Origin of the sequence: Streptomyces sp. SudanB52_2052, assembly GCF_964272415.1 — a bacterium.
Classification (GTDB): domain Bacteria; phylum Actinomycetota; class Actinomycetes; order Streptomycetales; family Streptomycetaceae; genus Streptomyces; species Streptomyces olindensis.
Genome location: NZ_OZ186796.1, coordinates 2,949,632 through 3,177,518 on the forward strand (window position 1 = coordinate 2,949,632; position 227,887 = coordinate 3,177,518).

The following is a 227,887-nucleotide window of genomic DNA, read 5'->3' on the forward strand; positions in this document are numbered from 1 at the left end:
GCACCTGGAGAAATGAGCTCACGTGCTCTGACGCGCACCGGGTGAGTGTCTAACTGCGTGACAACGCCCATGAACACCGGCGGACGAGCACGAACGTCTGCGGACCATCAGCGCAGGTAGGAAGCGCTCCATCCCGAGGCAGAGGCCTCGCCCAAGTTGCTGCGGGACGAAGCAGTCCATGCCCCAGGGCGCCCAGCGCATCCAGCGGCCGGCGCAGTGCCCGTCCGCGGCCAACTGAGGGCTCCTGCGACACAGCTCCGACACACTGTGTGTCCCCGTACCACAACGGACTGGCTTCCGCGCAGGTCAGAGGGGATGCATGGCTCGATCGGCGCAATCACTCCGGAGCCGTGTGCGCAGGTTCGAATCCTGCCGGGGGCACCTCGAAGAAGGTGCCAAAAGACCCCGCCACCAGCGCAAACGCTGAGTGCGGGGTCTTTGTGTTTGTGCAGGCGTATGCCGCTCGAAGCGGGCGTATGTCGGGGTCAGTGGACGAGGCGTGGACGGGATCTTGGAGCATCGCCGCAGGTGAGGTCCGCGAGAGGACGAGAGCCCGCACCAGCGCACCCTGGTCGGCTTGGTGTACCTGCGCCGGCGCCACACCCCGATCCAGCTCGCGGCGAGCTTCGGTATCTCCGTCGGCACCGCCTACGCCTACGTCACTGCCGTGACCGGCCTGTTAGGTCGCCAGATCGATCAACACCGACATTTTGAGCCGAGGGTCAGGGGACTGGACGTCACGTCCCGCGATCATGGCAACGACACGTTCGGGCAACTCAGGGAGCGGCTGATCGTCAGCGTTACGCAAGGCCAAGCGTCGAGAGATACCGCTAGGCAAGACAAGAGAATCGACCAGGTCTGCGGGATGAGTTACTGACGGAATGTGGACATGCTTGCCTGATACAGATGACCACTTGTCCCCCTTCGCTGTATCGCGCTTAGACTGCTCAGCCCTAAGAGCGACAGAATTTTCCGCCGATGCGAAGTGGGCAAGGCCAGCGCGGTGCATGTAGTTGACTACGCATAGGCGTCCTCCAGGTCGGCCTGATTTCGATCTGAATCGTCACAAAGGATCGTGTGCCATGGCATGCTCTGCTCCTTGGCATACCTTGGCCCCAACTTTTTATCAAGAATCGCAGCTCTCACCGTATGAGCGGAGACAATGGTGCAACCGAGATGGGCTTGCTCACCGGAACCGTGAGGGCAGTCGAAGATGGCGTGGCCTGGGGAGTAGGGGGTCCAATTTCGATGGTTGTAGAACACATAGGCGGGTAGACAACCCGAAGCTTGCGCATCTTCCACGAGCAGTTCGCTTTGCAGGCGACCTCGTACGGTGTACTTCAACTGGTAGCTACCACCAGGTTTCATGCGTTTTGCTTGTACCCGCATACCAAACCCCCGTGTTCCAGAGTAGAACCACCACTCCCAGTCCGCGCCGTTCCGAGCTTCTTCGGATCGGTGGAACTCCCGGATGTGTACACGATCTTCGTGCAATCGACGAAATCTCCGCAAGTTTTTCTTGGTGAATTCCTCCTCGCTCGCGGGAGACCCATGAACATGGTCCATAGCGAGATCCTCGAACGTCTCCTTCGCGCAGTCTCGAAGCGTACGACACAGAGATCCGACAGGCGCCACACTTTGCGACGACTGGGACTCGATGGAATCGTCAAATTCCGTTCCGCAATACGGGCAGAAACTGAACTGCTCGTCGATCTGATGCCCGCAGCACAACATTGGTCCCCTCCCAGTGCAAGCGATGCGCGGAGCAAGGCTAGCGGGCTACGAAACAAGAGAGGCCCCGAACAAGATGCCCGGGGCCTCGATGGGGTGCAGGATGTTTCACTCGTACTCGCGCAAGAGGTCCTCGATACGCCGGTTGGCGACGTCCTGTCGTCCGTCGAGGCACTTCGCATACCGGGTCAGCAGGACCTCCACGCTGTTGCCGGCGCGCTCGGCCACCTCGGTCGGGTCGACACCAGCGTTGAGCCATGTCGACAGCGCCGAGTGCCGGAGGTCGTACGGCCGACTCGCGAGCGGCGAGGCCGCGACGGCCGGTGGGAGCGCCAGGAGCCGGGCTTCCTGCCACACGCGGTAGTAGGTCGAGGATGGGACGACCGACCCCTTCTCGCTGAAGAAGAGCCGACCGTCTTCCGCCGTGCCGAACGTGGCCAGGTGCTCGCGGAGCACGGCGACGAGATGAGGCGGGATCGGCACGCGCCTCACGTCCTCGGTCGGTCGGTTCTTCAGCCCGCGGTCGTCGTGGGTCTCCCCCGAGTCGGTCCACTGCTTGCCGACCGACGGGCGGGTCCGGTGGAGCAGGGCCGAGCCCCAGCCCCGTTCGGGAAGGGTCAGATCCGTCTCGACGAGGCCGACCGCTTCCGCCGGCCGAAGGCCACCGAAGTACATGGCGGCGAACAGGCCCACGAGGCGACGGCCGCGGGCACGCCGGTATCCGCCGACATAGGAGACGGCCGCCAGGAGGTTGCGAGCCTGCTCCGGGTTGGCGACGACGCGCGGGTCCACCTGGTTGGACACCTTCGGTTTCTGCCAGCGGACAGCAGTGACGGGGTTCTCGCGCAGCTCCCCCAGGTCGACCGCATAGTTCGCGGCGTTGACGAGCGTCCGACGCTTACGCCGCACGGTTTCCGCCGCCGCTGCCGTACCGTCGAGTTTGAGCTTCAGCGAGTCGAGGACCGCGCGGGCCGTGGCGGGCTCAGCAAGATCGGTCAGCGGTCGAGAGGCCTTGGAGACCCAGTGGAGAACGTTCCGCACGTCGTCCGGGACTTCCCGATCGTCAGGCCCCGGCAAGACGAAGGCCCAGTTGCGAAGCGCTTTGCGGATCGCGTCATCGGACGGACGTCCGGCGCGGTCGTCGAGGAGTTCCACCGTCACGCTGGTGAGCGATTCGTTGATGCCGTCCCGTGTGTTGGGGGCGGCATGGGGCCACTTCATGGCGAGGTACCTGAGGGCGAAGGCGTACCACGACACGGCCGACTTCTTCTCTTCCATCGAGGCCGGAAGGCCCGACTCCGTGTCGAACTCCTCGCCGTCGCGCATCGCCCGCATGAGCTTCGTGCGGTAATGGTCGGCGAGCGCTTTGGTGCGGAAGGACTCGGAGAAGACGTTGCCGGCCACGGACCAGCGGACGCCGTACGAAGTCGTTTTGGTGTCCCGCTTTCGGACGCCCCAGACCTTCACGTCGAGAGACTTCACGCCGCCGCCTCCAGCTGTCGCAGCCACGTGGCGAAGTCACTCCGCCAGATTCGGAGCTCTCCATTGGGGAGCTTGAACGCCTCAGGCCCCAGCCCAAGCTCCCGCCAGCGGTAGAAGGTCCGTCGAGAAACACCGCCCAGTTCGTCGAGCACCTGGCGGACAGTCATCAGCTCGTCGTGTCGGTGGTCCATGTCGGTTCTCCTAATTCCTCCTAATTCCTCCTTAAGACGGTCGATCGTGTGCTGGCTGAGCGGGGGATGCCTGCGGTTCTCCTGGCCATTGACGCCTCACGGAAGAGCGGCGCCCGTAGGACGCTACGCAACGTGACTGCCGCGTGAACACCGGGCAGATACCTGCTGCGCTTCTGGCCCGCAGGCCTTGAGACAGAGCGGTACACCCGGTGTTCTCGGACCAGCACGACATCGCGTCACAACCGAGACAACCCTTGCGCGGCCGAGGTGTGAGCCAGCCCGGCCGTAGTGACCTCTTCGTCGCTTCGCGAGCCAGCGAGCTCTCCTTGAGACAGAGGCCGGCTGGGTGCAGGCGCCATGAACGGCTGGTGAGATGGCGGACGGATCAAGTCCTGGAATTAGGTCGCCGCATGGCCCGCACCGGCTTCACCCACAACACCGCGCGCATGGAGGACACCGTGAAGGTCTTCTGCGGGATCGACTGGTCCGAACACCACCACGATGTCGCCCTGGTCGACGACACCGGCACACCGCTGGCCCAGTGCCGCATCACCGATGACGCCACCGGCTACACCCAACTTCTGAGTCTGCTCACCGAATACGGCGACAGTCCCGCACACCCCATCCCCATTGCCATCGAGACCAGCCGAGGCCTCCTCGTCGCTGCCTTGCACAACGGCCACCGGCAGGTCTTCGCAATCAACCCGCTCGCCGTCGCCCGCTACCGAGACCGCCACACGGTTTCCCGCACCAAGTCCGACCGCGCTGACGCGCTAGCGCTTGCACACATCCTGCGCACCGACATGCACCGTCACCGCCCACTGCCGAACGACAGCGACCAGGCCAAAGCCATCACGGTCCTGGCCCGCGCCCAACAGGACGCCGTCTGGAACCGCCAGCAGATCGCCAACCAGGCACGCTCGCTCCTACGCGAGTACTACCCGGCCGCTCTGGAAGCCTTCCAGAGCAGAAAAGGCGGACTGACCCGACCCGACGCCCGCCAGGTGCTGACCATGGCACCCACCCCGGCCCAAGCCGCCCGCCTCACCCTCGCCCAACTCCGCAGAGCCCTCACACGAGCCGGCCGCAGCCGGAACATCGACACCGACGCCCATCAACTACACGCCCTCTTCCGCACGGGCCGACCCCGCCAGCCCACACCCGTCGAACACGCCATGGGCCGACAACTGCTCGCCCTGCTCACCCAACTGGACGCCGCCTGCCAAGCCACCGACGACCTCACCACCGCCGTCGACGAACACCTCCGCACACATCCCGACGCCCAGATCCTGCTCAGCTTCCCCGGCCTGGGACCCCAGCTCGCCGCCCGCATCCTGGCCGAAATGGGAGACGACCACACACGCTTCTCCGACGCCCGCGGCCTGAAGGCATACGCCGGATCCGCACCCATCACCCGCTCATCAGGCAAGAAACGCTACGTGGGCCGCCGCTACATCAAAAACGACCGCCTCTGCCACGCCGGCCACCTCTGGGCCTTCGCCTCCTTAAGCGCCTCACCAGGAGCCAAAGCCCACTACCAACGCAGACGCGACCACGGCGACTGGCACGCCGCCGCCCAACGCCACCTCTTCAACCGCTTCCTCGGACAGCTCTACCACTGCCTCCAAACCCGACAGCCCTACAACGAAGAGCAAGCCTTCGGCCCCACCCCTTGACGCCTTAACAGCGTGAGATGTCTGTCTCCGCCCCGCTCCAGCCCGGCCGGTGCCCGTGCCGCGCGCAGAGCATTCAGCCGCCTAATGCCAGAGAAGGGTTCGTCGCGGCTGGGGCGTCGGCTGTGCGCACCCCTTGGGCACCGCACCCATTCGGCACGTATCAGATGCCGACTCTGAAGGATCGCGCCAACCTGTAGGCACGGAAGGATGCGCTGATTTTCCTAGCCATTGATCCTCCGATCAGCGTATTTGAGGAGTGCGGAGCATGAGCAATTCGGGCGCGCAATCACCTACTGGCGAAGCCGAGAAGAAGTCCCGCCTGAATGCCGAGCATCTGTACCGGTTAGCTACCTTGGTGATCGGCATGACCGGGGTGGCCGGATTCGCTGTATTCGTTATCCTCTCTATGCTCTACGAGGAGTTCTATGAAAATTTCGGGATCCTACCATCCGAAGTCGGCTTGGATTACTCTCAAACATTGTTTCGCTCTTGGGGCTTCATCCTCCTCGCAGCGGGGGCACTGACGTTTACGGCTTTCCTGGTATGGGCGACCACCTTGCTAGTTCGGCGATACCTGCGCAAGCGGCGAGATAAGGAAGAACGAAAAAGTAACGATGATGCCGTTGCAACAGAAAGACGGCGAGAGCAACGTTTCACACGCCTTCTTAAGTTGTATGCGATCGCGATGCCGGTGGCCATCGCGCTTGAAATCTTCATCATCGGTGGCCCTCTAGCAGCGAGCGCCATTGATGACCGCATTGAGCAGAGAAGGAAAGGCGGAGAGGCGGGAGGTCGCGTAGACCCTATTCGCGTTTCACACCTTCTAATCATGGACATTGCAGCTTACGAGGTAGAAAGCATCACTCGCTCTGTGGACGGAAAGCCAATTTCGAGCCTGAACGGAAAGAAACTACTGCTCTTGGGTACGAACGATGGCATTTATATTCTCTACGACACAGCAACTGGCGCCATCGTGAAACTCTCAGCTGGCGGTTCCGTGTTGAGACTTAAAGCACACGAGAATGACAATGGCGACTAATGCCCATCCAAGCCGCTGAGAGCTTGGCGAATATTTTGGATGAGATTAATCCGATGCGCCCCTCCTCGATTTCCCGAGGAGGGGCACTCGGCCTATACCTCGAAGTCCCTCATGTACTTGGATCGCTGCGGTTGAGACCGCTGCCCCCATAGCTCGGCGGCATCTCGTCGAGCCTGCCGAGAAACATGAGACTCGTTGACGACGGGGCCGAAGCGCATGGTCCGAGCTTTCTCTTCCTCCCGCTCAGCCTCCGCATCGAGACTCCTGATTTCCTGCTCTTCGGAGTAGGTAGACTCTCCGAGGGAGGTCTTCTTGCGAACCTCCTCCTTCAGCTCCGTAATCCGCTCTCGCTTGCGGCGAGCGCTTTCCTCGTACTCTTCCGGGGTGGTGAACATGGCAACCTCCGCTCTGTCACCTACAATCACCTTCCCACTCACGGCCTCCGCCCGCACGCGGCGGGACGGATCACGCCTGCCAGCTCCTGCCCAAAGCCGCTCCGTAAGTTGGTTGGCGGTCCGGAAGAGTCGGGTGTGGCTCTAAAGTCGCTTGCCCCCGGCGGCTCCGGTGGAGTGGCCGCCCCGCTCTTCGGGACGCCCTGGCCGCTGATTGAGATCTGCGCCTTGATCGCTTTTTACGGAGCTGACGGCGGGTGTTCCTCGGACCGAACGGCATGCTGCCTGAACCGAGGAAACGCACATGGCCGAACATCTGTCCCGCCTCTGGATCGGGATCGACGCCGGGAAAGCCCATCACTGGCTCGCCGCGGTCGACGAAACCGGGGCAACGATCTGGAGCAAGAAGGTACCCGCCGACCTCACTCGCCTGTGCGCACTCGTTGGAACCACACCCCCGATCCGCAAACGAGGCGCAGCGAAATCTATTCGCGTCAATCGGCAAGTGTCACTGAACCACTCCGAGGAATGGATCGATACACGGCGAAGGGGATAAGCGAGAAGCCTGGATGCTGCGGAAGGTCAATAAATCCCAAGCGGCCCAAGTTTCGCATCTGAGCGTTAATGGTCTCCGCAAACTCAGCTCTGTTTATACTTCCGTCCGCATTGTAGAAATTCATATCAGGGAGAGAGGTTTCCTCAGTGCCGTAGCTACCAATGCTGCCGACTACTGTCCACTCCTGCTACTCCGTCCCGTATCGAGCGAATAGGATATCTGCTTCACTGTCCAAGTACTGGCGCCCTTCTTGGAGGCGCGAGTTTATTAGGACGCCTTTCGTTGGAGTAAGGTTCACGTGAAGGCCAGGCGCAAAGACGCCTTTGGAAATGCGCACGAAAGCCCTCAACATTCTCCCGTCAGCACCTCCAATGTCAGGGAAGTCGGGGATTGAGTCTTCCAGCGTGACTGGCCCGTCTGCCGGTTTCTGCTTAGGTGTATGCCTCTGTTGGCCCCCCTGCTTCCCTTTGCTTTGACTGGCCTGTTTAAGGACCGATAGATGACCCATGTCGTTCAGGCCCACCATCACAGACCCAAAGGCCGAGAATGCTGAAGTCGCGTAGCGAGTATCGAACAGAGAGCCCATGGCTGTAACTCTGACCAGGGAGCCTACAGGCAGCCTTCCTTTCAGTTCACCGGAACTCCACTGCTCTGGGTCGCGGACTTCTTCTGATATATCTCGAAGCAGTGACTCTGACTCTAGAGCCTGTTCGAGCATCGGAAACAATGCATCACCTAGAGACTTATTCGTATAGGTTTCACTTCCAGACCCTTGAAAATATTGCCCAGCGACCCGTGGGCCGACAGTGGTCCTTTTTTCTTTGCGCTCGGTCTCCCGTGATTCTTCCGCGACCCCTCCGTCGATTTGGGCTAGCATTGCCCTGACTTTGTCAGTGTCTACGTACAGGAACTCGCGGAGTATCACTTGCACTCCTCCTCTTAGACTGGGCCACATCGTAAGAGACAGGTGAGTCTGCAATGGCGCGTATCGCGAATATTGGCACCAGGTGCGTGGTGTATGGCACCGAGTGCCGGAACCGCTCCAGCCCGCCATAGCTTGCTCTGGGCGATAGCAATGCAGCGTGGCTAAGGTCAGTAGGGGTGCAGCGAGGCATACGCGCGCCTGGTCGGGCGACGCACCCGCCGTCGTGGCTGACTGTCGTCGGCTGAGGTTCGTGCCACTGCCGTGCCAGATGCAGGGGTCAGCCACGGTCAACGGCGGTGTCTCGCGGTCGAGTTTCCAGCAGCCGTACCAGGTATCGAAAGCCCAGCGCAGCGGCACGATCCTCCCGCCTCTCTCCTAAAGCGGTGTTCACAGAGGGCTGTGGCCGACGGCAGTGACGGCATTTCTGACAAGCGGACAGCAGTGGGACTCGACAGCCGAGCGCGGTACTGGCGGAGCGCAAGATCTACGACTCGACTGTCCGAATCCAGCTTCGTAGCGGTTCGGGATGACTCATATCCGTGTAACTGGGCTTGGTGCGGCCCGGTGAGTTCGGACCGCAGCCCACAGGCTTCCAGCCTGGCGCTTCGGGTCACGCCGCTAGGCTTGCCCCATCACGACGCATCCAGTACCGGAGGACTCCAAGTGACGCCGACCGCCGCCACGCCCGGCCTCCCGGCGCGTCGCGAGCACTGGTTCCAGCCTCGCCGGTCCGGATTCCGATGGGAGCAGGAGGGCCTTGAGCACGTACGGCAGCTGATGCCGAACGCCGAGCCGTACCGGGCGTGGGCGACGTTCCGGTTCACCGGTGTCACCGGGCGGGTCAACGAGTGCGATCTGTTGATCGCCGTACCCGGCGGCGTCTACCTGCTGGAGCTCAAGGGACACCCGGGCCGGGTGGTGAACCACGGGGACACCTGGCAGTTCCACGGCGACCGGGTGCGGACGCTGCGTAACCCGCTGCACCTCACCGACCTCAAGGCCAAGGAGCTCAAGGCACAGCTGGAGCGGGCCGCGCACGCGGCGGGCATACCCGAGGCGAAGATCCCTTTCATCAAGCCGGCGGTCTTCCTGCACGACCCCGACCTGGTGAGCGAGCTGGACGAGTTCCAGCGCGCCTCGGTGTACGGACGCGACGGCGGAGCGAGCGGCCTGCCCGGCATCTGGGACGGGCTGCTCGGGCTGCCTCCGGAGCGGGAGAGCTGGCGCGTCACCCCGCAGGACAGCCAGCGCCTCGAAATGCTGATGAAGCGGATCGGGATCAGCCACTCCACCAGCCACCTGCGTTTCGGGGACGACTGGCGGCTCGCGCCCCGCGCTCTGGACGCGGGCCCCGGCTGGGAGGACCGGCTGGCCGTACGCGACGACGGCTTGGTGAAGGAGAGCGGCAGGGTCCGCATCTATCTGTCGGGCCAGGCCGCGTCGGCGGAGCAGCGCGGCCGGGTGGACCGGGCGGCCCTGCGCGAGTACCAAGTGCTCCAGGGCATCAACCACCGGGGCATCGTCCAGGCCGTCCAGATCCGCGAGCACCAGGGCGGCCCGGCGATCCTCTTCCGGCACCAGGAGTCGGACCTGCGGCTCGACGCCTACATGGACGCGTACGGCGACCGGCTCACGCCCGCCGTGCGCCTGGACCTGGTGCGCCAGCTCGCCGAGGCCGTCCGCTACGCCCACGACCGGTCGCTGTACCACCGGGCACTGTCGGCGCGGTCGGTGTACGTGTCCGCGCGCGAGGACGGTGCGGAACCGGTGCTGCGGATCGCCGACTGGCAGACCGCCGCCAGGGACTTCGACACCACCTCGCACCTCAGCCTCGGGCAGACACCGCTGGATTCCGGGCTGGTGGCCGACATCGCCCAGGTGTATCTCGCCCCGGAGGCCGCCAGGGAGTTCGCCGACCCGGTGGACCTCGACGTCTTCGGCCTCGGGGCGGTCTCCTATCTGCTGCTGACCGGCAAGCCGCCGGCCGACGCCCGGGGCGCCTTGGTGGACCGGCTCGCCGCAGAGGGCGGGCTCCGTCCGTCCGCGGCGTCCGACAGTGTCTCCGCGACGCTGGACGACCTGGTCTTCCGGGCCACCGCCTCCGACGTGCAGAGCAGGCTGTCGTCGGCCGAGGAGTTCCTGCGGCTGCTCGACGTCGCGGAGGCAGTCGATACCGCGGCCCGGCGCGGGGCCGTGGAGGTCGCGGACCCGCTCACGGCCAAGGCCGGCAGCCGCCTCGACGCCGAGTGGGAGGTCGTGCGGGTCCTCGGCACCGGAGCGACCGCCCGCGCCCTGCTGGTGCGCCGCGTCGAGGACGGGGTGGCGGACCCGGCATCGCTGCGGGTGTTCAAGGTGGCGCTCGACCGGGAGAAGGACGCGCGCCTCTACACGGAGGCGAAGGCGCTGCGCGAGGTGGGCGGCAACCGCATCGTGAAGCTGCTCGCGCCCCCTCGCGAGCTGGGCGGGCACACCGTCCTGGAAATCGAGTACGCGGGCGGGTTCCGCCCGGAGGACGACCGCGAACCGGTCAGTCTCGGGTCACGGCTGCGCGGCGAGGGCCGACTGGGCTACGCCCAGCTGGAGCGGTTCGGCAACGATCTCTTCGAGGCCCTGGACAGTCTGGCGGCCCGAGGGGTGCGCCACCGCGACATCAAGCCGGACAATCTCGGCCTGTTCAAGCGCAGTGACGGCTCGTGGCAGCTGATGCTGTTCGACTTCTCCCTGGCCGATGCCGCCGACCAGGACCTCCATGCGGGCACCCGCGGCTACCTCGACCCCTTCCTGGGCGGCAGCCGACGGGCCCGCTACGACGACCACGCGGAGTGGTACGCGGCGGCTGTCACGCTCCACGAGATGGCCTCGGGCGAGCGGCCGGTTTGGGGAGACGGCCAGGGCGATCCGCTGACCGTCCCGGAGGCGGAGCTGTATGTGGCCCGCGAGTTGTTCGAGCCGGCGCTGGCGGAGGGCCTGACCGAGTTCTTCGCGCAGGCCCTGCACCGCGATGTCGAGCAGCGCTTCGACAGCCTCGGCGGGATGCAGGAGGCGTGGCGTCAGGTCTTCCGCCGGGCGGACTCGACGCGCCCGCCCACCACCCCGGCAACGGTCGACGCACAGGCTGCGGATGTCGAGGACGCCCGTGAGCAGGCCGCTGCCGCGGCGGACCTGACGACCCCCCTGCACGCCGCGGGCCTGTCGCCGCGGGCGGTGTCGGTTGCCGCCGGTCTCGGTGCCGAGACGGTGGGGCAGCTCCTGGACGTCCCGCCGCACACGATCTCCCGTGCGCGGGGCGCGGGCAATGTGATCCGCAAGGAGCTCAACCGACGCCACCGCCAGTGGACCCAGCAGCTCCGCAAGCGGGCCGCGGCGAAGCACCCCGTGCGGGTGGCGGCCGACGCTCCGGTCGAGCCCCTGGAGTCCGTCGAGACGCTCGCGGCCCGGCTGGTCCCGGCCGAGTCCGGCCCCCGCACACGTCCGCGACGCGACATCGTCCTCGCGACGCTGGGCCTGCCGGAGCTCGAGCAGGCCGGTGAACTGCCGCTGTGGCCCGCCCAGTCGGCGATCGCCAAGGCCCTCGGCGTCAGCCAGCCGACCGTCTCGGGGAATCTGGGCGCCGCGATCGACCGGTGGGCGGCGCTGCCCTGGCTGGGGACGATCCGGGACGAGCTGGTGACCATACTGTCCGAGCAGGGCAGGGTCATGACGGTGCAGGAGCTCGCCACCGAGCTGCGGGTACGGCACACACCGCACGATGACGACGGCAGCGGCGCGGAAGACCGGGCCGGGCTCCAGACGCAGGCTCTGGCTGTCGTGCGGGCGGCCGCCGAGGTCGAATCACGCCGCGACGATGCGGCCGCCGCGGGGGACGGCGACGAGTACGGCGCCTCCCGGTTCACCGTGCTGCGGCGCGGCAGCACGGTGCTGCTGGCCCTGGTGGACCTACCAGGCAGCGACGATCCGACTCCGGTGGAGCTCGCCGAGTACGCGACGCTACTCGGCCGGGCCGCCGAGGAGGTGGCGGCCCGCGATCCGCTGCCCGGCGGCGGCACGGTCCTGCGCGAGCTGCGCACGGTACCCGCCCCGGAGGGGATGGCCCCGCTGGCCGACACCCGCCTGCTGACCCTGGCCGCCGCGATGGCGGGCGGAGTCGGCGTCACGCCGCGTTTCGAACTGTTCCCCCTGGACCTTGGCCTCGACCGGGCGCTGCGGATCTCGCAGGCCGCGGCCGGGGTGCGTCCCGGCATCGGGATCGGCGCCGACGACCTGCTGAGCCGGGTGCGGTCCCGCTTCCCCGGTCTTGCCACGCTCGTGGGCGTCACATACGTGGAGTGGGAGGAGGCCCTGGCCGAGGCGCACTTCCCGCTGGAGTACGACCGGAACAGGCGGCGTTTCTTCCCGCCGGCGCGGGACGCCGAGCAGAGCCGCCCGGCCTGGACCGGCTCGGTGCTGACGAGCACCGGTGCGCTGCGCGAGGCCGCGCAGGGCCAGCTGGCGGAGGGCATCGACCCGGGCCGGGTGATGACCGTGCGGCTCCAGGAGGCGGTACGCCGGGGCGGCTTCCTCGCCCTGACCGTCCGGGGCGCCCATCTTCCCGGCACGGCCGACCGCCTCGCAGCCCGGTTCGACGTGCTGCCGGTCGATGTGGACGAGCTGTTCCTGGCCGCCCTGCGGACCCTGGCCGACGAGCAGCAGGTGCGGTGGGGCGCCCTGCTCAAGGCGGACGCGAAGTTCACCGAGACCGGCCGGATCGGACCGGCGCTCGCGTCCTACACCCGGCTCGCCGCCGAGCGCGTCGCCGCCCGTTGCACGACCCTCGCCGAGCAGACGGGCCCGCGCACGGTGCTCCTCGCCCACCGGGCCTCGCTGGTGGCCCGGTACTGGGAAGCGGGCGGCCGCGAGTTGCTGGTGTCCCTCCAGGAGGCGGCCCGCCGGCCGGGTGCCGTGCCGCACGGCCTGTGGCTGCTCGTTCCGATGGACGACCCGCAGGCCACCCCTGCGCTGGACGGCCGCACGGTCGACGTGGTGGACCGGGTGAGCGAATGGGCGGTCTTGGAGGGGCTGTTCATGAAGGAGCTGGAAGGGCTCCTGGAGGTGAGCTGAAGCCTGACGCTGCATCAGCGGAAGACCTTATGATCTGCGTCGTGGGGGACGACGAGGACATCAAGGGAACGACGGATTACGCCTGCGCAGGGGAACGGCATTACGAAGACGCCTCCTATCTGCATGGCGACGGGCGGCTGTTGAACGCGGACCATTTGTTCGGGCTCGCGGTGGAGTGTCTGATGAAGGCGCTGCTGAAGCGGTTCGCCGGGTCACACGGGGTGTCCATGCGGAACAGCGGGGGCTCCGAGAGCGACCGGCTGTGGTGGGACGACCCCGGTGCCGAGAACCCGAACAAGAAGCGCAAGGCTCTGGGCCACATCAACCAGATGCGGCAGGCCCTCCCCTTGCTGCTCGACGGACGCACCGGCCCCGCTCTCACCCAGGTCCTGACCAGGGTCTCCGCGGACTTCGAGAAGTGGCTCGTCGACGACCGCTACACCGACGGTACCCACCTCGACGCCGCTCTCCTGACCCGTCGCCAGGAGGCGGCGACACTCGCCCACGATCTGCATCTGCACGTGGAAATGACCGGAAAGCTGCCATGAACCTCTACGACGCACCGATCCGCTTCGACAAGGCGCGCCCGGCCGCCGATGCCTTCGCCCGCGAGATCGCCGCGGAAGGCTTCGACGTCCTCCTTGTAAGGGATGTGCTCGGCAGGTTCTCCTTGGTCGTGGACGACGCCGACCGGGGTGACGGTGCGGGCGACGAACAGGCCGAGCGCTGGCGGGAGTCGTTCACTGCCCGGCTGGGCCGCTACAGCGGGGACCGTCCACTCGTACTGACATCGGTCACGCGTCTGCCGAAGACGCTGACAGCCTCGCCGCGCACCCTGGAGGTCGTGCCGGCCACCGGCACGGCGGGCGCGGTCCGGCTCCTCGACAACACGGTCGTCGGAGAGGAGTGGTCCCATGTCACCACTCCCTCCGCCACGGACGACAGCGGGGCACCCCGCCCCCGCCGTACGGCGCTGTACGGGTTCAAGGGCGGCGTGGGCCGCACGACGGCGGCATCGGTGCTCGCCCGACGGCTCGCCGACGAGGGGCTGATCGTGCTGGTCATCGACCTCGACCTGGAGTCGCCCGGTGTGGGTCCGCTCCTGCTCGGGGACGGCACCCTGTGCACCCACGGCGTGGTGGACCACATGGTGGAGTCGGCGCTCGGCAACGCGGACGGCCTGGAGATCGTCACCCGCTCCGGGTACAACCCGCGCAACCAGGGCGAGCTGTGGATCGCCCCGGCGCGCGGCGCGGGCACCGAGGGCGTCCCCAACGCCTACGTCGACAAGCTCAACCGGGTGTACGCCGACACGGAGGGCGCCCGGTTCGCCGAGCGCCTGGCCGCCACGGTCCGGGCCTGCGAGCAGGCGGTGGAACGGAGCGACAGCGGGCGCCTGCCCGACGTGGTGCTGCTCGACAGCCGGGCGGGCATCCACGACGTGGCGGCCGTGACCATCTCCCATCTGTGCGACTACGCGCTGCTGTTCGGCGCGGACAACGACCAGACGTGGTCGGGCTACCGGGACCTGTTCGAGGCGTGGGCGGCCTCCGGTCAGGCCCCGGCGATCCGGGAGAAGCTGCGGATGGTGGCGTCGATGGTCCCGGACTCGGTGCACTACTCGAAGGACACCCATCTCGAGTCCTTCCGCCGGAACGCCCATGCAACGTTCAGCGTCCTCTACGACTCGCTCGCACCCGACGAGGTCGCCGGTGCCCCGCAGGGCTCCTGGGACCTGGATGACGAGGCCGCGCCCCACTCCCCGATCCCGATCCTGTTCGAGCCGGGCCTGATCGGGATGAACGTGCCCAACTCCCCGGACTGGCAGGAGCGTGCCTTCGTCGAGGCCGCGTACCGTGACTTCCTGACCACGGCCGTCCCGCTGATCATGGCGGGCCCGGCCGGGGATGCCGACGCCGAGTCCGAGGACGACCGCACATGACCGAGCCGCTGACCCCCGGCGAGTACCGCGACCTGCTGTCGCGCGCGCTGGAGGACACCGTGGACGCGGACACCCGGCCCCCGAAACCGCACACCCTGTACATGCCGGACGCGCACCGTGCCGCGCTGTACGTGGACAGCACGGTGGTGCAGGGCGACCGCGGGGTCGGCAAGACGTTCTGGGCGCGCTCCCTGCTCGACGCCGACCTGCGCGCGGCGGCAGCCCTCGAATACCGCATCAACCGGCTGAACCGGCTGCGGGTCGCGCCCGGCTACGGCATGGACATCGTGCCCGACTATCCGGGCCCGCTCGCCCTGCCCTCGCTGCTCGTCGGCGGCGCGCTCCCGGAGGAGATCTGGCAAGCCGTCCTGCTCACCGCCCTGGGACAGCCCGAGCTGCGGGCGACGGCGGACTGGGCCGAGCGTGTGGTCTGGGTACGGACCAACGCCCAGTCCGCCGAGGCCACCCTCGCGCGGACGGACGCGGAGGCTGCCGTCGAGGACGTGGTGCATCTGCTGGTCTTCGACGGCCTGGAGCATCTGCACACCGACTGGGACACCCGCAACCGGATGATCGCCGAGCTGCTCCGCCTGGCGATGCGGATGCGGTTCGGCACGCGCAACATCCGACTGAAGGTGTTCCTGCGGCCCGACATGTTCGACGCGGCCAAGCAGCTCTTCCCCGACGCGTCAAAGCTGTCCGGGAACGCGGCCCACCTGGAGTGGACGCGCACCGACCTGTACGGGCTGCTCTTCCACCACCTGGGAAACGAGGACGACGAGGCGGCCGAGCGGTTCCGCCGCTTCACCGGCGGCTGGCAGCCCCCGGCCCCCGGCGCGCCCGTCCGATACACGGCCCCGCCCGACCTGCGCAACGAGGAGAAGGCCCAGCAGCCGCTGTTCGAGCGGATCGCCGGCCCGTACATGGGCACGAACGTCCGCCAGGGCCGCCCCTACGCCTGGCTGCCCAACCATCTGATGGACAGCAACGGCAGGATCAGCCCGCGCACCTTCCTCAAGGCCCTCAGCGTGGCCGCCGACACGACACGGGCCTCCCACCCCTCGCACACCCGTGCGCTCCACCACGACGCCCTCCGGGACGGTGTCCGCGAGGCGTCCAAGGTGCGCGTCGTCCAGATCGTCGAGGACACTCCGTGGGTGGAGCTGGCCATAGCGCCCCTCAAGGGCTGCCAGGTCCCCATTACCCGGAGGGAGATCATCAGGATCTGGGAGAGCCGCGACCTTCCGCAGCAACTCCGCGAGGAGACGGCCCGCTACGCCCAGGCCGACCGCCCCGAGCTGGTCCGCACCGGCCCGCGGCACCCCGACGACCTGCCGCGCCTCGTCCAGGAGCTGATCGGCCTGGGTGTCCTGCGTCACCGGCCGAAGAGCAGCAAAGAGGAGCTCGACGAGTACTCGCACCTCGACCTGCCCGACATCTACCGCCTTGCCTTCGGCCTGGGCCGTCTCGGGGGGATTCCGCTCGCCAAGCGGTAGGTCCCGCTGGGTCCCCGTTGGGTCCCGGTGGGTCCGCCGTGCCGTCCGGCCTGGCAGGATGGATCGACCGGCGCGAGAGCACGCGCCGCGACCACGAAGCGAAGGAACGACCCCGGTGCCCTCCCAGGATGCCCGTACGACCGCCGAAGCGACGGACACGCCGGCCGCTGCGCCGCTGGATCACGACGCGCTGCTCAGGGACCTCCAGAAGCAGGTCGCCCTCCTGGAGGAGGACCTGCGTGAGCGTGCCCACGGCGACAGTGAGCAGGCCGCGGCGCTGAAGGCCGAGTACGAGCGTGCCGCTTCCCCGACGGTAGCCCGCACCTCCGTCCCGTACGAGACGTGGCTGGAGGAGCGGGTGGTGCAGATCGCCGCCGCCTGGGTGCTCGCCTGCGTCTTCGTCCGCTTCTGCGAGGACAACGGCCTCGTCCCCGACGCCCGCCTCTCCGGGCCCGGAGAGCGGCTCGCAGAGGCGCAGGACAACCACGACGCGTTCTTCCGGGAGCACCCCGAGCTGAACGACCGCGACTGGCTCAAGGAGTCCTTCCACGCGCTCGGCCGTGAGCACGATATCGCTGAGAGCCTCTTCGACCCGGCGCACAACCCCCTGTGGGAACTCGACCCTTCCTACGGCGCCGCCTCCCGTTTGCTCTCCTTCTGGCGCGAGCGCGGCCCCGACGGCCGGATCCGCTACGACTTCACGGACCCGGATCTCGACACGGAGTTCCTCGGGGACCTCTACCAGTACCTGTCCGAGCACGCCCGCAAGACTTACGCCTTGCTCCAGACTCCTCCGTTCGTCAGGAACTTCATCCTCGACCTCACCCTGAACCCGGCCCTGGAGGAGTTCGGCCTGGACCCGGTGTGGAAGTACGTCCCCGAGGGCTGGCGGGGTGAGACGTCCGAGGAGATCGACGAGAACGGGGACCTCACCACCGTCGTCCGCGGTCTGCGCTGCATCGACCCCGCCTGCGGCTCCGGCCACTTCCTCCTCGGCCTCTTCCGCCGGATCCTCGCTGCCTGGCGCAAGGCCGCGGGGCCCGGCGCGGAGAACTGGACGCTGGTGCGCCGCGCCCTGGAGGCCGTCCACGGCGTCGACAAGAATCCCTTTGCCGTGTCCATCGCCCGCTTCCGGATGCTCGTCGAAATGCTCAAGGAGTGTCGGGTCGACCGCTTGTCGGCGGCTCCGTCCATGCCGATCCGCATCGCCGTGGGTGACTCCCTGCTGCACGGGCGGGACGCCGGCCGCGAGACCGACCCGACGTTCGACGACGTCGAGCGGGGCGAGACGTTCACGTACCGCACGGAGGATGTGACGCAGCAAGCCAAGGAGGCGGACCTGCTCGGGCGCGGCTCGTATCACGTGGTCGTCGCGAATCCGCCTTACATCACGGTCAAGGACAAGGCGGAGAACGAGAACTACCGCAAGATCTACTGGGCGTGCTCCGGGAAGTACGCGCTGTCGGTGCCGTTCGCGCAGCGGGTCTTCGAGCTGGCGGTCCGGGCGGGCGGTGACCGTCGGGACGGCGGCTTCACAGGGCAGATCACGGCGAACTCGTTCATGAAGCGGGAGTTCGGGGCGACACTGATCGAGTCGTTCTTCCACGGGGGGCCGTACAAGGACCCGCAAACGCGGCGTCGACGCGACTTTCCGGGTGTTGAGCTGACCCATGTGCTGGACACGTCGGGGGCGTTCATTCCGGGGCACGGCACGCCGACCGTCATTCTGGTGGGACGGAATCAGGGGCCGCAGCAGGCACTGCCTATTCGGGCGGTGCTGGGGGTCCGGGGGGAGCCGGGCCAACCGAAAAATCCAGCTCAGGGAAAGGTGTGGCAGGCGATCGTTTCGCAGTGGCGGAAGCCGGGGGTGGGGCCCGAAGAGTGGGTGAGCGTGGAGGATGTGGAGCGGCAGAGGTTTGCTGAGCATCCATGGTCGCTTAGTGGTGGTGGAGCGGGCCCGCTTATGACGGCGGTTGAGGCTGCCGCTGTGCAAAGGCTGGGCAATGTCGCCACATCGATCGGCATCACGTCTGTCACCGGAGAGGACGACCTCTACCTCATGCCGCGTAACGGCGCGGCTGCGCGACTGGGCGTCGCCGCGACGTACCGGTTGGTCACTGGTGATGTCATCCGTGACTTCGCGCTCAGCCCGGAGTTCCATGCGCTGTGGGTATACGACAAAGCGTTCAAGACACTTCCGTGGGAGAAAATCGGTACTTCGCAGCGCGTACTGGAGCCATACCGAACCTCTATCTCCTCGCGCAAGCGATTCGGCGTTCCCATGCTGGAACGCGGCATGGCCTGGTACGAGTGGCAAGAGCTGTACCCGACCAAGCTTCGGACGCCGTTGTCGATCGCGTTCGCGTTCGTCGCCACGCACAACCACTTCGTGCTAGACCGGGGTGGGAAGGTGTTCAACCGTTCCGCGCCGGTGATCAAGCTGCCGGAGGGGGCCAGCGAAGAGCAGCATTTGAAGCTGCTAGGAGTGTTGAACTCTTCAGTGGCTTGCTTCTGGCTGAAGCAAGTCAGCCACGACAAGGGAAGCCAGGGAGTCAACGAAGGCTTCAAGTCGCAGGAATGGGAGCGTTTCTACGAGTTCACCGGCACCAAGCTTCAGCAGTTCCCGCTTCCTACCGACCTCCCGCTCTCTCTCGCCCGCCACCTCGACATCCTCGCCCAAGAACTGGCTGCACAAGAGCCCACAGCCCTCACCGCCTCCGGCACCCCCACCCGCGAAGCCCTGGACGCCGCTGAGGCCGAGCAGGACCGGATCAGGGCGCGGATGATCCTGCTCCAGGAGGAGTTGGACTGGACGGTGTACGGGCTGTACGGGTTGCTCACGTCCGCCGAAGTCGCGCGCACCACGCTTGCCGGTGATCCCGCCGACCTCACCGACGCAGACGTACCTCAACTCCGGCTTGGTCAGCGGGCATTCGAGATTGCGCTCGCCCGCAGCGGTGCCGATACCGCATGGTTCGAGCGGCACGAGTCCACTCCGGTCACCGAGATCCCTGCCGAGTGGCCCGAGCCCTACCGCCGGATCGTTCAGGCGCGCCTCGATCTCATCGCCGACAACAAGGACATCCGCCTCATCGAGCGGCCCGAGTACAAGCGCCGCTGGTCCCCCAAGCGCTGGAAGGACAGAGAGGCCGCCGCCCTGCGGTCCTGGCTGCTGGATGCCATGGAGCGCGAGGAGCTGTGGTTCGAGGAGCGCGATGGGATCGACTCGCCTCGCCCGCTCACGATCTTCCAACTCGCCGACGCCCTCCGCCACGACAAGGACGTACAGGACGTCGCCAAGCTCTACGCCCTCCGTCACCTCGACAAGCAGGACGTGCCGCTGTCCACCGTTCTGGCCGCCGTCGTCGAGCCCGAGCACGTCCCGTACCTCGCCGCGCTCCGCTACAAGGAGTCCGGCCTGCGCAAGCGTGCCCAGTGGGAGAAGGTCTGGGAGGAGCAGCGCAAGGAGGACGAGGACGGCAAGCGGCGTGACATCAAGGTCCCGCCGAAGTACACGTCCGCCGACTTCCTCAAGCACAGCTATTGGTCAAACCGGGGCAAGCTGGACGTCCCCAAGGAGCGCTTCATCTCCTATCCCGACGCCTCCCCCGACAACGACCCCTCCCTTCTCATCGGCTGGGCCGGCTGGAACCACCGTCACCAGGCCGAGGCCCTCGTCAATCTCCTCAACGACCGTCTGAACGTCGACGGCTGGCGCAAGGAGGACCCCCGTTTCGTGCCGCTCCTCGCCGGACTCGCGGAGGTCATGCCGTGGGTCAAGCAATGGCACGACGAGTACGACGAGGAGTGGGAGGGCAACCCCGCCGAGGACTTCAACAGCGCGCTCGTCGCCGGCCTGTACGGCCGCCAGCTCTCGATGGACGACCTCGCTGCCTGGCGCCCTGAGAAGAAGCGGGGCCGGGCGGGCAAGTAGCGCCGACCGGCTCCGGCGTCGCCTGAGGGGGCGTGGACGCCGTGTCCCCGCCTCCTCGGGCGTGGCACGTCTTCGGTCAGCCGCGCGGGCGGCCGGGGAGGACGAAGAGGCGGGCCGGGGTCTGCTGATCGTCGGCGCGCTGGCTGAGACCTGGGGTGTGACGCCCCGCACAGGCGCTCCGGGTAAGACCGTCTGGGCGGAGCTGCGCGCGGACGGTCCACCGGCCTCGTCCTGAGGCCGATCTTCCGGGCCGTCCCACCGGCCCCCGTGGCCCTGGCAGGATAGACAGCCGTGGTGTGCGCGGGCCGGTGCCCGCCGAAGGCCCGGCCGCGACAGCCGGGCGTGAGCAGGCTGTGGGGAGCGGAAGCGGCAGATGGCCAGAGGCAGCGGGGTCGTACTGAGGGATGTCCTCGACATCAGGGAGGATCTCCACTCCGGGGACTTCAAGGTCGCCCTGTCCGAGGGGTTCACGGACCAGGCGGCCGGGTCGATCGACGACTACGTGGTCACCGAGCAGCTCCAGGGCGAGTTCCGCAAGGCTCTGAAGCTCGTCGGCAGCTGCCTGCGCAAGAACGCCTCTCACGCCGCCTACCTGCACGGCTCCTTCGGCGCCGGTAAGAGCCACTTCCTCACCGTGCTGCACGCCGTGCTCAACGGCGATCCGGCCGTCGAGAACAAGCGGCGGCTGCGCGAGGTGGTCGCCGAGCACGCCGACTGGCTGCCCGGCAAGAAGTTCCTGATGGTGCCCTACCACCTGGTGGGCGCCGCCAGCCTGGAGTCGGCGCTGCTCGGCGGCTATGTGAGGGCGGTGCGCCGCGAGCAGCCGGATGCGCCCACGCCCCTGGTCTTCCGGGCGGACTCGCTGCTCGCGGACGCGCGTGAGCTGCGCGCGAAGATCGGCGACGAGGCGTTCATCGGGCTGCTGCCCGCGCCCGTCGCCCCGCAGGCCGCCGGGGCGGACGACGAGGACGACGAGGACGGGGAGCTCAAGCCCATCGGTGCCGTCCCCGCCACCGGCTGGACGAGTGCGGCTCTCGACGCCGCTTTCCGCGCGCCCGCCGGCGACCCGGAGCGCGACCAGCTGCTGACGGCCCTGTTCAACGGGCCGAACAAGCACTACGCGGAGACGGTCAGCGGTGACGCGGCCGCGTATGTGACGCTGGACGACGGGCTCAGCGAGATGAGCAAGCACGCCCGGCTGCTCGGCTACGACGGTGTGGTGCTGTTCCTGGACGAGCTAGTGCTGTGGCTGCAGGCCCGGATGTCCGACCGGACGTTCATCAACGACGAGATCCAGAAGCTCAGCAAGCTGATCGAGTCCAGCAACCCCGACCGGCCGGTGCCGATCATCTCGTTCATCTCCCGCCAGCGCGACCTGTCCCAGCTCATGGGCTCCGACATCCTCGGCTCGGACGTGGAGAACCTCCAGGCGGCGCTGGAGTACCTGAAGGAACGCGTCACCGTCATCGACCTGGAGGACCGCAACCTCCCCGAGATCATCAAGGAGCGGGTTCTCAAGCCGCTCCCGGGAGAGGAGCGGGTGCTGGAGGCGTCGTTCGCCGCGATCGACAAGGCGGGTCAGCCAGTCAAGGACGTGCTCCTCGACGGGGAGGGCGCCACCGGTGCCGACTGGGAGGACTTCCGGGCCGTCTACCCGCTCTCCCCCGCCCTGCTGAACGTGCTCGTGGCCCTGTCCGGGGCGCTCCAGCGCGAACGCACCGGGCTGAAGCTGGTCCAGCAGCTGCTGGAGCGGAACGCCGACGCCGAGATCGGCCGGCTGATCCCGCTCGGCGACCTGTGGGACGTCCTCGTCGACACCACCAGCACCGCGTTCACCGCGAAGCTCCAGCAGGAGTCGGAGACCACCCGCCGCTTCCACGCCAAGGCCCGCCGCTTCCTGCTGGACAAGTACGGCAGTGCCGACCACCCCGATTTCCTCGCCGACGAGCGCTACGTCAAGACCCTGCTGCTCGCCGCCCTCGCGCCCGACGTGCCCGCGCTGCGCCGCCTGACCGCCGGACGGCTCGCCGCCCTCAACCACGGCTCGCTGCGCTCCCGGGCCGTGCCCGTGCAGAACAAGGTCATCGAGCGGATGCAGGCTCTGCAGGGCGAGTTCCCGAGTGAGCTGCGCTCCGAGGGCACGGACGACCCCGTCTTCTCCCTGCACCTCTCCGACCTGGACGTCGAGCCGATCCTCGACGCCGTCGTCGGCGAGGACAACGCAGGTGCACGGCGCACCTGGCTGCGCGAGCGGCTGTGGGAGGAGCTGGGCCTCACCGGCCGGCAGGGGCAGCTCTTCGACGAGAAGAAGATCGTGTGGCGGGGCTCCGAGCGCACGGTGGAGTTCGTGTTCGGTGAGGTCCGCAAGCCGCGCAGCGTCTCGGACGAGGCCTTCGAGCCGGCCACCCCGGGCAACCTGCGGATCATCCTCGACTGCCCCTTCGACGAGCAGCCCGGCAGCTCCCCGGACCACGCCCACCGTCGCGTCACCGCCCTGGCCGCCTCGCATCCCGGCGCGCCCGTGCTGGTCTGGCTGTGCGACCACTTCTCGGAGCAGCGCAAGGCCCAGCTGGGCCGTCTGATGCGGATCAACTTCCTCCTGGAACGCGACCGGCTGTCCGACTACACCCGCAACTTCCCGCCGGACGACCGTCTCAAGGCACGCCGCAGCCTGGAGCACGCCAAGGACAACCTCACCCGCACCCTGGTCGAGTCGCTGCGCGAGGTATATGGGCTCGCCGAGGCGAAGGAGGGCACGCGGGGCGCCGAGGTGCCCGACGGGCGGCACGTGCTCTCCCTCCAGCCCGAGTTCCCGCGCCCGCAGCCGGAGGGCAGCAAGCCGTTCGACCAGGCGGTGGCACAGCTCGCCGACGGAATGTTCTCGGCCCTGTACGACAAGCACCCCGACTTCGGCCCCGGCCCGGGCAGCACGCCCCGGGCGGTCACCCCGGCCGAACTCACCACGGCCCTGAAGTGGCTCACCCGGGCCATGGACGAGGGCGGCCGGGTCGAGGTCGACCCGAAGGACCTGCGGACCGTCAAGCGCATCGTCGAGGCCCTCGAGCTGGGCACCGTCCACGACGGCCCGCTCGTCGTGAACGGCGCTCCGCTGCGCACCCGGATCAACCAGGCCGCCGCCGCGCACGGCGAGCACGGAGAACTCGCCGTCGAGGACATCCGCAACTGGATCAGGGACGACCTCGGCCTGCGCGGCCTCGACAAGCACGTGTCCAGCCTGCTCATCGCCGCCTACGCCCTGTTCGACGACCGGTCCTGGGTGCTGTACTCCGGCACCGAGACCACGCCTCCCCCGCTGCCCGAGATCGGCCTCGGCTGGAAGCTGCGCGCCCAGCAGCTGCCCACCGAGGACGAGTACGCCACCGCCCGGGACCGTGCCGGACGCCTGTTCGGCGTCACGTCCAAGCCCGGCCTGTTCGCCCGGAACGTCAACCGGCTCGCCGCCGACGTCCTGGCCAAGGCGACCGCGTACGAGAAGAGCGTCGGCGACGTGCGCACCGTGCTGAAGCGGCACGCCACCCTGCTCGGCCTCGACGGGGAGGGCACTGCCGAGCGCAGCCGGATCCTGCGGGAGGCCGCCGCCCTGCTGGCCCGCCTGGTGCGTCACACCGACGACGCCACCGGGCTGGTGCGCGAGCTGGCCTCCGTCTCGTACGAGACGCCCGCGCGGGAGCTATCCCACGCGATGGACAGCGCCGCCGACGTGCTGACGGCCCTCGACGGCACCGACTGGCGGCTGCTGTCGAGCGTGCACGCGCTCACCGGCCGCGACGACAGCATCGGCGACCGTGCGCAGCGCCTCCTGGACCGGATCGGCGAGGCCGCGCGCACTCCCGAACTCCGGCGGTCCCTGATCCCCGTGCTCGGCGAGATCCGCGAGACCGGGCACGCCCTGCTGGACGCCGCCCTCCGGCTGGAGCGGCCTACCCCCGTCGACACCCCGGCCGGCCTCTCTGCCGGGCCGGACCCGGTGACGGACGCCGGGCAGGTCACCCTGTCCGAGCACGGCGCGCCGCCGGTCTCCTCGGACCCCGCGGGGACCGTGGGGGGCGAACAGCAGCCGCTGGACTGGGCGCCCGAGGACACCGGGAGCGGCACCGACGCGCCCCGCCCGCCGCGGGCCGCCCGCCGGGTCATCGCGCCCGGTACCGCGGCGCTCCACGCCGATCTCACCGCCGTACGCGAGGAAATCGAGGCGTTCCGCGCCCTGCACCCGGACACCCCGGTGGAGATCTCTTGGCGTGCCGAACCGGACGGTGAGAGCCGGTGACGGCCACCCGGCCCGTCGCTGGCCGGCGCGCCATCGAGGTGCTGCTCCGGACCGAGCTGAAGCACGCGCCCGACCGCTGGCTTGTCCTGGTCGACGCCGTGTGGGACCCCGAGGAGAAGGACACCGAGTTCACCGTCGAGGTCGGCGACGGGCGGCGCCGCGTCGTCGTCACCGACCAGCACTCCGCGCTCGGCGTCACCGATGTGTGGCACCGCCACCTCGCGGGCGAGGGGGAAGACGACAGCGTCCTCGTCATCACCGGCACCGTCCCGCCCGACCAGCTGAGCCTGGACCTGCGGGCCCACGCGGTCCGCAGGCATCCCCTGCCCGTCGACCGCGCCGAGATCGTCGCCCAGCTCTTCGGCGCCACCGACCTGGACCGGCGGATGCTGGGCGAGCACTGGCTGCTCGACGCGCTGCTCCAGGCCGAGCCCCTCGATGGCTGGCCCCGGGTCGGTGTTGTCCTCACCCGTGACCGGGCCGTACGCGCCCTGCTCGGTGCCCGCCTCGGGCTCGGCGACCCCGCGTCCGACACGCTGGACCTCGACGCCGACGCGCTGTTCGCCTGGACCCGCACTCCGGCCGGGCCCGCGCTCTACACGGGCCTTCCCCAGGAGGAGCAGCGCGGCTTGGAGATCTGGCTGGCGCGGACCGTCGGGCCCGCCGCTCCCACGCTGCTCACGCTCGCCGCCGAGGGCCGGGGCAGTGACGCGCTGCCGCTGGGGGTGCTCGCCTCGGCCGCCCTGTCCTCACGGTCGGCGGAGGCCGCGGGCTTCGCCCTGGGCACCCTGTTCGGGCCGACCCTCGCCTCCTTCGAGACCTTGCGGCCCTTCGCCGACGCCGCCACGGGCGTCCTCACCCGCTGGATCGCCCAGGCGGAGGGCCCCACCGCACCGGCCGACACCGCCCGCTCCCGGGTCCTGGCCGTTCTCGAACGCGCCGACCGGCTCGCCGCCGACGCCCGCCTGACCGATCTGGTCCGCGGTGACCGGCTGCTCCCCTCGGGCTACCTGGGGCGGCTGCGGGCCCTGGCCGCCTGCCTCGGCAGCCGGGGCGAGGGCGCGACCGCACTCGCCGAGTCCGCCCTGCGCGACCTTGAGGCCCACCAGCTCGCCGCGCTGTACGCCGAGTCCACGGAGACCGCCCGTACCGCCGTACGCCTGATGCGCTGGCTCGCCACCGATCCCCCGTCTCCCGCGACCGTCGGCCAGGCCGTGCGGGAACACCTGGCGTCCTCGGGCTGGGCCGACCTGGCTATCGGGGTCCTCGCGGAGGGAGACGCCTCCCGTGACGCCGCCGTCGGCGAGGCGTACCGGCGGCTGATAGGAGCAGCACGGGAGCGTCGCTCGGCACTCGACGCCCGCTTCGCCGGTCTCCTCGCCTCCTGGTCCGAGACCGCCTGCCAGCAGGCGAACGGCGGTGCGCTGCTCATCGAGGACGTCCTCGCGAAGACGGCGGCCCCGCTCGCACAGGGCGGCGGCCGTCCGCTGGTCCTCGTCCTGGACGGGATGAGCGCCGACGTCGCCGTCCGGATCGCGGGGGAACTGGACGGCAGGGCATGGACGGAGATCGTGCCCGTCACCGCGAAGGGCGCCGTGCCGGTTCGGCAGGCAGCGGTGTCCATGCTGCCCTCGGTCACCCGCGTCAGCCGGGCCTCGCTGCTGAGCGGCCGGCCCTCCGAGGGGGGCCAGGCCGCCGAGCGCGCCGCCTTCGCCGCCTTCTGGCGCAAGCGGCACCGCGGCGCGCACCTCTTCCACAAGGGGGGATACGAGGGCCCGCCCGGCCACCGGCTCGCCCCCGAACTCGTCCAGGCGCTCGCCTCCGACGACATCGTCGCCGTCGTCGTCAACACCATCGACGACGCCCTGGCCGATGGCCGGGAGGGCACCAGCGGGCGCTGGGGCCTGACCGACATCGGCAAACTGCCCGACCTGCTCAACGCCGCCCGCGACTACGGTCGCCCGGTCGTCCTCGTCTCCGACCACGGCCACATCGTCGACCGCACCGAGCGCGGACACCCGCCCGCCGAGGTCCCCGGGGTGCGCGGCGCCCGCTGGCGCACCGGCGCCCCCGGCGACGGGGAGATCGTCCTGTCCGGACCACGGGTGCTGACCGACGGCCGGCGCATCACCGCCGCCTGGCGTGACGACCTGCGCTACACCGCGCGGCAGGCCGGCTATCACGGCGGCGTCTCACTCGCCGAGGTGACCGTCCCGGTGATCACGCTGGTGCCGTCCGGAGGCGCCGTACCGTCGGGCTGGGTGCTGCTGCCGCCCGAGTCGGCCGAGCCGACGTGGTGGAAGGAGTCCGACACCGCGCCAGCGACCGAGGTGGTACTCCAGGAAGCCGAGCAGCCGCCCGCCGGTTCCGACGCGCCGGAGGCCGAGCCCGCCCGCCGTACCACGGCCCCCGGCCGGCTCACCCTCGGACAGCGGACCGTGCGCAGCGCCCCCTACCGGACACAGCGGGAGTTCGTCCGCGCCGCGCCCACCGAAAGGGCCGTCGAGGCGGCGCTCGACGCCCTGGACGCGGCCGGCGGGAAGCTGTCGCCAGGAGCGGTCGCCGCGGCGGCCCAGGCCGCCACCGGCAAGTCGCAGCGCAACCCCGCGCGCTTCGCCACGATGCTGGAACGGCTGCTCAACATCGACGGCTATCCCGTGCTCCAGCTCGTCGAGTCCGGCCGCACCGTGCAGCTCGACCGCGCCCTGCTCAGCCAGCAGTTCCTGTCCCCGGAAGGCAGCGCATGACCCACCCCGCCTCCGACATCAGCGCCGCGCGCCGCCGCGACGTCGTCGACGCGCTGCGGCGCGGCACCGTTCCGCAGGCGGGGCTCGGCCTGTTCGCCGTCGGTTTGGAGCGCTTCGAGAGCGCACTCGACGACGACCTGGCCACCGTCGCCCGTGGCGGTGCCGCCTTCCACGCCCTGCGCGGCGAGTACGGCTCCGGCAAGACCTTCTTCGCCCGCTGGCTTGCCGAGCGGGCCAAACGGCGCGGACTCGCCGTCAGCGAGGTCCAGATCTCGGAGACCGAGACCCCGTTGCACCGGCTGGAGACCGTGTACCGGAGACTCACCGAAAGGCTCACCACCGCCACCCACCAGCCGTCCGCCCTGCGCGCCGTCGTCGACTCCTGGTTCTACGCCCTCGAAGAGGAGGCGCTGGCCTCGGGCGAGGTGGCGGACGACGACGAGGAGCCGCTGGCCGCCGCCGTTGACGTCCTCCTGGAACAGCGGCTGGCCTCCGTCGCCCGCACCACCCCCGCCTTCTCGGCGGCCCTGCGCGGGTACCGGCGGGCCGTCGCGGCCGGTGACGGCGCCCTCGCCGAAGCCCTGATCGCCTGGCTGGGCGGGCAGAAGTCGGTGGCCGTCGCCGCCAAGCGCGCCGCCGGAATCCGCGGCGACCTCGACCACTTTGCCGCCCTCGGCTTCCTCCAGGGCCTGCTCACCGTGCTGCGGGACTGCGGGCACCCCGGGCTCCTGCTCGTCCTGGACGAGGTGGAGACCCTGCAGCGGGTGCGTGGCGACGTGCGGGAGAAGTCCCTCAACGCGCTGCGCCAGCTCCTCGACGAGATCGACACCGGACGCTTCCCGGGCCTGTTCCTCGTCGTCACCGGCACCCCCGCGTTCTACGACGGGCAGCAGGGCGTACAGCGTCTCGCGCCCCTCGCCCAGCGCCTGGCCACCGACTTCACCACCGACCCGCGCTTCGACTCCCCGCGGGCGGTGCAGCTGCGCCTGCCGGGCTTCGACCTCGCCTCTCTCGGCGAACTGGGGCGCAAGGTCCGCGACATCTACACGGCCGACGCCCGCCACCCGCAGCGGCTGACCGAGCGCGCGGACGACGCCTACCTCGACGAGCTGGCCCGCGCCGTCACCGGCGCGCTCGGCGGCAAGGTCGGCATCGCACCACGTCTGTATCTGCGCAAGCTCGTCGCCGACGTCCTGGACCGCATCGACGAGTTCGAGGACTTCGCCCCCCGCAGGCACTACTCCCTGACCCTGCACACGGCCGAACTCAGCGACACCGAGCGCAACGCGGCGAGCAGCGCGGCGGACATCCCCCTGGACCTGCCGTGAGCGACCGGGCATCGGACGGGGGAGGCGAGCGAAACGAGATGGGTGTCCCCGCGGCCGAAGGCTGGGGGAGGCGCGCGCCGGACACCTTCGACCTGCTCGACCCCGTCCTCGGACACCACATCGTCAACACCCTCTGCTGGCACACCCTGCGCCCCCTGCAGACCGAGGCCGTCGCTCCGCTCCTCGCGGGCGAGGACGCCGTACTGCTGGCCCCGACCGCGGGCGGCAAGACCGAAGCGGCCGTTTTCCCCCTGCTGACCCGGATGAACCAGCGTGGCTGGAAGGGCACCAGCGTGCTGTACGTGTGCCCGCTGAAGGCGCTCCTCAACAACCTGCGTCCGCGCCTGGAGACGTACGCGGGCTGGCTGGGCCGCAGCACGGGCCTATGGCACGGCGACGTCACCACCTCGCGCCGCCGCCGACTGCTCGTCGAACGCCCCGACATCCTGCTGACCACACCCGAGTCCCTGGAATCCATGCTGGTCAGCACCCACGTCGACCACCGCTCCTTCTTCAGCGGCCTGCACTCGGTCGTCATCGACGAGGTCCACGCCTTCGCCGGCGACGACCGCGGCTGGCACCTGCTGGCCGTCCTCGAACGCCTGGCGCGCATCGCGGGCCATCCCCTCCAGCGCATCGGGTTGTCCGCGACTATCGGAAACCCCACCGAGCTCCTGGGCTGGCTCCAGGGTTCCGGACACGGGCAGCGTCCCGGCCGCGTCATCGCCCCGGACACACGGCCGCTGCATCCCCCGGCAAAAACGACACTGCCAGCCGGAGAGATCGAACTCGACTACGTCGGCTCCGTCGCCAATGCCGCCACCATCATCGCCGCTCTCCACCGCGGCGAGAAACGCCTCGTCTTCTGCGAGAGCAGGCGCACCGTCGAGGAGCTGGGGGAGCAGCTGCGCCTGCGCGGCGTCACAACCTTCCTCTCGCACGCCTCACTGTCCGTGGACGAACGCAGTCGGGCCGAAGCGGCGTTCGCCGAGGCACGGGACTGTGTGATCGTCTCGACCAGCACGCTGGAACTCGGCATCGACGTGGGCGACCTGGACCGGGTCATCCAGCTCGACGCCCCCCGCACCGTCGCCGCCTTCCTCCAGCGACTGGGCCGCACCGGACGCCGCACCGGTACCAGCCGCAACTGCCTCTTCCTCGCCCTGGACGACGCAGGGCTCCTCGCCTCGGCGGCCCTGCTGCTGCAGTGGTCGCGCAACTGGGTGGAACCCGTCACCCCGCCTCCCGAGCCCCGTCATCTCGTCGCTCAGCAACTGTTGGCCCTGTGCCTGCAGGAACACCAGGTCGGCGAGAATCTGTGGCAACAGTGGTGGGGCGGTATCGGCCCCTTCGGCCCTGGAGCCGCACCCGTCGTCCGGCATCTGGTGGAACACGGCTACCTCGACCAGGACTCGGGCCTTCTGTTTATCGGCCCGCAGGCCGAACACCGCTACGGGCGCCGCCATTTCATGAACCTGACGGCAGTCTTCACTGCCCCGCCCGAGTTCACCGTCCTCAACGGCCGCAACGAGATCGGCCGCACCGACCCCGACCTGCTCACCGAGGAGGTCCAAGGTCCCCGCAGGCTCCTGCTGGCCGGACGAAGCTGGCAGGTCACCCATATCGACTTCAGTCGGCGCCGCTGCTTCGTCACCCCGGCCGACGAGGGCGGGCGGGTCCGGTGGAACGGCGGCGCCGAGCGGATCCTCTCCTTCGAGCTGACCCGCGCCGCACGCAACGTACTCCTCGGTCAGGACCCGCCCGTACGCCTCACTGGGCGAGCCACCGCACGCCTCGCCCAGGCCCGTCAGGTGCACCTGGACACGGTGCATCCCGGAGGCACCGTCATCGCTCGCCGCCCTGACGGCGACGTCCGCTGGTGGACCTGGGCCGGTCACCGTGCAAACGCCACCCTGGCCGCCACACTGCCCATGGCCGTCTCACCTCACCGCCGGGTCAACGCCCAGTGGATCAGGCTGCGGGACGACCTCACCGCGGAGGACTGGGCGAGCGCCGTTGTGGACGCGAAGGAGGGCCTAAGCCTGCCTGAGGTCGATGGGTACGCCCTACGAGGCCTTAAATTCAGCGAAGCCCTTCCGTCCAGGCTGGCGGAGGCCACTCTTGCCGCCCGCAGTGCGGACGAAGAAGGCGCCCGGCTCACACTTGCCGAGCCCATACGGTTCACCACTCTTCTGCCCAAGAACTGATGGCGGAGAGACACCCCGCACCCAGCAGATAGCAGAAAGCGCATGCAGTCAGAGCAACATTCCTCGCCATGAGCATCTCCGCCGGTCCGATGCTATTAGAGGCCCGCGAACTGGATTGCGGAGTGGCACAGATTCTTCAGCTTCAGCCTGTGCATCATTCGTGGACCCGACCAAGAAGTCATGGGGGCGACACAGCTTCCGATCCGGTCTTTCTTGCCGTCGAGAAAGGACCTCCGGAGTCCCTCAGGCGAGTCGACTGTAAGGCGATTAACGCGTGCCTGCGATCTACAGATGAGTGGCCGCTTCAGGGGTCATCATGGGCTGCCTTTCAGGCGAACTGGTTCACGTCGACGTCAAGAAGCTCGGCAGTATCCCCGACGGCGGCGGCCACAAAGCCCTGGGCCGACAAGCCGGCCGGGCCCGGCGAAGCAGCGTGGGCTTCGATTACGTTCATTCCGCCTTCGACGACCACAGCCGCCTGGCCTACAGCGAGATCCACCCGGACGAGAAGGCCGCGACCTGCGCCGCCTTCCTCCGCCGGGCCGCGGCCCTTCTTCACCACCTGCGGCATCGCCCGCATCGAGCGGCTCCTGACCGACAACGCATAGCCATACCGCAAGAGCTTCGCCTGGCGGGAGCCCCTAGCCGACCTCGGCTCGATCGGCAAGCTCACCCGCATCTACCGCCCAGCTCGGCAAGGGGCTACAAACTTTACTGCCAGACCCCACCCATCGAGGCCTGGTTAGTTGGCGTTACTGCTGGTCATAACACAATCACCCATTTGATACCGGAAGGGGCAGGGCCGGACGGCGAACTGCCAACCCTGCAGGGAGGCAGTCGGTCACGCTTAAGCCCATATGTGACATCGCGCTGGCCAGGTGGGTGGCTCGCTTGTCAAAGTGAGCCACCCACCCTGATTGGTCTGCCTGCTGGTCAGACTGTCTTCGCTCGCTCAGTTGGCGATGTGGGTGCGGTGCCAGGCGTAGAAGGGTGTGCGGTGGGGGCCGTGGTCGGCAACGGCGCGGCCTTCGAGAGCCTTCGCCGCGACAGCTAGGTCAGGGGTGATGTTGCTCTTCGGGCTGACGGCGATGGTGCCGTTATCGGTGACGTACACGTAGCCGTGCTCGAAGAGCTCGTCACACCCGATGAGGCAGGCGGGCATGATATTGGCCATCATCAACCGCTCCTGGCGGCTGGCCGCGCTGCGCCGCTTGATGTGCGCGGCCCGGATGAACCGGGCAGGTAGGACACGGCCGCACAAAGCGCAGGCCGCCTCGGTGGCACCGGCGAGCAGGTTCTTGCGGAGCTTGGCCTGCTCCCGGCGAACGAGCACCTGGGCGACGGCGCTGTCAGCACCCTCGTGGTCCACGGTCTTGTCGCCCGGAAGGTCAGGAGCAGGCGAGAGCGCATCAGCGAGCTGGGCGACGGCTGCGACACCGGGCTGGAGAACCGCGGCACCCTGCTTGTTGGCTGACAGGCGCAGCGCTTCCATGGCCTCGGAACCGAGGGCGGCGCCGTGCACGTTCTCTTCTTCTTCGAGGATGTCGATGCCGATGCGCTCGGGGTAGTCGTCGTCCGGCCAGACGGGAGCGCTGTTGGAGAAGTAGGGCCGGCTGACCTGGGTCACAATGACACGCTGCAGAGTCGCGTTGATCCATCCGCCCGGAGCTACCCGGCTATTGGGCCCCCGGTGTCCCAGAACGAGGAAGTCGCCTTCTTTCAGGGACTGGACTGCCTGGCGGGCGCCGGCGCGGTCGAGGGTGCTGCGGCGCCATCCCCATAGGCCATGGTTGAGCCCGATCTCGAGGTTCTCGCGGGACGGGCTGGGGACGTAGATGTATGCGGTCTTGGGCATGCGCCCTCCGTCACTCGGCCTCCCCTTGGGGAGGGTGCAGTGGGCTACGCCAGCAGCGAGTCCGCGGACTGGAAGTGGCGTAGCTAGCCCCGAAGTTGGGACGGCGGTCATCGTACAGGATGCCCCTCTAGAGGAGTGGCGGCAGGAAGCAGGTCGGTGAACCATGGCTCGATCGCATGTCCTGCCACCGCAGCCGACGTGCCCCGGCTTACGCAGTATCCGCACCCACCAGCACGCTACTTGGAGCCGCAGTGGAGACTCAGCGGCTGGCCGGTACCCGGGTGGAGCGGAAGATCACCTCGCCACTCGGTGAGCAGCCTGCCGTCGTTGTTACCACCCACGTCGAATTGACCAGCGCCGGCGGCCCGGGAAATGGGATCCTGGGCGGATGGGGCACTACTCGTATCTTGTGGTGGGGGACTGCCGTTTCCTCTACACCCGCAGCGGCTACGACCCGGAGCTGGCTGCGCTCTTCGACGAGGCTGACCGGCAGTACGTCGTTGCTGGTGAAGAATCAGGCGACGGAAAATTCGGGTACTTCACCACTGCCTACGCCCTGCGGCAGCGTCTGGAAGTGCAAGGCTTCACCTCACGCCGGGCGCAGGCTGACCTGGAGAAGGGTCTCCGGAGGTGGCGCGAGAGGTACGACGGCGAACACGATCTGCGCAGGAAGCAGCAGTCAGCGGAGGACAATTGGGTCGCGGAGCATCTCACCCGGACACCACGTGAGGCCGCGGATCTGTTGGCGAACATCGGCAGGGCGATCCGTCCCCACCGGCCGATAGAGGAGTTCAACAATCTCGGGGAGTTCTTTCGCTACGAGCAGCAGTTCGTAGAGACCTGCCAGGACCTCGACGAGCTTCGCGGGGAAGCTGACCGCAGCCTGATACGAGTGATCTTGGACCAGGCTCCTGACGAGACAGTGGTTGGACTGGATCTCAGCGAGTTGACAGGCTGCTGCGTGCACCTGGACCCAGCTCAGCCCATAGCGGGGGCGACACGGATGCGGCAACTCGCTTCCTTGCCTGCTGAAGCTCCTCTGATCGTACTCACCGAGGGAAGCTCGGATTCCAGGCTGCTCACGGACGCCATGCAGATCACCCACCCACACCTGGTGCAATTCGTCCGCTTCATCGACTACGCCGGATCAGACGCACAGGGAAGCGCAGGCGCCCTCGCCCTTATGGTGTCAGCGTTCATCGCGGCCGGCGTCGCCAACCGTTTCGTAGCCATCGCTGACAACGACGCCTCCGCACATGTAGCCCTAGCCAAGCTGAAGAATTCCAAGCTGCCAGCCGGGTGCCAGGTCCTGCACTACCCGAACCTGCCCTTGCTGGCAAGCTATCCCACCATAGGGCCGTCAACCTCAACCGCGATACCGACAGACGTGAACGGCGTGGCTGGTTCGCTGGAAATGTACCTCGGCAAGGACGTTCTGACCATCGATGGCTCGCTGGCGCCCGTCCACCTGTCTAACTACGAGCCCAAGGTGCAGCGCCACCACGGGGCACTTTCGAAGCAGCACAAGAGATTGGTTCAGAAGGCCTTCCGGAAGAAGATCAAGGCCGCCCAACAGGGGGAGCAAAGCAGCAATCTCGACTGGAGCGGAGTCCATGCCATTGTCGAAAGTATTGTCCACGCCTTCGACTGATGTCCCGCAAAGCACAAGCCGCAACCGACCAAAGAGGCCCAGCTCGCTTAGTAGCAGGCTAGATGCGGTGGGACACAGGCACCGGTCAGCCACTCAGGAGAGCCAACAACGATGACGCTGCGTCATAAGCGCCGGCAGCCAAGCCCTCATGTCTGACGCTTCACCCACTGTCCGGCACGCCCCCATCAGGGCCTTACGTCAGCTTCCGGCACTTCTCGGTCAGCGCTCTAGCACGAGGAACCAGTGGGTGAACTTTCTAAACTCGGAACGTCGCGCTCCTAGAAGCCTGGTCTTTTCAACATCTTCTGGCTTGGCAAATTTTTGCGACGAACCTTGCCCCATACGTGCACGCAATAACTGTTCGGTTCGCTGTCAAGAGGAGTCGTGCAGAGCTTCCTCGAGTACATGGTTGCCAAATCGCTGGCGGGTACGAACAGCCGCGACAAGCATCACGAGCATGCGCCGCGCCTCACCAGCAGGGGGCATCAGTGTCGGATCATTAGACACCAAACGGCCATGAGTGAACGCAGCTGCGATGTCCTCGCTGCTTCAGCGATTGAAAACCGCTGGTCGGGTTACTTCGACGTCTTGAGCTCCTCCCACACTTCGCCCAGTCGAAAGTACCTCTCCACTTCCCGCTCCCACTGGGGAGGCCTACGGCTAGGCGAGGCTGAGGAACACGGCACCTATCCCGCTCCGCGACTGCCGCCTCGCATGGACCTATCCCCTAGACGGTGGCTGTGGACTGTTCATGGACTCAGCCCACCAGATCCGCCATGCGCAAGGCTCCTACCTGAGGCTTTGCTCGGAGCCCAAGGGGCCTCCGGAGCCGTGTGCGCAGGTTCGAATCCTGCCGGGGGCACTCGCCTAGCACCGTTCAACGTTGAGGTGTGACCAGGGCGGATGCCGAGAGAAGAGGGCGGGAGTCAGTCTTACTGATTCCCGCCCTTTCTCATTGTGCGCCCCGCGCCTCATGAAGCTAGGCGACCTTGCTCGCGGAGGTCGTGACGCGAGGAGCACCGCTCCTTCATGCTGGAGCTACCAGCGGCTCAGCGGGGGAACACGATGGTCAGCTTGTCGTCCGTACCGCGTCGCGAATCACGTCGGCTACTTCCTTCGGCTGGGAGACGGCGACCGCGTGTGACGCCTCTGCGATCTCGACGACGGTCGCACCGGCGCGCTTGGCGCCGAAGCGCTGGACCTCGGGGTTGATCGCCTGGTCCGCTCCGGCCACCAGGGCCCAGGACGGCTTGGTCTTCCATGCGGCCGCGGTGGCCGTCTCCTCGAACGCCGCGGCGGCCAGCGGGCGTTGGGCCACGGCCAGCACCTTGGTGACGTCGGTGGGCACGTCGGCGGCGAAGACCGTCGGGAACGCGTCGGCGGTGATGGTGACCTCGACCGCGGGGTCACCGCCCTCGACGGGGTACGTCCACTGCTTCAGGTTGCTCACCAGTGGGGAGAGGGGGAAGCGGCCCTGCAGCTCGCCGAGGCTCTCGCCCTCCTCGAGGACGTAGGCGGCCACGTAGACGAGTCCGACGACGTTCTCCGTGAGGCCGGCCACGGTGATCAGCGCGCCGCCGTAGGAGTGTCCGACCAGGATGACGGGGCCTTCGATCTGGGCGGCCACGGAGGCAACGTACGCGGCGTCGGCGGCCAGGCCGCGCAGCGGGTTCGGCGGGGCGATCACCGGGATGCCGTGACGTTGCAGTTCCGCGATGACCCCGGACCAGCTGGCCGCGTCGGCGAACGCGCCGTGGACGAGGACGACGGTGGGGGTGGGAGTAGGGGCGGATTTGGTCATGTCCCGTTTCTCCTTGGGTATCAGGCTGCGTGCAGGGCGGTGCGCAGGGTGTCGGCGGCCATCGTGATGGCGGCCTCGGCCGCGTGGGTCTCGCGCAGGGCGTTGAGCATCACGAAGTCGTGGATGACGCCCTGGAAGCGGACCGCGGTGACCGGGACGCCGGCCGCGCGCAGCTTGCCGGCGTACGCCTCCCCCTCGTCGCGCAGCACGTCGGCCTCGGCGGTGATGACCAGGGCCGGCGGCAGACCGGCCAGTTGTTCGGTGGTGGCGCGCAGCGGGGAGGCGGTGATCTGAGCGCGCTCGGCCTCGTCGGTCGTGTACTGGTCCCAGAACCACTGCATACCGTCGCGGCGCAGGAAGTAGCCGGTGGCGAACTGGTGGTACGACCCGGTGTCGAAGCTCGCGTCGGTGACCGGATAGAAGAGGACCTGCTGCACCAGCGGGATGCCGCCGCGCTGCTTGGCCATCAGGGTGAGGGCGGCGGTCATGTTGCCGCCGACCGAGTCCCCGGCGACCGCGATGCGGGTGGCGTCCAGCCCCTTCGTGGCGCCCTGTGCCACGACCCACTGGGCGACCGCGAAGTTCTGCTCGATGGCGACCGGGTAGCGGGCCTCGGGTGAGAGGTCGTACTCGGGGAAGACCACGGCGGCGCGGGCGCCGACGGCGAGTTCGCGCACCAGGCGGTCGTGTGTGTGGGCGTTGCCGAAGACCCAGCCCGCACCGTGGAGGTAGATGACGACCGGAAGAGTGCCGGTGGCGCCGACGGGCCTGACGATCCGCGCCCGGACGCTTTCCGTGGGACCGCCCGACACGGTGATCCACTCCTCGTCGATCGCCGGCTTTTCGATGTCGCCGGACTGCGCCTCGTCGACGGCCTTGCGCCCTTCGGCCGGGCGCAGGTCGAAGAGGTACGGCGGGTTCGCGGTCGCCTCCGCGAAGGCGGCTGCCGCGGGTTCCAGCACCGGCTGAACCGGCTCGACGGCATCGGGCATGTGAAGCTCCTGGTGGTGAAGAGGGATGCCGGTCCTTCCGGCATGGCAACCCGGATTCCGCGAGGGGCTTCCCGGGGCCGCTGTTCGGCACGCTAAAACCGTCGGAGGCGCGGCAATTGCCCTTGGGCGCACTGATGCTTTCCTCACCGTGCACGGATTTTCTCCGGCCGCTGCCATGACATTCACGGCGAGGCGATGCAGTGCGCGGTCAGTCAAAGCGCTGTGCGCCGGCAGGACAGGGGGGTGCGTCTGTCGGGCCTATCGTGTTGGCGAAGCAACAGCGGCCCCCTCAAGCACAGGGGCTGTTCCTCGTTCTCAGGACACGACGAGTGTCGGTGGAATTCTCTCGGCTCGGTTCGAACATGCGGGTATTCGAGTGGGACTGGATGACCAAAGTCCGCGGTTGCCGGCCATGACTGGATCGAAGTCGTTCTCCCGGAGGGGTTTCAGGGATGTCAACCATGCCCGTCGGCGGGCTCGTTCCGCGCGCCATCGACGAAGCCGCGGACCTCGTCGTCCGCAACGCCAAGATCCACACCGGGGACCCGGGCCGCCCGTATGCCGAGGCGCTCGCCGTCCGCGACGGCGTCATCACGGTCGTCGGTGACGACAAGGACGTGGCTCCCCGGATCGGCACGGGCACGAAGGTGGTCGACGCACTCGGGCGACGGGTGATACCCGGCCTCAACGACTCCCACCTGCACGTCATTCGCGGTGGCCTCAACTACGTGCTGGAGCTGCGCTGGGACGGCGTGCGCAGTCTGCGTCAGGGCCTGGCGATGCTGCGTGAGCAGGCCGCCCGCACGCCGAAGGGCCAGTGGGTGCGGGTGGTCGGGGGTTGGTCGGCCGAGCAGTTCGCCGAACGCCGGCTGCCGACCGTCGCCGAACTGAACGCCGCGGCCCCGGACACCCCGGTGTTCGTCCTGCACCTGTACCAGTCGGCCGTGCTCAACCGGGCGGCGCTCAGGGCCGCCGGTTTCACCAGGGACACACCCGACCCCAAGGGCGGCCAGATCGTGCGGGGCCGGGGCGGAGAACCGACCGGCATGCTCCTGGCCGCTCCCAGTGCCCTCGTCCTTTATGCGACGCTGGCCAAGGCGCCGGTCCTGGAGGGTGAGGACAAGAAGAATTCCACCCGGCATTTCCTGCGTGAGTTGAACAGGTTCGGACTGACGTCGGCCATCGATGCCGCCGGTGGTTTCCAGAACTTCCCCGACAACTACGCCACCGTCATCGAACTGGCCAAGGCCGGACAGCTGTCGTTGCGCATCGCCTACCACCTCTTTCCGCAGACTCCGGGGCAGGAGATCGACGATCTCGCCCGCTGGATCGAGATGGCCCGCCCTGAGGACGGCGACGCGTGGCTGCGCCTGAACGGCGCGGGCGAGAACCTGACCTGGTCGGCCGCCGACTTCGAGAACTTCACCCAGCCGCGTCCGGAACTCGCCCCCGGCTACGAGGCGGAGTTCGAGAAAGCGGTGCGCCTTCTCATGGAGAACGGCTGGGGATTCCGGCTGCACGCCACCTACGACGAAACCATCCGCCGTGACCTCGCGGTGTTCGAGAAACTCGCCGCGGAGGGGCTCTTTCCGGCCGGGAACCGGTGGCTGTTCGACCACGCGGAGACCGTCTCCGTCGAAAGCCTCGATCGCATCGCCGCCCTCGGCGGTGCCATGTCCGTGCAGAACCGGCTTTCCTTCCAGGGCGAGGCGTTCCTGCGGCGCTACGGTCCCGGAGCCGCCGCGGACGCCCCGCCGATCCGGGCCATGCTGGACCGGGGCCTGACCGTGGGCGCCGGCACCGACGCCACCCGGGTCTCCACCTACAACCCCTGGGTCGCCCTCCACTGGCTCGTCAGCGGCCGCACCGTCGGCGATGTGGCGCTGCGCCCGCCGGCGAACCGCGTCGACCGGCAGACGGCACTGGCGATGTTCACGCGCGCCGGCGCCGCACTGACCGGTGAGGACAAGGTCAAGGGCGTGCTGCAGCCTGGCTGTTACGCGGACCTGGCGGTCCTCTCCGAGGACTACTTCACCGTGCCCGAGCCGGACATCGCCCACATCGAGTCGCTGCTGACGGTGACCGGCGGCCGGATCGTCTACGCCGCCGCCGAGTACGAGGGGCTCGACGAGGAACTCCCGCCCGTCAGCCCGGCCTGGAGTCCGGTGGCGCACTTCGGCGGGTATCAGACGTTCCGCCGGCCGGCGCTTGCCGGCGCCCGCCAGGCGGAGGTGCTGGGCCAGGCCGTCGCCGAGTCGGAGCAGCACCGCCAGTGGCGCGTCGCGCGCGGCCTCGCCCCCGACTCGGCGAGCACCCCCTTCGATCCCTGCTTCGACCTCTGAACTCCCGGAAGTGGCCAGGCCCTGCGCCGCCCCTTCCGGGGCACCCACCAGCTCCGTCCCACCGGACGGTCTTTCCCACGGCACGGACAGCAGTCCGCGCCGCCGCTTGCCGAGAAAGGACAACTCATGGTCAACATCGCCGAGGTCACCGCTGCCCCCAGCCCCGACCTGCTCACCCCGGACAACTGCGCGGTGCTGTTCATCGACCACCAGCCGCAGATGTTCTTCGGCACCGGCAGCGGCGACCGCACCGCCATCATCAACTCCACCGTGGGCCTGGCGAAGGCCGCGAAGGTGTTCGACGTGCCGACCGTGCTGAGCACCGTGGCCTCCGAGTCCTTCTCCGGACCGCTCATGCCGCAGCTCGCGGACGTCTTCCCCGACCAGAAGATCATCGACCGCACCACGATGAACGCCTGGGAGGACGTGAACTTCGTCGAGGCGGTCAAGGCCACCGGCCGCGAGAAGCTTGTCATCGCCGGCCTGTGGACCGAGGTCTGCGTCGTCCTGCCGGTGCTGTCCGCCATCGCCCAGGGCTATGAGGTCTACGTCGTCACCGACGCGTCCGGCGGTGTCAGCCCGCAGGCCCACGAGCACGCCGTCCAGCGCATGATCCAGGCCGGCGCCGTGCCGGTGACCTGGGTGCAGGTGCTCCTGGAGCTCCAGCGTGACTGGGCCCGTACCGAGACGTACGCGGCCGTGGGCGACGTCGTCAAGGCGCACGGCGGTACCTACGGGCTCGGGCTGGTCTACGCGCAGGCCGTCATCGGCGCGCACGCCGCCGGCTGATCACCGCACCGGAACCAGAACGCCAGGAACAGGTAGGAACACGATGGACGCTGGACTGTTGGACGCTGGACTGTTGGTCCTCCGGCTGACGGTGGGGTTGCTCATCGCCGGGCACGGGGTGCAGAAGGTGAGCTTCCGGCTCGGGGGCAACGGTGTCGCGGGCGGAACCGAGGAGTTCCGCCGTGACGGATTCCGCGGCGGCCGGCTGACCGCGCTGGTCGCGGGAGCCAGCCAGATCGGTGCCGGCCTGTTCCTGGCCGCCGGCCTGCTCACCCCCCTGGCCGCGATGGCCGCCATGGGCGTGATGACGGTCGCCGGCACGGTCAAGTGGCCCAAGGGGTTGTGGGTACAGAACGACGGCTACGAATACCCCCTGGTCCTCGTCGTCGTCTCCGCCGCACTGGCCCTCACCGGGCCCGGACGGTGGTCCGTGGACCACGCACTGGCCGTCACCCCCTGGCCGGTGGGGGTCTCCGTCGCCGCGATCGTCATGGGCCCGGCGAGCGGGTTGCTCACCCGCGTGCTGCTGCACCGGCCGGGCGCCTCGACGGAAGGGGCGCGGTATGCGCAGGCTGCTGAGTGACGCCGTCCGCACCCTGGTCCCGCGTGGGGAGGAACGGCACGGCCCGCTGCCTCCCCTGATGCTGATCCTGACGGTGGTCACCGGGCTGGTCGACGCGGTGAGCTACCTGGCGCTCGGGCACGTCTTCGTCGCCAACATGACCGGCAACGTGGTGTTCCTCGGGTTCGCCCTGGCGGGCGCCGAGGGCCTGTCCGCGCTCGCGTCCGTCGTCGCGATGGTCTCGTTCCTCGTCGGCGCGCTCACCGGGGGCCGGCTCGCCACCCGGTTCGCCACGCACCGGGGGCACTTGTTGGGTGCGGCCACGGCTGTGCAGTCGGTCCTGGTGGCGGTCACCGTGGCGGCCGCTGCCGCGTCGGACGGCGGCCGGGTCACCACCGGCGTCCAGTACACGCTGATCGTGCTTCTCGGGCTCGCCATGGGCCTGCAGAATGCGGTCGCCCGGCGCCTGGGCGTGCCGGACCTCACCACGACCGTCCTGACCCTGACCCTGACGGGCCTGGCCGCGGACTCCACCCCGGCCGGCGGCGAGGCGCCGCGCCCCGGCCGCCGGATCCTGTCCGTGCTCGCCATGTTCCTCGGCGCTCTCGTCGGAGCCCAGCTCGTCCTGCACGGCCATCTCGTCCTCACCCTGGCTCTGACTCTGGTGCTGCTCGCGGTGACCTCCGCGATCACCCATCGCCTCTCGACCGCTGAAGCGACCTGGGTCGGACCAGCATGAGCACCGCATCACCCGCCACACCGGCACGGTCCCCGAAGCCCGACTCGGCGTGGGCGCCGCTCGCGGCACGCGTCTTCCGGGCGCTGTGGATCGCGCAGCTGGTCTCCAACGTCGGCAGCTGGATGCAGATGGTGGGCGCCCAGTGGCTGCTGATCGGGCACGACGCGGCACTGGTGACGCTGGTCCAGACGGCCTCCAGCCTGCCCGTCGTGCTCCTGGCCCTGCCCTCGGGCGTCGCCGCCGACCGCTACGACCGTCGCGGGGTGCTCCTGACCGCGCAGTTGGCCATGCTCGCGGTCTCCGGAACACTGACCGCGCTGGCCTTCGCGGACGCGCTCACTCCCCTGCTGCTGCTGGTCCTCACCTTCCTGCTGGGATGCGGCACCGCATTGATGGGCCCGGCCTGGCAGGCGATCCAGCCGGAGCTGGTGGAACGACGCCAGCTGGGGCAGGCCGCCGCCCTCGGCGGAGTGAACATGAATCTGGCCCGCGCCGTCGGGCCGGCCGTCGGCGGAGTGGTCGTGGCGGGGGCGGGGGCGGGGTGGGTGTTCGCCTTCAACGCCGTCTCCTACCTCGGCATCGCCGTCGTACTGATGCTGTGGCGGCGCCCCCGGACCGTCGCCGCCGTCGCCGGGGGCGAGAAGCTCCTGAGCGCTCTCGACGCAGGCCGCCGCTATGTCCGGTACGCGCCTGACGTCCGCCGGGTCCTGTTGCGGATGGCCCTGTTCATCCCCGGCGGCGGCGCTCTGTGGGCGCTGCTGCCGCTGGTCGCGAGCCGCTCCCTCCACCTGGGCCCGAGTGGCTACGGGCTGCTGCTGGGCGCGGTCGGGGTCGGTGCGGTGGCGGGCGCCTTCGCTCTGCCTCGCAGCACCAGGGTGCTCGGTGCCAACGGCACTCTGAGCAGCGGCGCCCTGATCTTCGCGGGTGTGCTGGTGGTCCTGGCCACCGTACGGATCCCGTGGCTGGTGACAGGGGCACTGCTGTTCGCCGGACTGGCGTGGATCGGGGTTCTGTCCACCCTCAACGCGGCCGTGCAGACGCGGCTTCCGGGCTGGGTCAGGGCCCGTGGCCTCGCCGTCTATCTTCTTGTCTTCCAGGGCGGTCAGGCGCTGGTGGCGCCGCTGTGGGGCGCCCTCGCCGAGCGGCTGGGGCTCGCCGTCCCGCTCCTGGCCGGCAGCGCGTTGCTGCTGGTCAGTGCCCTCAGCGTGCGCCGCTGGCCGCTGGACGGCGCGGAGGGCGCCGACCCCGCGCCCTCCGAGCACTGGCCTGTCCCGCCCCTGGTGTTCGAGCCGGGGCCCACCGCCGGTCCGGTCCTGGTCACCGTCTCGTACCGCGTGGCACCCGGGAACGAAGCGGCCTTCAGCGACTGTATGGAGCACGTCGCCCGTTCCCGGCGGCGTACCGGAGCTCTGACCTGGGGGCTGTACCAGGACGGCCAAGATCCCGGGCACTTCATCGAGAACTATCTCGTCGCGTCCTGGTCCGAGCATCTCGCCCAGCACAGCGACCGGCTCACGCTCACCGACCGCCGCTACGAGGAGCGCGCACGCGATCTCCTCGTCCCGGGCACCCGGCCGGAGGTCACCCATGCCTTCGACACGTCCTCGGGACCCGTCGTTCCGGACACGACGAACCCATCGTGGACAGGGGACGGTCCGCGCCGCTGACCGCACCGGCCGGGGCACTCATGGACAGCGCGATCAGCCGGCGCCGACGCCCGACGCGGCCAGTGCCTGCCATGCGCTGGGGGACATGCCGTACGCGCCCCGGAAGGTGCGGCTGAAGTGCGCTGGGCTGCTGAAACCCCAGCGGTGCGCCACAGCGGCCACGGTGATTCTTCGGTTCGGGGTCCGGCTCAGCTCGCGCCGGCAGGCGTCGAGTCTCCGCTGCCGCACCCACTGGCTCACCGTGGTGCCGTCGTCCTGGAAGAGCTTGTGCAGGTAGCGGACCGAGATGTGGTGCGCGCGCGCTATCGATTCCGGTGACAGGTCCGGCTCCATCAGGTGCTCTTCGATGTGGGCCCGGATCCGGGGCAGCATCTCGTTGCCGGCCTTCCCCGCACTCGACGCCTCGACCGCGGTCTCCGTATCGAGGAGTTCCTTCACCAGGACAGCGACGAGATCCATGGCGCTCCGGGCGAGCCGGTCACCGATCGTCGACGTCCGGAACTCCGCCTCGGCGGCGAGCGTGGCCAGAAAGTCCGACACCAGCGCGCCCAGGCCCCGGCAGCCTCGCACGGTCAGCCCCAGGACGCGGTCCAGGTCCGATTCCGGAACTCCCAGATAGCAACGGGGTATGCGGAAGACCGTCGTCTGGCAGCCGTCGCCGGACCGCAGGGCAGGACGCCGACCCGGATCGCAGAAAACGACGTCCCTCGACTCCAGGAGAACCTCGCCCCGTTCCCGGGTGATCGCGGCCGAGCGACGGTCGATCAGGCCCAGGTAGAGGAATTCCTCATCCTCCTCGTCCGGCACGTCGGAAACGATCTGGATGCCTCCTGATGACACGGGTTCGGCGACGAACATGCTCCTCTTCCCAGGCTGAAGACCTGCCGCCGTAGGCGGCCTCACGTCCTTCAGCCTGGCGAGAGCCTGCTCCGCAGGCATCAGTAAGTTGACGGTCGATTCCTGACGGCCCTCGGCCCTCGGCCTCAGCGCCGGTCGGCCAGGGCGTCCCCGAGGAAGCGGCCGCCCTGGCTGATCGCGGCCCGTGTGGGAGGGCTGTTCCTCAGGGGGTTCAGGGAGACGAAGTCGTGCACCGTCCCCAGATAGCGGACGGCGGTCACGGGCACCCCCGCCAGCCGCAGCAGGCGAGCGTACTGTTCGCCCTCGTCCCGGACGACATCCGCCTCCGCCGACACGACCAGGGCGGGGGGCAGTCCTGCGAGATCCTCGGGGGTGGCCCGCAGCGGCGCGGCCGTGGGCTCCGCGAGTTCGCGCTCGTCGTCGACGTACTGCTGCCAGTACCACTCGACAGCGGCGCGCGTCAGGAGGTAGCCGTACTCGAACTGTTCCGCCGACTCGGTGTCGCTGTCCGGGTCGGTCATCGGGTAGTAGAGCAACTGCGCCCGGATGCGGGGGCCGCCGCGCTGCTTGGCCAGCATGGTGAGGGCCGTGGCCATGGTCGCGCCGGCGCAGTCGCCGGCCACCGCCAGCCTCCGGCCGTTCAGGGCCAGTTCGGCCGCCTGCTCGACGATCCAGGTCAGGACCGCGTACGACTCCTCCAGCTGGACCGGGGAGCGGGCCTCCGGCGTACGGGTGTACTCGGGCACCACGAAGGCGGCGCCGCTGATGGCCGCCAACTCGCTGATCATGCGCGCGTGCGTCCGGCCGTCGCCGAGCATCCATCGGCCGCCGTGGAGGTACACGACCACGGGAAGGGGGCCGGCCGGCCGCGTCGGCCGGAACAGCCAGAAGCCGACGAGCCCGGCGGGACCCACGGGTGCCACCCTGAACTCGGCGTCCACGGCGAAGTCGTCCGGTGTGTGGCCCTGCATCTCCAGCAGGGCCTGCCGCCCGTCGACCGGGCCGAGCTGGTGCAGGTACGGCGGTGCGGCACAGGCGTCTACGAGCCGCTGGACGAGGGGATCGAGGACGACGGCGGGACGGCCGCGTCCGCCGGCATCCGTGGGGGGCTCGAAGTTCACATCTCCCTCATAGGTCCTCGAAGAGACCGCGGAGCTGGTTGCGGCTGCTGACCCCCAGTTTTGGATACACGTTGTAGAGGTGGGAGCTGACCGTGCGAGGGGAGAGCATCAGCTGCTCGGCTATCTCCCGGTTGCGCAGCCCCCGCGCGGCCAGCCGGACGATCTCCCGCTGCTGGGCGGTCAGCTCCGCCAGCGGGTCGGCCTTGGCGGGCTCGGTGGCCACGCCGCTGGCCCGCAGTTCCACGCGGGCCTCCTCCGCCAGGGCCGTCGCGCCGAGCCGGGTGAACGACTCCAGTGCCGTGGCCAGCAGCGGGCGGGCGTCCAGCGGGCGCCGTCGCCGGCGCAGCCACTGCGCGTAGTGCAGCCTCGCCTGCGCCCGTGCCAACGGCCACTGGTCGCCCGCCGGGTTCACCGTGGCGAGCCGGAAGTGGTGCTCGGCGTCCTTGGGATCTCCGGTGAGCGCGGCGGCATGGTGCAGCAGCAGGGTCATCCGCATCGTGGGCTGCGGCCCCATCGCGGCGCGCACCACCTCGACGATGCGTGCCGCGTCCTTCTCCCGGCCCGTCCGTTGGGCGGCCGCGGCGAGATCCGCGATCGACCGGGGTGACAGGAAGTAGTGCAGAGGCGTGCCGTCCTCGCCGAACAGCAGGCGGAAATGCCGGAACGCGCCGTCGAAGTCGCCGGCGAGCACGGCGGTCGTACCCGCGGCCCGCAGAAGGCGGGCGTGGGTGGCGCGGTTCTCCTCCAGCGCGACCGCCGTCCAGGCCGGGTCCGTCGGCAGGTCGTCGGTCTCGCCCCGAAGGGCCCGCAGGGTTGCCCGCAGGGCCTCGACGTCGATCTGGAGATGCCTCCACTTGTGAACAGCAGCCAACGCCGCGGACTTGTCGAGATGCTCGTCGGCCTCCGCCCATCGGCCGGTGTCGATCAGCGACGCCGCCACCGCCGCGAGCGAGGGTGCGGCCGAGCCCAGGGCGCCGTACGCACTGAGCATGGCGTACCCCTGCCGGTGGGCGTCGACGCACAGGTCGGACTCGTCGGCGTACCAGGCGACCCCGCCCAGGCCCAGGAGGCGGGTCATCGCCGCGACGTCGGCCGACGCCTCGGGCGCCCCCGGCTGTCGAAGGATGCGTCGCAGCAACTCGGGGGCCCGGGTGGGGTCGGCTCCGGCCAGGGAGGCGGCCCGCACCGCGTCGGAGCTGTCGCTCGTCGCCAGCTCGGCGTAGGAGGTCTCGGAGTTCCCGGTGTCCACGCCGTCCAGCACGGCCTCGACCGGGCGCCTGACGTCGGGCAGGCCCGACTGGTAGCCGACGGCCGCGAGGATGCTGGTCAGAGCGACCACCGTCATGCCGTTCCCGGGGGGATGCGGCTCCAGCGCCCTCATCAGGATCCGGAACGCCTGCCGCTGATGGCCGAACAGGGACATGCCCATGCCGGCGCCGCAGGCGGCCATGCCGAGCAGATCCCGGTCGTCGGTCAGCGCGGTGACCTTGTCGAACAGCTCTCTCACCCACAGGGGATCGCCGACGTTCTGGGCGGCTCGCAGTGCCTTCGTGTACCGGCGGGCCCGGTCGGCGGGCGCGGGGCTGCACTCGGCGGAACGTTGCAGTGCCTGGCCGGCCGCGTAGAAGCCGCCGCGTTTCTCGGCGAGTTCGGCGGTGTCCTCCAGAGCCGCCGCCACGGTCTCGTCGTGGCCGACGCATGCCGCGGCCAGGTGCCAGGCGCGGCGGGCCGGGTCCGTCGTGAGGGCGGAGGCCAGATCCCGGTGGATCTGTTGCCGCAGGTGCGCCGGGGCCGCGTGGTAGGCGCCCGTGCGGACCAGCGGATGCCGGAAGAGCACCTGTCCGTCCCAGACGGCGACGAGGCCGATCTCCTCGGCCGGGGCCCATGCCGACAGATCGGACCCTGCGCCGGCGGCGGCCATGATGGTGGCGAGGTCTTCGCCCTGCGACGCCGCGGCATAGAGGATCAACTGCCGAGTCGTCTCGGGCAGACCCCGGAGCCGGGCGGCGTACAGCTCCTGGATGCGTTCCGTCCGCGGCAGTCCGCTGCCGGGCAGCACGCCCAGGCCGCCCCTTCCGGCCGCGCGGCACAGCTCGATGATGGCCAGCGGGTTTCCACCGGCCTGCCGCAGCAGCTCGATCCGTGTCCGGCCGGTGGGGGCGTGCGGCTGGGCGTCCAGGAGTTCGGCCGCGGCCTGTTCGGTCAGCGGCCCCAACAGCACGGTGGGCAGGTCCGCCGGGACCCCGGTGGGGGCCGTGTGGCCACGTGCGGTCAGCAGCACCGACACGTCCTGTGCCGTGATGCGGCGCATCACGAAACCGCACACGTCGAGGGAGTCCCGGTCGAAGTGCTGGACGTCGTCGAGGGCCAGCAGGACGCGCTGCCGGTTCGAGACCTCGCTCAGCAGTGCCAGGACGGCCGTACGCAGCAGCATGGAGTCGGGCGGCCCCTCGTCTTGAGCGGTGCCGAACGCCGTCTCGAGTGCCTTGCGCAGATGGCCGGGGAGTGCGGCGGCACCGGAGAGAACGGGGAGGAGCAGCTGGTGCAGGGACGCGAAGGACTGGGGCGACTCGGCCTCGATGCCCTGGGACGTCAGGACGAGCGTTCCCCTGTCACGTGCGTGGTCCACGGCGGCGGCCAGCAGCCTCGACTTGCCCGTGCCGGCGTCGCCGAGCAGGAGCAGCGTCCGTGGTTCGGTCCGCCCCTCTTCGACGATGTCCAGGACCTGGGCGACCTCGGCCTGTCGGCCCACCAGCCGCGTGCCGGACATCGGGGAGTACGCGGTACCGCGCCTGACGTGCGGCTCGGCCTCGGTCAGTTCGGCCACGACGGCTCCGTCTCCGTTTCGTCCGGGCGGGGGACGTCCCGCCATTCACTGGGGGACATCCCGTAGGCGGCCCGGAACACCCGGCTGAAGTGGGCGGCGCTGGTGAAGCCCCACCGGTGTGCCACCGCGGCGATGGTGAGCCCCGTGTTGTCCCGGCCGCCCAGATCCCGCAGGCACGCCTCCAGTCGGCGGCTCTGGATCCACCGGCTGACCGTGGTGTCCTCGCGCTCGAACAGTTTGTGCAGGTAGCGCACGGAGATGTGGTGGGCGCGGGCAATGGTCCTCGGGGTCAGGTCCGGATCGGGGAGATGCCGACCGATGAACGCCCGTATCCGCAGCAGCAGCGCCGCGTCGCCGCTCGGGGTCCCGGTGGGGATCCTGCCGAGCCGTTCGTCGGCCAGGACGGTCAGGATGTCCACGACGTTGCGGGCGATCGACTCGCCGGTGTGCGCGCGGTACGTTCCGGCCTCGTCCGCGAGCCGGTCCAGGCAGGTGGCCAGCAGCCCGCCCAGCGCCGTGTCGGAGCCCATGGGGGACGCCGTGATGTGCCGCAGGTCCGACTCGCTGAGGCCCAGGACCTGCCGGGGTATCACCAGGGACTTGGTCCGGAAGCGATCAGGGAGGATCAGCCTGACCGGGCGTGCCATGTCGTAGAGGAAGACCTCGCCCTGCCGCAGGGCCAGGTCGCGGGTGTCCTGCTCGATGCGGCCGCGCCCCTTGCTCAACAGCTTCACGACGACGTACTGCTCCTCGTCGCCCTGGGCGATGAGCCGCGGTGTGCGCCGGGCCTCCAGCGGATCACCGTCCACCGTGGTGACCTGGAGCCGGCCGAGCGGTGCCGTACGGATCGTCCCCGAGTTCACCTCCCGGGCGACCGAGATGTCCACGGCGCCGAACGTCCGGGACAGGGCCTCGCGCCAGTGGGCGCGTCGTTGCCGGGCGGGCACATGGGCCGTGGTGAGCGCGGTGCCCGCGAAGCTTCCCTTGTCGGGTGCCGGTGTGTCCGGCGTCTCCCCCCGCCATTCAGTTTTCTGAACCACCTCACCATCATCACGGCACGCCGGTGTCCGCACATCGCACGGTTGGTCCGATGCGGGGCAGCCCTCGTGTGATACGAAGCGGTTACTCTCCGTCGTCGCGGGCCTCCACCAGTCCGGCCAGCTCCACGCGCGAGGTGATGTCGAGCTTGGTGAAGGCGCGTCGCAGGTGGGAGCTCACGGTGTGCGGTGAGAGCGAGAGGCGCTCCGCGACCTGTCGGTTGGTCAGTCCCTGGGCGACGAGCCGCACCACCCCTACTTCCGAGACGGTCAGCTCCGGCCAGCCCTTCACGGTTCCCGCGGAGGTGGTGCGTCGCCGGACTCCCGCGGCCCGCAGGCGGCGGCGGACCCGTGCGACGTCCCGCTCGGCGCCCGCCTCCGTGTAGAGGGCGAGGGCGGTGTCGAGGTAGGGCACGGCTTCGGACGCACGGGTGGCGGCCAGTTTGCGTCCGGCGTCCTCCAGCGCGGAGGCGCGGGCCAGGAGCCGGGGACAGCCGTCGTACAGGCGGACCGCACGCAGGAGTTGAGCGAGGTCGTTGTCGAGCAGTCCGCGGGCGTGCGAGGCCGCTGCCGCCAGGATCGTGAAGTCGGGGTTGAGCTTCGCGCGGCGCTCCGCCACGGAGACGGCCAGCGCGGCCCGTTCGTGGGCACCGGCCCGCAGCGCCATGCGGACGAAGACCGGAGCGTCAGCGGGATCGTCGGGGCTGGCGAGGGAGGGCCTCTCCTCGGGGAGCGCCACGACCGCTTCGTCGAGTGCCCGCATGGCCTGGTCGGGCCGGCCCTCGAAGTCGGCCACCAGCGCGGTCATCCAGGAGCCGACGTTGCGGACGAGCGGCGCCTCGTCCCTCAGCATCCGCTCCGCCTGGGCCGCGTACGTGCGTGCGGCCTCCTGATCGTTGGTGTGGACGGCGACGCGCACGAGCGTGTACAGGAGCGTGGCGTCCGCGAAATTGCCCATGCCCAGTTCGTCGACCATCGCCGACGCGGCCTCCGCCTCGGCCCGGGCGTCCGCCAGCCGCCCGGCGTCCAGGAGTGCGCGCGAGCGGTTCATGAGCCACAGGAGCATGGCGGCCGCCTGGCCCTGACGCCGGGTGTCCCTGACGCCGGCCTCGGACTCCGCGAGCGCCTCACCGGCCCGGCCCGCCGCGTTGAGCAGGAAGCCCTTCCACAGCGCTTCCGGCACCCACAGGGAATGGGCGATGCCGAGGTCGGCCGCCAGTGCGGCGGCCCGGTCCGCCAGCCGGAACGCCGCACCCCAGTCCATCCGGTAGTAGCGCACGACCGAGTCGACGGCGACAGCGGTGGCCTCGGCGGTCCGGTCCCCGGCCTCGTGGGCGGCCTCCAGCGCCTCGGTCACGGCGTGGGCGCACGCCTCCATGTCGCCGATGTTCGCCAGGTTGAGGCACAGCAGCGCCAGCAGTTGGGCTCGCAACGGTGTCGGCAGGCCGGGCAGCGCCGCCCCGGCACGGGCCTGCCGGACCGCTTCCATGAAGTCGAACTGGCTGGACAGGCGCGCCAGACCGAGCCGTACCTGTGCCTCGTCCTCGGCGCGCAGGATGCCGGGCAGGGCGGAGGCACCCAGCGCCCGAGCCCGCGCGGCCTGCCCGCTCTGCCACAGCAGGAGGATCGTTTCGGCCACGATGGCGGGCCGTTCCGGCGCCTCCTCGGCGGTGAGTTCGAGGGCCCGCCGGCTGAGTTCGGCCGCCGGTGCGGAGGCGGTGGCGGCGAGTTCCGCCGCGGCGGTACGCAGCCGCTCGACGGCCAGACGGTCGCCGGCCTCCGCGCTGTCGGCCAGCAGCGTGGCGGTCTCGACAGCGGGCGCGCCCTGCTCCATCAGCACGTCGGCGGCATGACGGCGCAGGGCCCGGCGCACCGAGACGGGCAGGCCGGCCTCGACCGCCTCGCGGATCAGGTCATGGCGGAAGTGCAGACGGCCGTCCCGTTCGACCAGCAGGTCGGAGTCGAGGGATTCCCGCACCGCGTTGATCAGCGCGGCGGCCGGTCTTCCGAGGAGCTCGGCCAGCACGTCCACGGTGATCGAGCGGCCCACGGCGGAGGCGGTCTGTACGACGTCGCGGGCCGGTCCGGACAGCAGATCGAGGCGGCGCCCGACGGAGGACAGCAGACGGACCGGCATGGCTTCGCCCGAGAGCCGCGCCACATCGTCGGCGACCGTCACCGCGTTCTCGTCCCGCAAGCCGCCGAGCATCTCCACCAGCAGCAGCGGCAGGCCCTCCGCGCGGCGGGCGACCCTCAAAACCTCGGGATCGGGCGCCGCGCCCAGGACGTCCTCGGCGATCTGCGCCACCGCCTCGTCCGTGAGGGGCCCGAGGCGCAGCTCGTACGCGCCGGCCTGCCGCAGTCGGTCCAGTGCCCCGCGCACCAGCGGGGTCCTGGTCGCGCTGCGAACGGCCACCAGCCACAGGATCGCGTGCGACGACAGCCGGGCCGAGAGGGTGCGGACAGCGAGCAGGGTCAGGTCGTCGCACCACTGAAGATCGTCGAGGACGATGAGCAGCGGCCGGTCCAGGGCCGTCCGCTCCAGCCGGTCCTGCAGTTCCTGAAGCAGCCAGAACCGCTGGTCGGGGACCGTGGAGAGCTCCCGCACCTTCGCAGCGTCGAGCAGGGGTTCCACGCCGGACAGCAGTCCGTCCAGCAACGGCCCGAGCGGCACGAAGTGTTCGTCGGGGTCCGCGCCCCCGAGGAACGCGCGGAAGCCACGCCGTACCGCGGCGGCGTGTCCCTCCGCCAGAAGACGGGTCTTGCCGCTTCCCGGAGCGCCCTCGACGCACACGACTCCGCCGTGGCCCCGGGCGAGGGCGTCGAGTCGTGCGTCGAGGAACGCCAGTTCCTCGTCCCGGCCGCGCACCGGCGCCCGTGCGGCCCCCGTGTCTGCAAGGGGCCGCTTCGTGTACCGGTTCATGCGCCACTCTCATAAGCCATGGCCGCACGGAATGCGGCTACGGCGGCGTGCGACGCGGTGAATCTGCACGAAGCATGCCATACCTGAGTGGGAACGCATGCGCGATTCCGCCGACACAGAGGGTGCTCGCTCCGGAGAGCCGCCAGGGTCGGCTTCAGTCGAACCGCAGGTCGGAGAGCTGCCGCTCGAGCGTGGTGATGTCGTCGTCCCCCGGCTCCGGCGTCACCGCGCGGACGGCCATGAGGGCGGCGAGCTCACCGCCTGCCCGTCGTATGCGCGCGGGCAGGCCCTCGGTGTACTCGTCGCCGCCGGATCCCCAGTCCTCGGACGCCGCGTAGACCGCGGTGGGGACGACGGTGGCGCGCAGGTGGGCGAAGAGCGGGCGCAGGGCGTGTTCCAGGACCAGGGAGTGGCGAGCGGTGCCTCCGGTGGCCGCGACGAGGACCGGCTTGCCGGTGAGGGCATCGGGGTCGATCAGGTCGAAGAACGACTTGAAAAGGCCGCTGTAGGAGGCGGTGAACACGGGGGTCACGGCGATCAGGCCGTGGGCGCCCGTCACCGCGTCGATCGCGGAGGCCAGTTGGGGCGACGGGAATCCGGTCACGAGGTGGTTGGCGACGGCGACGGCCAGCTCCCGCAGTTCGATGACCTCCGTGTCCACGTCCTGGTCGTGAGCGGCGAGTTCGCCGCGGGCCGACTCGGCGAGACGGTCGGCGAGCAGGCGGGTGGAGGACGGGGTACTCAGCCCCGCGGACACGGCGACGAGCCTCATGCGGCGGACACCTCCCGAACGGCCAGCAGCGACGCGTGCGTAGGAGCGTCCGGCACATCGGCCGGGCGGCCGATCGCGAACTCCTTCCGCAGCACGGGCACCACCTCTTCGCCGAGGATGTCGATCTGCTCCAGGACGGTCTTCAGGGGCAGGCCGGCGTGGTCCATCAGGAACAGCTGCCGCTGGTAGTCGCCGACGGTCTCCCGGAAGGACAGGGTGCGCTCGATGACCTGCTGAGGAGAACCCACCGTCAGCGGAGTCTGCTCGGTGAACTCCTCCAGCGAGGGCCCGTGCCCGTAGACGGGCGCGTTGTCGAAGTAGGGGCGGAACTCGCGTACGGCGTCCTGGGAGTTCCGCCGCATGAAGACCTGCCCACCGAGGCCGACGATGGCCTGCTCGGGCCGGCCGTGACCGTGGTAGGCGTAGCGCCGCCGGTACAGCTGGACCATCCGCCTGGTGTGGTCGGCCGGCCAGAAGATGTTGTTGTGGAAGAAGCCGTCGCCGTAGAACGCGGCCTGCTCGGCGATCTCGGGCGAGCGGATGGAGCCGTGCCACACGAACGGCGGCACACCGTCCAGCGGGCGCGGCGTGGAGGTGAAGCCCTGCAGCGGCGTACGGAACTTCCCCTCCCAGCTCACCACGTCCTCGCGCCACAGCCGGCGCAGCAGCGCGTAGTTCTCCTTGGCGAGGTTGAGGCCCTGCCGGATGTCCTGCCCGAACCAGGGATACACCGGGCCGGTGTTGCCGCGCCCCATCATCAGGTCGACCCGCCCATCGGCCAGGTGCTGGAGCATCGCGTAGTCCTCGGCGATCTTCACCGGGTCGTTGGTGGTGATCAGCGTCGTGGCGGTGGAAAGGATCAGCTTCTCGGTCCGGGCGGCGATGTAGCCGAGCATCGTGGTCGGCGACGACGGCACGAAGGGCGGGTTGTGGTGCTCACCGGTCGCAAAGACGTCCAGGCCGACCTCCTCCGCCTTCGACGCTATGGCCACCATCGCCTTGATGCGCTCGCGCTCCGAGGGGGTACGGCCGTTGGTCGGGTCGGGGGTCACGTCCCCCACCGAGAAAATTCCGAACTGCATGGCGTCCTCTTCGTTCCGGCAGCTACCTGGGTTCCGGAAATGTAGGCATCGGTCGGACCGCAGCCATGTCCGTGCGTGCAGAGGAACTTGCCCGTCAGCGCCCTCTCGGCGCCCGCGTGACGGGCGCTGCGGGTGCGCGCCGAACGCCGAGTAGCGCATCCGGAGTCACCGTGCCCAACCTGGAATGAGACCGGCGAGGAAGGGGCGCAGCATGAGAAGGAAGCGCGTGGCGCCGGCCGCCCCTGTGGCCTGCGCGGCGGCGCTGGCGGCCGTCGGTCTCGTCGGCGGTGTGGTGGCGCAGGACCCGAACGGCGTCGAGGACCTCCCCCCGAACGAGATCGTGGAGAAGGCCGTTGACGCGACCAAGAGCGCGGACTCTCTTCGGTTGAAGGGCGTGGCGACGAGCGGACCGGACGAGGTCCGCATGGATCTCGCCGTGAGCAAGAAGGGGGACTGCAAGGGCACCATCAGCCCTCGCGAGGGCATTACGGCGGAGATCATCAAGGTCGGCGATGCCGCGTACCTCAAAGGTGACGAGGCCTTCTGGAAGGACAGGGAGGTCGACGCCGGTGAGGCCGCCTCCCTGCTGGCCGACCAGTGGCTGAAGTTGCCCGCCGGTCAGGAGGGCTTCGGCGAGCTGGCCGAGGTGTGTGACGCGGACAATCTGCTCAAGGACGTTCCCGACCCCGCCGGCGAGGGGCTGACCAAGGGCAAGGTCCACGAGGTCGATGGCCGGCCCGCGGTTCCGGTCTCCGGAAAGGACGGCGACGTCACCGGCAGGATGGAGGTCGCGACGGAGGGCGAGCCGTACATCCTGCGCATCAGCGAGACCGGCGGCGACGAGCCCGTGGACGTGCGGATGACCGACCACAACAAGCCCGTCGACGCCAAGGCGCCGCACCCGGACGACGTTCTCGAGCTGGGTGATCTGGAGTAGGGCGAGCCCTGGTCACCGCTTGCGCACGGACCGGGTGACCGAACCCGTCACCTACGTCGGTCGGCCCGGCTCCTGACGTGGCGGCGGGCCGCCGTCGCCAGGAGTGCGACGCCCGCGCAGCCGACCAGCAGCGCTCCCCACTCGGGTACGTCAGCCGCTCGCAGCAGGCCCGAGACGCCGAAGCTCGTGTTCCAGCCTGCCTCCGTGATGGCCGAGCCGAAGCCCTGAACGGTGAGGATCGCGCCGAAGAGCCAGAGCAGGCCCTGGGCCGAGCCGGCGTTACGGGTCCTGGGGTGGTTGGGCATGACGGGTTCCCCCTGCGGTGCCGAGTTTTTCCGATGCGGTCGCATCACATCGTGCATCGCGAAGAGGATACGATGCAAGTGCATCGGAAAGGCGGGAGGGTGGAGCTTGCCCAGGCAGGTCGACTACGAGGAGCGGCGGGTGCGGATCGCCGACGCGGTCTGCGCGCTGATCGCGCGTTCCGGGATGGAGGCCGTCAGTCTCCGGGACGTCGCCGCCGAGGCGGACGTGTCCATGGGGGCCGTCCAGCGGTGCTTCCGCACCAAGGAGGACATGCTGCTCTTCGCCCTGGAGCACGTCTCGCGGCACGTCAGCGAGCGCGCCGACCGGCGCATCGCCGCGGCCTCGGAGCCGCAGGCCGCGGCCACGCTGCTGTGGCACACCCTGGCCGGAGTCGCCCTGCTGGACGCGGAGTCGAAGGCGCAGGCGCACGTCTGGCTGGCCTTCGTGGGTCACGCACCGGCCAGCGAGAGGCTGAGCGCGGTGCTGCGGGAGACCTACGCCAAGCTCCACGACCTCGTCGTGTGGATCGTCCGGTACGGGCAGGACACCGGGGAGATCCCCCGCCACTTCGACGCCGTCCAGGAGGCGCGGAGCCTGCTCACCGTGGCCGACGGGCTCACGATGCAGGTCCTCGCGGGGCACCAGTCACCCGAGACGGCGCGGGCCGTGCTGCAGCGTCACATCGGTCATCTCCTGGGATGACTTCGGCACTTTCGCCCCATGTGCACCATTGTTCTACCGTGGAGAAGAACGACGCTGCTCATACCACCGCACCGATCATCGAGCCATCGAGGTGACGGCCATGACGGAGACCACTCAGCGCAGAGACACCGCCGGCGGCAAGGGGGACCAGGCTCCCCCGGAGGCCCGCGGGAAGACGGAGATCGCCGACGCGGTCGTGGCGAAGATCGCGGGCATGGCGGCCCGGGAGGTTCCGGAGATCCACCACCTCGGCGGAGGCATGACCAGGGCCCTCGGTGCCGTGCGCCAGCGCGTGCCCGGCGGGGGCAGTGGGGTCACCCAAGGGGTGAAGGTGGAGGTCGGCGAGCGCCAGGCCGCCGTCGACCTCGACGTGGTCGTGGAGTACGGCGCCGCCATCGCCGACACCGCCGCAGACGTCCGGACCAGCGTCGTCAACGCGGTCGAGCGGATGACCGGTCTGGAGGTCGTGGAGGTCAACATCTCCGTCGACGACGTCCATCTGCCGGACGAGCCGGACGAGGAGACCGGGCAGGAGGAGCGGCGCGTGGCCTGACTCCACGCCCGCGCACCCTTCCAGGGGGCGGTGCTCCCTCAGTCGGGAAGCCGCGCGCCCGAGACGCGGGTGCGCTCCCCGTGGCCGCAGCGGACGATCCGGTCGCCGAGGCCGATGCGGTCGGCCTCGGCCAGGAACGCGGACAGGGGCGAGCGCATCACCGTGTAGTCGCCGCAGTGCACCGGCAGGAGCAGCCGGGGGCGGAGACGTCGTGCGAGTTCGGCTCCCTGCGCGCCGTCCATGGTGACCAGGAAGCCGCCGGGCAGGCGGGTGCCGCCGAGGTGGAGGACGGCGAGATCGGCGGCCGGGAAGCGCCTGGTGATCTCGTCGAGGCCGTCGTACACGAGGGTGTCGCCCGAGAGGTGGAGGCGCGTGCGGGACGGTCCTCCGGCGGGGCCGAACTCCAGCATGCTCCCCGTCACCGGCGGCAGCAGCCCGCGCAGCACCGCGTGGCCGGCGTGCCGGTCCGGCAGGGCCGTGACCGTGGCCTGCGCGTCGCCGCGCCGGAGGGTGAGGGACCGCCAGGTGCGCAGCCCGGCGGTGCGGTGGAAGCCGCGCGCGACGCGGAGGCGGCGGGCCGCGTGCGGTGTGGTCAGGATCGGCACCGTGTGGTCCAGGTGCCGACGCGCCCGGCGGTCCCCGTGCAGGTGTGACAGCACGATCCCGTCGAGGCGGGGCAGTTCGTCCACGTCGAGGGCCGGCTCGGTCACCCAGGGGCGGGAAGGCCAGTCGGCGCGGGGGCCGGCGGTGTCTCACGGCACCCCCGCCACCCGCAGCAGTGCCGCCGTGCCCGCCGCCGCCAGTACGACGACGAGGAACGGCGCCCTGCGCCAGGCGAGCACTCCCCCGACCAGGACCCCGAGCGGCCGGGCGGGGCCGGTGAAGGCGTGTCCCTCGGAGAGGGCGGACGTGGCGGCCAGGGCGGCGAGCAGGACCACCGCCGAGACCTCCAGCAGTTTCTCCGCGCGCTCCGGGAAGCCGATCCTGGCCCGCAGGGCCGGGCCCGAGAGGCGGAGCAGGAAGGTGCCGGCCGCCAGGGCGAGCATCGCCATCAGCGTCGGGAGCACCGGCAGCGCGTCGCTCGTCCGCCCCGCCGTCATCGCACGTCCCCTTCCCGCGCCCGGACCAGGGCGAGGGGCAGCGCGGCCAGGGCGGCCAGGACCGGCAGGCCGGCCGGCAGGTACGGGGTGACGGCCAGGGCCAGCGCGCCGCCGGCGAGTGCGGTTCGCCGCAGCGGCCGGGACGTCAGCGCGGGCAGCGTCAGCGCCAGGATCACCGCGGGGAACATGGCGTCCAGGCCGAGGGCGTCGGTGTCCCGCACGACGCTGCCGAGCAGGGCGCCCAGCGCGGCGCCGGCCGGCCAGCAGACCAGGATGCCGAGGCCGCAGAGCCAGTACGCGGCCCGTCTGCGCTCCGGCTCGTCCTGGGCGAGGGCGAAGACGACCGTCTCGTCGTTCATCAGGTGCGCGCCGAGCATCTTGCGTCGGCCCCGGCCGAGGACGTCGGGCACCGCCAGCCCGAACGGCAGGTGGCGCGCGTTGACCAGCAGCCCCGCCAGCAGCGCCGCGAGCGGGCTGCCCCCGGCGGCGATGATCCCGACGAACAGGAACTCGGACGAGGCGGCCAGCACGAGCGCCCCCATCAGCACGGGGAACCACCAGGCGAAGCCCGAGGTGACCGCGAGGGCGCCGTAGGACACGCCGATCACCCCGACGGCCAGGCAGACGAGCGCGATGTCGCGTGGGAGGGTCCCGTCCAGTGTTCTCCAGAACGAACGCATGTTGTTTACACTGAACGCCTGACGTCCTGTTCGTCAAGGCGAACGATCCGACCACTGGAGCGAACGCGCTGTGTCCGACACCGACCCCTCCCCCAAGCCCCCGATCGAGATGATCGCCACGTCCCTGCGAGCGGAGCGCGTGCGGTCCGGGCTCTCCCTCACCGAGGTCGCCCGGCGGGCCGGGCTCGCCAAGTCCACGCTGTCCCAGCTGGAGTCCGGCACCGGGAACCCCAGCCTGGAGACGCTGTGGGCGCTCTGCGTGGCGCTGGAGATCCCCTTCGCCCGGCTGCTCGCGGCTCCCCGGCCGCAGGTGCAGGTCATCCGGGCCGGGCAGGGGCCCGCGGTCGGCTCCGAGCAGAGCGACTACCGTGCGACCCTCCTCGCCGCCTCCCCGCCCGGGGCGCGGCGGGACGTGTACGGCGTGACCGCCGAGCCGGGAGCGGGGCGCTCCTCCGCGCCGCACCTGCCGGGCGTCGTGGAGCACGTCGTGATCAGCACGGGCCGGGCTCTGGTGGGCGTCGCCGATGAGCCGGTGGAGCTCCACCCCGGCGACTACATCTGCTATCCGGCCGACGTCCTGCACGTCTTCCAGGCGCTGGAGCCGGGCACGCGCGCGGTGCTCGTCTCCGAACATCACTGAGTCCGCCTCCCACGAGGACCCACGAGGCGCTCCGCAGGTCCCCCACCCCGAGCCCTCCGCGGGTCAGGCCGAGCGCTTGCGGGGGGTCGACTTCTTCGCCGTCGTCTTCTTCGCGGTGCTCTTCGCGGCCGTCTTCTTCTGCCCCTGCGCGGACTTGGCCGTCGTCTTCTTCGCCGCCGTGGTCTTCTTGGCCGCCGTCTTCTTCGCCGTGGACGTCGACTTCTTGCCGCCGGTCTGTTTGGGGGCCGCGCGGGACGTCTTGCGCTGCGGCAGCGACTGGACCTCGGCGTGGTCCCCGGCCTCCTCGCCGCGGGACTCGCGGGCCGCGCGGACGCTGTTCTCCAGGGCCGCCATCAGGTCCAGGACCTTGCCGCCGGCCGCGGGCTCGGGGGCCTGCGGCGGGGTCTCGCCGGCGGCCTTCGCGGCGATGACCTCCTCCACGGCCTCGCGGTACTCGTCGTGCAGGTCCTCCAGGTCGACCTCACCCAGGGTGTCCATCAGCGCGTCGGCCAGGTCCAGTTCCTTGTCGCGGACCGTGACGTTCGTGTCGGGGGCCACGCCCTCGGGGGCGCGGACCTCGTCCGGCCAGAGCAGGCCGTGCATCGCGATCGCGTCGCCGACCACCCGGAGCATGCCCAGCCGCTCACGGCCGCGCAGGGCGAACTTGGCGATCGCCACCTTGTTGCTGCGCTTGAGCGCCTCGCGCAGCAGGGTGTACGGCTTCGCCGCGGGGGCGCCGCTCGCCTGGAGGTAGTACGCGGCGTCCATCTGGAGCGGGTCGATCCGGTCGGCCGGCACGAAGGCGACGATCTCGATGGTCTTGGCCGTGGGGATCGGGAGGCTGGACAGGTCCTCGTCGGTGATCGGGATGATCGTGCCGTCCGCGTCCTCGTAGCCCTTGCCGATCTCTCCCTGGGTGACCTCGCGGTCCTCCAGCTCGCAGAACTTGCGGTAGCGGATGCGGCCGCCGTCCTCGGTGTGGATCTGGCGGAAGGAGATCGAGTGGCTCTCGGTGGCGTTCACCAGCTTGATCGGGATGCTGACCAGGCCGAACGAGATGGCGCCGTTCCATATGGATCTCACGTGCAGCACCCTTCCGGTCACGCTCGGGAGTGTTCGTAATGGTTTGCGTGGGATTCTTATCGTATGGCGCCTATCACAGAGGTGGAGGGGCGACGGCTCCCGCTCAGCAATCTGGAGAAGGTGCTGTATCCCGCCACCGGCTTCACCAAGGGCGAGGTGCTGCACTACTACGCGACCGTCGCCGAGGTCCTGCTGCCGCATCTGCGCGACCGGGCGGTGTCCTTCCTGCGGTATCCGGACGGGCCCGACGGGCAGGTGTTCTTCACGAAGAACGTGCCGCCGGGTACGCCCGAGTGGGTCACCACCGCCGAGGTGCCGCGGGTGGAGGGGCCGTCGCGGATGGTGCTGGTGCAGGATCTGCCGAGCCTGATGTGGGCGGCCAACCTCGTCACCGAGTTCCACACCCACCAGTGGCTGGTGGACACGCCGGAGGAGGCCGACCGGATCGTCTTCGACCTGGATCCCGGGGCGCCCGCGAGCATCGTGCAGTGCTGCGAGGTCGCGTTGTGGCTGCGGGAGCGGCTGGCGGCGGACGGCATCGAGGCCTACGCCAAGACCTCCGGCTCGAAGGGCCTGCATCTGCTCACCGCGGTGCGCGGGGCGTCCTCCGAGCAGGTGTCCGAGTACGCGAAGGAACTGGCCGTCGAGGCGGAGAAGGCCATGCCCCGGCTGGCACTGCACCGGATGACCAGGAGCCTGCGCCCCGGGAAGGTCTTCGTCGACTGGAGCCAGAACGCCGCCCGCAAGACCACGGCGACCCCCTACACACTGCGGGCCCGCCCCGAGCCGACCGTCTCGGCCCCCGTGACCTGGGAGGAGGTCGAGGAGTGCGGCGCCCCCGGCCGCCTCGACTTCCACGCCCGGGACATCGCACCCCGGGTACAGGACTACGGCGACCTGCTCGCTCCCCTGCTGGACCGGGGGCGGGCGGGGCGGTTGCCGTAGTCCGGGGCGGGGGGTTCCGGGCCCGGGCGGGCCAGGGGGCGGGGCCCGACCGAGCGGGCGCCGCAGGCGGGCGGACCGGCCGAGGCGGGGCACCCGGGCGGCGGCCCGACCGAGACGATTCCCCGGGCGGCTGTCCGACCGGGACAGGTCGTGGAGGCGGCAGCCCAACTGAGGCGGGTCCACCGGGCAGCGGCCCGACCGGGGAGGGTCCTGGAGGCGGCAGCCCAACTGAGGTGGTCCACCAGGCAGCCCCCCGACCGAGGAGGGTCCTGAAGGCGGCAGCCCAACTGAGGTGGTCCACCAGGCAGCCCCCGACCGAGGAGGGTCCTGGAGGCGGCAGCCCGACCGAGGCGGCCCCCGGGCGACAGGGGCACCCGGGCGGGCCGTACAGGGGGCACCCGGGCGCCGACGAAACGGGCGGGTCGGCCGGGCGCCGACCGGACAGGGCGGGTCATGGGGGGCGGCGGCCCGGCCGAGAAGCGGGCACCCGGGGCGGCAGCCGACCGAGGTGGGTCACCCGGGCGGCAGCCGATCGGGGCCCCGCGCCCCGGACGGACAGAGGGCCCCGCGCGCCGGACGGACAGGGAGTACCCAGGCGGCGTCCGGACAGGGAGTACCCAGGCGGCGTCCGGACAGGGTGGGTCACCCGGGCGGCGTCTGCCCAACCCAGGCCGTATCACCCAGGCGATCCCCGCACCTCCGGGGCCGCATCACCCAAGCGGCCCCCGCATCCCGGGGCCGCATCACCCAGGCGGCGCCCGCACCACCCGGGTCGGTCACCCGGGCGACGACCGGACAGGGCAGGCCACCCGGGCAGCGGCCCGCACACCCCAGGCCGGTCATCCGGGCGGCGTCCGCCCAACCCAGGCCGTATCACCCAGGCGATCCCCGCACCCCGGGGCCGCATCACCCAAGCGGCCCCCGCACCCCGGGGCCACATCACCCAAGCGGCCCCCGCACCCCGGGGCCGCATCACCCAAGCGGCCCCCGCACCACCCGGGTCGGTCACCCGGGCGACGACCGGACAGGGCAGGCCACCCGGGCAGCGGCCCTCACACCCCAGGCCGGATCGCCCATGCCGCGCCCGCACCCCCGGGCCCGGATCCTCCAGACGCCCGTATACGCCCACCCCCGCCATCACACCCGCGCCCACGTGTTCCGGTCACGGGCCATCGCGTGCAGGGACTCGACGTCCGCCGGTTTCAGGACGCCGCCCTGGCGGGACAGGGGCTCCAGGTCCGTGTCGGTCAGGACGCGGACCTCGCGGGGCGGGGACGGGAGGGAGAGTTTCGCCGGGCCGACCAGGGCGAGTACGGGGCGGACCTCCGCGGTCAGGGCGTAGGAGGCGCGGGCGGCGTCGGAGCGGACGCGGCGGAGCAGGGGGTACGGGTCGCGGCGGCCCAGGGTGACCAGGGGGTCGGCGACCGTCACCCGCTGCTTGCGCGCGTACAGCGTGTGCAGGGCGAACAGCCCGCCGGGGCCGATCAGCAGGTGGTGGACGCGGTCGCCGCCGGGGAGCGGGACGGAGTGCAGGGTGTGCCAGCCCGCACCGTCCAGGCGGTCCAGGGCGTCGCCGACCGTCTGCTCGGCCTCCAGGGCCCGGCGGCGCGGGTCGGCGCGCAGCCGCCGCGCGGGGCCCGGGTCGCGGTCGAGGGCGACGAGGAGGGCCTCGCCCGGGCGGTTGGGGGCCAGGTCGTCGTCGGGGTGGAGGGCCAGACGGGCGAGTTCGGCGGGGGTCGGCACGGGGGGTGGCCCGACCGTCACGGGGCCGGTGATGAAGGGCCCGAGAGCCCGGAGCACCTCGTCCTCGCGGTCCTCGCCGAGCAGGTTCACCCGGGCCGCGTCACGGTCGTACCAGGCGATGTTCCTGCCGTCCGGGAGGCAGACGTACAGCCGCTCCTGACCGTGCCTCCAGGCCGGCACGACGCGCAGTCCGTCCATGCACCATCACCCCCGACCATGGGAACAGGCGGGGTGCTGCGGGGGCAAGAACCCGGCTACCTTTGGAAGGAGTTGGGCCTGCCCGGCGGACCCTTCGGGCGGTGATGGTGGGGAGGCTCCGTTGCGTACCCGCAGGAAACCTGACGTGCCGACGCCCGAGAGCCCGTGGAGCGAGGTCGCCCCCGGCCTGTGGATGGGCGGCCACGAGTACACGGGAGCCCTGGGCCATCCGGAGTTCGCCGTCGTACGGGACGAGTTCGATCTCGTGCAGACGCTGCTCCGGCTGCCGGGACACGGCCCCGACCCCGGCGTCCGGCACCACGTCTGGCCGATCCCCGACGGGCCCCTGGACGGGACGCAGCTGGCCGGGGTGATCCGCCTCGCGGAGGCCGCGTGCGAGGCGCTGGACGAGGGGCGCCGGGTCCTCGTCCGCTGCTACCACGGGTACAACCGCTCCGGCCTCGTCGTCGCGCACGCGCTGATCCGCCGGGGCAGCTCCGCCGACGCGGCGATCCGGCTGATCCGGGACCGCCGCTCGCCGTGGGCGCTGCACAACGAACTGTTCGTCGAGTACCTGCGGGCCGGTCTGTCCACGGCCCGGCTGCTGGAGGAGCTGACCGAGTAGCACGGCACACGGCCGCCCTCTCGCGCAAATGGGACTTCCCCGCGAATAAGGTGTACGCGGCAGGCGGTCGCGCCCGAGCCGCGTGATGACCCTCGAACCGCAGGAGTGCAGTGCCCCTCAGCCGTGCTGGAAAGGCAGCCCGCCGCGCCGCCGCCGTCGTCCTGCTGCTGGCGACCGCCGTGGGCTGCGGGGACGCCGGCGGTCTGGAGGGCGCCGGGCCGACCCCGACGGCGGTCGGTCCGGCCCGGCTCTGGCCGGAGCTGACACCGGCGTCCAGTCCGGCCTTCGAGATCGGCGAGGTGAACACCGAGGTGGTCAAGGGGGTCGAGGTGCCCGCCGGAGACGACATCCGCCGGGTGGACCCGGTGGGGATCGTCCGGGCCGAGATCGCCGCCAGTCCCGGCGACTACGACGGCGCGAAGGCGCCCTACCGGGACACGGAGCGGCGGATGGCCGACTGCGCGAAGGGGCCGGGGCAGGGGAAGTGTCCGGTCCTCAGGCCGTACTACCGGGACCTGACCGGTGACGGGCGCGACGACCTGACGCTGGGGTTCAGCCTGCTGCCCGGCAGGACGACCGCGGTGCGCGTGTACACCGTCGAGAAGCACCGGCTGGTGCAGGTGATGGCGTGGGAGGACGCGCTCAGCGGGGTCGAGCTGGCCGGGCGCTCCCTCGTCATCCGCTCGCCGTCGGAGGTCGCCGGCTACGAGTACCGCCTCCAGTGGACCTGGGACCGGGACCAGCGGGCCATGCTCCTCACCCACGACGAGATGCTCCGCACCGGCCCGCGCACCCACGCACCGCGCCCGTCCGCCTCCCCCTCGGCGAGCACCGGATGAGACGCACGCTCCCCCAGTGGTCCGGGACGCTCGCGGTGAAGGCCGCCGCCTTCATCACGGTGATGTGCTGCGCGCTGGCCGCCCTGCTCGGCGTCCTGGTGCACGTGCAGGTGACCCACCAGACCGTGGGCCAGGCCCGCGATCAGGCGTTGCAGCAGCTGACGCAGGCGACCGAGCGGTACGAGGCCGGGGAGACGCTCCGGCGGGGTGCCGGGGTGGATCCGCCGGGGCTGCCGCGGCAGCTGCGGGAGCTGGCGGTGGCCGGGGACCGCGGCACGATGGTCGCCGACGTCGCGGGGCGCCCCATGATGTGGGCGGCGGGGCCCGCCGACGGTGACCGGGCGCTGGCCGTGGCGGTCGACTACTCGCAGCAGGCGCGCACGATCGCGGGCCTGGACCGGGCGATCCTGTGGTCGTCGGGGCTGGCGATCGGGGCGACGCTGCTGGTGGGCGCGTTCGCGGTGACGCGGGTGACGCGGCGGCTGCACACCACGGCCCGGGTGGCCCGGCGGATCAGCGCGGGCGATCTGGACGCGCGCGTGAACGACCCCCGTGCGGACCCGCGGGCCAAGCACCCGGCGCGCCCGCACGACGAGGTGGCCGCGGTCGCCGCCGCGCTGGACTCCATGGCGTCGTCGTTGCAGGGCAAGCTGCTCGCCGAGCAGCGGTTCACCGCGGACGTCGCCCATGAGCTGCGCACGCCGCTGACGGGGCTGCACGCGGCGGCCGAACTGCTGCCGCCGGGCCGCCCGACCGAGCTGGTGCGGGACCGGGTGGCGGCGTTGCGCACCCTCACCGAGGACCTGCTGGAGATCTCCCGGCTGGACACCGGGCGGGAGCGGCTGGAGCTGGACACCGAGCAGTTGGGTCCGCTGGCCGAGCGGGTGGTGCGCGCGTCGGGGAGCGGCACGGAGGTCGTCGTCCTGCGGGACGTGTGCGTGGAGACGGACCGGCGGCGGCTGGAGCGGGTGCTGGGGAACCTGGTGGCGAACGCGCACAAGCACGGCCGGGGTCCGGTGGTACTGACCGTGGACGGGCCGGTGGTGACCGTCCGGGATCACGGGGACGGCTTTCCGGAGTACCTGGTGGCGCACGGGCCGCAGCGGTTCCGCACGGAGGGCGGTGCCCGGGGGCACGGGCTGGGGCTGACCATCGCGCTGGGGCAGGCGGAGGTGCTGGGGGCGCGGCTGGAGTTCGCGAACGCGCCGGAGGGCGGGGCCGTGGCGACCCTGGAACTGACGGCGGAGTGACAGCTCGGGGTGCGTTCCCCTATGGCCCACTGTGACGGGCGGGGACCGAAGGGCGCTCCTAATGTGGCGATTAGTCAGCTTCGGCACCTTCGCCCCCACATGGAGGTCATTCCCATGTCCCTGCGCTCACGCCTCTCCATAGCCACCGCCGCCGGACTCCTCGCCGCCGCGGCCGCCGTCACGCCCGCCGCCGCCGCCGCGCACGACGACTGGGACCCGACCGGCGGCAACGGCAACCACCACCACGACCCCAGCGGCGGCAACGGCGACGACCACGGGAAGCCCCTCTTCAAGGGCGTCGTCACGGCGAACACGCTGGCGCTGCGCAGCGCCCCGAACCGCGGCTCGCAGATCATCCGGCACGCCCACAAGGGCGACATCGTCAGCATCTTCTGCAAGACCGGCGGCGAGACCGTGAAGGGCAACCCGCTCTGGTACCTCCTGACGGACGGCACCTGGGCCTGGGGCGCCGCCCGCTACATCGACAACATCGGTCCCGCGCCACGCTGGTGCTGACACTCGGTCCCCCAAAGGCACACAAGATGCACTGTTTGGGTAGGTTCCGGACATGAGCAAGGCCGGAATCACCGTGGCGACGGCGGACCCGCCCACGCCCGCCGTCCGCCGCCTCCCCCGGCGCCGGGGCATCGAACTCGCCCTCATCGTCCTGGCCGTCCTGCTGTCGGTGTACGGCTACTGCGCCGTGGGCCTCGCCCGGAACGGCACCGTCCCGCCCGGCGCCGCCGGCTACGGCGCCGGGCTCGGCGTGCTCGCGCTGCTGGCACATCTGGCGGTGCGCCTGCGGGCTCCGCACGCCGACCCCCTCCTCCTCCCGATCGGCGTGCTGCTCAACGGGCTCGGTCTGGTGCTCATCTACCGGCTCGACCTGGAGACCCCGGGCGACCGGGCGGCACCGGCCCAACTGGTCTGGTCGACGCTGGGCGCGGCGCTGTTCATCCTGGTCGTCCTGCTCCTGCGCGACCACCGCGTGCTCCAGCGCTACACGTACGTGTGCGTGGCCGCCGCGCTGGTGCTGCTCACCCTGCCGATCCTGTTCCCGGCGGTGAACGGGGCCCGCATCTGGATCCGGGTCGCGGGGTTCTCCATCCAGCCCGGCGAGTTCGCGAAGGTCCTGCTGGCGGTGTTCTTCGCCGCGTACCTGGCCGCGAACCGCAACGCCCTCGCCGACACCGGCCGCCGGATCTGGAGGCTCCAGCTGCCCACCGGCCGGGTCCTCGGCCCGATCGTCGCCGTCTGGCTGGTGAGCGTCGGCGTCCTGATCCTGGAACGCGACCTCGGCACCTCGCTGCTCTTCTTCGGCCTGTTCGTCGTCCTCCTCTACGTCGCCACCGGCCGCACCGGCTGGATCGCCGTCGGTCTGCTGCTGGCGGCGCTCGGCGCGGTCGCCGTCGGCCGGCTGGAGCCGCACGTGCACGGCAGGATCGAGACGTGGCTGCACCCCTTCGCCTCCATCGAGGCGGGCGAGGGCGCGAACCAGCTCGCCCAGTCGCTGTTCGCCTTCGCGGAGGGCGGCCTCCTCGGCACGGGCCTCGGACTGGGCCACTCGGTCCTCATCGGCTTCGCTGTGAAGTCGGACTTCATCCTGGCCACGGCGGGCGAGGAGCTGGGCTTCGCGGGCCTGTCCGCCATCTTCCTCCTCTACGGCCTGCTGGTGGAGCGCGGCTACCGGGCCGGCCTCGCGCTGCGCGAGCCGTTCGGCCGGCTGCTCGCGGTCGGGCTCGCCTCACTCGTGGCGCTCCAGGTGTTCGTGATCGCGGGCGGGGTGACCGGGCTGATCCCGTTGACGGGCATGGCGATGCCGTTCCTGGCGCAGGGCGGCTCGTCGGTGGTCACCAACTGGGCGATCGTGGCGCTGCTGGTCCGGGTGAGCGACTCGGCCCGGCGTCAGTACGACGGGCCGGGCACCCGGTGACGCGGCACATCCGGCACGCCGGCTTCTTCTGCGCCCTGCTGCTGGTGGCCCTGCTGGTGAACGCCGCCCGCGTCCAGGTCGTCCAGGCCCCGGCCTACGACCGCAACCCGGCCAACCGCCGCCCGGACATCGCCCGCTACGAGCAGCCGCGCGGAGACATCCTGGTCGACGGCCGGCCCGTCACCGGCTCCAAGGACACCCGGGAGCACCTGCGCTACGAACGCACCTACACGGACGGCCCGTTGTACGCCCCGGTCACCGGCTTCGCCTCCCAGCTGTACGGGACGACGCTCCTGGAGCACAGCGAGGACGGCATCCTGTCCGGCTCGGACCCGATGCTCGCGCCGTTCCCGCTGTGGAACGACTTCACGCGGGCGCGGAACTCCGGCGGCGACGTCGTCACCACCCTCGACCCGGCCGCGCAGCGGGCGGCGTACGAGGGACTCGCCGGGCTGAAGGGCGCGGTCGCGGCGCTGGAACCGTCGACCGGCCGGATCCTGGCGCTGGTGTCCCGCCCGTCCTACGACCCCCAGCCGCTGTCCGGGAACGGGTCGGCGGCCACGGAGGCGTGGCGGCGGCTGAACGCCGACCGGGACCGCCCGATGCTCAACCGGGCGATCCGGCGGACGTATCCGCCGGGCTCCACCTTCAAGGTCGTCACCCTGGCCGCCGCGCTGGACGCCGGCGTGGTCAGGGACCTCGACGCGCCCACCGACTCCCCCGACCCGTACACCCTGCCCGGCACGCGGACCCGTCTGACGAACGCGTCCCGGGGCTGCCGGAACGCCTCCGTGCGGGAGGCCTTCACGCTCTCCTGCAACACGGTGTTCGCCAAGCTCGGCGTGGCGGTCGGCGCGACGGACATGACGACCACGGCGCACGCCTTCGGCTTCAACAACCCGGCGCTGCGGGTCCCCTTCCCGGTGGCCCGGTCCACCTTCGACACCTCGCTCGACCAGGCGCAGCTCGGGCTGTCGTCGATCGGCCAGTACAACACCCGGGCCACCCCGCTGCAGATGGCGATGGTCGCGGCGGCCGTGGCCAACGGCGGTCAGGTGTGGGAGCCGTACCTGGTGGAGCGCACGACCCGGCCGGGCGGCAGCATCCTCGCGACGGCCGGTTCGCGCGCGGTCCGCCAGGCGATGTACCCCTCGACCGCGGTCCGGCTGCGCGCGCTGATGCGGGAGGTGGTCGAGAACGGCACGGGGCGGCGGGCCGCGATCCGCGGCGCCAAGGTGGGCGGCAAGACCGGCACGGCCCAGCACGGCCGCCGCAACTCCGGTACTCCGTACGCCTGGTTCATCTCCTGGGCGCAGGGGGAGCGGGACCTCGCGCCGCGAGTGGCGGTCGCGGTGGTCGTGGAGGACGCGGAGGCGGAGCGCCGGGACATCAGCGGGGGCGGCGACGCGGCGCCGATCGCGCGGGCGGTGATGGCGGCGGTGCTCAAGTCCCGCTAGCGGCGGCGGTTGATGGCGGTGAGGTCGATGTCGATGGGGAAGGGGACGGTCAGCTTGAGCTTGTCGTGGAAGATGCCGGTCAAGCCGTAGGACTGAGTCGCGGGGTCGAGTTCGTAGACGTAGACGACCGGGAGTCCCTCGTTCTCCTCGACGCGCCAGTAGTGCGGAATGCCTGCCTGCGCGTACTTCCTCGGCTTCACCTCGCGGTCCCGGTCCTCCGAGTCCTCCGAGACGACCTCGACGGCGATCACGACGTCTTCGGGCCGGTACCAGGTCTGCTGGGGACCTGTGTCGGCATCCGCGCGGAACACCAGCACATCGGGCTCCGGGCGGTTGCGCTTGTTCAGCTTGATGGTCATCTCCCGGATGACGTCGAGCTCCTCCGGCACTTGATCCAGCAGGGTGTTGTCCAACAGGCGAATGGCACGCGAGTGGAAGTTGGTCTGCGGACTCACGAAGACAAGACTCCCGTCGATCAGCTCCGTGTGCGGAGGCAGGTTCGGAAGCGCGTCGAGGTCGTCCGCCGTCCAGCCACCCTCCGGCGGACGAGGCCACTCGAAGTCGTCGCCCAGCCCGTAGTCGCGTGCGGCGCTCATGATTGCTCCCATGTGCCGGAGTCTGCCTGGCACAGTCAGCGTACCCAGGGGAATATGCCGGTTCGCCCGTCGAACGAGTGATCAGTCTCCGAGCCGTTGACCGGCCTCGATCGCTTCCTCCACCTCCGCCACCCGCTCCTTCTCCTCCGCCGCGAAGCGCTCCGCGTCCAGCCGCTCGGCGACCTCCTCGTCCTGGGCCATCAGCAGGTCGAGGTCGGAGTCGCCCATCTCCAGGACGCACAGGTCGACGTAGGCCCGCTGGAGGCGTTCGCCCCACAGGCCGATGTCCTTGACGCAGGGGACGATGCGGCTGAAGAGCAGTTTGCGGAACAGGGCGAGGAACTCGGACTGCTCGCTGTACTCCTCGGCCTCGGCCCTGGGGATGCCGAAGTTCTCCAGGACCTCGACACCGCGCAGCCGGTCGCGCATGAGGTAGCAGCCCTCGATGACGAACTCCTCGCGCTCCCTGAGCTCGGCGTCGGTGAGCTGCCGGTAGTAGTCGCGCAGGGCCATCCGCCCGAAGGCCACGTGCCGGGCCTCGTCCTGCATGACGTACGCGAGGATCTGCTTCGGCAGCGGCTTGTCCGTCGTGTCCCTGATCATGCCGAAGGCGGCGAGGGCCAGGCCCTCGATCAGGACCTGCATCCCGAGGTACGGCATGTCCCAGCGCGAGTCGCGCAGGGTGTCGCCCAGCAGCGACTGGAGGTTGTCGTTGATCGGGTACAGCAGCCCGATCTTCTCGTGCAGGAACCGGCCGTAGATCTCGGCGTGCCGCGCCTCGTCCATCGTCTGGGTCGCGGAGTAGAACTTGGCGTCCAGGTCGGGGACCGACTCCACGATCCGCGCGGCGCAGATCATCGCGCCCTGCTCGCCGTGCAGGAACTGGCTGAACTGCCAGGAGGCGTAGTGCCGGCGCAGCTCGCCCTTGTCCTTGTCCGTCAGCTTCGCCCAGTGCCGGGTCCCGTACAGCGACATGGCCTCGTCCGGAGTCCCCAGCGGATCGTACGGATCCACCTCCAGCTCCCAGTCGATCCGCCGCTGCCCGTCCCACTGCTTGTCCTTGCCCTTCTGATAGAGGGCCAGGAGGCGGTCGCGGCCGTCGTCGTACTCCCAGGTGAAACGGGCCGCGCCGGTCGCCCGGACCTGCCACACGGGTTCTTCCGGCTCCTTGGCGTACACGTCGAAGGTCGGCATGTCCGCAGGCTCACACCAGGTAGACACCCGGTCAACAAGTGGCGCGCAAGGGATTGACGAGCTTGCTGACAAGCAGTCTCATAAGGGGGACAGTGACGTGTGCACAACGAGGTGGGCAGCCATGACGACCCTGACGGAAGCCGACGCGCTCGACGGCCTGCGCGATGCCCTCGGCCTGCTCAAGGACCGGGAGCAGGTGGCCCAGCGGCTGCTCGACTCCTCCGCCAAGCACTCCTTCGACCCCGACAAGGAGCTCGACTGGGAGGCGCCCTTCGAGGAGGGCAAGTGGTTCTGGCCGCCGGAGCTGGTGTCGCTCTACGACACCCCGCTCTGGAAGCGGATGAGCGAGGAGCAGCGCATCCTCCTCTCCCAGCACGAGGCGGCCGCCCTGGCCTCCCTCGGCATCTGGTTCGAGATCATCCTCATGCAGCTGCTGGTCCGGCACATCTACGACAAGGCGGCGACGAGCGCGCACGTCCGCTACGCGCTCACCGAGATCGAGGACGAGTGCCGGCACTCCAAGATGTTCGCCCGGCTGATCTCCCACGGCGGCACGCCCTGGTACCCGGTCAGCCGGGTCCACCAGCACCTGGGCCGCCTGTTCAAGACCATCTCGACCACGCCCGGTTCCTTCACGGCCACCCTCCTCGGCGAGGAGGTCCTCGACTGGATGCAGCGCCTGACGTTCCCGGACGAGCGGGTCCAGACGCTGATCCGGGGCGTCACCCGCATCCACGTGGTCGAGGAGGCCCGTCACGTCCGCTACGCCCGTGAGGAACTCCGCCGCCAGATGGTGACGGCCCCCAAGTGGTCCCAGGAATTCACCCGCATCACCTCCGGGGAGTTCGCCCGGGTCTTCTCGGTGGCGTTCGTGAACCCGGAGGTGTACACGAACGTGGGCCTCGACAAGCGGGAGGCCCTCGCCCAGGTCAAGGCCAGCGGCCACCGCCGGGAGGTCATGCAGAACGGCTCGAAGCGCCTGACCGACTTCCTCGACGACATCGGAGTGCTGCGCGGCGTCGGCCGACGGCTGTGGAAGTCGTCCGGACTGCTGGCGTAGGCATCAGACGGCCGGACGCCCCACTCGGACCCGCCGAGTGGGGCGTCACCGTGTCACCGCCGCTCGTCGCCGTCGTCCGGCTTGGGCCGGTCGTCGATGCGGATGATCACGGGGTCGCCGTCACCACCGGCCCACGGATCCTGGGCGATCTTCTTGACGATGCCGACGATGCGCTGATGGAGATGGTGGGCGATGGCCTGGGTGCCCAGGCCGGCAGCCGTGTCGCCCCGGACGTCGTCGAGGCTGGTGAGGACGGCGACGAGACTGGGCCCGGACAGCCGCGCGACGACCATTCCCCCATCCTCGACGACGGCCCCGGGGACGTGAAAGTGCTGGTCCGCCCCGGCGTGCTGCACCAGGAACTCCCAGGTGTCACGGTGGGCGTGAAGCTCGGCGGCCGAGACACCGGCGGCCGCCCGGAGCGTCACGAGGTCCGGCGAGCCCTCGCCCGACGTCTGCGGCACGGACTCCGAGGCGGCCGGGGAGGCCATCGCACGGAGCCGGCCGTCGGGCCGGTCGATGGCGTCGAATCCCAGGAGCGGAATCCAGGACGCGCCCGCAGCCGCCGGACCACGGAAGGGGACGTGTCGGGGTGGTGTCCGCCCGCAGCGGTTGGCGCGTCAACGCCAGTCAGTCGGTAAGGGGTCGATCGCGCCGTTCCGAGGACGGACACTCCCCGGCGCGGCCCCGACCCCCCCGGTGTCACGCGCTACGCGCACCCCCACCGAAGCAGCCACAGGCCGCCGCAGGCACCCCGCCCCCGATTACGCTGCCGGATATGACACCAGCCGCCGCCCCCACCCCCGCCTACCGGCGACTCAGCGTCGAGGAACGCCGCAGCCAGCTCCTCACCGCCGCGCTGAACCTCTTCGCGCACCGCGCCCCGGAGGAGGTGTCCCTCGACGACGTGGCGGAGGCGGCCGGAGTGTCGCGGCCCCTGGTGTACCGGTACTTCCCGGGCGGCAAGCAGCAGCTCTACGAGGCCGCCCTCCGCTCCGCCGCCGACGAGCTCCAGGACTGCTTCGACGAACCCCGCGAGGGCCCCCTCCTCCCCCGCCTGTCCCGCGCCCTCGACCGCTACCTCACCTTCGTCGACGAGCACGACGCCGGTTTCAGCGCCCTCCTCCAGGGCGGCAGCGTCGTCGAGACCTCCCGCACGACCGCCATCGTCGACGGCGTACGCCGGGCCGCCGCCGAGCACATCCTGAGGCACCTGGACGTCACCGCCCCGGGCCCCCGCCTGCGCATGACCATCCGCATGTGGATCACCGCCGTCGAGGCCTCGTCGCTCATCTGGCTCGACGAGGACAAGCAGCCCCCCGCCGAGGACCTCCGCGACTGGCTGGTGGAGCAGTTCGTCGCCATGCTGACCGTGACCGCCCGCCGCGACCCGCAGACCGACGCCCTGGTCCAGGCTTTCGCCGAGGATGTCTGACACTGATCCCGTGAAGAGCGAAGACACCCCCTTCGAGGGCGGCCCCATGGACGGCAGGGTCCTGCCCGTCCTGCTCGGCATGACCGGCCACCCGCCCAAGACGTACCGCATCCCCGTCCCGGACCCGGACGGCGGCCCGCCCACGGTCCTGGTCTACCGCCGCGTGCCCCGGGGACCGGGCAGGGTCGGCCTGACCAACCGCTGGAAGTACGAGTACGACCCGGAGGGCGCCCCGACCCGCCGGCTCAACTGGCCCTGGTCGAAGCCAGACGCCACGCCGCGCGGCAAGCCGGACGACGCCGACGGGTGACCCCGTTGCTCCGAACCGCGCACACCCGCCGAGCGCACCGCGCGCACCCGTCTGATTCTCACGTTGTCCGGCGGCACACGGCTGCCCACGCAACGGAGGTGACGGCATGTCAGGAAGGCTTCCTCGGCTGGTCTGCGTCGCGGCGGCGGTGGCCGGAACCGTCGCGGTCCCCGTACCCGCAACGGCCGTTCCCGCTTCGGACTCGAAAGAACGCTCCGTCGCCACCCTCCTGACAGATCTTCAGAAGCTGTACAGGAAGGCGGAACAGGCCACCGAGGCCTACAACGCGACCGAGGAGAAGCTGAAGAAGCAGCGCGCCGAGACCGACCGCGTGGACCGCGCCCTCGCCCGCGCCCGCCTCTCCCTGCACGACAGCCGGGGCGCGGCCGGCCGCCTGGCCCGGCAGCAATACCAGAACAGCACCGACATCTCCCCGTACGTCCGCCTGCTCCTGGCCCGTGACCCGCAGCACGCGATCGACCAGGGCCGGGTGATCGGCCGGCTGGCACGGGAACGGGCCGACACCATCGGCCGGCTGACCGGCACCGAGCGCAGGGCCCACGACCTGGCCCGCGAGGCCCGCGAGGCCCTGGACCGGCAGCTCACCCTCACCGAGCGGCGCAGGAAGGAACGGGACGAGGTCCGCACCCGCCTCGCGGAGGTGCAGGAACTGCTCGCCTCCCTCACCCCCGACCAGCTCACCGCCGTCGCCGAGCTGGAGAGGGACGGCGTCACGAAGGCACAGAAGAAGCTCCTGGCCTCCGGCGCACTCGGCGACGACGACGGCAGCAGCGACAACGACACGGGCAGCGACAGCCGCAGCGGCAGCGGCGGCAGCCAGAGCAGCGTCCGCCGCCCCACGGCGGAGGGCGGCCGGGCCGTCCGCTACGCCGTGCGGCAGCTCGGCAAGCCGTACGAGTGGGGCGCGGAGGGCCCGAGGTCGTACGACTGCTCGGGCCTGACCTCGCAGGCCTGGGCCGAGTCCGGGACGCCCATCCCCCGGACCAGCCAGGAGCAGTGGGAACAGCTGAAGCGGATCCCGCTGTCCGAGCTGCGCCCGGGCGACCTGGTCGTGTACTTCCCGGAGGCCACGCACGTGGCGCTGTACCTCGGGGACGGCATGGTCGTCCAGGCACCCCACCCGGGCGCGAAGGTCAAGGTGTCACCGATCGCGGCCAACCCGATCCTGGGCGCCGTCCGCCCCGACCCGGAGGGGAAGCCCCTGCGGCGCTACGAGCCGCCGGAGCTCCCCGAGGGCGCCACGGACGGGTCCGACGAAGGCTACGAGGGTGACGGGGGCGAAGCGGACCAAGAGGACTAGGCGGCGCCCGCGCCGGACACCTCGACCAGGTAGGCCTGGGTCTTCTCCGGGTCGTAGAAGAAGTTCTCGAAGTCGGCCGGGTCGTTGAAGCCGTTGGCGAAGCGGTCGGCGACCGGCTGGATCTCGCCGGCGGCGCCGATGAGGTTCAGGATGTGCTCGGGCGGCGGCGCCAGCATCGCGTTGGTCCACTTGGTGACGTGCTGGGCGGTGTCCCAGTAGCGGTCGAAGGTGGCCCGCATCCACTCCTCGTCGAACGGCTTGTCGCCGCGCTCGACGATCGAGGCGAGGTAGGCGGCGGCGCACTTGGACGCCGAGTTGGAGCCCTGCCCGGTGATCGGGTCGTTCGCCACGACCACGTCGGCGACGCCCAGCACCAGACCCCCGCCGGGCAGGCGGCCGATGGGGTTGCGGACGGTGGGGGCGTAGCGGCCGGCCAGCGTTCCGCCGGCGTCGGTCAGTTCGACCTTGGTGGCCCGCGCGTACTCCCAGGGGACGTACCGCTCCATGAGTTCCAGGGTCAGGGAGAGGTGCTCCGCGGGGTCCTTGACGCCGTTGAAGACGTCGAGCGGGCCGCCGGGTATGCCCTCCCAGAAGAGGATGTCGGCGCGGCCGGAGGTGGTCAGGCACGGCATGACGAACAGTTCGCCGACGCCCGGCACGAGGTTGCAGCGGACCCCTTCGGTGTCCGGGTGCTCCGGGCGCGGGCCCAGGCCGTGGACGTACGACACGGCCAGCGCGCGCTGCGGCTCGCTGTAGGGGGAGCGCTCCGGGTCGCGGGCGAACATCTGCACCAGTTCGCCCTTGCCGGCCGCGACCAGCACCAGGTCGTAGGTGCGGGAGAAGTAGTCGAGGTCGCCGACGGCCGCGCCGTGGATGACGAGCTGCCCGCCGCGCTGGGCGAACGTCTCCATCCAGCCGGCCATCTTCACCCGCTGGTCGATCGACTGCGCGTACCCGTCGAGCCGGCCCAGCCAGTCGATCGCACGGGCCGCGGGGCCCTCGGCCCAGGAGCCGGGCGCGGCGACCGAGACGCCGAGTCCTTCGATCTTCGGGGCCTGGGACTCCCAGAAGTTCAGCTGGAGATCGCGCTCGTGCTGCAGGGCCGTGTGGAACATGCACTGCGTCGACATGACCCGGCCGGTGCGGATCTCGTCCGCCGTCCGGTTCGACATCAGGGTGACCTCGTACCCCTGCGACTGGAGGCCGAGGGCGATCTGGAGCCCGGACTGGCCGGCTCCGACGACGAGTATCTTCCGCATGCGGGCTGTCCTCTACTCGGGGGTTTCGTCCAGCGCGTGGCCGACGAGGGCCAGGAGGGTCTCGATCACGGAGATCCGGCGACGCGCGTCCATGATCATGACAGGTATGTGTTTCGGGATGGTGAGGGCCTCCCGCACGTCCTCCGGCTCGAACAGCTCGCTGCCGTCGAAGTGGTTGACGGCGACCACGTACGGCAGCCCGGAGCTCTCGAAGTAGTCCAGGACCGGGAAGCAGTCCTTCAGACGGCGCGTGTCGGCCATCACGACGGCGCCGATCGCACCGCGCACGATGTCGTCCCACATGAACCAGAACCGCTGCTGGCCCGGCGTGCCGAACAGGTAGAGCACCAGGTCGTCGTCGAGCGTGATGCGCCCGAAGTCCATGGCGACCGTGGTGGTGGTCTTGCCCGGTGTGGCGGTGAGGTCGTCGGTGGCCTCGCTCGCCTCGGTCATCAGCGCCTCGGTCTGCAGGGGCGTGATCTCCGAGACGGCGGTGACGAGCGTGGTCTTGCCCACGCCGAAGCCGCCCGCCACCACGATCTTCGTGGCGATGGGGGCCCGGGTGCGGTCCGTCTCCCAGGCGTGCATGCTCTCGCCGGGCTGGGCGAACGGGGATGTACCAGAGACGCCGTGAGCGGCGTCAGAGACGACGGAGTCCACTCAGCACCCTTTCCAGCAGAGCTCGGTCCGGGCGGCCCGTGCCATGGCCGGTGCCCGTTCCGTACACACGGATCTTTCCCTGGTCCGCGAGGTCGCTGAGGAGCACGCGGACCACGCCGAGCGGCATCTTCAGCAGCGCGGCGATCTCGGCCACCGTACGCATCCGGCGGCACAGTTCGACGATGGCCCGCAGCTCCGGCATGACCCGGGTGGACAGCGAACCGTTCGTCAGTTCCCTGCGCTCCTCCGGGGCGTCCAGCGCGGCCGTGCTGGCCACGAACGTCTCCACGAGCAGGACGTGGCCGAAGCGGGTGCGGCCGCCGGTGAGCGAGTAGGGGCGGACCCGGGCGGGCTTGCGGTCACCGCCGCGGACCGGGAGCTGGGACTTCGGCGTACTGCTCATCGGGCACTCCCCGTCGTCTGGGACTCCTCCAGGGATTTACGGAGTTCGCTGCGGAGTTCGGGCGTCAGGACGTGGCCGGCGCGGCCGACGAACAGGGCCATGTGGTACGCCACCACGCTCATGTCGCAGTCCGCGGAGCCGTGGACGCCGAGCAGCGAACCGTCGCTGATGGACATCACGAACAGGCTGCCCTCGTCCATGGCGACCATGGTGTGCTTGACCCCGCCGAAGTCCATCAGCTTGGCGGCGCCGACGGTGAGGCTGCCGATGCCGGAGACGATGGTGGCCAGGTCGGCGGCGGAGCCGCGCGGGCCGGTCCGCCGGGTGCCGCCGGCGGCCAGGGCCTCGCGGGCCTGCTGGTTGCGCTGGGCGTCGGAGGACAGCAGGAGCAGTCCGTCGGACGAGACGACCGCGACCGAGAGGATGCCGGGTACCTCCTCGACGAGGTTGGTCAGCAGCCAGTGCAGGTTGCGGGCCTCACTGCTCAGTCCGATCAGTCCGAAGGTACTGGGAGCGGTCAACTGCTTGCCTCCTCGACTGTGCCCCCCGTGGCTTCTTCGGATTCAGCTTGTCCTGGTGTGCCGGTGGTCGGCCGCTTGTGCGAGGCCGTCTTCTCGGCGATCTCCGCCTCGACCTCGCGGTAGCCGGCCTGTGCGCCCTGGCGGAAGCCGCCGAGCCGGCGGCGGAGTGCCTCGGCGTCGACGGAGCCGCTGCGCTGGCGCGGGGTCTGGGCCGGGGCGGTGATCTTGGGAGTGCGCTTGGGGAGGCCCTTGTCGGTGACGCGTTCGTGTTCGGCGTCGGCCTCCGCCTCGGCTTCGCCTTCGGCGTGTTCGTATCCACCCGCACCACCCGTGCGGGTTTCGTGATCGGGTGCGGGTGGCCCCTGTGGGGCCGTTTCGCCGTCGGCGGCCGCGGACTCGTGCTGCGTCGGCTCCGGCTCCCCCTGCGGTATCGGGGCCAGCAGCTCCATCGTGGTCTCGGCGGGGGTTTCCGCCGGTGCCGTGACCTCCGGCGCGGGTGCGGGTGCGGCTGGCTGCGCCGCTTCCGCCGGTTCCGGGTGCTCCGCGGCCTCGTCCGCCGCCTCCTCGCGCCGTACCGCCTGCTCCGCCAGCGCGACCAGCGGGTCCCCGCCGTTCGTGCGGCCGTGCAGGACGTTGGAGTTGGCCTCGGCGTCGGCGCCCGGGAAGGAGAAGGAGTGGGCCGCTCCGGCGACGGGGCCGGAGGCGGGTACGGCCGCGGGCGGCGCGGCGGCGAGGAGGGTGCGGGGCAGGACGACGACCGCCGCGACACCGCCCTGCTTCTGCTCGCGCAGTTGGACGCGCGCCCCGTGGCGGTGGGCGAGGCGGGCCACGACGTACAGGCCGAGGCCGAGACCGTCCTCGCCCTCCTGGTCGTACGGCGCCTCCGGGTCGAAGTCGGCCAGGCGGGCGTTGAGGCGCTCCAGCCGGTCCTCGGTCATGCCGATGCCCTCGTCCTGGACGGAGAGCATGACCTCGCCGTTCTCCAGCAGCCAGCCGGAGATCTCGACGGGCAGGTCGGGCGGGGAGAACGAGGTGGCGTTCTCCATGAGTTCGGCCAGCAGGTGGGAGAGGTCGTCCGCGGCGAACCCGGCGATGTGCGCGTGCGGCGGCAGCGCGGCGATCCGCACGCGCTCGTACCGCTCGATCTCGCTGACCGCGGCGCGCACGACGTCCACCAGCGGCACGGGACCGGCCGCGTGCTGGACGTGCTCGGTGCCGGCGAGGACGAGGAGGTTCTCGCTGTGGCGGCGCATGACCGTGGCGAGGTGGTCGAGCTTGAACAGGGTGGCGAGGCGCTCCGGGTCCTGTTCGCGCTCCTCCAGGTTCTCGATGACGGCGAGTTGCCGCTCGACCAGGCCGAGGGTGCGCAGGGCGAGGTTGACGAACGTACCGCCGATGGCCGTGCGCAGCCGCTCCAGCTGGGCGGCGGACTCGGCGAGTTCGGCGCGCAGTTCCTCGCGGGCGTCGGCCATCTTCTGGCGCTGGCCGACGAGGTGCTTGCGGTCGCCCTCCAGGGTGGTGATGCGCTCGGTGAGGGCGGCCGCGTGCGCGTGCAGGGCGTTGACGGAGCGGACGACCTGGGCGAACTCGTCGTTGCGGCCGGTGAACTTCACCGGCTCCTCGGCCGCCGGGTCCTCGGCCTCGGCGAGGCGCTTCGAGCCCAGGCGCAGCACCGCGAGCGGGCGGGTGAGGCTGCGCGCCATGCCGGTGGCGACGCCGACGGCGAGCAGCATGAGGACGCCGAGGATCGCGATGCGGATCTCCAGCGCGGTGACGTCGTCGTCGCGCAGCGCTTCCAGGTCCTTGGTGCGCCGGTCGTAGAGGGCGGACTCCACGCCGCGCATCAGGTCGACCCGGGCGGAGAGGGCCGCGTCCAGCCTCTTGGTGCTGGTGGAGAGTTCGCTGCCGGACAGCGTCGGCTGGTCGGTGAGGGTGGCGAGGTACTTCTCGGCGGAGTTGACCTCGGTGCCGGTGACCGTGTTGTCGAAGGAGGCGCGGGCCGACTTGGGCGCGGTGTCGCGGAAGTCGGCCAGGGCCGCGTCGGAGCGCAGCCGGGCCTGCTGGGCGGCGGCGCTCAGGGCGTCGCGCTGCCGGGCGTCGGCGTCCGAGGAGGTGGCGGTCTCGGTCGGCAGGCCGGTGACCGGGTCGATGACCGTCTCGGTGCTGCGCGGCACGCTGAACGCGGCGAGCAGCAGCCCCCGGGCGGCGGCGGCCTGCTGCACGGCGGAGTCCAGCTCGGCCAGGGCGTATCCCCCGGAGCCCGCGCGGGGCGGCGTCCGCTGCGCCAGCTGCTCGGTGAGCCGGTGGAGTTCGGTGATGGCGGTGGAGTACGCCTGGTGCGCTTCGAGCGCGGTGCTCTTGCCGGTGAGCGCGGCCCGGCGCACGGTCGCGATGTCGTCGAGGTCCGAGCGGAGCGCGGCGGGCGTGTCGGTGTCGGACCGCAGCTCCTCGACCTGCCGGTCCACGCGGGCGCTGTGCTGCTCGGAGGGCGCCTTGGACTTGGGGCGGCCGGCCGCGATGTAGGAGGTGACGTCGTCGCGCTCGTCGGCCAGGGAGTGGGCGAGGGCGAGGGCGTCCTGCGTCTGCTCCGCGAGCGTCACGAGCTCCTGGGAGTCGTGGAGTTCCCCGGAGGCGGCGAGGACGGACGGGGTGCCGGCGCCGGCGATGGCCGCGGCGACCACGGCGACGGCGACGATGAGCCGGTTGCGTACGTGCGTGGGTCGGCCCTTGCCGGTGAGGGGCGTCGGCTCAGCGCCCTGAGCGGGGGCCGTCTGCTTGCCTGTGCGACGAGGCCGCGTCTTCTGCACCGGTGCTCGCATTCCTGACTCGTGAACCCTTGGGCCCGGGTGACGCTCCGTCAACTGACGCGTACTCCCGGTACACTTCCCGACCCTCCCAGCGCCGGTGGGCAGCGCACGCGCATCACCTGACCCGCCACCCGAAGGAGTGAACCTCGGAGGGGAGTTGAGGGGCAAGTTCCGCGGACCCTCGCAGTCGCCTTGTACGGCAGGCCGGTTGGACGCCGGCGGCGGGCGGTGGCAATATTCGCCACCACGCCTTCTCGGAACAAAGCATTCCGACCCAAACCAGGCGTCTGACCTGCGCGGGTGCGCCGTTCCGGCAACCATTGCCAGCCTTTTGCGGACCTTGTGAAGGGCTCGTGCAGACTGGCTGGATGCGTACTGAACTCGCCTCGGAGCCCGGGGACGCCGACCGCCCGAACGAGGACTTCGCCAGTGTCGGACTTCCGGCTTCAGGACAGGGCGGTTCGGTGGTCGTCCTGGACGGGGTCACCCCGCCGCGGGGCGGGACGGGCTGTCTGCATTCCGTCCCCTGGTTCACCGCACGCCTCGGTGGAGCCCTGACCGAACTGACCGTTTCACTCCCGGATGTCCCTCTGCTCGACGCCTTGTCCCGCGCCATCGCGCGTACCGCCGAGGCACACGCGGAAACCTGTGACCTTTCTCACCCCCGCACACCTCAGGCCACGGTGGTCGCGGCCCGTTGGAATCCGGCCACGGTGGAGTACCTGGTCCTGTCGGACTCGGCCCTGCTGCTGGAGTCCCCCGACGGGGCGGTGACCGCGCTCCTGGACGACCGGCTGGCCCGGCTGCCGCGCTCGGCCCTGGCCACGGACGCGCTGGTGGACGCGACGGTCCGCAACAAGGAGGGCGGCTTCTTCACCGCCGCCGCCGATCCCGCGGTGGCCCGGCGCGCGGTGACCGGAACCCTGCCGCGCCAGGAGGTACGCGCCCTGGCCGCGCTGACGGACGGCGCCACCCGCTGGGTGGAGCGGTTCCACGAGGGCGACTGGGCGGACTGCTTCCGGCTCGTCCGCAAGGAGGGACCGCAGGCCCTGGTGGACCGCGTGCGCGCGCTGGAGCGGGCGGACGTCGAGCGCGTGTCCCTGGGGCGGGGCAAGAGGCACGACGACGCGACGGTGGTGTTCGTCGAGTTCTGACCGCTCGCCCCGCCCGGGTCCTCGGTCAGCCGGCTCGCCTGCGGCGCCGGTACGGAACGCCCGTAACCGGTCCGAGACACCCGGAACCGGCCGCTACTTCTCCATGCCGCGGTTGAGCTGGTGCAGCAGCCGGGCCAGTTCCGTGACCTCGCGCGGGTCCCAGTCGGCCAGGCGGCCGGCGTAGCGGGCGCGGCGGGCCTCGCGGACCCGGCGGACGCGGTCCTGGCCCTCCTGGGTGAGGGCGACCAGCCAGGCGCGGCCGTCGGCGGGGTCGGGCTCGCGCGCGACGAGTCCCAGTTCCTCCAGGGCGCGCAGCTGGCGGGACATCGTCGCCTTGCCGACGCCGATGTAGGCGGCGAGTTCGGTGGCCCGCTGCTTGCCGCACTCGTCCAGCCGGACGAGGAGGCCGTACGCGGACGACTCCAGGTCGGGATGGACCTCGCGGGCCATCTCGCCCTGGTTGGCCCGGGCCCGCCGCAGCAGCACGGTCAGCTCGCGCTCCAGCGCCAGGAAGGCAGGCTGATCCACCGCGCTCCCGGCCGCACCGGCAGCGCGGTGTCCGTCGTCCTTGCCGTCCTCGTGCACGTCAGTCCCTGCCTCGGTCGTCGCCCGTACGGAGAGTTCCCGTACCGGGATTTTCCGCCACCTGCTGTCATCACCGCAGTTCGGCAAGTATTCCGCAGGTCACGGGGTGCGTGTACACAGGGTGGCCACACGGTGAAGGCCCGGGCCTCCCTCACGAGAACCCGGGCCTCCCCTACCGGCCGCGTCCGTCACGCCGCGACCGGAACCTCCGGCGCGGCCCCGTTCGTCGCCGGGGACAACGCCAGTTCCAGGACCTGGCGGACATCGGTGACGGCGTGGACGTCGAGCTTGTCCAGCACCTCCGCCGGGACGTCGTCCAGGTCGGGCTCGTTGCGCTTGGGGATGATCACGGTGGTGACACCCGCCCGGTGCGCCGCGAGCAGCTTCTGCTTCACGCCGCCGATCGGCAGGACCCGGCCGGTCAGCGAGACCTCGCCGGTCATGGCCACGTCCGTGCGGACCAGGCGGCCGGAGAGCAGGGACGCCAGCGCCGTGGTCATCGTGATGCCGGCGCTCGGGCCGTCCTTCGGGACCGCGCCCGCCGGGAAGTGGATGTGCACGCCCCGGTCCTTCAGATCGCCCACCGGCAGTTCCAGTTCGGCGCCGTGGGAGCGCAGGAAGCTCAGCGCGATCTGCGCGGACTCCTTCATCACGTCGCCCAGCTGACCGGTCAGGGTCAGCCCGGCCGCTCCCGTCTCCGGGTCGGCCAGCGACGCCTCGACGTAGAGCACGTCACCGCCCGCGCCGGTCACCGCGAGGCCGGTGGCCACGCCCGGCACGGACGTCCGCCGCTCGGCCGGGTCCTGGGCCGACTCGGGCACGTGGTGCGGCCGCCCGATCAGATCGCGCAGGTCGGCGTCGGTGACGGTGAACGGCAGCTCCCGCTCGCCCAGTTCGTGCTGGGCCGCGACCTTGCGCAGCAGCCGCGCGACGGACCGCTCCAGGTTGCGCACGCCCGCCTCGCGCGTGTACTCGCCGGCGAGCTTGCGCAGCGCGCTCTCGTCGAGGGACACCTCGTCCTGGTCGAGCCCGGCCCGCTCCAGCTGGCGCGGGAGCAGGTGGTCGCGGGCGATGACGACCTTCTCGTCCTCGGTGTAACCGTCCAGGCGGACGATCTCCATCCGGTCGGCCAGGGCCTCCGGGATCGCCTCCAGGACGTTGGCGGTGGCCAGGAAGACGACGTCCGAGAGGTCGAGCTCGACCTCCAGGTAGTGGTCGCGGAAGGTGTGGTTCTGCGCCGGGTCGAGCACTTCCAGGAGAGCGGCGGCCGGGTCGCCCCGGAAGTCCGAGCCCACCTTGTCGATCTCGTCGAGCAGCACGACCGGGTTCATGGACCCGGCCTCCTTGATGGCGCGGACGACCCGGCCGGGCAGGGCGCCGACGTAGGTGCGCCGGTGGCCGCGGATCTCGGCCTCGTCGCGGACGCCGCCGAGGGCGACGCGGACGAACTTGCGGCCCATGGCGTGGGCGACGGACTCGCCGAGGCTGGTCTTGCCGACGCCGGGCGGCCCGACGAGCGCGAGCACGGCACCGCCGCGCCGTCCGCCGACCACGCCGAGGCCCCGGTCGTTGCGCCGCTTGCGCACGGCCAGGTACTCGGTGATGCGTTCCTTGACGTCCTCCAGGCCGGCGTGCTCGGCGTCCAGGACCGCCTTGGCGCCCTGGATGTCGTAGGCGTCCTCGGTGCGCTCGTTCCACGGCATCTCCAGGACCGTGTCGAGCCAGGTGCGGATCCAGGAGCCCTCGGGCGACTGGTCGGAGGACCGCTCCAGCTTGTCGACCTCCTTGAGGGCGGCCTCGCGGACCTTCTCGGGCAGGTCGGCGGCCTCCACGCGGGCGCGGTAGTCGTCGGACTCCTCGCCCTCCTGCTCGCCGTTCAGCTCGCGCAGCTCCTTGCGGACGGCTTCGAGCTGACGCCGCAGCAGGAACTCGCGCTGCTGCTTGTCGACGCCCTCCTGGACGTCCTTGGCGATGGTCTCGGCCACGTCCTGCTCGGCGAGGTGGTCGCGCAGCTGCTGCGTGGCGAGCTTGAGCCGGGCCACCGGATCGGTGGTCTCCAGCAGTTCGACCTTCTGGTCGGTGGTCAGGAACGGCGAGTAGCCGGAGTTGTCGGCGAGCGCCGAGACGTCGTCGATGGCCTGGACGCGGTCGACGACCTGCCAGGCGCCGCGCTTGCGCAGCCAGGCGGTGGCCAGGGCCTTGTACTCCTTGACCAGTTCGGCGACCTGGCCGGGAAGCGGCTCCGGCACGGTCTCGTCGACGCGGGTGCCCTCGACCCAGAGGGCCGCGCCGGGTCCCGTGGTCCCCGCACCGATCCTCACCCGCCCCCGGCCGCGGATCAGCGCGCCCGGGTCGCCGTCGGCCAGCCGGCCGACCTGCTCGACGGTGCCGAGGACACCGGTGTTCGCGTACGTCCCGTCGATGCGTGGCACCAGGAGTACCCGGGGCTTTCCGGGCGTTGTCCGAGCAGCGGCCTGGGCGGCCTCCACCGCGGCACGGACCTCGGAGTCGCTCAGGTCCAGCGGGACCACCATCCCGGGCAGCACGACCTCGTCGTCGAGCGGCAGCACGGGCAGGGTGAGCGGTGTGGACGTCGAAGCCATGATCTCCCCTTCGGCAGTCAAGTTGAGCTATGCCGACTCAATGCTTGGCGGCGACGGGATGTTCCCGGACGGGCGTTCGCTGTGAGCGATCACCGGTGACGCGACGGCCGAGCCGGCGCGTACAGTCACGTCAGTAATAGATCAAACTAGCTTCTACCTATTACCGGGGGATGACGTGGACCGGATCGTGCAGGCATGGGTGGACGGGTGGATCGTGTCCCGCGGGGCGGCCGACCCGGTCACCGAGCCCTGGGGCTGCACCATCGACGTGGGGGCGAACGGCCATGTCACGCGGCATGTGTTCGGCGCGCGAGGTGACGACCTCGACGAGACCTCCGTCCGCAAGGTGGCCGACGCGGTGACCGGGGCCGGCGTGTGGCTGAAGGCGTTCCGGGACCCGTCCGTGGTCTCCGGCTGGCTGGGCGCCCCCTGGTGGATCGACCCCGAGCCCGGATACCTGATGACGGTCCCGCTGACGGCGGACACCACTCCGGACGCTCCCGAGGGCTACCGGCTGCGCAGCTGGTCGCGCGGCGGGGTGACGCGTGTGCTGATCGCCGCGCCGGACGGATCTCTGGCGGCGCGCGGCCAGATCGCCCCGACGGGCCCGACCGCCGTCGTCGACCAGATCGAGACGGCCCCCGAACACCGCCGCAGGGGGCTCGGCGGTGTCGTCATGCGGACGCTGCAGAGCGCCGCCGTCCGGCAGGGGGCCCGCACCGGAGTCCTGGCCGGGACGCCCGCGGGGCGGGGGCTGTACGAGGCACTGGGCTGGGAGGTGGTGGCCCTGCTGACCAGCGCGAAGCACGTCCCGCCGGCCCCCGGTACGGCCTGAACCGCCGCGCGCTCAGGCTGCGGCGGCCGGAGCGAGGCGCGCCGCGTACCACCGTCGCACCAGCGGCCAGGTCGCGACACCGATGGCCAGGGCGATCAGGTGCCCCCAGTCGGTCATCGGGTCGGTGAAGGCGAGCAGGTCCGGGAGCAGCATCCCGCCGAAGCCGGCCAGCAGGGGCACCCCCAGCCAGATCGGCAGCAGCCCGGCCAGGGCACCGGTACCGGCCGCGACGCCGAAGCTGACGCCGTAGTCGAGGCGGTGCAGGGAGCTGTCGGGGAGGTGCCCGGCCAGGACCGCGAGTCCCACCGGGACCTCGGTCGCCAGGGTGGCGAGGACGTGCCCGAGCAGGAAGACAGCGGCCGTGCGCAGGCCGCCGATCCGCCGTTCCAGCGCGGTCAGCACGAGGACGAAGGCGATGGCGAAGGGCGAGGCCACCCCGCCCGCGACCCACAGCGCGCTGCCCACGAGCACCAGCTCCGGCGTCCGCACCAGGTGCGCCACGTCCGTGCTGGAGCCCTGGAGCAGGGCGTGCACCAGCGCCGGGTCGGCCTGCTCGGTGATCAGTGAGGTGGCACCGAGCAGGGCCGCGTACGCGAAGGTGAACGGCGTGCCCGTGGGGGTGGGCAGCAGCCGCCAGGGCCGCAGCGCCCGGAGTCGGGTCCGGGACGTTCCCGACGGCGGGGACTCCGGTGCGGCCGGGACCGCCGTCTCGCGTGCCCGCTGCCGCGGCACCCCGTCGAGCAGGGCCGACGTGTCGTACCGGGGCGCGTCCGGCGGCGGGAGCGCGACCTCGGCGGTCTCCTCGCCGGGCGGCGCGGCGCGTTCCACCACGGGCGCTCCTTCCGTCCTGGCCCAGCCTTCGCGCCCGACCGCCCCCCTGTCTGTGACCCGGACCACGCGAGAGCCGATTCACAGCAACCCGACAGCCGTATCCCGCGTCCGCCGACCGCCGACCGCCGACCGCCGACAGTCATATCCCGCGTCCGCCGCCGGCCCATCCCGCTTCACGGTCGGCCGCCTTCCGCGGTCCCGCCGGCCGTGTCCCGCATCCCGCCTCCCGCGGTCCCGCCGACCATGCCCCGCGCATCGCCGCCGACCGTGCCCCGCGCCGCGGCCCGGCCCTACCCGCGTCCCGGTCGGCCGCCTCCCGCGTCCCGCCGACCGCATCCCTCACCCCGCCTCCCGCGGTCCCGCGGTCCCGCGGTCCCGCCGACCGCGCCCCACATCGCCGCCGACCGCCCCACATCGCCGCCGACCGTGCCCCGCCTCGCGGCCCGACCGTGCCCCGCGCCGCGGCCCGGCCCTACCCGCGTCCCGGTCGGCCGCCTCCCGCGTCCCGCCGACCGCATCCCGCATCCCGCCTCCCGCGGTCCTGCGGTCCCGCCGACCGTGCCCCGCGTCGCGGCCCGACCGTGCCCCGCTTCGCGGCCCGGCCCTACCCGCGTCCCGGCCGGCCCGGCCCTACCCGCGTCCCGGCCGGGCCGTACCCGCGTCGCCGCAGCCCGCGCGGAAATTCCGGGCACCGGAATCGCGCCCCTGCCAGGATGGCTCCATGCCCACCCCGAACGACATTCCCGATGTCCTGGACCGTCGCGAGGGCCCGCACGGCGAGGTCGTGCTGCGGCAGCGGCCCGGCGGCCGACTGGAGATCATCGCGAACGGCTGCTTCCTGATGGACACCTCCGACGGCCGCTCGGAGCGGCGGCTGGTCGACGCGGCTCTGGACGCCCTGCCCGACCGGCCCCGTCCCGACGTGCTGATCGGCGGACTCGGCGTCGGCTTCTCCCTCGCACACGCGGCGGCGGACCCGCGCTGGGGACGGATCACGGTGGTGGAACGCGAGCACGCGATTGTCGAATGGCACCGCGACGGCCCGCTCTCCACGATCTCCGCCGAGGCCCTCGCCGACCCCCGCACGGAAATCGTCGAAGCCGATCTCGTCGCATACGTCAATGAGACATCCGCCACGTACGACGCGCTCTGCCTCGACATCGACAACGGCCCCGGCTGGACCGTCACGGAGGGCAACGGAAATCTCTACCGGGAAGCCGGACTGGCCAGCTGCGCACGGGTGTTGAGGTCCGGCGGGGTACTCGCCGTCTGGTCCGCCCAGCCGTCTCCGGAATTCGAAGAAACCTTGTGGAATGCCGGGTTCCAACAGGTGCGTACCGAAGAGATCCCGGTTGCCCGGGGCGTGCCGGACGTCGTGCACCTCGCCATCAGCCCTGGATAGCAAAGGTGCGCTGACTCCCCGTACGCTGCTCCTCTGACGCCGATCATTCAAGCGTCAATCGCAACCATGCGCAGGCATAGCCAGTCATGAGGAATCACCCCACTGATTCCGGAAAGCACACCCCAGGGGCGGGCGATGGAGCAGACACACACCTCCCACAACGGTTCGGCGACGGCTACCCCGGGCGCGCAGCGCCGGGTTCTCGTCGTCGAGGACGACGCCACGATCGTGGACGCCATCGCGACCCGCCTGCGAGCCGAGGGATTCCTCGTGCAAACAGCGGGTGACGGCCCGGCCGCCGTCGACACGGCCGAGGCATGGCAGCCCGACCTGCTGATCCTCGACATCATGCTGCCCGGCTTCGACGGTCTGGAGGTCTGCCGCCGCGTGCAGGCCGCCCGCCCGGTGCCGGTGCTGATGCTCACCGCGCGCGACGACGAGACCGACATGCTGGTCGGGCTCGGCGTCGGCGCCGACGACTACATGACGAAGCCCTTCTCGATGCGGGAGTTGGCGGCGCGCGTGCACGTGCTGCTGCGCCGCGTGGAGCGGGCCGCGCTGGCCGCCGCGACGCCGCGCAGCGGCATCCTGCGCCTCGGCGAGCTGGAGATCGACCACGCGCAGCGCCGGGTCCGGGTGCGCAGTGAGGACGTCCACCTCACCCCCACCGAGTTCGACCTGCTGGTGTGCCTGGCCAACACCCCGCGTGCGGTGCTCTCGCGCGAGCAGCTGCTCGCCGAGGTCTGGGACTGGGCGGACGCCTCCGGCACGCGCACGGTCGACAGCCACATCAAGGCGCTCCGCCGGAAGATCGGCGCCGAGCGGATCCGTACGGTGCACGGCGTCGGTTACGCCCTGGAGACCCCGACGCCATGAGCGGCGGGCCGGCCGCACGGAGAAACCCCGGGGAGCCGGAACCCTGGGGCGGGGTGAGCCCGTTCTCGATCAAGACCAAACTGGGCGCGCTGGTCGTCATCTCGGTGCTGATCACCACCGGCCTGTCGGTGATCGCGGTGCACACGAAGACGGAGCTGCGCTTCATCACGGTCTTCTCGATGATCGCCACGCTGCTCATTACGCAGTTCGTGGCCCATTCGCTCACCGCGCCGCTGGACGAGATGACAGCGGTGGCGCGTTCCATCTCGCAGGGCGACTACACCCGCCGCACGCGGGAGAACCGCCGTGACGAGCTGGGTGATCTGGCCGTGACGATCAACGCCATGGCCGACGAGCTGGAGGCCCAGGACCGCCAGCGCAAGGAGCTGGTGGCGAACGTCTCGCACGAGCTGCGCACGCCCATCGCGGGTCTGCGCGCGGTGCTGGAGAACATCGTCGACGGGGTCACGCAGGCCGACCCGGAGACGATGCGCACGGCGCTGAAGCAGACCGAGCGCCTCGGCCGGCTGGTGGAGACGCTGCTTGACCTCTCCCGCCTGGACAACGGCGTCGTACCGCTGAAGAAACGGCGGTTCGAGGTGTGGCCGTACCTGTCCGGTGTGCTGAAGGAGGCCAACATGGTCGCCTCCGTCCGCGCGGGCATCGCCACCGGCTCGGGCAGCCACACGCGGACCGACGTCCATCTGCACCTCGACGTCCACCCGCCGGAGTTGACCGCGCACGCCGATCCGGAGCGCATCCACCAGGTCGTCGCCAACCTCATCGACAACGCGGTCAAACACAGTCCGCCGCACGGCCGGGTGACGGTCAAGGCGCGGCGCGGACCGCTGCCGGAGTCGCTGCAACTGGAGGTCCTGGACGAGGGCCCCGGCATTCCGAAGTCCGAGTGGCACCGCGTCTTCGAGCGGTTCAACCGGGGCAGTGCCAAACGCCCGCAGGGGCCGGGCAGCGACGGCGGCACGGGCCTCGGCCTGGCGATCGCCCGCTGGGCGGTGGATCTGCACGGCGGACGGATCGGAGTGGCCGAATCCGAGCGAGGTTGCCGGATTCTTGTCACTCTTCCAGGAGAGCCATCCGTGCCAAGTTGACGTAAAGTTCGAAGCGGAGCCACAAGATCCACCGGCGTCCGCGCTGACGGACACGTGTGATCAGGCACAGGCCCGCGTCATCGGCGTCCGGGGCCCTGCTCCGCCCTTCCCTCCTCAAGCGGAACCACGCTTGTTTCCCGCCATTTCAAGGCGCGAAACACGGTCTGAGATGTGACTTACACGACGTTGAACGGGCCCGACCTGACCTTCCCGGTCCGGGAGGCGTAGCCTTGATTCCCGCTGTCCATCATCTTGTGAAGCGGAAGAGGGCGGTTGCCGCCGTGTCGCCACAGTCCCCCAGTAACTCGAGCATCTCGACCGACACCGACCAAGCGGGCAAGAACCCCGCCGCGTCGTTCGGTGCCAACGAGTGGCTCGTCGACGAGATCTATCAGCAGTACCTCCAGGACCCGAATTCGGTAGACCGAGCCTGGTGGGACTTCTTCGCCGACTACAAGCCGGGCGCCGCTGCCGCCTCGGCTCCGGCGGGTACCGCGGCCGCGGGGGCCGCGGGGACCACCACCGCTCAGCCCGCCGCCCCGGCCGCTCCCGCCCAGGCCCCCGCGCCGGCGGCCGAGAAGCCCGCCGCCGCGCAGGCTCCCGCCCCGGCTCCGGCCCAGGCGAAGCCCGCCGCGCAGGCCCCGGCCCAGGCCGCCGCTCCCGCGAAGGCCGCCCCGGCCGCCGCCAAGCCGGCCGCTCCCGCGAAGAAGGCCGAGCCCGCGGCCGAGGCCCCCTCGGGCCCCGAGCAGGTCGTGCTGCGCGGCCCCGCCGCCGCGGTCGCGAAGAACATGGACGCCTCGCTGGAGCTGCCCACGGCCACGTCCGTGCGCGCGGTCCCGGTGAAGCTGCTGTTCGACAACCGCATCGTCATCAACAACCACCTCAAGCGGGCGCGCGGCGGGAAGATCTCCTTCACGCACCTCATCGGCTACGCCATGGTCCAGGCGATCAAGGCCATGCCGGCGATGAACTACTCGTTCGCGAAGGTCGACGGCAAGCCGACCCTGGTCAAGCCGGACCACGTCAACCTCGGTCTCGCCATCGACCTGGTCAAGCCGAACGGCGACCGCCAGCTGGTCGTCGCGGCGATCAAGAAGGCCGAGACGCTGAACTTCTTCGAGTTCTGGCAGGCCTACGAGGACATCGTCCGCCGCGCCCGCGACGGCAAGCTGACGATGGACGACTTCTCCGGCGTCACGGTCTCCCTGACCAACCCCGGCGGCCTCGGCACGGTCCACTCGGTGCCGCGCCTGATGCCCGGCCAGTCGGTGATCATGGGCGTCGGCTCCATGGACTACCCGGCTGAGTTCCAGGGCACCTCCCAGGACACCCTGAACAAGCTCGGCATCTCGAAGGTCATGACGCTCACGTCGACCTACGACCACCGGGTCATCCAGGGCGCCGCCTCCGGCGAGTTCCTCCGCCAGGTCGCCAACCTGCTGCTCGGCGAGAACGGCTTCTACGACGACATCTTCGAGGCGCTGCGCATCCCCTACGAGCCGGTCCGCTGGCTCAAGGACATCGACGCCAGCCACGACGACGACGTCACCAAGGCCGCCCGCGTCTTCGAGCTGATCCACTCCTACCGGGTCCGCGGCCACGTCATGGCCGACACCGACCCGCTGGAGTACCAGCAGCGCAAGCACCCCGACCTGGACATCACCGAGCACGGCCTCACGCTCTGGGACCTGGAGCGGGAGTTCGCCGTCGGCGGCTTCGCCGGCAAGTCGATGATGAAGCTGCGCGACATCCTCGGCGTCCTGCGCGACTCGTACTGCCGCACCACCGGCATCGAGTTCATGCACATCCAGGACCCGAAGCAGCGCAAGTGGATCCAGGACCGCGTGGAGCGCCCGCACTCCAAGCCGGAGCGCGAGGAGCAGCTGCGCATCCTGCGCCGCCTGAACGCGGCCGAGGCCTTCGAGACCTTCCTGCAGACGAAGTACGTCGGCCAGAAGCGCTTCTCCCTGGAGGGCGGCGAGTCCGTCATCCCGCTGCTGGACGCGGTGCTGGACTCCGCTGCCGAGTCCCGCCTGGACGAGGTCGTCATCGGCATGGCCCACCGCGGCCGCCTGAACGTCCTCGCCAACATCGTCGGCAAGTCGTACGCGCAGATCTTCCGCGAGTTCGAGGGCAACCTCGACCCGAAGTCGATGCACGGCTCCGGCGACGTGAAGTACCACCTGGGCGCCGAGGGCACCTTCACGGGCCTCGACGGCGAGCAGATCAAGGTCTCCCTGGTCGCCAACCCCTCGCACCTGGAGGCGGTCGACCCGGTCCTGGAGGGCGTCTCCCGCGCCAAGCAGGACATCATCAACAAGGGCGGCACGGACTTCACGGTCCTGCCGGTGGCGATCCACGGTGACGCGGCCTTCGCGGGCCAGGGCGTGGTGGCCGAGACCCTGAACATGTCGCAGCTGCGCGGCTACCGCACCGGCGGCACGGTCCACATCGTCATCAACAACCAGGTCGGCTTCACGGCCGCCCCGGAGTCCTCCCGCTCCTCGATGTACGCGACGGACGTGGCGAGGATGATCGAGGCCCCGATCTTCCACGTGAACGGCGACGACCCCGAGGCCGTCGTCCGCGTGGCGCGACTCGCCTTCGAGTTCCGCCAGGCGTTCAACAAGGACGTGGTGATCGACCTCATCTGCTACCGCCGCCGCGGTCACAACGAGTCGGACAACCCGGCCTTCACCCAGCCGCTGATGTACGACCTGATCGACAAGAAGCGCTCGGTGCGCAAGCTGTACACCGAGTCCCTCATCGGTCGCGGCGACATCACCCTGGAAGAGGCCGAGCAGGCACTCCAGGACTACCAGGGCCAGCTGGAGAAGGTCTTCACGGAGGTCCGCGAGGCCACCTCGCAGCCGTCCGCCGTGGAGCCCTCCGACCCGCAGGCCGAGTTCCCGGTCGCCGTGAACACCGCGGTGACCTCGGAGGTCGTCAAGCGGATCGCCGAGTCCCAGGTCAACATCCCCGACCACATCACCGTCCACCCGCGTCTGCTGCCGCAGCTGCAGCGCCGCGCGTCGATGGTCGAGGACGGCACGATCGACTGGGGCATGGGCGAGACCCTCGCGGTCGGCTCCCTCCTCCTGGAGGGCGTCCCGGTCCGCCTGGCCGGTCAGGACTCGCAGCGCGGTACGTTCGGCCAGCGCCACGCGGTCATCATCGACCGCACCACGGGCGACGAGTACACGCCGCTGCAGTACCTCTCCGAGGACCAGGCGCGGCTCAACGTCTACAACTCCCTCCTCTCCGAGTACGCGGCGATGGGCTTCGAGTACGGCTACTCGCTGGCCCGCCCGAACGCGCTCGTGATGTGGGAGGCGCAGTTCGGCGACTTCGTCAACGGCGCCCAGACGGTCGTGGACGAGTTCATCTCCTCGGCCGAGCAGAAGTGGGCCCAGACCTCCGGCGTCGTCCTGCTCCTGCCGCACGGCTACGAGGGCCAGGGCCCGGACCACTCCTCGGCCCGCCCGGAGCGGTTCCTGCAGCTCTGCGCCCAGAACAACATGACGGTCGCCATGCCGACGTCGCCGTCGAACTACTTCCACCTCCTGCGGTGGCAGGTGCACAACCCGCACCACAAGCCGCTGGTGGTCTTCACGCCGAAGTCGATGCTGCGCCTGAAGGCGGCGGCGTCGAAGGCGGAGGAGTTCACGACCGGGCAGTTCCAGCCGGTCATCGGCGACGCGTCGGTGGACCCGGCCGCGGTCAAGAAGGTCGTCTTCTGCGCCGGCAAGGTCTACTACGACCTGGAGGCCGAGCGTCAGAAGCGCGGCGTCACGGACACGGCGATCATCCGCATCGAGCGCCTGTACCCGCTGCCGGGTGCCGAGCTCCAGGCGGAGATCAAGAAGTACCCGAACGCCGAGAAGTACCTGTGGGCCCAGGAGGAGCCGGCGAACCAGGGTGCCTGGCCGTTCATCGCGCTCAACCTGATCGACCACCTGGACCTGGCCGTCGGCGCGGACGTCCCGCACGGCGAGCGCCTGCGCCGCATCTCGCGTCCGCACAGCTCGTCCCCGGCCGTGGGTTCCGCGAAGCGGCACCAGGCCGAGCAGGAGCAGTTGGTGCGTGAGGTGTTCGAGGCGTGAGCCTCTGAGCATCGGCTCGTGTACGGGTCCGGCCCCATCGCCTCGTCCGAGGTGGTGGGGCCGGACCCGTTTTCAGGCCGGCCCTCGCGCAGGTGGGGGAAACCGTGCGGTACGGGTGGGACACCGGGCCGCATAACCTGGAGGGGTACGACCCGAGGCCCCAGGCCCAGCCCCAGGAGAACACCCGTGTACTTCACCGACCGAGGCATCGAGGAACTCGAGAAGCGGCGCGGCGAGGAGGAGATCACCTTCGAGTGGCTCGCCGAGCAGCTGCGGACGTTCGTCGATCTCAACCCCGACTTCGAGGTGCCGGTGGAGCGGCTGGCGACGTGGCTGGCGCGGCTGGACGACGAGGACGACGCGTAGGGGCCGGCCGGGCCGGGGGATCGACGGCGTCGGTCCTGGCCGGTCCTGCGGGGGCCTCAGTCGCGCGGATGCGTGAGGCCGTACGCCAGACCCCATGTGCCGTGGGCCAGGAACAGGGCCCCGGCCACGAGCCGGCCGCCGCTGTGTCGCCGTAGCCCCCAGGCCGTGAGGGCCACGCCCGCCGCCAGCTGCGCAAGGGCCAGGGCGCGGGCCCTGGGGCCGCCGGTCCAGGGCATCCAGGGGCCGAGGCGGCTGTGGTCGACGGTGCCGCGTTCGGCGACCGCCTCCCGCCAGCCCGGCCACTCGACCGGGAGGCTGTCCGGCTGGAGCCGCGCGGCTTCCCGGAGGCGGTGGGCGGGTTCCCCGGGTGCCAGGCCGGGAGGCAGTGAGACGCCCACGCGCGCGAGGACCGCGAGCAGAGCGCGCAGGCGGGTGCGGGCGTCGGCCGCGGTGTCGGGTTTCGTCAGCCGGTCGAGGGCCTGGGGGTCCAGGACGGGGTCGAGGCCCACGCGCGCGGCGAAGGTCCGCATCGCCTCGTCCTCCCCCGCCGGGACGCCGCTCGTGAGCCAGACGAACCCGACCGGGCGGCGGAACCCGGACGCCAGCGTGAAGCCCGCGTGGTCGGCGTCCCACCAGAGGGCGAGGACGGGCCAGGGCGCGCCGACGGCGAGGGCCGTGGCCCAGCCGGTGACGACACGGTCGACGGGCTCGGCGCCGTCGCGCCAGGGCCGGCCCTCGGGGACGAGCACGCTCCATTCGTCGCCCGCCCGGGTGAGCTGCATGGGTTCGCGCAGCAGGTGGGCGACGGGGGCGACGGACCCGGGCGCCGCCCGGCACAGCAGCAGTGCCCCGGGCGCGGGACCGGTGGGGGCGGCTTCCGTCATGGTCACACGCTAGGGCGAATCATCCTTCTTTGGGCACTTTTGGCGGCCTCGCCATCCCCGGAACGGGTGTCTTGACTTTCCTTGACCACGATATATCGTGATAAGAAGAAGACGCGATATGGCGCGTCGAGTCGGGGAGGTCTGCACCATGTCCGAGTGGTCCGTCACGGAACCGAGGAAGCTCACCTTCGACGAGCCCGTGAGCACACTCCACGTACGCCTCGTCAACGGAACGGTGAACGTGGTGGGCACGGACGAGGGTTCCGCCCGCCTGGAGATCTCGGAGATCGAGGGCCCTCCCCTGGTGGTGACGCAGCAGGACGGCACCCTCGCGGTGGCCTACGAGGACCTGCCCTGGAAGGGCTTCCTCACCTGGCTGGACCGCAAGGGCTGGCGCCGCAGCGCGGTGGTCTCCCTGGCCGTCCCGTCCGGGACCCGGGTGGAGGTGGGAGTGGTCGGCGCGGCGGCCGTGGTCTCCGGGATCGACGGCCCGTCGACGATCAAGGGCGTCACCGGTGACACGACCCTCGTGGGCCTCTCCGGCCCGGTCCGCGCCCAGACGGTCTCCGGCAGCCTGGAGGCCCAGGACGTGACCGGCGAGCTCCGGTTCCAGTCCGTCTCCGGCGACCTCACGGTGGTCGAGGGCTCCGGCCCCTCCGTGCGCGCCGACTCGGTCAGCGGCTCCATGATCGTCGACCTCGACCCGGACGGCCCCACGGACGTGCGGCTGAACAGCGTCTCGGGCGAGATCGCGATCCGGCTGCCCCACCGGGCGGACGCGGAGGTCGAGGCCAACACGGCGAGCGGCTCCGTCTCCAACGCCTTCGACGACCTGCGGGTGCAGGGCCAGTGGGGCGCCCACAAGATCACCGGCCGCCTCGGCGCGGGCCACGGCAAGCTGCGGGCCACCACCGTCTCCGGCTCCATCGCCCTGCTGCGCCGGCCGGCCGCGGAGGACGAGGACGACGCGCTCCGGGACGCGCACCCCGGTACCGGCGGCTCAGGGGAAACCCCGGGCACCGGCAGCTCGGCGGCAACCCCGGGCAGCGGCCAGCGGGACGACTCGGGAGACAATTCCGTCTCCGGCCCGGGCGAGGGCGCCACCACCGCCCCGGCCGACGGCACGACCGACAAGAAGGTGCTCTGACATGCCTCCCGTCTTCGCCCATGGCCGCCTCCGCCTCTACCTGCTGAAGCTGCTGGACGAGGCTCCCCGACACGGCTACGAGGTGATCCGCCTCCTGGAGGAGCGCTTCCAGGGGCTGTACGCCCCGTCGGCGGGCACGGTCTACCCGCGCCTGGCCAAGCTGGAGGCCGAGGGTCTGGTCACCCACACCACCGAGGGCGGCCGCAAGGTGTACTCGATCACGGACGCGGGCCGCGCCGAACTGGCCGACCGCAGCGGAGAGCTGGCCGACCTGGAGCTGGAGATCCGGGAGTCGGTCGCGGAGCTGGCCGCCGAGATCCAGGCCGACGTGCGCGGAGCCGCGGGCGACCTGCGCCGCGAGATGCGCGCGGCGGCGACGGAGGCCCGCCGGGGCAACGGCACGGGCGGTCCCGGCGCGGAGGGCGCCCCGTACGGCGACTTCTCCTCGTACGGCGACAAGGAGGCCTGGCGCATCGCCAAGGAGGAGATGCGCCGCGCCCGGCAGGAGTGGAAGGAGCAGGCCCGGCGCGCCAAGGACGAGAGCCGCCGCGCCCGCGAGGACGCCCAGCGCGCCCGCCGCCAGGCGAAGGAGGCCCAGGAGCAGGCCCGCGCCCAGGCCCAGGAGCAGGTGCAGCGCATCGCCCGCCGGGTCCAGGAGCAGGTGCAGGACCACTTCGCCCGCGGCGACTGGCCGACGGGACTGCGCGAGGGCCTGAGCGAACTGGCCAAGGAGATGGGCGAGTTCGGCAAGGACTACGGCAAGGAGTTCGGCTTCGACTGGACCGGCCCGGGCAAGCCGGCGCCGGAGCCGGCCGGCTCACAGCCCGCGGAGGGCTTCCCAGCCGCCTACGAACCGGCCTGGGCCCACGAGGACGCCACAGACTCCACCGGCGACCCCGCCCGCGACCTGGACCGCCTCCTCGACCGCTTCCGGGACGACATCCGCGACGCGGCCCGGGACCACGGCGTCACCGCCGACCAACTGCGCGACGCCCGCCGTCACCTGTCGACCGCGGCCGCCCACATAGGGGCGCTCCTGCGCACCCCGAAGAAGTAGCAGACCGCGGCTCATCCGGCCTTGGCCTCGCCACCACCGCCGTACAGCACCCGCACCAGGGACTCGTACGTCACCCCGTGGTCGGCGAGGACCTCGGCCGGCACGCCGGGGCGCAGGGTCAGGGAGAGCAGGAGGTGCTCGTCACCGATGTGCCGGTCGCGCTGGGCGAGAGCGACCTTCAGGGAGCGCTCCAGCACGTCCTTGGCCCCACGGCCGAAGGAGGGGCGCCCGGACCGCCACCGGGCGTCCTTGCGGTCGCCGGACATCGCTCCGACGCCGTGCACCTCCTCCACCCGGGCGACGATCTCCGCCACGTCGATCCCCAGCCCGGCGAGCGCGTCGCTCTCGGCGCGGGACAGCCCGGCCCGCCTCCGCGCCTCACGCAGAGCCTCCCGTACGGACTCCCGCCGCTCACCGGGAGGGAGCCCGAGCGCGGCGAGCGCCGACGCGCCACGACTGCCGTCACGGTCGAGCAGAGCGAGCAGCAGATGCTCCGGCTCCACGCACTGCCCGCCCCCGCCATCCCCTTGCACGTACTCGAACGCCGTCTTCACCACATCCCGGGCGTCTGCCGTGAACCGCTCGAACATCAATGCCTCCCGTACTTCTTGTGCACGGCCTGCCTGCTCACACCGAGTTCGCCGGCGATCTCCTGCCACGACCAGCCCTGGTTGCGCGCATTGCGCACCTGGACGGCTTCCAACTGCTCCAGCAGCCTGCGCAGCGCGGCGACGGCCCGCAGGCCGACCCGCGGATCACGGTCACCGGCACGCTCGGCCAGATCGGTTGCTTCGGTCATGATGTCAACCTACGTTGACAATCCCTGCCTGTCAACCTCAGTTGACACGACAACGGCCGGCCCGAACCCGGACCGGCCGTCAGCACATGCAGGGGTGACTAGGGGTTGGTGAGCACGACCTTCCCGAACTGCTCACCCGAAGCGAGCCGCTCGAAGCCCTCACGCGCGCGGTCCATGGGCAGGACCTCGTCGATCACGGGCCGCACACCCGTGGCGGCACAGAAGGCGAGGAGGTCCTCCAGCTCGTCCTTGGTGCCCATCGTGGATCCGACGACCTTGAGTTCGAGGAAGAAGATGCGGGTCAGCTCGGCGTGCGAGGGCCGGTCGCCACTGGTGGCGCCCGAGATCACCAGCGTGCCGCCGGGCTTCAGCGACTTCACGGAATGCGACCAGGTGGCGGCACCCACGGTCTCGATCACGGCGTCGACCCGCTGCGGCAGCCGCGCCCCGGACTCCAGCGCCTCCACGGCCCCCAGCTCCAGGGCCCGCTTCCGCTTGGCCTCGTCCCGGCTGGTGGCGAAGACCCGGAGCCCGGCGGCCTTCCCCAGCACGATGGCGGCCGTGGCGACACCGCCGCCGGCGCCCTGCACCAGCACGGAGTCGCCGGGCCGCACCCCCGCGTTGGTGAACAGCATCCGGTACGCGGTCAGCCACGCCGTGGGCAGACAGGCGGCCTCCTCGAAGGAGAGCTCCTTGGGCTTGGGCAGGATGTTCCAGGTCGGCACGGCGACCTGCTCCGCGAAGGTGCCCTGGTAGCGCTCGGTCAGGATGGAACGGGGCTCCTTCGGGCCGACCCCGTGCCCGCTCTGTCCGATCACGGAGTGCAGGACGACCTCGTTGCCGTCCTCGTCGACGCCGGCGGCGTCACAGCCGAGGATCATCGGCAGCTTGTCCTCCGCGAGGCCGACGCCGCGCAGGGACCAGAGGTCGTGGTGGTTGAGGGAGGCGGCCTTGACCGTGACGGTGCTCCAGCCGGGGCGGACCTCGGGAGCCGGGCGCTCTCCCAACTCCAGGCCGGACAGCGGCTCGTCGCGGTCGATTCGGGCGGCGTAGACAGCGAACATGGCCCTGACGATAGGTTCCCCACCGGGGCGACGGAACCGTAGGGGCCTGTGAGACACACCCTCTTGCCAGGAGCGGTGCGCCGCTGCTCGGGCCGGGTGTTGCGCGACCCGGCGCTGCGACAGGCCACCGCAGCTACCGGAAACCACCCGAACAGCCGATCCCCCAGGTAAAGAAATGACCCCGCCCGAACCCGGACGGGGCCACCTCACAGGACTACCGGCAGCGTCAGCGCCGAGCCACACCCTCGGCCCGGGCCGCCGCCGCCACCGCCGCGGTCACCGCCGGCGCGACCCGCTCGTCGAACGGCGACGGGATGACGTAGTCGGCCGCGAGGTCGTCCCCGACCACGGCCGCCAGCGCCTCCGCGGCGGCCAGCTTCATCCCCTCCGTGATCCGGGAGGCCCGCACCTGCAGCGCCCCGGCGAAGATGCCGGGGAACGCCAGCACGTTGTTGATCTGGTTCGGGAAGTCCGACCGCCCGGTGGCGACCACCGCCGCGTACTTGTGCGCGACCTCGGGGTGCACCTCCGGGTTCGGGTTCGCCATGGCGAAGACGAACGCGCCCTCGGCCATCGACGCGACCGCGTCCTCCGGCACCGTCCCACCGGACACCCCGATGAACACATCGGCCCCGGCCAGCGCCGCCTCCAGCGACCCGGTGATCCCGGCCTTGTTCGTGAACCCGGCCAGCTCCCGCTTCACCGGCGTGAGGTCGTCCCGGTCCGCCGACACGACACCCTTGCGGTCGGCCACCGCGACATCCCCGATCCCGGCCTCGACCAGCATCTTCGCGATGGCGACACCCGCCGCGCCCGCGCCGGAGATCACGGCCCGCAGGTCGCCCACGGCCCGCCCGCTCAGCCGCGCGGCGTTCCGCAGGGCGGCGAGCGTGACGACCGCCGTACCGTGCTGATCGTCGTGGAAGACCGGGATGTCCAGCCGCTCCTGCAGCTTCCGCTCGATCTCGAAGCACCGCGGCGCCGAGATGTCCTCCAGGTTGACCCCGCCGAACGACGGCGCGAGCCGCACCACCGTCTCGACGATCTCGTCGACGTCCGTGCAGTTCAGCGCGATCGGGACCGCGTCCACGCCGCCGAACTGCTTGAACAGAATCGCCTTGCCCTCCATCACGGGGAGGGAGGCCTCGGGCCCGATGTCACCGAGCCCCAGCACGGCCGTACCGTCCGTCACGACGGCGACGACCGACGACTTCCACGTGTAGTCGTGCACCAGCTCCGGCTGCTCGGCGATCGCGCTGCACACCTTCGCGACGCCGGGCGTGTACGCCAGGGACAGGTCGTCCTTGTCACGGACCGGCACGGTGGCCTGCACGGCCATCTTGCCGCCGCGGTGCAGCGCGAACGCCGGGTCGAAGGAGTCGAGGGGCTCCGCACCGCCCTCGCCGCCCGTATCGCCGGTCTTGCTCTCGCTGCGAGGATTGACGATCTCCGCTGCCACTTCGTTTTACCCCTTAAATCTTCATTGGTTTGAGGGTGGCCACTCCTGGTGAGGGGTGGGCGGGACCGCGTACGGCCGTGGTCGTGCTCTGTACGTGATACGTACGGGCGCGTACGCGACGGGCGCGCCGCACACGCGCCCTGAGCCCCGGATGAGGGGTGTAAAGACCCTTCTTACCGGACGGACGCCGCCGACGACGAGTCCATAACGCGAAGGTCACATGCCGGTGCCCTGACTCTTCGTCCAAAATCAGGACAAGGCCTGGACAAACCATCGACAACCGCTCAGGCGTCGGCGAAGCCCTCGGCCCCCGTCTCGAAATCCCGGGATATGCCGAAGATCTTCCGGCCGGAAGGAATGATTCCTGTAGAAGGTCCGGCCGTGATGTACCGGAGTGGTGCGGTTCGGGGGTCGCCCGTTATCCGATTTTGACATGGCTGGCCCCCAGAATGGCGCAGTCCGAATGGCAAGATGCGGTAATCACACGAGGTCGCGACACTCGAAGACGTGTGTTCTCGTCGACCCACGGCACTGCCGACCCCTCGGCAGTCCACGGCACTGCCGAACCCATCGGCAGCGTCCCGCCCCATCGGCAACTCCACCCATCCGCCGGAGGAACCCACCATGACCGCAAGCTCCACCCGTCGTACGACCGCCGCCCGCTCCCGGCTAGCAGCGGTCGGTGCGATCGCGGTCGCAGGCGCGCTGATGCTCACCGGCTGCGGTGACCAGACCAAGGACAACGGGTCGGACAGCGAGACCGCGACGGCAGCGGCCCCGCTCGCCGACAAGCTGCCGAAGTCGATCCGCGACAAGGGCGTCATCAAGGTCGGTTCCGACATCGCCTACGCCCCCGTCGAGTTCAAGGACAGCTCGGGCAAGACGGTCGGTATCGACCCGGACCTCGCCGCTGCCATGGGCAAGCAGCTCGGGGTCGACTTCCAGTTCGAGAACGGCACGTTCGACACGCTGATCACGGGTCTGCGCTCCAAGCGGTACGACATCGCCATGTCCGCGATGACCGACACCAAGGACCGCCAGGAGGGCATCGACTCCGACACCGGCAAGAAGGTCGGCGAGGGCGTCGACTTCGTCGACTACTTCACCGCCGGTGTGTCGATCTACACCAAGAAGGGCGACGACCAGGGCATCAAGACCTGGTCGGACCTGTGCGGCAAGAAGATCGTGCTGCAGCGCGGCACGGTCTCCGAGGACCTCGCCAAGGCGGAGTCGAAGAAGTGCCCGGCCGGCAAGAAGATCGCCATCGAGCCCTTCGACAACGACCAGCAGGCCCAGACCCGCCTGCGCGCGGGCGGTGCCGACGCCGGCTCGTCCGACTTCCCGGTCGCCGCGTACGCCGTGAAGACCTCCGGTGGCGGCAAGGACTTCCAGCTGGTCGGCGAGCAGGTCGAGGCCGCGCCGTACGGCATCGCGGTCGCCAAGAACCAGACGCAGCTGCGGGACGCCCTCAAGGCCGCGATGGACGCGATCATCGACAACGGTGAGTACGACAAGATCATGAAGAAGTGGGGCGTCACGGACGGCGCCGTCAAGGAAGCCACCATCAACGGCGGCAAGTGACCGCGACCCAGCGGCACTGAAAGGCAACACCCGTGACTGTTGACATCGACAAGACGGCGGCGGACACGCCCCCGTCCGGCCCGGAGGCCATCAAGGCCATCCCGGTCCGCCACTACGGACGGTACGTCTCCGCCGTCGTCGCCCTCGCCCTGCTGGGCGGCGTCGTCTACGCGTTCTCCCAGGGCAGGATCAACTGGGACGCGATCCCGGACTACTTCTTCGACGACCGCATCCTGGACGGCGTCGGCAAGACGCTCCTGCTGACCGTGCTGTCCATGGCGATCGGCATCATCGGCGGCATCCTGCTCGCCGTGATGCGCCTGTCGAAGAACCCGGTGACCTCGTCGATCGCGTGGTTCTACATCTGGTTCTTCCGCGGCACCCCGGTCCTGGTCCAGCTGATCGTCTGGTTCAACCTGGGCCTGGTCTTCGAGTACATCAACCTCGGGCCGTTCTACAAGGACGAGTGGTCGGACTTCATGACCCCGTTCCTGACGGCACTGCTGGGCCTCGGCCTCAACGAGGCCGCGTACATGGCGGAGATCTGCCGGGCCGGTCTGCTCTCGGTCGACGAGGGCCAGACCGAGGCGTCGCACGCGCTGGGCATGAGCCACACCAAGACGCTGCGCCGGATCGTCATCCCGCAGGCGATGCGCGTGATCGTGCCGCCCACGGGCAACGAGGTCATCAACATGCTGAAGACGACCTCGCTGGTCTCGGTCGTCCAGTACCCCGAGCTGCTCCGCGCCGCCCAGGACATCGGCCAGACCTCCGGCGCCCCCGCCGAGATGCTGTTCCTGGCGGCGGCCTGGTACCTGCTGCTGACCTCGGTCTTCAGCATCGGCCAGTACTACCTGGAGCGGTACTACGCGCGTGGTTCGAGCCGGTCGCTCCCGGCCACGCCGTTCCAGAAGATCAAGGCGAACGTGCTGTCCCTGTCCAGCCGCTCGAAGCCGACGGGAGGCAAGGCATGACCGCCATGGTGAAGGCCGAGGGCGTCCACAAGTCCTTCGGCCCCGTCGAGGTCCTCAAGGGCATCGACCTGGAGGTGAAGTCCGGCGAGGTGTTCTGCCTCATCGGACCGTCCGGTTCCGGCAAGTCGACGTTCCTGCGGTGCATCAACCACCTGGAGAAGATCAACGCCGGCCGCCTGTACGTCGACGGCGAACTGGTGGGCTACCGGCAGAAGGGCGACAAGCTCTACGAGCTCAAGGACAGCGAGGTCGCCCTCAAGCGCCGGGACATCGGCATGGTCTTCCAGCGCTTCAACCTGTTCCCGCACATGACGGCCGTCGAGAACGTCATGGAGGCGCCGGTCCAGGTCAAGGGCGTGAACAAGGGCCAGGCCCGGCAGCGCGCCCTGGAGCTGCTGGACCGGGTGGGCCTGGCCGACAAGGCGGGCAGCTACCCCTCGCAGCTCTCCGGTGGCCAGCAGCAGCGCGTCGCCATCGCGCGGGCCCTCGCCATGGACCCGAAGCTGATGCTGTTCGACGAGCCGACGTCGGCGCTCGACCCGGAGCTGGTCGGTGACGTCCTGGACGTGATGCGCGACCTCGCCGAGTCCGGCATGACGATGATCGTCGTCACCCACGAGATGGGCTTCGCCCGCGAGGTGGGCGACAGCCTGGTCTTCATGGACGGCGGTGTGGTGGTCGAATCCGGTCACCCGCGCGAGGTGCTGACGAACCCGCAGCACGAGCGGACGAAGTCGTTCCTGTCCAAGGTGCTCTGACGGTACGCACGGCGAAGGGGCGGTACGGGATCTCCGTACCGCCCCCTTCGCGCTCCGTCGCGCGGGCTACTTCATGGCGAGCAGCAGCGTGTCGGAGGGCGAGCACCATACCGGCCTGGCCTCGCCGAATCCCTTCTCGCGCAGCACGCGCGCGTGCTGCGCCGCCGACGGCATGTCACCGTCGGCGTGGTCGCCGTAGATCTCGTAGCGCCGGGCCGTGGGTTCGGCGAGGACCGGGTCCTTGGCGGCGAGCTGCCACCACTCGGTCCAGCCGAGGACGCCGGATTCCCTGGCCTGTTCCATGCGGGCGTGGCGCTGGACGCGCTCGGCGGCGTTGATCCGGGGCGTCGTCTCGTCGATCATGTGGTCCGCGTTCATGAAGACCCCGCCGTCGCGGACGAGTCCGGCGAGGCGGCCGTAGAGTTCCGCGAGAGGTTCCCGGTGCAGCCAGTGCAGGGCCGTCGCGGTGAGGACGGCGTCGTACGAGTCGTGCGGCAGCCTGGCCGGCCAGTCGGGGTCCTTGAGGTCGGCGGTGACCAGGGTGACCCGGTCGTCGTCGGCGAAGGTGCCCTCGGCGATGGCGAGGAGTGCCGGGTCGAGGTCGACGCCGGTGCTGGTGGCGTCCGGGAACCGGGCGAGCAGCCGGGCGGTGATGCTGCCCGTGCCGCAGGCAAGGTCCAGGACGCGCGGGGCGGTGCCCACGACGGCCTCGACCATGTCAAGCATGATCCGGAACCGCTCCTCGCGGTCGGGCAGGTACCACTCCTGCTGCCGGTCCCAGCTCTCCTGCCAGGCCTGCCAGTCGGCAGTGGCGGTGGTCGTGTCCGCGTCCGTCATCGAGCCCCTCCCTCGTAATACCCTGGATGCACCATCAGCTGTTACAAGTGCGCGCTCACGACCATAAAGCCCCTCCGTAAGGACTACAAGTGGAACTGGCCTATTACTCGGACTATGCCGTGCGCCTCGTCAACACGGAGGAGCCGGCCCGGGGCAAGGACACCCTGACGTCGGTCGAGGCCGTCCGTGATCTGTTCGGCGCCCAGCAGTCGGCGGCCCGCCGCGCCACGGACGCGGACGTGACCCGCTTCCGCTCGGTCCGGGCCCGGCTGCGCGCGGTGTTCGAGGCGGCCGACGGCGGCGACGAGCAGCTCGCCGTGGACCTGCTGAACTCACTGCTGCTGGAGTTCCCGGTGAGCCCCCAGATCTCCGGGCACGACATCCGCGACGACGACGGCCGCCCGTTGTGGCACATGCACCTGGCGGACCACCCGTCCAACGCGACCGCGGGCTACGCGGCGATCGCGGCGATGGGCCTGGCGTTCCACCTGACCGAGTACGGCGTGGACCGGCTCGGCCTGTGCGAGGCCGCGCCCTGCCGCAACGCCTACCTGGACACCTCCACCAACCGCTCCCGGCGCTACTGCTCCGACCGCTGCGCGACGCGCGCCAACGTGGCGGCCTACCGGGCCCGCAAACGCCTGGAGGCGGCCCGGCCCGACCTGCCCGAGAGGACCGGCCTGGCGGCCGACAGCACCCAGCCGAGCAGCGCCCAGGGCGAGCGCCGGCCGGGCCTGAGCGGCCGGTAGCGGAAGCGGACCCGCCCCAGCACGAGGTCGTCGGGCACAACGCCGTAGTCGGTGCTGTCGCCGCCCGCGTACGCGTTGTCGCCGAGCACCCACCAGCCGTTCTCGCGCCGTTGGGCGGCCCTCTTGACGACCAGCAGGTCCTGCTGGAAGGGATGCCGCAGCACGACGACGTCACCGGGCTTGATCCGGGCGCCGTAATGCACCAGGAGCCGGTCCCCGTGGTACAGGGTGGGCACCATGGACGGCCCGGTCACCTCGGCCACCCCGAACGGCGCGGCCGGCCTTCCCCGTCCGGACTCCTGCGACAGCTCCGGCATCACCCGGCACCTCCCCGGTTCTTCCTCCACCAGTCTCAGTCTCACCCCGGACTTTTGTCCTAAGCCCATGGGGGCACTCGCGAAAACCCTTCCCCCAGGGAGTAATGTCCCCTGTGAGAAGACGATCACGAGGAAGGAATGCTCCATGCTTTCCCGCCTGTTTGCCCCCAAGGTCAAGGTCAGCGCACACTGCGACCTTCCCTGCGGTGTGTACGACCCGGCCCAGGCCCGCATCGAGGCGGAGTCGGTGAAGGCCATCCAGGAGAAGATGGCCGGCAACGACGACCCGCACTTCCAGGCGCGTGCCACCACCATCAAGGAGCAGCGCGCGGAGCTCGCGAAGCACCACGTGTCCGTGCTGTGGAGCGACTACTTCAAGCCGCCGCACTTCGAGAAGTACCCGGAACTGCACCAGCTGGTCAACGACACCCTGAAGGCCCTGTCGGCCGCCAAGGGCTCCACCGACCCGGCGACCGGCCAGAAGGCGCTGGACTACATCGCCCAGATCGACAAGATCTTCTGGGAGACCAAGAAGGCTTGATCGCCCCGTACGACGGAGGGGCCCGGCCGCCGATCCGGCCGGGCCCCTTCGTCGTACGCGCTCAGTGGAACTGAGGCACGATCAGGTAGATCCCGTACGCCACCACGGCCGCGCAGGCGAGGAAGCACAGGGCGGCCTGCCCCAGGCCGAGGGCGCTGCTGCCGCCCGGGTGTTCGCGGGCGCCCTCCAGCCGGGCGAGGCCGAGGACGCCGAGGGCGAAGACGACGACCACGGCCACGGTGACGCCGAGGCTCACCGCGGTGACCTGGCCGAGTGCGGTCCAGTCCAGATGCATGTCGACTCCCGGTCGTTCAGGCGGCCGCGCCGACCTTGGCCGGCGGCTCGGTACGGAGGGTGACCTCGTGCGTGTCGTTGACGTTGTGCGCGTGCACCGGGTTGCGGCGGGAGAGCGCCACGATGCCCGCGGCGAGGGCGGCGCCGACCAGGGCGACGACCGCCGTCCCGAGGTCGCCGCCGTTCTGCACGACCGCGGCGGCCAGGCCGCCGACCAGCGCGGCGGCGGGCAGGGTGATCACCCAGGCGACCGCCATGCGGCCCGCGACGCCCCAGCGGACCTCCGCGAGCCTGCGGCCCAGCCCCGCGCCGAGGATGCTGCCCGAGGCGACCTGGGTGGTGGACAGGGCGAAGCCGAGGTGGGCGGAGGTCAGGATGACGGTCGTGGAGGCCGTTTCGGCCGCGAAGCCCTGCGGCGACTGGATCTCGGTGAGGCCCTTGCCCATGGTGCGGATGATCCGCCAGCCGCCGAGGTACGTGCCGAGGCCGATGGCGAGGCCCGCGGAGGCGATGACCCACAGGGGCGGACCGGCGTCGTGGCCGAGCGCCCCGGCCGAGATCAGGGTGAGGGTGATGACGCCCATGGTCTTCTGCGCGTCGTTGGTGCCGTGGGCGAGCGAGACGAGCGAGGCGGAGGCGATCTGGCCGACGCGGAAGCCCTTGGTGACGGACTCCTTGCGGGCGCGGTCGGTGAGCCGGTAGGCGAGGTAGGTGGCGAGCAGCGCGGCGACCCCGGCCACGACCGGCGAGGCCACCGCCGGGACCAGCACCTTCTCGACGACCTTGTCGAAGTTGACCCCGTGGCTGCCCGCCCCCACCCACACGGCTCCGATCAGCCCGCCGAACAGGGCGTGCGAGGAGCTGGAGGGCAGTCCGACGAGCCAGGTCAGCAGGTTCCACAGGATCGCCCCGACCAGCCCCGCGAAGATCATTCCCGGGGTGACGAGGGTGTCGTCCACGATGCCGCCCGAGATGGTCTTGGCCACCTCGGTGGACAGGAAGGCGCCGACGACGTTGAGGACACCGCTGATCAGGACCGCCGTTCGGGGGGCGAGCGCGCCGGTGGCGATGGACGTCGCCATCGCGTTCGCCGTGTCGTGGAAGCCGTTGGTGAAGTCGAACGCGAGCGCCGTCACGATGACGACGGCCACGAGGAACGTGATGTGGTCCATTCCTGAATGCAAACAAGCCCAGGCCAATAGGCGGGGAACGGCGAGGCAAAGGCTGGTCAAGGTTCATGCGGGTGGCCGTGGCGGCTGCCCCATAGGATCGCGGCCATGACGATCCGCTGGACGTACGCCTTCGCCGACCGGCCGCGCGAGGTCTTCGGTGCCGCCTGTGACTTCTGGACCGCGGTGACGGGAACCCGGCTCTCCGAACTCCGCGGCGACCACTCCGAGTTCGTCACCATGCTCCCGGACGGCGCCGACGCGTGCGTGAAGGCCCAGGCGGTCGGGTCGGGTCCCGGCGGAGCGCACCTGGACTTCTGCGTGACGGACGTGCGGGAGTTCGCCGACACGGCCGTGCGGCTCGGTGCGCGGGTGGTGCAGGACCTCGGCTCGCTCGTCGTGCTGCGGTCGCCGGGCGGGCAGTTGTTCTGCGCCGACCCCTGGCGAGGGCAGGCGTCGCGGCCGGGCGTCGTGCGGGGCAGCCGGCTCGACCAGGTGTGCGTCGACGTCCCGCCCTCGGCGTACGACGCCGAAGTCGCCTTCTGGAGCGCCCTGCTGGCCGGCTGGGAGTCGCGGCCCGGCGCCCTCCCCGAGTTCCACGTGCTCGCACCGCCGCCCGGCCTGCCGGTCCGGCTGCTTCTGCAACGCCTCGAGGAGGAGCGCCCGGTCTCCGCCCACCTCGACCTCGCCTGCGCGGACGTCGAGGCGACCCGGGCGTGGCACGAGGAACTCGGAGCCGGGTACGTGGCCGCCTTCTCCGGCTGGACGGTGATGCGCGACCCGACGGGCGGCACGTACTGCCTGACGAGCCGGGATACGGAGACGGGCGGGCTGCGGCTCTAGTCCGTCTCCGCGTACGCGCACAGGACCGCCCCGACGCCCTCGGGGGTCGGGCAGGGCGGCAGGTCCGGTGTCTCGTCGGGGTCGGTCCGCTCCCAGACGTACGGCCCCTGCGGCTCCGTCGAGTCCTGCACCCAGAGGGTCAGCCCGCCCGCGACGACCACGACCACCGCCCACACGATCACGGCCCGGCGCCAGAGCCTGCGCCGCCGCTCCCCCGTCATGCCCATGCCGCACACGCTAGTCCCTCAACCGCGCCGTCCGGGACCGGAGATGGCGTGGCTCGGGCGTTCCAGGAGGTGGGCTCGTGCGGCGTCCGCACCGGCGCATCCGTCGGCGACGGCTCGTCAGATGTCCCCGGACCCGTCCATGATCGGGCGGATCACGACCGAGTGGTCGGGGGCGCCGGCCGGCTGGGGGCAGCGGGCGACGCGCTCGGCGATCTCCGTGACCCGCTGCAGGCTCTCGCACTCCAGGACCCAGTAGCCGGCCGGCAGTTCCTCGGTCTCGCCGTACGGGCCGTCGGTGATGACGGCCTTGCCGTCGGTCCCGAGGGTGACGTGCCGGGTCTGTGCCGGCTCGGCCAGGCCCTGCGCGTCGACGAGCTCACCGGTCTCGGCGAGGTCGTCGTTGATGGCTCCCATGTAGGAGAACATGGCCTGCAGCTCCTCCTCGCTCCAGGAGGGGGAGGACGCCGACGCCTTGCCGCGCATCGCTTCGTAGTCCGCTTGGGCGCCCTGCACCATGACCAGGTACTTCATCAGTCCGCTCCGTCGGCTCGCACCGCTCTGCCGGGCGGGGTCGTCGCAGGTGGGGCGGCGCCCCGGGCGGGACGGGCGGCCTCCTGCCCGGTGCCCTCGAGGGTGTGGCGCACCGCGCCCTGCTCGTCGCAGGCCGCGCACGCGGGGTTGTGGCAGGGGCCCGCCACCCATCGCGGCACCCACGCGCCCAGCGTCTTGTGGCGCCGGACGACTGTCTCCACCGGCTGTCCGCAGGCCGGACAGACCTGTCCTTTGCTGCCCATGTCCTCAGGGTAGGACGGTCCGGGCCTCAGCGCTTCCTGCTGTACGTGCGCACCAGCACGCCGTTGCCGAACGTGCGCGCCGACTCCAGTGCGAACTCCGAGACCGCGAATCCGGAGCCGAACATGGGCATGCCCGTGCCGTACACGAGCGGGTAGGACTTGATGACCAGCTCGTCGATCTGGTCGAGCAGTTCTCCCGCGAGGCGGGAGCCACCGCACAGGTAGATGCCGAACTCGCCGTCCTCGCCCTTGAGTTGACGGACCTTGTCGACCAGGTCGTCCGCGATGATCTCGACGTTCGGGTCGGGCGACTCCCGCAGGGTGCGGGAGGCGACGTACTCGCGCAGGTGGGCGTAGGGGCTGGTGACGCCCTCCTTGAGGGCGAGGTCGTAGCTGGCCCGGCCCTGGATGATCGTGTCGAACCGCTTGTTCTCCAGGTCGTCGATGCCGGTGGCGCGGCGGCCCTGGGTCGGGATGGTCTCCGGGTACTCCGCCTTGAGGAAGGCGAAGAACTCCTCGTCGACGAAGGGGAGCATCGCCGACGCGTCGCCGCCCGGGTCCCCGATGAAGCCGTCGAGGGAGCAGGCGATGAAGTACGTGAGCTTTCGCAAGCCGGTCTCTTTTCGTAGGCTGCCGCCGCAACAACTTCAGTTGTAGTGCTCCTGCTGTAGTGGTTGCAAGGGAATAACCGCGAGTCGTCGAAGTGGGAGAAGGGACTCCGCATGGCCAGCAACCCCGGGCGCCGGGCCGCGCTCGTCGACGCCGGTGTCGAGGTGCTCGCGCGGGAGGGGGCGCGGGGGCTGACGTTCCGCGCGGTGGACGCGGAGGCGGGCGTGCCGGTGGGCACCGCCTCCAACTACTTCACCGACCGCGCCGACCTGCTGCGCCAGATCGACACCCGGCTGCACGTACGGCTCGCGCCCGATCCGGACGTGGTCGCCGGGTTGATGACCCGGCCGAAGGACCGCTCACTCGTCACGGCGTTCATGCACGACCTCATGGCCCGCGCGACCCGCGACCGCACGGGCTATCTGGCCCTGATGGAGCTGCGCCTGGAGGCCACCCGGCGCCCCGAACTGCTCGCCTCCTACACCAGGTCGGTGCGCGGTGACCTGGAGGAGGCCATGGAGTTCCACCGGGCGGCCGGGCTGCCCGGCGGTGACGAGTCCGTCGCCGTGCTGTACCTGGCCATGCTCGGGCTGCTCCTGGAGCACCTGACGCTGCCGGGCGTCCTGGAGGGCGTTCTGCCCGGGGTGGACGTGCCGGACGGGCTGGTGGAGCGGATCGTGGCGACGGTGCTGCCGGAGGGGGAGGGGTCTCCGGAGGACCGGCACCAGGAGGACCGCCACCAGGAGGACCGAGACCGGCCGGCCGGGCAGGGCTGAGGCGCTGAGGCCGGTAGGGAAGCTGAGAGCCGGTCGGAGAAGTCAGGTCAGGATGCCCGGTGCGGCCTGGGCTCGCGCCACATCGGCCACATGGTCGGGCCGTCGGGGAGTTCCAGGACCGGGCCGGCGAGCTGGAAGCCGAGGCGCTCGTACAGCTTGCGGCTGCGGGCGTTGCTGGCCTCCAGATACGCCGGCTGTCCCTCACGGTCGCAGCGGTCGAGGGCCGACTCGATGAGCGCGGTGCCGAGGCCCTCGCTCTGGCGGCCCGGGGTCACGCCGATCATCCACAGGTACGCGTGGGCCCGCCCGGAGGGGTGGATGGCGGCCGTCAGCCGGCCGATCGCCTCGATGCGCTCGTTGTCCGGGTCCACGGCCTGGCGCACCTGGGCCGGACCGTCGTCCTCGGCGTCGGCGTCGTGTTCGTCGGCCGGCATGGACAGCCACAGCGCGCAGGCCGAGCCGTCCTCGGTGAGGTCGATGCGCCCGGACGCGAGGACCACGTCGGTGAAGGCGGCCATGAGCCCGGCGTGCTTGGCACGGCGGTCCGCCGCGCCGGGGAAGACCCAGCCGCTCACGGGGTCGTCCTGGAACGCCTCGTCGAGAAGCCGGACCACCAGGTCCCGGTCCCCCTCGCCCGCCGTCCGGATCGCCACGCCCATGTCCCGCCCCTTCGCTCGTTCCGAGCTCGTCCCGACGGGCGTTGATCGTAGGGCCGTCCGGGGCCGTCCCGGACGGTGGGGCGGGAGCTTGGCGGGATTCAGTCGAACATCCGCCCGGAGATGATCGCCCCGGGCGCGCGAGAAGGCGGGCCCCGCACCCCGTGGGGAAGTGCGGGACCCGCCGGCCGGAGCCCGGCGGCCGTGCGGAGTCAGGAGCCGCACAACCCCCGGCGCTCCGGGGTCTCTTCACCTTCGGACGCCCGAAGGGTCACCGGTTGGGTGCCTCTTCGGACGCCCGAAGGGTCACCCGGTGCTGCCGCGTCGACCGGCCGCGTGCCTACCGTCAGCTGCTGCGCCGCGTCACGAACTCGGCGAGGGCCAGCAGACCGCCCGCCGCCTCCGGGCCCGGCACCGCGCGCGCCAGTTGCTGCATCGCCCGGGCCATCCGGTCGGCCGCCTGGCCCTGGGCCCAGTCACGGCCGCCCGCGCGCTCCACGGTCAGGGCGATGTGGTCCAGGTCCTCCTTGTCGTGGGGACGTGCGTACAGTTCGGCGAGTTCGGCGGCCGCCGGTGTGCCGGAGGCGCAGGCCGCGACGATCGGCAGGGACTTCTTGCGCGCGGCCAGGTCCGCACCGACGGGCTTGCCGGTACGGCTCGGATCGCCCCATATGCCGATGACGTCGTCGATGAGCTGGAAGGCGAGCCCGGCCTCCCGGCCGAACGCGTCCAGCGCCGCCACGTCCGCGTCCCCGGCGCCCGCGTACAGCCCGCCGATCGCGCACGCGCTGCCCAGCAACGCGCCGGTCTTGGCCTCCGCCATGGCGAGCACCTCGTCCAGCGTGACCTCGCCGGGGCCGCGCCGCTCCAGGGCCGTGTCGGCGTGCTGTCCGGCGCACAGTTCGACCACGCAGTCCGCGAGCCGGGCGGCGGCGGCCGGGGACGCCGGATGCGGGTCCTCGACGAGCAGCCGCAGGGCCAGCGCCTGCAGGGCGTCCCCGGCGAGGATCGCGTCGGCGTCGCCGAACACGGTCCACGCGGTGGGCCGGTGGCGGCGGGTGGCGTCCCGGTCCATCACGTCGTCGTGCAGCAACGTGAAGTTGTGGACCAGCTCCACCGCCGCGGCCGCCCGGACCGCCCCCGCCCGGGCCTCGGGTCCGCCGAGGGCGGCCGCGGCGGTGAGGACGAGCGCGGGGCGGATCGCCTTGCCCGAGCCGCCCTCGGCCGGAGTTCCGTCCTCCCGTTCCCAGCCGAGGTGGTAGAGCGCGATCCGGCGCATCGGCCCGGGCAGCGAGCCGACCGCGGCCCGCAGCACCGGGTCGACCTCCGCCCGGGCCCGCTCCAGGAGCATGACCGCCTCGTGCCCCTCGGCCGGTCCCGGCCGGCCGTCCTGCTGCGTCTCGATGGGCTCCCGCCTTTCCGGCGCCCCGGCCGCACGCCGGGGCTCGGCGACGCGCCGCCCGCCGGGTGCGGGCACCGTCGTCTCCGTCCTGGACTCGGTATCCGTGAGGGACTCACCCATGGGACCGCCTCGGAGAACGAGCGGACGGTGGCGCTTCCGCTGCCGCTGGGCGCGTACCCCGGGGGTGTACCCGCCCCGCCGGGCGGGGACACGGCCGACGTACCGGAAGCGTCACCGCCAGCGGCCGATCTCGACGTTCTCCAGGACGCCGAGCGCGTCCGGTACCAGGACCGCGGCCGAGTAGTACGCCGTGACCAGGTACTTGATGATGGCCTGTTCGTTGATGCCCATGAAGCGCACCGACAGGCTCGGCTCGATCTCGTCCGGGATGCCGGAGGCCCGCAGACCGATGACGCCCTGGTCGCTCTCGCCGGTACGCATGGCGATGATCGACGTCGTACGGGCTTCCGTCACCGGGATCTTGTTGCACGGGAAGATCGGCACGCCGCGCCAGGTGGGGATGCGGTTGCCGGCCATGTCGATGGTCTCCGGGACCAGCCCCCGCTTGTTGAGCTCACGGCCGATCGCGGCGATCGCGCGCGGGTGGGCGAGGAGCAGCTTGGTGCCGCGGCGCCGGCTGAGCAGCTCGTCCAGGTCGTCCGGGCTGGGCACGCCGTCGTGCGGCTGGATCCGCTGGTCGTACTCGCAGTTGTGCAGGAGGCCGAAGTCGCGGTTGTTGATGAGTTCGTGTTCCTGGCGCTCCTTCAGCGCCTCGACCGTCAGCCGGATCTGCTGCTCGGTCTGGTTCATCGGCTGGTTGTAGAGGTCGGCCACGCGCGTGTGGATGCGCAGCACGGTCTGGGCGACGCTCAGTTCGTACTCACGGGGCCGGGCCTCGTAGTCGACGAACGTGTGCGGGATGTCCGGCTCGCCGGAGTGGCCGGCGGCGAGGTCGATCTCCTTTTCGCCGTACTTGTTGGAGCGCTGCCGGGGGATCGCGCGGCGCTGCTCCAGGTGCTCGCGCAGCGAGTCCGAGCGCTCCGCGATCTGCTCGAAGTCCTGGCGGGGCAGCACGAGTACGGTGCACGCGGTGAGCGCGCGGGCGGTGTACTCCCAGATGGCGTCCTGGTTCAGCAGGGCCTCGTCGCCGAAGTAGGCGCCGTCGGCGAGGACTCCGAGCGACTCGTCGTCGCCGTACGGGCCCGTGCCGATCTTCTCCACCCTGCCGTGTGCGAGCAGGTACACCTCGTCGGACTGGCTGCCGAAGGAGGCGATCACCTCCCCGGCCTGGATCTCCCGCTGTTCGCAGCGGCGGGCGATCTCGGAGAGCACCTCCTCGTCCTCGTACGACCGCAGAGCGGGCAGTTCGCCCAGCTCCGCGGGGATGATCTCGACCCGGTCGCCGGTCTTCACGAACGTCATCCGGCCGTCGCCCACGGCGAACGTCAGTCGCCGGTTCACCCGGTACGTACCACCCTGGATGTCCACCCAGGGCAGCATGCGCAGCAGCCAGCGGGAGCTGATCTCCTGCATCTGCGGCACGGACTTGGTCGTGGTGGCCAGGTTCCGCGCGGCCGCCGTGCCGAGACTCTGCTGCGGCTTGGTCTCCTCCGTGCGGACCTCTTCGCCTACCGACATAGAGAACTGCCCTCCCGGTTGTGATCGACGCCCATATGCCTCGGGCATCGACGTGCACGCCCAAGCCTTCCGCAGGAAGCGCGGCTGTGCTATTACCCGAAAGAGCGGGAATGGATCTTCGTACTACTGGGCAGGAGGGGGCCCGTTCCGGCGTTCGACGGGCCCGCGGCGGAGCCAGGGCCGGGTGGCGACAACCGGTGGGAACCTGTCGGTAATGCCTCTGGGGCCCGCCCGGGGCCGGTTCTAGCGTGGTGGCCCGTCCCCGCCGGCCATCCCAGAAACGGTCCCTCCATGCAGTACATCGCGCCGATCGTGATCGGGGTCCTCTACGCCCTGTTGATGTCCTTCGTCCGCGAGCCTCACCGGCGGCGGCTGAACGCGGTGATGGTCGCCGGTGCCGGCGCCGCGTACCTCAGCGGCGGCGGCCTGGGCGGCTGGGAGTTCGCCTTCACCGCGCTCGTCACCTACGTGGCCTTCCGCGGCCTGGAGTCGTGGACCTGGATCGGCGTCGGATGGCTGCTGCACACTGCCTGGGACGTCGTCCACCACATCAAGGGCGACCCGATCATCCCGTTCGCCCACACGTCCTCCCTGGGCTGCGCGATCTGCGACCCGGTGATCGCGCTCTGGTGCCTGCGCGGAGGGCCGTCGCTCCTCGCGCTCGCGCGCAACCGGCGCGGGCGGGGGCCGTCGGAACCCGGTCCGGACGTCAGCCGCGAGACCCCGTCCCCCACGCGCGGGTGACAATGGCCGCGTGACCAGCCCCGACACCCCCGGACTCGCCGCACTGGGCCCCCGGCTGCCGTCGCCGGTGCAGGAGGTCGTGGACGGCCGCTTCGAGCGCCGGGGCGTCCGGCTGCTGCTGAAGCGGGACGACCTGATCCACCCGGAGCTGATCGGCAACAAGTGGCGCAAGCTGGCACCGAACCTGGCGGCGGCGGCCGACCGTACCGTCGTCACCTTCGGCGGCGCCTGGTCCAACCACCTGCGTGCCACGGCCGCCGCCGGCCGGCTGCTCGGCATCCCCACGGTCGGCGTCGTCCGCGGCGACGAGCTGGCCGGCCGGCCCCTCAACCCGTCGCTGGCCCGGTGCGCGGCCGACGGCATGCGGCTGCACTTCGTCGACAGGGCCACGTACCGCCGCACGTCCGAGCCGGGAGTCCTGGCCGGGATCCTGCGCGCGGCGGACGCCGAGGAGGGCTACGTCGTCCCCGAGGGCGGCAGCAACGCCGCGGCGGTGCGCGGCTGCCGGGCGCTCGGCGCCGAACTGCGCGGTCGGGCCGAGGTGGTCGCCGTGGCCTGCGGCACCGGCGGCACGCTGGCGGGCCTGGCCGCCGGTCTGGCCCCGGGGCAGCGCGCCCTGGGGGTGCCGGTCCTCAAGGGCGGCTTCCTGACCGCCGACACGGAGGCACTGCAGCGGCAGGCCTTCGGCGGGCCGCGCGGTGACTGGGGCATGGACGACCGCTTCCATTTCGGCGGCTACGCGCGCGTGCCCGACGAGCTGGACGCCTTCGCTGCGGACTTCGAGCACCGTCACAGCCTGCCCGTCGAGCGCCTGTACGTCGCCAAGCTGCTGTACGGGCTCGTCGCCCTGGCCGAGGAGGGCGCCTTCGCGCGCGGGACGACGGTGGCGGCCGTGGTCACCGGCCGCCCCTTCCCGTGACGCCCGGCCCGGTCGCTACGCCGCCTCCCGGAAGGCCGCCGCCTCCTCCAGGTCCAGCCTGCGCAACAGGGTCCGCAGCATCTCGTCGTCGATGTACCGGCCGTCCCGGAGCCTGACGAACACCTCGCGTTCGGCGCTGATCATCTCCCGGGACAGCCGCCGGTAGGTGTCGTCGACGGACTCACCGGTGACCGGGTTGGCCTGCCCGAGCCGCTCCCAGACGGCGTTGCGGCGGCGCTCCAGGACGGTGCGCAGCCGGTCGGCGAGCGGCCCGGGCAGGGCGTTGCGCTCGTCGGAGAGGAGTTCGTCCAGGCGCCGCTCGGCGGCCCGGGAGGCCTGCGCCTGGGCGTTGGCCTCGGCGAGCGTCTCGGCCTGCGCGTCCCGCCCGGGGAACTTCAGCAGGCGGATCAGCGGCGGCAGGGTCAGGCCCTGCACGACCAGGGTCCCGATGACCGTCGTGAAGGTCAGGAACAGGATGAGGTTGCGCTGCGGGAACGGTTCCTCGCCGCCGTGCATGGTCAGCGGGATGGAGAAGGCGATCGCCAGCGAGACCACGCCCCGCATGCCGGCCCACGCGATGACGAACGGCCCCTTCCAGGTCAGCCGCCCCTCCCGCTCCCGGATGCGCGCCGACATCATCCGTGGCAGGAAGGTCGCCGGGTAGACCCAGACGAACCGGGCCGCGACGACCACCAGGAAGACGGCGACGGCGTACCAGGCGGCCTCGACGCCCTCGTACTCGCCGAGGCCCCGGAGCACCACCGGCAGCTGCAGCCCGATCAGCGCGAACACCGCGGACTCCAGGACGAAGGCGACCATCTTCCACACCGCCTCCTCCTGGAGACGCGTGGCGAAGTCGACCTCCCACGCGCGATGTCCCAGGTAGAGCGCGACGACCACGACCGCGAGGACCCCGGAGGCGTGCACCTGCTCGGCGGCGGCGTACGCGACGAACGGGATCAGCAGGGAGAGCGTGTTCTGCAGCAGCGCCTCCTTCACGTGCGTCCGCAGCCAGTGGATCGGCGCCATCAGCACCAGCCCGAACAGGACGCCGCCGACCGCCGCGACCAGGAACTCGCCGATGCCCCCGGCCCAGGTCGCGCCCTCGCCGACGGCGGCGGCCAGGGCGACCCGGTAGGCGGTGATCGCGGTGGCGTCGTTCAGCAGGGACTCGCCCTGGAGGATCGTGGTGATCCGCGACGGCAGCCCGACCCGACGTGCCACGGCGGTGGCCGCGACCGCGTCCGGCGGCGCCACGACCGCGCCGAACACCAGGGCCGCCGTCAGCGGCAGGTCCGGCACGATCAGGTACAGGGCCCAGCCGACGACGAAGGTCGCGAACAGTACGTACCCGACGGACAGCATGGCGACCGGCCGCAGCTGTGCCCGCAGGTCGAGGTACGAGCTGTCGGTGGCGGCCGTGTGCAGCAGCGGGGGCAGGATGAGCGGCAGGACGATGTGCGGGTCGAGGGTGTAGTCGGGCACCCCGGGGACGTAGCTGACCACCAGCCCCACCGCCACCAGCAGCAGCGGCGCCGGCACCGGGGTGCGCCGCGCGGCCGCGGCGATCGCGGCGCTGCCCGCCACCAGCAGCAACAGTGGCATCACGTCCATCGTTCTCGCCCGCCCTCTTTTTTCGACGCGGTCTTCCGCTGGACCGTCGTAACCTGGCAATCATGAAACAGTGCACGCATGCCGACGCGCTGCCGCACCCCGAGCCCGTCCCGCTCAGCGAGACGTGTCCGGAGTGTCTGGCGGAGGGCATGGATCCGGTGCAACTGCGGCTGTGCCTCAGCTGCGGTCACGTCGGCTGCTGCGACTCCTCGCCGGGACGGCACGCGGCGGAGCACCACAAGCAGTCCGGTCACCCCGTGATGCGGACCCACGAGCCCGGGGAGACCTGGCGGTGGTGTTTCGTCGACCATGTTCTGGTGTGACTCGACAGGACCCCGGCGGCGGACGGTTCGACCGTCTGACGTCTGGGTACGTCAACCCGGCGCGCGCTCTTCCCATTTGGGCCCGCCCAACCCCTAGACACGGAGCGTATCCACAGGTTTACTGTGAGTGACTGCAAGGGGTTGGGGTCCCGGGGACAGGACCGTTGAGAGCGCGATAGCGTCACCGCTGAACCACGTATCGCGTTACCCCCGGGGGGCGACCCTCGGTCCTAGAACGCTTGTACCACCATGGAGGTGAGGGTGTCCCAGATCGCAGGCGAGCCCGCGACCCAGGACTTCGTGGAAGTCCGGCTGCCGGCCGCGGGTGCCTACCTGTCGGTGCTGCGTACGGCCACGGCCGGTCTCGCGGCCCGTTTGGACTTCACCCTCGACGAGATCGAGGACCTGCGCATCGCGGTGGACGAGGCCTGCGCGATCCTGCTGCAGCAGGCCGTGCCCGGCTCGGTGCTCAGCTGTGTCTTCCGCCTCGTCGACGACTCACTCGAGGTCACCGTCTCGGCACCGACCACGGATGGTCATGCCCCCTCGCGGGACACGTTCGCCTGGACCGTCCTGTCCGCCCTGGCGGGCAAGGTCTCCTCTGCCGTGGACAAGGACAAAACCGTTTCGATCAGCCTCTACAAACAGCGCGGCGCGGGACCCGGGCCGGCGTGAGGAACGAGGACGGGCCGGTGCGGGACGAAGAGCGCAGCACACGAGAGCTGCCGGCCGAGGGCACAGGCACGGGCACGGGCGGTCCGAGCGGGCCCCGGCCCATGGCGGACGGCATCGACGGCATCCCCGAACAGGCCCGCCCGCATCCTGAGGACGACTCCGCGGGGGCCGTCCTCCCGGGCGGCGGGCGGCAGGAGCGGGACGGTGCCGTGCGGAGCGCGCCTCCGGGCGGGGGGATCACCGCATCCCCCGTCCAGGGGGGTCCTCCCACTCGCGGGAAGTCGAGAGTGGCGGAGGAGGCGAGGGCTCGGGGAAGGGCGACGGGCGGGACGATGAGCGAGCACGAGCGACACTCCGAGGACGACACGCCGAGCGCGCACCACACCCAGGGCGCGCAGCACGGCTCGCCGGACCGCAGCGGGGCGCGCGAGATGTTCCTCAAGCTGCGCACCCTGAGCAACGGCAGTCCCGAGTACGCGGAGCTGCGCAATCAGCTGGTCCGCATGCACCTGCCGCTCGTGGAGCACCTGGCGCGCCGCTTCCGCAACCGCGGCGAGCCGCTGGACGACCTGACACAGGTCGCCACGATCGGGCTGATCAAGTCGGTCGACCGCTTCGACCCGGACCGCGGCGTGGAGTTCTCCACGTACGCGACCCCGACGGTCGTCGGCGAGATCAAGCGCCACTTCCGCGACAAGGGCTGGGCGGTGCGCGTCCCGCGCCGGCTGCAGGAGCTGCGCCTGTCGCTGACCACGGCGACGGCAGAGCTCTCGCAGCTGCACGGCCGCTCCCCCACGGTCCACGAACTCGCCGAGAAGCTGGCGATCTCGGAGGAGGAGGTCCTGGAGGGCCTGGAGTCCGCCAACGCGTACTCCACGCTGTCCCTGGACGTCCCCGACACCGACGACGAGTCCCCGGCGGTCGCCGACACCCTCGGCGCGGAGGACGAGGCGCTGGAGGGCGTGGAGTACCGGGAGTCCCTCAAGCCGCTGCTGGAGGACCTCCCGCCGCGCGAGAAGCGGATCCTGCTGCTGCGCTTCTTCGGGAACATGACCCAGTCGCAGATCGCGCAGGAGGTCGGCATCTCGCAGATGCACGTCTCCCGGCTGCTGGCGCGCACGCTGGCGCAGCTCCGGGAGAAGCTCCTCGTCGAGGAGTGACGGCTACTTCTCCGTAGCGCCGGGGTTGCCGGGCCCGCGGATTCCGAGGGCCCGGGTCGTCTCCGGATTCACCAGCAGTACGAGCGCGGCGACGGCCACGACCGCGAGGGCGATGCCACCCGGGATGGCCATGCTGTCCGCCTGCAGCAGGTTGTAGGCGACCGGCAGCGCCATGAGCTGGGTGATGACGGCCGGGCCGCGGCTCCAGCTGCGGCGGCCGAGCAGCCCGCGCGCGGCGAGCAGCGGCAGCAGCGCGAGCACGACCAGCGTGATCCCCCCGGTGACGGCCTGCTGCCGGTCGTCGGGATGACCCGTGACGCCGAGGACGAGGATCCAGACGCCGCCGACGACCAGCGCGAGCCCCTCCAGCGCGGCCAGCAGCGCGGCGTACGTCAGACGGCGCGGGCGGGGGCCGCTGTTCTCCGGGGTGGTGGGGGTCTGCTCACTGCTCACCCCTGAAGGGTAGCCCTCGTCGTACGCGCCCCCCGTGGCGAGGTTCACCCCAGGTCTCTTACCCGATCCCTACCTCGGTCTGGGCCCGGTACCCCCCAGTAGGTACGCTGCCAGTCATGCGTGCACTCCTCGTGGTCAATCCGGCGGCAACCACCACAAGTGCGCGCACACGCGACGTACTGATCCACGCGCTCGCCAGTGAGATGAAGCTGGAGGCGGTCACCACCGAGTACCGCGGCCACGCGCGCGACCTGGGCCGGCATGCGGCGGACAGCGACGACATCGACCTGGTGGTGGCGCTCGGCGGCGACGGCACGGTCAACGAGGTGGTCAACGGCCTGCTGCACACCGGACCCGCCCCGGGGCACCTCCCCGGCCTCGCGGTGGTGCCGGGCGGCTCCACCAACGTCTTCGCCCGCGCCCTGGGCCTGCCCAACGACGCCGTGGAGGCGACCGGCGCCCTGCTGGACGCGCTGCGTGACGGCAGCGAACGCACCGTCGGACTCGGCCTGGCCTCCGGCACGCCGGGCACGGAGGACGAGGCGGTGCCGGCCCGCTGGTTCACCTTCAACGCGGGCCTCGGCTTCGACGCCGGTGTGGTGGGCCGGGTGGAGCAGCACCGCGAGCGCGGCCGGAAATCCACACACGCTCTTTACGTACGCCAGGCCATGCGGCAGCTCCTGGGCGAACCGAACCGGCGGCACGGGACGATCACACTGGAGCGGGCCGGCGAGGACCCGGTCACGGATCTGGTGCTGTCCATAGTCGCGAACACCTCCCCATGGACGTTTCTGGGGAATCGCCCGATATACGCGGCACCTAAGGCCTCGTTCGATACCGGGCTCGATCTCTTCGCTCTCAGCCGCCTCTCCACCGCGGCGGTTGCCCGGTATGGCACCCAGTTGCTCACTTCGTCCCCCGAGCGCGGACCCCACGGCAAGCACGCCACCTCTCTGCACGACTTGACAGAGTTCACCTTGCATTCGAAGGCGCCTCTCCCCCTCCAGATGGACGGTGACCACCTGGGGCTGCGAACGAGCGTGACGTTCACAGGCGTACGCCGTGCACTGCGTGTGATTGTGTGAGCAGAACTGGCTAAAGTCCTTTCACTCGAACGTTTAGGCCAGGATCCACCCCATGGAAGTACGGCTGTGACCTAGTCGACACCGAAGAATCAAAAAAAACTTTCCAGAAGGGGTTGTATCCGCCGCTGAGGTTTGCGAGTCTCTACGTGGCGATCGGGACGGCCCGCAACACCGGCCTCCACTGATCACCAGAACCCCTCTTCAACTCACAGGACCCACGCCAGGGAACCTGGCGGTCGGCCCTTCACTTGTTGAGGGATTCGTGAAAGCGTTCACATTCACAAGCACCTGCACGTAATATCAAGGAGAGGTAGCAGCCATGGACTGGCGTCACAACGCCGTTTGCCGCGAGGAAGACCCCGAGCTCTTCTTCCCCATCGGCAACACCGGTCCTGCGCTGCTGCAGATCGAGGAAGCCAAGGCCGTCTGCCGTCGCTGCCCGGTGATCGAGCAGTGTCTGCAGTGGGCGCTCGAGTCCGGCCAGGACTCCGGCGTCTGGGGTGGTCTCAGCGAGGACGAGCGCCGCGCCATGAAGCGCCGCGCCGCCCGCAACCGGGCCCGTCAGGCCTCCGCCTGACAACCCACCCCTGCTGACAGCCTGAGCTTGGCGGCGCGTACACCGCGTACGCATCTCCCGCCCCCGAGCCGCAGCGCGCAGTTCCCCCGATGCGCTTACATAGCAGCAGCGAGCTTTAAGCCCCGGGCCACCCAGTGGTCCGGGGCTCAATGCTGTTTGCGCTGCCCTTCCCTTGACGGGCTGCTCGGGCGACGGGCTGCTCGCCGGGCCGGGGATCCGCTACTTCTGCGAACGCACCGGGATGTCGAGGATCACCCGGGTGCCGCGCTCCGGGGCCGGGACCATGTCGAAGGTGCCGCCCAACTCGCCCTCCACCAGGGTCCGTACGATCTGCAGCCCGAGGTTGCCGGCGGTATGCGGATCGAAGCCTTCCGGCAGGCCGACGCCGTCGTCCTGGACGGTGACCAGCAGCCGGGCCTCCTTCGTGGTGCCGCCGCGGACCGCCGACACCTCGACCGTGCCGGTGTCGCCCTCGCGGAAGCCGTGCTCCAGCGCGTTCTGCAGCACCTCGGTCAGCACCATCGACAGCGGGGTGGCGACCTCGGCGTCGAGGATGCCGAAGCGGCCGGTGCGCCGGCCCGTGACCTTGCCCGGGGAGATCTCCGCGACCATCGCCAGGACGCGGTCGGCGATGTCGTCGAACTCCACCCGCTCGTCCAGGTTCTGGGAGAGCGTCTCGTGCACGATCGCAATCGATCCGACGCGTCGCACCGCCTCTTCGAGGGCCTCGCGGCCGCGGTCGGACTCGATGCGCCGGGCCTGGAGACGGAGCAGGGCCGCCACCGTCTGGAGGTTGTTCTTGACCCGGTGGTGGATCTCCCGGATCGTCGCGTCCTTGGTGATCAACTCGCGCTCGCGGCGACGCAGTTCTGTGACGTCCCGCAGCAGCACCAGCGAACCGATGCGCGTGCCCTTGGGCTTCAGCGGGATCGCCCGGAACTGGATGACCCCGTCGTTGGCCTCGATCTCGAACTCGCGCGGCGCCCAGCCGCTGGCGACCTTGGCGAGCGCCTCGTCCACCGGGCCCCGGGTCGGGGCGAGTTCGGCGGTGGTCCGGCCCAGGTGCTGGCCGACGAGGTCGGAGGCGAGGCCGAGGCGGTGGTAGGCGGACAGGGCGTTCGGGGAGGCGTACTGGACGAGGCCGTCGGCGTCGAGCCTGATCAGGCCGTCGCCGACACGGGGCGAGGCGTCCATGTCGAGCTGCTGGTTCGCGAACGGGAAGGAGCCCGCCGCGATCATCTGCGCGAGGTCGGAGGCGCTCTGCAGATAGGTGAGTTCCAGGCGGCTCGGGGTGCGCACGGTGAGGAGGTTGGTGTTGCGCGCGATGACCCCGAGGACGCGGCCCTCGCGCCGTACGGGGATCGACTCGACCCGGACGGGGACCTCCTCACGCCACTCGGGGTCGCCCTCGCGCACGATGCGGCCCTCGTCGAGGGCGGCGTCCAGCATGGGGCGTCGGCCGCGCGGGACGAGGTGACCCACCATGTCGTCCTGGTACGAGGTCGGGCCGGTGTTGGGCCGCATCTGGGCGACCGAGACGTACCGGGTGCCGTCGCTGGTGGGGACCCACAGGACCAGGTCGGCGAAGGAGAGGTCGGAGAGCAGCTGCCACTCCGAGACCAGCAGGTGCAGCCACTCGAGGTCGGTGTCGTCGAGGGCGGTGTGCTGGCGTACGAGTTCGTTCATGGAGGGCACGTGGCGAGCGTACCCGGGCATTTGTACGGCCCTGAAACACCAGGAGCCAGGAGACAGCGGAGGCCCGGAAACAGGGGCCCGGAAACACCCGCGGGCCGCGGCGCCTGAGAGGGACCCTCAACCCTCTCGGCACCGCAGCCCGGAGCAATATCGGCCGTGGGGTGTGCGGTCCCGGTCGGCCGAAGGATGAGGAGCCGGGGCAGTCAGGGCAGAGAGCCTCGGTTCCTCGGTCCGTCCTCCTGTGCGGGGAAGACGGAGGCTGGTGCGCGCTGCACACGCGCTCTCATCACGCATTGTGGACTAGACCACTCGGGGGTGTCCATGCGTTGGAGGCTGTTCGTTGTTGTTAATTCCGCGACGCGTCGGACGCGCGGGCGTCCACCACGCAGCCTAACCCGTGTGGGTTCCTGTGCGGGGCCGGATGGGCAGGTGAATTTCCGCGACCGTCGCCGGCGCGCGTGTTCTCAGTGGGTCTCCGTCACCTTCGCCAGGGCGCGGGGGGCGTCCGGGTCCTGGCCGCGGGCGATGGTGACCTCGTAGGCCAGGAGCTGGAGCGGAATGATCTCCAGAACGGGCTGGACCTCCTCGGCCACGCCCCGCGTCGGCAGCACGAAACCGGCCGACGCCTGCTCGACCTGGCTCTCGGGGCCGATGACGACGAGGTCGGCGCCGCGGCCGCGCAGCCGGTCCAGCACGGGCTGGAGCGCTTCGCCGCCCTTGCCGTCGGTGACCACGGCGATGACCGGGGAGACGTTGTCGACCATGGCGAGCGGTCCGTGCAGCAGGTCGGCGCCGGAGTAGGAGAGGGCCGGGATGTAGCTGGTCTCCATCAGCTTCAGGGCGGCTTCCTTGGCCGTGGGGTAGCCGTAGCCGCGCGAGGTGATCACCATGCGCTCGGCGAAGCGGTAGCGGGCGGCGAGGGTGCGCACCTCGTCCTGCCGGGCGAGCAGCTGCCCGGCGAGCTCCGGCAGCACCTGCGCGGGCGCGCCGTCGCCGCCGCGCAGTCCCTCGACGAACAGGTAGAGCGCGAGGAGGGAGGCGGTGTAGGTCTTGGTCGCGGGGAGGGCCTTCTCCGGTCCGGCCATGATGTCGATGTGGTACTCGGAGACGTCCGCGAGCGGTGAGCCGGGGTTGTTGGTGACGGCCAGCGTGATCGCGCCGGCCTCGCGGGCGGCCCGGGTCGAGGCGACCAGGTCCGGGGAGCCGCCGGACTGGCTGACGGTGATGACGAGGACGTCGGTGAGGTCGGGCCGGGCGCCGTAGGCCGTGGTGGTGGACATCGAGGTGAGTCCGCAGGGCAGGCCGAGCCGGATCTCCAGGAGGTACTTGGCGTACAGGGCGGCGTTGTCGGAGGTGCCGCGGGCGGTCAGCAGGACGAAGCGGGGCGCGCGGGCGGCGATCCGCCGGGCCACGTCCGTGATCGCGGGGGCGCCCTCGGCCAGGATCCGGCGCAGGACGGCGGGCTGTTCCGCCATCTCGCCGGCCATGATCCGGCCGGGGAGGTCGCTGAGGGGATCCGGGGTGGCGGCGGCGGTCATGGCGGGGGTCCTTCCGGGCGCGGGCTGGTGCGGGTCGTGCAGGTCCCATTCCACTCCCCCGGGCCGTGGAACGCCCAGGTCCGGAAAGTGGTGTTCACCTGCCGGAGACCTGGTCGGCACAGTGCCGCCGCCTGCCCGGGAAGGGTGGCCGCCACCCTGGGAGGGCGGCCACCGCTCTGTTAGATTGGTCTAAACCACACGGCCCCTCCCGGGTCCCGTCCCAGTCGAGCACTCCTCTCAGATCGGCAGGCCCAGCGTGGAAGTTGTCATCGTTCCGGACGCCAATGCGGGCGGCGAGCTCATCGCCGAGGCCATGGCCCAGCTGCTCCGGCGCAAGCCCGACGCCCTGCTCGGCGTGGCCACCGGCTCGACGCCGCTGCCCGTGTACGAGGCGCTGGCGGCGAAGGTGCGCTCCGGTGCCGTGGACATCGCGCGGGCGCGGATCGCCCAGCTCGACGAGTACGTGGGGCTGCCCGCCGACCATCCGGAGTCCTACCGCTCGGTGCTGCGGCGTGAGGTGCTGGAGCCGCTCGGGATCGGGATGGACCGGTTCACGGGCCCGGACGGCACGGCCGAGGACGTGCAGGGGGCGTGCGATGCCTACGACAAGGCCCTCGCGGACGCCGGGGGCGTGGACCTCCAGCTGCTCGGGATCGGGACCGACGGGCACATAGGGTTCAACGAGCCGTGCTCGTCGCTGGCGTCCCGGACGCGGATCAAGACGCTGACCGAGCAGACCCGGATCGACAACGCCCGGTTCTTCGACGGCGACATCGACCAGGTGCCGCACCACGTGATCACGCAGGGCATCGGCACCATCCTGGAGGCCCGCCACCTGGTGCTGCTCGCCACCGGCGAGGGCAAGGCGGACGCCGTCGCGGCGACGGTGGAAGGCCCGGTCGCCGCGGTGTGCCCCGCGTCCGCGCTCCAGCTCCACCCGCACGCGACCGTCGTCGCCGACGAGGCGGCCGCGTCGAAGCTGAAGCTCGCGGACTACTTCCGGCACACCTACGCCAACAAGCCGGAGTGGCAGGGCATCTAGGGAACGGGAACTCAGGCCTGCACGAGGTCGTCCTCGGTCGGCTCGTCCTGGGCGCGCAGGCCCGCCACCCACAGCGGCATCAGCCAGTGGACCACCAGGACGGCGATGAGCACGGGTCCGGCGTAGGCCTTCGGGGCGTGACCGGCCGCCATGCCCGCCGCCAGCAGGCCGAGCACCGCCGCGGCCAGGAGCAGGGTCGTGGCGCGGTGGGCCAGGGCCAGGACGCGGCTGCGCTCCGCCGACTGCCGCTCGTCCAGCACCCGTTCGCGCAGTTCCAGCAGGCCTCGGGTGGCGATGTTGATCACGCCCGTCGCGACCATCCAGGGGAGCAGCAGCGCCCCCATCGCCGCGATGGTCCACAGCGGCTCCCCCTCCGCGAGGAAGAGGTGGGTCATCAGCCCGCCGAGAGCCACGGTGAGCGTGACGTGCGCGGCGACGGTCAGCCGGCGGCGGGCCGCCGTGGCGTACCAGGCCGCCCCGCGGCGGTCGTTCATCAGCCGCAGCATGCTCCGATCGTAGCGGGTCAGGCGCGTCGTCGTCATGGCTGGTTCCTCCCGTAGACCTCGTCCGTGAGCGGCCGGAACGGTTCGAGGGAGAACAGGGCCTCGACCGGCAGCCCGAAGAACTTCGAGATCTTCAGCGCCAGGTCGAGGCTCGGGTTGTACTGCCCCCGCTCGATGTAGCCGATGGTCTGGTAGTGGACTCCCACTGCCTCGGCCAGGCTCTGGCGCGACACCTTCCGTTCGGCACGCACCATGGCCAACCTGTTGTGCACCTGCTCGCTCATGTATAAGAAGTACTACATCTGGGTGCAGCTCTACAACCCGCGTTCCTGATTGCGGTCGGTCCTACCGTCCCGAGATCCCGGCGATGACCTCGGCCGCCGCCCGGGCGCAGACGCGGGCCGCGCCGTGGGTGGCGATGTGCAGGGCGCCGCGCGGGGCCGCCTGGGGGACGCCCATCTCGACGACGATGGTGTCGGGGCGGGCGGCCAGCAGGGTGTCGAGGGCGGCGGCCATCCAGGGGTGGCGGTGTTCGTCGCGGACGACGGCCACGATGCGGCGCGGACCGGCCGCCTGGAGGGCGGCCCGGCCGGCACTCTCCCCGGCCTCGCTCTTCTTCCCGCCCGCGGCGCCTCCGGCGTCCCCGGCGTTTCCGTCGTCCCCGGCGTCTCCGGCGTTCCCTGCGTTCCCTGCGTTGCCTGCGTCCCCGGCGGAGAAGCTCCCCGTCACCGTGCCCGGCAGCAGGTGGACGAGTTCCGCGGCGATGCCCCACGGGGTCTCGTCGCCGACCGCGATGTTGGCGACGGGGGTGAGGGCGGCGACGTAGGGCGGTTCGGTGAGGGGGGTGAAGGCCCCCGGGCTGCCGAGGCCCGGGGCGGGGGTCACCGTGAGGGCGCGGCGGGCGGCCTCCAGGCCGATCTCGCCGCCGGGCGCATCCCCGGGTGAGCGGCCCGCCGAGCCGGCCCAGGCGGCCAGGGCCCGCACGCGGTCGGCCGCGTCGGCGAGGCGTTCCTCGGGGAGTTCGCCCGCGCGGACCGCCGCGACCAGGGCGTCCCGCAGGCGCAGCACGGTCGCGTCGTCGGCCAGGCCGCCGCCGACGCAGATGGCGTCGGCGCCCGCGGCGATGGCGAGGACGCTGCCGCGTTCGATGCCGTAGGTGCCGGCGATGGCCCGCATCTCCATGCCGTCGGTGACGATGAGGCCGTCGTAGCCGAGTTCGCCGCGCAGCAGGCCGGTGAGGATGCGGCGGGAGAGCGTGGCGGGGCGGTCGGGGTCCAGGGCCGGGACCAGGATGTGGGCGCTCATCACGGCCCGGGTGCCGGCGGCGATGGCGGCGCGGAACGGGGCGAGTTCGCGGTCGGCGAGCACCTCCGCGGGGACGTCGATGCGCGGCAGGGCGTGGTGGGAGTCGACGGCCGTGTCGCCGTGGCCCGGGAAGTGCTTGGTGCAGGCGGCGACCCCGGCGGACTGCAGGCCCGTGACGTAGGCGGCGGTGTGCCGGGCGGCCAGGCCGGTGTCGGCGCCGAAGGAGCGGACGCCGATGACGGGGTTGGACGGGTTGGAGTTCACGTCGGCGGACGGGGCCCAGTTGAGGTTCACGCCGCAGGCCGCGAGACGCCGGCCCAGTTCGTGGGCGACCTCCCGCGTGAGCTCGACGTCGTCGACCGCGCCGAGGGCGTGGTTGCCCGGGAAGGAGGAGCCGGACCGCACCTCCAGGCGGGTCACGTCCCCGCCCTCCTCGTCGATCGCGACGAGGACGTCGTCGCGCTCGGCCCGCAGCTGGGCGGTGAGCGCGGCCAGTTGGCCCGGGGAGGCGATGTTGCGGCCGAACAGTCCGACGGAGGCGAGGCCCTCACCGAGGCGGCGCAGCAGCCAGTCGGGGGCGGTGGTGCCGGTGAAGCCGGGCTGGAGGACCGTCAGGGCGTCGCGGGTGAGTGTGTCGGTGCCGCTGGCGAGTGTCGTCATCGGGTGGGGTCATCCCTTCACGGCGCCCGCGGTCAGGCCCGCGGCCATCTTGCGCTGGACGAGGAGGAACAGGGCGACGATCGGCACGGCCATCATCGTGGCTCCGGCCATCATCGGGGCGTATTCGGTGCCGTGCTTGGTGGTGAAGTTGCCGAGCCAGACGGTCGCGGTCTGGTTCTTCTGGCTGAGGAGCATCAGGGCGTACAGGTACTCGTTCCAGGCCTGGATGAAGCCGTAGACCGAGGTGGCGACCATGCCGGGGGCCAGGAGCGGGAAGACGACCCGGAGGAAGGCGCCGGTGCGGGAGCAGCCGTCGACCATGGCCGCCTCCTCCAGTTCCTTCGGGATGTTGACGATGAAGCCCCGCAGGGTCCAGACCGTGAACGGCAGGATGAAGGTCAGGTACGTGATGATGAGGCCGGTGAGCCGGTCGTACTGGCCGAGGTCGTTCAGGAGCAGGAACACCGGGATGATCATGGCGACCAGCGGCACCATCTGGACCGCGAGGATGCCGACGATCACGATCTTGCGGCCGCGGAAGGCGAACCGGGAGATGGCGAGCGCGGCCAGCAGCCCGACGACCATGCCGATGACGACCACCGCCAGCGACACCACCAGGCTGCGGCCCACCGGGCCCCAGAAGTCGGCGATGTCCAGCGCCCGGCCGAAGTTGTCGAACGTCAGGCCGGTCGGCAGCAGGCTCGGGTCGGGGTCGATGGCGTCCTTGGCGGGCTTGAACGCCGTGTTGAGCATCCAGTAGAGCGGGAAGCCGGCGGTGACGAAGACGAGGAGCCCGAGGACGTTCCACCACAGCTTCGGCGCCCGGCGGCCGGTCAGGGTGCTGCTCATTCGACCTCTCCGATCTTCAGCATCTGCCGCATGTAGACGGCGACCACGCCGAGCAGCAGCAGGACGGTGATCAGCGCGATGGCCGAGCCCTGGGCGTAGTCGTTGACCACGAAGGCGCGGTCGTAGGAGTAGGTGTTGAGGACCTGGAACTCCGGCTCGGGGTGGCCGCCCCGCATGACGAACACCTGGGGGAAGACGCCCATGTCCCAGATGACCGACAGGGTCGTGAGCATCACGATGATCGGCTTGAGGACGGGCAGGGTGACGTAGCGGAAGACGCCCCAGGAGCCGGCGCCGTCCAGGCGGGCCGCCTCCTCCAGTTCCTTCGGGACCTGGGTGAGACCCGCGCTGAGTGTGATGACCACGAACGGCACGGCTCCCCACACCACCAGCAGCATGATCACGGCGAGGCCCTCGGGCCCGCTGGCGAACCAGTTGTGGCCGATCATGTCGACGCCGGGCAGCTTGCTCAGCAGGGCGTTGAAGACGCCGTAGTCCGAGTCGAAGAGCCACTTGAAGACCGTGGTCGCCACGATCACCGGCATGCCCCAACTGGCCACCAGCACGATGTTGATGAGGACCTTCAGCCAGCCGGAGACCCTCTGGAGCAGCAGGGCGAGCGCCATGCCGATCACCATCGTGAAGACGACGGCGCCGGTCGCGAAGACGACCGTGCGCAGGACGACGGTCCAGAACTCGCCGTCGCCCAGCACCTTGGCGAAGTTGTCGAAGCCGACCGACTCGGCCGGCTGGAAGCCCCACAGCTGGGACTGCCCGAACTTCTGGAAGGACAGGGTGACCAGCCGGGCCAGCGGATAGCCCATGACCAGGGCCAGGATCAGCAGGCAGGGCGCGAGCAGCAGCCAGGGGACGGCGGCACCGCCCGAGGTGTGCCGCCCGCGGGGCCGCCGGTCCTCGGGGGGCGGCGGGGGTGCCTGCCGCGGTGGCGGCACCTTGGCGGGAATGTGGGTGTCTGCGGCACTCATCGCGCGCTCCTTGGCGGTCCCTCAGGTCTTGACGACGGCGGGGCTCCGTGTGAGGGAGCCCCGCCCGTAGGTCACTTGGTGTTGATGACCTTGTCGATCGCGGCGTCCGCCTCCTTGGCGGCGGCCTCGACGGACTTCTTGCCGGTGCCGATGTTCTGCAGCATGGTCTGCAGGATCTGCGCCTTCTCGACCTGGCCCCAGCCGGGGGCCATCGGGACGAACCAGTTGGACTCGGCCGCGATGGCGGGGACGGCCGTCTTGGGGTCGTTCTTCAGCGTCGCGAGGTCGGTCTTGTTGTTGGGCAGGTTGCCCTTGGCCATCAGGCCCTTCTGCCCGGAGGAGCCGGCGAACGCGTTGATCCACTCGGCGGCCAGGTCCTGCGCGTCGGACTTCACCGGCACGGCGAGGTCGGAGCCGCCGAGGAAGACGGGCATGCTCTTGCCGGAGGGGCCGGGCATCACGAAGTTCTCGAGGTTGCCCTTGAGCTTGCCGGTCTTGTCGTTCTTCGGGTCCTCGGCGGTCGCGCCCTCCCAGGCGGCGGCGAAGATCATGGCGGACTTGCCCTGGCCGTAGACGATGTAGCGGTCGGACTCGTCCTTGGTCTTGTCGCCGTGCATGTACTTCTCGACGACGTTCTTGAACTCCTTGAGGCCCTTGACGGACTCGGGCGAGGAGAGCGAGGCCTTCCACTGGCCGCCCGACTCGGTGGCGATGGCGCCGCCGGCGTCGTAGACGAAGGACATGGCCGCGTACCAGTCGCGGGTGGGCTGGTACCAGGCGTTGAACTTGTCGCCCTGCTTCTGCTGGATCCTGTCCAGGGCGTCGGTCAGCTCCTGGTACGTCTTCGGGGGCGTCTTCACGCCGACCGAGGCCGCCACGTCCTTGCGCCAGTTGGCGACGCGGCCGCCGGCGTAGTACGGGACGCCGTAGGTCTTGTCCTCGTAGGTCACGGAGGCCTTGAGGCCGTCCAGCCAGGCGTCCGAGTTGTCGAACTTGGCCGGGTCGAGGGGCGCGAAGGCGCCCTTGACCATGTAGCCGAGCATCTCGGTGTTGCCCATCTCGACCACGTCGGGGGCCTTGTCCGTGGCGAGGACGGCGTCGAGCTTGGCGTTCTTGTCGGGCCAGCCGTAGTACTCGTGGTTGATCTTCAGGCCGGGGTGCTTCTTCTGCACCGCGGCGTCGGCGGCCTTCACCAGCTCCGGCCAGTTGTTCTGGGCGTCGACGGTGAGCCAGACGGTCAGCTCCTTGGCGTCCGCGCCGCCCTTGTCCGAACCTCCGTCCCCCTCGCCCCCGCACGCCGCGATGGAGACCATCATGCCCGCGATACCGATCGCGGCTGTCAGCTTGCGCTTCACGCCACCCTCCTCAGGGATGCCCACACAACCCCCCTGGCTCCCCGCAGTGAACGTGGGGCCGGGCCTGGACCAATGGTGTAGACCAGTAGGGGGAGCTTGGACCAGACCAGAAAGCCTGTCAAGGGCTCCGAGACGGCGCTGACCAGCCGTTATGCGACCTACATATGCAAGAACCTTTAAGTAAGAAGCCAGCGAAAACCCGGCCGGGCACGGCATACTGCGGGTAGACCACAGGAATTGGTGGACTAGACCAAAAGAGGCGCCGACGGTATACAAGTGGGATCGAGTCGGCGGACCGAGCCGGGAAGGCGGAGCATGAGCACCGACGTCAGCAGTGCGGAGAACGAGAACGGGGCGCCCGTCCGTACCGCACGCGTGCCCAAGTACTACCGCCTGAAGAAGCACCTGCTCGACATGACGGAGACCCAGACGCCCGGTACTCCGGTCCCGCCCGAGCGCACGCTGGCGGCGGAGTTCGACACCTCGCGCACGACCGTGCGCCAGGCACTGCAGGAACTGGTCGTCGAGGGCCGGCTGGAACGCATCCAGGGCAAGGGCACCTTCGTCGCCAAGCCGAAGGTCTCGCAGGCCCTGCAACTGACCTCGTACACCGAGGACATGCGCGCCCAGGGCCTCGAACCCACCTCGCAGCTGCTGGACATCGGCTACATCACGGCCGACGACCGCCTCGCCGGCCTGCTCGACATCAATCCGGGCGGACGCGTGCTGCGCATCGAGCGGCTGCGCATGGCCAACGGCGAGCCGATGGCCATCGAGACCACCCACCTGTCCGCCAAGCGCTTCCCGGCCCTGCGCCGGTCGCTGGTGAAGTACACGTCCCTGTACACGGCGCTGGCCGAGGTCTACGACGTCCATCTCGCGGAGGCCGAGGAGACCATCGAGACCTCGCTGGCCACCCCGCGCGAGGCCGGCCTGCTCGGCACGGACGTGGGCCTGCCGATGCTGATGCTGTCCCGGCACTCGCTGGACCGGGAGGGCCGGCCGGTGGAGTGGGTGCGCTCGGTGTACCGCGGGGACCGGTACAAGTTCGTGGCGCGGCTGAAGCGGCCCCAGGAATGAGACCGGGGTGAGCCCGGGATCGGCTGGGGGTCCGGGGATCATCCCCCGGGACAACGCAGCGTGGCGCGGCTGAAGCGGCCCCAGGAATGAAACCGGGGTAAGCCCGGGATCGGCTGGGGGTCCGGGGATCATCCCCCGGGACAATGCAGCGTGGCACGGCTGAAGCGGCCCCAGGAGTAGTGCACGCGGTGTAGCGCAACGCCTGTTCCTGCTCTACGTTCCTCCCGTCGCCGCATGGACGGGAGGGCTCCCCCAGTGCGTACCGCCAGTCCCCGCACCATCGCCGTATGGACCCTCGTCGCGCTGGTGGGCGCGGCCGGCTGGACTGTGCTGGCCCTGTCCCGGGGCGAGGAGGTCTCGGCCGCCTGGATGGTCGCGGCCGCTCTCGGGTCGTACGCGATCGCCTACCGCTTCTACGCGAAGTTCATCGCGTACCGGGTGCTCAAGGTGGACCGGACCCGGGCCACCCCGGCGGAGCGGCTGAACAACGGCATCGACTTCCACCCCACCGACCGGCGGGTCCTGCTCGGCCACCACTTCGCGGCCATCGCGGGCGCCGGCCCGCTGGTCGGCCCGGTGCTGGCCGCCCAGATGGGATACCTGCCCGGCACGATCTGGATCATCGCCGGCGTGATCTTCGCCGGCGCGGTCCAGGACATGGTGGTGCTGTTCTTCTCCACGCGGCGCGACGGCAGGTCGCTGGGGCAGATGGCCCGGGACGAGATCGGCCCGTTCGGCGGGGCGGCGGCCCTCCTCGCCGCGTTCGCCATCATGATCATCCTGCTCGGTGTGCTGGCCCTGGTCATCGTCAACGCCCTCGCGGAGTCGCCCTGGGGCACCTTCTCCATCGGCATGACGATCCCGATCGCCCTGCTGATGGGCTTCTACCTGCGGGTGCTCCGGCCCGGCCGGGTCGTCGAGGTGTCGCTGATCGGCGTGGCGCTGCTGCTGCTCGCGCTGGTCGCGGGCCGCTGGGTGGCCGAGTCGTCCTGGGCCGGGGCGTTCACGCTGGCGCCCTCGACGCTGGTCGTCTGGCTGGTGGCCTACGGGTTCATCGCATCGATCCTGCCGGTGTGGATGCTGCTGGCGCCGCGCGACTACCTGTCGACCTTCATGAAGATCGGCACGATCGTGCTGCTGGCGCTCGGTGTGCTGATCGCGCTGCCGACGCTGAGGATGGACGCGGTGACGGACTTCGCCTCGCGCGGCGACGGGCCGGTTTTCGCGGGCTCGCTCTTCCCGTTCGCCTTCATCACCATCGCCTGCGGCGCGCTGTCCGGCTTCCACGCGCTGATCTCGTCCGGCACCACCCCGAAGATGATCCAGAAGGAGACGCAGGTCCGGATGATCGGCTACGGCTCCATGCTGATGGAGTCGTCGGTCGCGGTGATGGCGCTGATCGCGGCGAGCATCATCGACCCGGGCCTGTACTTCGCGATGAACGCGCCGGCCGGGGTGATCGGCACGACGGTGGAGAACGCCTCGCAGGTCGTGAGCGGTTGGGGCTACCAGATCTCGCCGCAGGACCTCGCCCAGGCCGCGAAGAGCGTCGAGGAGGCGAGCCTGCTGTCCCGCACCGGCGGCGCGCCCACCCTGGCCGTCGGCGTCTCGGAGATCTTCTCGCAGGTCACGGGCGGTGGCCTGAAGGCGTTCTGGTACCACTTCGCCATCATGTTCGAGGCGCTGTTCATCCTGACCGCGCTGGACGCCGGCACCCGCGTGGGCCGGTTCATGCTCCAGGACATGCTGGGCAACGTCTACCGGCCGTTCCGGAACGTCAGTTGGAAGCCGGGCCTGGTGATCACGAGCGCGCTGGTGTGCGGGCTGTGGGGCTACTTCCTCTGGGTCGGCGTCCACGAGCCCCTCGGCGGCATCAACCAGCTCTTCCCGATCTTCGGCATCTCCAACCAGCTGCTGGCGGCGGTCGCCCTGGCGGTGTGCACCACGCTGCTGGTGAAGAGCGGCCGGCTGAAGTGGGCCTGGATCACCGGGATCCCGCTCGCCTGGGACGCGGCGGTGACGCTGACGGCGAGCTGGCAGAAGGTGTTCTCCAGCGACCCCAAGGTCGGCTTCTTCAAGCAGCGGCAGGTGTTCCGGGACGCGATCGACCGGGGCGAGGTGCTGCCGCCCGCCAAGACCATGGACGACATGCACACCGTCGTCACCAACTCCACGGTGGACGGCGTCCTCTCGGCTGTCCTCGCCCTGCTGGTCGTGGTCGTCGTCGTGGACGCGGCCCGGGTGTGCGTCCGGCACGTCCGCCGCCCGGCCCTGTCCTCGCTGAGGGAGGCGCCCTACGTCGAGTCGGGGATCGTCGCCCCGGCCGGGTTGTTCCCCACGAAGCAGGAGAAGGAGGAGGCCCGGAATGCGGTCGGCGCTGAGACGCGCGTATAGGGGTGTGCGCTGGTACCTGCGGGAGTTGACCGGCGAGTCCGCCTACGACCGCTATGTCGCGCACGTCCGGCGGCAGCATCCGGACGCGGAGGTGCCGTCCCGCCGTGCCTTCGAACGGATGCGCACGGAACGTCAGGAGAAGGATCCCCGGCAGGGGTTCCGCTGCTGCTGAGGACTCCTGTCGGAAGCTGATTTCTTTTGAGTACCGCATTACGGACGAGGGGTTCCGTTCTCGCCACACCCTGACCTAGATTGCCTGCGCATTGCACAGGTGATCACTGAGGGGACGGAGCCGCCTGATGTCGCAAGCCCCAGAAGCCAGCAGAGAGCCGGTGGTGACGCCGATGCGCGTCGTCATCGCCCTCTGCCTCATAGCGCCTTTCGTGGCCATGCTGTGGGTCGGCTCGTACGCCAAGACCGACCCCGCCTTCATCGGCATCCCGTTCTTCTACTGGTACCAGATGGCGTGGGTGCTGATCTCCACCGTGCTGACGATGATCGCCTACAAGCTGTGGCAGCGTGACCAGCGCGCCCGTAAGGAAGGTGCGCGGTGAAGGACGGCGTGAACGGCGTCGCACTCGCCGTCTTCATCTTCTTCTTCCTGCTCGTCACGGTCATGGGCTTCCTGGCCGCGCGCTGGCGCAAGGCCGAGAACGAGCACAGCCTCGACGAGTGGGGCCTCGGCGGCCGCTCGTTCGGCACCTGGATCACCTGGTTCCTGCTCGGTGGCGACCTGTACACCGCCTACACCTTCGTCGCCGTCCCCGCGGCGATCTACGCGGCGGGCGCGGCCGGCTTCTTCGCGGTGCCCTACACGATCCTGGTGTACCCGCTGATCTTCACGTTCCTCCCGCGCCTGTGGTCGGTGTCCCACAAGCACGGCTACGTGACGACCTCCGACTTCGTGCGCGGGCGCTTCGGCTCCAAGGGCCTGTCCCTGGCGGTGGCGCTGACCGGCATCCTCGCGACCATGCCGTACATCGCGCTCCAGCTGGTCGGCATCCAGGCCGTGCTGGACGTGATGGGCGTCGGCGGCGGCGAGAACACCAACTGGTTCATCAAGGACCTGCCGCTGCTGATCGCGTTCGGTGTACTGGCGGCCTACACGTACTCGTCGGGTCTGCGGGCGCCCGCGCTCATCGCGTTCGTGAAGGACACGCTGATCTACATCGTCATCGCGGTGGCGATCATCTACATCCCGATCAAGCTGGGCGGCTTCGACGACATCTTCGCCAAGGCGAGCGAGGCGTACGGCCAGACCAACCCGGCGACGGGCGCGCCGCGCGGTGCGCTGGTGCCCCCGGAGGCGGGCCAGTGGACCTACGCCACCCTGGCGTTGGGCTCCGCACTGGCCCTCTTCATGTACCCGCACTCCATCACGGCGACGCTGTCCTCGAAGAGCCGTGAGGTGATCCGCCGCAACACCACGATCCTGCCGCTGTACTCGCTGATGCTGGGCCTGCTCGCGCTGCTCGGTTTCATGGCGATCGCGGCCGGGATCAAGGTGCAGAACGGTCAGCTGGCGATCCCGCAGCTGTTCGAGACGATGTTCCCGGACTGGTTCGCGGGCGTGGCGTTCGCGGCGATCGGCATCGGCGCGCTGGTGCCTGCGGCCATCATGTCCATCGCGGCCGCGAACCTCTTCACGCGCAACATCTACAAGGACTTCATCAAGCCGGACGCGACGCCGGAGCAGGAGACCAAGGTCTCCAAGCTGGTGTCCCTGCTGGTGAAGGTGGGCGCGCTGGCCTTCGTCCTCACCATGGACAAGACGGTCGCCATCAACTTCCAGCTGCTGGGCGGCATCTGGATCCTGCAGACCTTCCCGGCCCTGATCGGCGGCCTGTTCACCCGCTGGTTCCACCGCTGGGCACTGCTCGCGGGCTGGGCGGTCGGCATGCTCTACGGCACGGTCGCCGCGTACGGCGTCGCCTCGCCGACCCAGAAGCACTTCGGTGGCTCCTCCAAGGAGATCCCCGGCATCGGTGAGATCGGCTACATCGGCCTCACGGCGTTCGTCCTGAACGTGGTGGTGACGGTCGTCCTGACCTTCGTCCTCAGGGCCGTGAAGGCCCCCGACGGCGTCGACGAGACCAGGCCGGAGGACTACACGGCGGACGCGGGCGACCCCGGGGTGCAGGTGGAACTCCCGCCGGCGACCGCCGGGTCCGCTCACTGACTCCGGGAACAACCGCAGCCACCCCACAGCGGGCCGCCATGATCACCACTCACGGCGGCCCGCTGCCCTGTGCGGACACCCCCTAGTCCCGGGTACGTCTCGCCATCGCATCCCAGAAACGGTCCAGTTCGCCCACCCGCATGCCGACCCAGTGGGGTGTCTTCCTCCGCAGGACCCTGGGGCCGCGCGGCTGGGCGACCTTCCTCACAGCCGATGATCTCGGCGATCTCCGACCCGGCGGTGAGCACCAGTCTCCGGGGGTGTCTGCGCGCCTTCGCGAGGTAGCGGCGCTTCATCCAGCTGTACCAGCAGAACAGGAAGAGGGCGGCGGCGACCGAGGCGGTGAGCACCGGGCCGACGAAGCGGACGACGGTTTCCAATCCCGTGGTCTTGTTCAGGTCGGCGAAGCCCGTCGGCTCGTCCGCGATCAGGGAGTACAGGGCCTCCCCGCACCAGGCGAGGACCGCGAGCACGGCGATCGCCCACACCATCCTGGTCGCGTTGGCGTACGAGACCCATCGGCGCCACTTCTTGGGGCGCGGGGTGCCGCGGCGGGCCTTCACACGGATCGTCAGGCTGTGCCAGTAGCCGATGTGGACGTGTCTGACCCGGCTCCAGGCCCGTCTCAGCTCCAGCGTCGCCATCGGAGCGTTCCGCGGCCGCTCCTTGCCCGGGGTGTGACGGACGACCCTGGTCATGGTGAACTCCCCTTCCGAGAGCCGTTCTCGGACGGAGGACCACGGGCGCCGACGCCTACTTCCATGGAATCACTCCCGGCTCCCCCGCAACCCGGCCGCCGGCCGCGGAAAACCCGGGGTCCGCGGTCACTCCGCTCCGGCACACTCGGCCCATGGACATCGTCATCCGGCCGGCGGAACCCCGCGAGTACGGACCCCTCGGCGACATCACGGCCCACGCCTACCTCCAGGACGGCCTGCTCGACTTCGGCGAGAACGACGAGTACCTCGGCGAGCTGAAGGACGTGGCCAAGCGCGCGGCCGCCGCCGAGGTCCTGGTCGCGCTCCGGGGCGACGAACTGCTCGGCGGCGTCACGTTCGTACCCTCCGGCGGCCCCATGGCCGACATAGCCCGCCCGGGCGAGGCCGAGATCCGGATGCTCGCCGTCTCCCGCGCGGCCCGCGGCCGGGGCGTCGGCGAGGCCCTGGTCCGCTCGTGCGTCGACCGGGCACGGGCCACGGAGGGCTGCGTCCGGATCGTGCTGTCCACCCAGCGCACCATGCGCTCCGCCCACCGCATCTACGAACGTCTGGGCTTCGTCCGCACCCCGGAGCGGGACTGGAACCCGGTCCCGCACCTGGACGACATCACGCTGCTCACCTACGAGTTGACGCTCTGAAGTCATCCACGACACAACATATAGGGGCGTGATCCTCACCCGGCACAAGATGTATGCTCATGCTCGCTGTCGCCGCAGGGGAATCCGGTGCGAATCCGGAACTGTCCCGCAACGGTGTACCCATGCCTGTTTCCACGGGTATGGGCGTCAGTCCGAGGACCTGCCGACAGCGCGCCCGGCCATCCGGCCGGTGTGCCTGACGTCCGGGCCTCGTGGAATGGGCCGGTGGACGCGACGCCGCGTGCGCTCGTGTGCCGCCCCCTGCCCTCGGCGAGGCCCCCTGCCGAGCGAGGGAGAGCCCCACGTGACCATCGCGCCAGCCGATCCGGTCTCAGCCGCCGAAGAAGCGCACGACGCTCCCGGTGCCGCGCTGTTGCGGACCCTGACCGAGCTGACCGCCGACCTCCCCGACGCCGACCCCGGCCGGGTCGCCGCCGCCGCGCTGCGCGGCCGGTCCGCGCGGGCGGACGCGGCGGAGTTGCGCGAGCTGGCGACGGAAGCGGCCGCCGGCCTCATCTCCGAGGACCCCGCCTACTCCCGGCTGGCCGCCCGGCTGCTGACCATCGGCATCCGCGAGGAGGCCGCTTCCCAGGGCGTCACGTCCTTCACCGGGTCCGTCGCGGTCGGCCACCGCGAGGGCCTCATCGCCGACCGCACCGCCGAGTTCGTCCGGCTGCACGCGGCCCGGCTCGACGCCCTGATCGACACCGCCGCCGACGACCGCTTCGGCTACTTCGGCCTGCGCACGCTGCACAGCCGCTACCTGCTCCGGCACCCGATCACCCGCAAGGTGATCGAGACGCCCCAGCACTTCATGCTGCGCGTGGCGAGCGGCCTCGCCGAGGACGACACCGCACGGGCCGTGGACGAAGTCGCGGCGCTCTACCGGCTGATGAGCCGCCTCGACTACCTCCCCTCCTCCCCCACCCTCTTCAACTCCGGCACCCGGCACCCCCAGATGTCGTCCTGCTACCTCCTCGACTCCCCCAAGGACGAGCTGGACTCCATCTACGACCGCTACCACCAGGTCGCCCGCCTGTCGAAGCACGCCGGGGGCATCGGCATCGCCTACTCCCGCATCCGCGCCCGGGGTTCGCTGATCCGCGGCACGAACGGCCACTCCAACGGCATCGTCCCGTTCCTGAAGACCCTGGACGCCTCGGTCGCCGCCGTGAACCAGGGCGGCCGCCGCAAGGGCGCCGCCGCCGTTTACCTGGAGACCTGGCACTCCGACATCGAGGAGTTCCTGGAGCTGCGCGACAACACCGGCGAGGACGCCCGCCGCACGCACAACCTGAACCTCGCGCACTGGGTGCCGGACGAGTTCATGCGCCGTGTGAACGCCGACGCCCCGTGGTCGCTGTTCTCCCCCGCGGACGTGCCCGAGCTGGTCGACCTGTGGGGCGAGGAGTTCGACACCGCCTACCGGGCCGCCGAGGCCAAGGGCCTGGCGAAGAAGACGCTGCCCGCGCGCGAGCTGTACGGCCGCATGATGCGCACCCTCGCGCAGACCGGCAACGGCTGGATGACCTTCAAGGACGCCGCCAACCGCACCGCCAACCAGACGGCCGAGCCGGGCCACGTCGTCCACTCCTCCAACCTCTGCACGGAGATCCTGGAGGTCACCAGCGACGGCGAGACGGCGGTCTGCAACCTGGGGTCGGTCAACCTCGGCGCGTTCGTGACCGGCGGGGACATCGACTGGGAGCGGCTGGACGAGACCGTCCGCACGGCCGTGACGTTCCTCGACCGGGTCGTCGACATCAACTTCTACCCCACCGAGCAGGCGGGCCGCTCCAACGCCCGCTGGCGTCCGGTCGGACTCGGCGCGATGGGCCTCCAGGACGTCTTCTTCCAGCTGCGACTGCCCTTCGACTCGCCCGAGGCGAAGGACCTGTCCACGCGGATCGCCGAGCGCATCATGCTCGCCGCCTACGAGGCCTCCGCCGACCTCGCCGAGCGCAACGGCCCCCTGCCGGCCTGGGAGAAGACCCGTGCGGCCCGGGGCGTGCTGCACCCCGACCACTACGACGTGGAGCCGGCCTGGCCGGAGCGCTGGGCGGCGCTGCGCGAGCGGATCGCCACGACCGGCATGCGCAACTCCCTGCTCCTCGCCATCGCCCCGACGGCCACCATCGCCTCCATCGCGGGCGTGTACGAGTGCATCGAGCCGCAGGTGTCCAACCTGTTCAAGCGCGAGACGCTGTCCGGCGAGTTCCTCCAGGTCAACTCGTACCTGGTGGACGAGCTCAAGCGGCTCGGCGTGTGGGACGCCCGCACCCGTGAGGCGCTGCGCGAGGCCAACGGCTCGGTGCAGGGCTTCGCCTGGATCCCCGAGGACGTCCGCGCGCTCTACCGCACGGCGTGGGAGATCCCGCAGCGCGGACTGATCGACATGGCGGCGGCCAGGACCCCGTTCCTGGACCAGTCCCAGTCCCTGAACCTCTTCCTGGAGACGCCGACCATCGGAAAGCTCTCCTCGATGTACGCCTACGCCTGGAAGTCCGGGCTGAAGACCACGTACTACCTGCGCTCGCGCCCGGCGACCCGCATCGCCCGCGCCGCCCAGGCCACCGTCCCCGTGCAGGCCACCCCGGACCCCGAAGCGGTCGCCTGCTCCCTGGAAAACCCCGAGTCCTGCGAGGCCTGCCAGTGATGACCACCCAGAACCTGCTCGACCCCGGCTTCGAGCTCACCCTGCGCCCCATGCGCTACCCGGACTTCTACGAGCGCTACCGGGACGCCATCAAGAACACCTGGACCGTGGAGGAGGTCGACCTCCACTCGGACGTCGCCGACCTCGCCAAGCTGTCACCGGCGGAGCAGCACCTCATCGGCCGGCTGGTGGCGTTCTTCGCGACGGGCGACTCGATCGTCGCGAACAACCTGGTGCTGACGCTGTACAAGCACATCAACTCCCCGGAGGCGCGCCTGTACCTGTCGCGCCAGCTCTTCGAGGAGGCCGTGCACGTCCAGTTCTATCTGACGCTGCTCGACACCTACCTCCCCGATCCGGAGGACCGCGCGGCCGCCTTCGCCGCCGTGGAGAACATCCCGTCCATCCGCGAGAAGGCCGAGTTCTGCTTCACGTGGATGGACTCGGTGGAGCAGCTCGACCGGCTGGAGTCCCAGGCCGACCGGCGTCGCTTCCTGCTCAACCTGATCTGCTTCGCCGCGTGCATCGAGGGCCTGTTCTTCTACGGCGCCTTCGCCTACGTGTACTGGTTCCGCAGCCGGGGCCTGCTGCACGGCCTCGCCACCGGCACCAACTGGGTGTTCCGCGACGAGACCATGCACATGTCGTTCGCGTTCGACGTCGTCGACACCGTCCGCAAGGAGGAGCCGGAGCTCTTCGACGACCGGCTCCAGCAGGAGGTGACGGACATGCTCCGCGAGGCCGTCGAGGCCGAGCTGCAGTTCGCGCGCGACCTGTGCGGTGACGGCCTCCCGGGCATGAACACCGAGTCGATGCGGCAGTACCTGGAGTGCGTCGCCGACCAGCGGCTGACCCGCCTGGGCTTCGCCCCGGTGTACGGCTCCGAGAACCCCTTCTCCTTCATGGAGCTCCAGGGGGTTCAGGAGCTGACCAACTTCTTCGAGCGGCGGCCCTCCGCGTACCAGGTGGCGGTGGAGGGCACCGTCGACCTGGACGAGGACTTCTGAGCCGACTCGCTCTCCCGGGCCTCCTGGGCCTCCCGGATCCGACGGTCGATGCGCCGGTCGCGCACGATGCCGAGCACGGACGGGAGGACCAGGAGGACCAGCGTCCCGAGTACGAAGATCATGGCGATGAGTGTCTGTACCTGGTTCGTGTCCATGGACACCACTGTCGCGCCGAATGGTCCTTACCGTCAGTGGCAGCACTGCCGTAGACCCTCGAATTACTGCCAACGGCGAGGCACACTGGGGTCATGCTGCAGAACGTGGCCGTCGCCCTCCTCGACGGCGTGAACCCCTTCGAACTCGGCGTGGTGTGCGAGGTCTTCGGCACCGACCGCAGCGACGACGGACTGCCGGTGTACGACTTCGCCGTCGCCTCGGCCGAAGGCACGTCCCTGCGCATGAACTCGGGCGTCTCGCTCCAGGTCGAGCACGGCCTGGAGCGGCTGGAGACGGCCGATCTGATCGCCGTGCCGGCCGGGCACAGCTACGCGACCCGGGACTTCCCGCCGGACCTGCTGGACGCCCTGCGGCGCGGCGTCGACCGCGGGGCCCGGGTGCTCAGCGTCTGCTCCGGCGCCTACGTGCTGGCCGCGGCCGGGCTGCTGGACGGGCGGCGCTGCGCCGTGCACTGGAAGCACGCGGAGGACCTCGCCCGCCGCTACCCACGCGTGGTCGTCGAGCCGGACGTGCTCTACGTCGACGAGGACCCGGTGATCACCTCCGCCGGCACGGCCGCCGGCATCGACGCCTGTCTCCACCTGGTGCGCAAGGAGCAGGGCTCCGAGGTCGCCAACAAGATCGCCCGGCGGATGGTGGTGCCCCCGCACCGCGACGGCGGCCAGGCCCAGTACATCGAGCGTCCACTGCCGCACCCCGAGGCGGACACCATCGGCGAGCTGCTCGCGTGGCTGGAGCGGCACCTCGACGAGGAGGTCACGGTCGAGCAGCTGGCCGCCCGGGCCCACATGTCGCCGCGCACCTTCGCCCGCCGCTTCCAGCAGGAGACCGGGACGACTCCGTACCGCTGGGTCCTGCGGCAGCGCGTGCTGCTGGCCCAGCGGTTGCTGGAGGCGACGGACGAGACAATGGACGCGATCGCCGGTCGAACGGGGTTCGGCAACGCGGCCGCGCTGCGCCACCACTTCGTGCGGGCCGTGGGCACGACACCGAACGCCTACCGGCGGACGTTCAGGGGCCCCGAAGCGGCCTGACGATCACCGGGCGGTCACCTCGGCACCGGCCGCAGCAGCAGCTCGTGCGGCCGGAGCGTGATGCCGACGCGCGTGCCGTCGTTCGAACCCGCCACCTGCTCGAAGCGGTACTTCGTGGCCAGGGCCGCCGTGATCAGCGTCAGCTGGGCCATCGAGAAGTGGTCGCTCGGGCACTTGCGGTTGCCGGTGCTGAACGGGCTCATGGCGTGTTTCGGGATCTCCTTGACCCGCTCCGGAAGCCAGCGGTCCGGGTCGAACTCCAGGTGCCGGTCGTACGACTTCGGATCGCGCTGGATCGCGTACGGGCTGTAGATGATGTCCGCCCCCGCCGGAATGCGGTAACCGCCGAGTTCCGTGTCCCGTACCGCCCGGCGCGTCAGAATCCAGACGGCGGGGCTCAAGCGCATGGACTCGACGACGACATTGTTGGTGTGCCTGAGTCCTCGGACGTCTGCAAATGCCACCGGCCGCCCACCGGTGACGGCTTCGACTTCGTCACGCACCCGGTCGGCTTGTTCAGGGTGTTCCGCCAGCATATGCAGCAGCCACATGATCGTGGAGGCCACGGTTTCGCTGCCGGGGGTGAGGATCGCGACGACCTGATCGTGGATCTCCTGTTCCCCGATGGGGTCGCCATTCTCGTCCTTCGCCTCCAGCAATGCCGTCAGCAAATCGTCCGGCTTTTGACCGGATGCGCGGCGCTCGGCGATGATCTCGTCGACCAGGAGATGCAAATCGGCCAAGGCCCGGTTGAATTCGCGGTTGGCCGAGAGCGGCAGCCGGTACAGCGGTCCGAGCGGGATCACCATCCGCCGGTACATGCCGCGGAAGACCGTGGCGAGCGCGACGCACAGCCGCTCCGCCCGCTCGTCCATGTAGTCGCCGCGCAGTAGGCAGCGGGCCGCGATGCGCACGGCCACCCGGAACGACTCGGAGGTGCAGTCGATCGTCCGGCCGGGCTGCCAGCGCTCGGTCAGCGCGTGCGCCTCCTCCTCCATGATCGGCCCGTAGGCGGGGATGGCGTCGAGCCGGAAGGCGGGCTGGATGGTGCGCCGCTGGCGCCGGTGCCGCGGGCCGTTCGCCGTGGCCACGCCCTCCTTGCCGAGCAGGCCCTCCAGGGACTCCCACAGCGGCCCGGCGATGATGAAGTCGTTGCTCAGCGCCAGGGCGCCGGTCAGCGCCGGGGTGGTGACGGCGTGGACCGTCTTCGGCCCGAGCTTCAGGCGGACCACCTCGCCGTGGTCGCGCAGCCGGGACATGAACGCCAGCGGGTCGCGCACCAGCTTCCAGCCGTGGCCGAGGACGGGGATCCCGCCGCCCGCCCGGGGCGGCTCGCGCAGTTCCGGAACCAGAGGTGCTTCAGGCTGCACGGACTCGACGGTCATTTCTCACCTGCCGCTTCGTTGTTGACGTACGGGGGCGTGGACCGGTCGTCCCAGCTGTCGACCATGTACCGGCCGGACTCGTGGTGGAACCAGTAGACCGAGCTGAACCAGTTCCGCATATTGCTCAGACAGGCCCGCACGGCGGTGCTCAGTTCCTTTCCGCGCACAGTGCCGTCGGCGAGGTCGTCGGCGAACCGCAATGCCTCACGCTCACTGTCGAGGAAATCAGTGATGCATTCCTCGACACGTCGCCTGACTTCCACGACCGCCTGTTCCAGGGTCAGTCCCTCATGGGTGATGAGACTGATTCCCAGATTGTGCACCTCGTCACCCGCTAATTCCTTGGGGAGCGAGCAGAGGTCGTTGTACCAGGCGGCGAATTCCTGACTCAGCAGCGCCGCCCTGCGGTATGCCGGGTGTTTCCGCACCGCGTCCGGGAGTTCGCACCCGGCGGTCGGCTCCAGCAGATCCGTCCAGATCCAGTGCGCGAAAGTGAGCCGACGCAACCGGAGGTATTCGTCGACCGTCGGCACGATTCCATGGGTGCGGTTGTGGAACTCGCGGTCGTACGCCTCGATCACCGCGTGGAAGTGCCGGGCGAACCGGAGGTTCCACGTCTCCGGCAGGAAGGCGTACAGCCGCAGCACGCTGTCCGCGAACCCCGCGACCAGTGGATCCTCGTGGTGCAGGTGCTCCCCGGGGGAGCCGAGGGCCGTGTGCAGCCGGTCCCGCAGCCGCCGCCAGGCGACCGGACGGCCGTGCACGATGTCCCGGTCGTGGCGGTCGTCCCAGACGAAGAACCAGGCGCTGTAGTCGGCGATCGCCTGCATCACCTCGTCGGAGGCGCCGATGTAGTACCCCGCCATGAGGTCGGTGTAGCACAGGCCGTCGGCATATTCCTCCACCTTGTCCGCGGGCATGAGCCGTTTTTCCAGGAGCCAGACCCGGGTCTTCTCCTGGCACTTCGGCCAATACGGGTGGAGTTGCCGGGGAAACGCCGCCTCGATCACCGGGAGATGGAGCGACGGTGGTACTGCGATCGTGGTCGGTGCCGATGTGGTGCCGTGTGACAAAGCATGCACGAACTAACCCCTCTCAGCCGCCAGTTGGCGCGGGCGCCCCTCCCTTCGTGCCGGGCGTGCGCCGTTGCATACCCCGCTCATCCCATTCAGCACTACAACTGACCGTTCTGGGAACGCATTTGCTTCATTCGCTACCCCACAGTGCCGGGATCCTCCCGTTGTGTGACTGCGGCGGGATCACCAGGAGAGCAGAAGCGATCCAACGTGCGACGGACAGGCGAACGGCACAGACGAACGGCGCCTGTTCAGGGTGGGAATCCCGAACAGACGCCGTGCGCCTGGTGAGGCTGGGGTCTCAGTCGTTCGCGACCACGGGGTAGCGGGGCTCGTTCTCGGCCATCTGCCGCAGCGCGTCCTTGCGCTCGCGCTTGGAGAGCCGGTCGATGTACAGGTATCCGTACAGGTGGTCGGTCTCGTGCTGCAAACACCGTGCGAAGTATCCGGTGCCGCGCACCTTGATCGGGTTGCCCTTCTCGTCCTGCCCGGTCACCTCGGCGTAGTCGGGCCGGGCGAGCGGCGCGTACGCGGTCGGCACCGACAGGCAGCCCTCGTTGCTGTCGTCGAGCCGACGCTTCTCGGCGGGCAGTTCGACGAGCCTGGGGTTGCAGACGACGCCGGTGTGCCGGACGCCCTCGTCGTCCGGGCAGTCGTAGACGAAGACCTTCGCGTCGACGCCGATCTGGTTGGCGGCGAGCCCCACGCCCTCGGCGGTGCGCTGGCTGGCGAACATGTCCGCGACGAGCTGCTGGAGCTCCTCGCCGAAGTCGGTGACGTCCTTGCACTCCTTGTGCAGCACGGGATTCCCGACCACCGTGATCGGCCGCGAGGTCCCCTTCTCCCGCCAGGCCGCCTCGCGCTCCTCGCAGTCCTCCGTGTCGATCACGTACCCCTCGTCATCGACGGGGAGCACGCCCGCGCGCTGCTGATCGGTGTCGTGCTGAGCCATGACGTTACGTACGCCTTCCTGAACCTAACCGGGCTGAGATGCTGATACAGGGTACGCGGGTGTCGGACGCCGTTTTCGGGGGCGCGGGGAACTGCGCGAGCAACCACAACGCAGCCGCACCCGACGACGGCGCTAACAGACCTCTTCCAGATCCCGCCAATCCCGAGAATCCGGACTGTCGGCGACCCACCCGTCCAGCAACCCCCGAACCAGCGAAGCCGGCGCAGCCAGCCCGCACTCCCGCTCCGGCACCCACAGCTGCCCGTCCGTCCGATGCCCCAGCGGCCCGGGATGCCCCGGCTCACTGTGATCATGCGGGTCGAGGTGCTCCCCGTCGCCCTCGTCGGACGGCATCCGGGACTCCGAGCACATCCGGCACAGCAACCGCACCGAGGACGACCAGTCCTCCGCGGCGAACCCGGCGTCCGCGGCGAGCTGCTCCAGCGCGTCCCGGTCCGACTCGGTCGCCGCCTCCAGCAGGACCACCCAGGTCGGCACGGGCGACGGCGCCCACAGCTCGATCTCGTCGAAGACCGGGTACGTGTGCCCGGCGGCCGTGGTCCGCTCCCCGTGCGGCACCCCGTCGTGCAGCACGACCTCGCCCCAGCGCCGCCCCGACGACGGCAGCGGGATGGACAGCACCTCGATCCGCGCGGGATCCAGCCGCCGTCCCCACACGACCTCGGCCTCCCCCTCCGGGGACAGCCGCACGGCCGCGCTGCCGAGGTCCATGCCGACGGGCTCGCCGGAGTCGTTGGCCGCGCCCGGCACCCGCAGCCCGTAGGCCTGCCAGGCGCGCCGGGCCAGCGGCCAGTCCTGGAGGGCGGTGGCGGCGATGCCGACGTTCCACCAGTCGGGCGCGCCGGTGTCCCGGTCGAGCAGTGCCACGGCCCGCAGGCCCGCCGCCCGCGCCTGCTCCCAGTCGTGCCGGAACTTATGCAGCAGGGCCAGGTTGAACCAGGACTCGGACAGCCAGGGCTCCAGGTCGGCGGCACGTGTCAGCAGTGCGCCCGCGTCCTCGTACCGGCCGTCGCCGATGAGCGTGAACGCCCGGTCTGTGGCCTGCCGCCAGGAGGCGGAGGGCCGGTGCCGTCCCTTGCCGAAGATCCTCACGATTCCCTGCCAGTTCCGTGCGGTGGGCTGGCCGTAGCCGTGCTTCGAGCCCCCGGACACCTTCTCCTTCGCATCCAACCACGTACGGCCTCCGGGGCGCTCATTACCCATGGGTTACCCAGCCAGGGGCAGGGTCAGACTGCTCCTTGCCAGTACCCGGGCCAGTGATTCCACCACCTCCGGGGCGTACTCCCCGGCGGTGGCGAGCCGGAGTTCCTCCAGCGCCGTCAGCGGCCCGCCGGGCCCGCCTTCCCGGGACTTCTCCTCGTACGCGTTCACGGCCCGGACGATGCGCGCGGCGAGCGGCTGCTCCGCGTAGGGGTCGGCCTGCCGCTCCACGACCACGGCGACCGCCTCGTCGACGCCCGTCTGCCGTACGACGGCGCCGCCGAGCAGCGCGATCCGCCGCTGTTCCGCGGCGGGCAGGCCGGCGGTGGCGCCCGCCGGCACCGGGTCGACGAGGCTGAGCTGGCCGATGTCGTGCATGAGCGCGGCGTACTCCAGCACGGTCAGCTCGGGCTCGGTCAGGCCCAGGTCCCGGCCGACGGCCTGGCTGAGCGCGGCGACGCGCCGGGCGTGCCCGCAGGGGGTGTACCCGGCGACCTCGGTGGCCCGGGCGAGGGAGGCGATGGTCTGCCGGTAGGTCGCCCGGACGGCCGCGTACCGCCGGAACGACATCTGGGCGAGCAGCAGCGGCACGGAGAAGACGGGCAGCGCCCACAGCCCCACGACGGCGACCGCCAGCGCCATCACCGCCCCGGTCGCGATGACGGCGGACCCGATGCCGTACAGGGCCCGCAGCTCGTCCCGCAGCACCGGCCCGAAGGGCCAGCCGGTGCGGGAGTGGGCGAGTGCGGCGGCGAGCACGGCGTCGCACAGGGCGGTCAGGGACAGCAGCGCGAGCAGCAGCAGCGCGTAGGCGGGGCCGCCCCAGTCGTCGAACATGCCGCGGTTGTAGGGGGGCTGGAAGCACACGGCGACGAAGCCGACGGTGAGGACGCGGCGCGCCAGGTGGTCGAGCGTGGGCCCCTGGCCGCGTGCGACGTGCGGCACGCTGCCGAGCAGCGAGGCGGCCAGGACGACGGCGACGACCTGGGCGGGACCGTGGTGGGTGGCCCGGCCGCCGGCCTCACCGAGCAGCGCGTACGACAGGGCCGCGGCGGCGCCGAGCGGCGCGGGCTCCCTGACCTGCGCGTCGTTGCGCCGGGCGAGTTCCCCGACGGTGACGAGGACGCCGAAGGCGAGCGCGACCCGGCGTTCCTCGAGTCCGCCGTAGAGGGTGACCGCGAGGGATCCGGCGGCGAGCAGGGCGGCACAGGCGTGGACGAGGGCGAGGAGCGGGGGCTGCCGGTGCGGCCTCATCGGTGTGCTCCGGGCGGGCTGGAGACGGGAGCGCCGGGCGGGGGCACACGGGGCGGGCGGACGTCCTGCGCGCCCTCGGTGTCCTCGATGTCGTCGGCGGTCACGGCGGGGCGCCATCCCGTCCGCCCCACGGCCTCGACGAGAGCGGCGACCATCACGGGGTCGAACTGGCTGCCCGCGCACCGCTCCAGCTCCGCCAGGGCCACCGGCACGGGCCGGGCCCTGCTGTAGCAGCGGTTGGAGGTCATGGCGTCGAAGGCGTCCGCGACCGCCACGACCCGCGCCGACTCCGGGATCTGACGACCCACCAGGCCGTACGGGTAGCCGCTGCCGTCCAGCCGTTCGTGGTGGTGCAGCACGGCGGCCCGGGCCTCGCCGAGGAAGCCGATGCCGCGCACCATCTCGTGCCCGTACTCGGGGTGCAGTTCGATCATCCGCCGCTCCTCGGGCGTCAGCGGCCCGTTCTTCCGGAGCAGCCGGGTGGGCACGCCGAGTTTGCCCACGTCGTGCAGGATCCCGGCGAAGCGGAGCACCTCGACGCGCTCGTCGTCCATGCCCAGCTCGCGCGCGATCATCATGGAGGCCTGCCCGACGCGCTCGCTGTGCCCGCGCGTGTACCCGTCCTTGATGTCGACGGCCTGCACCAGGGCCCGGATGGTCGCCTGGTGAGCGGCCCGTTCCCGGTGGTACTGGGCGAACGCCCACCACGAGACGCACATCGGCAGCAGCACGAGCAGGGCGGCCACGGGCCCGTAGGGGCTGCGCCACAGCACGGCCATCATCAGCCCGGCCAGCCCGTGCACGGCGATCGGCGCGAGCGAGCGCGCCACGAGTCCCCGCCAGGCCCGCCGCACCGGCACCCGCTCGGCGACGGCGAGGATCCCGCCGTCCAGCACGGCGAGCACCAGGCAGAACACCAGCACCGCCGCCCCGGCCGGCCCCAGCGCGTAGGGCACGTCGCCGGCGGCGACCGCGTCCCGGCCGCCGAGCAGCCAGTGCGTCCTGGCCGCGGCCCACACCCCGAGGACGAGCTGGGCGGCCCGCCAGATCCGCCGCAGCGCCACGGGCCGGTGCTCGACCTGCGAGAGCAGCGCACCGGGTACCGCCACCAGGGCGGCGGCGGGCGCGGGCAGCAGGAAGGCACCGGCGAGCAGCACGGGGTAGAAGGTCCCGGCCGGATGGGAGATCCCGACGAACCGGGACCGGGCGACGCGCTCGCAGCCCGCGTACAGCGCGGCGAGCAGTGCCACCGCCCACCAGGGCGTGCGGATGCCCGGCAGGGGCAGCAGGCAGAGCAGGGCCGCGACGGCGACACAGGCGACGTACGTCCGTACCCGCGCCGGTACCGCTTCCATGAGCCCCTCCCCGGCCATGACCGTCAGGCCCGGAGCCTAGGACGGTGGCGGGGGCTCCGCGGGCGGATGACCCGCGGGTTAGCACGTTCGAGTGACGCGTTCGAGGATGACTGCCCGCCCCGGGGGCGGGGTAGTCGGAAAGGGGCGGGAGTCTCAGGACTCCTGCGGTGTGGCGGGCGAGGCCGTGACGTCCTGCTCGGGGACGGCCTGGCCGGAGCGGATCAGCTCGATCCGCCCCATGACCTTGGCGCGCAGGTCGCCCGGCACGTCGTCATGCCCGCAGCAGCGCTTGACGAGCTTCTTCACGGCCTGCTCCAGGCCGTACTTCTCCAGACACGGCGAGCACTCCTCGAAGTGGTGCTCGAACTTCACGCAGTCCGAGTCCGGCATCTCACGGTCGAGGAACTCGTAGAGATGATCGAGGATTTCGCTGCAATCCGTCTCGTGCGGCTCTCCGCAGCTCATGACCCCGAGCCTTTCGCTTCGTTCGACTCTCCGGCGCCGGCCGGAACCATCCCCCGCTCGCGGGCGTAGTCCTCCAGCATGCCGCGCAGCTGACGGCGACCCCGGTGCAGCCGGGACATCACCGTACCGATGGGTGTCCCCATGATGTCGGCGATCTCCTTGTAGGCAAAGCCCTCGACGTCCGCCAGATAGACGGCGATGCGGAACTCCTCGGGGATCGCCTGGAGCGCTTCCTTCACGTCCGAGTCGGGCAGGTGGTCGAGCGCCTGCGACTCCGCGGAGCGCAGACCCGTCGACATGTGCGACTCGGCGCGGGCGAGCTGCCAGTCCTCGATCTCCTCGGCCGCCGAGCGCTGCGGTTCCCGCTGCTTCTTGCGGTACGAGTTGATGAAGGTGTTGGTGAGGATCCGGTACAGCCACGCCTTGAGGTTGGTGCCCTCACGGAACTGGTGGAAGGACGCGTACGCCTTGGCGTACGTCTCCTGCACCAGGTCCTCGGCATCGGCCGGGTTGCGCGTCATGCGCAGCGCGGCCGAGTACATCTGGTCGAGGAACTCGAGCGCGTCCCGCTCGAAGCGCGCGCTGCGCTCCGCGGCCGTCTCCGCGCCCGTGCCGCCCTGGCCCTCGGGCTGCTCCGCCTGGCCGTGTTCGGTCCCTGCGTCGGTCCCAGTGACCGGACCCACCTCCTCCGGTGTTCTCGTGAGACCGAGACCGGTCTCACCCGAATCGGAGGATAGACGACGATCCGGTCCGCCCGCCGCCCGAATAGAGGCGGTCTTGCCCGCGTGCAGCACCGTCCAGTCCAGGTCGGCACGGCTGCTGCGGGTCGGGCAGATGGTCGAACCCATGCGGCGGACTCCCTCTCCTACGACGTCGGTGCTGGTCTCCAGCACGTACGTCCCGCACAACAGCGCTCGCCGTCCCGGCATTCCCGAAGCTTTACCCGAGTGACCCGGTCCACTCCACGACCGCGTCCGTGATGACCGCCACGGCCTCGTCCTGCGAGATCTCCGCACGTTTCGGCACGGCGAAGCCATGATCGCCGTACGGGACCTCCACGAGCTCGTACGGCCCCTCGGGGAACTCCTCCGGCTTGCCGAACGGGTCGTTGCCGCCCTGGACGACCAAGGTGGGCACGCCGGCGCCCAGCAGCTCCTCGGCGCGGGACTTCTCCGGCTTGCCCGGCGGGTGGAGCGGGAAGCTGAGCGCGAGCACGGCGTGGGCGCCCAGCTCGCCGGCGGTGCGGCAGGCGACCCGGGCTCCGGCACTGCGCCCGCCGGACACCACGGGCAGTCCGGGCGCGGTCAGCGCGGGCCAGATGCCCCGCCAGCCGGTGTCCAGGGTCTTCGGCGCGGGTGCGAGCTTCTTCCCGGCCACGCGCCACGGCTGCTCCACGCGGGCAACGGTCACGCCGTGGGCGGGCAGGGCGGCGGCGAGGGCGGTCAGGTCGCGGGCCTCGATGCCGCCGCCGGCGCCGTGGCTGACGGCGAGGACCAGCCGGGCCTTCCTGGCCGGATGCCAGGTGATGCGGGCGGTTCCGGCCTCGGTCTCGACGGTCTCCGTGGTCTCACGGGTCGCCTTCGTCACATTCGTCACGTCAGAAGAGTGTGCCCTCTTCAGGCCCTTCCAGCTCCTTCAGCAGCTCCGGCCCGTTGTTGCGGACGTTGCTGACGGCCGTGGCGACGGGGTAGGCGCGCATCAGCCCGGCGGGCGGCGGGGCGAGCAGCTCGCGCAGGTCGTCCACGTCCGTGCGGGAGGGGTCGAGCCAGGCGTCCCAGCGGTCGGGCGTGAGCATCAGCGGCATCCGGGGGTGGATGTCGGCCAGCGCCCGCGGCCCCTCGGCCGGGGCGACGGCGAGCGGGCTCCGCTCGGCCTCGGTGGTGATGACGGAGCACGTCACCCACCAGGCCTGCGGGTGGTCGTCCGGCAGCGTCCGGTCCCGCCAGAACTCGTACAGCCCGGCCATCGCGAAGACCGACCCGTCCGCGGGGGTCACGAAGTACGGCTGCTTGCGGGGCCGCTTCTTCTTCCCCTCCACCTCCAGCTCGCGCTCCTGCGTGCCGGTGACCCACTCGTAGTAGCCGTCGGCGGGCAGGATGCAGCGCCGGGAGGTGAAGGCGCGGCGGTAGGACGGCTTCTCGTGGACGGTCTCCGCGCGTGCGTTGATCATCCGGGCGCCGCCCTCGGGGGTCTTCGACCAGGACGGGACGAGCCCCCACTTCAGCGTGCGCAGCTGCCGAACCGGCCGCGGCTCGTCCGCGTCTTTCAGGGGGCGGTCCAGGACGGCGTAGACCTCCTTGGTGGGCGCCACGTTGTAGTCGGGCTCGAGGGTCTCCTCGGGCTCCCACTTCTCGATCTCAAAGATTCCTGCGAGATCCTCTGGCCTACGACTCGCCGCATACCGTCCGCACATACGTGCCACACTGCCAGATTCCATCCGACCACAGGGAGCCATTGCCCCACATGGACAGCACCGCAACCGCCTCGCTCGCCTCCCTCTGGGACGAGGTGTCCGGCACCCAGCCCGACCCCGACCTGTGGGTGGTGATCGCGACCCTGGTCGCCGCGCTCGCCGTGGTGGTCCCGCACGGCCTGTGGCGCATCTCGCGCAACGCCATCACCATCGCCCACGAGGGTGGCCACGGGCTGGTGGCCCTGCTCAGCGGCCGCACCCTGACGGGCATACGGCTGCACTCGGACACCAGCGGCCTGACCGTCAGCCGCGGCAAGCCGTACGGCATCGGCATGATCCTCACCGCGGCCTCCGGCTACACGGCCCCGCCCCTGCTCGGGCTCGGCGGCGCGGCCCTCCTCGGCGCCGGCCGCATCACGCTGCTGCTGTGGCTGGCCACGGCCCTGCTGCTGGCCATGCTCGTGATGATCCGCAACGCCTACGGCGCCCTGACGATGATCGTCACCGGCGGCATGTTCGTGCTGGTGTCCTGGCTGGCCGGTCCCCAGGTGCAGGCGGCGTTCGCGTACGCGGTGGTGTGGTTCCTGCTGATCGGCGGGGTGCGCCCGGCGTTCGAACTCCAGGCGAAGCGGGCGCGGGGCGGGGCGGGCGACTCGGACGCGGACCAGTTGTCGCGGCTCACGCACGTACCGGCGGGGTTGTGGTTCTTCCTGTTCCACGCCGTGTCGCTGTGCTCGCTGATCGGGGGCGGGCGCTGGCTGCTGGAGATGTGACCGGGGGCCGGCACCGCCGTGCCGCGTGGGCGCGACCGGCCCCAGCGGCGCCGCACTCCGGCGACGGCCTGCTTATAAAGTAAAGGCATGGCCCCGAACACCGCAGACACCGCCCTCTGGCCCGCCCCGCACGCGAGCGGAGCCGTCGACGCGACGGTCCACGTGCCCGGGTCCAAGTCGGTCACCAACCGCGCCCTGGTCCTCGCCTCCCTCGCCTCGGAGCCGGGCTGGCTGCGCCGCCCCCTGCGCTCCCGCGACACCCTGCTGATGGCGGGCGCGCTGCGCGCGATGGGCATCGAGATCGAGGAGGGCGTGGGCCCCGACGGCACGGGCGAGGCCTGGCGGGTGCTCCCCACGGGCCTGCGCGGTCCGGCCACGGTCGACGTCGGCAACGCGGGCACGGTGATGCGGTTCCTGCCGCCGGTCGCGGCGCTCGCCGACGGCCCCGTCCGCTTCGACGGCGACCCCCGCTCCTACGAGCGTCCCCTGAACGGCGTCATCGACGCGCTGCGTCAGCTCGGCGCCCGGATCGACGACGACGGCCGCGGCGCGCTGCCACTGACCGTGCACGGCGGCGGTGCCCTGGACGGCGGCCCGGTCGCGATCGACGCGTCCTCCTCGTCGCAGTTCGTGAGCGCGCTGCTGCTGTCCGGCCCGCGCTTCAACCAGGGCGTCGAGGTCCGTCACACCGGCGCCACGCTGCCCTCCATGCCGCACATCCGCATGACCGTGGACATGCTGCGCGCGGTCGGCGCCCAGGTGGACACGCCCGAGTCGGGCGGCGAGCCGAACGTCTGGCGGGTCACGCCGGGCGCCCTGCTCGGCCGGGACCTGGTCATCGAGCCGGACCTGTCGAACGCCCAGCCGTTCCTGGCGGCTGCGCTGGTCACGGGCGGCAAGGTCGTCATCCCGGACTGGCCGGCCCGCACCACCCAGCCCGGTGACCGGCTGCGCGAGATCTTCACCGAGATGGGCGGCTCCTGCGAGCTGACCGAGTACGGGCTGGTGTTCAGCGGCTCCGGCTCGGTCCACGGCATCGACGTCGACCTGGGCGAGGTCGGCGAGCTGACGCCGGGCATCGCCGCCGTCGCGGCCCTCGCCGACTCCCCGTCGACCCTGCGCGGCGTCGCCCACCTGCGCCTGCACGAGACGGACCGGCTGGCGGCGCTGACCAAGGAGATCAACGAGCTGGGCGGTGACGTCACGGAGACCGCCGACGGCCTGCACATCCGCCCGCGCCGGCTGCACGGCGGGATCTTCCACACCTACGACGACCACCGCATGGCCACGGCCGGCGCGATCATCGGCCTCGCGGTGGAGGGCGTGCAGATCGAGAACGTGGCGACGACGGCCAAGACCCTGCCCGACTTCCCCGACCTGTGGACCGGGATGCTCGGGGCGTAGGACGCGGGGACCAGGTCATGCGCCGCTACGGCAAGCACACCGACGAGGACGACATCCGCACCCGCCCGGGCCGCCGGAACACCCGGCCCCGGACGAACATCCGGCCCAAGCACGAGGACGCCGCCGAGGGCCTCGTCCTCACCGTCGACCGGGGCCGCCTGACCTGCCTCGTCGAGGACCGGGTCGTCATGGCGATGAAGGCCCGCGAGCTGGGCCGCAAGGCGGCCGTGGTCGGTGACCGGGTGGCCCTCGTGGGCGACCTGTCGGGCAGGAAGGACACGCTGGCGAGGATCGTGCGCATCGAGGAGCGCACGTCCGTGCTGCGCCGCACGGCGGACGACGACGATCCGTACGAGCGCGTGGTCGTCGCCAACGCCGACCAGCTCGCCGTCGTCACCGCCCTCGCCGACCCGGAGCCCCGGCCGCGCCTGATCGACCGCTGCCTGGTCGCCGCCTACGACGGTGGCCTGGAACCGCTGCTGGTGCTGACCAAGTCGGACCTCGCCCCGCCCGAGAAGCTGCTGGAGCTCTACGGCGACCTCGACATCCCCTACGTCGTCACCAGCCGCGCGGAACTGGAGTCCGGCGCCGCCGTCGAGCGGGTCCGCGAGCAGCTCGACGGCAAGATCACCGCGTTCGTCGGGCACTCCGGTGTCGGCAAGACGACCCTGGTCAACGCGCTGGTGCCACAGGAGCGGCGGCGTTCGACCGGACATGTGAACGCGGTGACGGGCCGCGGCCGGCACACCACCACCTCGGCGCTGGCGCTGCCGCTGTCCGACAGCGACGGCTGGGTGATCGACACGCCGGGCGTGCGGTCCTTCGGGCTCAACCACGTCGATCCGTCCCGGGTCATCCACGCCTTCCCCGACCTGGAGCCGGGCACCGAGGGTTGCCCGCGCGCGTGCAGTCACGACGAGCCGGACTGCGCCCTGGACGCCTGGGTCACCGAGGGGCACGCCGACCCGGCCCGGCTGTACTCGCTGCGGCGACTGCTGGCCACGCGGGAGCGCAAGGAAGGCGACTGACCTCCGCGTTGTTTGTGATGACGTGCGGACGGTAAGTGCATAATCGCACCAAGCCGGATGCAAGCCTGAGCAAAACGCGACGAAGCGGTCACTGAACGTGGGCTACGGGAGGACGACACATGGCGTGGCTGCTGGTCATCGTGGCCGGATTGCTCGAGACCGGCTTCGCCGTCTGTCTGAAGTTGTCGCACGGCTTCACCCGGCTCTGGCCGACGGTCGCGTTCTGCGTCTTCGCCCTCGGCAGCTTCGGTCTGCTGACCCTTGCCCTGAAGAGACTCGACGTCGGTCCCGCCTACGCCGTGTGGACCGGCATCGGGGCGGCGGGGACGGCGATCTACGGCATGGTGTTCCTGGGTGACCTGGTGTCGACGCTGAAGATCGTGTCGATCAGCCTCGTCATCATCGGCGTGATCGGGCTGCAGTTGTCGGGCTCGGCGCACTGACGGGCCGTCAACCGGCTTGCCGGTGCAGGGCGCTGCGGACCAGGTCGGTGACGCCGCCCTCGCCGGGTGGCGCGGCCACGCAGGACAGCGCGAGGCGGACGGCGAGTTCACAGGAGCGGGCCAGGTCGGCGGTGTCGGACTTGGGTGTGCCCGGCCCGGCCAGGACCGAGACGGCCCGGTCGCGGACGAGGGCCACGAAGTCGCCGGGCGAGGGCAGCGGGCCGTCGGCGCGGCGCTGGGCCGGCACGGCGGAGGTGGAGGAGACCGCCGACAGGGCCGGGGACGGCAGCCGTTCGCTCCAGCAGCCGGTGAGCATGGCGCGGACGAGGGCGTTGTCACGGGCCGCCGACGTCGTCCACTCGGCGGTGGCGGTGAGCCGGTCGCGCGGGTCGCTGTGCCCGGCGAGGGCGCGGTCGATCCCGGCGAGATATCCGTCGGCTTCCCTCCTCACCAGCGCCCGGGCGAGGCCGTCCTTGCTGCCGAACTCGTTGTACAGCGTCTGCCGGGACACTCCGGCCGCCGCGGCCACGTCCACCATGCGCACAGCGGACCACGGCCGACGCGCCAGCGCCGCGAAAGCGGCGTCCAGTAGAGATTCCCGCGCTGCAGGCATCATCGCCTCCCCTTGGGGCGAGCGGCTCTGCGCCCAGATTTGACGCGCGTGAAAGCACTGTCAAGGGTTCTCGAACGCGCGCGGGGGCGCGTTTCGGCCGTGTCGCGCGGGGCATTCGCCCGGCCGCCGGGGTGCGTCCGCTCAGCTGCACGCCCATCCGCCCCCGGCCCGCACACCGGGTGCACCCCCGTCCCGCACACCGCGCGCCCCTCAAGCGGGTCACCCCACCGCTTCCCCACCCACACAAACCCCCTGTAGCCCCACCCCCACCTCGGCAGATAGGTTCGTCACATGCCCGACTATCTCGACGACCTGCGCCTCGCCCACGTCCTCGCCGACGCCGCGGACGCCGCGACGACGGACCGGTTCAAGGCCCTCGACCTCAAGGTCGAGACGAAACCGGACATGACCCCGGTGAGCGAAGCGGACAAGGCCGCGGAGGAACTCATCCGCGGCCAACTCCAGCGCGCCCGCCCCCGGGACGCGATCCTCGGCGAGGAGTACGGCGTCGAGGGCACCGGCCCCCGCCGCTGGGTGATCGACCCGATCGACGGCACCAAGAACTACGTCCGCGGCGTCCCCGTCTGGGCCACCCTCATCTCGCTCATGGAGGCCGGTGAGGGCGGCTTCCAGCCGGTCGTCGGCGTCGTCTCCGCCCCGGCCCTGGGGCGCCGCTGGTGGGCCGCCAAGGGCCACGGCGCGTTCTCCGGCCGCAGCCTCACCAAGGCCTCCAAGCTGCACGTCTCCCGCGTCTCCAAGCTCTCCGACGCCTCCTTCGCGTACTCCTCGCTCAGCGGCTGGGAGGAGCAGGGCCGGCTGGACGGCTTCCTGGACCTGACCCGCGAGGTGTGGCGCACGCGCGCGTACGGCGACTTCTGGCCGTACATGATGGTCGCGGAGGGCTCCGTCGACATGTGCGCCGAGCCGGAACTGTCCCTGTGGGACATGGCCGCCAACGCGATCATCGTCACGGAGGCCGGCGGCAGCTTCACCGGACTCGACGGCCGCCCGGGTCCGCACAGCGGCAACGCGGCCGCGTCGAACGGCCTGCTGCACGACGAGTTGCTCGGGTACCTCAACCAGCGCTACTGAACGCCCCCTTGTTGACCCTCCCTTTGCCTGCCACTCTGAGAGTCCCCCCACTTGTGAACTTGTGAAATCCTGAACAAAGGCGGGGACACTCCCAGGAGGTGGCTCCATCCATGCTCGTCCGTGACGCCATGAGCACCGTCGTCCTCACCATCGGCCCGACCCACACGCTCCGCCAGGCCGCCGCGCTGATGTCCGCCCGCCGGGTCGGCGCGGCCGTGGTCCACGACCCGGACGCCGGCGGCATCGGCATCCTCACCGAACGCGACATCCTCAACTCCGTGGGCCTCGGCCAGGACCCGGACACCGAACGCGCCCACGCCCACACCACCACCGACGTCGTGTTCGCCGCTCCGGCCTGGACCCTGGAGGAGGCGGCCGGCGCCATGGCACACGGCGGTTTCCGGCACCTCATCGTGCTGGACGGCGGCGAACCCGCCGGCATCGTCTCGGTCCGCGACATCATCCGCTGCTGGGCACCGGCACGTCAGCAGGTTCCCGCCTGACGGCACCGGACGCACGGACGGGCCGGGCACCCCGTGGGCAACCCGGCCCGTCCACTACCGCAAGCGGTCCAGTGCTGGAGTTCAGCCGCGCAGGGCCTGGACCGCGGCCTCCAGCCGCTTGCCGTAGTCTCCGTCGGCCCGACGGAAGTTGTCGATCGCCCGCTCGACGATGTCGTCGCGCGAGACCTTGGCGATGAAGCCCGCCAGGTTCGCGATCAGGCGCTCCTTCTCGTCCTCCGACATCAGCCGGTAGAGGTTGCCCGCCTGGACGAAGTCGTCGTCCTCGGCGTGCACCGGAGCCGGGTGGTTGCCCGTGGTGCCGCTCACGGCCGTGGCGGACCACAGCGGACGATCCGTCTGGAACGGGCCGCCGAAGCTGTTCGGCTCGTAGTTCTTCCCGCCCCCGTGGCGGCCGTCGTACAGGTACCCGTCACGCGAGTTCGTGCGCGCCACGGTGGCGTGCGGGCGGTTCACCGGCAGGTGGTCGGCGTTGATGCCGACGCGGTAGCGGTGGGCGTCGCCGTACGCGAAGAGGCGGCCCTGGAGCATCTTGTCCGGGGACGGACCGATGCCCGGCACGAAGTGGGCGGGGCTGAAGATCGACTGCTCGACCTCGGCGAAGATGTTCTCCGGGTTGCGGTTGAGCTCCAGCTTGCCGATCTCGACGACCGGGTAGTCCGCGTGCGGCCACACCTTGGTCAGGTCGAACGGGTTGAAGCGGTATGTCGCCGCCTCGGCCACCGGCATGATCTGCACGCCGACGGTCCAGGTCGGGTACTCGCCGCGCTCGATGGCCTCACGCAGGTCGCGCTGGTGGGAGTCGGGGTCCTCACCGGCGAGCCGGGCCGCCTCCGCGCTGGTGAGGTTCTTGATGCCCTGGTCCGTCTTGAAGTGGTACTTCACCCAGAAGGCCTCGCCGGCCGCGTTGCTCCACTGGAAGGTGTGCGAGCCGAAACCGTCCATGTGACGGTAGGAGGCCGGGATGCCCCGGTCGCCGAACAGCCAGGTCACCTGGTGCGTGGACTCGGGCGACAGGCTCCAGAAGTCCCAGACGTTGTCCGCCTCCGTCGAGCCGGTGTACGGGTCGCGCTTCTGGGTGTGGATGAAGTCGGGGAACTTGATGGCGTCCTTGATGAAGAACACCGGGGTGTTGTTGCCGACGAGGTCGTAGTTGCCCTCCTCGGTGTAGAACTTCAGCGCGAAACCACGCGGGTCGCGGACGGCGTCGGCCGCGCCGAGGTTGCCGGCGACCGTCGAGAAGCGCAGGAAGACCTCGGTCTGCTTGCCGATCCCGGAGAGGAACGCGGCGCGCGTGTACGGGGTGACATCGGCGGTGACCGTGAAGGTCCCGTAGGCGCCCGCACCGCGCGCGTGCACCACGCGCTCCGGGATGCGCTCGCGGTTGAAGTGGGCCAGCTTCTCCAGCAGCAGCTGGTCCTGGACGAGCACGGGGCCGCCGACGCCCGCGGTCTCGCTGTTCTGGTTGTCGGCGACCGGAGCCCCGGCCTCCGTCGTAAGCGGTCCCTGCGTCACGTGCGCCTCCTGCACCAATCCTGGCCAAACCTGTCCCTTGGCCAAAGCCATTCTCGATCCTACAATAGACATTGTCTAAAGCAAGTGGGACTCTAAACTCACACCTGTTCGGGACCTGGTCCACTTAGCTGTTAGGCTGGTGGCCATGAGTGACCTTCTGGAACGCCTGCGCGGACGCGGATGGCGTATGACCGCGCAGCGGCGCGTCGTGGCCGAGGTCCTCGACGGCGAACACGTCCACCTGACGGCCGACGAGGTCCACGCCCGGGCCGTCGCCAAGCTGCCCGAGATCTCCCGGGCGACCGTCTACAACACGCTCGGCGAGCTCGTCTCCCTCGGCGAGGTGCTGGAGGTCTCCACCGACCAGCGCGCCAAGCGGTACGACCCGAACGCCCACCGGCCGCACCACCACCTGGTCTGCGCCCAGTGCGGCGCGATCCGGGACGTGCATCCGGTCGGCAACCCCCTGGCGGACCTCCCCGACTCGGAGCGCTTCGGCTTCACGGTCTCCGACGTCGAGGTGACGTACCGCGGCGTCTGCCCGAACTGCGCGGCCGCCTAGCCCTACGCACGTGAAAGCCCCGGCACTCTCGGTGCCGGGGCTTCTCGTTGCTCACGCGGGCCGCGACGACCCAGGCAAACACCGAGGGCCGGAACCCTTTCGGATTCCGGCCCTCGGCCTTCAGTAGCGGGGACAGGATTTGAACCTGCGACCTCTGGGTTATGAGCCCAGCGAGCTACCGAGCTGCTCCACCCCGCGTCGGTGAATGCAACGTTACGTCAACGCAGAGGACGGATGCAAATCGCTTACCCGGCGGCGGGCCCCGGCCGCCCAGCGCTACGCGGACAGCTCCTGCCTGAGCGCGTCCCGCAACCGCGCCGCCCGCTCAGCCACGGACGCCGGCCCCAGCGACACCGCCCGATCGGCCCACCGCTGCCCTTCCGCCAGCTCACCCCGACGCGCGTAGACCAGGGCCAGCCGCAACGCCGCCCGCCCGTGCCCCGCGTCAGCCGCCCGCGTCCACCACACCGCCGCCTCGGGCTCGCTCCCCTCCCGGGCCAGCAGCAGCCCGAGATTGAACGCCCCGTTGCGAGACCCGGCCTCGGCCGCCTCCCGGTACCACCGGGCCGCCTCGACGACGTCCCCCCGGGCCGCGGCCAGCATGCCGACCCGTACCTGCGCCCGCCGGTGCCCCTGCGAGGCGGCACGCTCGTACCACTCCTCGCACTCGCTCCGCCGGTGCACCGGCTCCCCGAGCTCATGCGCCGGCTCCGGCGGTCTGCGCGCGTCGAGCACGGTCGCCAGCCGGTACGCGGCCTCCGCGCTCCCACCCCCGGCCGCACACCGCAGGTGCCGCTCGGCCTCCTGCTCGTCGCCGTCCCGCAGCTTTGCCATGCCGACCTGGAGCGCCGCCTCCGTGTGCCCGGCGGCCGCGGCCCGCTCGTACCAGCGCAGCGCGGCCTTCTCCTCGCCGCGCCCGGCGTGCAGGATGCCCAGATTGAAGGCGGCGTCGACGCTTCCGGCCTCGGCGGCCTTGGAGAACCACGGCTCCGCGCCCGTCTCGTCCCCGGCCCGCAGCAGCAGGATCGCCAGCGCGTTCGCGGCCTCCCGGTGCCCGGCGTAGGCCGCACGCCGGTACCACTGCTCGGCCTGCGCGGTGCGCCCCTGTTCGGCGCAGAGCAGCCCGAGGTTGTAGGCGCCGTTCACATCGCCCGCGTCCATGGCGGCCCGGTACCACCGCTCGGCGGTCTGGGTCTCGCCCCGCTCGGCGTGCAGCGCGCCGAGCGCGTTCGCCGCGTTGCCGTCGCCGTCCTGCGCGGCCCGCAGCCACCACACGGCGGCGTTCTCCGTGTCGCCGGCGTCGCGCAGCAGGAAACCGAGCGCGCAGGCGGCCCGCGGCTCGCCGTCCTTGGCGGACGTCAGGTACCAGCGGCCGGCCTCCTTGAGCTCGCCGCGCCGCTCCAGGATGGTCCCGAGGTGCAGCGCGGCCCGCCGGTGGCCGCGCGCGGCGGCCTGCCGGTACCACTGCTCGACCTCGTCGGGCACCTGGACACCGTTGTCACCGTCGGTTTCCCGCGCCGCCCTGCGGTCCAGTGCCCGCGCCAGCCGGTACGCGGCCTCCCGGTGCCCGCGCTCGGCCGCGACCCGCATCCACTGCTCGGCCGCGGCGTCACCGCGGTGCTCCAGCAGATCGGCGAGGGCGTACGCGCCCAGCGTGTGGCCCTGTTCGGCGGACTGGCGCAGCCAGTACTCGGCGGCGGGTTCGTCACCGCGCTCGCGGTGGTGCCGTCCGAGGGCGTGCGCGGCGGCCGCGGATCCGGCGACGGCAGCGATCCGCCACCATCCGGCGGCCTCGTCGGCGTAACCCCGCTGGTGAAGCAGGACGCCCAGGTTGTTGGCGGCGGCCCGGTCACCCGCCGCGGTGGCGGCACGCAGATGGGGCTCGGCGCCGTCGAGATCACCACGGCGCAGCAGCATGGCCCCGAGAACACTCATCGCCTCGACGTCGCCGGCCTCCGCGGCGAGCCGCTGACGCAGCTCCTCGGCTGCCTCGTCGGCGAGTTCCCCGGCGTCGTCCGGGGTGTCGGTGTCCTCCCGGCTGGAAGGCTGCACAAAACGCCCTGTCTCGAACAGAGTTGCCTTGTCCCCCATAACGTCCATCGTCGCACCACCTGCAACCCGGGTACACCTGGTATACCGCAGCCAGTGAGGTCACTGAAGCGTTTTGTCGACATGCCCACAGAGAGACAAGTCAAACACAGACTTCCCAACTCCCCCGGTCGGCACGGCCGAAGCCCGCACCAGCACATCCGTTCACACATCACGAAGGCCCGGATTCCTTTGTGGAATCCGGGCCTTCGTGGCCGCTGCGTCACTCGGACATCGCGACTTCAGTAGCGGGGACAGGATTTGAACCTGCGACCTCTGGGTTATGAGCCCAGCGAGCTACCGAGCTGCTCCACCCCGCGCCGTTGTGTTCACAACCGTATCACGGCGCGGGGTGGGCCATTTGACCAGGCCAGGCCCTAACTGCTCGGTTTCGGGCTGGGGCTGCCGCTCGGACTGGCGCCGGGCTTGCTCTCGCCGCCCCCGGCAGCGCCGGCCCGGTCCGCGGCGGCCTGCGCCTCCTCGGCCCGCCGCAGGGCGTCCTCCAGGTCCTCCTGCGCCCGGCCGTACGCCTCCCAGTCGTTCTTCTTCAGGGCCTCCTGGCCCGCGTCGAAGGCCTTCTGAGCGTCTTCCAGGGCCTGCTTGACCGTCGGGTCGTCGGACGTCGGCGGCGGTGTCGTCGTGTCACCCTCGTCCGGTGGCTCCGGGGTGGCGCCCTCCGCTCCGAAGACCTTGTTGAGGGCCTCCTCGAGCGTGTTCTCGAAGGCGGTCTGGCCTCCGTAGGTGACCAGCACCTTGCGCAGCAGCGGGTACTTCAGTCCACCACCGCGTACGTAGACCGGCTCCACGTACAGCAGTCCTCCGTCGAGCGGCACCGTCAGCAGGTTGCCGTACTCGACTTCGGAGTCGCCGCCTCTCAGGAGCCTGATGGACTCGGCGATGTCCTCTTGGGAGTTGAACTGGCTCTGGACCTGCTTGGGTCCGTTGACCGTCGTGTTCGTCGGCAGTTTCAGGATTCTGATCTTGCCGTAGTCGCTGGTGCCCGCCTCGGCGTCCACCGCCATGAAGGCGCTGAGGTTGTCCCGGCCGTTGGGCGTGAAGGTCGTCGTCAGCGAGAACGCCTGCGCCTTCTGGTCGGGCATCTTCATGCTGAGGTAGTACGGCGGCACCGCGTTGCCCGACCGGTTCGTCGGGTCGTCCGGCACCTGCCACACCTCGCTGCCGCTGAGGAACGTCGTGGCGTCCTTCACGTGGTAGCGCGTGAGCAGCTCCCGCTGGACCTTGAACAGGTCCTGGGGGTAGCGCAGGTGGTCCATCAGCGACTTGGAGATGTCGCTCTTGGGCTCCACCGTGTTCGGGAAGGCCTTCATCCAGGTCTTCAGGACCGGGTCCTTGGTGTCCCACTGGAAGAGCTTGACCTCGCCGGTGTACGCGTCGACGGTCGCCTTCACCGAGTTGCGGATGTAGTTGACCTGGTTCTGCTGGGCCACCACCGCGCGGCTGTCGTTGGTGGCGGTCAGCGAGTCGGCCGTCGTGTCGCCGAGGGTCGTGCGCGAGGAGTACGGGTAGCCGTTCGTCGTCGTGTACGCGTCGACGATCCACTGGATCCGGCCGTCCACGACCGCCGGGTAGGCGTCGCCGTCGATGGTCAGCCAGGGGGCGACCGCCTCGACGCGCTCCTTGGGCGTGCGGTTGTACAGGATCCGCGAGCCGTCGCCGATGGCGCCGGAGTACAGGATCTGCGGCTCGCCGAACGCCACCGCGTACGCCGCGCGGTTGACCGGGTTGGAGAGGTTGACCCCGCTGTCGCCCTTGTAGCTGGTGGTCTTCTCGCCGTTGTCGTCGGAGTAGTCGATCTCCTTCTGGGGACCGCCGACGATCGAGTACGTGGTGGTCTTCTCGCCGTAGTAGACCCGCTGCTCGTACGTGCCGAGCTGGCCCTTGGAGGGCAGGTCGGACTCGGTGAAGACCGGCCGGCCCTGCGCGTCGGCGCTGGTGCCCTCGGCGGCGACCACTCCGTAGCCGTGCGTGTAACGGAAGTGGTTGTTGATCCAGTTCTTCTTCGGGATGCCCGCGAGGTTGATCTCGCGCAGACCGATGACCGTGTCCTGGTCCTTGCCGTCCTTGGCGTAGCGGTCGACGTCCAGGTTGGTCGGGAACGCGTAGTAGTTCCTGATCTGCTGGAGCTGCTGGAACGTCGGAGAGACGATGTTCGGGTCCATGATCCGGATGCTCGCCGTGGAGTCGACGTCATCGCGGAGCGTGGTCTTGTCCTCCGTCTTGCTCGTGCCGGTGTAGTCGGTGACCTTGGTCCCGTCGATGCCGTAGGCCTTGCGCGTCGCCTCGAGGTTCTTCTCGACGTACGGCGCTTCCTTGGCCTGCTCGTTCGGCTGGACCTGGAACTTCTGCACGATCGCCGGGTACAGGCCGCCGATGAGGATCGCGGAGAGCACCATCAGACCGAAGCCGATCACGGGCAGCTGCCAGGTGCGCCGCCACAGGGTGGCGAAGAACAGCAGCGCGCAGATGACGGCGATGCAGAACAGGATCGTCTTGGCCGGCAGGTAGGCGTTGGCGTCGACGTACCTCAGGCCCGTCCAGTTGTCGGTCGCCCTGAAGTCGCTGGACTTCACCGCGAGTCCGTACCGGTCGAGCCAGTAGGCGACCGCCTTCAGGGCGACGAAGACGCCGATGAGCACCGACAGGTGCCCGGTGGCCGCCGCCGTGGCGCGGGCGCCGGGGCTGGTGACGCGCAGCCCGCCGTACAGGTAGTGGGTGAGCGCGGCGGCGATCACGGAGAGGATCGTGGCGGCGAAGCCGAAGCCGAGCAGGAACCGGTACCAGGGCAGGTCGAAGGCGTAGAAGGAGACGTCCAGCTTGAACTGGGGGTCCTTCTGGCCGAAGGGCACGCCGTTGATCCACATCAGCCACGTCCGCCACTGGCCGGACGCGGAGGCGCCGGCGATCAGGCCGACCAGGGCCGTGATCCCGAACAGCAGCCACTTCTTGTAGGGCGCGATGCCCATCCGGTAGCGGTCGAGGTTCTGCTGCTCCATCGACATGGCGCTCAGCGGTGGCCGCAGCCGGTGCGCCAGCCAGATGTTGACGCCGACCGCGAGGGCCATGAGCAGGCCGAAGACGAAGAAGAGACCGATCTTGGTCCACAGGGTCGTGGTGAAGACCGAGGAGTACTTCACCGACCGGTACCAGAGCCAGTCCGTCCAAAAGCCCGCGAACATGGTGAACGCCATGCCGAGGACGGCCAGGACGCCCAGCGTCATGAGCAGGGTCCGGACACGCCGGGACGGGCGGCCCACTCTGATCCGCGGCCCTGTCGGGCCTCCGCCGCGGTCCGGCATCTGGAAAGCCAAGGTGCGCACCTCGAAGTTCGCTGTTGATTCGTCAAGCCCGCGTCTTCACGGACCCTGCGTGGCCCCCGTGATCGTGGGCCCCCACCTATGCAACTTACTCACCGTTTACTCGGTTCCCGATTCCGGCCAGGAACGAGAGAGGATTGTGACCATGTCCAACACTCCCATGGCTGCGAACCCGCTCACCCGGGCCGTGCTCGAGATCGACGAGTACGTCTCCGGCCTCGGCTGGGACCAGCCGGCCCGCCTCTTCGCCCTCGTCGACACCGCACGGCTGCGGGCCGAACAGCCCTCGCTCGCCGACCGGCTCGGTCTGGGGGACGAGCCCGAAAGCTCCGGCCTCACCCCGATCGAGCAGGACGAAATTCCAACGGGCAAGCCGCTCGACGAGTTCCTCGCCACCATCGCCTGGCCCGACGCGGTGGCTGGCTGCGCCCTCGCCGTGGAGCGCCTGATGCTGCCGCCGTCCGCGGAGGCGCAGGTCCCGAAGGATCTGAGCGAGGCGGCGCTGACGAAGTGGGTGGCGGAGCACCCGGACCGCCAGGAGGTCCGCATGACGGTCGCGGTCCTGCGCGACGGTGCCCGCGAGTCGGCCCTGCGCCTGCGCGAGAAGGACTCCCCCACGGAGGTCCTCACCGGCTCCGACCTGGTCCCGGGCCTGGCGGAGGCACTGACGGCGACGTTCGAGGAGTAGCCGGACGGGCCGGGGCCCGGTCCGCCGGGCCTTCCCGCCCCCTTCGCTACCTACCGCACCGCGGAAGGTCCGCGGTGTCGCCACCGCGGATGTCCTTCAGGGCGCCGAGGGCGTCCTGGATGGTGTCCACCTTGACGAGGGTGAGGCCCTCCGGGGTGTCCTTGGCGGCGGCCGCGCAGTTGTCGGCGGGCGTCAGGAAGTACTCGGCGCCCTTGGCCCGCGCGCCGACGGTCTTCATCTCGATGCCGCCGATCGGGCCGACCTTGCCCTCGTCGTCGATCGTGCCGGTCCCGGCGACGAACGTGCCTCCGGTCAGGCTGCCCGGGGTGAGCTTGTCGTAGATGCCGAGCGCGAACATCAGACCGGCGCTCGGTCCGCCGACGTCGGCCAGCTTGATGTCGATGGTGAACGGGAACGTGTGGTCGGTGCCGGCGGAGATCCCGACGATGGCGCGCTTCTCACCCGCGTCGTCGGACGTCGTCGTCGTGATGGTGATGTCCTGCGTCCTGGTCGGTGTCCGCTTCTCCTTCTCCGCGGCGGCCTGCGCCTTGGCGGGCACGATAGTGAAGCGGACGTCCTGGCCGGGCTTGTGCTTGGTGACCAGCTTCGCGACGTCGGCCGGCTCCTTGACCGCCGTGCCGTCCACGGCCTTGATCACGTCACCGGCGTGCAGCTTGCCCTCGGCCGGGGAGCCCTTGACGACCGTCGAGACGATCACCCATGACTTCACCGGCACGTCGAGTTCCTTCAGGGCGGCGACCTTGGCGCTCTCCTGGGACTGGCTGAACTCCTCGGCGTTCTCCTGGGTGGACTGCTCCTCGGTCTTGCCGTCCGGGTAGAGCGTCTCGTGCGGCACGACCTTGTTGTCGTGCGCGAGCCAGCCGTAGACGGCCTCCACCAGGTTCATCCGGTAGTCGGCGCTGGTGACCCGGACCGTGGTCATGTTCAGGTGGCCACTGGTCGCATAGGTCTTCCGGCCCGAGATCTGCAGCACCGGCTCGCCGCCGTGGTCGCCGAGCGTGTTCACCGTCGGCCCCGGGGACATCTCCGAATACGGCACGGGGATGAACACTCCCGCGCACAGGAGCGCGATCAGCATCAGGGTGGAGGCGAGCATCGTCGCGGTGCGGCGTGGCATGACTCGACAGTACGGGACGGTCCTGTCAGCGCACCGTCAGGGCCGCCCGTCCGGGGCGGCCCTGCGCGCTCAGGCCTCTGTGACCTGCTGTTTTCCCGCCGTCAGCTACCCGGCCGGGGCTTCTCCATGGCCTCGCGGAAGCGGGCGTAACCGATGAGTTCGGGGCCGTCTCCACGGACCTTGCGGGTCCGGTTGGCCCAACTCCCCCACAGGCCCGCGCCGATCGCAGCCACAAGCGGAATCAGCAACCAGGCGAGCGCCGCCATGCCGACCTCCAACCCCATTGAGCGTCCGCAACTGACTGATCAGCAGATTAACGATCCGCAGTGACAACGCTCACGCCAGGGGTGCGGTTACGCAACCGGAAGGCAGCCTCCCGGATCAGCAGGCGCCCACCCACTCCTCGGTGCCGTCGGAGAACCGCTGGTGCTTCCAGATGGGCACCTCGTGCTTCAGGTCGTCGATGAGCTTCCGGCAGGCCTCGAAGGCCTCGCCGCGATGCGGACACGAGACGGCGACGACCACCGCGAGGTCACCGACCCGGAGGTCGCCCACCCGGTGCACGGCCGCCAGCGCCCGCACGGGGAACTCGGCGACCACCTTCTCGGCGATCCGCCGCATCTCGGCCTCGGCGCTGGGGTGGCACGAATAGCCGAGCTCCGCCACGTCGGCACCGCCGTCGTGGTTGCGCACGGTCCCCACGAAGAGCGCGGTGCCGCCGGCCGCGTCGTCCCCGACCGCCCGGAAGACCTCGTCCACGGAGAGGGCCGTGTCCCGAATCCCGATCAGCTTGACCGGGTCCTGCGCGCCCTGCTCGCCTGGGTGATCGTTCGTGGATGCCATGCCTCCATCGTGCCCCACGCCACCGACAGCCCGGAATAGAGCTATCGACCGGCACGCGCGCGTACGCGTTTGGAGTCTCCTACAGGGGTGTCCCCCTGCACGGCGGAGGTGCCCGTCAGATCCGCCGCCGGGCCTTCCGGGCCCGGCGCACCACCGCCGCCGCGCCCAGCAGCGCCACGGTCGCTCCCGCGGCACCCGCGGCCGTCGCGTCCTTGCGGCCCAGACGCCGCCCGGCGACCGTGTGCCGGCCGGAGACCTCTTCCAGGAGTTCCGCGAGCACTTCCTCGTTGGTGTACTGCGGCCGCCACCCGGCGTCGTGCAGCCGGCTCCCGCTCACCACCCAGGGGTACATCGTGTACGCCAGGTCCCCCGCCGGAGAGGGCGTGAGACCGATCCGGTGCAGCCGGGCCGCCGCACCCAGCGCGACCGCCGACGGCAGCTCCATCCGCCGGATGCCGCTGAGCTCCTCCACTTCCTCCTGCTCCAGCCACCCGTCGCACCCGACGGCGAGTTCCCCGTCGACCTTCTCCAGGACGGCGTACTCCAGCGCGCTGCACAGGTCCTCGACGTGGCAGAACTGCCACGCGGGTCGCGACCCGGCCACGACCAGCAGCCGAGGGGACTCGAAGTACCTGGTCAGCGCGGTGTCGGTGCCTCCCACCAGAACCGCCGGCCGCACCACCGTGACGTTGAGTCCCGGGTGGGCCCGCGGCGCCCGCCGCGCCAGCCGCTCGATCTCCAGCAGGTCGCCGACGCCCGTGGCCTCCGCCGTGGCGCGCAGTTCCGCGTCCTCCGACAGCGGCAGCTCGTTGTCCGGCAGCGCCCCGTAGACCATCGCCGAGGTGCACAGCACCACCCGGTGCACTCCGGCCGCCGCGGCAGCCGTCAGGACGGTCTGCGTCCCCCGTACGTTGTAGGCCGTTCGGGCGGCCGCGTCCGTCTCCAGGTCGAGATCGAGGGCCAGGTGCACCACCACGTCGGCGCCGCGCAGCTTGTCCGCGATGGCCGGGTCCCGGACGTCCAGGATGTGCCACTGCGCCGCCGCGCACTCGCCGCGCCGCTCGTCGATGGCCACGACCTGCTTGACCTCGTCGGACGCGGCGAGCTGCTCGGTGAGCAGCGCGCCGACGCCGTACGCGGCGCCGGTGACCGCGACGACGGGCCCGCGGGCGGCGGGGCTCGCGGAACTGGTTGACTGGTTTCGCGCTGCGCGAACCTGCGGATCTGGGGAACTCACCGGGCGTCTCCAGCGGTTGTCTTCAGTACGAGCGCGTGCGACGCGTGCGTACCAGGTGGCATCCATCCTGCCGCAGGCCGGCAGTCGGCGAAGCACCGAGGCCCGATCCGCCCCAGGTGTCTACGCTGGGTGGTGTTGTCGGGCAGCCGTGCCGCCGGAAAGAACCGGCGGCCCTACCAGCCGAGGAATCCCGTGAGTGACACCCCATTCGGATTCGGCCTTCCGCCGGAGGAGCCGGACGACGGCGACGAGGGCAAGAAGAAGGACCAGCAGAGCGGTGGTGGTCAGGGACCTGCCAACCCGTTCGGTTTCGGCGGCCTGCCCGGAGCCGGAGGCTTTGGCGGCGGACCCGGCGGCCCCGGTGCGGACAATCCGTTCGCAGCCATGTTCGGCTCGCTGAACCCCACCGACCTGGGCGCCGCGTTCCAGCAGCTGGGCCAGATGCTCTCCTACGAGGGCGGCCCGGTGAACTGGGACATGGCCAAGCAGATCGCCCGCCAGACGGTCTCCCAGGGCAGCCCTGACGGCACCAAAGACACGAGCGTCGGCCCCGCCGAGCGCCGAGCCGTCGAGGAGGCCGTCCGCCTGGCCGACCTCTGGCTCGACGACGCCACGTCCCTGCCGTCGGGCGCCGGCTCCGCCGTGGCCTGGAGCCGCGCGGAGTGGGTCGAGGCGACCCTGCCCGCCTGGAAGGAGCTCGTCGACCCGGTCGCCGAGCGCGTCGGCACCGCCATGGGCGACGTCCTGCCGGAGGAGATGCAGGCCATGGCCGGCCCGCTGATCGGCATGATGCGCTCGATGGGCGGCGCCATGTTCGGCACGCAGATCGGGCAGGCCGTCGGCGTGCTCGCCGGTGAGGTGGTCGGCTCCTCCGACATCGGCCTGCCGCTCGGCCCGGCCGGCAAGGCCGCGCTGCTGCCGGTGAACATCGAGACGTTCGGCAAGGACCTGAGCGTCCCCCAGGAGGAGGTACGGCTCTACCTCGCCCTGCGCGAGGCCGCCCACCAGCGCCTCTTCGCCCACGTGCCGTGGCTGCGCTCGCATCTGTTCGGCGCGGTCGACGGCTACGCCCGCGGGATCAAGGTCGACACGGCCAAGCTGGAGGACGTGGTCGGCCAGTTCGACCCGCAGAACCCCGAGCAGTTGCAGGAAGCCCTCCAGCAGGGCATGTTCCAGCCGGAGGACACGCCCGAGCAGAAGGCCGCCCTGGCCCGTCTGGAGACGGCTCTGGCGCTCGTCGAGGGCTGGGTGGACGCGGTGGTCCACGCCGCCGCGAAGCCCCGCCTGTCGTCCGCCGACGCCCTGCGCGAGACGCTGCGCCGCCGCCGCGCCTCGGGTGGCCCGGCCGAGCAGACGTTCGCCACGCTGATCGGCCTGGAACTGCGCCCGCGCCGCCTGCGCGACGCCTCCCGTCTGTGGGCCTCCCTCACGGACGCGCGCGGAGTCGACGGCCGGGACGCCCTGTGGCACCACCCGGACATGCTGCCGACGGCGAGCGACCTGGACGACCCGGACGGCTTCGTGCACCGCGAGCAGATCGACTTCTCCGAGCTGGACAAGATGCTCGGCGAGGCGGCGGACAAGCCCGACCTGCGCAAGAAGGACGAGGGCGAGGACAAGACCAAGGGCGACGACGCCGAGTGAGCCTGTACGACGACGCGGTCCTCGTGCTGAAGGAGTACGAGGACCAGCCGGAGCTGCGCCAGGCCTACCTGGACCACTTGGCGGATCACCCGGACGGCCTCTGGAAGGCCTGTCACGCGGGTCACCTCACGGCCAGCGCCCTGGTGATCGACCCCGAGGGCGGCCGGGTGCTGCTGACCCTGCACCGGAAGCTGCGGATGTGGCTCCAGATGGGCGGCCACTGCGAGCCGGGCGACACCACGCTCGCCGCCGTGGCCCTGCGGGAGGCGACGGAGGAGTCCGGTGTCTCGGGGCTCTCGCTGCTGCCGGGCGGCCCGGTGCGCCTGGACCGGCATCCGATCCCGCCGCCGTGCCACTGGCACTTCGACGTCCAGTACGCGGTCCTGGCACCGCCCGGCGCCGCCCACGCCGTCAGCGACGAGTCGCTCGACGTGCGCTGGTTCCCGTACGACGAGGTGGCGGACGTGGCGGACGACTCGGTGGTACGGCTGCTGGAGTCGACACGAGCGAGGCTCACGGAGTGAGCTGGTGAGGGGGCGGCCACGAAGGCGGCCGCCCCCTCAGTCGGCGCGGGGAACTGCGCGACCAGCCACGAACGGCCGCGGCCAACACCGGCCCGCACACCCCCTCACCCGATCGGCCGAACCGCGGAGCACTCAGCTCCAGACGTTCCCCTGGTTCTGTCCCCGCGCCCCCTGCTGGCCCATGCCGTACTGCGCGGCGAGGCCCGAGCCGATCTGGGCGTTCTGCGGCGGCAGCAGCTCGCTCGGCTGGACGAGGGCGAAACCGGTGCCCATGAAGCTCAGCTCCCAGCCCTCGCCGGTGTTGCCGCGCCTCCGCCACACCCCCGAGGAGTGCGTCTGGGCCTGCATCTGCACACGCAGGCTCGTCGACCAGGCGACGATCGCGTCGGCGTCGCAGTTGACGTACTTGTCCGGCGTCACCTGCAGCAGCAGCGGCATGCCCGAGGTCATCAGCGCGACCTTGCCCCGCCCGGAGATGTTGAGCTGGTACTTCCCCGAGCCGGAGATGCCGTAGAGGCTGTCCACGGCGATGACCTCGTGGTGCAGGGACGAGTCCATCGCCAGCACGTAGCTGCTGTCGACGGTGAGACCGTCCTGGTCCACGTCCATGACGTGGACGTGCTGCTTGAGGTTGGCGAGGTAGACCGTGCCCTGCCCGTGGCAGCGCATCAGGTCGAGTCCCTCACCCGTGTGCGCACGCGCGCGTGCCTGGTCGTTGCTCTGGTACTCGGCGTCGAACTCGACGAGCCCCTGGTAGGCGACCATGGTGCCCTTGCGGGCCAGGATGTCGTCGTGGCCCTCCAGGGCGACACGCAGCATCTGCCTGTTCTGCAGGCTCCAGCGGTCCTGGGTCTGCTGCTCGTTGTAGGCGAAAATCGGGCTCTGCATGGCTTTCTGGCTCCCCCTCAGCCCCGGACCCGGAGGCGGTCGGTGCTGTCCTCGCTGGGCTGGACGACGACGATGCCCTGACCGGAGAAGGCCATCTGGTAGGCCTCGCCGCTGCCGCGGCCGATCAGCGACTGCGCCCGGAAGCTGCGCTTGCCCTTCACCTTGAGGTTCGGGGACCAGGCGACGAGCGCGTCGGGGTCGACGTACGTCTCGTCCTCGCCGCCTCCGCAGTCGACCACGATCGGCTTGCCCCGGGAGGTCAGCGCGACCCAGCCCTGCCCGGAGATCCTGGTGTTCCACAGGCCCTGCCCGGCGAACTTGGCCAGCCCCTTGACCCGCTCCACGCCCCAGGTGAGGTGGGCGTCGAAGGCGAGCAGGTTGGTGGCGTTGACGGAGATGCCGTCGCCGTTGAGGTTGATCACGACGACGTTGGCCCCGTAGTCGGCGAGGTAGAGCAGGCCGTCACCGGAGCACTTCATCAGGGGCGCGCCCTCGCCGGTCAGCCAGTCCTTGGCGATCTGGCGCACAGCCGGCGGGTTGGGCTCGTACTGGACGAACCCTTCGTAGGCGACCATCGACCCCACGCGCGCGAGGAGGTCGTTCCCGGTCTGCATGGCGACCTTCAGCATGTGGTTGCCGTGGTTCTCCATGCGGGCGGTGACGGGTGCGGGGGCGTGGCCCGCGAGCTGCTGTGTCATGACGGGCTCCCTCAGACCTCGTACGGCTGGACGACGATGAAGTTGCCGGGCGCTCCCCGGAACTGGAGGTTGACGCTCTCCCCGGTGTCGCCCGGGTAGGCGTTGCGGCGCATCCGCACCTGGCTGGAGACGACGACCTGGGCGGCGGCCGACCAGGCGACCACGGCGTTGCAGTCGGCGAACGTGGTGGGCGTGACGGGCAGCACCACGGGCGTGCCGTGCGTCTTCACGACGATCGTGCCGGTGCCCTGGAACTGCATGGTGAACAGCGCGCCGCCGGGGATGCCGTGCCCCTCGATGCGGCGGACCTCGTAGGTGAGGCTCTCGTCGAACGCGAGGACGTTCTCGGCGGAGACGCAGACGGCGTCGCCCTGGAGTTCGATGGGGTGCAGCATCGTCGAGTTCTCGGCGAGGAAGACCTGCCCCTGGCCGGTACAGCGCATGAGCTGCATCTCCTGGCCGGTCGCGTTGCCCACGATCCGCCCGGAGAAGCCCGCGCCCTTGTAGCTGAAGTCGACCTTGCCCTGGTAGAGCACCATGCTGCCCTGGCGCGCCAGCACGGGCTGCCCGCCGATGCCGAGGTCGACGCGGACGAGCTTCTTGTTCTGCTGCGTCCAGCGCTGCCCGGTGGGCGTCTCCTTGAACTGCTGGAGCGCGGCGGCCACGCCCGCGCCCTGGGGAGCGGCGGCCTGCGGGGCGCCCTGCTGCGGGGCTCCGTAGGGTGCCTGCCCGAACGGCGGTGGTTGCTGGCCGTAACCGGGGGGCGGCGTGGGCTGGCCGTAGCCCGGGGGCGGGGTGGGCTGGCCGTATCCGGGCGGCGGGACCGGGGCCTGGGGTGCCTGCGGCTGGCCGTAACCGGGAGGTGGCGGGGCCGTCTGGCCGGGGGCCTGGCCGTACGCCGCCGGCTGCTGGCCGGGCTGGCCGTACGGCGCGGGCGCCGGGGCCGGCGGCGGCACCGGGGAGCCGCCGGGCGGGGTGTGCATGGGCGCGACGATGGTCGGGGCGGCGTGCACCTGGGGCGCGGGCGCCGGGGCCGGCGGCGGGGTGGGGCCGGGCGGGGTGGCTCCGGGTGGGGTCGCTCCGGGCGGGGGCGCGAAGCCCTGTGCGGCGGGCTGGGGGGTCGGCGCGGGAGCCGGGGCCGGGGGCGCCGTCGGCAAAGGAGCCGGGGCCGGTGGGGGGGTCTGGGCGGGTTCCGGTGTGCCGGGGACGGCGAAGGCGGGCGGGGCGAAGCCCGGGGCGGCGGCCTGTGGCTGCGGGGCGGGCGCGGGTGTCTCCTCCTCGGCCACCTCGCCGCCGAAGTTCTTCAGCAGCGCGTCGAGACCCCCGTCGAAGCCCTGCCCGACGGCCGCGAACCGCCACACGTCCTTGAGGTAGAAGTCGCCCAGCATCACGGCTCGTTCGGTGGAGAACTCGGAGCCGTCGAAGGGGTAGCGGGCCACCTCCTCGCCGCCCGCGACGATGCGGAGGTAGCCGGGGGCGATCTGCGACATCTGTCCGGCGCCGTCGATCGTCGCCGTGAAGGACAGCTTCTGGATCTGCGGTGGGATGCGGTCGAGCGTCACCCGGAAGGACTCGGTGTCGCCGGCCTGGGCGCCGAGGAGCTGAATGGCCTCCTCGGGGGACTTCGGCTGGTTGTAGAAGACGAAGTACCGTTCGTCCGAGAGCCGTTCGTCGGCGTCGAGGCCGAAGCAGCTGATGTCGAAACTCAGGCCGGGGCCCGTGATCTGCACGCCTACGTACAGATCCGTGCCCGCGGTGAGGTCACTGATCCTGGCCTTGTGGCCGCGTTGGAATTCCCTGGCCATGCGTAACGACCGTCCCCCATCCAGAACGTGAGTGCGTCGCGCCAGGCTAACGGCAAATCCGGACACCGGACGATGTCGGTACAGACCCGGTACAGAACCCGCGCTCGGCCGTATCGGCTGCTCGATCGCGGAAAGCGGTCACTCACCCCGCGGAGCTCTCGTCCCTCGCGCCGGGCACATGGGGCAACCGCTCGGCGGCGACCACGCCTTCGAGGTAGCCCCGCGCCCGCTCCGTGCGCGGGTAGGCCTCCAGCAGCTCCCAGAAGCGGGGTCCGTGTCCGGGGACGAGCAGATGCGCGAGTTCGTGGACGAGGACGTAGTCGACGACGTACTCGGGCATGCCCTGGAGGCGGTGCGAGAGGCGGATGCTGCCCTCGGAGGGGGTGCAGGATCCCCAGCGCGTGTTCTGGTTGGTCACCCAGCGCACCGAAGCGGGCCGGGCCCGCCCGTCGAAGTACTGCTCCGAGAGCCGCCGGGCCCGCTCCGCCAGCTCGGTGTCGCCGAGGGTCCGCCTGCTCTCCTGGGCGGCCAGCTTGTCGAGCATGACGTTCACCCAGCGCTGCTCCTCCGCCTCGGACATCCGGGCGGGGATGAGCACTACGGTGCGATCGCCCTCGCGGTACGCGGAGACCGTCCTGCGTCGGCGGGAGCTCCTGCGGACCTCGATCGCGCTCGCCCCCGAGCCGCTCGGCGGCTGGCTCGTCGTGCTGCGCTGTGGCTTTCCGGCGCGGTGCAGTGGGTCGGCGGGCACGCCCCGACGTTACCGGCTGCACACGGGGAAGTCCCGACTCCGGGACGGTTCCGTGCCGATGCCCGCATCGGCCGCCGGATTTGTACGACGAATACCCGTGCCTGTGGACAACTTTCGGCAGCCGGCGGCGGGTTTGGGCATGCTGGCTGCTGTCGGCGAAGCGACGGGCGGGTGCGGTCCGGGACCAGGGTCGGTCGGCTGGTCCGCGCCTGCCGCGGATCCGGCCTGCGCACCCGCTCGACCGGCATACGGGGAAGATCTAGGGCATTCGGGGGGCCTGTCATGCATCCGATGGTGAAACCCGCGCTCAGGCGCGGCTGGCGCGACCTCAACACCGTGCAGTTCGGGATGACACCGGCGCACGCGATGACGCTCGGCCCGATGGACCTGGCGTCGGGCAGTTTCCTCGACCTGCTGAACGGCACACGGGGGCTGGAGCTGCTCCGCGAGGAGGGCCGCCGCATGGACCTGCCCGACGGCCATGTCGACAAACTGGTGCGCGGGCTCGCCGAAGCCGGGCTCCTGGACGACGCGCGCGGTGGCGGCCCGGCGGCCGACACCCTGCGGCGGAAGAAGGAGGTCCTGGACCGACTGCGCCCCGACCTGGCCTCCCTGTCGCTGACCACGTCGGCCCCCGGCGACGCGATCGGCCGGCTGGCGGCCCGGCGCTCGCAGCGCGTTCAGGTGCGGGGTGCGGGCCGGGTGGGCGCCGTGCTGGCCTCGCTGCTGGCGGGAGCCGGAGTGGGCGAGGTCGACGTGCGTGACGTCGGGCGGGTGGAGCCCTGGGACGTCGCCCCCGGCGGACTGCCGGCGGAGGCCGTCGGTGACCGTCGGGACGAGGCGGCCCGCCGGGCCGTGCGCCGGGCCGCCCCGGGCCGGTCACCGCGCCGCGCACCGGCCCAGACTCCCTCGGAGGAGGGCGACCCGGGCTTCTCACTGGTGATCATCGCCCCGCGGGACGATGTCGCGGTCCACGCGCCCGACCCGTCCGCCGCCGAGCCCCTGATGTCCTCGGGGACGCCCCACCTGTACGCCGGTGTCGTGGAGGGAACCGGCGTGGTCGGCCCGTTCGTCCTGCCCGGGGAGACGGGCTGCGCGGGCTGTCTGCACGAGAGCCGCACCGACCGGGATCCGGCCTGGCCGCGCCTCGTGGCCCAGTGGCGTTCCGGTCGGCAGCGGCAGGTGCGGCCCTGCGACCTGACGCTGGCCACGACCACGGCCGGACTGGCGGCCGCCCACGCGCTCGCCTTCCTGGACGGCCGGGTCCCGTCGAGCGCCGGGGCTCGCTGGGAGGTCTCCGTCCCCGCTCTCCACTGGCACGCCCGGCCGGTCTGGCCCCATCCGGCATGCCCGTGCGCCGCGGCGGAGAGAGGAAAGGGGGAGCACCCCTCACAGGACGGGGAGTCACACGAGACAATGGCGGTGCAACGGCCGTCGGAGCGGTGCCGTGAGGCAGAGGCGGAGCGGCCGGCTGGGACTTGGAGGGCGCATGTCTGATCTTCCCCGGAAGGCGGTCACCCGGACCGCCAAGCTCGCCGCGCTCCCGCTCGGCATCGCCGGGCGAGCGACCTGGGGATTCGGCAAGCGAATCGTCGGCGAGTCGGCGGAGCTCGTCGGCCGCGAGCTCCAACAGCGCACCGCCGAGCAGCTGTTCAAGGTGCTCGGCGAGCTCAAGGGCGGTGCGATGAAGTTCGGGCAGGCCCTGTCCGTCTTCGAGTCGGCGCTGCCCGAGGAGGTGGCGGGCCCCTACCGCGCCGCGCTGACCAAGCTCCAGGAGGCGGCGCCCCCGATGCCGACGCGCACGGTGCACGCGGTGCTGGAGGAGCGGCTCGGCGAGGGCTGGCACGAGTTGTTCCTGGAGTTCGAGGACAAGCCCGCCGCGGCGGCCTCGATCGGGCAGGTGCACCGTGGGGTGTGGCATGACGGCCGTGAGGTGGCGGTCAAGGTGCAGTACCCCGGCGCGGGCGAGGCCCTGCTGTCCGATCTGAACCAGCTGAGCCGTTTCTCCCGCCTGCTCGGCCCGCTGATCCCCGGCATGGACATCAAGCCGCTGATCGCCGAGCTGAAGGACCGCGTCTCGGAGGAGCTGGACTACGGCCTGGAGGCCCAGGCCCAGGAGGCCCACGCCGAGGAGTTCACGGACGACCCGGACGTGGTCGTGCCGCAGGTCGTCCACCAGTCCGACCAGGTCCTGGTCACCGAGTGGATCGACGGCATCCCGCTGTCGGAGATCATCTCCGACGGCACCCAGGAACAGCGCGACCGTGCCGGTCAGCTCCTGGCGCGCTTCCTGTTCTCCGGCCCCGCCCGCACCGGCCTGCTGCACGCGGATCCGCACCCGGGCAACTTCCGGCTCCTCCCCGGCGGCCCGGAGGGTGAGGACGACTGGCGCCTGGGCGTGCTGGACTTCGGCACGGTCGACCGTCTCCCCGGCGGACTGCCGGCCACCATCGGCGAGTCCCTGCGCATGACCCTGGACGGCGAGGCCGAGGCGGTCTACGAGCTGCTGTGCGCGGAGGGCTTCGTCAAGGAGACCATAGAGCTGGATCCGGAGGCGGTCCTGGACTACCTGCTGCCGATCATCGAACCGGCCCAGGTCGAGGAGTTCACCTTCACCCGCGGCTGGATGCGCAGCCAGGCGGCCCGTATCGCCGACCCCCGCTCCCCCGCCTACCAGCTCGGCAAGCAGCTCAACCTGCCGCCGTCGTACCTGCTGATCCACCGGGTGACCCTCAGCACGATCGGCGTCCTGTGTCAGCTGGGGTCCACGGTGCGGATGCGCGAGGAGTTGGAGGAGTGGCTTCCGGGGTTCGTCCCGGAGGACCCGGTGGACGGCGCGCCGTCGGTGGCGGAGGCCTGAGCCCTCGCGGGTACCGCTGTTGTGCCGGTGCTCGCGCCTCACCACCAGTCCGAGTCCAGGCGCCCTTCGATCGACCTGAGGTTCTCCCGGGAACACGTCTCGCAGAAGTAGCGGCGGACGCCGTCCTCCACGGAGCAGGTCCAGGTGAGGGGCGGCCCTGCGGTCAGGGCATCGGCCGACGTGCCGCAGCGGGCGCACACCAAGCGCCGCCCGACATCCGCCGTGGAGCCGTCGTCACTGCCTCGGGGAGGACTCGTCACCCGGCGACGATAACGCCGCGCCCGGCACCCGCGGAGACACCGCGCACCGGCATCGCCGACACTCGCTCTGTCTTCGTGCGCACGGCCCCGCCGGCACGACCACAACGCACGGCGGGGGCCGGTCCGTTCGGCACGGACCGGCCCCCGCGGAAGAGCACGGCCTCCGGTGCGGGAGGCCACCGCTTCAGGTGCGTGGGCTACTGCATGACCGCCATGGCGAGCGCCCGGCGGGCACGCCGGGAGGCGCGCTCCGCCCTGCGCTGCATCCGGCGGGCGGCCGCCAGGCGCACGGCCTGGCGTTCCCGCTCCGCCTCGTGCAGTCGCTCGTGCATATGCGCACGAGCCATGGCTTCTGGGATGAGTTGCATCTGTCGGGTCCTGTTCTGACGCGAGTCCTTCGCGCCGGTGGTGGTGAAGTCTTGGGTCGCGGAGCCTGCGGGCTCGTCAGTGGACGGCTTCATCGGGGCCTGCTTCTGGGGGTCGTGCGTGAGGGGGCGATCGATCGTTCCTGCGGTGTTCATGCCGTGACCGGGTTCTTGCGCGGGCGGCCACGCGGCCGCTTCCGGCGACGACGACACCCTGGACGAACAGCTCGCCACCCCAGACGCCCCAGGGCTCACGCCGCTCCTTGGCGCCGGCGAGGCAGGCCTCGACCAGCGGGCAGGTACGGCAGAGGGACTTGGCGTACTCGACGTCCGCGGGCGACTCGGCGAAGAAGACCTCCGGGTCGTAGGAGCGGCACGGGACGGGTACGCCGAGGTTCTCGATGGCGTCGTCGAGCGCGGTGAGCGCGGTGAGCGGGGTCAAGGTGGAGTCCTCCGTGGAGCCGGGCTTGGGGATCGTGTCGGAAGGCGGTACGGACGGGGCGTGCGCTTCGAGTTGCACGGTTCGTCTTCCTCGTCTGGTCGTTCCGGCCTGTTGGCCGGGGGGCGGCTGGTACCGGGTTCTTTGCTTTTCCCGAGGCTCCTTCGGTCCGTCATCCCTGTTCAGGGACAAACAGAAGGGCCGCGGATCCCGGATGGGGTTCCGCGGCCCTGAAGGCGCCGGCCTGATCGAATCAGGCTGGATCACTCCAGGGTTCTGGCCCACGGAAGGCCCACATCAGGTGGTGCTGCGTCGTCTGCTTCCGGAATCCGGCACCGGTCGCCGTAAAGGCATAGGCCTGCGCCTGTGCCGCTACTGCCGCTTCCAGTGCCTTGGTCGGTCGCTCATTGCGCTCGCGGACAGGAAGACCCGCGGGAGCAACGGAGGAGGACGCCGGACGGGCGGCACGGATGCCGGACAGACCGGTGCCCAGGTTCGAAACGCCGAGCATGCACGTGGAGACGGCCGAGCGATCGGTCATTTTCACGGTGCTGATGGAGCTGGTGTTGATGCTGATCACTGGACTCGCCTCCTCTCGGCGTCTCGGGGGACTGGGTGAACCAGTCCGACGGATATGCAAGTACAACACGGAATCAGGGCCTCCGAGAAGGCCGCTGCTCTCGTGCCTAAGAACCTATGGGGATTGCTGGGGCATGCGCAAACTATTTTTTCGACGAGTTCGCGTCAGTCCTGATCTGGGTCCCCCGTCGCGTACTGGCCTGCGCAGATGGCCAGTACGTCGGCTCCGTAGCGGGTGAGCTTGCGCATCCCGACACCCGGGATGCGCGCCAGCTCGTGTTCGTCGTCGGGCGCGGCCTCGGCGATCGCCATCAGCGTCCTGTCGGTGAAGACGCAGAAGGCGGGCTGGCCACTGCTCCGCGCCTGCTCGGCGCGCCACTCGCGCAGCCGCTCGTAGAGGGCCTCGTTCATGTCGGAGGGGCAGTCGTCGCAGCGCATCAGCTTCATCGCGCCCGCGTCGGTCAGCGTGCGGCCGCAGACGCGGCAGCGGGCGGGTGTTCGCTGCACCCGTCTCGGGGCGGAACCCCTGGTTCCGGGGAGACCACGCTCGATACCGCCCGCGGCGCCGGCGCCGCCACGGCCGGCGGTGGCCGTGGAGCCGGGGCGCAACCCGTCGAGGAAGCGGCTGGGACGGCGGTTGGGGCGGCCGCCGGGTGAGCGGGAGAGCGCCCAGGAGACATGGAGGCGTTCCCGGGCCCGGGTGACACCGACGTACAGCAGGCGCCGCTCCTCCTCGATCTGCTCGTCGGTCTTCGCGTAGGTGATCGGCATCATGCCCTCGGCCACACCGACCAGGAAGACGACGTCCCACTCCAGGCCCTTGGCCGAGTGCAGGGAGGCGAGGGTGACGCCCTGCACGGTCGGGGCGTGCTGGGCGTTCGCCCGTTCGTCCAGCTCGGCGACGAGGTCCGCCAGGGTGGCACCCGGCTTGGCGGCGGCGAAGTCCTGGGCGAGGTTCACCAGGGCGGCCAGGGACTCCCAGCGCTCGCGCACGGCGCCGGAACCGGCCGGCGGCTGCGGCGTCCAGCCCTCCCCCGACAGCACGGCACGCACCTGGGAGGGCAGGTCGACGGCGTCGTCCAGGAGGGAGTCGTTGCCGCCGAAGCGGGCCGCGCCGCGCAGGGCGACGCCCGCCTTGCGCACCTCCGGGCGGTCGAAGAACCGCTCGGCACCGCGCAGCTGGTAGGGCACCGCGGCGTCGGCGAGGGCCTGCTCGTAGGTCTCGGACTGGGCGTTCGTCCGGAACAGGACGGCGATCTCGGCGGCCGGGACCCCGGAGTCGATGAGCTCGCGGATGCGGCGGGCCGCTCCCTCGGCCTCGGCGGGCTCGTCGGTGTACTCGGTGTAGACCGGCTCGGGCCCCGGGGCACGCTGGGAGACGAGTTCCAGCCGGTGGTCGGCGGCCCGGCCCCTGGCCTGGGCCAGCAGGCCGTTGGCGAGATGGACGACCTGGGGGGTGGAGCGGTAGTCGCGGACCAGCTTGACGACGGTGGCGCCGGGGTGGCGGGTGCGGAAGTCGAGCAGGTGGTCCGGCGTCGCTCCCGTGAAGGAGTAGATCGTCTGGCTGGCGTCGCCGACCACGCACAGGTTGTCCCGCTCGCCCAGCCACAGCTCCAGCAGGCGCTGCTGGAGGGGGCTGACGTCCTGGTACTCGTCGACCACGAAGTGCTGGTACTGGGCGCGGACCTGCTCGGCGATGTCGTGCCGGTCCTCGAGGACGGCCACGGTCAGCAGCAGCACGTCCTCGAAGTCGATGACGGAGCGCTCGCGCTTGATGTCCTCGTAGGCGGCGTAGAGCTGGGCGATCTCGGCGGAGTCGCGGGGAGTCTCGCGGCCGGCCTTGGCGGCGGCGGGCGCGTAGTCGGCGGGGACGGTCTGGGTGACCTTGGACCACTCGATCTCGGCGGTGACGTCCCGCAGCTCGCCCCGGTCGAGGCGGATGCGGCAGGCGGCGGCCGCGTCGGCGACGAGCTGGATCTTGCGGTCGACGAGCCGGGGCATGGAGCCGCCGATCGCTTTCGGCCAGAAGTACTGGAGCTGGCGCAGGGCCGCCGAGTGGAACGTACGTGCCTGGACGCCCGCGGCGCCGAGCTGGCGCAGTCGGCCGCGCATCTCCCCGGCGGCGCGGTTGGTGAAGGTGACGGCGAGCACGCTGGAGGGGTGCAGGATGCCGGCGCGCACCCCGTAGGCGATGCGGTGGGTGATCGCTCGGGTCTTGCCCGTGCCGGCGCCCGCCAGGACGCACACCGGACCGTGCAGGGCGGTGGCCACTTCGCGCTGCTCCGGGTCGAGCCCTTCGAGCACCGCGTCGGCCGAGTCCGGTACCTGCGGGAACAGGGTGGAGTGCGTTGCTGCTGTCACACGGCCATGCTGCCAGGTCGCGGGAGACGGCTGCGCCGGTTGTCCACAGGCAGCCATCGATAGTCGTACCAATGCGGCAGGCGTCACGTCCCGTACCGCACCGTTCCGGGGAATGGTGGAGCTTTCACATACGTTCCCCCAGCGCGACCAACCGTCCCCGAGCCACCGAAGGAGCACGAGAGACATGCTGGGCACTGTGACGATGTACAGCACCACGTGGTGCGGCTACTGCCGCCGGCTGAAGAGCCAGATGGACCGCGAGGGCATCGCGTACACCGAGATCAACATCGAGCAGGACCCGGAGTCCGCCGCGTTCGTGGAGAAGGCGAATGGCGGAAACCAGACGGTGCCCACCGTGCTGTTCCCGGACGGCTCCACCCTCACCAACCCGTCGCTGGCTCAGGTGAAGCAGAAGATCGGCGCGTAGTCGCCGTGCGGTTGTGCGGGGAAGGCGGTTCCTGAGGCGGCTCAGGGGCCGCCTTCTCGTGGTCTGTCCCACACGACGACGTAGCGCCACAGCAGCGTGCGGCGGAAGCGGCAGCCGGGAAGCAGGCGGTCCAGGGCCTGCCGGATCTCTGCCCAGGACATGTGCACGTCTTCCATGGGCATGCCCGCCGGGCCCGCTTGCCGCCGTGGAGGCGCGCGAGCAGCAGGCTGGCGGGCACGCCGCACGCGCTGATGAGCCAGTCCAGGAGCGTCCGGTTGGCGGCCATGCCGACGATCACCAGGCGGCCGCCGGGCGCGGTGAGCCGGGCGAGACGCGTGACCGCTTCCTCGAAGGGCGCGTGGTGGACCACGGCGACCGCGCTGACGAAGTCGTACGCGCCCTCGGGCAGGGAGCCGTCGGTCAGGTAGTCCGCCGCCACGTAGGTGACATTGCCGGGCACGTGCGCGTGCGCGCGGGCGAGCTTGATCATCTCCGGGGATCGGTCCACGCCCGTGACGGACACCGCTCGTGCCGCGAGCTTGCGGGCGAGCAGCCCGTCGCCGCAGCCGGCGTCCAGGGCCGTGCCACAGCCGTCCGGTACGGCGGCGAGCACCGCGGGATGGTGGTGGACGTTGTGGTTCCAGTAGGGATCCGGCACCCGGACGCTCCCCGTCAGGCGACGCTTCTGGTCGGGAGCGGCTTGCCGTACCAGAGCTCGATCAGGCGGGCCGCGATCGAGATGCCGTAGGGCGGGAGCACCTCGCCGGACTCGAAGGCGGCGCGCAGTTCGTCGCGGGAGAACCAGCGGGCCTCGTGGATCTCGTCGCCGTCGACGTCGATCTCGGTCGTGGTGGCGCGGGCCAGGAAGCCCAGCATGAGGCTGGACGGGAAGGGCCAGGGCTGGCTGGCGACGTACTCGACCTGGCCGACGGTGATGCCGACCTCCTCGTGGACCTCGCGGCGCACCGACTGCTCGATGGCCTCGCCGGGCTCGACGAAACCGGCGAGCGTCGAGAAGCGTCCCTCGGGCCAGTGGACCTGGCGGCCGAGCAGGATGCGGTCGTCCTCGTCGGTGACGGCCATGATCACGGCGGGGTCCGTGCGCGGGTAGTGCTCGGCGCCGCAGGCCGGGCAGCGGCGGATGTGGCCGGCCGCCGCGATGACCGTGCGCTCGCCGCAGCGGGAGCAGAAGCGGTGCGTGCGCTGCCAGTTCTCCAGGCCCACCGCGTGCACCATCAGTCCCACGTCACGCGCCGACAGCAGCAGTCCCGCCTCGCGCAGGCCCGCCGGGCGCGCGGACTGGTCCATGCGGCCGGGCAGGGAGTCCTTCTGGAGGGCGAAGTAGCTGACGCCGTCCTCGTCGGTGCCGAGGAAGTAGCGGTGTGCCTCGGTGAGGGGGGCCTCGAAGGAGGGGGTCATGACGAGTTCGGTGCGCCCGTCCGCCGTCTCGTCGATGAGGACCTGGCCGCCGGAGACCACGAAGCAGCGCGTGGAGGGGTGGCTCCACGCCGCCGCGAGCCAGGCCTCGTCGAGCCGGTGGTGCGCGGCCCGGTCGATGCCGCTCGGGGCGGTGAGCGAGATGGGTCGGTCGGCGTTGTGGTCGGTCCAGGTGGTCACGGGTGCTTCCAACTCCCCCGGTGGAACGGTTGGGTTCGGCGGACTGTTCAGCGGGACGTACGGCGGGAGGCGACCGGGTCCGGTGGGCCCGTGCGGTGCGGGGCGGTCCTTCCAGTGTGCCCCGCGCGCGCTGCCGGTTCGGACGGCGCGGAACGCTCAGGGCGCATGACGCCACTGCTCGGCGAGGTCACCCCACAGGTAGGCGGTGGTCTCCACGCCCTTCAGGAGCAGGTCGAGCTCCACTTTCTCGTTCGGGGCGTGCCAGCCGTCGGACGGGACGGAGATGCCGAGGAAGAGCACGGGTGCCCCGAGGACGTCCTGGAGGTCCGCCGCCGGACCGGAGCCGCCCTCGCGCGTGAAGCGGACCGGTTTCTCGAAGGCCCGGCCCATGGCGCGGACGACCGACTGGAGGGCGGGGTGGTCCAGCGGCGTCAGGCACGGGCGCGTGGCCCCGCTGAACGTGATCTCGCAGCGGATCCCGTCGGGCACCTGCTGCTCGGCCCATGCCCGGACGGCCTTCTCCACCTGGCCGGGATCCTGGCCCGCCACCAGCCGGAAGGACAGCTTCAGCAGGGCCGAGGACGGGACGATCGTCTTGCTGCCGGGGCCCTGGTAGCCGCTCCCGATGCCGTTGACCTCGGCGGTGGGGCGGGCCCAGACGCGCTCCAGGGTGCTGTACCCGGCCTCTCCGTGGGTGGCGTACGACTTGGCCGCGCACAGCCACTGGTCCTCGTCGAAGGGCAGTTCGGCGAAGAGCTCCCGCTCGCGGTCGGTGAGTCCGATCACGCCGTCGTAGAAGCCCGGGATCGCCACGCGCGCGTGCTCGTCGTGCAGGGCGGCGACCAGGCGGGCCGCCGCGGTCGCCGGGTTGGGCACGGCGCCGCCGAAGGAACCGGAGTGGATGTCCTGGTCGGGGCCGTACAGGCGTATCTCGCACTCGGCGAGGCCGCGCATGCCCGTGCACACCGTGGGGGTGTCCTCGGACCACATGCCGGTGTCGGAGACGATCACGGCGTCGGCGGCGAGCCGCTCGGCGTGCTGCTCGACCAGGGCCCGGAAATGTGGCGAACCGGACTCCTCCTCGCCCTCGATCAGCAGCTTCAGGTGCACGGCCGGGGTGGTACGGCCGGTGGCGGCGAGGTGGGCGCGGACGCCGAGGGTGTGGAAGAAGACCTGGCCCTTGTCGTCGGCCGCCCCGCGCGCGTAGAGGCGGTTCCCGCGGACGACCGGCTCGAAGGGTTCGCTGTCCCAGCCGTCCTCGCGGGCGGCGGGCTGCACGTCGTGGTGGCCGTAGACCAGCACGGTGGGCGCCCGCGGGTCGTCGCAGGGCCACTCCGCGTAGACGGCGGGCGCGCCCGGAGTCTCCCAGACCTCGGCCGTCGGGAAGCCGGTCTCGTGCAGCTTGGCGGCGAGCCAGTCGGCGCTGCGTCGCACGTCGGGCGCGTGGTCCGGCTGGGCCGACACCGATGGGATCCGCAGCCACTCGGCGAGGTCGTCGAGGAAGGCGCCGCGGTGCTGCTCGATGTACGTACGGACGACGCTGTCCGGGGTCTGGCTCATGGTCACGAGCCTATCGGCCCGCACTGACGTCGTCGGAGTGCGGTTCCTCACCGGGCTGCCCGCCGGGCGGTTCGTCCAGGAGCAGCCGCTCCAGGGCGGCGCGGTCCGGCAGTTCCTCGGGGCGTACGACCTCCCCGGTGCGTACGTACAGGAACGCGGCTGTGACCGACTCCGGGGGCACGCCCTGCTGCTCGGCCCAGGCGAGGCGGTAGACGGCGAGCTGGAGGGGGTCCGCGGTGCGGGAGCGGTTGGTCTTCCAGTCGATGATCTCGTACGTCGCGTCCTCCCCGTCGCCCTCCTTGTAGACGGCGTCGATGCGGCCCCGGACGACGCGGCCGGCGATCGCGAGCTGGAAGGGGGCCTCGACCCGGTAGGGCGTGCGGTGCGCGTACGCCGTGCGCTCGAAGGCGTCCTTGAGGGCCTCAAGGTCCCGTTCGTCGGCGATCTCGGCCTCGCTGCCGGGCAGTTCCTCCGGCTCCAGCATGGGCAGCGTCAGCTCTTCGAACCGAGCCTCGACCCAGGCGTGGAAGCGGGTGCCCCTGCGGGCGGCGGGCTGGGGCGGTCGGGGCATGGGACGGGCCAGCTCCTGCGCGAAGCCGTCCGGGTCGGCGGCCAGGCGCAGTAGCTGGGACGCCGTGAGGGAGGCGGGCAGGGGCACTTCGGTGACGCTGTCGCGGGCGCGCAGGAGCTCGCCGGTGAGGGCGTCGAGGTCACGGTCCCAGGAGGCGACGGTGCGGGCCTCCTCGGGGGTGAGGCGGGGCTGGTCCCTGGGGCGCGCGGGCTCCGGTGGGGCCACCTGGTGGGGGATGGTGGGGCGGCGGTCGGGCGGCTGGGTGCTGCCGTCCACCGGGGGTTCGCCGAGGGTCTCGTCGAAGGGGGCCTGCTCGAAGCGGCCTCCGTCGAAAGGGGCCTTGTGGAAGGGGTCATTGTCGGCGAAGGGCTCGTCGGCGAACGGGTCCGGTCCGTCGAACACGTCCGGTTCCCCGAACGAATCCGGTTCGGAGAACGGGTCCGGTTCGTCATACGGCGGCTCGTCGTCCTCGGGCGGCGGGGGCCACTCCGGGTCGTCCAGGGCGTCGGGGTCGTGCACGGCCGTGGGGTGACCGTCCTCGTGGGACGCGAGGTCCTCCAGGTGGGCCAGGACCGTCTCGGCGGCGGCGCGGCGGCGGGCCAGGGCCGATTCGTCCAGGGGCAGGGGCCAAATCTGCTCCGCCGTGGCCTGGTGGAAGGCCGGGTTCTCCTCGTCGTCGGCGGGTTCGTCCGCCCAGGCCTCGATCTCGCCGTACCCGGCCTCGCAGTGCTCGTAGAGGGCCTGGAGGAACGGGGACGGTCCGCGGCGCTTCTTCTGGGTGGGTCCCCACCAGTGGCCGGAGCCGAGGAGCAAGGAGCGGGGGCGGGTGAACGTGACGTAGCCGAGGCGGAGTTCCTCGGTGTGCTGGTGCTCCTTCATCGCCTCGTGGAAGGCCTTCAGGCCCCTGGCGTCCCAGGAGGGCACGTCGGGCAGGGTGTCGGCGTCGCCGCGCAGTTCGTGCGGCAGGACCTTGCCCTGGGAGGTCCACTTCTCGCGGCCCTGGCTGCTGGGGAAGGTGCCGGTGACCAGGCCGGGGACGACCACGACGTCCCACTCCAGTCCCTTGGACTTGTGGGCGGTGAGCACCTTGACGGTGTTCTCGCCGCCGGGGAGGGCGTTGTCGAGGCCCTTCTCGTACTGGGCGGCGGTGCGCAGGAAGCCGAGGAAGGCCAGCAGGGTCGCCTCGTTGTCTCCGGCGGCGAAGGAGGCGGCGATGTCCAGGAAGTTGGACAGGGTCTCGCGCCGGCGGGCGGCCAGGGCGTGCGGGGAGGCGGACAGCTCGACTTCCAGGCCGGTGACGGCGAGGACGCGGTGCAGGACGTCCATCAGGGGATCGGCCAGGGAGCGGCGCAGCTCGCGCAGTTCGGTGGCGAGCCGGGCGAAGCGCACGCGCGCGTCGGGCGAGAAGGGCAGTCCGTCGTCGTCACCGTGACCGTCGAGCGGCGTCTCCAGGAACGTGTCGAGGGCGTCCGCGAGCGAGATCACCTCGGCGGGGTCGACCCCCTCGACGGCCTCGGCGAGGCGTCGGTCCGGGTCGTCGTCGCCCTCCACGCGCGCGTGGGACACCAGGAGCCGGGCGCGGCGCCCCAGCAGGGCGAGGTCGCGCGGGCCGATGCGCCAGCGCGGGCCGGTCAGCAGGCGCACCAGGGAGGCGTTGGCGCCGGGGTCCTGGAGGACCTCGCAGACGGCGACGAGGTCGGCGATCTCGGGCAGGTGCAGCAGGCCCGACAGGCCGACGACCTCGACCGGGATGTCCCGGGCGACCAGGGCGCCCTGGATCTCGGCGAAGTCGGTCGCCGTGCGGCACAGGACGGCGATCTCGCCGGGTGCCGTCCCGGTCCGGACGAGGTGGGCGATGGAGTCGGCGGCCCAGTCGATCTCCTCGGCGTGGGTGCGCAGCAGGGCGCAGCGGACCATGCCGTCGCGTTCGGCGCCGGGGGCCGGGCGGAGGGCCTCCACGCCCGCGTGCAGGGCGCGCAGGGGCTCGGCGAGGTTGTTGGCGAGGTCGAGGAGGCGGCCGCCGCTGCGGCGGTTCTCGCTGAGGGCCTGCCGGGTCGCCGGGCGGCCGTCGGCGTGCGCGAAGTGCTCGGGGAAGTCGTCGAGGTTGGCCACGGAGGCGCCGCGCCAGCCGTAGATCGCCTGGCAGGGGTCGCCGACGGCGGTGACGGGGTGGCCGGTGCCCTCGCCGAACAGGCCCGCCAGGAGGACGCGTTGGGCGACCGAGGTGTCCTGGTACTCGTCGAGGAGGACCACCCGGAACTCGTCGCGCAGGACGCGGCCCACCTCGGGGATCCTCGCGAGCTGTGCCGACAGGGCGATCTGGTCGCCGAAGTCGAGCAGGTCCCGCTCGCGCTTGGCGGCCCGGTAGCGGGTCACCAGCTCGGCCAGCTCACGGCGGGCGGCGGCCGCCTCGGGCACCTTGCGCAGATCGGCGTTGGTGAGCTTGGCGCCGCGCAGAGTCAGCAGCAGCTCGGCGTCGTACGCACGTAGCACCTCGGGGCGTACGAGGTGCTCGGCGAGTTCCGCGTCGAGGGCGAGGAGGTCGCCGACGAGGTCCGCGAAGGAGCGGGTCAGCGCCGGGTAGGGCCCGGGTGACTCGCGCAGCACGCGCGCGGCGAGCTGGAAGCGGGTGGCGTCGGCGAGCAGCCGGGACGTGGGCTCCAGGCCGATGCGCAGACCATGGTCGGTCAGCAGACGCCCTGCGAAGGCGTGGTACGTGGAGATCACCGGCTCGCCCGGCGGATTGTCCGGGTCGATGACGTCCGGGTCGGTGACTCCGGCCTTGATCAGCGCCTTGCGGACGCGCTCGGCGAGTTCGGCGGCGGCCTTGTTGGTGAAGGTGAGGCCGAGCACCTGCTCGGGGGCGACCTGGCCGGTGCCGACCAGCCACACCACGCGTGCCGCCATCACCGTCGTCTTGCCCGAGCCGGCTCCGGCCACGATCACCTGCGGGGCGGGCGGCGCCGTGACGCAGGCCGTCTGCTCGGGGGTGAACGGGATGCCGAGGAGCTCCTTGAGCTGCTCGGGATCGGTGATACGGGCTGGCACATCGAAAGAGGCTAGCGGCGGGCACTGACAGCGGCGGCACGATCGGCCTCCCGGGGCGGAAGAACCGCAGGTCAGCTCATGTGGTGCGATGGATCACTCCACCACGTGACGCCCCTCCTGACGCGCGCTGCACGAGGCCCGGAACGCGCAGTGCGTGCAGTGCTGCCCGGCGGTCGGCGTGAACCGTTCGTCGAGGACCTTCCCGGCGGCGGTCGCCAGCAGGTCGCCGACCCACTCCCCCTCCAGCGGCTCCTGGGCCTGCACCTTGGGCAGGGCCTCGCCTCCGTCGCGCTGGGCGGCGCCCTGGCGGAGGTGGACGAGTTCGGCGCCGCCCGGCTCGGGGCGCACGCCATCGAAGACATCGTCGACGGCACCCTCCCGGACGGCCAGCTGGTAGACGGCGAGCTGCGGGTGGCGTTCCACCTCCTTCCCGGTGGGCGCCTGCTTGCCGGTCTTGAAGTCGACGACGTAGGCGCGGCCGTCGCCGTCGGCCTCGACGCGGTCCATCTGGCCGCGGATGCGCACCTGGTAGTCGCCCGCTTCGAGGGTGACGTCGAAGTCGTGCTCGCTGGCCACCGGGGTGCGCCCGGCGCGGTCCATGACGTGCCACTGGAGGAAGCGTTCGAGCGCCACGCGCGCGTTGTCCTTCTCCTGCTCCGACTTCCAGGGGGCGTCGAAGGCGAGGGCGTTCCACACGGAGTCGAGGCGTTCCATGAGGACGGAGAGGTCGGCGGGGGTGCGCCCGGAGGCGACCTCGTCGGCGAGGACGTGCACCACGTTGCCGAACCCTTGCGCGGCGGTCGCGGGCGCGTCGGCCTTCACCTCGCGGCCCAGGAACCACTGCAGGGCGCAGGTGTTGGCGAGCTGGTCGAGCGCGCTGCCGGAGAGCACGACGGGCTGGTCGCGGTTGCGCAGCGGCACCTTGGACTCGGTCGGCTCGAACATGCCCCACCAGCGGTACGGGTGCGCGGAGGGCACCAGGGGGCGGCCGTCCTCGTCGGCGAGGGCGGCGAGCCGGGCCAGTCGGCGGGCGGCGGCCTCCCTCAGGGCGTCGGAGACGCGCGGGTCGACCGTGGTGGCGCGCAGTTCGGCGACGAGTGCCGCGACGGACAGGGGGCGGCGCGGACGCCCGGTGACGTCCTTGGGTTCGACGCCGAGCTCGGTCAGGAAACGGGAGGGCTGGTCACCGTCGTCGGCGGGCGCCTTGACGGCCGTGACGACGAGCCGTTCACGCGCGCGTGTGGCGGCCACGTAGAACAGGCGGCGCTCCTCGGCGAGCAGCGCGCCGGGGGTGAGGGGTTCGGCGAGTCCGTCGCGGCCGATGCGGTCGGCTTCCAGCAGCGAGCCGCGGCGGCGCAGGTCGGGCCACAGGCCTTCCTGGACGCCCGCGACGACCACGAGGCGCCATTCCAGCCCCTTGGAGCGGTGCGCGGTCATCAGGCGGACGGCGTCGGGGCGTACGGCACGCCGGGTGAGGGTGTCGGCGGCGATGTCCTCGGCGTCGATCTCCTCCAGGAAGTTCAGCGCGCCCCGGCCGCCGGAGCGCTCCTCGGCGCGGGCAGCGGTCGCGAACAGGGCGCAGACCGCGTCCAGGTCGCGGTCCGCGTTGCGTCCGGCAGCACCGCCCCGGCGGGCGGCCCGCTCCAGGCGGCCGGGCCAGGGCGTGCCCTCCCAGAGGTCCCACAGCGCCTCCTCGGCCGTACCGCCGCCGGCCAGCCGCTCCCGGGCCTTGCGGAGCAGCGCGCCGAGGCGCTGGGCGCCACGCGCGTACGCGGGGTCGTGCACCGCGAGGCGCTCCGGCTCCGCGAGGGCCCGCGCGAGCAGCACGTCGGAGGGCGGCGGCAGCGGATTGCCGGCGGCCCGCTCCTCGTCCCGCAGGGCCCGGCCGAGACGGCGCAGGTCGGCGGCGTCCATGCTCGCCAGGGGAGAGGTGAGGAGGGCGAGTGCGGTTTCGGTGTCGAGCCAGCCGGGGCCGGACGCACCGGAAGTCGCGTCTCCGGACCTTTCAGAGGAGGCCCCGTCCATCGGCCCGCCGGAAGCCGCCCCTCCGGAACTTTCAGAGACACCGTCCGCCAGCACGCCGGAGGCCCCGTCTCCCAACCTTCCGGAGCCCCCGTCCACAGCCACACCAGAGCCCCCGTCCGCGGGCGTGTCGGCCCGCGCCGCCTCCGCCGAGGCCACCGCACGAAGCGCCGTCAGCAGCGGCGCCACGGCGGGTTCGTGGCGCAGCGGCACGTCGTCGCCGTCGACGTCCACGGGGACGCCCGCCGCCGAGAGGGCGCGGCGGAGCGTGGGGATGGTCCGGGAGCCGGCGCGTACCAGGACGGCCATCTCGCTCCACGGGACGCCGTCCTCCAGGTGGGCCCTGCGGAGGATGTCGGCGATGTTGTCCAGCTCCGTCCCGGCCGTCGGGTACGTGTACGCCTCGACGCGGCCGCCGTCCCGGACGGAGGCGAGTTCGCGATGGGCGCACACCTTCTCGGCGGGCAGCCGGGTCAGCGGCATGCGCTGGGTCAGCAACCGGGTGGCGGCCAGCAGGGCGGCGCCGGACCGGCGGGACGTGCGCAGCACGGCGACGGGGGCCGGACGGCCGTCCGCGCGCGGGAAGGCGTGCGGGAACTCCAGGATGCCGTTCACGTCCGCCCCGCGGAACGCGTAGATCGACTGGTCGGGGTCACCGAAGGCGACCAGGGTGCGGCCGCCGCCGGCCAGGGCGTGCAGCAGTCGCACCTGAGCGGGGTCCGTGTCCTGGTACTCGTCGACGTAGACGGCGTCGTACCGGGCGGCGACCTCGGGGCGGCGGGCGAGGAGTACCGCGCGGTGGACGAGTTCCGCGTAGTCGATCACGCCCTGCAGGTCGAGCACGTCGAGGTACTCGGCGAGGAAGGCGGCCGCGGCACGCCAGTCGGGGCGTCCCGTGCGGCGGGCGAAGGCGTCCAGGGCGTCGGGCCCGAGGCCGAGTTCACGGGTGCGGGCGAGGACCGCGCGGACCTCGTCGGCGAAACCGCGCGTGGTCAGGCAGGCGCGCAGTTCGTCCGGCCAGCGCGCGTGCGCGAGCCCGAGCCGTTCCAGGTCCACCTGGCCCGCGAGCAGCTCGCGCACCGAGACGTCCTGCTCGGGGCCGGACAGCAGCCGCAGCGGCTCCACGAACAGGTCGCTGTCCTGGTGGGCGCGGACCAGGGCGTAGCAGAACGAGTGGAAGGTGGTCGCCTGGGGTGCGCGGGCCGCCCCGGTGCGCAGGGCCATGCGGTCGCGCAGCTCGACGGCCGCGCGGCGGCTGAACGTGAGCACGAGGACGCGCTCGGGGTCGCCGCCCCGGGCGATCCGCTCGGCGACGGACTCGACGAGCGTGGTGGTCTTGCCGGTGCCAGGGCCTGCGAGAACGAGCAGCGGACCGGCCGTGTGGTCAACCACGGAGCGCTGCGAGGCGTCCAAAAGAGGGGGGTCCACTCGGGCAGGAGGGGTACGTACCAGTCGGTAAGCGCCACGGCTCCCCCGCCGCACCCGGGGGTGCGACAGGCCGCTGGTGGAGGAAGAGGAGCTCACGTGGTTCGCCGGTCCTGGTGGAAGTGCTGGTTGGCGGGCCACCGCGCGTGGCGGGCGGTGACCGCGGGGTGACGGGGGCACGCGCAGCCGACGCTACGCCGACCGGCAAGGCGGAAGCAGGGCTTCCCCTTTTTCCCGCCGGCCACTCATGGCACTCATGCCCCTCGCCTCACGAACGTACGTCATGCCGCCGGTGTGCCCCGATTCCCCCGTCCGGATCACGGGTCACACAGGAGGCGGTTCGATGGCGGAAGCTGTCAGGTGTGACCCTCCGCGCGTTCGCCGCCGTCCCACCGCGCACGTCTCATGTCGATGCGTGGCAGGTGTCCTTCGGCGGCGCGGCTCGCCTGCTTCAGGGGCGTGCCCTCCGCCCGGTAGTGGCCGAGCGCCCGCTGCTCGTGCCCCGGGAGCAGCACGCCGTCCGCCCGGACGACGCGCCACCACGGAACGGCTCCCCCGTAGAGCGCCATCACCCGGCCCACCTGGCGCGGACCGCCCTCCTCCAGCCATTCGGCGACGTCCCCGTATGTCATGACACGGCCCGGCGGAATCAGTTCGGCGACGTCGAGGACCCGCTCGGCGTACTCGGGCAGCGCTTCCGCGCCCTCGTCCTCGAACCGGCCCTTCTCAGGGCTCTCCTCACTCATCCGCCCCATCCTGCCCCACCCCACCGACAACGGGACGCGCGTGCTCCCGAGCGTTTCCCTCGCCCGGCAGGAGCGCGTCGGGCAGACTGTCCGCCCCCGCATGTGCACCCTGATGCCGCCGTGTGTCGGTGCGGCATGCCACCATCGTGCGGGCGGTGACCGGTGATACGAGACCAAGAAGAGACGATGAAGCAACAGGGTGCGCACCCCGAGGACCCGGAGGGCACCTCTGACGCTTCGTCGCGCCCGGGCACTCCGGACGACGGCCCGAAGGCGGCCGGGAAGCAGACCCGGACGGACGCCGAGGAGACCGACACCGCGTACATCGACGAGGTGGAGGGCGACGAACCGCTGCTCCCCGCGCGCGTGCACCGCCCGTCCGACCTGATGCGTCTCCTGGTGGGCGTGCTCGCCGTCGTGGTGCTGATCGGGATCGCCGCGTTCGCGCACGGCACCACCTCGGGCCTCGAACAGGACATCAACAAGGGCACCGGGCAGGCGCCCGACCTGCTCATCAAGATCGCGGGTCTGGCCTCCAGCATCGCGATCCTGCTGGTGCCGGTCGCCTTCGCGATCGAGCGGTTGATCAAACGGGACGGGCTCAGGATCGCCGACGGTGTGCTCGCGGCCGTCCTGGCGCACGGAGTGACGCTTGCCACAGACCTGTGGGTCGCCCGGGCCGCCCCGGACTCCATCCAGGAGGCGCTCACCCAGCCCTCCCCCGGCGACATCCACGCGCTGACCGATCCCGTGCACGGCTATCTGGCCCCCGTCATCGCGTACATGACGGCCGTCGGCATGTCGCGCAGGCCGAGATGGCGCGCGGTGCTGTGGGTCGTGCTGCTCCTCGACGCCTTCTCGATGCTCGTCACGGGGTACACGACACCGTTCTCGATCATCCTCACCGTGCTGATCGGCTGGACCGTGGCCTACGGCACGCTGTACGCGGTCGGCTCGCCGAACGTCCGGCCCACCGGGCAGACGCTGATGGCCGGCTTGCGGACCGTCGGCTTCCGCCCCGTCAGCGCCTCGCGCGAGGACACCCCGGACCACCACCCGGACACCGGGGACCGGGGCCGCCGCTACTTCGTCACGCTCGAGGACGGCCCCCCGCTGGACGTGACCGTCGTCGACCGGGAGCAGCAGGCCCAGGGCTTCTTCTACCGCGCCTGGCGGAACCTGACCCTGCGCGGCTTCGCCACCCGCAGCAGCCTCCAGTCGCTGCGCCAGGCCCTGGAGCAGGAGGCGCTGCTGGCGTACGCGGCCATCGCGGCCGGCGCCAACGCGCCCAAGCTGATCGCCACCTCCGAGCTCGGCCCCGACGCCGTGATGCTCGTCTACGAGCACAGCGGCGGCCGCACCCTCGACTCACTGTCGGACGAGGAGATCACCGACGACCTGCTGCGCGACACCTGGCACCAGGTGAAGGCGCTGCAGTCCCGGCGTATCGCGCACCGCAGGCTGGTGGGCGACGCGATTCTGGTGGATCGTTCCGGCACGGTGATCCTCACCGACCTGCGCGTCGGCGAGATCGCGGCCGGTGACCTGCTGCTGCGCATGGACACCTCCCAGCTGCTCGTCACCCTCGGCCTCCGGGTGGGCGCCGAGCGGGCGGTGGCCTCCGCGGTGAGCGTGCTCGGCCCGGACGCCGTGGCGGACTGCCTGCCGATGCTCCAGCCCATCGCGCTCAGCCGCTCCACGCGCGCGACGCTGCGCAGACTGGCCCGGGAGCGGGCCCAGCGCGAGCGCGACGCGGTCCTGGAGGCGTCCCGGCAGACCAAGCAGGCGCGCCTGGAGGAGTCCTCCGACGAGGCCGTGCCCGTCCTGGAGAAGCCCGACAAGAAGGCCGTACGGGCGGAGCAGCGGGCCGAGAAGCGGGCCATCGACGAGGCCCTGGAGGAGGCGCGCGAGGAGGATCTGCTGACGCAGATCCGGCACGAGGTGCTGCGCATCAGGCCACAGGCACCGGTCGAGCCGGCCCGGCTGGAGCGGGTGCGGCCGCGCACGCTGATCAGTTTCATGGCGGGCGCGATCGGCGCGTACTTCCTGCTGACGCAGCTCACGCACATCGAGTTCGGGCCGCTCATCGCGAACGCCGAGTGGGGCTGGGTCGCGGCGGCCGTGCTGTTCTCGATGTGCAGCTACTTCGCGGCGGCGATGGCACTGCTGGGGTTCGTGCCCGAGCGGGTGCCGTTCCTGCGGACCGTGGCGGCGCAGGTCGCCGGGTCCTTCGTGAAGATCGTCGCCCCGGCGGCGGTGGGCGGAGTCGCCCTCAACACGCGCTTCCTGCAGCGCGCGGGAGTGCGGCCGGGACTGGCGGTGGCGAGTGTGGGCGCGTCGCAGCTGTTCGGGCTCGGCTGCCACATCCTGATGCTGCTGTCCTTCGGCTATCTGACCGGCACGGAGAAGACGCCGTCGCTGTCGCCGTCCCGGACGGTCATCGCCGGCCTGCTGACGGTGGCCGTGCTCGTGCTCGTGGTGACCTCCGTGCCGTTCCTGCGGAAGTTCGTCGTCACGCGCGTGCGGTCGCTGTTCGCGGGTGTCGTGCCGCGCATGCTGGACGTGCTCCAGCGGCCGCAGAAGCTGGTCACCGGCATCGGCGGCATGCTGCTGCTGACCGCCTGCTTCGTGATGTGCCTGGACGCGTCGATCCGCGCGTTCGGCGACGAGTCCACCTCGATCAGCATCGCCAGCGTCGCCGTCGTCTTCCTCGCGGGCAACGCCCTCGGGTCCGCGGCACCGACCCCGGGCGGTGTGGGCGCGGTCGAGGCGACCCTGACGGTCGGTCTGATCGCCGTCGGGCTCCCCAAGGAGGTCGCGGCACCGGCGGTCCTGCTGTTCCGGCTGCTGACGCTGTGGCTGCCCGTACTGCCGGGCTGGCTGGCCTTCAACCACCTCACCCGCAAGCAAGCACTCTGACACGGACGCGCGACGCGCCCTTCGGCACCACCGGTACCTCCTCCCTCGTACGGCACGCGTCCCGCGCGCCCGGCACCGCGCCGCCGCAGGATGGAACCATGCCGACCCGCCTCCGGCTGCGCGCCGCCGCCCTGACCGCCACCGCCGTGCTGCTGTCGACCGCACTGGCGAGCTGCGGGGACGACGGCACCAAGGACGAGGACCTCACGCGGCAGGAGCTGGACTGGGAGGCCTGCCCCGCCCCCTCCGACGCGCAGGGCGGAGGCGCTCCGCCCTCGCCACTGCCGGACGGCGGCGAGTGGCAGTGCGCCACGATGAAGGCGCCCCTCGACTGGGACGACCCCAAGGGGGGCACCATCGACCTCGCACTGATCCGGGCCAGGGCCGGCGACACGAGCCGGCGCATCGGCTCGCTCATCTTCAACTTCGGCGGCCCCGGCGGCTCGGGCGTCACGTCGCTGCCCTCCTTCGCGGAGGACTACGAGACCCTGCGCACCCGCTACGACCTGGTCAGCTTCGACCCCCGCGGAGTCGGGCGCAGCGCCCCCGTGATCTGTGAGAACGACCAGCAGCTCGACGCGTACTTCCAGCAGGACGCCACGCCAGACGACGCCGCCGAGCGCACCGAACTCCTGGACAACACCAAGGAGTTCAACGAGGCCTGCGAGCAGAACTCGAAGAAGATGCTGCCCCACGTGCGCACCACCGACGCGGCCCGGGACCTGGACCTGATGCGCCAGGTCCTCGGCGACGGCAAGCTGCACTACTTCGGCATCTCCTACGGCACCGAACTCGGCGGCGTCTACGCCCACCTGTTCCCGAAGCGGGTCGGCCGCGCCGTGTTCGACGCCGTCGTCGACCCCACGCAGAACGCCGAACAGGGCTCGCTCGGGCAGGCGAAGGGCTTCCAGCGCGCGCTCGACAACTTCGCCCAGGACTGCGTGTCCAAGGCCGAGGAGTGCCCCATCGGCACGAGCGTCCAGGACGTGAAGAACCGTATCGCCCGGCTGTTGGAGGATCTCGACAGCCGTCCCATCCCGGGCGTCTTCCCCCGCGAACTGACCCAGACCGCGGCGACCAGCGGCATCGCACAGGCGCTGTACTCGCAGGACTTCTGGGAGTACCTCACCCAGGGCCTGCAGCAGGCGTACGCCGGTGACGGCAGCATCCTGTTGCTGCTGTCCGACTCGATGAACGGACGCGAGGAGAACGGCGAGTACAGCAACCTCGCCGCCGCCAACACCGCCATCAACTGCGCGGACGACAAGCCCCGCTACGACACGGCCTTCGTCGAGCGGAAGCTGCCCGAGTTCCGGGCGGCGTCCGACCTGTTCGGCGACTACCTGGCCTGGGGCATGATCAGCTGCACCGACTGGGCGGTGCCGGGCGCCGCCGACCACCCGGACGTGAGCGCGCCGGGCTCGGCGCCGATCCTGGTCGTCGGCAACACCGGCGACCCCGCCACCCCGTACGAGGGCGCGCGGAAGATGGTGGACGCGCTGGGCGAGGGCGTCGGGGTCGAGCTGACGTACCAGGGGCAGGGGCACGGCGCCTACGACAGCGAGAACAAGTGCGTGCGGGGCGCCGTGAACGGCTATCTGCTGGACGGCAAGGTGCCGCGGGCGGGGACCGTCTGCACCTGATCCTGTCCCGGACCTCGCAAACGCGCAGGTCAGAAGGTTATCCACAGGCTGGAACGGCCGACGCGGGATCTGCCTACCATGGCCTGACCGCCATCCGCGGCACGGAGCGGACGGCCTGCGAGGGGGGATGGGCACATGACGCGCTTCGTACGGTGGACCGCTCTGGCGGTCGCCTCGGCGCTGCTGGCGGCGGGCTGCGGCGACAGCTCGTCCGACGACGACAAGGGCGGGCTGTCCTGGGGCCGCTGCAAAGCCACGGCCGACGCGCCGGCGCCGAGCAGCGAATGGCAGTGCGCGACGCTCAAGGTGCCGCTGGACTGGTCCGAGCCGGACGGCGAGACGATCGGCCTGGCGCTGATCCGCGCCAAGGCCCGCGGCGACGACCGCGCGGGCTCGCTCCTGTTCAACTTCGGCGGCCCCGGAGCCTCGGGCATGTCCATGATGCCGTCGTACGCCCCGACGGTCTCCCAGCTCCGCGAGCGGTACGACCTGGTGAGCTGGGATCCACGCGGGGTGGGCGCCAGCGAGGGCGTGCGCTGCCGCGGTGACAAGGAGATCCAGGCGGCGGAATCGGTGGACGTCTCCCCGGACACCCCCGCCGAGGAGCAGGCCTACTTCGCGGACGCCGCCGACTTCGCCAAGGGCTGCCAGAAGGACGCCGGGAAGCTGCTGGCGCACGTGTCGACCGCCGACTCGGCCCGCGACATGGACCGCATCCGGCAAGCCCTCGGCGACGACAGGATGAACTACTTCGGCATCTCCTACGGCACCGAACTGGGCGGCACCTACGCCCACTTGTTCCCGAAGAAGGTCGGGCGGATGACGCTCGACGCAGTCGTCGACCCCGGCGCCGACACCGTGGGGCACGCCCAGAACCAGGCCAGGGGCTTCCAGCGCGCGCTGAACGGCTACCTCGAGTCCACCGGCCAGGACCCGGCCGAGGGTTCGCGGAAGATCGCGGACCTGCTGCGACGGATCGACGCCCGGCCGCTGCCGACGGCCACGCCCGGGCGGAAGCTGACCCAGACGCTCGCGGTCACGGGCATCATCCTCCCGCTGTACAGCAAGGACAGCTGGCCGACGCTGACCAGCGCCCTCGACGCGGCGGAGCGGGGAGACGGCTCGGAGCTGCTGGCCCTGGCCGACGGCTACAACGAACGCGACCCGTCGGGCCGCTACGGCACGACGACGCACTCCCAGCGGGTCATATCGTGCCTGGACGACCGGCAGCGGCCGACCGCGGCGGAGACGAAGAAGCTGCTGCCTCGGTTCGAGGAGATCTCCCCGGTCTTCGGGACGTTCCTCGGCTGGGACACGGCCGGCTGGTGCCACGACTGGCCGGTGCCCGGGCAGCACGAGACCCCGGAGGTGAGCGCGGCGGGCGCGGCACCGATCCTGGTGGTCGGCAACACCGGCGACCCGGCCACCCCGTACGAGGGCGCGCGGAGGATGGCCGACGAGCTGGGCAGGGGCGTCGGCGTGATGCTCACCTGGCGGGGCCAGGGACATGGTGCCTACGGCAGCGGGAGCGACTGCGTCGACTCCACGGTGAACGCGTATCTGCTGGACGGCTCGGTGCCGAAGGACGGCAAGGTCTGCTCATGACGACGGCGGGGGCTCCGGGCGCCCGTGGTGCGCGAAGTCCCCGCCGCTCGGTAAGGCAGACCGGATACGGCTCAGTAGACCGGCTTGTCCGGCTCGATCTGGTTGACCCAGCCGATCACGCCGCCGCCGACGTGGACGGCGTCCGAGAAGCCCGCGGACTTCAGCACCGCGAGGACTTCCGCACTACGCACACCCGTCTTGCAATGCAAGACGATCTTCTTGTCCTGCGGGAGGCTCTCCAGGGCGGTGCCCATGAGGAACTCGTTCTTCGGGATCAGCCGGGCGCCCGGGATGGAGACGATCTCGTACTCGTTCGGCTCGCGGACGTCGATGATGTCGATGCTCTCGCCGTCGTCGATCCACTCCTTGAGCTGCTTGGGAGTGATCGTGGAGTCGGCGGCCGCCGCCTGGGCCTCTTCGGAGACGACGCCGCAGAAGGCCTCGTAGTCGATGAGCTCGGTGACGGTCGGGTTCTCGCCGCAGACCGCGCAGTTCGGGTCCTTGCGGACCTTGACCTGGCGGTACTGCATCTCCAGGGCGTCGTAGATCATCAGGCGGCCGACCAGCGGCTCACCGATGCCGGCGAGGAGCTTGATGGCCTCGTTGACCTGGATGGAGCCGATGGACGCGCACAGCACGCCCAGGACGCCGCCCTCGGCGCAGGAGGGGACCATGCCGGGGGGCGGGGGCTCCGGGTACAGGCAGCGGTAGCAGGGACCGTGCTCGGACCAGAACACGGACGCCTGGCCGTCGAAGCGGTAGATCGAACCCCACACGTACGGCTTGTTCAGCAGCACGCAGGCGTCGTTGACCAGGTAGCGGGTCGCGAAGTTGTCCGTGCCGTCGACGATCAGGTCGTACTGGCTGAAGATGTCCATCACGTTGTCGGCCTCGAGCCGCTCCTCGTGAAGGACCACGTTCACGTACGGGTTGATGCCCTTGACGCTGTCGCGGGCGGACTCGGCCTTCGGGCGGCCGATGTCGGCCTGGCTGTGGATGATCTGACGCTGCAGGTTCGACTCGTCGACCTCGTCGAACTCCACGATGCCGAGGGTGCCGACGCCCGCGGCGGCCAGGTACATCAGCGCCGGCGAGCCCAGGCCGCCGGCGCCCACACAGAGCACCTTGGCGTTCTTCAGCCGCTTCTGCCCGTCCATCCCGACGTCGGGGATGATCAGGTGGCGGGAGTACCTGCGAACCTCGTCTACGGTGAGCTCGGCAGCCGGCTCGACCAGGGGTGGCAACGACACGGGGACTCCGTTGGTCGGTCAATCACTACGGTTGTTCTCCCCGTAACAGTGCCATGTGCTTTTTCATTCCGAGACACCTGTTCCGACAAGCGAGACGATGTCGTCCCAGTAGCCGGGCATGGACTCCCAGGGGTCGGTGTCGCCCCCGCAGTCCGTGTGGTCGGTGAACCAGATCGTCGCGGCGCCCTGCCAGCGGGCGATGCGCAGGGCCTCGTCCAGATGGGCGCGGGGCACGCCGTGGACGAAGTGGCAGAAGCGCTCGGGCGGATGGTCGGCGGTCCACTCCGCCACCTGCGACCAGCGGTAGTCGCTCCAGGGTCCGGAGAAGGTGACCAGCTGGTCGGCGAGCTCGGCGTAGCCGGGATTCGGGTGGATGCCGTGGCCGAGGACGATGTGGGCATCGTCACGGATCACGCGGAGCGTGGCGACCGTGCGGCGGACCTCGGGCAGCCCGGCGTGGTCCGCCGGGCAGCGGTCCAGGAGGAAGCCGTCGACCTGGTACCAGTCGACGTACCGGTGGGCGTCCGCGACCAGTTCCCCGAAGACCCGGGAACCGTGCCGGGTGTCGAGCAGGCCGAGGACGCGGACGCCCGCGTTGCGCAGGCGGCCGGCCGCCTCCAGGCAGTGCGGGTCGGGGCGGGTTCCGGGGCCGTCGGCCACGTTGAGGACCACCCAGTGCAGCGGGGTGCCGGGACGGGTCAGTTCGCCCCACTCGGCGGGGGCGAGGAGGGGGTGGGCATAGCCGGGGACACCGACGCCGGGGCGCAGCTCGGTGCTGGAGGTGCGCAGTCGGGTGCTGGTCAGATGCGGCATGCCGCCTCCATCCAGATGTCCGCGAGGGACTCCTCGAGGCCGATCCGGGGGCGCCAGCCGAGCCGGTCGCGCGCGGTGCGCACGTCGGCCTGCTGCCAGCTGCCGCAGCCGTCCGGGTACGGGTACGCGACCGGGTGCGCGTGGTCCGAGTCGGGCCGGGGGTGGCCGATGGCCGGGCGCAGGGCGCCGGGTGGGCCGTCGAGCTCGTGGAGGGCGCCGCCGTACCCGGCGACCCGGGCGAGGACCGCGGCGGCGTCGCGCAGACGTACGGCACGGCCGGAGCCGATGTTGATGACGCCCTGCGCGGCGGAGAGCGAGGCGGCGTGCACGGCGCGGGCCACGTCGCGGACGTCGACGAAGTCGCGCTGCGCGCCGAGGCCGCCGAGTTTCAGCTCGCCGTCGCCGGACTGCATCGCGCGGCGCATGGCCTCGGCGAGACGGCCCAGCGGGGAGCCGGCGGGGGTGCCGGGCCCGGCCGGGGAGAAGACGCGCAGGACGACGGCGTCCAGGCCGGAGCCGAGGACCAGCTCGGTGGCGGCGAGTTTACTGACGCCGTACGGTCCGCCGGGCCGGGGCACGGCGTCCTCGGCCGTGGAGGAGCCGGGCTGGCTCGGGCCGTACTCCGCGCTGCACCCGATCTGCACCAGGCGGGCGCCGCAGCCGCTGCGCCGCAGGGCCTCGCAGACGGTGGCCACGGCGACGGTGTTGTGCCGGGTGAGTTCGCGGGCGCCGCCGCGGGTGGCGCCCGCGCAGTTGACGACGACACCGGGGTGGACCGCGTCGAGGAAGCGGGTGAGGGCGCCGGGGCTGCCGGAGGCGAGGTCGAAGCGGACGTCGGCGTCGTCGCCGCGGCCGAGGGCGGTGAGCTGCACGGCGGGGTCGGCGAGCAGACGGTCGGCGACGAAGCGCCCGATGTAGCCGTTGGCTCCGATCAGCAGGACTCTCATCGCGCGGCTCCCGGGGTGGCGGTGGCTCCGGCGTGGGTGGTCATGCGGGTTCTCCTCGATGCGGGAAGGAAGGGGTGGGACGGGTGCCTTCGACGGCACCGCCGGTGCCTGCGATGGTCACCGTGCGGGCTCCGGCGGTGCGTGGGCCGAGGCGCGGGTCAGCTTGCGGGTCGCGTGGATCAGGAGGGCCAGGGCCGCGGCTCCGCAGGCGAGGGTGGGGACGCCGCCGGCGCCCAAGGTGGTGACGAGGGTTTCGACGGGGGTGGCCAGGAAGCCGCAGCCGGGGAGGCGGGAGGTGAAGACCGCGGCGAGGGCGGCAGCCTGGACGGTGGCCGTGGCGGTGAGGACCACGGCCGGGGCGTAGGTGAAGCCGTGGGTGGTGAGGAGGCGGGCCAGGAAGAGGAGGGCGCCCAGGGTGAGGACCTCCGCGTAGGCCGCGGGCTCGTCGAGGGCCACTGCGCAGAGGACGAGCAGGGCTGCCAGGGCAGCCAGGAACAGGGCGAACGCGCCGAGCAGGAGCGGGCGTACGGCGGCGGCGAAGTCGTCCAGGCCGCGGCTGGCGGCGAGTCTGCGACGGGCGCGTCCTTTGAAGAGGTGGGTGATCCAGGCCGCTGGCGCGCAGGCCAGGGCGAGGGCCAGTACGGGGGCGGTGGTCACGGGCCAGGGGCCGTCGGCCGTGCCGGTGGGCAGGGCGTCGGGGCCTCCGGCGACGGCGCTGAGGAGCAGTCCGTCGCCCAGGAGGGAGTAGCCGATGAGCCAGGCGGTCCACGTGGTGGTTCTGCCGGAGGTGGTGCGGTCGGCCGCGCTCAGGGGGCCTCGGCGCAGAGCCGCGTGGAGGGCCAGGGCGACGGTGAGGGCGCCGGCGGCGGCCGCGAACAGGCGCGTCCGGCCGTCGGTGAGGCGGACGGCCCACACGGCGGCTGCGCACAGCGCGCCCGGGAGCAGCGTCAGGAGGGCCCAGTCGGCGCGTGCCCGTGGGGCGCGGGGTGGGGTGGGCGGGGGTGTGTCACCGTCTCGGGAGGCCCGTGCGTACATCTCCTCGGCGAGGGAGAAGACGTCCCGGTGGCGGAAGCGGGCGGCGGTCCGGTCGGTGATGCCGTGTGCTTCCAGCCCCGCGGCGATCTCCAGGGGATCCACGGCGCGTTCGCAGAGGTCCCGGTGACGGTGGATCAGTGCCTTCACGGGGTCGGCGGCGCCACGGCGCGGGGCGGCGGCCTTGCGGTCGGTACCCGTCTCCCGCGCGGACGGCTCGCGGCCGGTGACCGTTTCCGACTTCGCGGACGGCTCGCGGCCGGTGACCGCTTCCGGCTTCGCGGATGGCTGGCGGCCGATGACCGCTTCCCATTCCGCGGGCGACTCGCCGTCGGTGGCTGCCTCACGGTTCTCGGGCCGCTCGCCGCTGATGGCTGGGTCACGGTTCTCGGGCCGCTCGCCGCCGGTGGCTGCCTCACGGTTCTCCGGCCGCTCGCCGCCGGTGGCTGCCGCGGGGTTCGCGGACTGCTCGCTGCCGGCCGCCGTCTCCGGGGCGGGCGGGATCGCGCTCGCGGGGGACAGGGGCTCCGCCGAGCGGGCGTCCCACGCCCCGGGGCTGGTCGGGGTTCCGGGCCGGTCCAGTTCGCCCAGGTCGTTCATCGTGCTCCCTCCGGGGCGGGGACGGGAGTGGTGGCCCGTACGGGCGGTTCCGTCGCCCAGCCGGGGCCGCCGCGGGCGACGAGGCGGGGGGACGGCGACGGGTCGGCCCAGCGGACCTGGAGGTGGGCCTCGGCCGGGACCGCGAAGGGAAGTGGTGCTCCCGCTTCGTCGAGGACGACACGGCGGATCGGCGCACGCGAGACGATCTCCAGGTAGATGCCGTGAAATGCCTCGATGTTCTGCTCGACCGTGAACAGTTCGAGGGCGCGGGCACGAGCGGCGGCACCCAGGCGGGCAATGCGCTCGGGGTCGCGCAGCAGCGTCACGCACGCCTCGGCGAGCGCCCGCGGGTTGCGCGGCGGTACGACCAGGCCCGTGCCGCCGATGACCTCCGTGACGGCCCCGACGTCGGTGGACACCGTCGCGCGCCCGCAGAGCATGGCCTCGACGAGGCTGATCGGGAAGCCCTCGACGACGCTGGACAGGACGGTCACGGCGCCCGAGGCGTAGGCGTCGGCGGCGGCCGGGAGTTCCGGTCCGCCGATCTCCTCGAAGGACACCGGGTTGTCGCCGGCGGCGTGCGGGCCCTCGGCCTCGTCGGGGAAGAGCTGGGCGGCCAGTGTCCTGCAGTGGCCGAGATAGGCCGCGCCCTCGGCGCCGGCGGGGGCTCCGACGATGCGCAGGCGCGTCCTCGGCTGCCGCTTGCGGACCTCCGCGAAGGCGTGCAGCAGCGAGACCAGGTCCTTGGCGGGCTCGACGCGGCCGACCCAGACGAGGGTGTCCGGGTCCGCGCAGTCCGGGGACTCGCCGACCTCCGCGAAGGGCCGGGCGTCCATGCCGGGGTGGACCGTGCGGAGCTTCCCGCGGTCGGCTCCGCAGCGCTGCTGCCAGCGGCGGGCGTGCGTGTTGCCGGCGGTGACGATCTCGGCCCGTGCGTACGCCTCGGCCGCGAGTCTGCCGTGGAAGGCGGCGAGGAGGGACCGTACGGCGGGTGGGGCGTCGGGAGCGGTGAGGTAGTGCGTGCGCAGGCGCACGCCGTACTCGGTCACCAGCAGGGGCACGCCGGTGAAATGGCGGGCCAGCAGACCCGGCAGGACGGCCGTTCCGCCGGACGCGGCGTGGCAGAGGTCGACCGCCCCGAGGCCGTTGTCCTCGTACCAGTCGAGGGAGAGGGGGCGCAGAGCGCGTTCCAGGTACCCGGCCACGGCGAGCAGATCCGGGACGCGCGCCTCGCGTGCCGCGCGGTGGGCGCCGGGCGCACGACAGGCGCGTTCCAGGGTGCGGACGGCGGCCTCGGAGCGGAGCGCTCCCGCCAGGCCATCCTCGTCCCGGGCGAGTTCGGCGAGCCCGTACAGAGCGTTGGCGAAACGGTCCGCCTCAGGGGTCGACGTCCCCCCGGAAACCGACACGCCTCCGGACGCGCCACCGGAACCCGGCGCTCGACCGGCGGCCGGCACCTCACCGGAGCCTGTCGAACCGCCCAGGCCCGACGAGCCACCCGGCGCCCCGCACAGCACGGCGGTCAGTTCCCCGAAGCACTCCGTGAAGCGCCGGCGCGCACGGCGGCCCAGTGCCACGTCGTCGTCCTCGGCCGTCCACAGGGACGCGGTGCGCACCCTGCGGACGTTCGGCGGCAACGGGACCCAGCCCTCGTCCTCCTGGTCCTGGCTGCGGCTGAGCGCGTAGACGTCGAACTCGTGCTGGGCGAGCCCGCGCACCAGCCGGTCGCACCAGAGCCTGGCGTCACCGCCCACGTACGGATAGCCACCCTCCGTAAGCAGTCCGATGCGCACGAGTGCACCCCCGATCTCCCGTATGGGGAGCCGCCGTTGCCCGGCGGCTCGCAGCGGGACGAACGTATGCGGACAAGGCGGTGGTGCGGCGGACGGTTGTCCGTCGCACCACCAAAAGGGGTGAACGGTCGTAACTTTCCCGTGCGGCCCGCGTTCCGTCGCGCTAGGAGATCAAGCGGACACGGATGGTCATGTGGTCATGCCGGGGAGGGCGGAACGCCCGTCAGCTCGCGGGATACGGCCACGGGTTGGCGCGGCAGCGGATGCCGTCGTGATCGAGGAACTTGGTCTGCTGCTGCATGACCGGGGCGAGGTCGCCGTCCTTGTCGCAGGTGACGTGGCCGTGGCCGAGACGGTGTCCGACCTCGTGGTTGATCAGCATCTGCCGGTAGGCGTGGATCTGGTCGCCGTACGTCTCCGAGCCCTGCGCCCACCGGTAAGCGTTGATCATCACGCGCTCGGTCGCGGCCGAGTCGCAGGAGACGTTGTCCACGGTGGTGTCCAGGCCGGACTTGGCGCACCAGTCGGCGGTCGTTCCGGGGCTGGCGAGGGTGATGACGAAGTCGGGCTTGCCGGTGTAGATGCGCTCGAAGGCGTACGCCCCGTTGTGCGCCCAACTGCGCTGGTCGTTGAGCGTCTTCTGCACGGCCTCGGCGAAGAGCTCGCCGTCGAGCCCGAGCCCCTGTTCCACGTCCACGCGGTAGGTGAGCTTCTGCCCCGCGCGCGGCGCCTTGGCGATGCCGGGAACGGCGTCGAACCTCCCGGAGCCCTTCAGCGTGGCGGCGAGCGGGTAGGTCCTGGCCATCTTCTCGTCGTACGTCAGGGGTGTCGCGGTGGGCCCGGGGGCGGGCGCCGCACGGTTGTCCGCGCGGGACGCGGAGTCCCGGATGTCGCGGGCCTGGTCGGTGGCGGACTGCGACTGCACGTCGGCACCGCCGGCGTCGTCGGCGACCTGGCCGGCGACGACGACGGCCAGCACGGTGGTGACGGCGGCGGCCGCGATGCCGGTGAAGGTACGGCTCTTGGCGCCCTTGCCCGGCGCGGGCGTGCCGGTGGGCCCCGCGTCGTCGTGGTCGCCGAAGCGGGGGTCGGACGATGTGCCGGCGCTCCAGTCCGTGACGGAGGCGTAGGCGTCCGCCGCGTGCGCGGAGGCGGGCGTACGGGGAGCGAAGACGTCGTCCTCCTCGTCGAAGGCGTCGAGATACTCCTGCCGCGGGCCGGGCCCGGTCGCCCGGCGCTGCCGCGGTATGGGAGCACCGCCCCCGCCGTTCCCCCTCAACTCGCCCCAGCCGCCCCCGGCTTCCCGCTGCTCCGGATGACCTCCCCGGGCATGGGGAAAGCCGTGCGCGGGGGTGCCGTCGGGCAACCGCGGAACACCCTGCGCCGGAGTGCCGTCCGGCAATCGGGGAAAACCCCGCGCGGGACTGCCGTCAGGCAGCCGCGGAACGCCTCGCGCGGGAGTCCCGTCAGGCAGCCGCGGAACCCCCTGTACCGGCGTCCCGTCAGGCATCCGCGGAACGCCACGCGCCGGCGTCCCGTCGGAGAAGCGCGGCACCCCGCGCGCGGGCGTGCCGTCCGGCAGCCAGCCGTCCGGCAGGCGCGGCACCCCGTGCGGCGGCGTCCCTGCCACAGGCGCCGGACGCGACCCTGATACTGGACGCGGGCCTGATACCGGACGCGGGCCTGACGAGGGATGTGTTCCTGGTCCGGACTGCGGCCCCGGTGCCGGACGGGGACCCGGCACGCGGCGGGGCCCCGCGCCCGGCGGCGGCCAACCACCCTGCCCGGCGCCGGGCGGCACCGGCCGGCCACCCCGGCTCGCGTCCGGCGGCTGCCCCTGCCCTTGCCCCTGACCCCGACCCTGGGCTTGCCCCTGACCCGGCCTCGGCCCCTGCGCCTGCCCGGCGCGGCCGTCCCGTACTGCGGTTGTGTCCGCGGTGTCGCCCTTGGCGACGGGCCCACGGCGGCTGTGGCGTCCCACGTCGCGCCTCAGCCCCCCATGCTCTCGTCGGTACCTTCTCCGTCGGCGTCGTCGTCCGCGCCAGCGCCCGGCTCGCGCGCACCCGTGGCGACCGACTTCCGCCCGTGCACCGCGCCGGAGTCGCGCTCGTCCCCGATGTCCGGCCGAACCTCATCCGACTCGGCACGCCCCACTCCGGTCCGGGCCCGCCGCGCCCGACGCTCGCCCAACTCCCCCGCACCCTCGAGGAGTTCGCGGAACGCCAGGGCGACCGTCTCCGGGTACTCCATCATGGCCACGTGTCCCGCGTCCGGCAATGTCACCAACCGCGAGTCGCGGAAGGCCCGGGCCGCCTTCTGGGCCATGCGGAAGCCGACGAGCTGGTCACGGCCGCCGTAGACGAGAAGGGTCGGCGCGAGGACGCGCTCGGCCTGGCGCCACAGGCCCTGCTGGCCGCCCAGCGTGTACGCGTTGACGATCCCGCGCGCGGAGCGCGCCATCGCGTCCCAGAAGTACGGCAGCCGCAGCCGCCGCTCCATCTCCTGCACGGCGTTGCGGAATCCTTCCGGCGTCACCCGCCCGGGGTCCCCGTAGCAGAGCGCCATGACGCCGCGGACGCGCTGCTCCGCCGTCCACGTCCTGGTGAGCCGGGTGAAGAGGGGCGCGACACCGGGCACCGCCAGCAGCCCCGTGGGCACGGCGGAGCGCTGCACGCGGATTTCCGGCAGGGCAGGTGACACGAGCGTGAGCGTACGGACGAGATCGGGCCGGACCGCCGCGACACGGGTGGTGATGGCGCCGCCGAGCGAGTTCCCGAACAGGTGGACGGGGCCGCGCCCGGAGGCGTCGAGGTACCGGATGACCGCGCGCGCGTGCCCCGTGACGGAGTAATCGCCGTCGTCCGGAGGCGGGGAGTCGCCGAAGCCCGGCAGGTCGACGGCCTCACTGTCGACGACGTCGTCCAGCAGCGGCATCAGAGCCGACCAGTTCTGCGAGGAGCCTCCGAGCCCGTGCACGTACAGCGCGGGAGGCAGCCCCTCGCGCGCGGGAGGCCTCGATCGCACCGTCAGCGTGACCCCGGGCAGCTCGACCGACCTGAGCCGCTCGCCCTCGGCGACCCTGACGGCCCCCACCTTCGGCAGCACATTGGCGGGCGGCACGAACGGCAGCTCGGTCGAAGACATGCGGCAATGTTACGAGACGATCACGCAGTGGCTCATGTGTTCGCCGTCACAGGAATCGGTCATAAGGGAGGGGCAGATGCCAGAGGGAGAGGGGCAGATGACGGGGCACACGGGAAGCACCAGGGCAAGCAGCAAGGGAAACGAGGGAAGCAGCCGACGGGATGCGCACTGCGTCACGTTCCGGACGCGGATCGCATAGCGTCCGGAACGGGTGTCTCCTAGGCTCGTACAGAGGGCACCCGCGTGTGGCCCCTGTATCCCCAGGGACGTTCGTAGGAAGGGAGCCCAGCATGGCCGTAGACCCCACCGACCCGGAGACGTTCGAGGCCGAGGACGCGCCGGAGGCGCAGGAGTACGACGTCGAGGCCCCCGTGGTCGACGCGGCCGAGCAGCACGCGGACCTCGCGCCGATCCGCGACGACCCGCTGACCGGCGTCGACCCGGACCGCGCCAACGAGGCCGACCTGGTGGAGCAGACCCGGATCGTCTCGCTCGACGAGGACGACTACCGGTGATGCCCGTCGCCGCAGGGCGACGGACCGCACCATCGAGCAGGAAAGAGGCCGCATTTTGCCCGCTCTGCCCCTGTTTGAAACCTTCGCAACCGCTTTCGTAACCGTCCGGTCCGTGAAATCCTGCGCTCTCACCGCGCACACCACGGTTACCGAAAAGTACGATGGCGACGCGGCCAGATCCGCACGTGGACGACTATGGGAGGCGGCGTGACAGCCATCGAGCAGACAGAGGCGGTTCGCCCGCGGGGCACACGCCTGCCGCGCCGTGCCCGACGGAACCAGCTCCTGGGCGCGGCCCAGGAGGTCTTCGTGGCCCAGGGCTATCACGCGGCCGCGATGGACGACATCGCAGAGCGCGCCGGCGTGAGCAAGCCGGTGCTCTACCAGCACTTCCCCGGCAAGCTCGACCTCTACCTCGCGCTGCTGGACCAGCACTGCGAGTCGCTCATCCAGTCCGTGCGCAACGCGCTCGCGTCGACGACCGACAACAAGCAGCGCGTCCGGGCGACGATGGACGCCTACTTCGCGTACGTCGAGGACGACGGCGGCGCCTTCCGCCTGGTCTTCGAGTCGGACCTGACGAACGAGCCCGCGGTGCGCGAGCGCGTCGACAAGGTCACCAACGAGTGCGCGGAGGCGATCTGCGACGTGATCGCCGAGGACACCGGCCTGTCGCGCGCGGAGTCGATGCTGCTCGCCTCGGGCCTGGGCGGCCTCGCCCAGGTGGTGGCCCGCTCCTGGCTGCACAGCGACCGCAGCGTGCCGCGCGACCAGGCGGTGCAGCTGCTGACCTCGCTGGCGTGGCGCGGCATCGCGGGCTTCCCGCTGCACGGGACGGACCAGCAGCACCACTGACGGCCGCGTTGTTCCCGTCCGATGTTCGCTCGTGGCGTTCTCGGGCGGAGCCTGTACGTCCCCTCACCGGGCTAATGTGTGCTGCGTACGGCGCGGAAGGTCGCGCACATCACTGACCGTCGGAGGGACATAGCCGTGGAGGTCAAGATCGGCGTGCAGCACGCGCCCCGCGAGATCGTTCTGGAGAGCGGTCAGAGTGCCGAGGAGGTCGAGCGGGCCGTGTCGGAGGCGCTGGCCGGGAAGTCGCCGCTGCTGACCCTCGTGGACGAGCACGGCCGCAAGGTCCTGGTGCCGGCCGACCGTCTCGCCTACGTCGAGATCGGTGAGCCGGCCCCGCGCAAGGTGGGCTTCGGCGCGCTCTGAGCGCAGCATCCCGGCGCTGTACGCGCAGGCGTGCGGGCGCCGAGGGCGCAGGCAAGCAGTGAGGCGGGGCGGCTGTCGGCCGCCCCGCCCCTGTGTGTGCACTCCCACCCCATCCGTGTACTCCCACCCCGTGCGGCACACGGGTTCCTTCACGTATGGAGCACAAGTCGCCCCTGGAGGTGGATTGGATTCCGCAGGTCAGGGGTAAGACGGGCTACGACCGTTCCGGCCAGGCCGGCCATGTGGGAGGGACCCCCGACATGCTCCTGGAAGCGCTGAGCTCCGCGATCCTCGGCCTCGCTCTGGCGTGGGCGGCCACGCATCGCCTGCCGCACCGTCTCCCGGCCCGCCCGCTGGTCCTGTCGACCGGCGTCGCCGGTGCCCTGTTCGGGGCCTTCGTGATGCACAGCGCGCTCGACGCCGGGCACCTGCTGCTGGTGCTGCTCGGCGCGGTGATCGTCTCGGTGGCCTCGCTGTCGCTGCTGCTGCGCCCCTCGGGAAGACTGCGCCGCCGATCGGCGACCGCCTGACGGGTCGCCGATGGTGGCGCTTCGGACGACGCGGCGGCGGCCCCTCAGGACCGGCGGCCCCACGCGAGGGCGACGGCCCTGAAGCCGGGCGCGGAGCCTGACCGCGGAGCCTGACTAGGCCGCCAGCCCCAGCGCGGCCATCCGCTTGGTGTGCGCCTCGGTGATCCGGGAGAACATCTTGCCGACTTCGGCGAGATCGAAGCCGTCCGCGACACCGCCCACCAGCATGGTCGACAGCGCGTCCCGGTCGGCGACCACCCGCTGGGACTGCGACAGGGCCTCGCCCATCAGCCGCCGCGCCCACAGCGCGAGCCGCCCGCCCACCCGGGGGTCCGCGTCGATCGCGGCCCGCACCTTCTCCACGGCGAAACCGCCGTGCCCCGTGTCGTCGAGCACGGCCAGCACCAGGGAGCGGGTGTCGGAGTCCAGCCGGGCGGCGACCTCCCGGTAGAAGTCGCTGGCGATCGAGTCGCCTACGTAGGCCTTGACGAGGCCCTCCAGCCAGTCCGAGGGCGCCGTCTGCTTGTGGAACCCGTCGTACGCGGCGACGAACGGCTCCATCGCGGAGGTCGGCTCCTCCCCGATGTCGGCGAGCCGGTCGCGCAGCCTCTCGAAGTGGTGGAACTCGGCCGAGGCCATCTTCGCCAGCTCCGCCTTGTCCTCCAGGGTCGGTGCCAGCTTGGCGTCCTCCGCGAGCCGCTCGAACGCCGCCAGCTCCCCGTAGGCGAGCGCGCCGAGCAGGTCCACGACCGCGGCGCGGTACTGCGGGTCGGCGGAGGCCGTCGCCCAGTCCCGGGCGGCTACTCCGGTGTGTTCGGGGGCGGTGTCCGAGGCGTTCTCAGGCTTGTCAGAGCTCGTCATGAAGCGCACAATAGCCCGCCCGCCGGGAGCCGTAAGGCCCTGGTCAATCACTGTGACGACGACTACGTGACCAAATCGGCCATCGCATGTGCGCGATTCCGGGGTATGGTGGTAATGCGCCTGCTGGTACGTCGTCGTACCTCGACAGGCCGCACGTATGAGGATGCCCGGTCGGTGGCCCGATCGGCTCCGACCCGACAGCCCTCCCCGGCCGTACGGCACTGCGCGTATGAGACCCGGAGGGGACACCCTCAGCGGCACGAGCGCTAGAGCGTCGGCGCGGTCCCGTGCTCTACGGCCCGCCCGTAGGCAGCCGACGTCCCCGGCACGGTCCTTGACACGACCCCCGCGCTCGCCTCGCGCCGCCCACACAGAAGAGGCAGCACCCTGACTACGACGTTCCGAGAGCTCGGAATCCTTCCCGAGACCGCCGAGGCCCTGGAGGCCGTCGGCATCATCACCCCCTTCCCCATCCAGGAGATGACGCTCCCCGTGGCCCTGTCGGGCACGGACGTCATCGGCCAGGCCAAGACCGGCACCGGCAAGACGCTGGGCTTCGGCCTCCCGCTCCTCGAGCGCGTCACCGTCCCCGCCGACGTCGAGGCCGGACGCGCCAAGCCCGAGGACCTCACCGACACCCCGCAGGCCCTCGTCGTCGTCCCCACGCGCGAGCTGTGCACGCAGGTCACCAACGACCTCCTGACGGCCGGCAAGGTCCGCAACGTCCGCGTGACGGCGATCTACGGCGGCCGGGCCTACGAGCCCCAGGTCGAGGCGCTCAAGAAGGGCGTCGACGTGGTCGTCGGCACCCCGGGCCGCCTGCTCGACCTCGCCGGGCAGAAGAAGCTGAACCTGAAGCACGTCAAGTGCCTGGTCCTCGACGAGGCCGACGAGATGCTCGACCTGGGCTTCCTGCCCGACGTCGAGAAGATCATCAACATGCTGCCGGTGCGCCGCCAGACCATGCTGTTCTCGGCCACCATGCCGGGCGCGGTCATCGGCCTGGCCCGCCGCTACATGTCGCAGCCCACGCACATCCGGGCCACGGCGCCGGACGACGCGGGCGCGACGGTCGCGAACACCAAGCAGTTCATCTACCGCGCGCACAACATGGACAAGCCCGAGATGGTCGCGCGCATCCTCCAGGCCGAGGGCCGCGGGCTGGCCATGGTCTTCTGCCGCACCAAGCGCACCGCGGCCGACCTCGCCGACCAGCTGAAGCAGCGCGGCTTCGCCTCCGGCGCGGTCCACGGCGACCTCGGCCAGGGCGCCCGCGAGCAGGCGCTGCGCGCCTTCCGCAACGGCAAGGTGGACGTGCTCGTCTGCACCGACGTCGCCGCCCGCGGCATCGACGTCGAGGGCGTCACGCACGTCATCAACTACCAGTCGCCGGAAGAGGAGAAGACGTACCTGCACCGCATCGGCCGTACGGGCCGCGCGGGCGCCAAGGGTACGGCGATCACGCTCGTCGACTGGGACGACATCCCGCGCTGGCAGCTGATCAACAAGGCGCTGGAGCTGGACTTCAACGACCCGCCGGAGACGTACTCCACGTCCCCGCACCTCTACTCCGACCTCGGCATCCCCGAGGGCACGAAGGGCATCCTGCCGCGCTCGGAGCGCACGCGCGCAGGGCTCGACGCGGAGGAGCTGGAGGACCTGGGCGAGCCGGGCGGCCGGGGGCCGCGCGGTCGGGGCGACCGCGGTGGCCGTGGTGGCCACGGCAGCCGGGACGAGTCCCGGTCGGCCGACCGCGAGCGTCCGTCGCGTACGCCGCGGCGCCGCCGCCGTACGCGCGGCGGAGCGCCGTTGGACGGTGCGCCGGAGACCTCCGGCACCACGGCGACCGGCCCGGAGACCGCCGCCACCGGCGGTGCCGGCGCTACCGCCGAGGCCGAGGCCGTCACCGCGCCGCGCACCCCGCGTCGCCGTCGACGCACGCGTGGGGGTGCCCCGGCCGAGTCGACGCCGGTCACGGCCGTCGAGTCCGCGGCCTCCGCTGCCTCCGCTGCCTCCGCTGCCTCCGCTGCCTCCGCTGCCTCCGCTCCGGCGGAGAACGCCGTCGCGACGGCGGAGGGCACGAGCCCGGAGGCGCCGGAGGCGGCGAAGCCGCGCCGCCGCCGGACGCGCCGGTCGGAGACGCCGGTCGCGCAGACGCCGGTTGTGGAGACGCCGGTGGCGGAGACGCCCATGGTGGAGACCGAGGCCGCGGTGACGCCGTCGGTCGCGGAGTCCACGCCTGCTGTGGATGCCGCGTCGGTGACCACGGAGCCCGAGGCCGCCGCGGCCAAGCCGCGCCGCCGCACCCGCAAGGCCGCGGTGTCCACGGCGTCCGCGGCCGAGTCGGCGCTCGACACGGCCGAGGGCGTCACCGAATCCGCCCAGGAGCCGGCCGAGGCGAAGCCGCGCCGCACGCGCAAGGCGGCGGCGAAGGCCGAGGTTCCCGCCGAGGGGGCCGAGGCTACTGAGACCAAGCCCCGGCGCACGCGCAAGACGGCCGCCCCGGCGGAGGAAGCGGTCGACACGGCTGAGGCCACCGAGGCCAAGCCGCGCCGCACGCGGAAGACCACCGCAGCCTCCAAGGCCGCCGAGGCCGCCGAGGCCGCCGAGGCCGCCGTCGACACCGCCGAGGGCGCGGAAGCCAAGCCCAAGGCCCGCCGCACCCGCAAGACCGCCGAGCCCGAGACCGCCGCCGCCGGAATCCCGGCCCAGACGGCCCAGGAACCGCAGGCCACCGCCGAGACCAAGCCCCGGCGTACCCGCAAGACCGCCGCGTCCAAGACGGCCGCCAAGGCCGAGGCGAGTCTCGACACGGCCGAGGCGACCGAGGCCAAGCCGCGCCGCACGCGGAAGTCGGCGGCCGCCGCTCAGGCTGCGGAAACTCCGGAAGCCGTCGAGGCCAAGCCGCGCCGGACGCGGAAGACCACGGCAGCCTCCAAGGCCGCCGAGGCCGCCGTCGACACCGCCGAGGGCGCGGAAGCCAAGCCCAAGGCCCGCCGCACCCGCAAGACCGCCGAGCCCGAGACCGCCGCCGCCGGAATCCCGGCCCAGACGGCCCAGGAACCGCAGGCCACCGCCGAGACCAAGCCCCGGCGTACCCGCAAGACCGCCGCGTCCAAGACGGCCGCCGCGCCGGCCGAGGTCTCCGACGACGCACCCGAGGCGAAGCCCAGGGCCCGTCGCTCGCGGAAGGCCACGGCCGCAGCGGAGCCCACGGAGGGCTGACGCTCCACCCGACGGCCCGGTCCCACCCCGGTGGGACCGGGCCGTCGGCGTTCGTCCGACGCGCCCGGCCACCCCGCCCTCACCCGGCGGCCGGCTGCCACCCCTGGTCGGACCAGGCCACCGCCCTTCACCGACCCGCCCGACCACCCCACCCCACCCCACGGCTCCCTCCCACCCCCACTCGAACCAGGCCACCGCCACTCGCCCCACGCACCCGACCGCCCCCAGCCGCTACCCTCACCCCGTGACCAGCCACCCCACCTTCCCCCCACCCCCGGGCGCCCGCGCATACCGCCTGCGCACCCCCCGCGGTGAGTTCGCCGTCGTCGACTCGTCGCCGGGGCCGGGCACGGAGTTCAGGGGCGTCGCCCTGATGCTGCCCGGATTCACCGGCAGCAAGGAGGACTTCAGCCTGCTGCACGGGCCGCTCGGCGAGCGTGGGTACCGGGTCGTCGCCGTGGACGGGCGGGGGCAGCACGAGTCGGACGGGCCCGTGGACGACGAATCCGCCTACGCCCAGCGGGAACTGGCCCGGGACGTGCTGGCCCAGGCCGAGGCGCTCGGCGTTCCCGTGCACCTCGTCGGGCACTCGCTCGGCGGGCAGATCGCCCGTGCCGCCGTGCTGCTCGATCCCTCCCCGTTCCTCTCCCTGACCCTGGTGTCGTCCGGCCCGGCGGAGATCTCCGTCTCGCAGCAGCAGCGCGTGAAGCTGCTGCGGGACGCGCTCGCCGTGATGTCGATGGAGGAGGTGTGGGAGGCCATCCAGGCCATGGGACCGCCGGAGGAGGTCGGCGGACCCGCCCGCGGCATCGGCGACCAGGAGCAGTTGCGCCGCCGCTGGCTGGGCAACAGCCCCGCCCAGCTCCTCGCGACCGGACGCCAGTTGTGCACCGAGCCGGACCGCGTCGCCGAACTCGCCGCCGTACCACTGCCGTTCCACGTCCTGTCGGGCGCGCACGACGACACCTGGCCGGTGGCGGTCCTCGACGACATGGCCGAGCGGCTGTCCGCGCACCGCACGGTCGTCACGGGAGCCGAGCACTCCCCCAACGCCGACCGTCCCCTGCCGACGGCCCACGCCCTGGCCGACTTCTGGGACGGCCTCCGGGAGAGCCAGTGCTGAGTCCGAGCTAGTACTGCGTCCGCAGGTGCTCCCAGAAGCCGTCGCGCAGTGCGCGCCGCAGGTCGGCCTGGCCTCGCAGGGAGTACTGGAGCAGGCTCTCCGCCTCGACCAGCAGGTCCTGGTCCACCGAGCCTGGCAGGTACGGGTGTCCGGGCAGCAGCTCCACGAGCGTGTCCCGGCCTCGGGCCGCCAGCCATTTCGCCGCGATCTGCGCGCCCACGAACCGCACGTCCTCACGGGCGGGCCGGCCCGCGGTCGTCTCGTAGGCGGGGGCCGCGCGGCGGGAGACGTACGGCTTGAAGAAGTCGAGGTCGAAGGTGCGCTGGCTGTCGACCTCCCACAGCAGAGGTTCCGCCTGGTTGCGGCCCTCCGGCGCCTCGATGCCCCAGAGGTGGACCCGGGCGCCGTAGCCCTGGGCGGCCTCCACCGCCGACACCAGGTCCTCGTCGCCGCCGAGCAGGGCCGCGTCGCTGATGGCGCGGTGGCGGGCGAGGGACTCCAGGTCGGAGCGGATGAGGGAGTCGACGCCCTTCTGCTGGTTGTTGGCGTTGAGGTTGCCCAGCCGCACCTTGACGTCGGGCAGCTCCGCGATGGTCTGCTGCTCGGCCGTGTGGATGCGGCGGCGGGCGCCGTCGTACCAGTAGACCCGTAGCAGCCTGCTGTCCGCGAAGATCGTGCGGGCGCGGTCGATGAAGGCGTCGATCAGGCCCTCGGCGTCCAGGTCGAAGGCGCGGCGGTCCTCCGTGCCGGCGACGAGTCGTCCCGCGGCCGCGTACAGGTACCCGGCATCGACGAAGATCGCGTGGGTCGAGGGCGTCTTCGCCACCTCGGCGAGCATGCGCTGGAGCAGCTCGTTGGTGCGGTCGATGCGGGCGCTGAGGGCCGCGAGGTCGTCGTTCATCACCTCCATTGTCCCGGCGGTCACGCTGCGAACACAACCGGTCCCGGTCGGTCCCGTAACCACACTCTTACGGCTCATTAATTAGCCGCTCGAAAAATTTCCTTAGCGTAGGGAATGTTTGAAGGGTGCGTCCCTGTTGACCCATACGGAACACCGAGCACCGAAGCCTGGTGGGCCGCTCACTCAAGTAGTTCTCCAACAGGAGGATGACCAGACGAAGGGAGAAGCCTTGCGCTTCGAAATCATGCGACTCGACGACGTCGACGGCACGCCTGTGGACTCGACCGTTGTGGACGCCGCCTCCGTCAACCGCATCGTTCAGCAGGCCGCCGCCATCGGGCAGCGCCTGTGGATCCGCCCGGCCGAGACCACGGCCTCATAACGCGCGGCTCTCCCACACCCCTCGGAGCCCCCGCCCGGCATCGGCCGTGCGGGGGCTCCGCTGTTGCGGACCGTCCTGGTCGGGGGCGTACTGGCTGAGAGGCACGGCGCGAACGAGAACAGGACGGTGACCGCATGTCGGTGACGGGCCGGTCGAACGAGGAGTTGCACGAGCAGGCCGCGGCGGAGGCGGCGCGACGGTACGAGGACTCCGCCGCGGAGCGCGAGCGGGTCGAGGACCGGCTGGCGGCCGGCGTCCGGTTCCCGGACGACCCGGACGCGCTCGCCGTCCGCGCCGACCGGATCCTCGACCGGGGCGGTCTGTCGCCCTCGGCGGTGGTGGCGAGCATCCACGGCGAGGCCATGGACCTGCCCGACACCAACGAACGCATCATCAACCTGTCCAACGAACTGCAGGCCTGGAGCTTCCTGCCGCGCGGGGTCAGGGCCGGGGCCACGGTCGCCCGGATCACGCTGCGCCGCGACGGCCGCGAGCTGCCGCACGGCACGGGCTTCATGGTGTCGCCGCGGCTGATGATGACCAACCACCACGTGCTCCCCGACGAGGGCTTCGCCCGCGACTGCTTCGTGGAGTTCAACGCCCAGATCACGGCCGACAACGTGCCCGACACCGTCGTCCGGATGGAGCTCGACCCGGGGACCTTCTTCGCCGCGGACAGGCGGCTCGACTTCGCGCTCGTGGCGGTCGCGCCCACCCCGGACGGCCGTCCGCCGGGCGAGGTCTTCGGCTGGAACCGGCTGAGCGTCCAGCTCGGCAAGCTGGTGCTCGGCGAGAAGGTGAACATCATCGGGCATCCGCAGGGGCGCCTGAAGGAGATCGCCCTGCGCGACAACGCGGTGCTGGTACGGCTCGACGACTTCGTCCACTACACGACCGACACCGAACCCGGTAACTCGGGCTCCCCCGTCTTCAACGACCAGTGGGAGGTCGTGGCCCTGCACCACAGCGGTGTGCCGAAGAAGGACGACCAGGGGCGTCTCCTGCGCAAGGACGGCCGGCCCTGGAACCCGGGCGACGGCGACGACGCGATCGACTGGGTCGCCAACGAGGGCGTCCGCATCAGCTCGATCCTGAAGCACCTGGCCGGGCTGGACCTCGACCCCGGTCGGCGCACCCTGCTGGCCGAGCTGGGCCCGGACTCGGGCCTGGACCGCGGCACGGTCACCCGGCCGGCGCTCCAGCCGGAGCAGACGACGGCCGTGGTGTCCGGCGGCACGGCCCCGCAGACCACTGCGGGCGCGGTGACCGCGAGAGAGGCCCGGGCGGTGCCCCCCAAAGCCGGGCTCCCGGCCCGCGGCACCGCCTTCGGCGGCCGACGGCACGTGGTCTTCCTGCACGGCAGGGACCAGCAGAGCAAGGAGCCGGTGGACCTCCGCCGGAAATGGACGGCCGGTCTGAACCGCGGACTCACCCTCGCGGCGCTGGCGCCGGTCGACCCGGAGGACATGTGGTTCCCGTTCTACGGCACGAGACTGCACAACCTGGTGAGCGGCAGGGAGAGCACGACCGGAGCCATCGGCCTCGACCAGATGAGCGCCGCCGCTGCCGCCGAGGCGTTCGCCGCGGAGTCGCCCACGGGCTCCTACGAGCAGTTGCTGTACGAGGCGGCCACCCGGGCCGGCATGCCCCAGGACGGGCCGGCGGCCACGGAGGGCTTCGGGGCGGGTCTGGTCGGGGCCCTGCACCGGCCGCTGAGCTGGCTGGCCGCCAGATCCGACCTGGACGAGTGGACCATCGCCACGTTCCTGCGGGACGTCGACCTGTACCTCGCCGACGCGGCCGTGCGGCAGGCCGTACTGGACAGCGTCCTGGAGACGATGCCCACCGAGGGCGAACTGGTGCTGGTCACGCACAGTCTCGGCACGGTCGTCGGCATGGACCTGCTGACCCGGCTCCCCGACGGGCTCGATCCCGTCCTGCTGGTGACGGCGGGCAGTCCGCTCGGGATGGACGGCGTCAACGGACGGCTCCTCGCCCGCGGCCCGCACCGGCCGCCCCGGGTGCGCGAATGGGTCAACGTCTGGTGCCCCACCGACGCGGTGGCGATCGGCTGCCCGCTGGCGGACGAGCGGTGGGGGAAGCTCACCCAGCTGGCCGTCGCCAACGGCCGCGACCGCGCGCACGACATCGACGAGTACCTGGCCCACCCGGGAGCGGCCGGCGCGATCGGCTCGGTGCTCGCCGGCCGGGTCTGACAGCCGTCAGCTCGCCTGGATCACCTGGGTGACGCCGTTGATGATCTGCTGCACGGCGATCGCGGAGAGCATCATCCCCGCGAGCCGCGTCACCAGCACCACGCCGCCGTCCTTGATGATCCGGATGATCACCAGCGAATAGCGCATCACCAGCCACAGCACGACGTGGATGGCGAGGATCGCCGTCCACACCGACACCTGCGCGGCGACGCTGTGGGCCTTCTGCACGGCGAGGATGACCGACACGATCGCACCGGGTCCCGCCAGCAGCGGCATGCCCAGCGGCACGAGAGCGACGTTGACGTCCTTGGTCTGCTTCGGCTCGTCGGTCTTCCCGGTGAGCAGGTCGAGCGCGATGAGCAGGAGCAGCAGCCCGCCCGCGATCATCAGCGCGGGCACGGAGACGTGCAGGTAGTCGAGGATCTGGTGCCCCAGGAGCCCGAACACGGTGATCACACCGCCGGCCACGCAGACGGCCTGGAAGGCCATCCGCTTCTGCACCTTCCCGGGCCGGCCGGCGGTGAGCGCGAGGAAGATCGGGGTGATCCCCGGGGGATCCATGATGACGAAGAGGGTCAGGAACAGGGAGCCGAAGACAGCGAGGTCGAACATGAGCGTGATGGCCTTGCGGGTGTGAGTGGAGCGCGCGGACGGCACGGCGGACAGCGCCGAGTGCCTGAGAAACGGAACTGGGGGAGAGAGACCTCAGACGGCTCCGCCGGCCCCCGGCACCGGAAACGCCCCGAAGGCCCGCCGCGTGATCTCCCCGTACACCTCGGGATCGGTCGTGTACTCCCCGAGCACACACGTCTTCCGGCTGCCGTGGTAGTCGGAGGACCCGGTCACGAGCAGCCCCAGCTCCTTCGCCAGCCCCCGCAGCCGCGCCCGCGTGTCCGCGTCGTGGTCCATGTGGTCGACCTCGATGCCGTCCAGCCCGGCCGCGGCCATCTCGGCGATCGCGGCCTCCGGCACCGTGCGCCCCCGCTTGCTCGCCCCGGGATGCGCGAACACCGCGACCCCGCCCGCGCCCTTGATGAGGCGGATGGCCTCGAAGGGGTCGGTCTCGTGCTTCTCGACGAAGGCGCGGCCGCCGTCGGCCAGCCAGTCCTGGGTGAAGGCGTCGTTCACGGTCGGCACCACGCCCAGCTCGACGAGCGCGGTCGCCACGTGCGGACGCCCGACGGACCCGTCACCGGCGATCCGCAGCACCTGTTCCCAGGTCACGGGCACGCCCAGTTCGCGGAGCTTGGCGACCATGGCCTGGGCCCGCGGCACCCGGTCGTCCCGGACCAGTTCCCGCTCGGCGAGCAGCGCCGGCTCCTCGGGGTCGAAGAGGTAGGCCAGCATGTGCATGCTGATGCCGTCGATCCGGCAGGACAGCTCGGCGCCGGTGACCAGCGTGAGCCCCTCGGGCAGCGCGGCGACCGCCTCGGCGTGTCCGCGGGTGGTGTCGTGATCGGTGAGCCCGACGACGTCCAGTCCGGCCGCGGCGGCCTTGCGCACCAGCTCGGCCGGGGTGTCCGTGCCGTCGGAAGCGGTGGAGTGGGTGTGCAGATCGATACGCACGACACGGACTCCAGACACGAACGACACGAACAGGGCTGCTCAAGGATAACCGTATTTTTCCAGCCCCCTGTCACACCCGAACCCCCCAAGCACCCCCTACACTCACACCCCCAAGGGGCGCGGGGAACCGCGCACCCGGCCAACGGCCACCCGCAGCCGCCGACGAAGAGAAATCCACCGCCCCCTGGGCGCTACGGCCCGAGCAAGCGCGGCGACAACGCACCGCAGGGCACCAGCTCGACCTCGGCACCGGCGTCCCGCAGATCCGCCAGCACCAACTCGTCGTACATGAGCAGCCCCGACTGCTCGGGCCACACCACGGCCCACAGCCACATTCCGAGCGCCTCCCCGGCGAACACCGCGCGGTCACCCGGCACCCCGGAGACGTGCCACAGCGGCGTCGGCCGCCCGGCGGCCAGCACCTTCGCCTGAGCCGGCTTCCCCACATCCATGTACGGCCCGGGATCGGGTCCGTCCATCCCGGCGTACCGGGCCCCGAGTCCGACCCCCAGCTCCTCGGCGACCAGGATCAGCTCGCCCATCCCGCCGAGCGGCCCGGGCCCGGTGCAGGCCACGGCCGTGGCTCGGCCACCCGTACGGTCGTCCCCCGCGCAGGCCACCCCCGTGAACAGCCAGCCCACCGGGAGCGGCCACGGCATCCACACCGGCACCCGCGTGCGGTGCACCACGACGTTGAGGGCGTCGACGCTGGGCGGTATCACGGGCTGCACCGGATGGACGGTGCCGTGCACATCGCACTGCCACGAGTCGGAGAAGAGGCCGGGAGCCCTGACCCGGCCACCGCACTTCGGGCAACTGGGTTCGCCCCTCATAGGGCCCCACGGTCCTACCCCCGCCCCGCCGCGTCAAGGACGATCACCCATCCGGACGGAACCCTTCACCACCCACACTAGATGCAGCTTGCATTAATTAGCTTGGCTAACTTACTATGTGCATATACCAACTACTTCCGTCTCGGAAAGGGAGCAAGCATGGACCCCTTCGACGCCGGAGCGGGCGGCCTCCTGAAGCAGCCCAAGTCCGTGTGGGCGACCGCCGGGGCGTCGGTCGTCGCCTTCATGGGCATCGGACTCGTCGACCCGATCCTGCCGTCCATCGCCCGGGGCCTCGACGCCACGGCCGGCCAGGTCTCCCTGCTCTTCACCTCGTACTTCCTGATCACCGCCGTCGCGATGCTGGTGACCGGCTTCGTCTCCAGCCGGATCGGCGGCCGGAAGACCCTGCTGCTCGGCCTCGCGTTCGTGGTCGTCTTCGCCGGGCTCGCCGGCACGTCCGGCTCGGTCGGCGAACTGGTCGGGTTCCGCGCGGGCTGGGGGCTCGGCAACGCGCTCTTCGTCTCCACCGCCCTCGCCGTGATCGTCGGCGCGGCGGCCGGCGGCAGCGCCGCGGCGATCCTGCTGTACGAGTCGGCCCTCGGGCTCGGCATGGCCTGCGGCCCGCTGCTGGGCGCCCTGCTCGGCGACGCCAGCTGGCGCTACCCGTTCTTCGGCACGGCGTTCCTGATGGCCGTCGGCTTCCTGTGCATCGCGGCGTTCCTGAAGGAGCAGCCGAAGCCCGCCCGCAGGACCTCGCTACTGGACCCGCTCAAGGCCCTCGGCCACGGCGGACTCGCCTCCGCGGCGCTCTCGGCGTTCTTCTACAACTACACGTTCTTCACCGTGCTGGCCTTCACGCCGTTCGTGCTGAACATGAGCCCGTACCGCTCGGGCGCGGTGTTCTTCGCCTGGGGCGTGCTGCTCGCCGTCTTCTCGGTGATCGTGGCACCCCGGCTGCAGAAGCGGTTCGGCTCGCTGAAGGTGCTCGGCGGCTCGCTGGTGCTGCTCGCGGCCGACGTGCTGGTGCTCGGCTACGGCTCCCACACCACGGCCGTCGTCTGCACGATCCTGTCCGGCGCGTTCATCGGCGTGAACAACACCGTCTACACGGAGCTGGCGCTCGGCGTCTCGGACGCGCCCCGGCCGGTGGCGAGCGCGGGCTACAACTTCGTGCGCTGGTTCGCGGCGGCCGCCGCCCCCTACTTCGCGCCGAAGATCGAGGAGTGGACCGACGTCCACATGCCCTTCGTGGTGGCCGCGGTCACGGCCGTGCTGGGCGCCCTCGTGGTCGTCGCACGGCGCAGGGCCCTCACCCACGAGGCCGAGGAGCTGGAGCCGAAGCACGCGACCGAGGACGGTGTCACCGTCTTCGCCAACTGAGGCTTTCCGGCCAGGGGTTGGTGACCTTCCTCACTCCAACGGGACGGACGTCCGGGACGGATCCCGGAGGTCCGTCCCCTGGTTCAGCCACCGCTCCCGCAGCGCCTGCGCGCCGTGCACGCGCTTCCAGGCCGCCTCGTTCGGCGTCATCGGCAGCAGCGGCAGGAACCGTACGGGGTCGAGGGGCTCGTCGAGCTCCAGGTCCTCGACCAGACCGCCCGGCTCGGCGACCAGGACCGAGGTGAAGGGGGCGCCGGGCCACAGCGGCTCACCGACGTCGAGGGAGGCGCCGGGAGCCACGACCAGCCCCTCCACCTGCGGCGACGCGCCCAGCACGGCGAGCGGGCGCAGCACCTTGTCGGTGTCGGCGCGCCCCGCGCGGACCGACAGGACCAGCTCCGCGCGCGGGCCCTTCACGGGGTCGGCGACCACGGCCGTCGGGTCCGTCATGGGGTGCGCGGACATGCCGAGCGTGGCGTAGCGGACGATGTCGCCCTCCTGGAAGCGGAGCACCTCGATGCGGTCCGTGCCCAGGAAGGTGACGGCCGCGCGCGCGTCCGGTTCGCCCAGTGCCGTACGCAACCGGGCCTCGACCAGAGGAAGAACATCTGCCATGCGGCGAGCATAGAACTCGTCAGTAGCGGGCAAACAAGCGCCTTGACACGTCGGGCGACTGATACTCTTGCCCGGTGGTTCGGGGCAGCACGCAGAAGCGTCGCGATCAAGCCTCGACGCCGAAGGAACTCCCTTACGAGGGACCGGCCGGAGGAGGTGGGACTGCAATGGACCGAAGTCGACCGTGCAGTAGCACCACGCTCTTCCCGCCGCTGACGTAGCTGTTCTGGCTCTGGCTGGTCGCCACCTCTCGCACTCGCTTCACGCGGAAGAGCGCTTCGTTTCGCTTTGCCTGATCTGCCTCAGTAGCTGAATCAGTAACGAGACGCGCCACCGCGACGGTGCGGTGCTCCCCGCTTTGTGGACGTGC

The 227,887-nt window shown here is 71.1% G+C and carries 195 protein-coding genes, 2 tRNA genes, 4 pseudogenes and 1 riboswitch; of the genes and pseudogenes, 93 read left to right on the forward strand and 108 right to left on the reverse strand.

The window, feature by feature from the left end:
* Positions 1-553: 553 nt before the first annotated feature.
* Positions 554-691, forward strand: a pseudogene (locus ACSUPV_RS12820) (transposase family protein); the annotation flags it as partial.
* Positions 692-1,017: 326 nt separating this feature from the next.
* Here the strand turns inward: ACSUPV_RS12820 and ACSUPV_RS12825 are convergent.
* The 3 genes from ACSUPV_RS12825 to ACSUPV_RS12835 form a co-directional block, all read right to left on the reverse strand.
* Positions 1,018-1,566 carry a DUF6615 family protein gene (locus ACSUPV_RS12825; protein ID WP_436947500.1) on the reverse strand — a complete coding sequence of 183 codons (549 nt, stop codon included), beginning with the start codon at positions 1,564-1,566 and terminating at the stop codon, positions 1,018-1,020.
* A gap of 273 nt (positions 1,567-1,839) precedes the next feature.
* Entirely contained in the window at positions 1,840-3,213 is a 1,374-nt protein-coding gene (locus ACSUPV_RS12830) for a tyrosine-type recombinase/integrase (protein ID WP_436947501.1), read from the reverse strand.
* On the reverse strand, positions 3,210-3,404 hold the full coding sequence (locus ACSUPV_RS12835) for a helix-turn-helix transcriptional regulator (RefSeq protein ID WP_069926930.1): 195 nt from the start codon (positions 3,402-3,404) through the stop codon (positions 3,210-3,212). Before ACSUPV_RS12835 ends, ACSUPV_RS12830 begins: the two co-directional genes overlap by 4 nt.
* Positions 3,405-3,850: 446 nt before the next feature.
* Here ACSUPV_RS12835 and ACSUPV_RS12840 point away from each other — a divergent pair, with 446 nt between their 5' ends.
* Entirely contained in the window at positions 3,851-5,080 is a 1,230-nt protein-coding gene (locus tag ACSUPV_RS12840; RefSeq protein WP_436949898.1) for an IS110 family transposase, read from the forward strand.
* A 265-nt stretch (positions 5,081-5,345) separates the two neighbouring features.
* Positions 5,346-6,119 carry a hypothetical protein gene (locus tag ACSUPV_RS12845; RefSeq protein WP_436947502.1) on the forward strand — a complete coding sequence of 258 codons (774 nt, stop codon included), beginning with the start codon at positions 5,346-5,348 and terminating at the stop codon, positions 6,117-6,119.
* A gap of 92 nt (positions 6,120-6,211) precedes the next feature.
* Here ACSUPV_RS12845 and ACSUPV_RS12850 read toward each other — a convergent pair whose 3' ends face one another.
* Positions 6,212-6,514 carry a hypothetical protein gene (locus ACSUPV_RS12850; protein ID WP_436947503.1) on the reverse strand — a complete coding sequence of 101 codons (303 nt, stop codon included), beginning with the start codon at positions 6,512-6,514 and terminating at the stop codon, positions 6,212-6,214.
* A gap of 301 nt (positions 6,515-6,815) precedes the next feature.
* Here ACSUPV_RS12850 and ACSUPV_RS12855 point away from each other — a divergent pair, with 301 nt between their 5' ends.
* Positions 6,816-7,067, forward strand: a complete 252-nt coding sequence (locus ACSUPV_RS12855) for an IS110 family transposase (protein ID WP_436947504.1) — start codon at positions 6,816-6,818, stop codon at positions 7,065-7,067.
* A 187-nt stretch (positions 7,068-7,254) separates the two neighbouring features.
* Here ACSUPV_RS12855 and ACSUPV_RS12860 read toward each other — a convergent pair whose 3' ends face one another.
* Positions 7,255-7,992, reverse strand: coding sequence for a DUF6414 family protein (locus tag ACSUPV_RS12860; protein ID WP_436947505.1), 738 nt, complete (start codon positions 7,990-7,992; stop codon positions 7,255-7,257).
* 663 nt (positions 7,993-8,655) lie between these two features.
* Here ACSUPV_RS12860 and pglW point away from each other — a divergent pair.
* The 10 genes and pseudogenes from pglW to ACSUPV_RS12910 all read left to right on the forward strand — a co-directional run.
* Positions 8,656-13,089, forward strand: coding sequence for a BREX system serine/threonine kinase PglW (gene pglW / locus ACSUPV_RS12865; protein WP_436947506.1), 4,434 nt, complete (start codon positions 8,656-8,658; stop codon positions 13,087-13,089).
* A 41-nt stretch (positions 13,090-13,130) separates the two neighbouring features.
* On the forward strand, positions 13,131-13,637 hold the full coding sequence (locus tag ACSUPV_RS12870; protein WP_436947507.1) for a hypothetical protein: 507 nt from the start codon (positions 13,131-13,133) through the stop codon (positions 13,635-13,637).
* Positions 13,634-15,031: a KGGVGR-motif variant AAA ATPase gene (locus ACSUPV_RS12875; RefSeq protein WP_436947508.1), complete on the forward strand. Its 1,398-nt coding sequence runs from the start codon at positions 13,634-13,636 to the stop codon at positions 15,029-15,031. Before ACSUPV_RS12870 ends, ACSUPV_RS12875 begins: the two co-directional genes overlap by 4 nt.
* Positions 15,028-16,527, forward strand: coding sequence for a hypothetical protein (locus ACSUPV_RS12880; protein ID WP_436947509.1), 1,500 nt, complete (start codon positions 15,028-15,030; stop codon positions 16,525-16,527). The genes ACSUPV_RS12875 and ACSUPV_RS12880 overlap by 4 nt, the downstream gene beginning before the upstream one ends.
* A gap of 58 nt (positions 16,528-16,585) precedes the next feature.
* Positions 16,586-20,461: a BREX-2 system adenine-specific DNA-methyltransferase PglX gene (gene pglX, locus ACSUPV_RS12885; RefSeq protein ID WP_436947510.1), complete on the forward strand. Its 3,876-nt coding sequence runs from the start codon at positions 16,586-16,588 to the stop codon at positions 20,459-20,461.
* Between the two features lie 373 nt (positions 20,462-20,834).
* Positions 20,835-24,749 (forward strand): hypothetical protein, encoded by a 3,915-nt coding sequence (locus ACSUPV_RS12890; protein ID WP_436947511.1) that lies wholly within the window; start codon positions 20,835-20,837, stop codon positions 24,747-24,749.
* Positions 24,746-27,496 (forward strand): BREX-2 system phosphatase PglZ, encoded by a 2,751-nt coding sequence (gene pglZ, locus ACSUPV_RS12895; RefSeq protein ID WP_436947512.1) that lies wholly within the window; start codon positions 24,746-24,748, stop codon positions 27,494-27,496. The genes ACSUPV_RS12890 and pglZ overlap by 4 nt, the downstream gene beginning before the upstream one ends.
* Positions 27,493-28,824, forward strand: a complete 1,332-nt coding sequence (brxD, locus tag ACSUPV_RS12900) for a BREX system ATP-binding protein BrxD (RefSeq protein ID WP_436947513.1) — start codon at positions 27,493-27,495, stop codon at positions 28,822-28,824. The genes pglZ and brxD overlap by 4 nt, the downstream gene beginning before the upstream one ends.
* Positions 28,825-28,862: 38 nt before the next feature.
* Positions 28,863-31,031 (forward strand): DEAD/DEAH box helicase, encoded by a 2,169-nt coding sequence (locus ACSUPV_RS12905; RefSeq protein WP_436947514.1) that lies wholly within the window; start codon positions 28,863-28,865, stop codon positions 31,029-31,031.
* Positions 31,032-31,362: 331 nt separating this feature from the next.
* Positions 31,363-31,633: pseudogene (locus ACSUPV_RS12910) on the forward strand (IS481 family transposase); the annotation flags it as partial.
* A gap of 350 nt (positions 31,634-31,983) precedes the next feature.
* Here the strand turns inward: ACSUPV_RS12910 and ACSUPV_RS12915 are convergent.
* Positions 31,984-32,886, reverse strand: coding sequence for a hypothetical protein (locus ACSUPV_RS12915; protein ID WP_436947515.1), 903 nt, complete (start codon positions 32,884-32,886; stop codon positions 31,984-31,986).
* A gap of 388 nt (positions 32,887-33,274) precedes the next feature.
* Here ACSUPV_RS12915 and ACSUPV_RS12920 point away from each other — a divergent pair, with 388 nt between their 5' ends.
* Entirely contained in the window at positions 33,275-34,537 is a 1,263-nt protein-coding gene (locus ACSUPV_RS12920; protein WP_436947516.1) for a HEPN/Toprim-associated domain-containing protein, read from the forward strand.
* 1,069 nt (positions 34,538-35,606) lie between these two features.
* Here the strand turns inward: ACSUPV_RS12920 and ACSUPV_RS12925 are convergent.
* Together ACSUPV_RS12925 and ACSUPV_RS12930 are read right to left on the reverse strand one after the other, a co-directional pair.
* Positions 35,607-36,338 (reverse strand): alpha/beta fold hydrolase, encoded by a 732-nt coding sequence (locus tag ACSUPV_RS12925; RefSeq protein ID WP_037765401.1) that lies wholly within the window; start codon positions 36,336-36,338, stop codon positions 35,607-35,609.
* Between the two features lie 20 nt (positions 36,339-36,358).
* Entirely contained in the window at positions 36,359-37,330 is a 972-nt protein-coding gene (locus ACSUPV_RS12930; RefSeq protein WP_436947517.1) for an alpha/beta hydrolase, read from the reverse strand.
* A gap of 452 nt (positions 37,331-37,782) precedes the next feature.
* Between ACSUPV_RS12930 and ACSUPV_RS12935 the strand changes: the two genes are divergently transcribed.
* The 5 genes from ACSUPV_RS12935 (at position 37,783) to ACSUPV_RS12955 (ending at position 43,429) form a co-directional block, all read left to right on the forward strand.
* The gene (locus ACSUPV_RS12935; RefSeq protein ID WP_382614163.1) at positions 37,783-39,672 is read left to right on the forward strand and encodes an amidohydrolase; all 1,890 of its coding nucleotides are present in this window, start codon (positions 37,783-37,785) and stop codon (positions 39,670-39,672) included.
* A gap of 126 nt (positions 39,673-39,798) precedes the next feature.
* Positions 39,799-40,461, forward strand: coding sequence for a hydrolase (locus ACSUPV_RS12940; RefSeq protein WP_031117437.1), 663 nt, complete (start codon positions 39,799-39,801; stop codon positions 40,459-40,461).
* Between the two features lie 58 nt (positions 40,462-40,519).
* Positions 40,520-41,044: a DoxX family protein gene (locus tag ACSUPV_RS12945; protein WP_037765472.1), complete on the forward strand. Its 525-nt coding sequence runs from the start codon at positions 40,520-40,522 to the stop codon at positions 41,042-41,044.
* On the forward strand, positions 41,025-41,762 hold the full coding sequence (locus ACSUPV_RS12950; protein ID WP_436947518.1) for a YoaK family protein: 738 nt from the start codon (positions 41,025-41,027) through the stop codon (positions 41,760-41,762). Before ACSUPV_RS12945 ends, ACSUPV_RS12950 begins: the two co-directional genes overlap by 20 nt.
* Complete coding sequence (locus ACSUPV_RS12955) at positions 41,759-43,429, forward strand: MFS transporter (RefSeq protein WP_436947519.1); 1,671 nt, start codon at positions 41,759-41,761, stop codon at positions 43,427-43,429. The genes ACSUPV_RS12950 and ACSUPV_RS12955 overlap by 4 nt, the downstream gene beginning before the upstream one ends.
* Positions 43,430-43,462: 33 nt before the next feature.
* Here ACSUPV_RS12955 and ACSUPV_RS12960 read toward each other — a convergent pair whose 3' ends face one another.
* The 7 genes from ACSUPV_RS12960 to ACSUPV_RS12990 form a co-directional block, all read right to left on the reverse strand.
* Complete coding sequence (locus ACSUPV_RS12960) at positions 43,463-44,287, reverse strand: helix-turn-helix domain-containing protein (RefSeq protein WP_436947520.1); 825 nt, start codon at positions 44,285-44,287, stop codon at positions 43,463-43,465.
* Between the two features lie 125 nt (positions 44,288-44,412).
* Complete coding sequence (locus tag ACSUPV_RS12965; protein ID WP_037765386.1) at positions 44,413-45,408, reverse strand: alpha/beta hydrolase; 996 nt, start codon at positions 45,406-45,408, stop codon at positions 44,413-44,415.
* A 7-nt stretch (positions 45,409-45,415) separates the two neighbouring features.
* Positions 45,416-48,235 carry an AAA family ATPase gene (locus ACSUPV_RS12970; protein ID WP_436947521.1) on the reverse strand — a complete coding sequence of 940 codons (2,820 nt, stop codon included), beginning with the start codon at positions 48,233-48,235 and terminating at the stop codon, positions 45,416-45,418.
* The gene (locus ACSUPV_RS12975) at positions 48,223-49,275 is read right to left on the reverse strand and encodes a helix-turn-helix domain-containing protein (protein ID WP_436947522.1); all 1,053 of its coding nucleotides are present in this window, start codon (positions 49,273-49,275) and stop codon (positions 48,223-48,225) included. Before ACSUPV_RS12975 ends, ACSUPV_RS12970 begins: the two co-directional genes overlap by 13 nt.
* An 82-nt stretch (positions 49,276-49,357) precedes the next feature.
* Positions 49,358-52,195, reverse strand: a complete 2,838-nt coding sequence (locus ACSUPV_RS12980; protein WP_436947523.1) for an ATP-binding protein — start codon at positions 52,193-52,195, stop codon at positions 49,358-49,360.
* A 154-nt stretch (positions 52,196-52,349) separates the two neighbouring features.
* The gene (locus tag ACSUPV_RS12985) at positions 52,350-52,967 is read right to left on the reverse strand and encodes an FMN reductase (protein WP_436947524.1); all 618 of its coding nucleotides are present in this window, start codon (positions 52,965-52,967) and stop codon (positions 52,350-52,352) included.
* Complete coding sequence (locus tag ACSUPV_RS12990) at positions 52,964-54,049, reverse strand: LLM class flavin-dependent oxidoreductase (RefSeq protein ID WP_037765377.1); 1,086 nt, start codon at positions 54,047-54,049, stop codon at positions 52,964-52,966. The genes ACSUPV_RS12985 and ACSUPV_RS12990 overlap by 4 nt, the downstream gene beginning before the upstream one ends.
* 211 nt (positions 54,050-54,260) lie before the next feature.
* Between ACSUPV_RS12990 and ACSUPV_RS12995 the strand changes: the two genes are divergently transcribed.
* The gene (locus tag ACSUPV_RS12995; RefSeq protein WP_436947525.1) at positions 54,261-54,986 is read left to right on the forward strand and encodes a hypothetical protein; all 726 of its coding nucleotides are present in this window, start codon (positions 54,261-54,263) and stop codon (positions 54,984-54,986) included.
* Positions 54,987-55,033: 47 nt separating this feature from the next.
* On the opposite strand, the gene ACSUPV_RS13000 is transcribed toward ACSUPV_RS12995, so the two are convergent.
* Positions 55,034-55,291: a hypothetical protein gene (locus ACSUPV_RS13000; protein WP_051851406.1), complete on the reverse strand. Its 258-nt coding sequence runs from the start codon at positions 55,289-55,291 to the stop codon at positions 55,034-55,036.
* 106 nt (positions 55,292-55,397) lie between these two features.
* Here ACSUPV_RS13000 and ACSUPV_RS13005 point away from each other — a divergent pair, with 106 nt between their 5' ends.
* Together ACSUPV_RS13005 and ACSUPV_RS13010 are read left to right on the forward strand one after the other, a co-directional pair.
* Positions 55,398-55,994 (forward strand): TetR/AcrR family transcriptional regulator, encoded by a 597-nt coding sequence (locus ACSUPV_RS13005; RefSeq protein WP_436947526.1) that lies wholly within the window; start codon positions 55,398-55,400, stop codon positions 55,992-55,994.
* A 100-nt stretch (positions 55,995-56,094) separates the two neighbouring features.
* On the forward strand, positions 56,095-56,547 hold the full coding sequence (locus tag ACSUPV_RS13010) for an Asp23/Gls24 family envelope stress response protein (RefSeq protein ID WP_436947527.1): 453 nt from the start codon (positions 56,095-56,097) through the stop codon (positions 56,545-56,547).
* A 38-nt stretch (positions 56,548-56,585) separates the two neighbouring features.
* Here the strand turns inward: ACSUPV_RS13010 and ACSUPV_RS13015 are convergent, their stop codons facing one another.
* Genes ACSUPV_RS13015 through ACSUPV_RS13025 form a run of 3 tightly spaced genes read right to left on the reverse strand, consistent with a single transcriptional unit; the run spans position 56,586 to position 58,327 of the window.
* The gene (locus ACSUPV_RS13015) at positions 56,586-57,257 is read right to left on the reverse strand and encodes an MBL fold metallo-hydrolase (RefSeq protein ID WP_436947528.1); all 672 of its coding nucleotides are present in this window, start codon (positions 57,255-57,257) and stop codon (positions 56,586-56,588) included.
* A gap of 42 nt (positions 57,258-57,299) precedes the next feature.
* On the reverse strand, positions 57,300-57,647 hold the full coding sequence (locus ACSUPV_RS13020) for an AzlD domain-containing protein (protein WP_436947529.1): 348 nt from the start codon (positions 57,645-57,647) through the stop codon (positions 57,300-57,302).
* Positions 57,644-58,327, reverse strand: a complete 684-nt coding sequence (locus ACSUPV_RS13025) for an AzlC family ABC transporter permease (RefSeq protein WP_436947530.1) — start codon at positions 58,325-58,327, stop codon at positions 57,644-57,646. The genes ACSUPV_RS13020 and ACSUPV_RS13025 overlap by 4 nt, the downstream gene beginning before the upstream one ends.
* Before the next feature lie 109 nt (positions 58,328-58,436).
* On the opposite strand from ACSUPV_RS13025, the gene ACSUPV_RS13030 reads away from it, so the two are divergent.
* Positions 58,437-58,967: a helix-turn-helix domain-containing protein gene (locus ACSUPV_RS13030; RefSeq protein WP_436949899.1), complete on the forward strand. Its 531-nt coding sequence runs from the start codon at positions 58,437-58,439 to the stop codon at positions 58,965-58,967.
* Between the two features lie 63 nt (positions 58,968-59,030).
* On the opposite strand, the gene ACSUPV_RS13035 is transcribed toward ACSUPV_RS13030, so the two are convergent.
* Complete coding sequence (locus tag ACSUPV_RS13035) at positions 59,031-60,059, reverse strand: Ku protein (protein WP_382614170.1); 1,029 nt, start codon at positions 60,057-60,059, stop codon at positions 59,031-59,033.
* Positions 60,060-60,113: 54 nt separating this feature from the next.
* Between ACSUPV_RS13035 and ligD the strand changes: the two genes are divergently transcribed.
* Positions 60,114-60,995 (forward strand): non-homologous end-joining DNA ligase, encoded by an 882-nt coding sequence (ligD, locus tag ACSUPV_RS13040; RefSeq protein ID WP_031117415.1) that lies wholly within the window; start codon positions 60,114-60,116, stop codon positions 60,993-60,995.
* 1,137 nt (positions 60,996-62,132) lie between these two features.
* Here the strand turns inward: ligD and ACSUPV_RS13045 are convergent.
* Complete coding sequence (locus tag ACSUPV_RS13045; protein ID WP_031114520.1) at positions 62,133-62,936, reverse strand: nuclease-related domain-containing protein; 804 nt, start codon at positions 62,934-62,936, stop codon at positions 62,133-62,135.
* A gap of 121 nt (positions 62,937-63,057) precedes the next feature.
* Between ACSUPV_RS13045 and ACSUPV_RS13050 the strand changes: the two genes are divergently transcribed.
* From ACSUPV_RS13050 to ACSUPV_RS13075, 6 genes are all read left to right on the forward strand, one after another.
* Positions 63,058-63,561, forward strand: a complete 504-nt coding sequence (locus ACSUPV_RS13050) for a protein-tyrosine phosphatase family protein (RefSeq protein WP_031114519.1) — start codon at positions 63,058-63,060, stop codon at positions 63,559-63,561.
* 110 nt (positions 63,562-63,671) lie between these two features.
* Positions 63,672-64,400, forward strand: coding sequence for a hypothetical protein (locus tag ACSUPV_RS13055; RefSeq protein WP_031114518.1), 729 nt, complete (start codon positions 63,672-63,674; stop codon positions 64,398-64,400).
* The gene (locus ACSUPV_RS13060) at positions 64,397-65,650 is read left to right on the forward strand and encodes an ATP-binding protein (protein ID WP_436947531.1); all 1,254 of its coding nucleotides are present in this window, start codon (positions 64,397-64,399) and stop codon (positions 65,648-65,650) included. The genes ACSUPV_RS13055 and ACSUPV_RS13060 overlap by 4 nt, the downstream gene beginning before the upstream one ends.
* 114 nt (positions 65,651-65,764) lie before the next feature.
* Positions 65,765-66,166: an SH3 domain-containing protein gene (locus tag ACSUPV_RS13065; protein ID WP_436947532.1), complete on the forward strand. Its 402-nt coding sequence runs from the start codon at positions 65,765-65,767 to the stop codon at positions 66,164-66,166.
* A gap of 52 nt (positions 66,167-66,218) precedes the next feature.
* Entirely contained in the window at positions 66,219-67,583 is a 1,365-nt protein-coding gene (locus ACSUPV_RS13070) for an FtsW/RodA/SpoVE family cell cycle protein (RefSeq protein ID WP_037765357.1), read from the forward strand.
* On the forward strand, positions 67,580-69,040 hold the full coding sequence (locus ACSUPV_RS13075; RefSeq protein WP_037765356.1) for a penicillin-binding transpeptidase domain-containing protein: 1,461 nt from the start codon (positions 67,580-67,582) through the stop codon (positions 69,038-69,040). The genes ACSUPV_RS13070 and ACSUPV_RS13075 overlap by 4 nt, the downstream gene beginning before the upstream one ends.
* On the opposite strand, the gene ACSUPV_RS13080 is transcribed toward ACSUPV_RS13075, so the two are convergent.
* Positions 69,037-69,636, reverse strand: coding sequence for a Uma2 family endonuclease (locus tag ACSUPV_RS13080; RefSeq protein WP_031114506.1), 600 nt, complete (start codon positions 69,634-69,636; stop codon positions 69,037-69,039). The genes ACSUPV_RS13075 and ACSUPV_RS13080 overlap by 4 nt on opposite strands.
* Before the next feature lie 81 nt (positions 69,637-69,717).
* On the reverse strand, positions 69,718-70,830 hold the full coding sequence (locus ACSUPV_RS13085; protein WP_436947533.1) for a ferritin-like domain-containing protein: 1,113 nt from the start codon (positions 70,828-70,830) through the stop codon (positions 69,718-69,720).
* A gap of 121 nt (positions 70,831-70,951) precedes the next feature.
* On the opposite strand from ACSUPV_RS13085, the gene ACSUPV_RS13090 reads away from it, so the two are divergent.
* Positions 70,952-71,890, forward strand: a complete 939-nt coding sequence (locus ACSUPV_RS13090; RefSeq protein ID WP_031114503.1) for an AurF N-oxygenase family protein — start codon at positions 70,952-70,954, stop codon at positions 71,888-71,890.
* 53 nt (positions 71,891-71,943) lie between these two features.
* Here ACSUPV_RS13090 and ACSUPV_RS13095 read toward each other — a convergent pair whose 3' ends face one another.
* On the reverse strand, positions 71,944-72,381 hold the full coding sequence (locus ACSUPV_RS13095) for a hypothetical protein (RefSeq protein ID WP_436947534.1): 438 nt from the start codon (positions 72,379-72,381) through the stop codon (positions 71,944-71,946).
* A gap of 287 nt (positions 72,382-72,668) precedes the next feature.
* Here ACSUPV_RS13095 and ACSUPV_RS13100 point away from each other — a divergent pair, with 287 nt between their 5' ends.
* The 3 genes from ACSUPV_RS13100 to ACSUPV_RS13110 all read left to right on the forward strand — a co-directional run bounded on the left by ACSUPV_RS13100 (position 72,669) and on the right by ACSUPV_RS13110 (position 74,956).
* Positions 72,669-73,325 (forward strand): TetR/AcrR family transcriptional regulator, encoded by a 657-nt coding sequence (locus tag ACSUPV_RS13100; protein WP_031114500.1) that lies wholly within the window; start codon positions 72,669-72,671, stop codon positions 73,323-73,325.
* A 10-nt stretch (positions 73,326-73,335) separates the two neighbouring features.
* On the forward strand, positions 73,336-73,635 hold the full coding sequence (locus ACSUPV_RS13105) for a hypothetical protein (protein ID WP_031114499.1): 300 nt from the start codon (positions 73,336-73,338) through the stop codon (positions 73,633-73,635).
* A 106-nt stretch (positions 73,636-73,741) separates the two neighbouring features.
* On the forward strand, positions 73,742-74,956 hold the full coding sequence (locus ACSUPV_RS13110; RefSeq protein WP_382614128.1) for a C40 family peptidase: 1,215 nt from the start codon (positions 73,742-73,744) through the stop codon (positions 74,954-74,956).
* Here ACSUPV_RS13110 and ACSUPV_RS13115 read toward each other — a convergent pair.
* The 5 genes from ACSUPV_RS13115 to ACSUPV_RS13135 are packed head-to-tail and all read right to left on the reverse strand — an operon-like array spanning position 74,953 to position 80,606.
* The gene (locus ACSUPV_RS13115) at positions 74,953-76,215 is read right to left on the reverse strand and encodes a styrene monooxygenase/indole monooxygenase family protein (protein WP_031114495.1); all 1,263 of its coding nucleotides are present in this window, start codon (positions 76,213-76,215) and stop codon (positions 74,953-74,955) included. The two genes, ACSUPV_RS13110 and ACSUPV_RS13115, sit on opposite strands and share 4 nt — an antisense overlap.
* Before the next feature lie 12 nt (positions 76,216-76,227).
* The gene (locus ACSUPV_RS13120) at positions 76,228-76,875 is read right to left on the reverse strand and encodes a GTP-binding protein (protein WP_031114494.1); all 648 of its coding nucleotides are present in this window, start codon (positions 76,873-76,875) and stop codon (positions 76,228-76,230) included.
* Positions 76,856-77,278, reverse strand: coding sequence for a DUF742 domain-containing protein (locus ACSUPV_RS13125; RefSeq protein ID WP_031114493.1), 423 nt, complete (start codon positions 77,276-77,278; stop codon positions 76,856-76,858). Before ACSUPV_RS13125 ends, ACSUPV_RS13120 begins: the two co-directional genes overlap by 20 nt.
* Positions 77,275-77,799 (reverse strand): roadblock/LC7 domain-containing protein, encoded by a 525-nt coding sequence (locus ACSUPV_RS13130; RefSeq protein WP_037765348.1) that lies wholly within the window; start codon positions 77,797-77,799, stop codon positions 77,275-77,277. Before ACSUPV_RS13130 ends, ACSUPV_RS13125 begins: the two co-directional genes overlap by 4 nt.
* A complete protein-coding gene (locus tag ACSUPV_RS13135) occupies positions 77,796-80,606 on the reverse strand; it encodes a sensor histidine kinase (protein WP_436947535.1) in 2,811 nt (936 codons plus the stop codon). Before ACSUPV_RS13135 ends, ACSUPV_RS13130 begins: the two co-directional genes overlap by 4 nt.
* A gap of 368 nt (positions 80,607-80,974) precedes the next feature.
* Between ACSUPV_RS13135 and ACSUPV_RS13140 the strand changes: the two genes are divergently transcribed.
* Positions 80,975-81,760, forward strand: a complete 786-nt coding sequence (locus tag ACSUPV_RS13140; protein WP_031114488.1) for a protein phosphatase 2C domain-containing protein — start codon at positions 80,975-80,977, stop codon at positions 81,758-81,760.
* Between the two features lie 93 nt (positions 81,761-81,853).
* Here ACSUPV_RS13140 and ACSUPV_RS13145 read toward each other — a convergent pair whose 3' ends face one another.
* Together ACSUPV_RS13145 and lon are read right to left on the reverse strand one after the other, a co-directional pair.
* Positions 81,854-82,345 (reverse strand): MarR family winged helix-turn-helix transcriptional regulator, encoded by a 492-nt coding sequence (locus tag ACSUPV_RS13145; protein ID WP_037765343.1) that lies wholly within the window; start codon positions 82,343-82,345, stop codon positions 81,854-81,856.
* Between the two features lie 188 nt (positions 82,346-82,533).
* The gene (gene lon / locus ACSUPV_RS13150; protein WP_031114484.1) at positions 82,534-84,948 is read right to left on the reverse strand and encodes an endopeptidase La; all 2,415 of its coding nucleotides are present in this window, start codon (positions 84,946-84,948) and stop codon (positions 82,534-82,536) included.
* A 175-nt stretch (positions 84,949-85,123) separates the two neighbouring features.
* Between lon and ACSUPV_RS13155 the strand changes: the two genes are divergently transcribed.
* Positions 85,124-85,783 carry a GNAT family N-acetyltransferase gene (locus ACSUPV_RS13155; RefSeq protein ID WP_359790124.1) on the forward strand — a complete coding sequence of 220 codons (660 nt, stop codon included), beginning with the start codon at positions 85,124-85,126 and terminating at the stop codon, positions 85,781-85,783.
* A 12-nt stretch (positions 85,784-85,795) separates the two neighbouring features.
* On the opposite strand, the gene ACSUPV_RS13160 is transcribed toward ACSUPV_RS13155, so the two are convergent.
* Positions 85,796-86,611: a rhomboid-like protein gene (locus ACSUPV_RS13160; protein WP_031114481.1), complete on the reverse strand. Its 816-nt coding sequence runs from the start codon at positions 86,609-86,611 to the stop codon at positions 85,796-85,798.
* A 724-nt stretch (positions 86,612-87,335) separates the two neighbouring features.
* Between ACSUPV_RS13160 and ACSUPV_RS13165 the strand changes: the two genes are divergently transcribed.
* From ACSUPV_RS13165 to ACSUPV_RS13185, 5 genes are all read left to right on the forward strand, one after another.
* On the forward strand, positions 87,336-88,016 hold the full coding sequence (locus ACSUPV_RS13165) for a spermidine synthase (protein ID WP_031114480.1): 681 nt from the start codon (positions 87,336-87,338) through the stop codon (positions 88,014-88,016).
* A 135-nt stretch (positions 88,017-88,151) separates the two neighbouring features.
* Positions 88,152-88,892 carry a response regulator transcription factor gene (locus ACSUPV_RS13170; protein WP_010040369.1) on the forward strand — a complete coding sequence of 247 codons (741 nt, stop codon included), beginning with the start codon at positions 88,152-88,154 and terminating at the stop codon, positions 88,890-88,892.
* Positions 88,889-90,001 (forward strand): HAMP domain-containing sensor histidine kinase, encoded by a 1,113-nt coding sequence (locus ACSUPV_RS13175; RefSeq protein WP_051649128.1) that lies wholly within the window; start codon positions 88,889-88,891, stop codon positions 89,999-90,001. The genes ACSUPV_RS13170 and ACSUPV_RS13175 overlap by 4 nt, the downstream gene beginning before the upstream one ends.
* A 281-nt stretch (positions 90,002-90,282) precedes the next feature.
* Positions 90,283-94,104, forward strand: coding sequence for a multifunctional oxoglutarate decarboxylase/oxoglutarate dehydrogenase thiamine pyrophosphate-binding subunit/dihydrolipoyllysine-residue succinyltransferase subunit (locus ACSUPV_RS13180; protein ID WP_382614120.1), 3,822 nt, complete (start codon positions 90,283-90,285; stop codon positions 94,102-94,104).
* A 186-nt stretch (positions 94,105-94,290) separates the two neighbouring features.
* Complete coding sequence (locus ACSUPV_RS13185) at positions 94,291-94,470, forward strand: DUF6104 family protein (protein ID WP_365825817.1); 180 nt, start codon at positions 94,291-94,293, stop codon at positions 94,468-94,470.
* Between the two features lie 56 nt (positions 94,471-94,526).
* Here ACSUPV_RS13185 and ACSUPV_RS13190 read toward each other — a convergent pair whose 3' ends face one another.
* Positions 94,527-95,354, reverse strand: a complete 828-nt coding sequence (locus ACSUPV_RS13190; protein WP_436947536.1) for a hypothetical protein — start codon at positions 95,352-95,354, stop codon at positions 94,527-94,529.
* Positions 95,355-95,502: 148 nt separating this feature from the next.
* Here ACSUPV_RS13190 and ACSUPV_RS13195 point away from each other — a divergent pair, with 148 nt between their 5' ends.
* Both ACSUPV_RS13195 and ACSUPV_RS13200 read left to right on the forward strand, forming a co-directional pair.
* Positions 95,503-96,501 (forward strand): DUF4097 family beta strand repeat-containing protein, encoded by a 999-nt coding sequence (locus tag ACSUPV_RS13195; protein ID WP_359786781.1) that lies wholly within the window; start codon positions 95,503-95,505, stop codon positions 96,499-96,501.
* A gap of 1 nt (position 96,502) precedes the next feature.
* The gene (locus tag ACSUPV_RS13200; RefSeq protein WP_436947537.1) at positions 96,503-97,558 is read left to right on the forward strand and encodes a PadR family transcriptional regulator; all 1,056 of its coding nucleotides are present in this window, start codon (positions 96,503-96,505) and stop codon (positions 97,556-97,558) included.
* 11 nt (positions 97,559-97,569) lie between these two features.
* Here ACSUPV_RS13200 and ACSUPV_RS13205 read toward each other — a convergent pair whose 3' ends face one another.
* From ACSUPV_RS13205 to ACSUPV_RS13220, 4 genes are all read right to left on the reverse strand, one after another.
* On the reverse strand, positions 97,570-98,148 hold the full coding sequence (locus tag ACSUPV_RS13205) for a Clp protease N-terminal domain-containing protein (RefSeq protein WP_359786775.1): 579 nt from the start codon (positions 98,146-98,148) through the stop codon (positions 97,570-97,572).
* On the reverse strand, positions 98,148-98,357 hold the full coding sequence (locus ACSUPV_RS13210) for a helix-turn-helix domain-containing protein (RefSeq protein WP_031103307.1): 210 nt from the start codon (positions 98,355-98,357) through the stop codon (positions 98,148-98,150). Before ACSUPV_RS13210 ends, ACSUPV_RS13205 begins: the two co-directional genes overlap by 1 nt.
* A 98-nt stretch (positions 98,358-98,455) precedes the next feature.
* Positions 98,456-99,421: a zinc-binding dehydrogenase gene (locus tag ACSUPV_RS13215; protein WP_037766206.1), complete on the reverse strand. Its 966-nt coding sequence runs from the start codon at positions 99,419-99,421 to the stop codon at positions 98,456-98,458.
* 226 nt (positions 99,422-99,647) lie between these two features.
* Complete coding sequence (locus ACSUPV_RS13220) at positions 99,648-100,880, reverse strand: NAD(P)-dependent malic enzyme (protein WP_031114463.1); 1,233 nt, start codon at positions 100,878-100,880, stop codon at positions 99,648-99,650.
* A gap of 624 nt (positions 100,881-101,504) precedes the next feature.
* On the opposite strand from ACSUPV_RS13220, the gene ACSUPV_RS13225 reads away from it, so the two are divergent.
* The 3 genes from ACSUPV_RS13225 to ACSUPV_RS13235 are packed head-to-tail and all read left to right on the forward strand — an operon-like array spanning position 101,505 to position 104,193.
* Entirely contained in the window at positions 101,505-102,461 is a 957-nt protein-coding gene (locus ACSUPV_RS13225; protein WP_031114461.1) for an ABC transporter substrate-binding protein, read from the forward strand.
* A gap of 32 nt (positions 102,462-102,493) precedes the next feature.
* A complete protein-coding gene (locus ACSUPV_RS13230; protein ID WP_031114460.1) occupies positions 102,494-103,435 on the forward strand; it encodes an amino acid ABC transporter permease in 942 nt (313 codons plus the stop codon).
* Positions 103,432-104,193: an amino acid ABC transporter ATP-binding protein gene (locus tag ACSUPV_RS13235; protein ID WP_031114458.1), complete on the forward strand. Its 762-nt coding sequence runs from the start codon at positions 103,432-103,434 to the stop codon at positions 104,191-104,193. The genes ACSUPV_RS13230 and ACSUPV_RS13235 overlap by 4 nt, the downstream gene beginning before the upstream one ends.
* A gap of 66 nt (positions 104,194-104,259) precedes the next feature.
* On the opposite strand, the gene ACSUPV_RS13240 is transcribed toward ACSUPV_RS13235, so the two are convergent.
* Entirely contained in the window at positions 104,260-105,030 is a 771-nt protein-coding gene (locus ACSUPV_RS13240) for a class I SAM-dependent methyltransferase (RefSeq protein ID WP_436947538.1), read from the reverse strand.
* Between the two features lie 89 nt (positions 105,031-105,119).
* Between ACSUPV_RS13240 and ACSUPV_RS13245 the strand changes: the two genes are divergently transcribed.
* Positions 105,120-105,779, forward strand: a complete 660-nt coding sequence (locus tag ACSUPV_RS13245; protein ID WP_037766201.1) for a CGNR zinc finger domain-containing protein — start codon at positions 105,120-105,122, stop codon at positions 105,777-105,779.
* 65 nt (positions 105,780-105,844) lie between these two features.
* On the opposite strand, the pseudogene sodX reads toward ACSUPV_RS13245, so the two are convergent.
* Positions 105,845-106,354 (reverse strand): annotated as a pseudogene (gene sodX / locus ACSUPV_RS13250) (nickel-type superoxide dismutase maturation protease); the annotation flags it as partial.
* Here sodX and sodN point away from each other — a divergent pair.
* A complete protein-coding gene (gene sodN, locus ACSUPV_RS13255) occupies positions 106,242-106,637 on the forward strand; it encodes a superoxide dismutase, Ni (protein ID WP_010040396.1) in 396 nt (131 codons plus the stop codon). The pseudogene sodX and the gene sodN overlap by 113 nt on opposite strands.
* Before the next feature lie 61 nt (positions 106,638-106,698).
* On the opposite strand, the gene ACSUPV_RS13260 is transcribed toward sodN, so the two are convergent.
* Entirely contained in the window at positions 106,699-106,932 is a 234-nt protein-coding gene (locus tag ACSUPV_RS13260) for a hypothetical protein (RefSeq protein WP_031114453.1), read from the reverse strand.
* A gap of 16 nt (positions 106,933-106,948) precedes the next feature.
* Positions 106,949-108,103: an inorganic phosphate transporter gene (locus ACSUPV_RS13265; protein ID WP_031114452.1), complete on the reverse strand. Its 1,155-nt coding sequence runs from the start codon at positions 108,101-108,103 to the stop codon at positions 106,949-106,951.
* Between the two features lie 105 nt (positions 108,104-108,208).
* On the opposite strand from ACSUPV_RS13265, the gene ACSUPV_RS13270 reads away from it, so the two are divergent.
* Positions 108,209-108,943, forward strand: a complete 735-nt coding sequence (locus tag ACSUPV_RS13270; protein WP_436947539.1) for a VOC family protein — start codon at positions 108,209-108,211, stop codon at positions 108,941-108,943.
* On the opposite strand, the gene ACSUPV_RS13275 is transcribed toward ACSUPV_RS13270, so the two are convergent.
* The 4 genes from ACSUPV_RS13275 to ACSUPV_RS13290 form a co-directional block, all read right to left on the reverse strand.
* A complete protein-coding gene (locus ACSUPV_RS13275) occupies positions 108,940-109,170 on the reverse strand; it encodes a hypothetical protein (protein WP_037766190.1) in 231 nt (76 codons plus the stop codon). The genes ACSUPV_RS13270 and ACSUPV_RS13275 overlap by 4 nt on opposite strands.
* Positions 109,171-109,287: 117 nt before the next feature.
* Positions 109,288-109,701 carry a YciI family protein gene (locus ACSUPV_RS13280; protein ID WP_436947540.1) on the reverse strand — a complete coding sequence of 138 codons (414 nt, stop codon included), beginning with the start codon at positions 109,699-109,701 and terminating at the stop codon, positions 109,288-109,290.
* A complete protein-coding gene (locus ACSUPV_RS13285; RefSeq protein WP_051851245.1) occupies positions 109,701-109,964 on the reverse strand; it encodes a hypothetical protein in 264 nt (87 codons plus the stop codon). The genes ACSUPV_RS13280 and ACSUPV_RS13285 overlap by 1 nt, the downstream gene beginning before the upstream one ends.
* Before the next feature lie 26 nt (positions 109,965-109,990).
* Complete coding sequence (locus ACSUPV_RS13290; protein ID WP_037766185.1) at positions 109,991-110,575, reverse strand: dihydrofolate reductase family protein; 585 nt, start codon at positions 110,573-110,575, stop codon at positions 109,991-109,993.
* A 111-nt stretch (positions 110,576-110,686) separates the two neighbouring features.
* Here ACSUPV_RS13290 and ACSUPV_RS13295 point away from each other — a divergent pair, with 111 nt between their 5' ends.
* Entirely contained in the window at positions 110,687-111,349 is a 663-nt protein-coding gene (locus tag ACSUPV_RS13295) for a TetR/AcrR family transcriptional regulator (protein ID WP_436947541.1), read from the forward strand.
* 47 nt (positions 111,350-111,396) lie between these two features.
* Here the strand turns inward: ACSUPV_RS13295 and ACSUPV_RS13300 are convergent, their stop codons facing one another.
* The 3 genes from ACSUPV_RS13300 to ACSUPV_RS13310 form a co-directional block, all read right to left on the reverse strand.
* Positions 111,397-112,008, reverse strand: coding sequence for a GNAT family N-acetyltransferase (locus ACSUPV_RS13300; RefSeq protein ID WP_436947542.1), 612 nt, complete (start codon positions 112,006-112,008; stop codon positions 111,397-111,399).
* Between the two features lie 343 nt (positions 112,009-112,351).
* Positions 112,352-113,527 carry a family 2 encapsulin nanocompartment cargo protein polyprenyl transferase gene (locus ACSUPV_RS13305; protein ID WP_382614086.1) on the reverse strand — a complete coding sequence of 392 codons (1,176 nt, stop codon included), beginning with the start codon at positions 113,525-113,527 and terminating at the stop codon, positions 112,352-112,354.
* Between the two features lie 111 nt (positions 113,528-113,638).
* Positions 113,639-115,045 (reverse strand): family 2B encapsulin nanocompartment shell protein, encoded by a 1,407-nt coding sequence (locus tag ACSUPV_RS13310; RefSeq protein WP_031114439.1) that lies wholly within the window; start codon positions 115,043-115,045, stop codon positions 113,639-113,641.
* 291 nt (positions 115,046-115,336) lie between these two features.
* Here ACSUPV_RS13310 and ACSUPV_RS13315 point away from each other — a divergent pair, with 291 nt between their 5' ends.
* Positions 115,337-115,789, forward strand: coding sequence for a DUF6010 family protein (locus tag ACSUPV_RS13315; RefSeq protein WP_359786721.1), 453 nt, complete (start codon positions 115,337-115,339; stop codon positions 115,787-115,789).
* 10 nt (positions 115,790-115,799) lie between these two features.
* The gene (locus tag ACSUPV_RS13320) at positions 115,800-116,708 is read left to right on the forward strand and encodes a 1-aminocyclopropane-1-carboxylate deaminase/D-cysteine desulfhydrase (protein WP_436947543.1); all 909 of its coding nucleotides are present in this window, start codon (positions 115,800-115,802) and stop codon (positions 116,706-116,708) included.
* A gap of 15 nt (positions 116,709-116,723) precedes the next feature.
* Here the strand turns inward: ACSUPV_RS13320 and ACSUPV_RS13325 are convergent, their stop codons facing one another.
* Complete coding sequence (locus tag ACSUPV_RS13325) at positions 116,724-118,322, reverse strand: Na+/H+ antiporter (RefSeq protein WP_031114433.1); 1,599 nt, start codon at positions 118,320-118,322, stop codon at positions 116,724-116,726.
* 62 nt (positions 118,323-118,384) lie between these two features.
* Here ACSUPV_RS13325 and ACSUPV_RS13330 point away from each other — a divergent pair, with 62 nt between their 5' ends.
* From ACSUPV_RS13330 to ACSUPV_RS13340, 3 genes are all read left to right on the forward strand, one after another.
* Positions 118,385-118,645 carry a UBP-type zinc finger domain-containing protein gene (locus ACSUPV_RS13330; protein WP_031114431.1) on the forward strand — a complete coding sequence of 87 codons (261 nt, stop codon included), beginning with the start codon at positions 118,385-118,387 and terminating at the stop codon, positions 118,643-118,645.
* Between the two features lie 261 nt (positions 118,646-118,906).
* Positions 118,907-119,320, forward strand: a complete 414-nt coding sequence (locus ACSUPV_RS13335) for a hypothetical protein (RefSeq protein ID WP_003992877.1) — start codon at positions 118,907-118,909, stop codon at positions 119,318-119,320.
* Between the two features lie 17 nt (positions 119,321-119,337).
* Positions 119,338-120,480 carry an RNA polymerase sigma factor SigF gene (locus ACSUPV_RS13340; protein ID WP_078650976.1) on the forward strand — a complete coding sequence of 381 codons (1,143 nt, stop codon included), beginning with the start codon at positions 119,338-119,340 and terminating at the stop codon, positions 120,478-120,480.
* Positions 120,481-120,483: 3 nt separating this feature from the next.
* On the opposite strand, the gene ACSUPV_RS13345 is transcribed toward ACSUPV_RS13340, so the two are convergent.
* A complete protein-coding gene (locus ACSUPV_RS13345; RefSeq protein WP_031114429.1) occupies positions 120,484-120,933 on the reverse strand; it encodes a hypothetical protein in 450 nt (149 codons plus the stop codon).
* A 116-nt stretch (positions 120,934-121,049) separates the two neighbouring features.
* On the opposite strand from ACSUPV_RS13345, the gene ACSUPV_RS13350 reads away from it, so the two are divergent.
* Positions 121,050-122,018, forward strand: coding sequence for a diacylglycerol/lipid kinase family protein (locus tag ACSUPV_RS13350; RefSeq protein ID WP_031114427.1), 969 nt, complete (start codon positions 121,050-121,052; stop codon positions 122,016-122,018).
* Positions 122,019-122,337: 319 nt separating this feature from the next.
* Complete coding sequence (locus ACSUPV_RS13355) at positions 122,338-122,595, forward strand: WhiB family transcriptional regulator (RefSeq protein ID WP_003992873.1); 258 nt, start codon at positions 122,338-122,340, stop codon at positions 122,593-122,595.
* A 219-nt stretch (positions 122,596-122,814) separates the two neighbouring features.
* Here ACSUPV_RS13355 and ACSUPV_RS13360 read toward each other — a convergent pair whose 3' ends face one another.
* Positions 122,815-124,281: a sensor histidine kinase gene (locus ACSUPV_RS13360; RefSeq protein ID WP_031114426.1), complete on the reverse strand. Its 1,467-nt coding sequence runs from the start codon at positions 124,279-124,281 to the stop codon at positions 122,815-122,817.
* Between the two features lie 473 nt (positions 124,282-124,754).
* A complete protein-coding gene (locus ACSUPV_RS13365; protein WP_436947544.1) occupies positions 124,755-125,828 on the reverse strand; it encodes an SIS domain-containing protein in 1,074 nt (357 codons plus the stop codon).
* Positions 125,829-126,084: 256 nt separating this feature from the next.
* On the opposite strand from ACSUPV_RS13365, the gene nagB reads away from it, so the two are divergent.
* Entirely contained in the window at positions 126,085-126,870 is a 786-nt protein-coding gene (gene nagB, locus ACSUPV_RS13370; protein ID WP_037766161.1) for a glucosamine-6-phosphate deaminase, read from the forward strand.
* Positions 126,871-126,881: 11 nt separating this feature from the next.
* On the opposite strand, the gene ACSUPV_RS13375 is transcribed toward nagB, so the two are convergent.
* From ACSUPV_RS13375 to ACSUPV_RS13400, 6 genes are all read right to left on the reverse strand, one after another.
* Positions 126,882-127,412 (reverse strand): hypothetical protein, encoded by a 531-nt coding sequence (locus ACSUPV_RS13375; protein WP_037766158.1) that lies wholly within the window; start codon positions 127,410-127,412, stop codon positions 126,882-126,884.
* Positions 127,409-127,657 carry a helix-turn-helix transcriptional regulator gene (locus tag ACSUPV_RS13380; RefSeq protein ID WP_031114421.1) on the reverse strand — a complete coding sequence of 83 codons (249 nt, stop codon included), beginning with the start codon at positions 127,655-127,657 and terminating at the stop codon, positions 127,409-127,411. Before ACSUPV_RS13380 ends, ACSUPV_RS13375 begins: the two co-directional genes overlap by 4 nt.
* A gap of 61 nt (positions 127,658-127,718) precedes the next feature.
* A complete protein-coding gene (locus tag ACSUPV_RS13385; RefSeq protein ID WP_436947545.1) occupies positions 127,719-129,338 on the reverse strand; it encodes a glycoside hydrolase family 3 protein in 1,620 nt (539 codons plus the stop codon).
* Between the two features lie 9 nt (positions 129,339-129,347).
* Positions 129,348-130,187 (reverse strand): carbohydrate ABC transporter permease, encoded by an 840-nt coding sequence (locus ACSUPV_RS13390; RefSeq protein WP_031114417.1) that lies wholly within the window; start codon positions 130,185-130,187, stop codon positions 129,348-129,350.
* Positions 130,184-131,173, reverse strand: a complete 990-nt coding sequence (locus tag ACSUPV_RS13395; RefSeq protein WP_359786699.1) for a carbohydrate ABC transporter permease — start codon at positions 131,171-131,173, stop codon at positions 130,184-130,186. Before ACSUPV_RS13395 ends, ACSUPV_RS13390 begins: the two co-directional genes overlap by 4 nt.
* Positions 131,174-131,244: 71 nt before the next feature.
* Positions 131,245-132,528, reverse strand: coding sequence for an extracellular solute-binding protein (locus tag ACSUPV_RS13400; RefSeq protein WP_436947546.1), 1,284 nt, complete (start codon positions 132,526-132,528; stop codon positions 131,245-131,247).
* 315 nt (positions 132,529-132,843) lie between these two features.
* Between ACSUPV_RS13400 and ACSUPV_RS13405 the strand changes: the two genes are divergently transcribed.
* From ACSUPV_RS13405 to mctP, 5 genes are all read left to right on the forward strand, one after another.
* Complete coding sequence (locus ACSUPV_RS13405) at positions 132,844-133,608, forward strand: GntR family transcriptional regulator (RefSeq protein WP_031114413.1); 765 nt, start codon at positions 132,844-132,846, stop codon at positions 133,606-133,608.
* A 255-nt stretch (positions 133,609-133,863) separates the two neighbouring features.
* Positions 133,864-136,002, forward strand: coding sequence for a carbon starvation CstA family protein (locus ACSUPV_RS13410; RefSeq protein ID WP_436947547.1), 2,139 nt, complete (start codon positions 133,864-133,866; stop codon positions 136,000-136,002).
* Positions 135,974-136,174, forward strand: coding sequence for a YbdD/YjiX family protein (locus ACSUPV_RS13415; RefSeq protein WP_031114410.1), 201 nt, complete (start codon positions 135,974-135,976; stop codon positions 136,172-136,174). Before ACSUPV_RS13410 ends, ACSUPV_RS13415 begins: the two co-directional genes overlap by 29 nt.
* A 127-nt stretch (positions 136,175-136,301) precedes the next feature.
* Positions 136,302-136,556, forward strand: coding sequence for a DUF3311 domain-containing protein (locus tag ACSUPV_RS13420; protein ID WP_078650973.1), 255 nt, complete (start codon positions 136,302-136,304; stop codon positions 136,554-136,556).
* Positions 136,553-138,181 carry a monocarboxylate uptake permease MctP gene (gene mctP, locus ACSUPV_RS13425; protein ID WP_436947548.1) on the forward strand — a complete coding sequence of 543 codons (1,629 nt, stop codon included), beginning with the start codon at positions 136,553-136,555 and terminating at the stop codon, positions 138,179-138,181. Before ACSUPV_RS13420 ends, mctP begins: the two co-directional genes overlap by 4 nt.
* On the opposite strand, the gene ACSUPV_RS13430 is transcribed toward mctP, so the two are convergent.
* On the reverse strand, positions 138,175-138,879 hold the full coding sequence (locus ACSUPV_RS13430; protein ID WP_436947549.1) for a hypothetical protein: 705 nt from the start codon (positions 138,877-138,879) through the stop codon (positions 138,175-138,177). The genes mctP and ACSUPV_RS13430 overlap by 7 nt on opposite strands.
* 152 nt (positions 138,880-139,031) lie before the next feature.
* Between ACSUPV_RS13430 and ACSUPV_RS13435 the strand changes: the two genes are divergently transcribed.
* The 3 genes from ACSUPV_RS13435 (at position 139,032) to ACSUPV_RS13445 (ending at position 143,201) form a co-directional block, all read left to right on the forward strand.
* The gene (locus tag ACSUPV_RS13435; protein ID WP_436947550.1) at positions 139,032-139,538 is read left to right on the forward strand and encodes a GNAT family N-acetyltransferase; all 507 of its coding nucleotides are present in this window, start codon (positions 139,032-139,034) and stop codon (positions 139,536-139,538) included.
* Between the two features lie 53 nt (positions 139,539-139,591).
* Positions 139,592-139,720, forward strand: a riboswitch (cobalamin riboswitch).
* Between the two features lie 122 nt (positions 139,721-139,842).
* Entirely contained in the window at positions 139,843-142,194 is a 2,352-nt protein-coding gene (locus tag ACSUPV_RS13440; protein WP_037766128.1) for a ribonucleoside-diphosphate reductase subunit alpha, read from the forward strand.
* The gene (locus ACSUPV_RS13445; RefSeq protein ID WP_031114402.1) at positions 142,194-143,201 is read left to right on the forward strand and encodes a ribonucleotide-diphosphate reductase subunit beta; all 1,008 of its coding nucleotides are present in this window, start codon (positions 142,194-142,196) and stop codon (positions 143,199-143,201) included. The genes ACSUPV_RS13440 and ACSUPV_RS13445 overlap by 1 nt, the downstream gene beginning before the upstream one ends.
* Here ACSUPV_RS13445 and ACSUPV_RS13450 read toward each other — a convergent pair.
* Entirely contained in the window at positions 143,114-143,356 is a 243-nt protein-coding gene (locus ACSUPV_RS13450; RefSeq protein ID WP_037766127.1) for a hypothetical protein, read from the reverse strand. The genes ACSUPV_RS13445 and ACSUPV_RS13450 overlap by 88 nt on opposite strands.
* A 93-nt stretch (positions 143,357-143,449) precedes the next feature.
* Between ACSUPV_RS13450 and ACSUPV_RS13455 the strand changes: the two genes are divergently transcribed.
* Positions 143,450-144,412: a GlxA family transcriptional regulator gene (locus tag ACSUPV_RS13455; RefSeq protein ID WP_031114399.1), complete on the forward strand. Its 963-nt coding sequence runs from the start codon at positions 143,450-143,452 to the stop codon at positions 144,410-144,412.
* 14 nt (positions 144,413-144,426) lie between these two features.
* Here the strand turns inward: ACSUPV_RS13455 and ACSUPV_RS13460 are convergent, their stop codons facing one another.
* The 10 genes from ACSUPV_RS13460 to ACSUPV_RS13505 form a co-directional block, all read right to left on the reverse strand.
* On the reverse strand, positions 144,427-145,797 hold the full coding sequence (locus ACSUPV_RS13460) for a bifunctional albaflavenone monooxygenase/terpene synthase (RefSeq protein WP_436947551.1): 1,371 nt from the start codon (positions 145,795-145,797) through the stop codon (positions 144,427-144,429).
* Positions 145,794-146,879 (reverse strand): epi-isozizaene synthase, encoded by a 1,086-nt coding sequence (gene cyc1, locus ACSUPV_RS13465; RefSeq protein WP_359786676.1) that lies wholly within the window; start codon positions 146,877-146,879, stop codon positions 145,794-145,796. Before cyc1 ends, ACSUPV_RS13460 begins: the two co-directional genes overlap by 4 nt.
* Positions 146,880-147,174: 295 nt before the next feature.
* Positions 147,175-147,825, reverse strand: a complete 651-nt coding sequence (gene def, locus ACSUPV_RS13470; protein ID WP_359786673.1) for a peptide deformylase — start codon at positions 147,823-147,825, stop codon at positions 147,175-147,177.
* A gap of 132 nt (positions 147,826-147,957) precedes the next feature.
* On the reverse strand, positions 147,958-148,938 hold the full coding sequence (locus ACSUPV_RS13475; protein WP_010047594.1) for a tetratricopeptide repeat protein: 981 nt from the start codon (positions 148,936-148,938) through the stop codon (positions 147,958-147,960).
* 114 nt (positions 148,939-149,052) lie between these two features.
* The gene (locus ACSUPV_RS13480; RefSeq protein WP_436947552.1) at positions 149,053-150,300 is read right to left on the reverse strand and encodes an HD-GYP domain-containing protein; all 1,248 of its coding nucleotides are present in this window, start codon (positions 150,298-150,300) and stop codon (positions 149,053-149,055) included.
* Complete coding sequence (locus tag ACSUPV_RS13485) at positions 150,297-151,655, reverse strand: HD-GYP domain-containing protein (protein WP_436947553.1); 1,359 nt, start codon at positions 151,653-151,655, stop codon at positions 150,297-150,299. The genes ACSUPV_RS13480 and ACSUPV_RS13485 overlap by 4 nt, the downstream gene beginning before the upstream one ends.
* Before the next feature lie 153 nt (positions 151,656-151,808).
* Positions 151,809-152,120 (reverse strand): mycothiol system anti-sigma-R factor, encoded by a 312-nt coding sequence (rsrA, locus tag ACSUPV_RS13490; protein ID WP_037766109.1) that lies wholly within the window; start codon positions 152,118-152,120, stop codon positions 151,809-151,811.
* Complete coding sequence (gene sigR, locus ACSUPV_RS13495; protein ID WP_031114384.1) at positions 152,117-152,803, reverse strand: RNA polymerase sigma factor SigR; 687 nt, start codon at positions 152,801-152,803, stop codon at positions 152,117-152,119. The genes rsrA and sigR overlap by 4 nt, the downstream gene beginning before the upstream one ends.
* A gap of 256 nt (positions 152,804-153,059) precedes the next feature.
* A complete protein-coding gene (locus ACSUPV_RS13500; protein WP_435850429.1) occupies positions 153,060-153,716 on the reverse strand; it encodes an alpha/beta hydrolase family protein in 657 nt (218 codons plus the stop codon).
* 1 nt (position 153,717) lies between these two features.
* Positions 153,718-154,533: an SOS response-associated peptidase gene (locus tag ACSUPV_RS13505; protein ID WP_031114381.1), complete on the reverse strand. Its 816-nt coding sequence runs from the start codon at positions 154,531-154,533 to the stop codon at positions 153,718-153,720.
* 50 nt (positions 154,534-154,583) lie between these two features.
* Here ACSUPV_RS13505 and ACSUPV_RS13510 point away from each other — a divergent pair, with 50 nt between their 5' ends.
* The 4 genes from ACSUPV_RS13510 to ACSUPV_RS13525 all read left to right on the forward strand — a co-directional run bounded on the left by ACSUPV_RS13510 (position 154,584) and on the right by ACSUPV_RS13525 (position 158,181).
* Positions 154,584-155,306 carry a M50 family metallopeptidase gene (locus ACSUPV_RS13510; protein ID WP_031114379.1) on the forward strand — a complete coding sequence of 241 codons (723 nt, stop codon included), beginning with the start codon at positions 154,584-154,586 and terminating at the stop codon, positions 155,304-155,306.
* An 87-nt stretch (positions 155,307-155,393) separates the two neighbouring features.
* The gene (aroA, locus tag ACSUPV_RS13515) at positions 155,394-156,710 is read left to right on the forward strand and encodes a 3-phosphoshikimate 1-carboxyvinyltransferase (protein ID WP_382614061.1); all 1,317 of its coding nucleotides are present in this window, start codon (positions 155,394-155,396) and stop codon (positions 156,708-156,710) included.
* 17 nt (positions 156,711-156,727) lie between these two features.
* Positions 156,728-157,738, forward strand: coding sequence for a ribosome small subunit-dependent GTPase A (rsgA, locus tag ACSUPV_RS13520; protein WP_031114376.1), 1,011 nt, complete (start codon positions 156,728-156,730; stop codon positions 157,736-157,738).
* Positions 157,739-157,857: 119 nt separating this feature from the next.
* Positions 157,858-158,181 (forward strand): DMT family transporter, encoded by a 324-nt coding sequence (locus ACSUPV_RS13525; RefSeq protein WP_031114375.1) that lies wholly within the window; start codon positions 157,858-157,860, stop codon positions 158,179-158,181.
* 7 nt (positions 158,182-158,188) lie between these two features.
* On the opposite strand, the gene ACSUPV_RS13530 is transcribed toward ACSUPV_RS13525, so the two are convergent.
* Positions 158,189-158,797, reverse strand: coding sequence for a TetR/AcrR family transcriptional regulator (locus tag ACSUPV_RS13530; protein ID WP_359786654.1), 609 nt, complete (start codon positions 158,795-158,797; stop codon positions 158,189-158,191).
* Positions 158,798-159,085: 288 nt separating this feature from the next.
* Between ACSUPV_RS13530 and hisN the strand changes: the two genes are divergently transcribed.
* Together hisN and ACSUPV_RS13540 are read left to right on the forward strand one after the other, a co-directional pair.
* Positions 159,086-159,886, forward strand: a complete 801-nt coding sequence (hisN, locus tag ACSUPV_RS13535; protein WP_031114372.1) for a histidinol-phosphatase — start codon at positions 159,086-159,088, stop codon at positions 159,884-159,886.
* A 110-nt stretch (positions 159,887-159,996) separates the two neighbouring features.
* Entirely contained in the window at positions 159,997-160,389 is a 393-nt protein-coding gene (locus ACSUPV_RS13540; protein ID WP_031114370.1) for a CBS domain-containing protein, read from the forward strand.
* A gap of 81 nt (positions 160,390-160,470) precedes the next feature.
* On the opposite strand, the gene ACSUPV_RS13545 is transcribed toward ACSUPV_RS13540, so the two are convergent.
* Positions 160,471-161,922 carry a catalase gene (locus tag ACSUPV_RS13545; protein ID WP_382614058.1) on the reverse strand — a complete coding sequence of 484 codons (1,452 nt, stop codon included), beginning with the start codon at positions 161,920-161,922 and terminating at the stop codon, positions 160,471-160,473.
* A 145-nt stretch (positions 161,923-162,067) separates the two neighbouring features.
* Here ACSUPV_RS13545 and ACSUPV_RS13550 point away from each other — a divergent pair, with 145 nt between their 5' ends.
* Positions 162,068-162,484: a Fur family transcriptional regulator gene (locus ACSUPV_RS13550; protein ID WP_031114367.1), complete on the forward strand. Its 417-nt coding sequence runs from the start codon at positions 162,068-162,070 to the stop codon at positions 162,482-162,484.
* Between the two features lie 124 nt (positions 162,485-162,608).
* Here ACSUPV_RS13550 and ACSUPV_RS13555 read toward each other — a convergent pair.
* The 4 genes from ACSUPV_RS13555 to ACSUPV_RS13570 form a co-directional block, all read right to left on the reverse strand.
* A tRNA-Met gene (locus ACSUPV_RS13555) sits at positions 162,609-162,682 on the reverse strand.
* 78 nt (positions 162,683-162,760) lie between these two features.
* Positions 162,761-164,584 carry a tetratricopeptide repeat protein gene (locus ACSUPV_RS13560; protein WP_359786646.1) on the reverse strand — a complete coding sequence of 608 codons (1,824 nt, stop codon included), beginning with the start codon at positions 164,582-164,584 and terminating at the stop codon, positions 162,761-162,763.
* 234 nt (positions 164,585-164,818) lie between these two features.
* Positions 164,819-164,892, reverse strand: a tRNA-Met gene (locus ACSUPV_RS13565).
* Positions 164,893-164,949: 57 nt separating this feature from the next.
* A complete protein-coding gene (locus ACSUPV_RS13570; RefSeq protein ID WP_051649124.1) occupies positions 164,950-167,889 on the reverse strand; it encodes a UPF0182 family membrane protein in 2,940 nt (979 codons plus the stop codon).
* A gap of 163 nt (positions 167,890-168,052) precedes the next feature.
* On the opposite strand from ACSUPV_RS13570, the gene ACSUPV_RS13575 reads away from it, so the two are divergent.
* Positions 168,053-168,595, forward strand: coding sequence for a PPA1309 family protein (locus tag ACSUPV_RS13575; RefSeq protein ID WP_031114363.1), 543 nt, complete (start codon positions 168,053-168,055; stop codon positions 168,593-168,595).
* Positions 168,596-168,641: 46 nt separating this feature from the next.
* Here ACSUPV_RS13575 and ACSUPV_RS13580 read toward each other — a convergent pair whose 3' ends face one another.
* The 4 genes from ACSUPV_RS13580 to ACSUPV_RS13595 all read right to left on the reverse strand — a co-directional run bounded on the left by ACSUPV_RS13580 (position 168,642) and on the right by ACSUPV_RS13595 (position 171,813).
* Positions 168,642-169,733, reverse strand: a complete 1,092-nt coding sequence (locus ACSUPV_RS13580; RefSeq protein ID WP_436947554.1) for a YlbL family protein — start codon at positions 169,731-169,733, stop codon at positions 168,642-168,644.
* 101 nt (positions 169,734-169,834) lie between these two features.
* The gene (locus ACSUPV_RS13585) at positions 169,835-169,999 is read right to left on the reverse strand and encodes a hypothetical protein (protein WP_190049437.1); all 165 of its coding nucleotides are present in this window, start codon (positions 169,997-169,999) and stop codon (positions 169,835-169,837) included.
* A gap of 115 nt (positions 170,000-170,114) precedes the next feature.
* A complete protein-coding gene (locus ACSUPV_RS13590; protein WP_031114361.1) occupies positions 170,115-170,576 on the reverse strand; it encodes a molybdenum cofactor biosynthesis protein MoaE in 462 nt (153 codons plus the stop codon).
* Between the two features lie 115 nt (positions 170,577-170,691).
* A complete protein-coding gene (locus ACSUPV_RS13595) occupies positions 170,692-171,813 on the reverse strand; it encodes an SDR family oxidoreductase (RefSeq protein ID WP_031114360.1) in 1,122 nt (373 codons plus the stop codon).
* Positions 171,814-172,005: 192 nt separating this feature from the next.
* On the opposite strand from ACSUPV_RS13595, the gene ACSUPV_RS13600 reads away from it, so the two are divergent.
* Together ACSUPV_RS13600 and ACSUPV_RS13605 are read left to right on the forward strand one after the other, a co-directional pair.
* Positions 172,006-173,457: a zinc-dependent metalloprotease gene (locus ACSUPV_RS13600; RefSeq protein ID WP_031114359.1), complete on the forward strand. Its 1,452-nt coding sequence runs from the start codon at positions 172,006-172,008 to the stop codon at positions 173,455-173,457.
* Positions 173,454-173,981, forward strand: coding sequence for an NUDIX hydrolase (locus tag ACSUPV_RS13605; RefSeq protein ID WP_359786637.1), 528 nt, complete (start codon positions 173,454-173,456; stop codon positions 173,979-173,981). The genes ACSUPV_RS13600 and ACSUPV_RS13605 overlap by 4 nt, the downstream gene beginning before the upstream one ends.
* A 132-nt stretch (positions 173,982-174,113) precedes the next feature.
* Here the strand turns inward: ACSUPV_RS13605 and ACSUPV_RS13610 are convergent, their stop codons facing one another.
* From ACSUPV_RS13610 to ACSUPV_RS13625, 4 genes are all read right to left on the reverse strand, one after another.
* Positions 174,114-174,869: an AIM24 family protein gene (locus ACSUPV_RS13610; protein ID WP_359786634.1), complete on the reverse strand. Its 756-nt coding sequence runs from the start codon at positions 174,867-174,869 to the stop codon at positions 174,114-174,116.
* Positions 174,870-174,886: 17 nt separating this feature from the next.
* Entirely contained in the window at positions 174,887-175,567 is a 681-nt protein-coding gene (locus ACSUPV_RS13615) for an AIM24 family protein (RefSeq protein WP_037766080.1), read from the reverse strand.
* A gap of 11 nt (positions 175,568-175,578) precedes the next feature.
* Entirely contained in the window at positions 175,579-177,372 is a 1,794-nt protein-coding gene (locus tag ACSUPV_RS13620; protein WP_436947555.1) for a TerD family protein, read from the reverse strand.
* A 142-nt stretch (positions 177,373-177,514) separates the two neighbouring features.
* Positions 177,515-178,123, reverse strand: a complete 609-nt coding sequence (locus ACSUPV_RS13625; protein ID WP_037766334.1) for a M48 metallopeptidase family protein — start codon at positions 178,121-178,123, stop codon at positions 177,515-177,517.
* A 282-nt stretch (positions 178,124-178,405) separates the two neighbouring features.
* Between ACSUPV_RS13625 and ACSUPV_RS13630 the strand changes: the two genes are divergently transcribed.
* Together ACSUPV_RS13630 and ACSUPV_RS13635 are read left to right on the forward strand one after the other, a co-directional pair.
* Entirely contained in the window at positions 178,406-179,620 is a 1,215-nt protein-coding gene (locus ACSUPV_RS13630; RefSeq protein ID WP_436947556.1) for a TOMM precursor leader peptide-binding protein, read from the forward strand.
* The gene (locus ACSUPV_RS13635) at positions 179,613-180,983 is read left to right on the forward strand and encodes an ABC1 kinase family protein (RefSeq protein WP_436947557.1); all 1,371 of its coding nucleotides are present in this window, start codon (positions 179,613-179,615) and stop codon (positions 180,981-180,983) included. The genes ACSUPV_RS13630 and ACSUPV_RS13635 overlap by 8 nt, the downstream gene beginning before the upstream one ends.
* Positions 180,984-181,021: 38 nt before the next feature.
* Here the strand turns inward: ACSUPV_RS13635 and ACSUPV_RS13640 are convergent, their stop codons facing one another.
* From ACSUPV_RS13640 to ACSUPV_RS13660, 5 genes and pseudogenes are all read right to left on the reverse strand, one after another.
* Positions 181,022-181,243 (reverse strand): hypothetical protein, encoded by a 222-nt coding sequence (locus ACSUPV_RS13640; protein WP_382614046.1) that lies wholly within the window; start codon positions 181,241-181,243, stop codon positions 181,022-181,024.
* Positions 181,244-181,440: 197 nt separating this feature from the next.
* The gene (locus ACSUPV_RS13645) at positions 181,441-181,764 is read right to left on the reverse strand and encodes a hypothetical protein (protein ID WP_031114349.1); all 324 of its coding nucleotides are present in this window, start codon (positions 181,762-181,764) and stop codon (positions 181,441-181,443) included.
* A pseudogene (locus tag ACSUPV_RS13650) lies at positions 181,761-182,128 on the reverse strand (WhiB family transcriptional regulator). The gene ACSUPV_RS13645 and the pseudogene ACSUPV_RS13650 overlap by 4 nt, the downstream one beginning before the upstream one ends.
* A 172-nt stretch (positions 182,129-182,300) precedes the next feature.
* Positions 182,301-182,627, reverse strand: coding sequence for a hypothetical protein (locus ACSUPV_RS13655; protein WP_382614043.1), 327 nt, complete (start codon positions 182,625-182,627; stop codon positions 182,301-182,303).
* Between the two features lie 164 nt (positions 182,628-182,791).
* Positions 182,792-185,044 carry an ATP-dependent DNA helicase UvrD2 gene (locus ACSUPV_RS13660; protein ID WP_436947558.1) on the reverse strand — a complete coding sequence of 751 codons (2,253 nt, stop codon included), beginning with the start codon at positions 185,042-185,044 and terminating at the stop codon, positions 182,792-182,794.
* 127 nt (positions 185,045-185,171) lie between these two features.
* Between ACSUPV_RS13660 and ACSUPV_RS13665 the strand changes: the two genes are divergently transcribed.
* The gene (locus ACSUPV_RS13665; protein ID WP_003992805.1) at positions 185,172-185,414 is read left to right on the forward strand and encodes a mycoredoxin; all 243 of its coding nucleotides are present in this window, start codon (positions 185,172-185,174) and stop codon (positions 185,412-185,414) included.
* Here the strand turns inward: ACSUPV_RS13665 and ACSUPV_RS13670 are convergent.
* The 6 genes from ACSUPV_RS13670 to ACSUPV_RS13695 form a co-directional block, all read right to left on the reverse strand.
* On the reverse strand, positions 185,368-186,072 hold the full coding sequence (locus ACSUPV_RS13670; protein ID WP_436947559.1) for a class I SAM-dependent methyltransferase: 705 nt from the start codon (positions 186,070-186,072) through the stop codon (positions 185,368-185,370). The genes ACSUPV_RS13665 and ACSUPV_RS13670 overlap by 47 nt on opposite strands.
* A gap of 14 nt (positions 186,073-186,086) precedes the next feature.
* Positions 186,087-187,043, reverse strand: a complete 957-nt coding sequence (gene nudC / locus ACSUPV_RS13675) for an NAD(+) diphosphatase (protein WP_359786610.1) — start codon at positions 187,041-187,043, stop codon at positions 186,087-186,089.
* A gap of 144 nt (positions 187,044-187,187) precedes the next feature.
* Complete coding sequence (locus tag ACSUPV_RS13680; RefSeq protein WP_436947560.1) at positions 187,188-188,591, reverse strand: dipeptidase; 1,404 nt, start codon at positions 188,589-188,591, stop codon at positions 187,188-187,190.
* A gap of 10 nt (positions 188,592-188,601) precedes the next feature.
* Complete coding sequence (locus ACSUPV_RS13685) at positions 188,602-192,210, reverse strand: UvrD-helicase domain-containing protein (RefSeq protein WP_436947561.1); 3,609 nt, start codon at positions 192,208-192,210, stop codon at positions 188,602-188,604.
* A gap of 93 nt (positions 192,211-192,303) precedes the next feature.
* A complete protein-coding gene (locus ACSUPV_RS13690) occupies positions 192,304-195,756 on the reverse strand; it encodes an ATP-dependent helicase (protein WP_436947562.1) in 3,453 nt (1,150 codons plus the stop codon).
* Between the two features lie 257 nt (positions 195,757-196,013).
* On the reverse strand, positions 196,014-196,403 hold the full coding sequence (locus tag ACSUPV_RS13695; RefSeq protein ID WP_382614032.1) for an MGMT family protein: 390 nt from the start codon (positions 196,401-196,403) through the stop codon (positions 196,014-196,016).
* A 186-nt stretch (positions 196,404-196,589) separates the two neighbouring features.
* Between ACSUPV_RS13695 and ACSUPV_RS13700 the strand changes: the two genes are divergently transcribed.
* From ACSUPV_RS13700 to ACSUPV_RS13710, 3 genes are all read left to right on the forward strand, one after another.
* On the forward strand, positions 196,590-199,322 hold the full coding sequence (locus ACSUPV_RS13700) for a lysylphosphatidylglycerol synthase domain-containing protein (RefSeq protein WP_037766314.1): 2,733 nt from the start codon (positions 196,590-196,592) through the stop codon (positions 199,320-199,322).
* Positions 199,323-199,420: 98 nt separating this feature from the next.
* Positions 199,421-200,965, forward strand: coding sequence for an alpha/beta hydrolase (locus ACSUPV_RS13705; protein WP_436947563.1), 1,545 nt, complete (start codon positions 199,421-199,423; stop codon positions 200,963-200,965).
* A 135-nt stretch (positions 200,966-201,100) separates the two neighbouring features.
* The gene (locus tag ACSUPV_RS13710; protein ID WP_382614031.1) at positions 201,101-202,570 is read left to right on the forward strand and encodes an alpha/beta fold hydrolase; all 1,470 of its coding nucleotides are present in this window, start codon (positions 201,101-201,103) and stop codon (positions 202,568-202,570) included.
* 71 nt (positions 202,571-202,641) lie between these two features.
* On the opposite strand, the gene moeZ is transcribed toward ACSUPV_RS13710, so the two are convergent.
* From moeZ to ACSUPV_RS13745, 7 genes are all read right to left on the reverse strand, one after another.
* The gene (gene moeZ, locus ACSUPV_RS13715) at positions 202,642-203,820 is read right to left on the reverse strand and encodes an adenylyltransferase/sulfurtransferase MoeZ (protein ID WP_031114325.1); all 1,179 of its coding nucleotides are present in this window, start codon (positions 203,818-203,820) and stop codon (positions 202,642-202,644) included.
* A gap of 63 nt (positions 203,821-203,883) precedes the next feature.
* Positions 203,884-204,633: a spherulation-specific family 4 protein gene (locus ACSUPV_RS13720; protein WP_436947564.1), complete on the reverse strand. Its 750-nt coding sequence runs from the start codon at positions 204,631-204,633 to the stop codon at positions 203,884-203,886.
* The gene (locus ACSUPV_RS13725; protein WP_037766309.1) at positions 204,621-205,580 is read right to left on the reverse strand and encodes an NAD-dependent epimerase/dehydratase family protein; all 960 of its coding nucleotides are present in this window, start codon (positions 205,578-205,580) and stop codon (positions 204,621-204,623) included. The genes ACSUPV_RS13720 and ACSUPV_RS13725 overlap by 13 nt, the downstream gene beginning before the upstream one ends.
* A gap of 117 nt (positions 205,581-205,697) precedes the next feature.
* Positions 205,698-207,212, reverse strand: coding sequence for a hypothetical protein (locus ACSUPV_RS13730; protein ID WP_436947565.1), 1,515 nt, complete (start codon positions 207,210-207,212; stop codon positions 205,698-205,700).
* Positions 207,209-209,005, reverse strand: coding sequence for a DUF3492 domain-containing protein (locus ACSUPV_RS13735; protein WP_382614025.1), 1,797 nt, complete (start codon positions 209,003-209,005; stop codon positions 207,209-207,211). Before ACSUPV_RS13735 ends, ACSUPV_RS13730 begins: the two co-directional genes overlap by 4 nt.
* A 223-nt stretch (positions 209,006-209,228) precedes the next feature.
* On the reverse strand, positions 209,229-210,515 hold the full coding sequence (locus ACSUPV_RS13740) for a DUF3152 domain-containing protein (RefSeq protein WP_436947566.1): 1,287 nt from the start codon (positions 210,513-210,515) through the stop codon (positions 209,229-209,231).
* A gap of 479 nt (positions 210,516-210,994) precedes the next feature.
* The gene (locus tag ACSUPV_RS13745; protein ID WP_436947567.1) at positions 210,995-212,149 is read right to left on the reverse strand and encodes an alpha/beta fold hydrolase; all 1,155 of its coding nucleotides are present in this window, start codon (positions 212,147-212,149) and stop codon (positions 210,995-210,997) included.
* 290 nt (positions 212,150-212,439) lie between these two features.
* Here ACSUPV_RS13745 and ACSUPV_RS13750 point away from each other — a divergent pair, with 290 nt between their 5' ends.
* The 4 genes from ACSUPV_RS13750 to ACSUPV_RS13765 all read left to right on the forward strand — a co-directional run bounded on the left by ACSUPV_RS13750 (position 212,440) and on the right by ACSUPV_RS13765 (position 214,412).
* Positions 212,440-212,664, forward strand: coding sequence for a hypothetical protein (locus ACSUPV_RS13750; protein ID WP_031114313.1), 225 nt, complete (start codon positions 212,440-212,442; stop codon positions 212,662-212,664).
* Between the two features lie 207 nt (positions 212,665-212,871).
* Positions 212,872-213,519: a TetR/AcrR family transcriptional regulator gene (locus ACSUPV_RS13755; RefSeq protein WP_031114312.1), complete on the forward strand. Its 648-nt coding sequence runs from the start codon at positions 212,872-212,874 to the stop codon at positions 213,517-213,519.
* Between the two features lie 135 nt (positions 213,520-213,654).
* Positions 213,655-213,882, forward strand: coding sequence for a DUF3107 domain-containing protein (locus tag ACSUPV_RS13760; RefSeq protein WP_031114311.1), 228 nt, complete (start codon positions 213,655-213,657; stop codon positions 213,880-213,882).
* Between the two features lie 260 nt (positions 213,883-214,142).
* Positions 214,143-214,412, forward strand: coding sequence for a hypothetical protein (locus ACSUPV_RS13765; protein WP_037766295.1), 270 nt, complete (start codon positions 214,143-214,145; stop codon positions 214,410-214,412).
* Positions 214,413-214,526: 114 nt separating this feature from the next.
* On the opposite strand, the gene ACSUPV_RS13770 is transcribed toward ACSUPV_RS13765, so the two are convergent.
* A complete protein-coding gene (locus ACSUPV_RS13770) occupies positions 214,527-215,273 on the reverse strand; it encodes a ferritin-like domain-containing protein (protein WP_382614019.1) in 747 nt (248 codons plus the stop codon).
* A 480-nt stretch (positions 215,274-215,753) separates the two neighbouring features.
* Between ACSUPV_RS13770 and ACSUPV_RS13775 the strand changes: the two genes are divergently transcribed.
* Together ACSUPV_RS13775 and ACSUPV_RS13780 are read left to right on the forward strand one after the other, a co-directional pair.
* A complete protein-coding gene (locus ACSUPV_RS13775) occupies positions 215,754-218,498 on the forward strand; it encodes a DEAD/DEAH box helicase (protein ID WP_436947568.1) in 2,745 nt (914 codons plus the stop codon).
* A gap of 244 nt (positions 218,499-218,742) precedes the next feature.
* A complete protein-coding gene (locus ACSUPV_RS13780; RefSeq protein WP_031119140.1) occupies positions 218,743-219,621 on the forward strand; it encodes an alpha/beta fold hydrolase in 879 nt (292 codons plus the stop codon).
* A gap of 7 nt (positions 219,622-219,628) precedes the next feature.
* On the opposite strand, the gene ACSUPV_RS13785 is transcribed toward ACSUPV_RS13780, so the two are convergent.
* The gene (locus ACSUPV_RS13785; RefSeq protein WP_382614016.1) at positions 219,629-220,522 is read right to left on the reverse strand and encodes an NYN domain-containing protein; all 894 of its coding nucleotides are present in this window, start codon (positions 220,520-220,522) and stop codon (positions 219,629-219,631) included.
* A gap of 229 nt (positions 220,523-220,751) precedes the next feature.
* Here ACSUPV_RS13785 and ACSUPV_RS13790 point away from each other — a divergent pair, with 229 nt between their 5' ends.
* Both ACSUPV_RS13790 and ACSUPV_RS13795 read left to right on the forward strand, forming a co-directional pair.
* Entirely contained in the window at positions 220,752-220,904 is a 153-nt protein-coding gene (locus ACSUPV_RS13790) for a hypothetical protein (protein ID WP_003992775.1), read from the forward strand.
* A 134-nt stretch (positions 220,905-221,038) separates the two neighbouring features.
* On the forward strand, positions 221,039-223,120 hold the full coding sequence (locus tag ACSUPV_RS13795; RefSeq protein WP_436947569.1) for a trypsin-like serine peptidase: 2,082 nt from the start codon (positions 221,039-221,041) through the stop codon (positions 223,118-223,120).
* A gap of 6 nt (positions 223,121-223,126) precedes the next feature.
* Here the strand turns inward: ACSUPV_RS13795 and ACSUPV_RS13800 are convergent, their stop codons facing one another.
* The 3 genes from ACSUPV_RS13800 to ACSUPV_RS13810 all read right to left on the reverse strand — a co-directional run bounded on the left by ACSUPV_RS13800 (position 223,127) and on the right by ACSUPV_RS13810 (position 225,519).
* Positions 223,127-223,732 carry a MarC family protein gene (locus ACSUPV_RS13800; RefSeq protein ID WP_031119142.1) on the reverse strand — a complete coding sequence of 202 codons (606 nt, stop codon included), beginning with the start codon at positions 223,730-223,732 and terminating at the stop codon, positions 223,127-223,129.
* A 93-nt stretch (positions 223,733-223,825) separates the two neighbouring features.
* Positions 223,826-224,686, reverse strand: a complete 861-nt coding sequence (locus tag ACSUPV_RS13805) for a PHP domain-containing protein (protein WP_037766283.1) — start codon at positions 224,684-224,686, stop codon at positions 223,826-223,828.
* A gap of 191 nt (positions 224,687-224,877) precedes the next feature.
* Complete coding sequence (locus ACSUPV_RS13810) at positions 224,878-225,519, reverse strand: DUF6758 family protein (RefSeq protein ID WP_078650978.1); 642 nt, start codon at positions 225,517-225,519, stop codon at positions 224,878-224,880.
* 159 nt (positions 225,520-225,678) lie between these two features.
* Here ACSUPV_RS13810 and ACSUPV_RS13815 point away from each other — a divergent pair, with 159 nt between their 5' ends.
* Positions 225,679-226,902 (forward strand): MFS transporter, encoded by a 1,224-nt coding sequence (locus tag ACSUPV_RS13815; protein WP_436947570.1) that lies wholly within the window; start codon positions 225,679-225,681, stop codon positions 226,900-226,902.
* A gap of 30 nt (positions 226,903-226,932) precedes the next feature.
* Here ACSUPV_RS13815 and ACSUPV_RS13820 read toward each other — a convergent pair whose 3' ends face one another.
* The gene (locus ACSUPV_RS13820; RefSeq protein ID WP_382614009.1) at positions 226,933-227,517 is read right to left on the reverse strand and encodes a suppressor of fused domain protein; all 585 of its coding nucleotides are present in this window, start codon (positions 227,515-227,517) and stop codon (positions 226,933-226,935) included.
* Between the last annotated feature and the right edge of the window lie 370 nt (positions 227,518-227,887).

What these genes read in the sequence shown, in the direction of transcription:
- ACSUPV_RS13375 (WP_037766158.1), bottom strand. Translation starts at nt 127,412, where the DNA reads ATGACGACGACGCGCCTGACCCGCTACGATCGGAGCATGCTGCGGCTG.
- ACSUPV_RS13810 (WP_078650978.1), bottom strand. Translation starts at nt 225,519, where the DNA reads ATGAGGGGCGAACCCAGTTGCCCGAAGTGCGGTGGCCGGGTCAGGGCT.
- ACSUPV_RS13695 (WP_382614032.1), bottom strand. Translation starts at nt 196,403, where the DNA reads ATGAGTGAGGAGAGCCCTGAGAAGGGCCGGTTCGAGGACGAGGGCGCG.
- ACSUPV_RS13485 (WP_436947553.1), bottom strand. Translation starts at nt 151,655, where the DNA reads ATGGAAGCGGTACCGGCGCGGGTACGGACGTACGTCGCCTGTGTCGCC.
- ACSUPV_RS13225 (WP_031114461.1), top strand. Translation starts at nt 101,505, where the DNA reads ATGACCGCAAGCTCCACCCGTCGTACGACCGCCGCCCGCTCCCGGCTA.
- ACSUPV_RS13580 (WP_436947554.1), bottom strand. Translation starts at nt 169,733, where the DNA reads ATGCCACGCCGCACCGCGACGATGCTCGCCTCCACCCTGATGCTGATC.
- ACSUPV_RS13775 (WP_436947568.1), top strand. Translation starts at nt 215,754, where the DNA reads ATGACGCTCCCCGTGGCCCTGTCGGGCACGGACGTCATCGGCCAGGCC.
- ACSUPV_RS13115 (WP_031114495.1), bottom strand. Translation starts at nt 76,215, where the DNA reads ATGCGGAAGATACTCGTCGTCGGAGCCGGCCAGTCCGGGCTCCAGATC.
- ACSUPV_RS13355 (WP_003992873.1), top strand. Translation starts at nt 122,338, where the DNA reads ATGGACTGGCGTCACAACGCCGTTTGCCGCGAGGAAGACCCCGAGCTC.
- ACSUPV_RS13270 (WP_436947539.1), top strand. Translation starts at nt 108,209, where the DNA reads ATGACGATCCGCTGGACGTACGCCTTCGCCGACCGGCCGCGCGAGGTC.
- ACSUPV_RS13125 (WP_031114493.1), bottom strand. Translation starts at nt 77,278, where the DNA reads ATGAGCAGTACGCCGAAGTCCCAGCTCCCGGTCCGCGGCGGTGACCGC.
- ACSUPV_RS12835 (WP_069926930.1), bottom strand. Translation starts at nt 3,404, where the DNA reads ATGGACCACCGACACGACGAGCTGATGACTGTCCGCCAGGTGCTCGAC.
- ACSUPV_RS13720 (WP_436947564.1), bottom strand. Translation starts at nt 204,633, where the DNA reads ATGCCGCATCTGACCAGCACCCGACTGCGCACCTCCAGCACCGAGCTG.
- ACSUPV_RS13700 (WP_037766314.1), top strand. Translation starts at nt 196,590, where the DNA reads ATGAAGCAACAGGGTGCGCACCCCGAGGACCCGGAGGGCACCTCTGAC.
- ACSUPV_RS13540 (WP_031114370.1), top strand. Translation starts at nt 159,997, where the DNA reads ATGCTCGTCCGTGACGCCATGAGCACCGTCGTCCTCACCATCGGCCCG.
- ACSUPV_RS12875 (WP_436947508.1), top strand. Translation starts at nt 13,634, where the DNA reads ATGAACCTCTACGACGCACCGATCCGCTTCGACAAGGCGCGCCCGGCC.
- ACSUPV_RS13310 (WP_031114439.1), bottom strand. Translation starts at nt 115,045, where the DNA reads ATGTCGGTAGGCGAAGAGGTCCGCACGGAGGAGACCAAGCCGCAGCAG.
- ACSUPV_RS13620 (WP_436947555.1), bottom strand. Translation starts at nt 177,372, where the DNA reads ATGGCCAGGGAATTCCAACGCGGCCACAAGGCCAGGATCAGTGACCTC.
- ACSUPV_RS13405 (WP_031114413.1), top strand. Translation starts at nt 132,844, where the DNA reads ATGAGCACCGACGTCAGCAGTGCGGAGAACGAGAACGGGGCGCCCGTC.
- ACSUPV_RS13305 (WP_382614086.1), bottom strand. Translation starts at nt 113,527, where the DNA reads ATGGGTGAGTCCCTCACGGATACCGAGTCCAGGACGGAGACGACGGTG.
- ACSUPV_RS13710 (WP_382614031.1), top strand. Translation starts at nt 201,101, where the DNA reads ATGACGCGCTTCGTACGGTGGACCGCTCTGGCGGTCGCCTCGGCGCTG.
- ACSUPV_RS13395 (WP_359786699.1), bottom strand. Translation starts at nt 131,173, where the DNA reads ATGAGTGCCGCAGACACCCACATTCCCGCCAAGGTGCCGCCACCGCGG.
- ACSUPV_RS13045 (WP_031114520.1), bottom strand. Translation starts at nt 62,936, where the DNA reads ATGGACGGACTGCGCGTCGTGCCGGCCTGGAGGCACGGTCAGGAGCGG.
- ACSUPV_RS13325 (WP_031114433.1), bottom strand. Translation starts at nt 118,322, where the DNA reads ATGGACGTGATGCCACTGTTGCTGCTGGTGGCGGGCAGCGCCGCGATC.
- ACSUPV_RS13725 (WP_037766309.1), bottom strand. Translation starts at nt 205,580, where the DNA reads ATGAGAGTCCTGCTGATCGGAGCCAACGGCTACATCGGGCGCTTCGTC.
- ACSUPV_RS12845 (WP_436947502.1), top strand. Translation starts at nt 5,346, where the DNA reads ATGAGCAATTCGGGCGCGCAATCACCTACTGGCGAAGCCGAGAAGAAG.
- ACSUPV_RS13240 (WP_436947538.1), bottom strand. Translation starts at nt 105,030, where the DNA reads ATGACGGACGCGGACACGACCACCGCCACTGCCGACTGGCAGGCCTGG.
- ACSUPV_RS13785 (WP_382614016.1), bottom strand. Translation starts at nt 220,522, where the DNA reads ATGAACGACGACCTCGCGGCCCTCAGCGCCCGCATCGACCGCACCAAC.
- ACSUPV_RS13525 (WP_031114375.1), top strand. Translation starts at nt 157,858, where the DNA reads ATGGCGTGGCTGCTGGTCATCGTGGCCGGATTGCTCGAGACCGGCTTC.
- ACSUPV_RS12990 (WP_037765377.1), bottom strand. Translation starts at nt 54,049, where the DNA reads ATGCAGTTCGGAATTTTCTCGGTGGGGGACGTGACCCCCGACCCGACC.
- ACSUPV_RS13330 (WP_031114431.1), top strand. Translation starts at nt 118,385, where the DNA reads ATGAAACAGTGCACGCATGCCGACGCGCTGCCGCACCCCGAGCCCGTC.
- ACSUPV_RS13360 (WP_031114426.1), bottom strand. Translation starts at nt 124,281, where the DNA reads ATGAACGAACTCGTACGCCAGCACACCGCCCTCGACGACACCGACCTC.
- ACSUPV_RS13215 (WP_037766206.1), bottom strand. Translation starts at nt 99,421, where the DNA reads ATGTTCGCTGTCTACGCCGCCCGAATCGACCGCGACGAGCCGCTGTCC.
- ACSUPV_RS12935 (WP_382614163.1), top strand. Translation starts at nt 37,783, where the DNA reads ATGTCAACCATGCCCGTCGGCGGGCTCGTTCCGCGCGCCATCGACGAA.
- ACSUPV_RS13435 (WP_436947550.1), top strand. Translation starts at nt 139,032, where the DNA reads ATGGACATCGTCATCCGGCCGGCGGAACCCCGCGAGTACGGACCCCTC.
- ACSUPV_RS13095 (WP_436947534.1), bottom strand. Translation starts at nt 72,381, where the DNA reads ATGGCCTCCCCGGCCGCCTCGGAGTCCGTGCCGCAGACGTCGGGCGAG.
- ACSUPV_RS13260 (WP_031114453.1), bottom strand. Translation starts at nt 106,932, where the DNA reads ATGCATCTGGACTGGACCGCACTCGGCCAGGTCACCGCGGTGAGCCTC.
- ACSUPV_RS13730 (WP_436947565.1), bottom strand. Translation starts at nt 207,212, where the DNA reads ATGAACGACCTGGGCGAACTGGACCGGCCCGGAACCCCGACCAGCCCC.
- ACSUPV_RS13295 (WP_436947541.1), top strand. Translation starts at nt 110,687, where the DNA reads ATGGCCAGCAACCCCGGGCGCCGGGCCGCGCTCGTCGACGCCGGTGTC.
- ACSUPV_RS13680 (WP_436947560.1), bottom strand. Translation starts at nt 188,591, where the DNA reads ATGAGCCAGACCCCGGACAGCGTCGTCCGTACGTACATCGAGCAGCAC.
- ACSUPV_RS12980 (WP_436947523.1), bottom strand. Translation starts at nt 52,195, where the DNA reads ATGAACCGGTACACGAAGCGGCCCCTTGCAGACACGGGGGCCGCACGG.
- ACSUPV_RS12950 (WP_436947518.1), top strand. Translation starts at nt 41,025, where the DNA reads ATGCGCAGGCTGCTGAGTGACGCCGTCCGCACCCTGGTCCCGCGTGGG.
- brxD (WP_436947513.1), top strand. Translation starts at nt 27,493, where the DNA reads ATGACCCACCCCGCCTCCGACATCAGCGCCGCGCGCCGCCGCGACGTC.
- ACSUPV_RS13575 (WP_031114363.1), top strand. Translation starts at nt 168,053, where the DNA reads ATGTCCAACACTCCCATGGCTGCGAACCCGCTCACCCGGGCCGTGCTC.
- ACSUPV_RS12985 (WP_436947524.1), bottom strand. Translation starts at nt 52,967, where the DNA reads ATGAGGCTCGTCGCCGTGTCCGCGGGGCTGAGTACCCCGTCCTCCACC.
- ACSUPV_RS12890 (WP_436947511.1), top strand. Translation starts at nt 20,835, where the DNA reads ATGGCCAGAGGCAGCGGGGTCGTACTGAGGGATGTCCTCGACATCAGG.
- ACSUPV_RS13110 (WP_382614128.1), top strand. Translation starts at nt 73,742, where the DNA reads ATGTCAGGAAGGCTTCCTCGGCTGGTCTGCGTCGCGGCGGCGGTGGCC.
- ACSUPV_RS12915 (WP_436947515.1), bottom strand. Translation starts at nt 32,886, where the DNA reads ATGCCCAAGACCGCATACATCTACGTCCCCAGCCCGTCCCGCGAGAAC.
- ACSUPV_RS13000 (WP_051851406.1), bottom strand. Translation starts at nt 55,291, where the DNA reads ATGCCCAACCACCCCAGGACCCGTAACGCCGGCTCGGCCCAGGGCCTG.
- ACSUPV_RS13070 (WP_037765357.1), top strand. Translation starts at nt 66,219, where the DNA reads ATGAGCAAGGCCGGAATCACCGTGGCGACGGCGGACCCGCCCACGCCC.
- ACSUPV_RS13800 (WP_031119142.1), bottom strand. Translation starts at nt 223,732, where the DNA reads ATGTTCGACCTCGCTGTCTTCGGCTCCCTGTTCCTGACCCTCTTCGTC.
- ACSUPV_RS13280 (WP_436947540.1), bottom strand. Translation starts at nt 109,701, where the DNA reads ATGAAGTACCTGGTCATGGTGCAGGGCGCCCAAGCGGACTACGAAGCG.
- ACSUPV_RS13745 (WP_436947567.1), bottom strand. Translation starts at nt 212,149, where the DNA reads ATGTCTTCGACCGAGCTGCCGTTCGTGCCGCCCGCCAATGTGCTGCCG.
- hisN (WP_031114372.1), top strand. Translation starts at nt 159,086, where the DNA reads ATGCCCGACTATCTCGACGACCTGCGCCTCGCCCACGTCCTCGCCGAC.
- ACSUPV_RS13770 (WP_382614019.1), bottom strand. Translation starts at nt 215,273, where the DNA reads ATGACGAGCTCTGACAAGCCTGAGAACGCCTCGGACACCGCCCCCGAA.
- ACSUPV_RS12905 (WP_436947514.1), top strand. Translation starts at nt 28,863, where the DNA reads ATGGGTGTCCCCGCGGCCGAAGGCTGGGGGAGGCGCGCGCCGGACACC.
- ACSUPV_RS12855 (WP_436947504.1), top strand. Translation starts at nt 6,816, where the DNA reads ATGGCCGAACATCTGTCCCGCCTCTGGATCGGGATCGACGCCGGGAAA.
- ACSUPV_RS13350 (WP_031114427.1), top strand. Translation starts at nt 121,050, where the DNA reads ATGCGTGCACTCCTCGTGGTCAATCCGGCGGCAACCACCACAAGTGCG.
- ACSUPV_RS13285 (WP_051851245.1), bottom strand. Translation starts at nt 109,964, where the DNA reads ATGGGCAGCAAAGGACAGGTCTGTCCGGCCTGCGGACAGCCGGTGGAG.
- aroA (WP_382614061.1), top strand. Translation starts at nt 155,394, where the DNA reads ATGGCCCCGAACACCGCAGACACCGCCCTCTGGCCCGCCCCGCACGCG.
- ACSUPV_RS12920 (WP_436947516.1), top strand. Translation starts at nt 33,275, where the DNA reads ATGGGGCACTACTCGTATCTTGTGGTGGGGGACTGCCGTTTCCTCTAC.
- ACSUPV_RS13210 (WP_031103307.1), bottom strand. Translation starts at nt 98,357, where the DNA reads ATGACCGAAGCAACCGATCTGGCCGAGCGTGCCGGTGACCGTGATCCG.
- ACSUPV_RS13010 (WP_436947527.1), top strand. Translation starts at nt 56,095, where the DNA reads ATGACGGAGACCACTCAGCGCAGAGACACCGCCGGCGGCAAGGGGGAC.
- ACSUPV_RS13610 (WP_359786634.1), bottom strand. Translation starts at nt 174,869, where the DNA reads ATGCAGAGCCCGATTTTCGCCTACAACGAGCAGCAGACCCAGGACCGC.
- ACSUPV_RS13430 (WP_436947549.1), bottom strand. Translation starts at nt 138,879, where the DNA reads ATGACCAGGGTCGTCCGTCACACCCCGGGCAAGGAGCGGCCGCGGAAC.
- ACSUPV_RS13420 (WP_078650973.1), top strand. Translation starts at nt 136,302, where the DNA reads ATGTCGCAAGCCCCAGAAGCCAGCAGAGAGCCGGTGGTGACGCCGATG.
- ACSUPV_RS12880 (WP_436947509.1), top strand. Translation starts at nt 15,028, where the DNA reads ATGACCGAGCCGCTGACCCCCGGCGAGTACCGCGACCTGCTGTCGCGC.
- ACSUPV_RS13205 (WP_359786775.1), bottom strand. Translation starts at nt 98,148, where the DNA reads ATGTTCGAGCGGTTCACGGCAGACGCCCGGGATGTGGTGAAGACGGCG.
- ACSUPV_RS13235 (WP_031114458.1), top strand. Translation starts at nt 103,432, where the DNA reads ATGACCGCCATGGTGAAGGCCGAGGGCGTCCACAAGTCCTTCGGCCCC.
- ACSUPV_RS12850 (WP_436947503.1), bottom strand. Translation starts at nt 6,514, where the DNA reads ATGTTCACCACCCCGGAAGAGTACGAGGAAAGCGCTCGCCGCAAGCGA.
- ACSUPV_RS13630 (WP_436947556.1), top strand. Translation starts at nt 178,406, where the DNA reads ATGCATCCGATGGTGAAACCCGCGCTCAGGCGCGGCTGGCGCGACCTC.
- ACSUPV_RS13765 (WP_037766295.1), top strand. Translation starts at nt 214,143, where the DNA reads ATGCTCCTGGAAGCGCTGAGCTCCGCGATCCTCGGCCTCGCTCTGGCG.
- ACSUPV_RS13750 (WP_031114313.1), top strand. Translation starts at nt 212,440, where the DNA reads ATGGCCGTAGACCCCACCGACCCGGAGACGTTCGAGGCCGAGGACGCG.
- ACSUPV_RS13195 (WP_359786781.1), top strand. Translation starts at nt 95,503, where the DNA reads ATGTCCGAGTGGTCCGTCACGGAACCGAGGAAGCTCACCTTCGACGAG.
- ACSUPV_RS12840 (WP_436949898.1), top strand. Translation starts at nt 3,851, where the DNA reads ATGGAGGACACCGTGAAGGTCTTCTGCGGGATCGACTGGTCCGAACAC.
- ACSUPV_RS13365 (WP_436947544.1), bottom strand. Translation starts at nt 125,828, where the DNA reads ATGACCGCCGCCGCCACCCCGGATCCCCTCAGCGACCTCCCCGGCCGG.
- ACSUPV_RS12940 (WP_031117437.1), top strand. Translation starts at nt 39,799, where the DNA reads ATGGTCAACATCGCCGAGGTCACCGCTGCCCCCAGCCCCGACCTGCTC.
- ACSUPV_RS13505 (WP_031114381.1), bottom strand. Translation starts at nt 154,533, where the DNA reads ATGTGCGGACGGTATGCGGCGAGTCGTAGGCCAGAGGATCTCGCAGGA.
- ACSUPV_RS13100 (WP_031114500.1), top strand. Translation starts at nt 72,669, where the DNA reads ATGACACCAGCCGCCGCCCCCACCCCCGCCTACCGGCGACTCAGCGTC.
- ACSUPV_RS13455 (WP_031114399.1), top strand. Translation starts at nt 143,450, where the DNA reads ATGCTGCAGAACGTGGCCGTCGCCCTCCTCGACGGCGTGAACCCCTTC.
- ACSUPV_RS13380 (WP_031114421.1), bottom strand. Translation starts at nt 127,657, where the DNA reads ATGAGCGAGCAGGTGCACAACAGGTTGGCCATGGTGCGTGCCGAACGG.
- ACSUPV_RS13415 (WP_031114410.1), top strand. Translation starts at nt 135,974, where the DNA reads ATGCGGTCGGCGCTGAGACGCGCGTATAGGGGTGTGCGCTGGTACCTG.
- rsgA (WP_031114376.1), top strand. Translation starts at nt 156,728, where the DNA reads ATGCGCCGCTACGGCAAGCACACCGACGAGGACGACATCCGCACCCGC.
- ACSUPV_RS13560 (WP_359786646.1), bottom strand. Translation starts at nt 164,584, where the DNA reads ATGGACGTTATGGGGGACAAGGCAACTCTGTTCGAGACAGGGCGTTTT.
- ACSUPV_RS13200 (WP_436947537.1), top strand. Translation starts at nt 96,503, where the DNA reads ATGCCTCCCGTCTTCGCCCATGGCCGCCTCCGCCTCTACCTGCTGAAG.
- ACSUPV_RS12825 (WP_436947500.1), bottom strand. Translation starts at nt 1,566, where the DNA reads ATGGACCATGTTCATGGGTCTCCCGCGAGCGAGGAGGAATTCACCAAG.
- ACSUPV_RS12995 (WP_436947525.1), top strand. Translation starts at nt 54,261, where the DNA reads ATGAGAAGGAAGCGCGTGGCGCCGGCCGCCCCTGTGGCCTGCGCGGCG.
- ACSUPV_RS13085 (WP_436947533.1), bottom strand. Translation starts at nt 70,830, where the DNA reads ATGCCGACCTTCGACGTGTACGCCAAGGAGCCGGAAGAACCCGTGTGG.
- ACSUPV_RS13570 (WP_051649124.1), bottom strand. Translation starts at nt 167,889, where the DNA reads ATGCCGGACCGCGGCGGAGGCCCGACAGGGCCGCGGATCAGAGTGGGC.
- ACSUPV_RS13590 (WP_031114361.1), bottom strand. Translation starts at nt 170,576, where the DNA reads ATGGCATCCACGAACGATCACCCAGGCGAGCAGGGCGCGCAGGACCCG.
- ACSUPV_RS13175 (WP_051649128.1), top strand. Translation starts at nt 88,889, where the DNA reads ATGAGCGGCGGGCCGGCCGCACGGAGAAACCCCGGGGAGCCGGAACCC.
- ACSUPV_RS12930 (WP_436947517.1), bottom strand. Translation starts at nt 37,330, where the DNA reads ATGCCCGATGCCGTCGAGCCGGTTCAGCCGGTGCTGGAACCCGCGGCA.
- ACSUPV_RS13385 (WP_436947545.1), bottom strand. Translation starts at nt 129,338, where the DNA reads ATGACGACACTCGCCAGCGGCACCGACACACTCACCCGCGACGCCCTG.
- lon (WP_031114484.1), bottom strand. Translation starts at nt 84,948, where the DNA reads ATGGCTTCGACGTCCACACCGCTCACCCTGCCCGTGCTGCCGCTCGAC.
- ACSUPV_RS13265 (WP_031114452.1), bottom strand. Translation starts at nt 108,103, where the DNA reads ATGGACCACATCACGTTCCTCGTGGCCGTCGTCATCGTGACGGCGCTC.
- rsrA (WP_037766109.1), bottom strand. Translation starts at nt 152,120, where the DNA reads ATGAGCTGCGGAGAGCCGCACGAGACGGATTGCAGCGAAATCCTCGAT.
- ACSUPV_RS13165 (WP_031114480.1), top strand. Translation starts at nt 87,336, where the DNA reads ATGCCCACCCCGAACGACATTCCCGATGTCCTGGACCGTCGCGAGGGC.
- ACSUPV_RS13315 (WP_359786721.1), top strand. Translation starts at nt 115,337, where the DNA reads ATGCAGTACATCGCGCCGATCGTGATCGGGGTCCTCTACGCCCTGTTG.
- ACSUPV_RS13460 (WP_436947551.1), bottom strand. Translation starts at nt 145,797, where the DNA reads ATGACCGTCGAGTCCGTGCAGCCTGAAGCACCTCTGGTTCCGGAACTG.
- ACSUPV_RS13140 (WP_031114488.1), top strand. Translation starts at nt 80,975, where the DNA reads ATGCGTACTGAACTCGCCTCGGAGCCCGGGGACGCCGACCGCCCGAAC.
- ACSUPV_RS13065 (WP_436947532.1), top strand. Translation starts at nt 65,765, where the DNA reads ATGTCCCTGCGCTCACGCCTCTCCATAGCCACCGCCGCCGGACTCCTC.
- ligD (WP_031117415.1), top strand. Translation starts at nt 60,114, where the DNA reads ATGGCGCCTATCACAGAGGTGGAGGGGCGACGGCTCCCGCTCAGCAAT.
- ACSUPV_RS13020 (WP_436947529.1), bottom strand. Translation starts at nt 57,647, where the DNA reads ATGACGGCGGGGCGGACGAGCGACGCGCTGCCGGTGCTCCCGACGCTG.
- ACSUPV_RS12960 (WP_436947520.1), bottom strand. Translation starts at nt 44,287, where the DNA reads ATGTTCGTCGCCGAACCCGTGTCATCAGGAGGCATCCAGATCGTTTCC.
- ACSUPV_RS13450 (WP_037766127.1), bottom strand. Translation starts at nt 143,356, where the DNA reads ATGGACACGAACCAGGTACAGACACTCATCGCCATGATCTTCGTACTC.
- ACSUPV_RS13550 (WP_031114367.1), top strand. Translation starts at nt 162,068, where the DNA reads ATGAGTGACCTTCTGGAACGCCTGCGCGGACGCGGATGGCGTATGACC.
- ACSUPV_RS13795 (WP_436947569.1), top strand. Translation starts at nt 221,039, where the DNA reads ATGTCGGTGACGGGCCGGTCGAACGAGGAGTTGCACGAGCAGGCCGCG.
- ACSUPV_RS13480 (WP_436947552.1), bottom strand. Translation starts at nt 150,300, where the DNA reads ATGAGGCCGCACCGGCAGCCCCCGCTCCTCGCCCTCGTCCACGCCTGT.
- ACSUPV_RS13585 (WP_190049437.1), bottom strand. Translation starts at nt 169,999, where the DNA reads ATGGCGGCGCTCGCCTGGTTGCTGATTCCGCTTGTGGCTGCGATCGGC.
- ACSUPV_RS13060 (WP_436947531.1), top strand. Translation starts at nt 64,397, where the DNA reads ATGAGACGCACGCTCCCCCAGTGGTCCGGGACGCTCGCGGTGAAGGCC.
- ACSUPV_RS13300 (WP_436947542.1), bottom strand. Translation starts at nt 112,008, where the DNA reads ATGGGCGTGGCGATCCGGACGGCGGGCGAGGGGGACCGGGACCTGGTG.
- ACSUPV_RS13390 (WP_031114417.1), bottom strand. Translation starts at nt 130,187, where the DNA reads ATGAGCAGCACCCTGACCGGCCGCCGGGCGCCGAAGCTGTGGTGGAAC.
- ACSUPV_RS13635 (WP_436947557.1), top strand. Translation starts at nt 179,613, where the DNA reads ATGTCTGATCTTCCCCGGAAGGCGGTCACCCGGACCGCCAAGCTCGCC.
- ACSUPV_RS13025 (WP_436947530.1), bottom strand. Translation starts at nt 58,327, where the DNA reads ATGCGTTCGTTCTGGAGAACACTGGACGGGACCCTCCCACGCGACATC.
- ACSUPV_RS13645 (WP_031114349.1), bottom strand. Translation starts at nt 181,764, where the DNA reads ATGAACACCGCAGGAACGATCGATCGCCCCCTCACGCACGACCCCCAG.
- ACSUPV_RS13660 (WP_436947558.1), bottom strand. Translation starts at nt 185,044, where the DNA reads ATGGCTGCCTGTGGACAACCGGCGCAGCCGTCTCCCGCGACCTGGCAG.
- ACSUPV_RS13190 (WP_436947536.1), bottom strand. Translation starts at nt 95,354, where the DNA reads ATGACGGAAGCCGCCCCCACCGGTCCCGCGCCCGGGGCACTGCTGCTG.
- ACSUPV_RS13740 (WP_436947566.1), bottom strand. Translation starts at nt 210,515, where the DNA reads ATGCCTGACGGGACGCCGGTACAGGGGGTTCCGCGGCTGCCTGACGGG.
- ACSUPV_RS13170 (WP_010040369.1), top strand. Translation starts at nt 88,152, where the DNA reads ATGGAGCAGACACACACCTCCCACAACGGTTCGGCGACGGCTACCCCG.
- ACSUPV_RS13275 (WP_037766190.1), bottom strand. Translation starts at nt 109,170, where the DNA reads ATGGGCATGACGGGGGAGCGGCGGCGCAGGCTCTGGCGCCGGGCCGTG.
- ACSUPV_RS13030 (WP_436949899.1), top strand. Translation starts at nt 58,437, where the DNA reads ATGATCGCCACGTCCCTGCGAGCGGAGCGCGTGCGGTCCGGGCTCTCC.
- ACSUPV_RS13530 (WP_359786654.1), bottom strand. Translation starts at nt 158,797, where the DNA reads ATGATGCCTGCAGCGCGGGAATCTCTACTGGACGCCGCTTTCGCGGCG.
- ACSUPV_RS13665 (WP_003992805.1), top strand. Translation starts at nt 185,172, where the DNA reads ATGCTGGGCACTGTGACGATGTACAGCACCACGTGGTGCGGCTACTGC.
- ACSUPV_RS13510 (WP_031114379.1), top strand. Translation starts at nt 154,584, where the DNA reads ATGGACAGCACCGCAACCGCCTCGCTCGCCTCCCTCTGGGACGAGGTG.
- pglX (WP_436947510.1), top strand. Translation starts at nt 16,586, where the DNA reads ATGGATCGACCGGCGCGAGAGCACGCGCCGCGACCACGAAGCGAAGGA.
- sodN (WP_010040396.1), top strand. Translation starts at nt 106,242, where the DNA reads ATGCTTTCCCGCCTGTTTGCCCCCAAGGTCAAGGTCAGCGCACACTGC.
- ACSUPV_RS13090 (WP_031114503.1), top strand. Translation starts at nt 70,952, where the DNA reads ATGACGACCCTGACGGAAGCCGACGCGCTCGACGGCCTGCGCGATGCC.
- ACSUPV_RS13080 (WP_031114506.1), bottom strand. Translation starts at nt 69,636, where the DNA reads ATGAGCGCCGCACGCGACTACGGGCTGGGCGACGACTTCGAGTGGCCT.
- ACSUPV_RS13445 (WP_031114402.1), top strand. Translation starts at nt 142,194, where the DNA reads ATGACCACCCAGAACCTGCTCGACCCCGGCTTCGAGCTCACCCTGCGC.
- ACSUPV_RS12955 (WP_436947519.1), top strand. Translation starts at nt 41,759, where the DNA reads ATGAGCACCGCATCACCCGCCACACCGGCACGGTCCCCGAAGCCCGAC.
- ACSUPV_RS13820 (WP_382614009.1), bottom strand. Translation starts at nt 227,517, where the DNA reads ATGGCAGATGTTCTTCCTCTGGTCGAGGCCCGGTTGCGTACGGCACTG.
- ACSUPV_RS13615 (WP_037766080.1), bottom strand. Translation starts at nt 175,567, where the DNA reads ATGACACAGCAGCTCGCGGGCCACGCCCCCGCACCCGTCACCGCCCGC.
- ACSUPV_RS12925 (WP_037765401.1), bottom strand. Translation starts at nt 36,338, where the DNA reads ATGACCAAATCCGCCCCTACTCCCACCCCCACCGTCGTCCTCGTCCAC.
- ACSUPV_RS13705 (WP_436947563.1), top strand. Translation starts at nt 199,421, where the DNA reads ATGCCGACCCGCCTCCGGCTGCGCGCCGCCGCCCTGACCGCCACCGCC.
- def (WP_359786673.1), bottom strand. Translation starts at nt 147,825, where the DNA reads ATGGCTCAGCACGACACCGATCAGCAGCGCGCGGGCGTGCTCCCCGTC.
- ACSUPV_RS13815 (WP_436947570.1), top strand. Translation starts at nt 225,679, where the DNA reads ATGGACCCCTTCGACGCCGGAGCGGGCGGCCTCCTGAAGCAGCCCAAG.